Source organism: Streptomyces hundungensis (genome assembly GCF_003627815.1).
Classification (GTDB): Bacteria; Actinomycetota; Actinomycetes; order Streptomycetales; family Streptomycetaceae; genus Streptomyces; species Streptomyces hundungensis_A.
This window is the reverse complement of sequence record NZ_CP032698.1, coordinates 2463624-2694309: the sequence shown is the minus strand read 5'-3', so window position 1 is coordinate 2694309 and position 230686 is coordinate 2463624. Positions and strand designations below refer to the sequence as shown.

The 230686-nt window shown below is 71.1% G+C and carries 202 protein-coding genes, 5 tRNA genes and 1 pseudogene (1 of these 208 running past the window's edge); 140 read left to right on the top strand and 68 right to left on the bottom strand.

Features of this window, described 5'->3' with window-relative positions:
- Window positions 1-507, bottom strand: partial view of an NADP-dependent oxidoreductase gene (locus tag DWB77_RS11955; protein WP_120721249.1) — the 5' portion only. Its footprint begins 441 nt before the window's first position; the window shows 507 of its 948 coding nt (coding positions 1-507); the start codon lies at window positions 505-507; its stop codon lies beyond the left edge, outside the window.
- A 115-nt stretch (window positions 508-622) separates the two neighbouring features.
- Here DWB77_RS11955 and DWB77_RS11950 point away from each other — a divergent pair, with 115 nt between their 5' ends.
- A complete protein-coding gene (locus DWB77_RS11950) occupies window positions 623-1615 on the top strand; it encodes a GlxA family transcriptional regulator (protein WP_120721248.1) in 993 nt (330 codons plus the stop codon).
- 12 nt (window positions 1616-1627) lie between these two features.
- Here the strand turns inward: DWB77_RS11950 and DWB77_RS11945 are convergent, their stop codons facing one another.
- Window positions 1628-1957, bottom strand: coding sequence for a DUF427 domain-containing protein (locus DWB77_RS11945; protein ID WP_120721247.1), 330 nt, complete (start codon window positions 1955-1957; stop codon window positions 1628-1630).
- Between the two features lie 80 nt (window positions 1958-2037).
- Between DWB77_RS11945 and DWB77_RS11940 the strand changes: the two genes are divergently transcribed.
- The 9 genes from DWB77_RS11940 (at window position 2038) to gatB (ending at window position 13008) form a co-directional block, all read left to right on the top strand.
- Window positions 2038-2577 carry a TIGR00730 family Rossman fold protein gene (locus DWB77_RS11940; RefSeq protein WP_120721246.1) on the top strand — a complete coding sequence of 180 codons (540 nt, stop codon included), beginning with the start codon at window positions 2038-2040 and terminating at the stop codon, window positions 2575-2577.
- Between the two features lie 30 nt (window positions 2578-2607).
- Complete coding sequence (locus DWB77_RS11935) at window positions 2608-3306, top strand: SDR family oxidoreductase (protein ID WP_120721245.1); 699 nt, start codon at window positions 2608-2610, stop codon at window positions 3304-3306.
- 40 nt (window positions 3307-3346) lie between these two features.
- Window positions 3347-4372, top strand: a complete 1026-nt coding sequence (locus DWB77_RS11930) for a methionine synthase (RefSeq protein ID WP_120721244.1) — start codon at window positions 3347-3349, stop codon at window positions 4370-4372.
- A 25-nt stretch (window positions 4373-4397) separates the two neighbouring features.
- On the top strand, window positions 4398-6599 hold the full coding sequence (gene ligA / locus DWB77_RS11925) for an NAD-dependent DNA ligase LigA (protein WP_428985118.1): 2202 nt from the start codon (window positions 4398-4400) through the stop codon (window positions 6597-6599).
- Between the two features lie 274 nt (window positions 6600-6873).
- On the top strand, window positions 6874-8991 hold the full coding sequence (locus tag DWB77_RS11920; protein ID WP_120721243.1) for a putative bifunctional diguanylate cyclase/phosphodiesterase: 2118 nt from the start codon (window positions 6874-6876) through the stop codon (window positions 8989-8991).
- A 459-nt stretch (window positions 8992-9450) separates the two neighbouring features.
- A complete protein-coding gene (gene gatC / locus DWB77_RS11915; protein WP_003966094.1) occupies window positions 9451-9747 on the top strand; it encodes an Asp-tRNA(Asn)/Glu-tRNA(Gln) amidotransferase subunit GatC in 297 nt (98 codons plus the stop codon).
- A gap of 5 nt (window positions 9748-9752) precedes the next feature.
- Window positions 9753-11246: an Asp-tRNA(Asn)/Glu-tRNA(Gln) amidotransferase subunit GatA gene (gatA, locus tag DWB77_RS11910; RefSeq protein ID WP_120721242.1), complete on the top strand. Its 1494-nt coding sequence runs from the start codon at window positions 9753-9755 to the stop codon at window positions 11244-11246.
- Window positions 11243-11482 carry a hypothetical protein gene (locus DWB77_RS11905; protein WP_120721241.1) on the top strand — a complete coding sequence of 80 codons (240 nt, stop codon included), beginning with the start codon at window positions 11243-11245 and terminating at the stop codon, window positions 11480-11482. Before gatA ends, DWB77_RS11905 begins: the two co-directional genes overlap by 4 nt.
- 17 nt (window positions 11483-11499) lie before the next feature.
- On the top strand, window positions 11500-13008 hold the full coding sequence (gatB, locus tag DWB77_RS11900) for an Asp-tRNA(Asn)/Glu-tRNA(Gln) amidotransferase subunit GatB (protein ID WP_120721240.1): 1509 nt from the start codon (window positions 11500-11502) through the stop codon (window positions 13006-13008).
- 286 nt (window positions 13009-13294) lie between these two features.
- On the opposite strand, the pseudogene DWB77_RS39455 reads toward gatB, so the two are convergent.
- Window positions 13295-13396, bottom strand: a pseudogene (locus DWB77_RS39455) (Mobile element protein); the annotation flags it as partial.
- A 355-nt stretch (window positions 13397-13751) separates the two neighbouring features.
- Between DWB77_RS39455 and DWB77_RS11890 the strand changes: the two are divergent.
- The 7 genes from DWB77_RS11890 to DWB77_RS11860 all read left to right on the top strand — a co-directional run bounded on the left by DWB77_RS11890 (window position 13752) and on the right by DWB77_RS11860 (window position 23956).
- Entirely contained in the window at window positions 13752-14198 is a 447-nt protein-coding gene (locus DWB77_RS11890) for a hypothetical protein (RefSeq protein ID WP_120721239.1), read from the top strand.
- 286 nt (window positions 14199-14484) lie between these two features.
- Window positions 14485-16581 carry a phosphocholine-specific phospholipase C gene (locus DWB77_RS11885; RefSeq protein ID WP_120727676.1) on the top strand — a complete coding sequence of 699 codons (2097 nt, stop codon included), beginning with the start codon at window positions 14485-14487 and terminating at the stop codon, window positions 16579-16581.
- Window positions 16582-16748: 167 nt separating this feature from the next.
- The gene (locus DWB77_RS11880) at window positions 16749-18971 is read left to right on the top strand and encodes an MMPL family transporter (RefSeq protein ID WP_120721238.1); all 2223 of its coding nucleotides are present in this window, start codon (window positions 16749-16751) and stop codon (window positions 18969-18971) included.
- A gap of 30 nt (window positions 18972-19001) precedes the next feature.
- A complete protein-coding gene (locus DWB77_RS11875; protein ID WP_120721237.1) occupies window positions 19002-19562 on the top strand; it encodes a GNAT family N-acetyltransferase in 561 nt (186 codons plus the stop codon).
- Between the two features lie 84 nt (window positions 19563-19646).
- On the top strand, window positions 19647-20354 hold the full coding sequence (locus DWB77_RS11870; protein ID WP_120727674.1) for a hypothetical protein: 708 nt from the start codon (window positions 19647-19649) through the stop codon (window positions 20352-20354).
- Between the two features lie 214 nt (window positions 20355-20568).
- Window positions 20569-20748 (top strand): hypothetical protein, encoded by a 180-nt coding sequence (locus tag DWB77_RS11865; RefSeq protein WP_120721236.1) that lies wholly within the window; start codon window positions 20569-20571, stop codon window positions 20746-20748.
- 148 nt (window positions 20749-20896) lie between these two features.
- Entirely contained in the window at window positions 20897-23956 is a 3060-nt protein-coding gene (locus DWB77_RS11860) for a helix-turn-helix transcriptional regulator (protein WP_120721235.1), read from the top strand.
- 6 nt (window positions 23957-23962) lie between these two features.
- Here the strand turns inward: DWB77_RS11860 and DWB77_RS11855 are convergent, their stop codons facing one another.
- Together DWB77_RS11855 and DWB77_RS11850 are read right to left on the bottom strand one after the other, a co-directional pair.
- Window positions 23963-25111, bottom strand: coding sequence for a PQQ-dependent sugar dehydrogenase (locus DWB77_RS11855; RefSeq protein ID WP_162952518.1), 1149 nt, complete (start codon window positions 25109-25111; stop codon window positions 23963-23965).
- Window positions 25112-25486: 375 nt separating this feature from the next.
- Window positions 25487-26500: an aldo/keto reductase gene (locus DWB77_RS11850; RefSeq protein WP_120721233.1), complete on the bottom strand. Its 1014-nt coding sequence runs from the start codon at window positions 26498-26500 to the stop codon at window positions 25487-25489.
- A gap of 74 nt (window positions 26501-26574) precedes the next feature.
- Between DWB77_RS11850 and DWB77_RS11845 the strand changes: the two genes are divergently transcribed.
- The 7 genes from DWB77_RS11845 to DWB77_RS11815 all read left to right on the top strand — a co-directional run bounded on the left by DWB77_RS11845 (window position 26575) and on the right by DWB77_RS11815 (window position 37120).
- Window positions 26575-27516 carry a 2-hydroxyacid dehydrogenase gene (locus DWB77_RS11845; RefSeq protein WP_120721232.1) on the top strand — a complete coding sequence of 314 codons (942 nt, stop codon included), beginning with the start codon at window positions 26575-26577 and terminating at the stop codon, window positions 27514-27516.
- 391 nt (window positions 27517-27907) lie between these two features.
- Complete coding sequence (locus tag DWB77_RS11840; protein WP_120721231.1) at window positions 27908-30781, top strand: putative bifunctional diguanylate cyclase/phosphodiesterase; 2874 nt, start codon at window positions 27908-27910, stop codon at window positions 30779-30781.
- Between the two features lie 227 nt (window positions 30782-31008).
- Window positions 31009-32874: an acetolactate synthase large subunit gene (locus DWB77_RS11835; RefSeq protein ID WP_120721230.1), complete on the top strand. Its 1866-nt coding sequence runs from the start codon at window positions 31009-31011 to the stop codon at window positions 32872-32874.
- A 26-nt stretch (window positions 32875-32900) separates the two neighbouring features.
- On the top strand, window positions 32901-33428 hold the full coding sequence (ilvN, locus tag DWB77_RS11830; RefSeq protein ID WP_120721229.1) for an acetolactate synthase small subunit: 528 nt from the start codon (window positions 32901-32903) through the stop codon (window positions 33426-33428).
- A gap of 107 nt (window positions 33429-33535) precedes the next feature.
- The gene (gene ilvC, locus DWB77_RS11825; RefSeq protein ID WP_120721228.1) at window positions 33536-34537 is read left to right on the top strand and encodes a ketol-acid reductoisomerase; all 1002 of its coding nucleotides are present in this window, start codon (window positions 33536-33538) and stop codon (window positions 34535-34537) included.
- Window positions 34538-34849: 312 nt separating this feature from the next.
- Window positions 34850-36442 (top strand): phosphoglycerate dehydrogenase, encoded by a 1593-nt coding sequence (gene serA / locus DWB77_RS11820; RefSeq protein WP_120721227.1) that lies wholly within the window; start codon window positions 34850-34852, stop codon window positions 36440-36442.
- 93 nt (window positions 36443-36535) lie between these two features.
- Window positions 36536-37120 carry a TetR/AcrR family transcriptional regulator gene (locus DWB77_RS11815; protein ID WP_120721226.1) on the top strand — a complete coding sequence of 195 codons (585 nt, stop codon included), beginning with the start codon at window positions 36536-36538 and terminating at the stop codon, window positions 37118-37120.
- Window positions 37121-37154: 34 nt separating this feature from the next.
- Here DWB77_RS11815 and DWB77_RS11810 read toward each other — a convergent pair whose 3' ends face one another.
- Window positions 37155-38315, bottom strand: a complete 1161-nt coding sequence (locus tag DWB77_RS11810) for a PucR family transcriptional regulator (protein ID WP_120727672.1) — start codon at window positions 38313-38315, stop codon at window positions 37155-37157.
- Between the two features lie 211 nt (window positions 38316-38526).
- On the opposite strand from DWB77_RS11810, the gene DWB77_RS11805 reads away from it, so the two are divergent.
- Together DWB77_RS11805 and pruA are read left to right on the top strand one after the other, a co-directional pair.
- Entirely contained in the window at window positions 38527-39453 is a 927-nt protein-coding gene (locus tag DWB77_RS11805; RefSeq protein ID WP_120721225.1) for a proline dehydrogenase family protein, read from the top strand.
- An 89-nt stretch (window positions 39454-39542) separates the two neighbouring features.
- Window positions 39543-41174 carry an L-glutamate gamma-semialdehyde dehydrogenase gene (pruA, locus tag DWB77_RS11800; RefSeq protein WP_120721224.1) on the top strand — a complete coding sequence of 544 codons (1632 nt, stop codon included), beginning with the start codon at window positions 39543-39545 and terminating at the stop codon, window positions 41172-41174.
- A gap of 84 nt (window positions 41175-41258) precedes the next feature.
- On the opposite strand, the gene DWB77_RS11795 is transcribed toward pruA, so the two are convergent.
- The 3 genes from DWB77_RS11795 to DWB77_RS11785 all read right to left on the bottom strand — a co-directional run bounded on the left by DWB77_RS11795 (window position 41259) and on the right by DWB77_RS11785 (window position 45313).
- Complete coding sequence (locus DWB77_RS11795) at window positions 41259-41963, bottom strand: nitroreductase family protein (RefSeq protein WP_120721223.1); 705 nt, start codon at window positions 41961-41963, stop codon at window positions 41259-41261.
- A gap of 114 nt (window positions 41964-42077) precedes the next feature.
- Window positions 42078-44129 (bottom strand): phosphocholine-specific phospholipase C, encoded by a 2052-nt coding sequence (locus DWB77_RS11790; RefSeq protein ID WP_120721222.1) that lies wholly within the window; start codon window positions 44127-44129, stop codon window positions 42078-42080.
- 263 nt (window positions 44130-44392) lie between these two features.
- A complete protein-coding gene (locus tag DWB77_RS11785; protein ID WP_120721221.1) occupies window positions 44393-45313 on the bottom strand; it encodes a LysR family transcriptional regulator in 921 nt (306 codons plus the stop codon).
- Between the two features lie 93 nt (window positions 45314-45406).
- Between DWB77_RS11785 and DWB77_RS11780 the strand changes: the two genes are divergently transcribed.
- Entirely contained in the window at window positions 45407-46846 is a 1440-nt protein-coding gene (locus DWB77_RS11780; RefSeq protein WP_120727670.1) for an MFS transporter, read from the top strand.
- Window positions 46847-47039: 193 nt separating this feature from the next.
- The gene (locus DWB77_RS39260; RefSeq protein ID WP_261714433.1) at window positions 47040-47168 is read left to right on the top strand and encodes a hypothetical protein; all 129 of its coding nucleotides are present in this window, start codon (window positions 47040-47042) and stop codon (window positions 47166-47168) included.
- Between the two features lie 15 nt (window positions 47169-47183).
- Here the strand turns inward: DWB77_RS39260 and DWB77_RS11775 are convergent, their stop codons facing one another.
- Window positions 47184-48758: a purple acid phosphatase family protein gene (locus tag DWB77_RS11775; protein ID WP_120721220.1), complete on the bottom strand. Its 1575-nt coding sequence runs from the start codon at window positions 48756-48758 to the stop codon at window positions 47184-47186.
- Between the two features lie 438 nt (window positions 48759-49196).
- Here DWB77_RS11775 and DWB77_RS11770 point away from each other — a divergent pair, with 438 nt between their 5' ends.
- Window positions 49197-50246 (top strand): 3-isopropylmalate dehydrogenase, encoded by a 1050-nt coding sequence (locus DWB77_RS11770; protein ID WP_120721219.1) that lies wholly within the window; start codon window positions 49197-49199, stop codon window positions 50244-50246.
- Window positions 50247-50483: 237 nt separating this feature from the next.
- On the top strand, window positions 50484-51584 hold the full coding sequence (locus tag DWB77_RS11765; RefSeq protein ID WP_120721218.1) for a branched-chain amino acid aminotransferase: 1101 nt from the start codon (window positions 50484-50486) through the stop codon (window positions 51582-51584).
- 37 nt (window positions 51585-51621) lie between these two features.
- Here the strand turns inward: DWB77_RS11765 and DWB77_RS11760 are convergent, their stop codons facing one another.
- Entirely contained in the window at window positions 51622-53067 is a 1446-nt protein-coding gene (locus DWB77_RS11760; protein ID WP_120721217.1) for a cytosine permease, read from the bottom strand.
- A 128-nt stretch (window positions 53068-53195) separates the two neighbouring features.
- Between DWB77_RS11760 and ureA the strand changes: the two genes are divergently transcribed.
- From ureA to DWB77_RS11745, 3 genes are read left to right on the top strand one after another with little or no spacing between them, the layout of a single operon-like run.
- Complete coding sequence (ureA, locus tag DWB77_RS11755; protein ID WP_120721216.1) at window positions 53196-53900, top strand: urease subunit gamma; 705 nt, start codon at window positions 53196-53198, stop codon at window positions 53898-53900.
- Window positions 53900-55582 (top strand): urease subunit alpha, encoded by a 1683-nt coding sequence (locus DWB77_RS11750; protein WP_120721215.1) that lies wholly within the window; start codon window positions 53900-53902, stop codon window positions 55580-55582. The genes ureA and DWB77_RS11750 overlap by 1 nt, the downstream gene beginning before the upstream one ends.
- A 9-nt stretch (window positions 55583-55591) precedes the next feature.
- Window positions 55592-56629 (top strand): agmatine deiminase family protein, encoded by a 1038-nt coding sequence (locus tag DWB77_RS11745; RefSeq protein WP_174248537.1) that lies wholly within the window; start codon window positions 55592-55594, stop codon window positions 56627-56629.
- A 45-nt stretch (window positions 56630-56674) separates the two neighbouring features.
- Here DWB77_RS11745 and DWB77_RS37760 read toward each other — a convergent pair whose 3' ends face one another.
- A complete protein-coding gene (locus tag DWB77_RS37760) occupies window positions 56675-56881 on the bottom strand; it encodes a hypothetical protein (RefSeq protein ID WP_162952517.1) in 207 nt (68 codons plus the stop codon).
- A gap of 106 nt (window positions 56882-56987) precedes the next feature.
- Window positions 56988-58175 carry a helix-turn-helix domain-containing protein gene (locus tag DWB77_RS11740; RefSeq protein ID WP_120721213.1) on the bottom strand — a complete coding sequence of 396 codons (1188 nt, stop codon included), beginning with the start codon at window positions 58173-58175 and terminating at the stop codon, window positions 56988-56990.
- 116 nt (window positions 58176-58291) lie between these two features.
- On the opposite strand from DWB77_RS11740, the gene DWB77_RS11735 reads away from it, so the two are divergent.
- The 6 genes from DWB77_RS11735 to DWB77_RS11710 all read left to right on the top strand — a co-directional run bounded on the left by DWB77_RS11735 (window position 58292) and on the right by DWB77_RS11710 (window position 65411).
- The gene (locus DWB77_RS11735; RefSeq protein WP_120721212.1) at window positions 58292-58843 is read left to right on the top strand and encodes a flavoprotein; all 552 of its coding nucleotides are present in this window, start codon (window positions 58292-58294) and stop codon (window positions 58841-58843) included.
- A 138-nt stretch (window positions 58844-58981) separates the two neighbouring features.
- On the top strand, window positions 58982-59614 hold the full coding sequence (locus DWB77_RS11730; protein ID WP_281279994.1) for a TetR/AcrR family transcriptional regulator: 633 nt from the start codon (window positions 58982-58984) through the stop codon (window positions 59612-59614).
- Window positions 59615-59675: 61 nt separating this feature from the next.
- Window positions 59676-60989 (top strand): MFS transporter, encoded by a 1314-nt coding sequence (locus DWB77_RS11725; RefSeq protein WP_120721211.1) that lies wholly within the window; start codon window positions 59676-59678, stop codon window positions 60987-60989.
- A gap of 301 nt (window positions 60990-61290) precedes the next feature.
- Window positions 61291-62934, top strand: coding sequence for a citramalate synthase (cimA, locus tag DWB77_RS11720; protein WP_120721210.1), 1644 nt, complete (start codon window positions 61291-61293; stop codon window positions 62932-62934).
- 143 nt (window positions 62935-63077) lie between these two features.
- Window positions 63078-64439 (top strand): hypothetical protein, encoded by a 1362-nt coding sequence (locus DWB77_RS11715; protein ID WP_120721209.1) that lies wholly within the window; start codon window positions 63078-63080, stop codon window positions 64437-64439.
- A 117-nt stretch (window positions 64440-64556) separates the two neighbouring features.
- The gene (locus tag DWB77_RS11710) at window positions 64557-65411 is read left to right on the top strand and encodes a hypothetical protein (protein WP_120721208.1); all 855 of its coding nucleotides are present in this window, start codon (window positions 64557-64559) and stop codon (window positions 65409-65411) included.
- A 595-nt stretch (window positions 65412-66006) separates the two neighbouring features.
- Here DWB77_RS11710 and DWB77_RS11705 read toward each other — a convergent pair.
- Both DWB77_RS11705 and DWB77_RS11700 read right to left on the bottom strand, forming a co-directional pair.
- Entirely contained in the window at window positions 66007-66657 is a 651-nt protein-coding gene (locus DWB77_RS11705) for a YceI family protein (protein ID WP_120721207.1), read from the bottom strand.
- 132 nt (window positions 66658-66789) lie between these two features.
- Window positions 66790-68121 (bottom strand): helix-turn-helix domain-containing protein, encoded by a 1332-nt coding sequence (locus DWB77_RS11700; protein ID WP_120721206.1) that lies wholly within the window; start codon window positions 68119-68121, stop codon window positions 66790-66792.
- 113 nt (window positions 68122-68234) lie between these two features.
- Here DWB77_RS11700 and DWB77_RS11695 point away from each other — a divergent pair, with 113 nt between their 5' ends.
- Entirely contained in the window at window positions 68235-69587 is a 1353-nt protein-coding gene (locus tag DWB77_RS11695) for a M64 family metallopeptidase (RefSeq protein WP_120721205.1), read from the top strand.
- Between the two features lie 438 nt (window positions 69588-70025).
- Here the strand turns inward: DWB77_RS11695 and DWB77_RS11690 are convergent, their stop codons facing one another.
- A complete protein-coding gene (locus DWB77_RS11690; RefSeq protein ID WP_120721204.1) occupies window positions 70026-71078 on the bottom strand; it encodes a substrate-binding domain-containing protein in 1053 nt (350 codons plus the stop codon).
- Between the two features lie 246 nt (window positions 71079-71324).
- Between DWB77_RS11690 and DWB77_RS11685 the strand changes: the two genes are divergently transcribed.
- From DWB77_RS11685 to DWB77_RS11665, 5 genes are all read left to right on the top strand, one after another.
- Complete coding sequence (locus DWB77_RS11685; RefSeq protein ID WP_120721203.1) at window positions 71325-73715, top strand: polysaccharide lyase 8 family protein; 2391 nt, start codon at window positions 71325-71327, stop codon at window positions 73713-73715.
- A gap of 220 nt (window positions 73716-73935) precedes the next feature.
- Window positions 73936-75519, top strand: coding sequence for an acyl-CoA carboxylase subunit beta (locus tag DWB77_RS11680; protein ID WP_120721202.1), 1584 nt, complete (start codon window positions 73936-73938; stop codon window positions 75517-75519).
- 12 nt (window positions 75520-75531) lie between these two features.
- Complete coding sequence (locus DWB77_RS11675) at window positions 75532-75744, top strand: acyl-CoA carboxylase subunit epsilon (RefSeq protein ID WP_120721201.1); 213 nt, start codon at window positions 75532-75534, stop codon at window positions 75742-75744.
- Window positions 75745-75898: 154 nt separating this feature from the next.
- Window positions 75899-76525, top strand: coding sequence for a TetR/AcrR family transcriptional regulator (locus tag DWB77_RS11670; RefSeq protein WP_120727667.1), 627 nt, complete (start codon window positions 75899-75901; stop codon window positions 76523-76525).
- Window positions 76522-77352 carry an alpha/beta fold hydrolase gene (locus DWB77_RS11665; RefSeq protein ID WP_120721200.1) on the top strand — a complete coding sequence of 277 codons (831 nt, stop codon included), beginning with the start codon at window positions 76522-76524 and terminating at the stop codon, window positions 77350-77352. Before DWB77_RS11670 ends, DWB77_RS11665 begins: the two co-directional genes overlap by 4 nt.
- Before the next feature lie 442 nt (window positions 77353-77794).
- On the opposite strand, the gene DWB77_RS11660 is transcribed toward DWB77_RS11665, so the two are convergent.
- From DWB77_RS11660 to DWB77_RS11625, 8 genes are all read right to left on the bottom strand, one after another.
- Window positions 77795-78376, bottom strand: a complete 582-nt coding sequence (locus DWB77_RS11660) for a GTP-binding protein (RefSeq protein ID WP_100577617.1) — start codon at window positions 78374-78376, stop codon at window positions 77795-77797.
- Window positions 78357-78938 (bottom strand): DUF742 domain-containing protein, encoded by a 582-nt coding sequence (locus DWB77_RS11655; protein WP_120721199.1) that lies wholly within the window; start codon window positions 78936-78938, stop codon window positions 78357-78359. The genes DWB77_RS11660 and DWB77_RS11655 overlap by 20 nt, the downstream gene beginning before the upstream one ends.
- 111 nt (window positions 78939-79049) lie before the next feature.
- A complete protein-coding gene (locus tag DWB77_RS11650; protein ID WP_162952516.1) occupies window positions 79050-79463 on the bottom strand; it encodes a roadblock/LC7 domain-containing protein in 414 nt (137 codons plus the stop codon).
- Window positions 79464-79473: 10 nt separating this feature from the next.
- Window positions 79474-82683, bottom strand: a complete 3210-nt coding sequence (locus DWB77_RS11645) for a sensor histidine kinase (protein ID WP_120721197.1) — start codon at window positions 82681-82683, stop codon at window positions 79474-79476.
- A 356-nt stretch (window positions 82684-83039) separates the two neighbouring features.
- Window positions 83040-83621, bottom strand: coding sequence for a GTP-binding protein (locus DWB77_RS11640; RefSeq protein ID WP_100577621.1), 582 nt, complete (start codon window positions 83619-83621; stop codon window positions 83040-83042).
- Window positions 83602-84009: a DUF742 domain-containing protein gene (locus DWB77_RS11635; protein ID WP_053727885.1), complete on the bottom strand. Its 408-nt coding sequence runs from the start codon at window positions 84007-84009 to the stop codon at window positions 83602-83604. Before DWB77_RS11635 ends, DWB77_RS11640 begins: the two co-directional genes overlap by 20 nt.
- A gap of 178 nt (window positions 84010-84187) precedes the next feature.
- Complete coding sequence (locus DWB77_RS11630; protein ID WP_100577622.1) at window positions 84188-84601, bottom strand: roadblock/LC7 domain-containing protein; 414 nt, start codon at window positions 84599-84601, stop codon at window positions 84188-84190.
- A 9-nt stretch (window positions 84602-84610) separates the two neighbouring features.
- Window positions 84611-88318, bottom strand: coding sequence for a sensor histidine kinase (locus DWB77_RS11625; RefSeq protein ID WP_120721196.1), 3708 nt, complete (start codon window positions 88316-88318; stop codon window positions 84611-84613).
- 581 nt (window positions 88319-88899) lie between these two features.
- Here DWB77_RS11625 and DWB77_RS11620 point away from each other — a divergent pair.
- The 10 genes from DWB77_RS11620 (at window position 88900) to DWB77_RS11575 (ending at window position 93916) form a co-directional block, all read left to right on the top strand.
- The gene (locus DWB77_RS11620; protein WP_120721195.1) at window positions 88900-89097 is read left to right on the top strand and encodes a hypothetical protein; all 198 of its coding nucleotides are present in this window, start codon (window positions 88900-88902) and stop codon (window positions 89095-89097) included.
- Between the two features lie 159 nt (window positions 89098-89256).
- On the top strand, window positions 89257-90051 hold the full coding sequence (locus DWB77_RS11615; RefSeq protein ID WP_120721194.1) for a fumarylacetoacetate hydrolase family protein: 795 nt from the start codon (window positions 89257-89259) through the stop codon (window positions 90049-90051).
- Window positions 90052-90055: 4 nt separating this feature from the next.
- Complete coding sequence (gltX, locus tag DWB77_RS11610) at window positions 90056-91567, top strand: glutamate--tRNA ligase (protein ID WP_246033845.1); 1512 nt, start codon at window positions 90056-90058, stop codon at window positions 91565-91567.
- 269 nt (window positions 91568-91836) lie between these two features.
- A complete protein-coding gene (locus DWB77_RS11605; RefSeq protein WP_120721192.1) occupies window positions 91837-92526 on the top strand; it encodes a DUF4241 domain-containing protein in 690 nt (229 codons plus the stop codon).
- A 68-nt stretch (window positions 92527-92594) separates the two neighbouring features.
- A complete protein-coding gene (locus DWB77_RS11600; protein WP_120721191.1) occupies window positions 92595-93314 on the top strand; it encodes an HAD family hydrolase in 720 nt (239 codons plus the stop codon).
- A gap of 87 nt (window positions 93315-93401) precedes the next feature.
- Window positions 93402-93473, top strand: a tRNA-Gln gene (locus tag DWB77_RS11595).
- Between the two features lie 22 nt (window positions 93474-93495).
- A tRNA-Glu gene (locus tag DWB77_RS11590) sits at window positions 93496-93568 on the top strand.
- Window positions 93569-93629: 61 nt separating this feature from the next.
- Window positions 93630-93702 (top strand) — tRNA-Glu (locus tag DWB77_RS11585).
- A gap of 16 nt (window positions 93703-93718) precedes the next feature.
- A tRNA-Gln gene (locus DWB77_RS11580) sits at window positions 93719-93790 on the top strand.
- A 53-nt stretch (window positions 93791-93843) separates the two neighbouring features.
- Window positions 93844-93916: transfer RNA gene (locus DWB77_RS11575), tRNA-Glu, on the top strand.
- A 225-nt stretch (window positions 93917-94141) separates the two neighbouring features.
- On the opposite strand, the gene ndgR is transcribed toward DWB77_RS11575, so the two are convergent.
- Window positions 94142-94858, bottom strand: coding sequence for an IclR family transcriptional regulator NdgR (gene ndgR, locus DWB77_RS11570; RefSeq protein WP_120721190.1), 717 nt, complete (start codon window positions 94856-94858; stop codon window positions 94142-94144).
- A gap of 173 nt (window positions 94859-95031) precedes the next feature.
- Here ndgR and leuC point away from each other — a divergent pair, with 173 nt between their 5' ends.
- The 4 genes from leuC to DWB77_RS11550 all read left to right on the top strand — a co-directional run bounded on the left by leuC (window position 95032) and on the right by DWB77_RS11550 (window position 98325).
- Window positions 95032-96456: a 3-isopropylmalate dehydratase large subunit gene (gene leuC / locus DWB77_RS11565; protein WP_120721189.1), complete on the top strand. Its 1425-nt coding sequence runs from the start codon at window positions 95032-95034 to the stop codon at window positions 96454-96456.
- 5 nt (window positions 96457-96461) lie between these two features.
- Window positions 96462-97055 carry a 3-isopropylmalate dehydratase small subunit gene (leuD, locus tag DWB77_RS11560; protein ID WP_120721188.1) on the top strand — a complete coding sequence of 198 codons (594 nt, stop codon included), beginning with the start codon at window positions 96462-96464 and terminating at the stop codon, window positions 97053-97055.
- Between the two features lie 239 nt (window positions 97056-97294).
- Window positions 97295-97522, top strand: coding sequence for a hypothetical protein (locus DWB77_RS11555; protein WP_120721187.1), 228 nt, complete (start codon window positions 97295-97297; stop codon window positions 97520-97522).
- A 143-nt stretch (window positions 97523-97665) separates the two neighbouring features.
- Window positions 97666-98325: an HU family DNA-binding protein gene (locus DWB77_RS11550; RefSeq protein WP_120721186.1), complete on the top strand. Its 660-nt coding sequence runs from the start codon at window positions 97666-97668 to the stop codon at window positions 98323-98325.
- Window positions 98326-98420: 95 nt separating this feature from the next.
- Here DWB77_RS11550 and DWB77_RS11545 read toward each other — a convergent pair whose 3' ends face one another.
- Complete coding sequence (locus DWB77_RS11545) at window positions 98421-98624, bottom strand: hypothetical protein (RefSeq protein WP_120721185.1); 204 nt, start codon at window positions 98622-98624, stop codon at window positions 98421-98423.
- Between the two features lie 10 nt (window positions 98625-98634).
- Window positions 98635-99243, bottom strand: a complete 609-nt coding sequence (gene cofC, locus DWB77_RS11540; protein WP_428985117.1) for a 2-phospho-L-lactate guanylyltransferase — start codon at window positions 99241-99243, stop codon at window positions 98635-98637.
- A gap of 262 nt (window positions 99244-99505) precedes the next feature.
- On the opposite strand from cofC, the gene DWB77_RS11535 reads away from it, so the two are divergent.
- The 3 genes from DWB77_RS11535 to DWB77_RS11525 are packed head-to-tail and all read left to right on the top strand — an operon-like array spanning window position 99506 to window position 102483.
- On the top strand, window positions 99506-100258 hold the full coding sequence (locus DWB77_RS11535) for a lysophospholipid acyltransferase family protein (RefSeq protein ID WP_120721184.1): 753 nt from the start codon (window positions 99506-99508) through the stop codon (window positions 100256-100258).
- Window positions 100255-101268, top strand: coding sequence for an NAD(P)H-dependent glycerol-3-phosphate dehydrogenase (locus DWB77_RS11530; RefSeq protein WP_120721183.1), 1014 nt, complete (start codon window positions 100255-100257; stop codon window positions 101266-101268). The genes DWB77_RS11535 and DWB77_RS11530 overlap by 4 nt, the downstream gene beginning before the upstream one ends.
- Before the next feature lie 57 nt (window positions 101269-101325).
- Window positions 101326-102483 carry a D-alanine--D-alanine ligase family protein gene (locus DWB77_RS11525; RefSeq protein WP_120721182.1) on the top strand — a complete coding sequence of 386 codons (1158 nt, stop codon included), beginning with the start codon at window positions 101326-101328 and terminating at the stop codon, window positions 102481-102483.
- On the opposite strand, the gene DWB77_RS11520 is transcribed toward DWB77_RS11525, so the two are convergent.
- Together DWB77_RS11520 and DWB77_RS11515 are read right to left on the bottom strand one after the other, a co-directional pair.
- Window positions 102480-102953, bottom strand: a complete 474-nt coding sequence (locus DWB77_RS11520) for a DUF3515 family protein (protein ID WP_120721181.1) — start codon at window positions 102951-102953, stop codon at window positions 102480-102482. The genes DWB77_RS11525 and DWB77_RS11520 overlap by 4 nt on opposite strands.
- A gap of 20 nt (window positions 102954-102973) precedes the next feature.
- Window positions 102974-103207 (bottom strand): Lrp/AsnC family transcriptional regulator, encoded by a 234-nt coding sequence (locus tag DWB77_RS11515; RefSeq protein WP_120721180.1) that lies wholly within the window; start codon window positions 103205-103207, stop codon window positions 102974-102976.
- Between the two features lie 224 nt (window positions 103208-103431).
- On the opposite strand from DWB77_RS11515, the gene DWB77_RS11510 reads away from it, so the two are divergent.
- A complete protein-coding gene (locus tag DWB77_RS11510; protein WP_120721179.1) occupies window positions 103432-104397 on the top strand; it encodes a thiamine-phosphate kinase in 966 nt (321 codons plus the stop codon).
- Window positions 104394-105200 (top strand): bifunctional hydroxymethylpyrimidine kinase/phosphomethylpyrimidine kinase, encoded by an 807-nt coding sequence (gene thiD / locus DWB77_RS11505; RefSeq protein WP_120721178.1) that lies wholly within the window; start codon window positions 104394-104396, stop codon window positions 105198-105200. The genes DWB77_RS11510 and thiD overlap by 4 nt, the downstream gene beginning before the upstream one ends.
- A 96-nt stretch (window positions 105201-105296) precedes the next feature.
- Here the strand turns inward: thiD and rpmB are convergent, their stop codons facing one another.
- A complete protein-coding gene (gene rpmB / locus DWB77_RS11500; protein ID WP_003951095.1) occupies window positions 105297-105482 on the bottom strand; it encodes a 50S ribosomal protein L28 in 186 nt (61 codons plus the stop codon).
- 254 nt (window positions 105483-105736) lie between these two features.
- Between rpmB and DWB77_RS11495 the strand changes: the two genes are divergently transcribed.
- The 9 genes from DWB77_RS11495 (at window position 105737) to mutM (ending at window position 114914) form a co-directional block, all read left to right on the top strand.
- A complete protein-coding gene (locus DWB77_RS11495; protein WP_120721177.1) occupies window positions 105737-107350 on the top strand; it encodes a DAK2 domain-containing protein in 1614 nt (537 codons plus the stop codon).
- A gap of 146 nt (window positions 107351-107496) precedes the next feature.
- Window positions 107497-109719, top strand: coding sequence for an ATP-dependent DNA helicase RecG (recG, locus tag DWB77_RS11490; RefSeq protein ID WP_120721176.1), 2223 nt, complete (start codon window positions 107497-107499; stop codon window positions 109717-109719).
- A 48-nt stretch (window positions 109720-109767) separates the two neighbouring features.
- Entirely contained in the window at window positions 109768-110364 is a 597-nt protein-coding gene (rsmD, locus tag DWB77_RS11485) for a 16S rRNA (guanine(966)-N(2))-methyltransferase RsmD (protein WP_120721175.1), read from the top strand.
- Window positions 110365-110390: 26 nt separating this feature from the next.
- Window positions 110391-110870 carry a pantetheine-phosphate adenylyltransferase gene (coaD, locus tag DWB77_RS11480; protein ID WP_216826912.1) on the top strand — a complete coding sequence of 160 codons (480 nt, stop codon included), beginning with the start codon at window positions 110391-110393 and terminating at the stop codon, window positions 110868-110870.
- Window positions 110871-110989: 119 nt separating this feature from the next.
- On the top strand, window positions 110990-112084 hold the full coding sequence (locus DWB77_RS11475) for an ATP synthase F0 subunit B (RefSeq protein ID WP_120721173.1): 1095 nt from the start codon (window positions 110990-110992) through the stop codon (window positions 112082-112084).
- Between the two features lie 187 nt (window positions 112085-112271).
- On the top strand, window positions 112272-112919 hold the full coding sequence (locus DWB77_RS11470) for a YceD family protein (protein WP_174248696.1): 648 nt from the start codon (window positions 112272-112274) through the stop codon (window positions 112917-112919).
- A gap of 2 nt (window positions 112920-112921) precedes the next feature.
- Complete coding sequence (gene rpmF / locus DWB77_RS11465; protein ID WP_007493396.1) at window positions 112922-113095, top strand: 50S ribosomal protein L32; 174 nt, start codon at window positions 112922-112924, stop codon at window positions 113093-113095.
- A 19-nt stretch (window positions 113096-113114) separates the two neighbouring features.
- The gene (gene rnc / locus DWB77_RS11460) at window positions 113115-113924 is read left to right on the top strand and encodes a ribonuclease III (protein WP_120721171.1); all 810 of its coding nucleotides are present in this window, start codon (window positions 113115-113117) and stop codon (window positions 113922-113924) included.
- Window positions 113925-114044: 120 nt separating this feature from the next.
- Entirely contained in the window at window positions 114045-114914 is an 870-nt protein-coding gene (mutM, locus tag DWB77_RS11455) for a bifunctional DNA-formamidopyrimidine glycosylase/DNA-(apurinic or apyrimidinic site) lyase (RefSeq protein ID WP_120721170.1), read from the top strand.
- Here mutM and DWB77_RS11450 read toward each other — a convergent pair.
- Window positions 114887-115327: a winged helix-turn-helix transcriptional regulator gene (locus tag DWB77_RS11450; protein ID WP_120727663.1), complete on the bottom strand. Its 441-nt coding sequence runs from the start codon at window positions 115325-115327 to the stop codon at window positions 114887-114889. The genes mutM and DWB77_RS11450 overlap by 28 nt on opposite strands.
- 160 nt (window positions 115328-115487) lie before the next feature.
- On the opposite strand from DWB77_RS11450, the gene DWB77_RS11445 reads away from it, so the two are divergent.
- A complete protein-coding gene (locus DWB77_RS11445) occupies window positions 115488-116078 on the top strand; it encodes a flavodoxin family protein (protein ID WP_120721169.1) in 591 nt (196 codons plus the stop codon).
- 167 nt (window positions 116079-116245) lie between these two features.
- On the opposite strand, the gene DWB77_RS11440 is transcribed toward DWB77_RS11445, so the two are convergent.
- A complete protein-coding gene (locus tag DWB77_RS11440) occupies window positions 116246-117145 on the bottom strand; it encodes a CAP domain-containing protein (RefSeq protein WP_120721168.1) in 900 nt (299 codons plus the stop codon).
- A gap of 180 nt (window positions 117146-117325) precedes the next feature.
- On the opposite strand from DWB77_RS11440, the gene DWB77_RS11435 reads away from it, so the two are divergent.
- The 4 genes from DWB77_RS11435 (at window position 117326) to DWB77_RS11415 (ending at window position 123625) form a co-directional block, all read left to right on the top strand.
- Window positions 117326-117619 carry an acylphosphatase gene (locus DWB77_RS11435; protein ID WP_120721167.1) on the top strand — a complete coding sequence of 98 codons (294 nt, stop codon included), beginning with the start codon at window positions 117326-117328 and terminating at the stop codon, window positions 117617-117619.
- Window positions 117620-117998: 379 nt separating this feature from the next.
- The gene (locus tag DWB77_RS11425) at window positions 117999-118217 is read left to right on the top strand and encodes a hypothetical protein (protein ID WP_053727915.1); all 219 of its coding nucleotides are present in this window, start codon (window positions 117999-118001) and stop codon (window positions 118215-118217) included.
- 198 nt (window positions 118218-118415) lie between these two features.
- A complete protein-coding gene (gene smc, locus DWB77_RS11420) occupies window positions 118416-121973 on the top strand; it encodes a chromosome segregation protein SMC (protein WP_120721166.1) in 3558 nt (1185 codons plus the stop codon).
- A gap of 233 nt (window positions 121974-122206) precedes the next feature.
- A complete protein-coding gene (locus DWB77_RS11415; protein ID WP_120721165.1) occupies window positions 122207-123625 on the top strand; it encodes a sugar porter family MFS transporter in 1419 nt (472 codons plus the stop codon).
- Between the two features lie 95 nt (window positions 123626-123720).
- On the opposite strand, the gene DWB77_RS11410 is transcribed toward DWB77_RS11415, so the two are convergent.
- Both DWB77_RS11410 and DWB77_RS11405 read right to left on the bottom strand, forming a co-directional pair.
- Window positions 123721-124680 carry an LLM class flavin-dependent oxidoreductase gene (locus DWB77_RS11410; protein WP_120721164.1) on the bottom strand — a complete coding sequence of 320 codons (960 nt, stop codon included), beginning with the start codon at window positions 124678-124680 and terminating at the stop codon, window positions 123721-123723.
- A gap of 69 nt (window positions 124681-124749) precedes the next feature.
- On the bottom strand, window positions 124750-126204 hold the full coding sequence (locus tag DWB77_RS11405; protein ID WP_120721163.1) for a cytosine permease: 1455 nt from the start codon (window positions 126202-126204) through the stop codon (window positions 124750-124752).
- Between the two features lie 192 nt (window positions 126205-126396).
- Here DWB77_RS11405 and ftsY point away from each other — a divergent pair, with 192 nt between their 5' ends.
- Complete coding sequence (ftsY, locus tag DWB77_RS11400; protein WP_120721162.1) at window positions 126397-127605, top strand: signal recognition particle-docking protein FtsY; 1209 nt, start codon at window positions 126397-126399, stop codon at window positions 127603-127605.
- A gap of 129 nt (window positions 127606-127734) precedes the next feature.
- Here ftsY and DWB77_RS11395 read toward each other — a convergent pair whose 3' ends face one another.
- The gene (locus DWB77_RS11395; RefSeq protein ID WP_120721161.1) at window positions 127735-128400 is read right to left on the bottom strand and encodes a bifunctional DNA primase/polymerase; all 666 of its coding nucleotides are present in this window, start codon (window positions 128398-128400) and stop codon (window positions 127735-127737) included.
- Window positions 128401-128861: 461 nt separating this feature from the next.
- Between DWB77_RS11395 and nsdA the strand changes: the two genes are divergently transcribed.
- The 6 genes from nsdA to ftsH all read left to right on the top strand — a co-directional run bounded on the left by nsdA (window position 128862) and on the right by ftsH (window position 138772).
- A complete protein-coding gene (nsdA, locus tag DWB77_RS11390; RefSeq protein ID WP_120721160.1) occupies window positions 128862-130337 on the top strand; it encodes a transcriptional repressor NsdA in 1476 nt (491 codons plus the stop codon).
- Between the two features lie 340 nt (window positions 130338-130677).
- Window positions 130678-132018, top strand: coding sequence for an ammonium transporter (locus DWB77_RS11385; RefSeq protein WP_120721159.1), 1341 nt, complete (start codon window positions 130678-130680; stop codon window positions 132016-132018).
- Window positions 132015-132353, top strand: coding sequence for a P-II family nitrogen regulator (locus tag DWB77_RS11380; protein WP_120721158.1), 339 nt, complete (start codon window positions 132015-132017; stop codon window positions 132351-132353). Before DWB77_RS11385 ends, DWB77_RS11380 begins: the two co-directional genes overlap by 4 nt.
- 15 nt (window positions 132354-132368) lie before the next feature.
- The gene (locus DWB77_RS11375; RefSeq protein ID WP_120721157.1) at window positions 132369-134825 is read left to right on the top strand and encodes a [protein-PII] uridylyltransferase; all 2457 of its coding nucleotides are present in this window, start codon (window positions 132369-132371) and stop codon (window positions 134823-134825) included.
- A 279-nt stretch (window positions 134826-135104) separates the two neighbouring features.
- Window positions 135105-136649, top strand: coding sequence for a signal recognition particle protein (ffh, locus tag DWB77_RS11365; RefSeq protein ID WP_120721155.1), 1545 nt, complete (start codon window positions 135105-135107; stop codon window positions 136647-136649).
- 266 nt (window positions 136650-136915) lie between these two features.
- The gene (gene ftsH / locus DWB77_RS11360) at window positions 136916-138772 is read left to right on the top strand and encodes an ATP-dependent zinc metalloprotease FtsH (RefSeq protein ID WP_246033842.1); all 1857 of its coding nucleotides are present in this window, start codon (window positions 136916-136918) and stop codon (window positions 138770-138772) included.
- Between the two features lie 43 nt (window positions 138773-138815).
- Here ftsH and DWB77_RS11355 read toward each other — a convergent pair whose 3' ends face one another.
- Window positions 138816-139679, bottom strand: coding sequence for an SAM-dependent methyltransferase (locus DWB77_RS11355; protein ID WP_120721153.1), 864 nt, complete (start codon window positions 139677-139679; stop codon window positions 138816-138818).
- 198 nt (window positions 139680-139877) lie between these two features.
- On the opposite strand from DWB77_RS11355, the gene proS reads away from it, so the two are divergent.
- The 18 genes from proS (at window position 139878) to DWB77_RS11265 (ending at window position 154838) form a co-directional block, all read left to right on the top strand.
- A complete protein-coding gene (gene proS / locus DWB77_RS11350; RefSeq protein ID WP_120727661.1) occupies window positions 139878-141290 on the top strand; it encodes a proline--tRNA ligase in 1413 nt (470 codons plus the stop codon).
- A 281-nt stretch (window positions 141291-141571) separates the two neighbouring features.
- On the top strand, window positions 141572-142174 hold the full coding sequence (locus DWB77_RS11345; protein WP_120721152.1) for a hypothetical protein: 603 nt from the start codon (window positions 141572-141574) through the stop codon (window positions 142172-142174).
- Between the two features lie 237 nt (window positions 142175-142411).
- Window positions 142412-142849, top strand: a complete 438-nt coding sequence (gene rpsP / locus DWB77_RS11340) for a 30S ribosomal protein S16 (RefSeq protein WP_120721151.1) — start codon at window positions 142412-142414, stop codon at window positions 142847-142849.
- Window positions 142850-142851: 2 nt separating this feature from the next.
- Window positions 142852-143091 (top strand): RNA-binding protein, encoded by a 240-nt coding sequence (locus DWB77_RS11335; RefSeq protein ID WP_005311361.1) that lies wholly within the window; start codon window positions 142852-142854, stop codon window positions 143089-143091.
- A gap of 164 nt (window positions 143092-143255) precedes the next feature.
- Window positions 143256-143834: a ribosome maturation factor RimM gene (gene rimM / locus DWB77_RS11330; RefSeq protein WP_120721150.1), complete on the top strand. Its 579-nt coding sequence runs from the start codon at window positions 143256-143258 to the stop codon at window positions 143832-143834.
- A complete protein-coding gene (gene trmD / locus DWB77_RS11325) occupies window positions 143834-144655 on the top strand; it encodes a tRNA (guanosine(37)-N1)-methyltransferase TrmD (RefSeq protein WP_120721149.1) in 822 nt (273 codons plus the stop codon). The genes rimM and trmD overlap by 1 nt, the downstream gene beginning before the upstream one ends.
- Before the next feature lie 126 nt (window positions 144656-144781).
- Entirely contained in the window at window positions 144782-145132 is a 351-nt protein-coding gene (rplS, locus tag DWB77_RS11320; RefSeq protein WP_120721148.1) for a 50S ribosomal protein L19, read from the top strand.
- A gap of 56 nt (window positions 145133-145188) precedes the next feature.
- A complete protein-coding gene (gene lepB / locus DWB77_RS11315; protein WP_120721147.1) occupies window positions 145189-145962 on the top strand; it encodes a signal peptidase I in 774 nt (257 codons plus the stop codon).
- Window positions 145955-147238 (top strand): signal peptidase I, encoded by a 1284-nt coding sequence (lepB, locus tag DWB77_RS11310; RefSeq protein ID WP_120721146.1) that lies wholly within the window; start codon window positions 145955-145957, stop codon window positions 147236-147238. The genes lepB (DWB77_RS11315) and lepB (DWB77_RS11310) overlap by 8 nt, the downstream gene beginning before the upstream one ends.
- Window positions 147177-148037: a signal peptidase I gene (gene lepB / locus DWB77_RS11305; RefSeq protein WP_120721145.1), complete on the top strand. Its 861-nt coding sequence runs from the start codon at window positions 147177-147179 to the stop codon at window positions 148035-148037. Before lepB (DWB77_RS11310) ends, lepB (DWB77_RS11305) begins: the two co-directional genes overlap by 62 nt.
- Before the next feature lie 103 nt (window positions 148038-148140).
- Window positions 148141-148887 (top strand): signal peptidase I, encoded by a 747-nt coding sequence (lepB, locus tag DWB77_RS11300; RefSeq protein WP_120721144.1) that lies wholly within the window; start codon window positions 148141-148143, stop codon window positions 148885-148887.
- 36 nt (window positions 148888-148923) lie between these two features.
- Complete coding sequence (locus DWB77_RS11295) at window positions 148924-149379, top strand: NUDIX hydrolase (protein WP_120721143.1); 456 nt, start codon at window positions 148924-148926, stop codon at window positions 149377-149379.
- 55 nt (window positions 149380-149434) lie between these two features.
- On the top strand, window positions 149435-149743 hold the full coding sequence (locus tag DWB77_RS11290; RefSeq protein WP_003965949.1) for a DUF2469 domain-containing protein: 309 nt from the start codon (window positions 149435-149437) through the stop codon (window positions 149741-149743).
- Between the two features lie 215 nt (window positions 149744-149958).
- Window positions 149959-150336, top strand: a complete 378-nt coding sequence (locus tag DWB77_RS11285; RefSeq protein WP_120721142.1) for a YraN family protein — start codon at window positions 149959-149961, stop codon at window positions 150334-150336.
- A 1-nt stretch (window position 150337) separates the two neighbouring features.
- Window positions 150338-151954 carry a YifB family Mg chelatase-like AAA ATPase gene (locus DWB77_RS11280; protein ID WP_120721141.1) on the top strand — a complete coding sequence of 539 codons (1617 nt, stop codon included), beginning with the start codon at window positions 150338-150340 and terminating at the stop codon, window positions 151952-151954.
- Entirely contained in the window at window positions 151951-153117 is a 1167-nt protein-coding gene (dprA, locus tag DWB77_RS11275; protein WP_120721140.1) for a DNA-processing protein DprA, read from the top strand. The genes DWB77_RS11280 and dprA overlap by 4 nt, the downstream gene beginning before the upstream one ends.
- 237 nt (window positions 153118-153354) lie before the next feature.
- On the top strand, window positions 153355-154197 hold the full coding sequence (whiG, locus tag DWB77_RS11270; protein WP_120721139.1) for an RNA polymerase sigma factor WhiG: 843 nt from the start codon (window positions 153355-153357) through the stop codon (window positions 154195-154197).
- A gap of 83 nt (window positions 154198-154280) precedes the next feature.
- A complete protein-coding gene (locus tag DWB77_RS11265) occupies window positions 154281-154838 on the top strand; it encodes a TetR/AcrR family transcriptional regulator (protein WP_120721138.1) in 558 nt (185 codons plus the stop codon).
- A gap of 51 nt (window positions 154839-154889) precedes the next feature.
- Here the strand turns inward: DWB77_RS11265 and DWB77_RS11260 are convergent, their stop codons facing one another.
- Window positions 154890-155357 carry a murein hydrolase activator EnvC family protein gene (locus DWB77_RS11260; protein WP_246033499.1) on the bottom strand — a complete coding sequence of 156 codons (468 nt, stop codon included), beginning with the start codon at window positions 155355-155357 and terminating at the stop codon, window positions 154890-154892.
- Between the two features lie 292 nt (window positions 155358-155649).
- Between DWB77_RS11260 and rpsB the strand changes: the two genes are divergently transcribed.
- The 5 genes from rpsB (at window position 155650) to DWB77_RS11235 (ending at window position 160283) form a co-directional block, all read left to right on the top strand.
- The gene (gene rpsB, locus DWB77_RS11255) at window positions 155650-156588 is read left to right on the top strand and encodes a 30S ribosomal protein S2 (protein ID WP_120721136.1); all 939 of its coding nucleotides are present in this window, start codon (window positions 155650-155652) and stop codon (window positions 156586-156588) included.
- A 122-nt stretch (window positions 156589-156710) separates the two neighbouring features.
- On the top strand, window positions 156711-157547 hold the full coding sequence (gene tsf / locus DWB77_RS11250) for a translation elongation factor Ts (RefSeq protein WP_120721135.1): 837 nt from the start codon (window positions 156711-156713) through the stop codon (window positions 157545-157547).
- A 157-nt stretch (window positions 157548-157704) separates the two neighbouring features.
- Complete coding sequence (gene pyrH / locus DWB77_RS11245) at window positions 157705-158493, top strand: UMP kinase (protein WP_120721134.1); 789 nt, start codon at window positions 157705-157707, stop codon at window positions 158491-158493.
- A 123-nt stretch (window positions 158494-158616) separates the two neighbouring features.
- Complete coding sequence (frr, locus tag DWB77_RS11240) at window positions 158617-159174, top strand: ribosome recycling factor (RefSeq protein ID WP_120727660.1); 558 nt, start codon at window positions 158617-158619, stop codon at window positions 159172-159174.
- Window positions 159174-160283 (top strand): phosphatidate cytidylyltransferase, encoded by a 1110-nt coding sequence (locus tag DWB77_RS11235; protein WP_120721133.1) that lies wholly within the window; start codon window positions 159174-159176, stop codon window positions 160281-160283. Before frr ends, DWB77_RS11235 begins: the two co-directional genes overlap by 1 nt.
- 289 nt (window positions 160284-160572) lie before the next feature.
- Here DWB77_RS11235 and DWB77_RS37755 read toward each other — a convergent pair whose 3' ends face one another.
- Entirely contained in the window at window positions 160573-160752 is a 180-nt protein-coding gene (locus DWB77_RS37755) for a hypothetical protein (RefSeq protein WP_162952514.1), read from the bottom strand.
- Between the two features lie 535 nt (window positions 160753-161287).
- Between DWB77_RS37755 and DWB77_RS11225 the strand changes: the two genes are divergently transcribed.
- On the top strand, window positions 161288-161518 hold the full coding sequence (locus DWB77_RS11225) for a hypothetical protein (protein ID WP_120721132.1): 231 nt from the start codon (window positions 161288-161290) through the stop codon (window positions 161516-161518).
- A gap of 81 nt (window positions 161519-161599) precedes the next feature.
- Here DWB77_RS11225 and DWB77_RS11220 read toward each other — a convergent pair whose 3' ends face one another.
- The 15 genes from DWB77_RS11220 to DWB77_RS11155 all read right to left on the bottom strand — a co-directional run bounded on the left by DWB77_RS11220 (window position 161600) and on the right by DWB77_RS11155 (window position 172608).
- Window positions 161600-162826 (bottom strand): tyrosine-type recombinase/integrase, encoded by a 1227-nt coding sequence (locus tag DWB77_RS11220; RefSeq protein ID WP_120721131.1) that lies wholly within the window; start codon window positions 162824-162826, stop codon window positions 161600-161602.
- A 75-nt stretch (window positions 162827-162901) separates the two neighbouring features.
- Window positions 162902-163135, bottom strand: coding sequence for a helix-turn-helix domain-containing protein (locus DWB77_RS11215; protein ID WP_120721130.1), 234 nt, complete (start codon window positions 163133-163135; stop codon window positions 162902-162904).
- A 455-nt stretch (window positions 163136-163590) separates the two neighbouring features.
- The gene (locus DWB77_RS11210) at window positions 163591-165066 is read right to left on the bottom strand and encodes an ATP-binding protein (protein WP_120721129.1); all 1476 of its coding nucleotides are present in this window, start codon (window positions 165064-165066) and stop codon (window positions 163591-163593) included.
- 2 nt (window positions 165067-165068) lie between these two features.
- Window positions 165069-165902 (bottom strand): bifunctional DNA primase/polymerase, encoded by an 834-nt coding sequence (locus DWB77_RS11205; protein WP_120721128.1) that lies wholly within the window; start codon window positions 165900-165902, stop codon window positions 165069-165071.
- The gene (locus DWB77_RS11200) at window positions 165899-166549 is read right to left on the bottom strand and encodes a class I SAM-dependent methyltransferase (protein ID WP_174248536.1); all 651 of its coding nucleotides are present in this window, start codon (window positions 166547-166549) and stop codon (window positions 165899-165901) included. The genes DWB77_RS11205 and DWB77_RS11200 overlap by 4 nt, the downstream gene beginning before the upstream one ends.
- Window positions 166546-167232 carry a DNA cytosine methyltransferase gene (locus DWB77_RS11195; RefSeq protein WP_120721126.1) on the bottom strand — a complete coding sequence of 229 codons (687 nt, stop codon included), beginning with the start codon at window positions 167230-167232 and terminating at the stop codon, window positions 166546-166548. The genes DWB77_RS11200 and DWB77_RS11195 overlap by 4 nt, the downstream gene beginning before the upstream one ends.
- A gap of 86 nt (window positions 167233-167318) precedes the next feature.
- On the bottom strand, window positions 167319-167504 hold the full coding sequence (locus tag DWB77_RS11190; protein WP_120721125.1) for a hypothetical protein: 186 nt from the start codon (window positions 167502-167504) through the stop codon (window positions 167319-167321).
- The gene (locus DWB77_RS11185; RefSeq protein ID WP_120721124.1) at window positions 167495-167764 is read right to left on the bottom strand and encodes a hypothetical protein; all 270 of its coding nucleotides are present in this window, start codon (window positions 167762-167764) and stop codon (window positions 167495-167497) included. Before DWB77_RS11185 ends, DWB77_RS11190 begins: the two co-directional genes overlap by 10 nt.
- A 150-nt stretch (window positions 167765-167914) precedes the next feature.
- On the bottom strand, window positions 167915-169996 hold the full coding sequence (locus tag DWB77_RS11180) for a cell division protein FtsK (protein WP_120721123.1): 2082 nt from the start codon (window positions 169994-169996) through the stop codon (window positions 167915-167917).
- Window positions 169997-170046: 50 nt separating this feature from the next.
- Window positions 170047-170421, bottom strand: a complete 375-nt coding sequence (locus DWB77_RS11175; protein WP_120721122.1) for a DUF6251 family protein — start codon at window positions 170419-170421, stop codon at window positions 170047-170049.
- Between the two features lie 20 nt (window positions 170422-170441).
- Window positions 170442-170618 (bottom strand): hypothetical protein, encoded by a 177-nt coding sequence (locus DWB77_RS37750; RefSeq protein ID WP_162952513.1) that lies wholly within the window; start codon window positions 170616-170618, stop codon window positions 170442-170444.
- A gap of 40 nt (window positions 170619-170658) precedes the next feature.
- Window positions 170659-171045 (bottom strand): RRQRL motif-containing zinc-binding protein, encoded by a 387-nt coding sequence (locus DWB77_RS11170; protein WP_120721121.1) that lies wholly within the window; start codon window positions 171043-171045, stop codon window positions 170659-170661.
- Window positions 171045-171902 (bottom strand): DUF2637 domain-containing protein, encoded by an 858-nt coding sequence (locus DWB77_RS11165; protein ID WP_120721120.1) that lies wholly within the window; start codon window positions 171900-171902, stop codon window positions 171045-171047. Before DWB77_RS11165 ends, DWB77_RS11170 begins: the two co-directional genes overlap by 1 nt.
- On the bottom strand, window positions 171899-172342 hold the full coding sequence (locus tag DWB77_RS11160; protein ID WP_120721119.1) for a Pycsar system effector family protein: 444 nt from the start codon (window positions 172340-172342) through the stop codon (window positions 171899-171901). Before DWB77_RS11160 ends, DWB77_RS11165 begins: the two co-directional genes overlap by 4 nt.
- The gene (locus tag DWB77_RS11155; protein WP_120721118.1) at window positions 172339-172608 is read right to left on the bottom strand and encodes a DUF6284 family protein; all 270 of its coding nucleotides are present in this window, start codon (window positions 172606-172608) and stop codon (window positions 172339-172341) included. The genes DWB77_RS11160 and DWB77_RS11155 overlap by 4 nt, the downstream gene beginning before the upstream one ends.
- 545 nt (window positions 172609-173153) lie before the next feature.
- On the opposite strand from DWB77_RS11155, the gene DWB77_RS11150 reads away from it, so the two are divergent.
- Complete coding sequence (locus DWB77_RS11150; RefSeq protein WP_174248535.1) at window positions 173154-174287, top strand: helix-turn-helix transcriptional regulator; 1134 nt, start codon at window positions 173154-173156, stop codon at window positions 174285-174287.
- Here the strand turns inward: DWB77_RS11150 and DWB77_RS11145 are convergent.
- Window positions 174271-175047: an NUDIX domain-containing protein gene (locus DWB77_RS11145; RefSeq protein ID WP_120721117.1), complete on the bottom strand. Its 777-nt coding sequence runs from the start codon at window positions 175045-175047 to the stop codon at window positions 174271-174273. The two genes, DWB77_RS11150 and DWB77_RS11145, sit on opposite strands and share 17 nt — an antisense overlap.
- A gap of 254 nt (window positions 175048-175301) precedes the next feature.
- Between DWB77_RS11145 and rlmN the strand changes: the two genes are divergently transcribed.
- From rlmN to DWB77_RS11125, 4 genes are all read left to right on the top strand, one after another.
- The gene (rlmN, locus tag DWB77_RS11140; RefSeq protein ID WP_120721116.1) at window positions 175302-176408 is read left to right on the top strand and encodes a 23S rRNA (adenine(2503)-C(2))-methyltransferase RlmN; all 1107 of its coding nucleotides are present in this window, start codon (window positions 175302-175304) and stop codon (window positions 176406-176408) included.
- Window positions 176409-176674: 266 nt separating this feature from the next.
- Window positions 176675-177772, top strand: a complete 1098-nt coding sequence (locus DWB77_RS11135; RefSeq protein WP_120721115.1) for a thiamine ABC transporter substrate-binding protein — start codon at window positions 176675-176677, stop codon at window positions 177770-177772.
- Between the two features lie 62 nt (window positions 177773-177834).
- The gene (locus DWB77_RS11130) at window positions 177835-179463 is read left to right on the top strand and encodes an ABC transporter permease (protein ID WP_174248695.1); all 1629 of its coding nucleotides are present in this window, start codon (window positions 177835-177837) and stop codon (window positions 179461-179463) included.
- Complete coding sequence (locus DWB77_RS11125; protein ID WP_120721114.1) at window positions 179463-180503, top strand: ABC transporter ATP-binding protein; 1041 nt, start codon at window positions 179463-179465, stop codon at window positions 180501-180503. The genes DWB77_RS11130 and DWB77_RS11125 overlap by 1 nt, the downstream gene beginning before the upstream one ends.
- 558 nt (window positions 180504-181061) lie before the next feature.
- On the opposite strand, the gene DWB77_RS11120 is transcribed toward DWB77_RS11125, so the two are convergent.
- From DWB77_RS11120 to DWB77_RS11095, 6 genes are all read right to left on the bottom strand, one after another.
- Window positions 181062-181976: a hypothetical protein gene (locus DWB77_RS11120; RefSeq protein ID WP_120721113.1), complete on the bottom strand. Its 915-nt coding sequence runs from the start codon at window positions 181974-181976 to the stop codon at window positions 181062-181064.
- Between the two features lie 123 nt (window positions 181977-182099).
- Window positions 182100-183242, bottom strand: coding sequence for an LOG family protein (locus tag DWB77_RS11115; RefSeq protein ID WP_120721112.1), 1143 nt, complete (start codon window positions 183240-183242; stop codon window positions 182100-182102).
- 313 nt (window positions 183243-183555) lie between these two features.
- The gene (locus DWB77_RS11110) at window positions 183556-184713 is read right to left on the bottom strand and encodes a hypothetical protein (protein ID WP_120721111.1); all 1158 of its coding nucleotides are present in this window, start codon (window positions 184711-184713) and stop codon (window positions 183556-183558) included.
- Complete coding sequence (locus DWB77_RS11105; protein WP_120727654.1) at window positions 184695-185432, bottom strand: ABC transporter ATP-binding protein; 738 nt, start codon at window positions 185430-185432, stop codon at window positions 184695-184697. Before DWB77_RS11105 ends, DWB77_RS11110 begins: the two co-directional genes overlap by 19 nt.
- Before the next feature lie 171 nt (window positions 185433-185603).
- Window positions 185604-186983, bottom strand: coding sequence for an aspartate aminotransferase family protein (locus DWB77_RS11100; protein ID WP_120721110.1), 1380 nt, complete (start codon window positions 186981-186983; stop codon window positions 185604-185606).
- Entirely contained in the window at window positions 186968-187513 is a 546-nt protein-coding gene (locus DWB77_RS11095) for an Lrp/AsnC family transcriptional regulator (RefSeq protein WP_174248534.1), read from the bottom strand. Before DWB77_RS11095 ends, DWB77_RS11100 begins: the two co-directional genes overlap by 16 nt.
- A gap of 192 nt (window positions 187514-187705) precedes the next feature.
- Here DWB77_RS11095 and DWB77_RS11090 point away from each other — a divergent pair, with 192 nt between their 5' ends.
- The 3 genes from DWB77_RS11090 to DWB77_RS11080 all read left to right on the top strand — a co-directional run bounded on the left by DWB77_RS11090 (window position 187706) and on the right by DWB77_RS11080 (window position 191111).
- On the top strand, window positions 187706-189145 hold the full coding sequence (locus DWB77_RS11090) for a gamma-aminobutyraldehyde dehydrogenase (protein ID WP_120721108.1): 1440 nt from the start codon (window positions 187706-187708) through the stop codon (window positions 189143-189145).
- Window positions 189146-189327: 182 nt separating this feature from the next.
- On the top strand, window positions 189328-190521 hold the full coding sequence (locus tag DWB77_RS11085) for an ABC transporter substrate-binding protein (RefSeq protein ID WP_120721107.1): 1194 nt from the start codon (window positions 189328-189330) through the stop codon (window positions 190519-190521).
- Window positions 190522-190580: 59 nt separating this feature from the next.
- On the top strand, window positions 190581-191111 hold the full coding sequence (locus DWB77_RS11080; RefSeq protein WP_120721106.1) for a hypothetical protein: 531 nt from the start codon (window positions 190581-190583) through the stop codon (window positions 191109-191111).
- Between the two features lie 15 nt (window positions 191112-191126).
- On the opposite strand, the gene DWB77_RS11075 is transcribed toward DWB77_RS11080, so the two are convergent.
- Together DWB77_RS11075 and DWB77_RS11070 are read right to left on the bottom strand one after the other, a co-directional pair.
- Window positions 191127-191813 carry a glycerophosphodiester phosphodiesterase gene (locus tag DWB77_RS11075; protein ID WP_120721105.1) on the bottom strand — a complete coding sequence of 229 codons (687 nt, stop codon included), beginning with the start codon at window positions 191811-191813 and terminating at the stop codon, window positions 191127-191129.
- Between the two features lie 112 nt (window positions 191814-191925).
- Window positions 191926-192957, bottom strand: coding sequence for an adenosine deaminase (locus DWB77_RS11070; protein WP_120721104.1), 1032 nt, complete (start codon window positions 192955-192957; stop codon window positions 191926-191928).
- Between the two features lie 138 nt (window positions 192958-193095).
- Here DWB77_RS11070 and DWB77_RS11065 point away from each other — a divergent pair, with 138 nt between their 5' ends.
- Complete coding sequence (locus tag DWB77_RS11065; RefSeq protein WP_120721103.1) at window positions 193096-193821, top strand: DUF4190 domain-containing protein; 726 nt, start codon at window positions 193096-193098, stop codon at window positions 193819-193821.
- Window positions 193822-193921: 100 nt separating this feature from the next.
- Here the strand turns inward: DWB77_RS11065 and DWB77_RS11060 are convergent, their stop codons facing one another.
- Window positions 193922-194485: an NADAR family protein gene (locus DWB77_RS11060; RefSeq protein WP_120721102.1), complete on the bottom strand. Its 564-nt coding sequence runs from the start codon at window positions 194483-194485 to the stop codon at window positions 193922-193924.
- Between the two features lie 181 nt (window positions 194486-194666).
- On the opposite strand from DWB77_RS11060, the gene DWB77_RS11055 reads away from it, so the two are divergent.
- From DWB77_RS11055 to DWB77_RS11020, 8 genes are all read left to right on the top strand, one after another.
- Window positions 194667-196202: a gamma-aminobutyraldehyde dehydrogenase gene (locus tag DWB77_RS11055; RefSeq protein ID WP_120727652.1), complete on the top strand. Its 1536-nt coding sequence runs from the start codon at window positions 194667-194669 to the stop codon at window positions 196200-196202.
- A gap of 51 nt (window positions 196203-196253) precedes the next feature.
- Complete coding sequence (locus tag DWB77_RS11050; protein ID WP_120721101.1) at window positions 196254-197531, top strand: polyamine ABC transporter substrate-binding protein; 1278 nt, start codon at window positions 196254-196256, stop codon at window positions 197529-197531.
- 128 nt (window positions 197532-197659) lie between these two features.
- A complete protein-coding gene (locus DWB77_RS11045; RefSeq protein ID WP_120721100.1) occupies window positions 197660-198811 on the top strand; it encodes an ABC transporter ATP-binding protein in 1152 nt (383 codons plus the stop codon).
- Window positions 198808-199722, top strand: coding sequence for an ABC transporter permease (locus DWB77_RS11040; RefSeq protein ID WP_120721099.1), 915 nt, complete (start codon window positions 198808-198810; stop codon window positions 199720-199722). Before DWB77_RS11045 ends, DWB77_RS11040 begins: the two co-directional genes overlap by 4 nt.
- An 8-nt stretch (window positions 199723-199730) precedes the next feature.
- Window positions 199731-200534, top strand: a complete 804-nt coding sequence (locus tag DWB77_RS11035; RefSeq protein WP_120727651.1) for an ABC transporter permease — start codon at window positions 199731-199733, stop codon at window positions 200532-200534.
- A 29-nt stretch (window positions 200535-200563) separates the two neighbouring features.
- Window positions 200564-201985 (top strand): NAD(P)/FAD-dependent oxidoreductase, encoded by a 1422-nt coding sequence (locus tag DWB77_RS11030; RefSeq protein WP_428985116.1) that lies wholly within the window; start codon window positions 200564-200566, stop codon window positions 201983-201985.
- Window positions 201986-202271: 286 nt separating this feature from the next.
- Window positions 202272-202751, top strand: a complete 480-nt coding sequence (locus tag DWB77_RS11025) for a hypothetical protein (protein ID WP_120721098.1) — start codon at window positions 202272-202274, stop codon at window positions 202749-202751.
- Window positions 202752-202847: 96 nt separating this feature from the next.
- Complete coding sequence (locus DWB77_RS11020; protein WP_120721097.1) at window positions 202848-204665, top strand: chitinase; 1818 nt, start codon at window positions 202848-202850, stop codon at window positions 204663-204665.
- Here the strand turns inward: DWB77_RS11020 and DWB77_RS11015 are convergent.
- Window positions 204616-205413, bottom strand: a complete 798-nt coding sequence (locus DWB77_RS11015; protein WP_120721096.1) for a phosphatase PAP2 family protein — start codon at window positions 205411-205413, stop codon at window positions 204616-204618. The two genes, DWB77_RS11020 and DWB77_RS11015, sit on opposite strands and share 50 nt — an antisense overlap.
- 101 nt (window positions 205414-205514) lie before the next feature.
- The gene (gene gabT / locus DWB77_RS11010; RefSeq protein ID WP_120721095.1) at window positions 205515-206849 is read right to left on the bottom strand and encodes a 4-aminobutyrate--2-oxoglutarate transaminase; all 1335 of its coding nucleotides are present in this window, start codon (window positions 206847-206849) and stop codon (window positions 205515-205517) included.
- 247 nt (window positions 206850-207096) lie between these two features.
- Between gabT and DWB77_RS11005 the strand changes: the two genes are divergently transcribed.
- From DWB77_RS11005 to DWB77_RS10960, 10 genes are all read left to right on the top strand, one after another.
- Window positions 207097-209442, top strand: coding sequence for an ATP/GTP-binding protein (locus DWB77_RS11005; protein ID WP_120721094.1), 2346 nt, complete (start codon window positions 207097-207099; stop codon window positions 209440-209442).
- Window positions 209443-209577: 135 nt separating this feature from the next.
- Complete coding sequence (locus DWB77_RS11000) at window positions 209578-211128, top strand: PucR family transcriptional regulator (protein WP_120721093.1); 1551 nt, start codon at window positions 209578-209580, stop codon at window positions 211126-211128.
- Window positions 211129-211701: 573 nt separating this feature from the next.
- Window positions 211702-213147 (top strand): aldehyde dehydrogenase family protein, encoded by a 1446-nt coding sequence (locus DWB77_RS10995; protein WP_120721092.1) that lies wholly within the window; start codon window positions 211702-211704, stop codon window positions 213145-213147.
- A 202-nt stretch (window positions 213148-213349) separates the two neighbouring features.
- Entirely contained in the window at window positions 213350-215275 is a 1926-nt protein-coding gene (locus tag DWB77_RS10990; RefSeq protein WP_120721091.1) for an acyl-CoA dehydrogenase family protein, read from the top strand.
- 156 nt (window positions 215276-215431) lie between these two features.
- Window positions 215432-216682 carry a 1-deoxy-D-xylulose-5-phosphate reductoisomerase gene (gene dxr, locus DWB77_RS10985; RefSeq protein WP_120721090.1) on the top strand — a complete coding sequence of 417 codons (1251 nt, stop codon included), beginning with the start codon at window positions 215432-215434 and terminating at the stop codon, window positions 216680-216682.
- A complete protein-coding gene (locus DWB77_RS10980; RefSeq protein ID WP_120721089.1) occupies window positions 216679-217980 on the top strand; it encodes a M50 family metallopeptidase in 1302 nt (433 codons plus the stop codon). Before dxr ends, DWB77_RS10980 begins: the two co-directional genes overlap by 4 nt.
- Window positions 217981-218193: 213 nt before the next feature.
- Window positions 218194-219351: a flavodoxin-dependent (E)-4-hydroxy-3-methylbut-2-enyl-diphosphate synthase gene (ispG, locus tag DWB77_RS10975; protein ID WP_120721088.1), complete on the top strand. Its 1158-nt coding sequence runs from the start codon at window positions 218194-218196 to the stop codon at window positions 219349-219351.
- Between the two features lie 400 nt (window positions 219352-219751).
- A complete protein-coding gene (locus DWB77_RS10970; protein ID WP_120721087.1) occupies window positions 219752-220597 on the top strand; it encodes a GNAT family N-acetyltransferase in 846 nt (281 codons plus the stop codon).
- A 15-nt stretch (window positions 220598-220612) separates the two neighbouring features.
- Window positions 220613-221176, top strand: coding sequence for a GNAT family N-acetyltransferase (locus DWB77_RS10965; RefSeq protein WP_120721086.1), 564 nt, complete (start codon window positions 220613-220615; stop codon window positions 221174-221176).
- A 91-nt stretch (window positions 221177-221267) separates the two neighbouring features.
- A complete protein-coding gene (locus DWB77_RS10960; protein WP_120721085.1) occupies window positions 221268-222968 on the top strand; it encodes a proline--tRNA ligase in 1701 nt (566 codons plus the stop codon).
- A gap of 275 nt (window positions 222969-223243) precedes the next feature.
- Here DWB77_RS10960 and DWB77_RS10955 read toward each other — a convergent pair whose 3' ends face one another.
- From DWB77_RS10955 to DWB77_RS10945, 3 genes are read right to left on the bottom strand one after another with little or no spacing between them, the layout of a single operon-like run.
- A complete protein-coding gene (locus tag DWB77_RS10955; protein ID WP_120721084.1) occupies window positions 223244-224155 on the bottom strand; it encodes an aminoglycoside phosphotransferase family protein in 912 nt (303 codons plus the stop codon).
- Window positions 224156-224194: 39 nt separating this feature from the next.
- Window positions 224195-224641 carry a ferritin-like domain-containing protein gene (locus tag DWB77_RS10950; protein ID WP_120721083.1) on the bottom strand — a complete coding sequence of 149 codons (447 nt, stop codon included), beginning with the start codon at window positions 224639-224641 and terminating at the stop codon, window positions 224195-224197.
- Entirely contained in the window at window positions 224641-225147 is a 507-nt protein-coding gene (locus DWB77_RS10945) for a hypothetical protein (RefSeq protein WP_342777944.1), read from the bottom strand. Before DWB77_RS10945 ends, DWB77_RS10950 begins: the two co-directional genes overlap by 1 nt.
- A gap of 234 nt (window positions 225148-225381) precedes the next feature.
- On the opposite strand from DWB77_RS10945, the gene rimP reads away from it, so the two are divergent.
- The 4 genes from rimP (at window position 225382) to infB (ending at window position 230644) form a co-directional block, all read left to right on the top strand.
- Complete coding sequence (gene rimP / locus DWB77_RS10940; RefSeq protein WP_120721081.1) at window positions 225382-225930, top strand: ribosome maturation factor RimP; 549 nt, start codon at window positions 225382-225384, stop codon at window positions 225928-225930.
- A 2-nt stretch (window positions 225931-225932) separates the two neighbouring features.
- Window positions 225933-226931: a transcription termination factor NusA gene (gene nusA, locus DWB77_RS10935; RefSeq protein WP_120721080.1), complete on the top strand. Its 999-nt coding sequence runs from the start codon at window positions 225933-225935 to the stop codon at window positions 226929-226931.
- 117 nt (window positions 226932-227048) lie between these two features.
- A complete protein-coding gene (locus DWB77_RS10930) occupies window positions 227049-227327 on the top strand; it encodes a YlxR family protein (RefSeq protein WP_120721079.1) in 279 nt (92 codons plus the stop codon).
- 149 nt (window positions 227328-227476) lie between these two features.
- On the top strand, window positions 227477-230644 hold the full coding sequence (infB, locus tag DWB77_RS10925) for a translation initiation factor IF-2 (protein WP_120721078.1): 3168 nt from the start codon (window positions 227477-227479) through the stop codon (window positions 230642-230644).
- The last annotated feature ends 42 nt before the right edge of the window (window positions 230645-230686 follow it).

Here is a 230686-nt window from a genome sequence, read left to right as displayed (position 1 = left end):
CTTGGCGATCTGCACCGCGAGGTGGCCGACGCCGCCCGCCGCGGCGTGGATCAACACCCGCTGCCCTGCGGTCAGTCGGGCCGTCTCGATGAGCGCCTGGTACGCGGTGAGCGAGGCCAGCGGCAGGGCCGCCGCCTGGACGTGGTCGATCCCGGCGGGCTTGCGGACGAAGTGCCGCGCGGGGGCGGCGACGTACTCGGCGTACGCGCCCGCCTGGTGCGGGAAGAGCGGCATGCCGAAGACCTCGTCGCCGACCTCGTACAGGGTGACGCCGAGCCCCACCGCCTCGACCGTGCCGGACACGTCGAAGCCGAGGATCGGCGGCGTGGTCTCCCGCCCGAACGGGCCGTGCTCGCGGATCTTCCAGTCCGCAGGGTTGACGCCGGCGGCGTGCACACGCACCAGGATCTCGGTGGGGCCCGGCTCGGGGCGCTCGGCCTGGATCTCGGTGAGCACCTCGGGGCCGCCGAGGCGCGGGGAGCTGATGGCACGCATGGTCTGGGACATGTCTGATCCTTCGAGGGGTGTTGTCGCTGGTGGGTGCCACCAACAGAGACCAGGCTGCACCCGGGCCGCCCCGCGCGGTGCTGGCCGTTTGGCCATGATGTGACAGAATCTGGCCATGGCCGCACCACAGGAACAGGAACTCCACCGGGTGGCGGTGCTCGCCCTCGAAGGGGTGGTCTCCTTCGAGCTGGGCATCCCCTCCCGGATCTTCGACAGCGCCCGCGGGCCGGGCGGCGAGCCCCTCTACGAGGTGACCGTCTGCACCGTCGACGGGGGACCGGTGCGCACCGAGGCCGGATTCTCGGTCACGGTCGACCACGGGCCCGAGGCGCTCGCCGCCGCCGACACCGTGGTGATCCCGCCGACCCACGACCTCGGCGCGATGGCCGCGGGGGGCCCGCTGCCCGAGCCGCTGGCCCGCGCCTTCGACCGGATCCGGCCCGGCACCCGCATGGTCTCGATCTGCACGGCGTCCTATGTGCTCGCCGCCGCCGGGCTGCTCGACGGACGGCCCGCCACCACCCACTGGTGCGACGCCACCGCCTTCGCGCGCACCTTCCCGCGGGTCGACGTCGACCCGGGCGTCCTGTTCGTCGACGACGGCGACGTGCTGACCTCGGCGGGCGCCGCCGCCGGCATCGACCTGTGCCTGCACCTGGTACGCCGCGACCACGGCAGCGCCGTCGCCAACCAGTCCGCCCGGCACTGCGTCGTCCCGCCGCACCGCGACGGCGGCCAGGCCCAGTACATCGAACGCCCGGTCCCCGAACCGACCCTGGCCAGCACCGCCGCCACCCGCGCCTGGGCCCTGGAGCGCCTCCAGGAGCCGCTCTCGCTCGGCGAGATGGCCACGCACGCCCGGATGAGCCTGCGCACCTTCACGCGCCGCTTCCGCGAGGAGGCGGGCATGACCCCGGGCAGCTGGCTCACCTCCCAGCGCCTCGAACTGGCCCGCCAGCTCCTGGAGTCCAGCGACCTGCCGGTGGACCTGGTGGCCCACCGGGCGGGCTTCGGCACGGCCAACTCGCTGCGCCAGCACATGCGTTCCGTCCTGGGCGTCTCGCCGGTCGCCTACCGGCGCACCTTCCAGGTCGGCGCGCGGAGCTGAACGGGACGCGCCCTAGTCGGTGACGGTCTCCACGTCGTAGAAGCAGAGGTGGTCCTTGATCTCGGCCACGTCCGGCTTCGGGTCGGGGTAGTACCAGACGAGGTCCGGCGCGTCGGGCAGCGACCAGTAGGAGGCCGTGCCCTTGAACGGGCAGTAGGAGTGGGTGTCCGACGGTGTCAAGAGGTCCGTGCGGACGTCCTCGGGCGGAAGGTAGTAGCGGACCGGGAGGCCCGTCTCGCGCAGCAGCAGCGGACGCCTGCTCTCGGCGAGCACCCGCCCGTCCCGAACGACCCGCACGTGCTCGCTGCCCCGCTCGATGGTGATGCGATGTCCTGTCGTCATGTGAGGTGCAGCACCCGCGGGGCCACGCTTCTTCCCTCGGAGCCCGGCGGGCCCCTCTTCTTCCCTCGTAGGGTGGTCGCATGAACATCTGCGTCTTCCTCTCCGCGGCCGACCTCGACGAGCGCTACACGGGCCCGGCCCGGGAGTTCGCCGAACTCCTCGGCAAGGGCGGCCACACCCTGGTGTGGGGCGGCTCCGAGAGCGGCCTCATGAAGGTCGTCGCCGACGGGGTGCAGCGGGCGGGCGGCAGGCTCGTCGGGGTCTCCGTCGACTTCCTGGCGGCCAAGGCCCGCGAGAACGCCGACGAGATGGTCGTCGCCAAGGACCTCGCCGAGCGCAAGGCGCTCCTGCTCGCCAAGTCGGACGCCGTCGTGATCATGGTGGGGGGCACCGGAACCCTGGACGAGGCCACCGAGATCCTGGAGCTGAAGAAGCACGGAAGGACCACCAAGCCGGTCGTCCTGCTGAACACCGCCGGCTTCTACGACGGCCTCAAGCAGCAGTTCCGCCGCATGGAGGACGAGGGCTTCCTGCCCGTGCCCCTCACCGACCTGGTCTTCTTCGCCGAGGACGGCGTCGCCGCCCTCGCCTACCTGGAGGAATCCCTCGGGATCCAGTAAGGCGACCTCGGCGACGCGAGGAGTGCGAGCATGGCGGGTATGGCTACTCATCTGATCACCGGTGCCGGCTCCGGCATCGGCGCGGCCGTCGCCCGCCGACTGCACGAGCGCGGCGACGAGCTCATCCTGCTCGCCCGCGACGCCGGACGCGCCAAGGAGTTCGCCGCCCGCTACCCGGGCGCCCGCACCCTCGTCGGCGACCTCAGCGACCCCGACCGCCTCTCCTGGGCCTTCGACAAGCAGTCGATGCCGGGTGAGCTCGACACGCTGCTGCACATCGCGGGCATCGTCGACCTCGGCCCCGTCGGGGATCTGCGCCCCAAGACCTGGCACCAGCAGCTCAACGTCAACCTCATCGCCCCCGCCGAGATCACCCGCCACGTACTGCCCCAACTGCGCGCCTCGCGCGGGCACGTGGTGTTCGTGAACTCCGGCGCCGGGCTCGCCGCCCACGCCGAGTGGGGCGCGTACGCCGCCTCCAAGCACGGCCTCAAGGCGCTCGCCGACTCGCTGCGCGCCGAGGAGCACGCCAACGGCGTCCGCGTGACCTCGGTCTACCCGGGCCGTACCGCGAGCCCCATGCAGGCCAAGGTGCACTCGCAGGAGGGCAAGGAGTACGACCCGTCGAAGTTCATCGACCCCGAGTCGGTGGCCACCACCATCGTCATGGCCATCGACCTGCCGGCCGACGCCGAGGTCAACGACCTCACGGTGCGCCCCGGCAAGTAGCCCGCGCGGGTCCGTGCGCACGGTTGCGTAGGCTTCCGGCGTGAGTGAACAGAGCAATTTCCCCTGGGGGCCCGCCACCGGCGTCGGTTCGATGCCGGGCGGCGATGCCCGGGAGACCGCCAAGACCGTCACCGGATCGCTGATCGGCGCCGAAGGGGCGGGCGGCGACTTCCCCCACCTCGCGGAACTGCCCGCGCGCGGCCCCGGCGCCGACATGATCGGACGCACCATCGGGCTCCTCGTCGAGATGTACGGCCATGTCGAACCCAGCGGCTGGCGGGTCGGCGACCGGCCCGGCCGCGACACCCGGCGGGCCCGCTCCTGGCTCGGCGAGGACCTCGACGCGCTGGAGGAGTTCACCCAGGAGTACACCGGCCCGCTCAAGGTGCAGGCCGTCGGGCCCTGGACGCTGGCCGCCGCCCTGGAACTCAAGAACGGCGAGCTCTCGCTCGGCGACCCCGGTGCCCGTCGCGACCTCGCCGGATCGCTCGCCGAGGGCCTGCGCGACCACCTCGCGGAGGTACGCCGCCGCGTCCCCGGCGCCCAGCTCGTGCTCCAGCTCGACGAGCCCTCCCTCACCTCCGTCCTGCGCGGGCAGATCCGTACCGCCAGCGGTTACCGCACCCACCGGGCCGTCGACCGGCAGGCCGTGGAGGCCGCGCTGCGCGAGGTGTTCGCCGTGCACGACGGCCCCGTGATCGTCCACTCGTGCGCCCCGGACGTCCCCTTCGCCCTGCTGCGGCGGGCCGGCGCGGCCGGGGTGTCGTTCGATTTCTCCCTGCTCACCGAGCGTGACGACGAGCAGATCGGCGAAGCCGCCGAGAGCGGCCTCAAGCTCTTCGCCGGAGTGGTGCCCCCCACCGACGGCCCATTGTCAGACCCGGCCGGTAGCGTCATGGGAGTCAGGACGCTGTGGCGCAGGCTGGGGCTGAATCCGGGGACTCTCGGCGAGTCCGTCGTGATCACCCCCACATGCGGCATGGCGGGCGCGTCCCCGGCCCACGCCCGGGCCGCGCTCGCCCACTGCGTCCGGGCGGCGAGATCGCTCGCGGACAACCCTGAGTGACGGGGACAACGGGAAACGGGAGGACATGACGGTGGCTGGCGAACAGAACGCAGCGGTGCCGACGGAGGCACGGGAGAAGCACGCGCTCCTCGCCGAGCAGATCGAGGAGCACCGCTTCCGGTACTACGTCCGGGACCAACCGGTCATCAGCGACGGCGACTTCGACAAGCTGCTCCGCTCCCTCGAGGCCCTGGAGGAGGAGCACCCCGAGCTCCGCACGCCCGACTCGCCGACCCAGAAGGTGGCGGGTGCCTACGAGACGGACTTCGCCTCGGTCGAGCACCGCGAGCGGATGCTGTCCCTGGACAACGCCTTCGACGACGAGGAACTGGCCGCCTGGTCCGAGCGCATCGCCAAGGACGTCGGCACCGGCTCCTACCACTACCTGTGCGAGCTGAAGGTCGACGGCCTCGCGGTGAACCTGACGTACGAGAACGGCAGGCTGACCCGCGCCGCCACCCGCGGCGACGGCCGCACCGGCGAGGACATCACGCCCAACGTGCGGACCATCGCCGACATCCCGGCCCGCCTCAAGGGCGACCGCATCCCCGAACTCGTCGAGATCCGCGGCGAGGTCTACTTCCCGATGGAGGCCTTCCAGGGCCTCAACGCCCGCCTGGTGGAGGCCGGCGACAAGCCGTTCGCCAACCCGCGCAACGCGGCCGCCGGATCACTGCGCCAAAAGGACCCCAAGGTCACCGCCACCCGGCCGCTGCACATGGTGGTGCATGGCATCGGCGCCCGCCGGGGCTTCGACATCGACCGCCTCTCCCAGGCGTACGACCTGCTGCGCGAGTGGGGCCTGCCCACCGCCCAGCACAACAAGGTCGTCAACTCCCTCGAAGAAGTACGGCAGTTCATCGCCTACATGGGCGAGAACCGGCACTCGGTGGTGGAGCACGAGATCGACGGCGTCGTCGTCAAGCTCGACGAGATCCCCCTCCAGGGCCGCCTCGGCTCCACCGCGCGCGCCCCCCGCTGGGCCATCGCCTGGAAGTACGCGCCCGAAGAGGTCAACACCAAGCTCATCAACATCCGCGTCGGCGTGGGCCGCACCGGCCGTGTCACCCCCTACGCCCAGGTCGAGCCGGTCACCGTGGCCGGCTCCGAGGTCGAGTTCGCCACCCTCCACAACCAGGACGTGGTCAAGGCCAAGGGCGTCCTCATCGGCGACACCGTGGTGCTGCGCAAGGCCGGAGACGTCATCCCCGAGATCCTCGGCCCCGTCGCCGACCTGCGGGACGGCAGCGAGTACCCCTTCGAGATGCCCACCGAGTGCCCGGAGTGCGGCACCGGACTGCGTCCGATGAAGGAGGGCGACATCGACCTGCGCTGCCCCAACGCACAGTCCTGCCCAGCCCAATTGAGGGAGCGCCTCTTCTACCTGGCGGGCCGCAAGAGCCTCGACATCGAGAACTTCGGGTACGTCGCGGCCGCCGCGCTCACCAAACCCCTCGAACCGGCCACCCCGCCGCTGCGCGACGAGGGCGACCTCTTCGACCTGACGATGGATCAGCTCCTGCCGATCCGGGCGTACGTCCTGGATCAGGACAGCGGACTGCCCAAGCGCGACCCCAAGACCGGCGAGGAGAAGACCGCCCTCGTCTTCGCCAACATGAACGGCGAACCGCGCAAGAACGCCGTCTCCATGCTGGAGAACATCGCGGCCGCCAAGGAGCGCCCGCTGGCCCGCATCCTCACCGGTCTCTCCATCCGCCACGTCGGCCCGGTCGCCGCCGTGGCACTGGCCCGCGAATTCCGCTCCATCGACCGCATCCAGCAGGCAGGCGAGGAGGAACTCGCCGCGGTCGAGGGCGTGGGCGCCATCATCGCGGCCTCCCTCAAGCAGTGGTTCGCCGAGGAGTGGCACCAGGAGATCCTGCGCAAGTGGAAGGCCGCGGGCGTACGCATGGAGGACGAGAGCACCAGCGAGGACGAGGGGCCCCGCCCGTTGGAGGGCCTCACCGTCGTCGTGACCGGAACTCTTGAGCGGCACACCAGAGATGGCGCGAAAGAGGCGTTGCAGAGCCGCGGAGCCAAGGTCACCGGCTCCGTCTCCAAGAAGACGTCGTTCGTCGTCGTCGGCGACAGCCCCGGATCCAAGTACGACAAGGCGATGCAGCTGAAGGTTCCGGTTCTGGACGAGGACGGCTTCGCCGTTCTGCTCGAGCACGGGCCCGAAGCGGCGAGAGAAGCTGCGATGCCCACCGCCCCAGAGGGGGAATGAGACTCAAACAAGGGTAGTAACAGGGGGCCTGGAGGCTGCGCGGAGTCACCCGTTCGGCGCATAGCAGACCGATGCGGGTGCCTGGGTCGCATTCGGGCAAGAGCTGTAGACCGCTGCCCGACAGTGCCCTTCGCGGCCTACTGTTGAGATGTGCGCCTGTCGTGCACGGCTGTTGACCCCTGATGTGGAGCGCTTGGGGTGGCACACCAGTCGTAGTGGCATGACATGGGAGCCATCGTGTGCACGGGCACCGCCGGCTGTGAGAGGGACGGGAATGAAACCGACCGAGAGCACCGCCCCGGCCGTGAGGCTGCGCGGGTTCACGGGCTTTTCGTCCAGGCTGACGGCCGTCGTCACCGGCCTCGCGGGCGTGGTCCTCGCCACCGGCTTCTACCGCGCCGTCCAAGAGGGCGACGCCGTGTTCCCGAGCGGGACCACGGGCTGGTCGCTCGCCGTCCTCACCGGCATCATCGTCGGCCACCTCGTCGCGCTCGGCCGTGACCGCTGGTGGGGCGGCACCGGCTCCGGCGCCGCCCTCACCCTCGCCGTACTGCTCCTGTACGGCTGGCTGCCGGCCGCGCTCATCAGCCTCGCCGTGGTGGTCCTGGTCGGCGCCGCACGCCGCAACCGCTGGCGCCAGGGCGTCCTGCACGGAGCCGTGGACGTCCTCGGCATAGCCGCCGCGAGCCTGGTCCTGGCCGCGTTCGACGTCGTCCCCGGGGTGGCCCACCCGTGGTGGCCCACCCGGTGGAGCATCGCCACCGTCCCCGAAATCGTCCTCGCCGCCGGCACCTATCTGCTCATCACCAGGATCCTGCTCTGGTACGCGCTCGCGCCCCGCGGCGGACTGCCCACCGTGGCCCGCACGGCGCTGCTCAGACAGGGTCTCGTGGCGGTCGCGCTGCTCGGCATCGCCCCGCTGATCTGCGTCGTCGCCATGTCGGTGCCCATCGTGCTGCCGCTGTTCGCGGTGCCGCTCGTCGCCCTCGACTCGACGCTGTGGATAGCCCGCGCCCGCGCCGAGGAACAACTGCGCGACCCGCTCACCGGGCTCCCCAACCGCCAATGGCTCCTGGAGCGCACCTGGTCGGCCCTGGAAGAGGCGGAGAACACCGGCACCCGCTCCGCCCTCGTCCTCATCGACCTGGACCGCTTCCGTTCGGTGAACGACACCCTCGGCCACCTCGCCGGCGACCGCCTCCTCCTCCAGATAGCCGAACGGCTGCGGACCGCTCTGCCGCGCGGCGCGGAGGCGGCCAGGCTCGGCGGTGACGAGTTCGCCGTGCTGCTGCCCGTCTGCTCCTCCGCGACCAGCGCCATGCGCACCGCCCGCGCCCTGGTCGCCGAGTTGTCCTCGCCGCTCGACCTGGACGGGCTGACCCTCGTCCTGGAAGCCAGCGCGGGGGTGGCGCTCTTCCCCGACCACGCCCTGGACGCCGAAGGACTGCTGCGCCGGGCCGACGTCGCGATGTACCAGGCCAAGCGGGACCGTACGGGCGTGGAGGTCTATGAGTCCAAGCGCGACTCCAACACCCCTGACCGCCTTGGCCTGTTGGGCGATCTGCGGCGTGCGCTCGACGCCGGGGACGTGGAGCTGCACTACCAGCCGAAGGTCCAGTTCGACGGCCGGGTGGCAGGGCTCGAAGCGCTGGTGCGCTGGGTCCACCCCGAGCGCGGGCGGGTCTCTCCCGACGAGTTCATCGCGATCGCCGAGTCCAGCGGGCTGATGCCGCACCTCACCGAGTACGTCCTGGAGACCGCGCTCGCCCAGGTCGCCCGGTGGCGTGCCCAGGGTCTGGACGTTCCGGTCGCCGTCAACGTGTCCCCGCGCGACGTCCACACCCCGGGCTTCGCGGGGGCCGTCGCCGCCCGGCTGGCCCGGCACGGCGTGCCGCCCGGCTCGCTCCAGCTGGAGATAACCGAACACGTCCTGCTGGAGGACCCGCAGCGGGCCGCCGACACCCTCGCCGGACTCACCGCCCACGGCGTCAAGATGTCCCTCGACGACTTCGGTACGGGGTACTCCTCGCTCGTCCACCTCAGGCGGCTGCCGGTCAGCGAGCTGAAGATCGACCGCTCGTTCGTCGCGCGCCTCGCCATCGACAACGAGGACGCGGAGATCGTCCGCTGCACCGTCGACCTCGCGCATTCGCTCGGGCTGCTCGTGGTCGCGGAGGGCGTCGAGGACGACGAGACGTGGGAGCGGTTGCGTGACCTGGGCTGCGATGCGGTGCAGGGGTGGTTGGTGGCCGCGGCGATGCCGCCGGCGGAGGCGACGGCCTGGCTGCTCGCCCGGGGCGACTCCGGTTGGCACCGGCCCGCCGAGATCGCGGCGGCGGCCGCGCGCGCCCAGGCCGAAGCGGCCCGCACCTCGGGCCAGCCCGTCCAATAACCCCCTGGGGCTCCGCCCCGGCCCCCAGCGGGTCCGCCCACCCACCCACCCGTGCAGGGGGTTGGATAGCCCCGGGTCCCTGGGGCTCCGCCCCAGACCCCACGGGTTCGCCCACCCACCCGCCCGTGCAGCGGGTTGGTCGGTTCCGGCCCCTGGGGCTCCGCCCCAGACCCCGTTCGCGCCTGAACGGCGCTCGTCCTCAATCGCCGGACGGGCTGTAGGTGGCCCCGCACCGAGTGGTTAAGGGGCGCGGGGAACTGCGCGCCCAGCCACGCACGGTCCGCGGACGCAAGGGGGTTAGGGGCGCGGGGAACTGCGCGAATGGTGGGGGTGGTCCGTAGGACGGGAGGGTTTTCGGGGTGGGGCGGGAGGCCGGGGGGATATCCGTTTCGTGGTGTGGGGGCCGCGCCCCATAGGATTGGGGCCACACCACACTCACTCACCCCTGAGGATCGCTGCATGCCTGGCATTACGCGCGAGGAGGTCGCCCACCTCGCCCGGCTGGCGCGTCTGGAGCTGAAGGGCGAAGAGCTCGACCACTTCGCCGGACAGCTCGACGACATCATCGGCGCGGTCGCCCGCGTCTCCGAGGTCGCCGACCAAGACGTACCCCCGACCTCCCACCCGCTGCCGCTGACCAACGTCATGCGCGCGGACGAGGTCCGTCCGTCGCTCACCCCCGCGCAGGCGCTCTCCGGCGCCCCGGCCCAGGAGCAGCAGCGTTTCAAGGTGCCGCAGATCCTGGGGGAGGACTAATCACCATGACGGACATCATCAAGCTCACCGCGGCCGAGATCGCCGCGAAGATCGCGGCCGGCGAACTCACCGCCGTCGAGGTCACCGAGGCCCACCTGGCGCGCATCGAGGCCGTGGACGAGAAGGTCCACGCCTTCCTGCACGTCGACCGCGAGGGCGCGCTCGCGCAGGCCCGCGCCGTCGACGCCAAGCGCGCGGCCGGCGAGAAGCTCGGCCCGCTGGCCGGTGTGCCCCTGGCCCTGAAGGACATCTTCACCACCGAGGGCATCCCGACCACCGTCGGTTCCAAGATCCTCGAAGGCTGGATCCCGCCGTACGACGCGACGCTCACCAAGCGCCTCAAGGACGCCGACGTCGTCATCCTCGGCAAGACCAACATGGACGAGTTCGCCATGGGGTCGTCGACGGAGAACAGCGCGTACGGCCCCACCGGCAACCCGTGGGACCTGACCCGTATCCCCGGCGGCTCGGGCGGTGGCTCAAGCGCGGCCCTCGCCTCCTACGAGGCCCCGCTCGCCATCGGCACGGACACCGGCGGCTCCATCCGCCAGCCCGCCGCCGTCACCGGCACCGTCGGCGTCAAGCCGACCTACGGCGCGGTCTCCCGCTACGGCATGGTCGCCTTCTCGTCCTCCCTCGACCAGGGCGGGCCCTGCGCCCGTACGGTCCTGGACGCGGCGCTGCTCCACGAGGTCATCGCCGGGCACGACCCGCTCGACTCGACGTCCATCGACGCCCCGGTCCCGCCGGTCGTCGAGGCCGCCCGCAACGGCTCGGTCGCCGGGATGCGCGTCGGCGTCGTCAAGCAGTTCTCCGGCGAGGGCTACCAGGCCGGCGTGGTCCAGCGGTTCAACGAGTCGGTCGAGCTGCTGAAGTCCCTCGGCGCCGAGATCGTCGAGCTGGACTGCCCCTCCTTCGACCTGGCCCTTTCGGCGTACTACCTGATCGCGCCGTCCGAGTGCTCCTCCAACCTGGCCCGCTTCGACGCCATGCGCTACGGCCTGCGGGTCGGCGACGACGGCACGAAGTCCGCCGAGGACGTCACCGCGCTGACCCGCGAGGCCGGCTTCGGCGACGAGGTCAAGCGCCGCATCATCCTTGGTACGTACGCACTGAGCTCCGGCTACTACGACGCGTACTACGGCTCGGCCCAGAAGGTCCGCACGCTGATCACCCGGGACTTCGAGAAGGCCTTCGAACAGGTCGACGTGATCGTTTCGCCGACCACGCCCACCACCGCCTTCCCGATCGGGGAGCGCGCCGACGACCCGATGGCGATGTACCTCGCCGACCTGTGCACCATCCCGACCAACATGGCGGGCAACGCCGCCATGTCGCTGCCCTGCGGTCTCGCACCGGAGGACGGCCTGCCGGTCGGGCTCCAGATCATCGCCCCCGCCATGAAGGACGACCGTCTGTACAAGGTCGGCGCCGCCGTCGAGGCCGCCTTCGTGGAAAAGTGGGGACACCCGCTGCTCGAGGAGGCTCCGTCGCTGTGAGTGCACTGACCAAGGCCAAGGGATTCAAGAAGTCCAAGGCCGGCACGTATCTGTCCATCGGCACCACCGCCTTCGGTGCCATCAGCGTCGTCAAGCAGGCCAAGAAGGCCCGCACCGAGAACGACACGCTGAAGCTGATCGACGCCGTCGTCTCCGCCGCCGCCATCGCCACCGGTGTCGCCATCCTGCTGCGCGAGCTCAAGCGCATCGGTGACGACGACGTCCTGTTGGGCTGAGAGGGAAGTTTTTCACCGTGACCGTCACTGATCTGGTCTCGTACGAGGACGCCCTCGCGTCGTACGACCCCGTCATGGGCCTCGAGGTCCATGTCGAACTCGGTACCAAAACCAAGATGTTCTGCGGCTGCTCCACCGAGCTGGGTGCCGAGCCCAACTCGCAGACCTGCCCCACCTGCCTCGGCCTGCCCGGCTCGCTGCCGGTCGTCAACGCGATCGGCGTCGAGTCGGCCGTCAAGATCGGCCTCGCCCTGAACTGCGAGATCGCCGAGTGGTGCCGGTTCGCCCGGAAGAACTACTTCTATCCGGACATGCCGAAGAACTTCCAGACCTCGCAGTACGACGAGCCGATCGCCTTCAACGGCTACCTGGACGTCCAGCTCGAGGACGGCGAGATCTTCCGCGTGGAGATCGAGCGCGCCCACATGGAGGAGGACACCGGCAAGTCCACCCACGTCGGTGGCGCGACGGGCCGCATCCACGGCGCCTCGCACTCGCTCCTGGACTACAACCGCGCGGGCATCCCGCTCATCGAGATCGTCACCAAGCCGATCGAGGGCGCGGGCGAGCGCGCCCCCGAGGTCGCCAAGGCGTACGTGGCCGAGCTCCGCGAGGTCATCAAGGCGCTCGACGTCTCCGAGGCCCGGATGGACAAGGGCCAGATGCGCTGCGACGTGAACCTGTCGCTGCGCCCGCACGGCGTCGAGAAGTTCGGCACCCGCTCGGAGACCAAGAACGTCAACTCGCTGCGCTCCGTGGAGCGGGCGGCGCGCTTCGAGATCCAGCGGCACGCGGCCGTGCTGTCCTCGGGCGGCACGATCGTGCAGGAGACCCGTCACTTCCACGAGGAGGACGGCTCCACCACCTCGGGCCGCATCAAGGACAACGCCGAGGACTACCGCTACTTCCCCGAGCCGGACCTCGTGCCGGTGGCTCCCGCGCGTGCGTGGGTCGAGGAACTGCGGGCCGCCCTTCCGGAGATGCCGCGGGTGCGGCGCAACCGGCTCCGCGAGGAGTGGGGCGTCACCGAGCACGACATGCAGTCCATGCTCAACGCCGGCGCCGTCGACCCGATCGTCGCGACGATCGCGGCCGGGGCGGATGCGGCTGCCGCCCGCAAGTGGTGGATGGGCGAGCTCGCCCGCAACGCCAACGAGCGGGGCGTCCCGCTCGACGAGTTGCCCGTCACGCCGGCGCAGGTCGCCCGGGTCGCGGCGCTCGTCGCCGCGGGTGACCTCAACGACAAGCTGGCGCGCCAGGTCATCGAGGGTGTCCTCGCGGGTGAGGGCGACCCGGACACGGTCGTCGAGAAGCGCGGTCTGAAGGTCGTCTCGGACGAGGGTGCGCTGGGGGCGGCCGTGGATGAGGCGATCGCCTCCAACGCGGCGATCGCGGACAAGATCCGGGGCGGGAAGGTCGCGGCCGTGGGGGCGCTGGTCGGTGCGGTCATGAAGACCACACGAGGTCAGGCCGACGCGGCGCGCGTCAAGGAGCTCATCCTGGAGCGGCTGGGCGTCGAGGGCTAGCCCCTCGACTCCGCCAAGGGGCGGCTGCCACCGGTCACTTCGCCGGGGCGGCCGCCCTTCACCATCCCCTGGGGCGGAGCCCCAGTCCCCCAACTGCCCTGGGGCTCCGCCCCAGCCCCCGTGTCGCGCCTGAACGGCGCTCGTCCTCAATCTCCCCCAAGGCCCTAAGGGCCAGGGGACCCCCATGACGGACTGAAGATGCCGCCGCGGCCCAGCACCAACCCTGCCAGGGGCGCGTGGAACTGCGCGAGAAGCGAGCACGGTCCGCACACGACCAGGGGTTGAGGTCCTTGCGCTTGCCGCCGCGTTCGGCCCACTGCCGACCGGGGTGTGGCTGAAGGTTGAGCGGCCCGAACTCGTCCACGCAGAAGTCGACTTCAGGCTCGCCGGACCCCACCGCGCGGCCAAGGCGTCGGCCTCGTTTCGGGTCGGACGACCCTCGACAAGCGCAACGAAGTGCTCTTCGATCTCGTCGAGCCTCGGCTGGCCGCCGGCATCCATGTCGCGACCGTCCATACAGGGCAAACGTCGGCTGATGCGGCACCAGTTGTGACAGGCATCCGCGAGCGCGCTGACCTCGCCACACAGGCGAGGTCGCGCCGGCGCTGCCCGAGCATCGGCTCGACAACATCCGAGAAGGTGCCTGACAGGAGGTCCCGGTCGGTCAAGTCACCTATCCCTGGGATATTTTGACTCGCCTTTATCTCAAACCGACTGTCCAGAACGAACGAAGGGGCAACGCCATGAGCGTCATCAGGACCACTCGTAGGACGCGGACCAAGATCGCCGTGTCCATCGGGGCCCTGGCCGCGAGCTCACTCATACTCACCGCCTGCGGAAGCAGCGACAGCGGCGACAACCGCGACGGTACCTACTACATCAAGGACGTCAACGGCACGTCCGACCTCGGCCAGTTGGTTGTCAAGGGCAACAGCGTCTCGCATCATGAGTACAGCTGCGACGGTGTCTACGAGGAGCCGGACGTGACCAGCACCGGCGAGTTCAACAAGGATCAGTCCCAGATCATCTGGACGGTCGCCGGAGACGACCCCCGCAACAAGCGGACCGGCAGCGAGCCCATCGCGATCAGCGACACCTCGATCAGCATCAGCGGTAGCGCGTATGTACGTGACAATTCCGATGCCGGCAAGGCTCTGCTGGACGGCTTCAAGGCCAAGTGCAAGAAGTGACGTCGACCTCCCACGCGGCCGGCCGAGCAGCGCAGAACTCCGTGGGCATCGCGTCCACGGGGTTCTGTTCTTCCTCGGCTGGTCGAGCCTCTGACGCCTACTCCTGAGGGGAAAGGCGGAGGGGCACGAGGGGGTGGGGGGAGGGGAATGGGGGTGGGTCCCCTTCCTCGTTCACCCCGGGGCCGGGGCGGGGCCTTCTCGTGGACACCCGGGATCACTAGCGTTCCCCGAAACCCTTCACACGGCTCGGGAGGCCCACTTGCCCACGGACAACGCAGACGGCGGCATTTCACGGCGACGGCTCTTCGCGCTGGGCGGAGGCGCCCTCGGCGCCGCCGCGGCCGGCTCGTTGCTGCCGCCGTCGTTGCGGTCGGCGATGGCCGCAGGACCGCCGCCCGGAGGGCTGAGCGCGGTCAAGCACGTCGTGATCCTCATGCAGGAGAACCGGTCCTTCGACCACTACTTCGGCACCCTGCGCGGAGTGCGCGGCTTCGGCGACCGCAACGCCCTCCAACTCCCGGGCGGGAAGCCCGTGTTCGAGCAGCCGGGTCCGCTCGGCAGCACCGTCCTGCCGTTCCCCGTGCGCGGCGCGGCCGCGGCCCAGCACAAGGACCTCCAGTACATAGGCGCCCTCGACCACTCCTGGAGCGGCGGCGCCAAAGCCTGGAACGGCGGCTGGATGGACAACTGGGTCTCCGCCAAGACCTCGGCGACGATGGCGTACTACGACCGCCAGGACATCCCGCTGCACTACGAGCTCGCCGACACCTTCACCATCTGCGACGCCTACCACTCCTCCATCCACAGCTCCACCAGCCCCAACCGCAACCACCTGTGGAGCGGCAAGACGGGCTTCGAGCCGAACGGGCAGCGGGCCGTCGGCAATGACGCGTACGACGAGGGCACCCACCCCGGGTACGACTGGGGCACCTACGCCGAGCGGCTGGAGAAGGCCGGGCGGAGCTGGAAGACGTACACCGAGTGGGAGAACTTCACCGACAACCAGATCGAGTTCTTCACCACCTTCAAGGCGATCGCGCGCAAGGCCCTGGCCAAGACCGGCGGGCACACCTTCATGGAGTCGTTCTACGCCGCGGTACGCGACACCACCGACGCCGCCGAGCGCCAGCGGCTGCTGGGACTGCTCGACCAGGGGGTGGCCACGCTCACCAGGGCCGAACGCAGCCTGTTCGAGAAGGGGTTGAGGCGGGTCCCGACCGGCACGCTCGCCGACGCCTTCGGCAAGGACGTCGCCGCCGGCACCCTGCCCGAGGTCTCCTATCTGGTGCCCTCCGCGCTCGACTCCGAGCACCCCAGCGTCTCCTCGCCCGTGCACAGCGCCACCATCGTCTACAAGGTGCTGGACGCGCTCGGCAAGCACCCCGACGTCTGGCGGCACACCGTCGTCCTCATCAACTACGACGAGAACGACGGCTTCTTCGACCACGTCCCGCCGCCCGTCGCGCCGCCCGAGGTGACCGACGAGCAGTGGCAGGGCAAGCCCACCGGGTTCGGTGCGCGGGTGCCGATGCTCGTGGTCTCGCCGTGGAGCGTCGGCGGGTATGTCTGCTCCGAGGTCTTCGACCACACCTCGGTGATCCGCTTCCTGGAACGCTGGACCGGGGTGCGTGAGCCCAACATCAGCGCCTGGCGGCGCACCGTCGCAGGCGATCTGACCTCCGCCTTCGACTTCAAGCGCGGCAGGCCGCAGCCCGCGGTCGCGCGCCCGGGGCCCATCCCGCCGCTGAGCGGCCGCTGGCGGCCCGAGCCGCCCGCCCAGCAGCGCATGCCCGTCCAGGAGGAGGGCACCCGGCCCGCCCGGCCGCTGCCCTACCGGCCGGACGCGCACGCGAAGGTGGTCGACGGCGCGCTCCAGGTCCAGCTCAGCAACACCGGCCCGTCCAGCGCCCACTTCGCGCTCTATCCGTACGCCAAGGAGTTCGCCGCTCCGCAGCACAAGGACGTAAGGGGCACGGCGCAATGGAGCGTGCCCCTTACCGGCGGGGCGAGCGGCGCCTACAGGTTCGCGATCACCGGGCCGAACGGGTTCCGGCGCGAGTTCGAGGGGGCCGGGGCCACCGACGCCGCCGAGGTGACCACCTACCTCGACCACCACGACCGCGACATCCATCTGACCCTCCGCAACCGGGGCCGCCGGCCCGTCACCTTCGTCGTGCGGCCGCTCGGCTACGCCGACGAGGCCGATGTGCGCGACTGGAAGCGGACGATCACGGTCAAGCCGGGGCGCAGCCGCACCGTGGTGCACTCCGCCGCCGACGCGCACGGCTGGTACGACCTCGAAGTGACCGCGGACGACGGCGCCGGCTTCCGCAGGCGGCTGATGGGCCACATCGAGGACGGTCGCCCCAGCGTGTCCGGCTGACCCCTGGTGGAGGGGTGCGCCCTCGACACGGCCTGTGAGTAAGGCCACGAAAGGGGCAAACGATCACTATTGGCTGCCAGAGTGGCTGACGCGCGCATCGCGCGCGTCTCCATTTCTGTGCGGGCTGTTCCCGGTAGCAGAGTCACACGTCATCCGGGAGCACTCCGTTGGCCGCCCTCGCGCGCTGGTGTGTCAGGCACCGCCTCGTCGTCGTACTGCTGTGGCTCCTCGCGCTCGGCGTCACCACCGCCGGCGCCGCCGTGGCCGGGTCCGCGTACTCCAACGACTACGAGGTCCCGGGCACCGAGTCCGGCCGTGCGAGCGCCCTGCTCGACGCAGGGTTCCACGGCCGGGGCGGCGACACCGACACCATCGTCTGGCACACCGCGTCCGGTTCGGTCCGCGACCTCGACGTACGGCACACGATGGAGCGCACCCTCGGGCAGGTGGCGAAGCTGCCCGGCGTCGCCTGGGTGTCCGGCCCCTACGGCGCCGAGGGCGCGGCCCGCATCAGCGCCGACGGGCGCACCGCGTATGCGACGGTCACCTTCGCGGAGCAGGCCGACGACATCCCCGCGGCGCAGGCCCGAGCCGTCCTCGACACGGTCGGCGCCGCCCGCTCCGCCTCCCTCGACATCGCCCTGGGCGGCAGCGCGATGGAGCTCACCGAAGCACCCTCCGCGCACCTCAGCGAGGCCGTCGGCGTGGTCGTGGCGGCCGTTGTCCTGTTCCTCGCCTTCGGCTCGTTCGCCGCCAGCCTGCTGCCCATCGCCACCGCCCTGATCGGCGTCGGCACCGCGTACGCGGGCATCGCCCTGCTCGGCCACGTCATGGGCGTCGCCGACTTCGCGCCCATGCTCGGCGTGCTCATCGGGCTCGGCGTCGGCATCGACTACGCCCTGTTCATCGTGACCCGGCACCGGCGCGGACTGCGCGGGGGCCTCGGCGTCGAGGAGGCGGCCCGCGCCGCCGTCGCCACCACCGGACGCGCGGTCGTCTTCGCCGGGGCGACCGTGTGCATCGCCCTGCTCGGCATGCTCGTCCTGCGTCTGAGCTTCCTCAACGGCGTCGCCGTCGCGGCCTGCCTCACCGTCGTCCTGACCGTTGCCGCCTCCGTCACGCTGCTGCCCGCGCTGCTCTCGTACATCGGGATGCGGGCGCTGAGCCGCCGCGAGCGCGGCAGGCTCGCCGCTCACGGGCCGCGGCCCGAACCGCCCGCCGGGCTCGCCGCCCGCTGGTCCGCCTTCGTGGAGCGCCACCCCAAGCCGCTCGGCATGGCCGCGGCCACTGTGATGCTCGTTCTCGCGCTGCCCGCGCTCTCCCTCCACCTCGGCACCTCCGACCAGGGCAACAACCCCGTGAAGACCACCACCCGGCAGGCGTACGACCTCCTCGCGAAGGGCTTCGGCGCGGGCGTCAACGGGCCGTTGACCGTGGTCGGCGAGCTCCAGGGCCCCGCCGACCGGCTCGCGATGGACCGGCTGCCCGACGTGCTGCGCGCCACCGGCGGCGTCGCCTCGGTGAGCCCGGTGACGTACAACGGGAGCGGCGGCACCGCCGTCCTGACCGTGGTGCCGGTCTCCGCGCCGCAGTCGCGCGACACCAGCGACCTCGTCGACCGGCTGCGCCACGACGTGCTTCCGGCGGCCGAGCGGGACAGCTCCCTGACGGCGCACGTGGGCGGTGTGACCGCCGGCTACGACGACTTCGCGGCGGTCATCGTCGGCAAACTTCCGCTGTTCGTCGGCGTGGTGATCGCCTTGGGCTGCCTCCTGCTGCTGCTCGCCTTCCGCTCGATCGGGATCCCGCTCAAGGCCGCCGTGATGAACGTGGCGGCGGTGGCCTCCGCGTTCGGCGTCGTCGTCGCGGTCTTCCAGTGGGGCTGGGGCAGCGAGCTCCTGGGGCTCGGCCGGTCCGGGCCGATCGAACCGTTCCTGCCCGTGATCATGGTCTCGGTCCTCTTCGGCCTGTCCATGGATTACCAGGTGTTCCTGGTCAGCCGCATGTACGAGGAGTGGCTCGCGACCGGCGACAACCGGCGGGCGGTGCGGGTGGGCCTCGCCGAGACCAGCCGTGTCATCAACTCCGCCGCCGTGATCATGATCTCGGTCTTCCTCGCGTTCGTGCTCAGCGGGGACCGGGTGATCGCCATGTTCGGCATCGCGCTGGCGGCGGCCGTCGCCCTCGACGCGTTCGTCCTGCGCACCCTGCTCGTGCCCGCCCTCATGCATCTGCTCGGCGGCGCCAACTGGTGGCTGCCCGCCCGCCTGGAGCGATGGCTGCCCCGGATCGGCATCGAGGCGCCCGCGGGTCCCCGTGCGAGGATTTCGGAGCCGTCGGAGCCGTCGGAGCCGTCGGCGGCCGAACGGGCCGACCACCTCGTGCCGTAGCGGGCACGCATACGCAGCCGAAGGAGCGGGATGTTCGCAGTATCGCTGGGCGACGACGGGGCGGAACTCCGCCCCCTGGAGCCGTGGCAGGCCGAGGAGTACCTCGCCCACATGGACCGGGGACGGGAGTTCATCGGCACCCACATCGCGCTGCCGGACTTCGTCACCGACCTGCCCTCGGCCCGTGCCTACCTCCAGAGCTACGCGGACAAGACGGCCGCGGACGCCGGGCGTCTGTACGGCATCTGGCTCGACGGCACCCTGGTCGGCGGCGTCCTGTTCCGGATCTTCGAACCGGCTCATGGCACCTGCGAGGTCGGCTGCTGGCTGGAGCCGGGGGCGGTCGGACGCGGCCTGATCACCCGCGCTGTCACCCTGCTGATCGACTGGGCCGTGGACGTGCGCGGCATGCACCGCGTCGAGTGGGTGGCCTCCGCCGGGAACACCCCCAGCATCAAGGTCGCCAAGCGCCTCGGCATGACCAGGGAGGGGGTGCGCCGCGAGAGCTACCTCTACCGCGGGGTGCGCCACGACAGCGAGATCTGGGCGCTGCTGGCCGACGAATGGCGGGCGGCGCGGGCGGCGCGCTGAGGGCGCGGACGGCGCGAACAGAGCGGGCGGGGCGTTAAGGAAGCTCTCAGCGGGCTCTCAGAAACGGCACCTAGCGTGCCCGGCATGAACGCCACCCCCGCCACGCCGAAGACCGACGCGAAGACCGACGCGAAGACCGACGCGAAGGCTGTTGCGAAGACCGACGCCGAGACCGCGCCCAAGGACGCCTCCACCGGGGCCGCGTCCACCCCGGCGGGAGCGACCGTCGAGCCCGCCGCAGGGGCCACCGGCGCCGCCGCCACCCCCGCCCACGACACCGAGGACGGCCGGCTCGACGACGGCCTGGAGGACCGGGACCCGCTCGGCGAAGACGAAGACGAGGACGATGATGAAGACGACGCCGGGCTCGACGCGGCGAGCGTCCCCGCCCGGGCCGCGTTCGGCGCGGGCGCCGCGGCCGTCGTCTCAGGCGCGCTCGGCGCGGTCTCGCTGAGCGGCACCTGGATGGGCAAGACGCTCTCTGAGCGGGCCACCCTGATCGGGCAGATCAAGACCTCCCAGGGCGGTACGGCGGCCGAGCAGATCCAGCAGATCTACGGCAACTCCTGGCACACCACCGCCCTGGTCAACGGCGTCTTCGCGCTGCTCGCCCTGGTCGTCGGCGCGGCCGTGCTCGCCCGGCCCGCCTTCGGGACGCCGGGCCGCTCCGAGCAGCCCGGGTGGGTCAAGGCCGTCGCCCTGGCCGGAGTGGTCCTCGGCGTCATCGGCCTGCTGATCTCGGCCGGCATGTACCTCGACCTGTTCGCGGCGCTGCCCAGCGCCAAGGGCTGAGGCACCCGACGGCCGCCTAAGGCGCCGGCACCCCCGCCTTAGGCGGCCGAGGTCCACCATCCGGACCGCCTAAGGCACCGCCTCCTTACAGATGCGGCACTCTCCCCATGTGCGCGAGGCCCCTGGGAGACGAGAGTTGAGGCATCGCAAGGGGCCCGGAACACCGGGTCACAGCGAAGCGCCTCGACCGGGGCCACATCCAAGGAGTGCCGAGATGTTCGATTACGAGATGCACAAGACCCACGAGGCCGAGCTGCTGCGCCGCGCCGACCAGGAGCGCCTGGTCGGTCAGGCCCGCCGGGCCGGCCGCCGCTTCTTCGGCCGCCGCAGTGACGACAACGGGCCGGAGGGGCGGGTGAGTTCACCGCGGAACCGGTTCGTACGGGCCGCCTGACGCCCGGCCGCCCGCGATGACGACCACCCCGACCCGCCCCACCACCACCGCCCGGACCCCGTCCCCGGCCGTGGCCCCGACCTCCTCCGGGGCCGCCTCCCCAGCCGGGGACGGACCGTCCGGCAGCACGTTGTCAGGGGCGTGTGCGATGCTCACCAGCGTGGAGACCAGGTCAGTCAGCCCCGTGTTCGTCGGCCGCGCCGCCGAGTTGAGGACGTTGAACGAGGCGCTCGCCCGCGCCGCGGCCGCCGGGGGAGAGCCCCAGGCCCTGCTCGTCGGCGGCGAGGCGGGCGTCGGCAAGAGCCGGCTCGTCGAGGAGTTCACCGACGCCGCCTGCCGGGCAGGCGCGGTGATCGCCGTCGGCGGCTGCGTCGAAGTCGGCGCCGACGGGCTGCCGTTCGCGCCCTTCTCGGCCGCGCTGCGCGCGCTGCGCCGCCGGCTGCCCGACGAGCTGGCCGCCGCGGCCGACGGCCAGCAGGAGGAGCTGGCCCTGCTCCTTCCCGAGCTCGCCAGGACGAGCCCCGCCACCTCCCGCGAAGACGGCACGGCTCGCCTGTTCGAGCTCACCGTGCGGATGCTGGAGCGGATCGCCGCGGAGCGCACCGTCGTCCTCGTCCTCGAAGACCTGCACTGGGCGGACGCCTCCACCCGCCATCTGCTCGCCTATCTCTTCCGCACCCTGCGGCGCGGCCGTCTGGTCGTCGTCGCCACCTACCGCGCCGACGACATCCACCGCCGTCACCCGCTGCGCCCCCTGCTCGCCGAGCTCGACCGGCTGCGCAGCGTGCGGCGCATCGAACTTCCCCGCTTCACCCGGGCCGAGGTCCACCACCAGCTCACCGGGATCCTCGCCGCCGAACCCGAACAGCGCCTGGTGGACGAGGTCTTCGAGCGCTCCGACGGCAACGCCTTCTTCGTCGAGGAACTGGTCGTCGGCCGCGACCCGGACGGCACCTGCCCCGACCTCAGCGACTCGCTGCGCGATCTGCTCCTGGTCCGCGTCGAGAGCCTGCCCGAGGACGCCCAGCGCGTGGTGCGGATCGCCGCCGAGGGCGGCTCCACGGTCGAGTACCCCCTGCTCGCCGCGGTCGCCCGGCTCAGCGAGGACAAGCTCATCGAGGCGCTGCGGGCCGCCGTCGGCGCGAACATCCTGCTGCCCGCCGCGGACGGCGACGGCTACCGCTTCCGCCACTCGCTGGTCCGCGAGGCCGTCAGCGACGACCTGCTGCCCGGCGAGTCCTCGCGCCTGAACCGGCGCTACGCCGAAGCCCTGGAAGCTGACCCGGCGCTGGTGCGGGCCGACGAGCAGACCACCCGGCTCGCCACCTACTGGTACCACGCGCACGACGCCGCCAAGGCGCTGCCCGTGGTGCTGCGCGCCGCCGTCGAGGCCCGCCGCCGGCACGCCTACGCCGAGCAACTGCGGCTCCTGTCACGGGCGATGGAGCTGTGGGACACCGTGCCCGAGGAGATACGCCAGGGGCTCAGACCCCTGGACCACGCGGGCTCCTACCCGGCCTGCGGCTGCGCCCCCGAAACCCCGGCGTCGCTGCGCTACCTCGATCTGCTGGCCGAGTCCGTCGAGGCGGCCCGGCTCTGCGGCGAGCGGGAACGCGCACTGAAGCTCACCAGGATGGCGCTGCGGCTCATCGACGCCGAGAGCGCCCAGCCCTCCGGCAGCGACCCGCTGCGCGCCGCCTGGTTCTGGATCCAGCGCTCCCGCCTGGTGCAGAACCTGGGGCGCGGCGACGGCTGGGCCGAGATCGCCACCGCCCAGGACCTGGTGCGCGGCCTCGCGCCGTCCGCCGTGCACGCCGAGGTCCTCGCGACCGCCGCGGGCTGGCGGATGCTGCACAGGCCAGGACCCGAATCCCTGGTGGCGGCCGAACAGGCCGTGGAATACGCCCGGTTGGTGCGCACCGAGGAGATCGAGCTCAACGTCAAGCTCACCCTGGGCAGCCTGATGGTCGACTCCGGTTCGGTCGAGGAGGGTCTCGCCACGATGCGCGCGGTGATCGACCGCTCCCTCGACATCGGCCTGATCGGCGAGGCGACCCGGGGCCATGTGAACCTCTGCTCCGGCCTGGAGGCCGTCGGCCGCTCGGTGGAAGCCGTACGCGTCGCCGACGACGGGGTCCGCCTCGCCCAGAAGTACGGCCTGTTGGACAACGAGGCCTGGGTGCAGGCCAACCGCGCCGAGTCGCTGTTCAACCTGGGCCGCTGGGAGGAGGCCGCCGACTCCATCGAACGGGTCCAGCGCACCGCGATCAGTACCAAACCGCTCGGCAACGCCCTGATGCGCCGGGCCGATGTCGCCCTGCTGCGCGGCGAGTTGGAGCGGGCCAGGACCTCGCTCGACGATGCCCACGCCGCGTTCGGCAAGTACGACCCGATGGCCCAGCACGCCATCCCGCTCGCCCGGATCGGCCTCGGCATCGCGGCCGCCCAGGGCCGTATCGACGAGGCCCGCGCCGAGCTGGCGCGCGCCGTGGAGCCCGGCTTCCCGCCCGGCACCCAGCGCTACGGCTGGCCGCTGCTCGCCGCGGCCGCCGCGATGGAGGCCGATGTGCGCGGGCTCCCCTCGGCCCAGCCGGGCAGGGCCGCCGCCCTCGACCTCATCCGTACGGCCGCCAAGAGGCTCCCCACCGGCGTCCCCTGGTGCGAGGCGTTCGCCCTGGTCGTCGCCGCCGAACTGGAACGCGCCGAGGACCGCGACACGGCGGCCCGCTGGGAAGCCGCCACCCAGGCGCTCCGGCCCGCGCAGCGCCCCTACGACCTGGCCCTGGCCTGTCACCGCTGGGCCGCGGCCCTGCTGGCCGAGGGCGGCGACCGGGAGACGGTCGCGACGCTGCTGCGCCAGGCGCACGCCGAGTCCGAACGCCTGGGCGCCCGCCCGTTGTCCGAGCAACTGGAGCTCCTGGCCCGCCGGGCCCGCCTGTCGCTGACCGCCCCGGACCCCGTCGGATCCGACGACCCCACCGAGCCGGCGGAAGCGCTCGGGCTCACCAGCCGCGAACAGGACGTCCTGCGTCTGGTCGCGGCCGGTCACAGCAACCGCCAGATCGCCGAGGAGCTCTACATCTCACCGAAGACGGCGAGTGTGCACGTCTCCAACATCCTGGCCAAGCTGGGGGTTTCGGGCCGGGGCGAGGCGGCGGCCCTCGCCCATCGCCTCAACCTGTTCTCCGGACAGCCGGCGCGGAGCTGACGCCGCTCAGGTGACGTCCAGTTCCAGGATGCGGTCGTCGCCCGGCTTGGGGATGCCGCGCGAGTCGGTGTTGTTGGTGAGCAGCCAGAGCTTGCCGGCGCCGGCCGCCAGCACGGTGCGCAGCCGTCCGTACTGGCCGCCCAGGAAGGCCTCGGGAGCGGCGAGCGGCTTCGTGGCGTCCAGCGGGACGCGCCACAGCAGTTCGCCCTTCAGCGAGGCGATCCACACGCAGCCGCCCGCGAAGGCGATCCCGCTGGGCGAGGCCTCGGACGTCTTCCACTGGGCGACGGGATCGACGTACCCCGGCTTGCCGCCCCGGCCCTCCACCACGGGCCAGCCGTAGTTCTTGCCGGGTTCCACCAGATTGAGCTCGTCCCAGGTGTCCTGCCCGAACTCCGAGGCCCACAGCCGGTTCTCGCCGTCCCAGGCCAGGCCCTGCACATTGCGGTGTCCGTAGGAGTAGACCAGCGAGTCCGCCTCCGGATTGCCGTACGCGGGCTGCCCGTCGGGGGTCATCCGCAGGATCTTGCCGGCCAGTGACGTCTTGTCCTGGGCGAGCCCCCGCTCGCCGGTCTCGCCGGTGCCGGCGTACAGCATCCGGTCCGGACCGAAGGCGATCCGGCCGCCGTTGTGGACGCTGCCCTTGGGGATCCCGCGGAGGATGGTGTCGGGCGCCCCGAGCTGCTGGCCCTCGGGCCGCTGCGGGTCGTAGTTCATGCGGGCGATGCGGTTGTCGGACTCGGTGGTGAAGTACGCGTAGAGAAGGTGGTCGGAGGCGTACGTGGGGGACAGGGCGAGCCCCAGCAGCCCTCCCTCGCCCTGGTGGTCCACCCCGGGCACGCTGCCCACGGCGGTCTTCTTGCCAGTTGCGGTGTCGACGCGTACGACGGTGCCGTCGTCGCGGGAGCCGACCAGGAGGCCGCCCTCGGGCAGGGGAGCGATGCCCCAGGGCGACTTCAGGCCGTCGGTGACGGTCCTGGTCACCTTCACCGAGCCCTGGGCGGGCGGCAGTTGGGCGCTTCGGGACGGAGCCGTCGCGGGAGCCTTGGTGGCGGAGCCGACGCCTTGGCCCTCGGGGTGCGCGGGTCCCGAGGAGCAGCCGGCCGCGAGCACGAGTGTGGCTGCGGCCAGGGTGGTGGCGGTGGTTCGTCGCACGGTTCTGGTTCCCTTCACCGGGGTCGATGCGGGTCCATTCTGACGGCCGCGCGAACGCCCCCGGCGCCGCCGCCCACGCACTTCCCCGCGCCCCCAACCCCCTGCTCATGTGCGGACCGTGCCCGCGTCCCGCGCAGTTCCTCGCGCCCCTAACCCCCCGGTCGCGTGCGGACCGTGCCCGCTTCTCGCGCAGTTCCTCGCGCCCCTAAACCCCCTTTCGTCTGCGGGCCGTGTGTGGCTGGGCGCGCAGTTCCTCGCGCCCCTTAAGTGCTCGGCGCGGGCCAGCATGGGCAACCTCAGCCCGTCCGGCGATTGAGGACGAGCGCCCTTTAGGCGCGATACGGGGTCTGGGGCGGAGCCCCAGGGGCTGTCGGGTCAGTCTCGGGCCGGTGGGAGTGCGGCCAGTTCTGTCAGGTCCAGGGGGGTCAGAGCGAGGGCCGCCGCTCGGGCGTTCTCCCGGACCCACTCCGCCCGCTTGGCGCCGGGCACCGGGATCACCTGGCTGCCCTGGCGCAGCAGCCAGGCGAGCGCCACCTGCCCGGGCGTCGCCCCGTGCCGCTCCGCCACCCGGCGCAGGCCGACCACCACGGGCTGGTTGGCCGCCATCATCTCCGCCGTGAAGCGCGGGTGGCGGGCCCGGATGTCGTCCGGTTCGAAGCCCTGGCCGGGGGTGAGGGTGCCCGTCAGGAACCCGTTGCCCAGCGGCATCGCGGCCAGCAGGGCGACCCCGCGGGCGGTGCACCAGGGCAGCAGCGTCCGCAGCGCCTCGCGCGACCAGATCGCCAGCTCCGCCTGGACGGCCGCGACCGGGAACACCTGCTGCACCCGGTCGAGCAGCCGCACCGTCTCCTCGTACCGGCCCACGTGCAGCCCGTGCACCCCGGCCACCGGCGCGGTCCGGCGCACCGCCCGCGCGCCCATCGCGCTCAGCCCCAGCGCCCGCACCTTCCCCGCCGTCACCAGCTCCGCCATCGCCCCCCAGGTTTCCTCGACGGGGACCTCCGGGTCCGCGCGGTGCAGCAGATACAGGTCGATGACGTCGGTGTGCAGGCGGCGCAGCGAGGCGTCGCAGGCCCGACGCACGTACCCGGGGCGGCCGTTGGCGACCACGTGCTGGTCGACGCCGACGAGGAGCCCGCACTTGGTGGCGACGAACGCCTCGTCCCGCCGTTCCTTCAGGACCCGCCCGATCAGCAGCTCGTTGGTGAACGGGCCGTACATGTCGGCGGTGTCCAGCAGGTTCGCGCCGGTGTCCAAGGCGGCGTGCACGGCCCGCAGGGAGCGCTCCAGGTCCTGCTGCGAGCGGCTGTAGCCCCAGCTCATCGGCATGCAGCCGAGCCCGATCGCACCCGCCCGCAGGGCCCCCGCCCCGATTGTCCTGCGCTCCACCTGGCCGGATCCCTCCCTCGTCGCTCCCCAAACTAACCTCTGGCCCCCGCAGCCCTTCGCATAGCCTCCTGACCATGACTTCAGACGTGTGGATGCCCTTCGACCCGGCCGATGTCCCGGGCCTTCCCGCCGAGCTCGCGTACCGGTTCTGGGACGGCGGCCCCGACTATCCGGCCGACCCGGCCGACTGCGCGTTCTACGTGGTCCCGTACATGAAGCCGTCCGAGATCGCGGTCCGTCCGCTTGCCGCCATGACCGGTGTCCGTGTGGTGCAGACGCTGACCGCCGGCATCGACCACGTACAGCCCGGCATCCCTCTGTTGGCGCCGGGCGTACGCCTGTGCAACGCCCGGGGTGTGCACGAGGCGTCCACCGCCGAGCTGACCCTGGCCCTGGTCCTGGCGTCGCTGCGGGGGATCCCCGGGTTCGTCAGGGGACAGGAGAAGCAGGAGTGGCGGTCGGGTTTCTATCCCGCGCTCGCCGACAAGTCGGTCCTGATCGTGGGGTACGGGTCGATCGGCGCCGCCATCGAAGACCGGCTCGCGCCCTTTGAGTGCGCGCGGGTGGCGCGCGTCGCGCGCTCGTGGCGCACAACGGAGCGCGGTGAGGTGCACGCCTTGACCGATCTGCCCGAACTGCTTCCGCACGCGGACGTCGTCATCGTCTCCACGCCGCTCACCGAGCGGACGAAGGGCCTGGTGGACGCCGCGTTCCTGGCCCGGCTCAAGGACGGGGCGCTCCTGGTGAACGTCGCGCGCGGGCCCGTCGTGGACACCGGGGCCCTGCTCGCCGAACTGGAGTCGGGCCGCATCCACGCGGCACTCGATGTCACCGACCCCGAGCCGCTGCCCGTGGGGCACCCGTTGTGGCATGCGCCGAATGTCCTCATCAGCCCGCATGTGGGCGGTTCGAGCTCGGCTTTCACGCCCCGCGCCAAGCGTCTGCTGGCCGCTCAGCTCACCCGCTTCGCGGCCCAAGAGCCGCTCGACAACGTGGTTCTGACGACGGATCAGTAACGCTCCGGAGCGAATCGGGTGCACCGGGTGCCTTGCCGATTGCGGGCTGTCACTGAGCGTATAGGGACTATGTCCCTGAGTGACGAGACTGGTGTATCGTCCCGACCGGGGGCCGGCGCCGTGCGTCTACGGCGCGGGAGCGATCACTGCGAGGGGGGCGACGGGCGATGCACGGCCAATGGACGAACGATCCGACGCGGTGGAACAACCTGCGGCATCCCCGCCGCGCGCACCGCGCGACGGCGCACCGCTGTGGAGCGGCGACCGCCGAGGCGATAAGCGGCACAACGACGAACAGCGCGCAAAAGCACGGCTTGCGTGCCGCGGATATCGGCACCCGGCTCCGGCCGGGAGGGATCCCGGTGCGGCTCCGGTGGCGTGGAGCGGTCCGGTGAGCGCGCCCGGAGCGATTCTGACCCGGCCGCCCCTGTCCGGAGGCGGCGGCCCCTGCATGGTTTCCCCCCTGGTGCTCGCAGTGATCTGTGCCGGATATGCCACCGGCGCATTCCTGGGCTGGGGATCCCCCGAACTCGCCCAGATCATGGGCGACTTCGGGCTCTCCTTCGCCGCCCTGATCGCGGCGATCTCGTGTCTGCGCTACGCGCGCGGCGGCGCGACCGGCAGCGAGAGCAGCTTTCGCCCGGCCTGGCTGCTGTTCTCCTTCTCCTCCGCCATGGCCGCCTGCGGCAACGGCGTCTGGGGCTGGTACGAGGTGGTGCTCCGGCGGGAGGTGCCCACGACCTCGGCCGCCGACTTCTTCTTCCTCTGCTTCGCGCCGCCCGCCATCGTGGGCCTGCTCGTTCTCGCCAAGCGCCCTGTCACCAAGGCGGGTTGGGTCTGCTTGGCACTCGACTCCTGGCTCATCGGCGGCTCCCTGCTCACCCTGTCCTGGAGCCTGGCCCTGGCCCGCACGGCGCGTGAGGGCGAGGGCGAGGGCGTGGCCCACGCCACCCTCACGCTCGCCTATCCGCTGCTCGACATCGTGCTCGTCAGCATGGTGCTCGCGCTGCACTTCCGGCGCTCCTCGGCCAACCGGTCCGCGGTGAACACCGCCATCGCGGCGCTCGCCCTGACCGTCCTGTGCGACGCGTTGTTCACCTCGCCGCTGCTGCACGAGCAGTACCACTCGGGGCAGCTCCTGGACGCCGGCTGGTTCGCCGGCTCCCTGCTGCTCGCCTACGCGCCCTGGGGCGCCCGCAGGCTTCCCCAGCCGCCGCCGCGCAGGCCCGCCGTCGCCCCCCGGGGCGCCCGCCCGTCCGCCGTGCGGCCCCGCCCGCACCCGCAGCCCGCCACCCGGCCGCTCGCCAGCTCCCTGGCCGCGCTCACGCCGTACCTCGCGGCAGCCGTGTGCACCCTGGGAATCCTCTACAACGTCATCGCGGGCCACCGGGTGGACCGGATGGTCGTCTTCGCCGGGTGCACCGTGGTGCTCGCCCTGGTGATCCGCCAGGGGATCATGCTGCTCGACAACATCGCGCTCACCCATGAACTGGCCCAGAAGGAGAACCACTTCCGCTCCCTGGTGCAGGGTTCGAGCGACGTCATCATGATCGCCGCGCCCACCGGAATCCTGCGCTACGTCAGCCCGGCCGCCGCGGGGGTCTACGGGCGGGACGCGGAGGAGCTGGTCGGTTCCGAACTGGCCTCGCTCATCCACCCCGAGGACCTCGGCCGGGTGGTGCACGAGCTGCGCCGGTTTCTGGCGGCCCCGCCCGCCGAGGAACCCACGACGCGGATCGAGTGCCGCTTCAGGTCGGGGACCGGCGAGTGGCTCAATGTCGAGTCGACCGTCAACCGCCACCAGGGCGGCCTCATTCTCAACAGCCGCGACGTGACCGAACGGGTGCGCCTGCAAGCCCAGTTGGAGCACAGCGCCGAGCACGACCCGCTGACCGACCTGCCCAACCGCGCCCTGTTCACCAAGCGGGTGCGCAAGGCGCTCGGCGGCCGGCGCAGCTCCGACCCGGGCACCGCCGTGCTCTTCATCGACCTCGACGGCTTCAAGCAGGTCAACGACACCATCGGCCACCAGGCCGGCGACGAACTGCTCATCCAGGCCGCCCGCAGGCTCCAGGAGTCGGTACGGGCCGGCGACACCGCGGCCCGGCTCGGCGGCGACGAGTTCGCCGCCCTGATCCTCGGCGACGGCACCCGCGACCCGGCGGCCCGCGAGTACCAGGTCAGGGAGATCGCCGACCGGCTGCGGCTCACCCTGTCCCAGCCGTACCAGATCGACGGCAACGATGTCCGGGTCGCCGCCTCCATCGGCGTCGCCTTCGCCGAGCCGGGCATCGGCGCCGGGGAACTGCTGCGCACCGCCGACCTCGCGATGTACCGCGCCAAGAAGGGCGGCAAGAACCGGGTCGAGCTGTACGCACCGCAGATGCAGGCCGAGGTGGTCCGCACCACCGAACTCGCGGCCCGGCTGCGCACCGCCTTGAACGAGGGCGAGTTCGCGGTCCTGCACCAGCCCGTCGTCGACCTCGTCACCGGTGAGGTCTTCGCCGTCGCGGCCCAGGCCAGGTGGAGATCGGCCCAGGGCATCCTGTTCACCCCGGCCGAATTCCTCCGGGTCGCCGACGAGAACGAGCGCGCCGCCGAACTCGGCCGCTGGCTGCTCGAAGAGGCCGTGGAGCTGGCCGCGGAACGGATGCGGGCCGGCCACACCACGCCCGTGTCGGTACGCCTCTCGGCCCGCCGGCTGCTCGACAAGTCCTTTCCGCTCGGCTCCGTGGAGGCCCTGCTGGCCCGGCACGGGCTGCCCTCCGGCGCATTGATCATCGAGCTGGCCGACAGCGACCCGAGGATCTCCTTCGACGAGCTGGAGCGGCGCCTGGTGAGCCTGCGCAGAGCCGGCGTACGGATCGCGCTCGACGGGTTCGGCAGTGGCTACGCGGCGATCAACGCGCTGCGCCGCCTCCCCATCGACCTGCTCAAGCTGGACCGGGGGCTCGTCGAGGGCGTCGTCGAATCGGCCCGCCTTCACAAGATCACCGCGGGGCTGCTGCGGATCGCCTGCGATCTCGGCATGCAGTCCTTGGCCGACGGTGTGGACGTGCCGGAGCAGGTCCTCGCACTGCGCGCCATGGGCTGCACCCATGGGCAGGGCATGGCGTTCTCCGGGCCGCTGGACGAGTTCCGGCTGCGACGGGCGCTGCGACGGGGGGAGTACCCGGTGCCGGGCGGAGTCGCGCTGCCCGTGCTCAGTGGCCGGAGCGGACCCCTGCTCGGCTCACATAATGAGACGCCCGTCCCACCTACTTGACACCACCTGCGCGCCGGGGGGAGGGTCAATGCCATGCGCACCCGAATTCTCGTACTTGGAAAGCGCGTCGGCTGAAGCGGGGCCCCTTGCAGGCTCCGCAGACCGCACCCGACGCGCTCCCCTCGCTTGCCTCACGGCACGAGGGGTTTTTTGTTGCACTGGCACCCCTCAAGCACCACCGCGATCTCGACCAAACCACCGCGAACACCCTGAGCTTCGAGAAGAGAATGCCGATGACCGAGCAGGCCACCGGGGCCCACCATCCGCAGCCGCGGCCCCGTAACGGCGGACACCAGTCCGCGACCGTTGAGCACGTCACGGGCGCGAAGTCCCTCATCCGCTCTCTCGAGGAAGTCGGGGCGGAGGTCGTGTTCGGGATCCCCGGCGGCGCCATCCTTCCGGCGTACGACCCGATGATGGACTCCACCCGGGTCCGCCACGTCCTGGTCCGTCACGAGCAGGGCGCGGGCCACGCGGCCACCGGTTACGCCCAGGCCACCGGCAAGGTCGGGGTGTGCATGGCGACGTCGGGCCCCGGCGCCACCAACCTGGTCACGCCGATCGCCGACGCCCACATGGACTCGGTGCCGCTGGTCGCGATCACCGGTCAGGTCTCCTCGCAGGCGATCGGCACCGACGCCTTCCAGGAGGCGGACATCGTCGGCATCACGATGCCGATCACCAAGCACAACTTCCTGGTCACCAAGGCCGAGGACATCCCGCGCACCATCGCCGAGGCCTTCCACATCGCCTCGACGGGCCGTCCGGGCCCGGTCCTGGTCGACATCGCCAAGGACGCCCTCCAGGCGCAGACCACGTTCTCCTGGCCGCCGCACCTGGACCTGCCCGGCTACCGCCCGGTCACCAAGCCGCACGCCAAGCAGATCCGCGAGGCCGCCAAGCTGATCGTGGCGGCCAAGCGCCCGGTCCTGTACGTCGGCGGCGGCGTCCTGAAGTCCGGCGCGACCGCCGAGCTGAAGGTCCTCGCGGAGCTCACCGGGGCGCCCGTCACCACCACCCTGATGGCGCTCGGCGCCTTCCCCGACAGCCACCCGCAGCACGTGGGAATGCCCGGCATGCACGGTGCGGTCACCGCCGTCACCGCCTTGCAGAAGTCGGACCTGCTCATCGCGCTCGGCACCCGCTTCGACGACCGCGTCACCGGCAAGCTGGACAGCTTCGCGCCGTTCGCCAAGGTCATCCACGCGGACATCGACCCGGCCGAGATCGGCAAGAACCGCGAGGTCGACGTCCCGATCGTGGGCGACGCCCGCGAGGTCATCGCCGACCTGATCCAGGCCGTCCAGGCCGAGTACTCCGAGGGCCACAAGGGCGACTACACCGCCTGGTGGAAGGATCTCGAACGCTGGCGCGAGACCTACCCGCTGGGCTACGACGAGCCGAACGACGGCACGCTCTCCCCGCAGCGCGTCATCCAGCGCATCGGCGAACTCGCGGACGCGGACACCATCTACGCGGCCGGCGTCGGCCAGCACCAGATGTGGGCCGCGCACTTCGTCAACTACGAACTGCCCGCCACCTGGCTGAACTCGGGCGGTGCCGGAACCATGGGCTACGCGGTCCCGGCCGCCATGGGCGCCAAGGCCGGTCAGCCCGACCGCATGGTCTGGGCGATCGACGGCGACGGCTGCTTCCAGATGACCAACCAGGAACTCACCACCTGCGCGCTCAACAACATCCCGATCAAGGTCGCCATCATCAACAACGGCGCCCTCGGCATGGTCCGCCAGTGGCAGACCCTGTTCTACAACCAGCGCTACTCCAACACCGTCCTGCACTCGGGACCGGAGGACGGCGTCGCCGAGCAGGGCCGGCCCAGCGGCGGCACCCGCGTCCCGGACTTCGTCAAGCTGTCCGAGGCGATGGGGTGTTACGCGATCCGCTGCGAGCGCCCCGAAGACCTGGACAAGGCCATCCAGGAGGCCAACTCGATCAACGACCGTCCCGTCGTGATCGACTTCATCGTCCACGAGGACGCCCAGGTGTGGCCGATGGTCGCCGCCGGCACCTCCAACGACGAGGTCATGGCCGCCCGCGGAGTCCGTCCCGACTTCGGCAACGAAGACGACTGAGAGCTGTAGGAAGAGGTAAGAGGCTCATGTCCACCAAGCACACGCTCTCGGTCCTGGTCGAGAACACCCCCGGCATCCTGGCCCGGATCGCCGCGCTGTTCTCCCGCCGCGGCTTCAACATCGACTCGCTCGCGGTCGGTGTCACCGAACACCCCGACATCTCCCGCATCACCATCGTGGTCAATGTCGAGGACCTGCCGCTCGAGCAGGTGACCAAGCAGCTCAACAAGCTCGTCAACGTCCTGAAGATCGTCGAACTCGAGCCCGGCGCTGCGATCCAGCGCGAGCTCGTCCTGGTGAAGGTGCGTGCCGACAACGAAACGCGCTCCCAGATCGTCGAGATCGTCCAGCTGTTCCGCGCCAAGACCGTGGACGTCTCGCCGGAGGCCGTGACGATCGAGGCCACCGGCGGCGCCGACAAGCTGGAGGCGATGCTGAAGATGCTGGAGCAGTTCGGCATCAAGGAGCTCGTCCAGTCCGGCACGATCGCCATAGGGCGCGGCTCCCGGTCCATCACGGACCGTTCGCTGCGCGCCCTGGACCGCAGCGCCTGAGCCCCGCCGGCCGGGCCTGACCCGCCCGCATCGCGAGACTCACCCGTTCCTCACTCACCCCCACCGATACGGTGGAAGCACCACCAGCACACCAAGGAGATATCCCAGTGGCCGAGCTGTTCTACGACGACGATGCCGACCTGTCCATCATCCAGGGCCGCAAGGTCGCGGTGATCGGTTACGGCAGCCAGGGCCACGCCCACGCGCTGTCGCTCCGTGACTCGGGTGTCGACGTCCGCGTCGGTCTGCACGAGGGCTCCAAGTCCAAGGCGAAGGCCGAGGAGCAGGGCCTGCGCGTGGTGACGCCGTCCGAGGCGGCCGCCGAGGCCGACGTCATCATGATCCTGGTCCCGGACCCGCTCCAGGCCCAGGTCTACGAGGAGTCCATCAAGGACAACCTGAAGGACGGCGACGCGCTGTTCTTCGGCCACGGCCTCAACATCCGCTTCGGCTTCATCAAGCCCCCGGCCGACGTGACCGTCGCGATGGTCGCGCCCAAGGGCCCCGGCCACCTGGTGCGCCGCCAGTACGAGGAGGGCCGCGGCGTTCCGTGCATCGTGGCCGTCGAGCAGGACCCGCAGGGCAACGGCCTGGCGCTGGCGCTCTCGTACGCCAAGGGCATCGGGGGCACCCGGGCGGGCGTCATCAAGACGACCTTCACCGAGGAGACCGAGACCGACCTCTTCGGCGAGCAGGCCGTGCTCTGCGGCGGCACCGCCGCGCTGGTCAAGGCGGGCTTCGAGACGCTGACCGAGGCCGGCTACCAGCCGGAGATCGCCTACTTCGAGTGCCTCCACGAGCTGAAGCTGATCGTGGACCTCATGTACGAGGGCGGCCTGGAGAAGATGCGCTGGTCGATCTCCGAAACCGCCGAGTGGGGCGACTACGTCACCGGCCCGCGGATCATCACCGCCGACACCAAGGCCGAGATGAAGAAGGTCCTCGCCGAGATCCAGGACGGCACGTTCGCCAAGAACTGGATGGACGAGTACCACGGCGGTCTGAAGAAGTACAACGAGTACAAGACCCAGGACTCCGAGCACCTCCTGGAGACCACCGGCAAGGAGCTGCGCAAGCTCATGAGCTGGGTGCAGAACGAGGAGGCGTAAGCCCCCCGTCAGCGGGGTCGGGCACGGTAGGTGTGCCCGACCCCGCTGGTATCGCACGGCCCTGGACACCGCGTCCAACCCCCATCGGGTGATCCTGCCTTCACGGCGGAGAACCCCCGGGGAGCGGCACTACACTGCTCGACAACACATATACGCGTCAGGCCCACAGCGTCGTGCGTCTTCCACGCGGTACAAGCGACCCCGAGGAATTGCAGGCACGCCCCCGCGCCCGAAAATCCCCGGCGCCGCTTCCCCCTCCACCGCCTGCGGCCGTCGGGACGGCCGTCCGCAAAGGATTCAGTGAGGACCCACGTGAGCTCGAAACCTGTCGTACTCATCGCTGAAGAGCTGTCGCCCGCCACCGTCGACGCCCTCGGGCCGGACTTCGAGATCCGGCACTGCAACGGGGCCGACCGCGCGGAACTGCTGCCCGCCATCGCCGGTGTCGACGCGATCCTGATCCGCTCGGCCACCAAGGTCGACGCGGAGGCCATCGCCGCCGCGAAGAAGCTGAAGGTCGTCGCCCGCGCGGGAGTTGGCCTCGACAACGTCGACGTCTCCGCCGCCACCAAGGCCGGCGTGATGGTCGTGAACGCCCCGACCTCCAACATCGTCACCGCCGCCGAGCTCGCCTGCGGTCTCCTGGTCGCCACCGCGCGCAACATCCCGCAGGCCAACACCGCGCTCAAGAACGGCGAGTGGAAGCGGAACAAGTACACCGGCGTCGAGCTCAGCGAGAAGACCCTCGGCGTCGTCGGCCTCGGCCGCATCGGCGTCCTGGTCGCGCAGCGCATGTCGGCCTTCGGCATGAAGATCGTCGCGTACGACCCCTATGTGCAGCCGGCCCGCGCCGCCCAGATGGGCGTCAAGCTGCTCTCTCTCGACGAGCTGCTCGCCGTGGCCGACTTCATCACCGTGCACCTGCCCAAGACCCCCGAGACGCTCGGCCTGATCGGCGACGAGGCGCTGCACAAGGTGCAGCCGCACGTGCGGATCGTGAACGCGGCGCGCGGCGGCATCGTGGACGAGGCCGCGCTGTACTCCGCCCTCAAGGAGGGCCGGGTCGCGGGCGCCGGTCTGGACGTGTACGCGAAGGAGCCCTGCACGGACTCCCCGCTCTTCGAGCTCGACCAGGTCGTCTGCACCCCGCACCTGGGCGCGTCCACCGACGAGGCCCAGGAGAAGGCCGGCATCGCCGTCGCCAAGTCCGTACGGCTCGCCCTCGCGGGCGAGTTGGTGCCGGACGCGGTCAACGTCCAGGGCGGCGTGATCGCGGAGGACGTCAAGCCGGGTCTGCCGCTCGCGGAGCGTCTGGGCCGCATCTTCACCGCGCTCGCCGGCGAGGTCGCGGTGCGGCTCGACGTCGAGGTGTACGGCGAGATCACCCAGCACGACGTGAAGGTGCTCGAACTCAGCGCGCTCAAGGGCGTGTTCGAGGACGTCGTCGACGAGACGGTCTCCTACGTCAACGCGCCGCTGTTCGCGCAGGAGCGCGGTGTCGAGGTCCGTCTGACCACCTCCAGCGAGTCGCCCGACCACCGCAACGTGGTGACCGTGCGCGGCACCCTCTCGGACGGTGAGGAGGTCGCGGTCTCCGGCACCCTGGCCGGCCCCAAGCACCTCCAGAAGGTCGTCGCGATCGGCGAGTTCGACGTGGACCTGGCGCTCGCCGACCACATGATCGTGCTGCGCTACGAGGACCGTCCCGGCATCGTGGGCACGGTCGGCCGCGTCCTCGGCGAGGCCGGGCTCAACATCGCCGGGATGCAGGTCGCGCGCGCGGAGGAGGGCGGCGAGGCGCTCGCCGTACTCACCGTGGACGACACCATCCCGCAGCACGTGCTGGCCGAGGTCGCCGAGGAGATCGGCGCCAACTCGGCCCGCTCGGTGAACCTGACCGACTGATCCACCCCGCTCCCGCGGCTCCCGTACCCGGCCCGCAGACGTTCATAGACGCTTGTCTTAGACGGATGTCTGTATGCCGGGTACGCTGCTGTCATGGGACACCGTGAGGATCTGCTCGAAGGCGCCAAGCGCTGCCTGTTGGACAAGGGGTTCGTGCGCACCACGTCCCGCGACATCGTCAAGGAGTCGGGGACCAACCTCGCCTCCATCGGCTACCACTACGGGTCGAAGGACGGGCTCCTCGCGGAGGCGTACATCTCGCTCGTCGAGGGGGTCTCCGACGCGTTCGACGCCACGCCCGCCGCGACCGAGACGGCCCCCGGCTCGCTCGAACGCTTCCAGGAAGTCTGGACGAACATCATCGCCACCATGGCCCAGCCGGGTTCGCTGTGGCGGCTCAGCATGGAGATCGTCGTCATGGGCGACCAACTCCCGGGCGTGCGCGACCACTTGGCGCAGGCGCAGCGCGAGGGTGCGCGCGGCATCATCCCGATGCTCATGGGGGGCGAGGAGTCCGAGGTCGAGGAGAAGACCGTCGACACCCTCGGCAAGTTCTACATGACGCTGATGATGGGGCTCATCGCCCAGTGGACCTTCGACCCGGCGACGGCCACCCGCGCCGAGGAACTCACCGAGGGCCTGCGCCAGGTGATGGCCGCCGCGCGCGGCGAGTCCTAGGGGCCGTACGCCCGGGCCATACGGCCGGTAGGCCTCAGAGCCGCGCGGCCTTCAGGGCCATGTGCAGCAGCAGCCGGTCCTCGCCGCGGTCCAGGTCGAGGCCGGTGAGGTGCTCGATGCGTGACAGGCGGTAGTAGAGCGTCTGGCGGTGGATGCCGAGGGCCGCCGCGGCGCGCGCCGCTTGGCCCGCGCCGTCGAGGAACACCTCGGCGGTGCGGGCGAGTTCGGTGTGTGCCGGGCTCAACAGGGCCCGTACCGCGGGGTCTTGGGGCGCCGGGGTCGCCAGCGCGGTCAGGATCCGGTAGGGGCCGATCGCCGACCACTGCGCGACCGGGCCGAGCCCGGGCTCGGCAAGTGCCGCCCGTACGGCGGAGGTTGCCTCGCGGTGGGCGAGGGCGAGTTCGGCCAGACCCCGGCGGGGCGTCGCCATCCCGGCGGCCGCCGCGCCGCCCGCTTCCCCGCGCAGCCGTTCCGCCGCGGTTCGGGCGGGCCCGAGCGCGTCCGCCGACCGCAGCCGCACCAGCGCGGCCAGGGCGTGCCCGGCGCCCGCGCCGCCCGCGCCCCCGGCGGGCCACGGCACCGTGCACACCGCCGCCGCCCCCGCCACCGTACGGACCGACGGCGGGTCCTCCTCGGGCCAGGGAGCCACGCAGACCACCACGTGCAGGCCCTCCGCGTCCGCGCCGAGCGCGCTCTGGAGGGCGGCCGTCGCCGTGTCGCGCTGCCAGCCGTGGTCCGCCGTGAGCACCGCCCGGAACTCGCGGGTCAGGTCCGCCCCGGCCTGCGCCTCGTCCGCGAGCAGCGCCCCGATCCTGGCGGCCACCTCCATCGCCGAGGCGAGCTTGTCCCCGGCAGGACCCGGCTCCGCGTCGAGCAGCCAGACATAGCCGAGCGCGATGCCCCGGTGGCGCACCGGAAGGCAGATCCGGCCGCGCAGCACACCCGCGTCGGGTGCGGCCGGAATGCGGACCGGGCCGGTGGCGCGGGTGATGCCGAAGCCCTCGAACCAGGCGCGCACCGCGGGCGTCGACTTCCTGGTCAGGATCGAACGGGTGCGGACCGGGTCCATGTCCAGGTCGTCGTCGGAGTCGTGCGCGCCGAAGGCGATCAGCCCGAAATCCCGGTTCTCCAGCGTCGCGGGGGCGCCGAGCAGCGCCGAGATCTCATCGACCAGGTCCTGGTAGTCGCCCTTCACACACGCCATTCTCGCTCATCGCCCGGGCCGCTTCAGACAGGTGTATGAGATCCGGGCCACGGATGCGTGACACCTGTCGATGGCAGAGGATCGGGGAGATCCTTAGGTTTCACGGTGGTTCTCCGTGCCGTCGCCGGAGCGCCGGGAAGACGTGCTTCGTCCCTCCGGTCCCGTCGGCGGCCCCGTCTAGTTCTTTCCGTGGAGGTGCCCCGTGCTGGGTCCCGTGATCCTCGCCGCGTCGCGCAGCGACAAGATGCGCAAGCTTGTTTCGGCCGCCCCGATGACCAAGCCCGTGGTGAACCGGTTCATCCCCGGCGAGACCCTCGACCAGGTCGTCCCGATCGTCGAGGAGACCGTCGGCAAGGGCCTGGAGCTCACCCTGGACGTGGTGGGCGAGGACATCACCACTCCCGAGCAGGCCGCCCACGCGCGCGACGCCTATCTGGAGCTCATCGAGCGCCTGAAGGAACTCGGCCACGGCACCAAGGCCGAGATGTCGGTGAAGCTGTCGATGTTCGGCCAAGCGCTGGAAGGCGGCCACGAGCTGGCCCTCGCCAATGTGCGCCCGGTCGTCGAGGCCGCCGCCGCCATCGGCACCACGGTCACCCTGGACGCCGAGGACCACACCACCCTCGACTCGATGTTCGCCATCCACGAGGAGCTGCGGAAGGACTTCCCCGAGACGGGCTGCGTCATCCAGGCCTACCTCTTCCGCACCGAGGCCGACGCCCGCCGGCTGGCCGCCGCGGGCAGCCGGGTGCGCATCGTGAAGGGCGCCTACAAGGAGCCCGCCGAGGTCGCCTACCAGGACAAGAGCGAGATCGACAAGGCGTACGTCCGTATCCTGAGGATCCTGATGGAGGGCGAGGGCTACCCGATGATCGGGTCCCACGACCCGCGCCTGATCGCCATCGGACAGGAGCTCGCGCGGCGCGCCGGGCGCAAGCTGGACGAGTACGAGTTCCAGATGCTCTACGGGATCCGCAGCGAGGAGCACCTGCGGCTCGCCGCCGAGGGCCACCGGATGCGTGTCTACACCGCGTACGGCACCGACTGGTACGGCTACTTCATGCGGCGCCTCGCGGAGAAGCCGGCCAACCTGCTCTTCTTCGTCCGGTCGATGATCACCAAGAACTAGATCTTTTCGGACAGGCCCCGAGCCTCCTCCGTTCCCCCCAACACCCCTCAGGCCCCACGCCCCACGTCTCACGAAGGAGTCAAGGAATCATGGACGCTGTGACCCAGGTCCCCGCCCCGGTCAACGAGCCGGTGCACGGCTACGCCCCTGGTTCCCCGGAGCGCGCCCGTCTGGAGGCCAAGCTCAAGGAGCTGGCCGAGAACCCGGTCGACCTGCCGATGACCATCGACGGCGAGAAGCGGATGGGCGGCGGTGAGCGCTTCGACGTCGTGCAGCCGCACAACCACAAGGCCGTCATCGGCACCTACGCCAACGCCACCGAGCAGGACGCCCAGGACGCGATCGACGCCGCGCTCGCCGCCGCCCCGGCCTGGCGCGCCATGTCCTTCGACGACCGCGCCGCGATCATCCTGCGCGCCGCCGAGCTGCTCGCGGGACCCTGGCGCGAGACGCTGGCCGCCTCCACCATGCTCGGCCAGTCCAAGACCGCCCAGCAGGCCGAGATCGACACCCCCTGCGAGCTCGTCGACTTCTGGCGCTTCAACGTCCACTACGCCCGCAACCTGCTCGCCGAGCAGCCCCCGGCGAACTCCCCGGGCGTGTGGAACCGCATGGACCACCGCCCGCTCGAAGGCTTCGTCTACGCGATCACGCCGTTCAACTTCACGGCCATCGCGGGCAACCTGCCGACCGCCCCGGCCCTGATGGGCAACGTCGTCGTGTGGAAGCCGTCCCCGACGCAGACCCACGCCGCCGTGCTCTTGATGAGCCTCCTGGAGGAGGCGGGCCTGCCCAAGGGCGTCATCAACCTCGTCACCGGCGACGGCCTGGCCGTCTCCGAGGTCGCCCTCAACCACCGCGACCTCGCGGGCATCCACTTCACGGGTTCGACCAAGACCTTCCAGCACCTGTGGAAGACGGTCGGCACCAACATCGAGAAGTACCGCACCTACCCGCGTCTCGTCGGCGAGACCGGTGGCAAGGACTTCGTCGTCGCGCACCCCAGCGCCGACCGCGCCGTCCTGAAGACCGCCCTGACCCGTGGCTCCTTCGAGTACCAGGGCCAGAAGTGCTCCGCCTCCTCCCGCGCCTACGTCCCGGCCTCGATCTGGAACGACGGCTTCAAGGAGGAGTTCGCGGCCGAGGTCGACGGCATCACCATGGGTGACGTCACCGACCTGTCGAACTTCATCGGCGCGGTCATCGACGAGCGCTCCTTCGCCAAGAACAAGGCCGCCATCGACCGGGCCAAGGCCGATGACTCCTGCACGATCGTCGCGGGCGGCACCTACGACGACTCGGTCGGCTACTTCGTCCGCCCGACCGTCATCGAGTGCACCGACCCGGCCAACGAGGTCTTCACGACCGAGTACTTCGGCCCGATCCTGGCGGTCCACGTCTACGACGACGCCAAGTACGACGAGATGCTGGAGCAGATGGAGTCGGCCTCCGACTACGCCCTGACCGGCGCCGTCATCTCCAACGACCGCGCCGCGGCGGCGTACACGATGGACAAGCTGCGCTACGCGGCCGGCAACTTCTACATCAACGACAAGTCGACCGGCGCCGTCGTCGGCCAGCAGCCCTTCGGCGGCGGCCGCGCGTCCGGCACCAACGACAAGGCCGGCGCCCCGCAGAACCTGATGCGCTGGACGCTGACCCGCGCCATCAAGGAGACCCTGGTCCCGCCGACCGACTACACCTACCCCCACATGGGCTGACCTGTAGTCGCACCGGAACCCCGCCCCCGTCCTTGGTCCCCCAACCGAGGACGGGGGCGGTTTCCATGCCGGGCCCGGCGGGGCTCAGACCTCGACGAGGACCTGGTCGAGCGATTTGCGGACCAGGTCGGGGACTTCGCAGTCGTCGGCCGGATAGCCGACCGGGATCACCGCGAACGCCTTCTCGTTCGCGGGCCGCTCAAGGACCTCGGAGAGGAAGCGCATCGGGCTCGGCGTGTGCACGAGCGCGGCGAGGCCGCTCTGGTGCAGCGCGGACAGCAGCAGACCCACCGCGATGCCGACCGACTCGTCCACGTAGTAGTGCTTGTGCTTGGTGCCGTCCTCGGCGAGCCAGTAGCGCTGCTGGAAGACGACGAGCAGCACCGGGGCGTCGGTGAGATGGGTCTTCACCGCGTCGGTGCCGATCGGGCGCAGCGCCGCCAGCCACTCCTCGCCGAGCCGCCCGTCGTAGGAGATCCGCTCCTCCTGCTCGGCCGCCTCACGGATCCTGCGCCGTACGTCAGCGTCCTTGACCAGGACGAACGTCCACGGCTGCTGGTGGGCGCCGGAGGGCGCGGTCGCCGCGCAGGCGACCGCGTCACGGACGACCTGCTCGGGGACCGCGTCGGGCGAGAAGCGGCGCACGGTGCGGCGCTCGTCCATGCGCGCGCGCAGCTCGGCGGCGCGCGCCAGACTCTCGGGCCTCGCCATCCGGGCCGGTCGGTAGGGGACGGGCCGGTACGGCTCGCCGTGGACGGGGGTCCAGTGCTGTTCCGTGGGAGAGGGCATGGAGGCAGTCTGGCGCGTCAACCTGGTCCAGTCCAACTCCCCTGATTACGGGGCGACTTGATAGCTTCCGGCGCCGCCGCGCCGCGGCCGGCCGGCCCGCTGCGAAGACCCGCCTCAGCCGCTGACGGAGGCCGCGCCGGTCTCGATGTGGCCCGTGTACCGGCGCGACCACGTGGCGTCCAAGTCCGCCGTGATGGTGAAGTCGTACCAGCCGTTCTGGTACGCCACCGCGTTGAAGAAGTCCTCGGTGGAGCCGCCCGCCGGGACGGTGTACGTCCAGGTGCCGGTGCGGTACTGGTTCGAGGTGATGCTGAACTTCACGGCGGAGGCCGAGGAGTTGCTCATCTTGAACCACACCGCCTGCTTGCCGGTGCCGGGCTCCACCGCGTAGCGCGCCGCCACCTCGACGTCCTTGCCCGCCTTCGTCGCGTCGCCCACGAAGCGGCGCTGGAAGCGGTTCGGGCCGATCAGGGTGAAGTCGTACTTGCCCGCGCCCGCGCCGGTGCCGATCTGGAAGAAGTCGGTGGCGGTGGAGCCCGCGTCGACCGTGTACTGCCAGGGCGTGGTGTCCCGGTAGGCGTTGGGGTGGAGGGAGAAGTGGGCGGCGCTGGTGGCGTTGGAGCCCTGGTTGGACATGCCGAACCAGGCCAGGATCTGCCCTCCGGTCTTGAACTCGAACCGGTCGAGGTCGCCACCCGGCTGGTACGGCAGCGGGCGGGCCGGACGGGTGCCGGACTCCTGCGCGGGCAGCGCGTTGGTGGTCGGCACGGGGTTGGGCAGCGGGCCGCAGGTGGCGATCCCGATCGCCTTGGTGGCCGGGAGCCCGGACGGCATGCCGTACACCGGCGCGGTGAAGTCGAAGACGCCGGTCAGATCGCCGGTGACCTTGCGGCGCCAGGCGCTGATGTTGGGGCAGTTCGCCGGGGTGCCGAGCGCCGCCGTCCACTTCTCCATGAAGCGCAGCACCGAGGTGTGGTCGAAGACCTCCGAGGAGACCCAACCGCCGCGCGTCCAGGGCGACATGACGATCATCGGCACCCGGAAGCCCAGTCCGTAGGGGACGCCGTTCAGGAACTCACCGGCCGTGCCGGCGGGCGGCGACGGGGGCGGCACATGGTCGAAGAAGCCGTCGTTCTCGTCGTAGTTCAGGAACAGGACGGTCGAGTCGAAGACGTCGGGGGCGGCGGCCAGCGCCCGGTACACCAGGTCGACGAAGTGCGCCCCGTCGCCGGGCGGGGCGTAGGGGTGCTCCGAGAAGGCCTGGTTGGCGACCACCCAGGACACCTGGGGGAGCGTCCCGGCCAGCGCGTCCGCCCTGATCGCGGCCGCGATGTCGTCCGGGGTGGAGCCGGTGGCCGCCGGGACGGAACCCATGCCGCGGTCGTGCAACGGGTCGCCGGGCCTCGCACTCGTGAACTTCGAGAAGTACGCGAGGCCGTTGTCGCCGTAGTTGTCGTTCGCGTTCTGGTAGACCTTCCAGCTGACCCCGGCGCGCTGGAGGGCCTCGGCAAAGGTCTCCCAGGTCAGGCCCGACTCGTCGCCGCCGTCGTAGCTGGAGCCGTCGACCCGGCCGCTCCACAGATAGGTGCGGTTGGGGCCGGTGGCGCTGAGCGTGGCGCTGAAGTAGGCGTCGCAGATGGTGTAGTTGTCGGCCAGCGCGTAGTGGAACGGGATGTCGCCGCGGTCGAGGTACCCCAGCGAGCGCACATTGCCGACCCCCGCGACCCAGCTGTCCATCCGGCCCCTGTTCCACGCCGCGTGCTGCGAGGTCCAGCTGTGCGGCAGATCGCCGTCGCACTGGGCGAGGGTCTCGCCGTCGGCGCCGCCCGAGGCCGGGGTGGAGCTGAGCTTCCACGGGTACTGGCGGCCGGCGCCGTTGGGCTGGTTGAAGACGGGCCGGCCGCCCGGCAGGAGGATGCCGCTCTTGTCGCCGAAGCCCCGGACGCCTTTGAGGCGGCCGAAGTAGTGGTCGAAGCTGCGGTTCTCCTGCATCAGGATCACCACGTGCTTGACGTCCTTGATGGTGCCGGTCGCCGTCGCGGCCGCCGTGCTGGTGGCCACTCGCCCGGCGGCCCCGGCGGCCCCGGCGGCCCCCGGTGACAGCACGGCGCCGGCCGCGACGCCCGCCCCGAGTGCCACGAACCCTCTACGACTGATCGGAGTCATCCGCCCGCCTCTTCGGTCGCATGTGCCCCGGTGGCACATCGAGCGCAAGAGTGGCGCCGGGCAATGGTCTGAAGCTAGACCTCTACGGCGATGGATATGTGAACAGGGGTGCAACGGCAGGGTTTTTGATGGTTCGTCAGGGTCGCGTGGGGTGACCGGGCCCGCAGGGGGCGGTGGGGTCCCGGGACCGTCACGGCCCGGGTCGTCCTCGCCGCGAACCGGACCCCGGGGGCGTCATCGCCGCTAACCGGGCCCCCGGGTCGTCACGGCCGGCCGGCGCCCGCCGCGTCGAGCCCCGCCACGATGTCCGCGAGGGCCCCGCGCAGCCAGCGGTGCGCCGGGTCCGCGTCCACCCGGTTGTGCCAGGCCTGGACGTAGGGGTTGGCCGGCAGGTCGAGCGGGATGTCGAGGACCGCAAGGGGCATCGCCCGCGCCGCCTCGACCGCGAACGGTCTCGGCACCAGGGCCAGCGCGTCCGAGCGCAGCGCGAAGAAGCAGGCCGCCGTGTAGGTCGGCGCGGTCGCCAACACATCGCGTACCAGGCCGAGTTCGGCGAGGCGCTCGTCGACCACGCTACGCACCCGGCCCCGCCGGGTCACCGTGATGTGGGGGAGCGCGGCGAACCGCTCGGGGGTGAGCCGCTCGGTGGCGCAGGGCCCGTCGGCGCGCGCCACGGCCGCGTAGCCGTACGCGCCGAGCGGCGCCGTGTGGACGTCGTGCGGCACCTCGCCCAGCTGGCCCACCTCCAGATCGATCAGCTCCCGCAGGTCCGCCGGGTTCTCGTCGCCCTCCGGCAGGATCCGTAGCCGTACCCGGGGTGCCTCGCGCGCCACCCGCTCGGTCAAGGCCGAACCGAAGATGACGGCCACGGCGTCATTGGACCGGAGGGTGAACTCCCTTGCCAGCGTAGCCAGTTCAAGCTCCTGCGGTGGGCGCAGCGCGGCCAGCGCGGCGGCGAGCGCCGCCTCCACGCACGGCCGGAGCTCGCGGGCGCGCGGCGTCAGCGCCAGGCCCCGCCCCGAGGGGACGAGCAGTTCGTCGCCCACCGCCCTGCGCAGCCGCCCCAGCGTCCTGCTCATCGCGGACGGCGAGATCCGCATCTCGGCGGCGGCCCCCGCCACGCTCCCGGCCCGCAGCAGCGCGTCGAGCGAGGGCAGCAGATTCATGTCCGGCAACGCTCCCATGCCCCGAGTATGGCCCACTGCTGCATGGCACGCACGCCTCGCCTGCGTAATCGGACCTTGTGTGCAGCAATGGCGGCCCTCAGGCTGAACCCCATGCTCGACACCCGACAGCGCGCCACCGCCCTGCTCGTCGCCGGCTGCTTCTTCATGGAGATGCTCGACGGCACCATCGTGGCCACCGCCGCCCCCCAGATGGCGGCCTCCCTCGACACCACCCCCGCCTCCGTGGGCCTGGTGGTCACCGTCTATCTGCTGACCCTCGCGATGCTCATACCGCTCAGCGGCTGGCTCACCGCCCGCTTCGGAGCGCGGCGCGTCTTCCTCACCGCCATCGCGGTGTTCACCCTCGCCTCCGCGGGTTGCGCGGCGAGCGACAGCCTCGCCGCGCTCGTCGCGGCACGCGTCCTGCAAGGGGCCGGCGGCGCCATGATGGTGCCGGTCGGACGCCTCCTCGTACTCGACGGGGCCGCCAAGACCGACATACCGAAGGTCATGGCGTACATCGTGTGGCCGGGCCTGATGGCTCCCGTGATCGCCCCGCTGCTCGGCGGAGTGCTCACCACCTATGCCAGCTGGCACTGGATGTTCCTGGTCAACATTCCGCTCGGGGCCCTCGCGTTCGCCGTCGCCCGCCGGCTGGTGGCGGCCGGGCCCACCGCGAGCCCGCCGCCGCTCGACGTGCCCGGCGTGCTGCTCGGCTGCACCGGTCTCGGCGCCCTCACCTGGTCGGCCCACCTGGTCGCCGACACCGACAGCGGCTGGGGCCCGGTCGCCGCCGTCGCCCTGCTCGCCGTCCTCGCACTCGGTGCGGCCGGGCGTCATCTGCTGCGTACCGCACACCCGTTGGTGAATCTGCGCACCCTGGACGTGGCGTCGTTCCGGTCCTCCGTGACGGGCGGCTCGCTGTTCTGGATCGTCGTCGGCGCCGTGCCGTTCCTGCTGCCCCTGCTCTTCCAGGACGTGTTCGGCTGGAGCGCGGTCAAGTCCGGCGCGGTGGTGCTCTTCGTCTTCGTCGGCAACATCGGGATCAAGCCCGCGACCACCGGCCTCCTCAACCGCTTCGGGTTCCGCCCGCTGCTGCTCGTCTCCACGGTCGGCCTCGCCCTCGCGGTCGCGGGCTGCGCCCTGCTCGCGCCGTCCACGCCACTCGCCGTGACGGCCGCCCTGGTCCTGCTCGGCGGCGCGGCCCGCTCGCTCGGCCTCACCTGCTACTCCACGATCGCGTTCAGCGAGGTGCCCGCCGCGCGGCTGCGCGACGCCAACGCGCTCTCGGCGACCGCCAACCAGCTCGCGGCCGGGCTCGGGGTGGCCGTCGCCACGGTCGCGCTGCGCCTCGGCGGCGCCTTCACCGACACCGTGGCGGGTCCCTACGCCGTGGCGTTCTGCCTGCTCGGCGCGGTCTGCCTGGTGCCCGCCCTCGGTGCGCTGCGGCTGCGCGCGGGGGTGGGCGACGCGGTGCGCACCGGCCGCGCGCGGCCCGTCGGCATCGCCTCGCAGGGGCCCGCCGTCTCAGATAGTAGGAAGTCCGAGTAATTGTGGAGACAGACTCCAGTGGAGCGCTTAGCTTTGTAGGAGCCGAACGTCTCGCTGATCCAGCGAAGGGCGGTCGTGAGCGCAGTGCCCCTTGGCAGGCAACCCCTGCGGCAGCGCTCCCCGCCCCTTCCGGCACCTCACTGCATCCGCCGGGGCCTGCCCCCGGACCTCCCAGCAGAGGAGTCGAATCCCCATGGTCAAGCAGCCCGCCCGCCGAGTCCGTCACTCTTCGCGCAGCAGCGAGTCCGACCGCAAGAACGCCGCCGCCGCCCTCCAGCGTGCGCTGGACCGCAGGGACAACGGCGGCTCGACCGGGCACTGAGCCCGGCCGCCCCGGCTAACGCCCGCGCTGGATCTCGAAGTGGTCGATGCGCTCGCCGGTCTCGGCGAGCGCGCTGACCTTCATCTTCGGCCGCCGTCCCGTCTCGACCTCCACCGCGAGGAACGAGTAGTTGGTGTAGCGGACGCGTGACCACTCCACGGTCTCGGTGACCTTCGCGCCGCCCTTGGCCCAGTGGTAGGTGTTCACGCTGTCCCGGTCCGCCACATGCCCCTCGTAGGAGTCGGGCACGGGGAAGCTGTAGAGCGAACGGCCCGCCGCGCCTGCCGTGACGTACACGATGCCGTCGCGCGTGGGGTCGGTGCGCTCGCCGATGGCGACCTTGCGGCCGACCTTGTTCCCCTTGATGGCGTCCGTGCGCTCGTAGACATGGTTGTGGCCGTTGATCACCAGGTCCACCTGGTGCTTCTCGAACAGCGGCACCCAGGCGTCGCGCACGCCCCCCTCCGAGGCGTGCGAGCTCGTCGTCGAGAACGCGCAGTGGTGGAAGAAGACGACGACGAAGTCGACGGCGTGGTCGGCGCGCAGCTCCCCGAGCCGCTTGTCCAGCCACGTCGTCTGCTTGCCGCCGCTGATGCCGAAGTTGGCGGGAATCTCGTACGAGACGTCGTTCGCGTCCAGCGCCACCACGCCCACGTTGCCGTGCACGAAGGAGTAGACGCCGGGCTGGTTCACCGGGTCGGGGCCGTTGGCCGGCAGCGACCAGCGGGCGTTCTGGCCGCCGTAGCCCTGCGGCGAGTACCAGGCCTCCATGTCGTGGTTGCCGGTGGTCACCATCCACGGCACGGCCTTGGCCACCGACTCGGTCTGCGCCAGGAACTGGTCCCAGGTGCGCGCGTCGTACTGGTCCGAGGACTGGCCCGAACCCGACGGGTCGGCGTAGCAGATGTCGCCCGCGTGCAGGTGGAAGGCCGGGTTCTGGCCGAGGATCACCTGGTCGTTGCCGAGCGCGTGGTAGCTGACGCCCTGGTCGCCGAAGGCCGTGAAGGTGAAGTTCTCGGCGTGCCCGGGGGCCGTGGTGAAGGTGCCGAGGGTGCCCAGGTTGCGGCGGTCCGCCGGGTCGAAGCCGTCGTGGCCGACCCCGTAGTAGTACGTCTGGCCGGGCCGCAGCCGGTCCAGACCCGCGTGCACATAGAACTGCTCGGCCGCCGCGATCTTGCCGCCGTTCAGGGCGGGCGTGGTCAGATGACGCACCTCGGCGTCGATCTTCCGGCTCAGCGACCAGGGGCTCGTGCCGATGCGGATGTACGGCTTCCTGACCGCGAACGGGACCTGCCAGGAGACCCGCATCTGGGTCTTGGGGTCGGCGCCGTACGCGAGGTGGCGGCCGAACGGCGCGGCCAGCGAACCGTCCACGCCGTGCCGGGAGGTGGAGGTGAGCGCGGTGGGCGCGGCGTAGGCGGGCGAGGCCGCTCCGGCCGTCGCGAGGCCGGCCCCGGCGACGGCGGCCGTGGCGGCGGAGGTGCGCAGCAGGCCGCGCCGGCTGAGCCTGCTTCTCAGGTACTCGTGCTGCTCGGCCATGCTCATGCGCTCGGCGAGCCGGTCGGGGATGCCGAATCGGGGGATGTCCATGGCTGAAAACGTCCTCCTCCGAGGCGACGTGATCATCTCCGCCCGGTGAACTCCGGGCGTACAAACGGCCACGCGCTTCCCGCGCCTCCGCCGGACGGGCTAAGGGGCTCCGCCCCAGACCCCGTATCGCGCCTAAAGGGCGCTCGTCCTCAATCGCCGGACGGGCTGAGGTGCTGGCCAGCACCGGTGCCGCTAGGGGCGCGGGGAACTGCGCGACCAGCCACGCACGGCCCGCACCAGAAAGCGGGGTTTCCTGGGGCTCCGCCCCAGACCCCGTTCGCGCCTAAAGGGCGCTCGTCCTCAATCGCCGGACAGGCTGAGGTTGCCCGCATTGGCCACCCTGCCAAGGGCAGCCCGCCTGGGGGCGCGGCGCGGGCCGGGGTGTCCACAGTGTGGACATTGGGTGTCAGGGCTTGGGACGACCAGTAGGGTTCCCCCATGTCGGTAAGTTCTCGCAGCATCAATCTCGCAGTGATCCCCGGTGACGGCATCGGCCAGGAGGTCGTGGCCCAGGGCCTGAAGGTTCTCAGCGCCGTCCTTCCGCAGGATGTGAAGCTGGAGACCAGGGAGTTCGACTTCGGCGCGCGGCGCTACCACGCCACCGGTGAGACCCTCACCGACGCCGACGTCACCGAGCTCAAGCAGCACGACGCGATCCTGCTCGGCGCGATCGGCGACCCCTCGGTCCCGTCCGGCGTCCTGGAGCGCGGCTTCCTGCTGAAACTCCGCTTCCTCTTCGACCACTACGTCAATCTCCGCCCCAGCAGGCTGCTTCCCGGCGTCGCCACCCCGCTCGCAGGACAGCCCGAGATCGACTTCATCGTCGTACGCGAAGGCACCGAGGGGCCGTACACCGGCAACGGCGGTTCCATCCGCACCGGGACGCCCCACGAGGTCGCCACCGAGGTCTCGGTCAACACCGCCTTCGGTGTGGAGCGCGTGGTCCGGGACGCCTTCGCCCGCGCCCAGGCCCGCCCGCGCAAGAAGCTGACCCTCGTCCACAAGAACAACGTGCTCGCCTACGCCGGTCACCTGTGGACCAACGTCTTCAACGCGGTGGCCGCGGAGTTCCCCGACGTCACCACCGACTATCTGCACGTGGACGCGGCGACGATCTTCCTCGTCACCGACCCGGCGCGGTTCGACGTGATCGTCACCGACAACCTCTTCGGCGACATCATCACCGACCTCGCCGCGGCCGTCTCCGGCGGCATCGGCGTCGCCGCCTCGGGCAACATCAACCCGAGCGGCGAGTTCCCCTCGATGTTCGAGCCGGTGCACGGCTCCGCCCCGGACATCGCGGGCCAGGGCAAGGCCGACCCCTCGGCCACCGTCCTGTCCGTCGCCCTGCTGCTGCGCCACCTCGGCTACGAGCCCGAGGCGGCCCGCATCGAGAGCGCCGTCTCCGCCGATCTGGCGGCCCGCGGCGACTCGGTCCGCACCACGGACGAGATCGGCGACGCGCTCGCCGCGCGCGTAGCCGGCTAGCCCGCGCGAACCGTACGCACCAGCCGCCGGGTCGCCTTTCGCACCCGGCGGCTTTTCGCATGTGGCCACCGGGTGACACCATCAATCCCGGACCGCACATCACACCGTTATGACCAAGGCCCACCAGGAGCGATAATCGAACGTGGGCCGCGGCAAGCGGAGCAGCTCGGACGTCCAGGCACAGGCAGCGGCGTGAGCGCGGTCCGTCACTATCCACCGGTGAAGGACACAGCACTCATGACGACGCCCACGATCGAGCTCAAGCCCACCTCGCACCCGCTGTCCGACGCGGAGCGCGAGGCGATTCTGGCCAGCCCCGGTTTCGGCCGCCACTTCACCGACAACATGGTGACGGTCCGCTGGACCGAGGGGCGCGGCTGGCACGACGCCCAGCTCGTGCCGTACGCACCGCTGTCCATGGACCCGGCGAACATGACGCTGCACTACGCGCAGACCATCTTCGAGGGCCTCAAGGCCTACCGCCAGGCGGACGGCACGGTCGCCACGTTCCGGCCCGAGGCCAACGCCGAGCGCTTCCAGACCTCCGCCCGCCGCATCGCGATGCCCGAGGTCCCCGTCGACCTCTTCATCGCGGCCTGCGACGCGCTGGTCCAACAGGACAAGGCGTGGGTCCCCTCCACCGGCGAGGCCTCCCTCTACCTGCGCCCCTTCATGATCGCGGCCGAGGTCGGCCTCGGGGTGAAGCCCGCCAACGAGTACCTCTTCATCGTGATCGCCTCCCCGGCCGGCGCCTACTTCCCCGGCGGCGTCAAGCCTGTCTCGGTCTGGCTCTCCGAGGAGTACGTGCGCGCCGTCAAGGGCGGCACCGGCGCCGCCAAGACCGGCGGCAACTACGCGGCCTCCCTCGTCGCCCAGGCCGAGGCGGCCCAGCACGGCTGCGACCAGGTGGTCTGGCTGGACGCCGTCGAGCACCGCTGGATCGAGGAAATGGGCGGCATGAACCTGTACTTCGTGTACGCGCAGGAGGACGGCTCGCGGAAGATCGTCACGCCCGAGCTGACCGGCTCACTGCTTCCCGGCATCACCCGCGACTCGCTCCTGAAGATCGCCCGCGACCTCGGCTACGAGGCCGTCGAGGGCCGGATCTCGACGGAGGACTGGAAGCGCGACAACGAGAACGGCACGCTTCTCGAGGTCTTCGCCTGCGGCACCGCGGCGGTCATCACCCCGGTCGGCTCGGTGAAGTCGGCCCGTCACCACTGGACGCAGGGCGACGGCGAGCCGGGTGAGGTCACGATGAAGCTCCGCAGGGCGCTGCTCGACCTCCAGACCGGACAGGCCCCGGACCCGCACGGCTGGATGCACCCGCTGGGCTAGGTGATATCCGGGGGCCCCGCCCCCGGACCACCGCTCCTCAAACGCCGGAGGGGCTGGATGTGGCGCCGACCTCGGTCGCGACATCCAGCCCCTCCGGCGCGTGTGCTTGACGCAGTGTCAACGCCAGATACGCCAAGCCTCCCACCACGCCCGACAGCAGGAAGCTGCAATCCACCCCGCGGGTCCAACTCAGCAGCGGGCCCTGGTAGTTGGGGAGGGAGACGGCGAGCAGGCCGACGGCGGCGCCCAGTGCCCAGGAGGCCACCGCGCGCAGGTTCCAGCCCGCCCGGTACCAGTAGATCCCGCCCCGCGCGCGGCGGTTGAAGACCTGGAGGGCGTCCGCGTCGTACACGCCGCGACAGCGGACGAAGCCGATCAGGGTGATCACCGCCCAGGGCGTGCCGATCGCGGTGAGCAGCAGCACGAACGAGGTCATCGCGGCCTGTGCGTCCCAGGCGAAGTGGCCCGCGAAGACGCACAGCGTGGCGACGGCCGCCACCGCGAACGTCGCCTGGGTGCGCGAGGCGCGCGGCAGGATCGCGTCGAGGTCCAGGCCCATCGAGTAGAGCATCAGACCCGCGTTGCCCACCGACCCCGCCGAGGCCGAGAGCAGCAGCGGCACCAGGTACCAGCCGGGGGCGGCCGAGACCAGCGGGCCCGCGTAGTCGGTGGCGGCGCGGGCCGCGTACGCCGTGAACGTACCGAAGAGCTGCGGTACGAGGAGGCCCGCCGTCAGGCCGAGCCAGGTGGCGTGCAGCACCCGGCGCGGGCGGTGGCGGTTGGGTGAGATGTAGCGGGTGTAGTCGCCGAGCAGGGTGATGAAGGCGATCGGTCCGCTGAGCCCGGCCGCCACCAGCGCGAGCAGCCAGGTCGGCCAGAACGAGCCGAGCAGATAGCCCCCGGCGTCGGGCAGCGCGGCGGTGGTGAAGTGCGGTGCGTAGGCGACGACTCCGAGGATCAGGAGCGCCGTCATGCCGACGGCCAGGACGCGCGAGAGGCGCAGCAGCACCTGGTAGCCGTAGACCGCGCCGACGACGGTGGCCACGGCGAGCAGCGCGTACACGACGGCGTACGAGAGACCGCCCGTCGGCAGCCCGAACAGGCGGTGCAGGACGCCCGTCATCGCGTCGCCGCCGATCCACACGGTCAGCGCGGTGTAGCCGAGCGAGAGCAGCAGCCCCACCACCGAGCCCACCAGCCGTCCCCGTACGCCGAATTGGGCGCCCGAGGAGGTCGACAGATTGGTGGCGGTGCGCAGGGACACCAGGGCGAGCGGCGCGGTGAGCAGGGTGCCGACCACGGTTCCGGCGGTCACCGCGCCGACCGAGGCCCACCAGCCGAGGCCGAAGGAGACCGGCAGCCAGCCGAAGATGATCACCCCGAGGCAGAGGTTCGAGCCGAGCAGGATCGAGACGAGGTCGCGGGGGCCGCTGGTGCGTTCCGCCTCCGGGACCGTATCGACTCCGCGCTGTTCCATGAGCATGCCGGTGCCTCTCACTCGTCGGGGGATTTGAGTGGCGCTCAATGTGACCCATGCCCGGCAGTGCCGTCAATCCTTCCCGTCTGAGAAATCTCTGGTTAGAGTGGCGTTCAAACAGGAGGTGTGGTGACGTGCGACTGACCCCGACCGAGCGTGACCGGCTGCTTTTGTTCGGCGCGGCGGAACTGGCCAGGGCCCGCAGGGCCCGCGGGCTCCGGCTGAACGTGCCGGAGGCGACCGCCCTGATCGCGGACACCGTCTGCGAGGCGGCCCGGGACGGCAGGCGGCTCGCCGAGGCCATCGAGGCGGCCCGGTCCGTGCTCGGCCCCGACGACGTGCTGCCCGGCGTGTCCGACGTCGTCACCGAGGTCCATGTGGAGGCCGTCTTCGACGACGGCTCACGGCTCGCGGTGGTGTCCGACCCCATCGGCGGCACCGCCGGTCAGGACGCCCCCGGCGCCCTGCTGCCCGGCGCGGGGTACCCGGAGGCCGACCCCGAGGTGCGGCTCGCCGTGACCAACACCGCCACCGTGCCGATCTCGGTCACCTCCCACTTCCACTTCTTCGAAGCCAACCCCCGGCTCGCCTTCGACCGCGCGACCGCCTACGGCATGAGGCTGTGCGTGCCCGCCGGGTCCTCGGTCAGGTTCGGGCCCGGCGAGAGCGCCGAGGTCGGGCTCGTGCCCATCGGCGGCGATCGGATCGCGATCGGCTTCGCGGGCCTGGTGGACGGTCCCCTCGATGCGCCCGGCGCGAAGGACGAAGCGCTGCGCAGGGCCGCCGCCTGCGGATATCTGGGAACCGGCCCGGCCGGCCCGCGAGAGGGAGAGCAGTGATGGACCCGTACGAGTACGCCTCCGTGCACGGCCCCCGCACCGGGGACCGGATCCGGCTCGGGGACTCGGGCCTGACCGTCCGGGTCGAGTCCGACGCCCAGCGGCCCGGCGACGAGTTCCTGGCCGGCTTCGGCAAGACGGCCCGTGACGGGCTGCACCTGAAGGCCGCGGCCGTGCGCGACACCTGCGACGTCGTCATCAGCAACGTCGTGGTGATCGACGCGGTGCAGGGCATCCGCAAGGTGTCCATCGGCATCCGCGAGGGGCGGATCTGCTCCATCGGGCGGGCCGGCAACCCCGACACCCTGGACGGCGTGGACGTGGTCGTCGGCACCGGCACCTCGATCGTCTCCGGCGAGGGGCTCATCGCCACCGCCGGGGCCGTCGACACCCACGTACACCTGCTGTCCCCGCGCATCATGGAGGCCTCCCTCGCCTCCGGCGTCACCACGATCATCGGCCAGGAGTTCGGCCCGGTCTGGGGCGTCGGCGTCAACTCGCCCTGGGCGCTGCGCGGCGCCTTCGCCGCGTTCGACGCCTGGCCCGTCAACATCGGCTTCCTCGGCCGGGGTTCGTCCTCCGACGGCGCACCTCTGGTGGAGGCGCTCGCCGAGGGCGGGGCGTGCGGCTTCAAGGTGCACGAGGACATGGGCGCCCACACCCGTGCGCTCGACACCGCGCTGCGCGTCGCGGAGGACCACGACGTCCAAGTCGCCCTGCACAGCGACGGGTTGAACGAATGCCTCACCGTCGAGGACACCCTGAAGGTGCTCGAAGGCCGCACCATCCACGCCTTCCACATCGAGGGGTGCGGCGGGGGCCATGTGCCCAACGTCCTGAAGATGGCGGGCGTCCCGAACGTCATCGGCTCCTCCACCAACCCGACGCTCCCCTTCGGACGGGACGCGGTCGCCGAGCACTACGGCATGATCGTCTCGGTCCACGACCTCAAGACCGATCTGCCGGGCGACGCGGCGATGGCCCGCGACCGCATCCGCGCCGGGACGATGGGCGCCGAGGACGTGCTCCACGACCTGGGCGCGATCGGCATCACCTCCTCCGACGCCCAGGGCATGGGCCGCGCCGGCGAGACCGTACGCCGCACCTTCGCGATGGCCGGGAAGATGAAGGCCGAGCTGGGCCCCCTGGAGGGCGACGGATCCGACGACGACAACGCGCGCGTCCTGCGCTACATGGCCAAGCTCACCATCAACCCGGCCATCGCGCACGGGCTCTCGCACGAGATCGGCTCCATCGAGGTCGGCAAGATGGCCGACATCGTGCTGTGGCGCCCGGCCTACTTCGGTGCCAAGCCGCAGATGGTCCTCAAGTCCGGCTTCCCCGCCTGGGGCGTCACCGGCGACCCCAACGCGGCCACCGACACCTGCGAACCCCTCGTCCTCGGCCCGCTGTTCGGCGCCCACGGCGGTACGGCCGCCGAGCTGTCCGTCGCCTTCGTGGCGAAGGCCGCCCTCGACCAGGGCGCCGACCAACTGCCCACCCGCCGGCGCCGGGTCGCGGTGCGCGGCACCCGCGGCATCGGCCCGGCCGACCTCCTCCTCAACTCCCGTACCGGAGCCGTCGGCGTGGACGGCCGCACCGGGCTCGTCACCCTCGACGGCGACCCGCTGCGCTCCGAACCGGCCGACTCCGTCTCCCTCAACCGCCTCTACTTCCTGTAAGGACCCCTGATGTCTGCTGCCGCCGACGGCTTCCGCATGCCCGCCGAGTGGGCCCCGCACGAGCGGACCTGGATGGCGTGGCCGGGCCCCAACGTCACGTTCCCCAATGACGCCGAGCTCGCGCAGTCCCGCGCCGCCTGGGCGTCGGTGGCCCGCGCGGTACGCCGCTTCGAGCCGGTCACCATGGTGGTCGGCCCCGGCCAGTCCGAAGGTGCCCGCGCGCTGCTCGGCCCCGACATCGACCTCGTCGAGCGCGAACTCGACGACGCGTGGATGCGGGACATCGGCCCCACCTTCCTCACCGACGGCAAGGGCCAACTGGCCGCCGTGGACTGGACGTTCAACGGCTGGGGCGCGCAGGACTGGGCGACCTGGGAGCACGACGCGAAGATCGGGGCGCACGTCTCCGACCTCGCGGGAGCCCGTACGTACACCTCGCGCCTGGTCAACGAGGGCGGCGCGATCCACGTCGACGGCGAGGGCACGGTGCTGCTCACCGAGACCGTCCAGCTCGGCCCGGAGCGCAACCCCCACTGGACCCGCGAGGAGGTCGAGACGGAGATCCACGCCATGCTCGGCACCCGCAAGGCGATCTGGCTGCGGCGCGGCCTGACCGCCGACTACCCGCCGCACGGCTACGGCACCCTCGGCCACGTCGACATCGTCGCCGCGTTCGCCCGCCCCGGCGTCGTGGTCGCCCACACCCAGCCCGATCCGTCCCACCCCGACCACGAGCTCTGCAAGGAGAACGTGGCGCTGCTCCGCTCCCAGACCGATGCGCGCGGCCGTCGCCTCGAAGTGGTCGAGATCCCCGCGCCGACCGTCGTCCAGGACGACCACGGCTGGGTCGACTACTCCTACATCAACCACTACCTCTGCAACGGCGGCGTCGTCCTGTGCGCCTTCGACGACCCCCGCGACGAAAACGCGGCGGGCATCTTCCGCCGCCTCTTCCCCGACCGCACGGTGACCCTGGTCGACGCCCGCACGATCTTCGCGGGCGGGGGCGGGATTCATTGCATCACGCAGCAGCAGCCGAGGGTGTGACCATAACCGTGGGTGGTGGCCGACTGGGCATGGGTCCGGAGTGCTTTAGGCCCACGGGAACGCCACCACCGTGTGCGGGGTGCCCGTCTCGAAGTAGAGGGGCTTGATGCCGTGGGCCGCCGCGCATGCCGCGTGGGCGTACACCGGAACCGGCGCCCTGCCGGGCATGGCTGCTGCGAGCCGGATACAGCAGTCCGCCCCCGGCTTCGGGCAGTAGAAGCACACGCGTGTCGCTGAGGTCGAGTCGGTCATGTCCCGTCCCTGGGGTCGGTAGTGATCAGGTACGAGACAAGCGTGACGGCCACGCCAGGGCGGAACGCTCACGTTTTGTGAGCGTCGGCAGGTGAGGCCGCGAGTGTCACAGGCCGATCCAGGCCGCCATGTGGCCGAGGGAATCGGGGGTGCGCCTGGACAGATGGACGAGCCCCTTGATGGTCTCCCGAGCCCCAGGGTGGTAGCGAGTCTGCTCGGGGGCGGTGCGACGCGCCTCGATGATGGATGAGAGCGCGGCCTCGGCCCGACCAGTCTCCATCTCTGAACGGGCCCGGTCGACGAGGAAGTGAGCGCGGCGTGAGGTGGCCAGCGCGGACGGCAGCTGCGGCTTGAGCTTCTTGGCCTGGGCAAGTGCGTCGTCGTACCGGTGCATCTCGACGGCCGCGGACATGCGATGCAGGGCCACGTTGGTCGGCCCGAAGGACAGCCAGTGGACGTCGGAGGCGTCACCGATACGGCGGGCGTGCCCGGCGGCCTCGCTCAGGTGCGTCTCGACGGCGTGGCTGTCGTGTGCCCGGGCAGCGATGACGGAGGCGCCAAGGTGAAGCTGCCCGGTCACGGCGATGCTCTCACGGCTGATGTCCGCTGCGGTGAGGATGCCGTGGCCGGAGCTGATCAGCCGCTGACCAACGCCGTAATCGCCTTCCCGGAAATATACGAGGGCCCGCATGTACTGGCGCAACCCGTCGAGACAGGGGTCGGAGGCGCGGTGTGCGGCCCAACCCAGCCGGTCGAGTGCGACAGAACTCAGGTCGTAGTAACCGAGCTTGACGGTGATGTCGTGCGCGGTTCGGTACGTCGACGCGAGGGCCCGCCAGAGTTCGGTGCAGGGCGACCTCCAGACCGCGCTGGTGAGCTCGGCGATCAGGGTGGGGAGCTGCATAGCGGCACTGCGTAGACGAGTCGCTCTGACTTCGGCACAGAGCTGGTCGGCTGCGGTGACGAGCAGGGCCACGGGCCGGGCCTCAATGGTGTCATCGGCGCCGAGGTCGTAGAGGTCGAGTGCCTCACGGATGGGCCGGACGAGTACGGCGAGGCGGTCTTGCTGGAGTTCGGTCACATACGGCTGTCCCGTCAGCACGGTGACGTCGATCCGGAGGGCGTGCGCGACAGCTGCGATCAGGTCGATGGTGGCCGGTTTGGCGCCGCATTCGACTTGGTTGAGGAGGCTGTAGGAGTACGGAATTCGATCCGCCAGCTGTCTCTGCGTGAGGCGAGCGAGTTTCCGCTGCTCCTTGATGCGGGCGCCGGTGTGGTCGTCCGATCTCGCCATGGCAGCTCCGTTCCCTACTCGTCAAGTGAAACGGTACTCGCGCGATCCGCTGCCGGGCCTGCTCCGTCTCGATTCCCATGCATTCGGGGGCGGTTGGCTGTGATCAACTGGTTCGCATGACGACGCAGAGGACTGTGTACGTGTTCTGTTCGGCGGCCCCGCCCGTTTTCGAGGTCGCCACGGTGATCGAGGCGCTGCAAGCCCGGGGTTGGGACGTGTGCCTGGGGTTGACGCCGACGGCAGCGTCATGGCTGGACGATTCCCTGTCGGGGCTGGCGACGCTGACCGGGCACCCGGTCCGTTCGCAGTACAAGCGGCCGGAAGAGCCGGACGTGTGGCCCCCGGCGGATGCGATCCTGTTCGCGCCGGCCACTTTCAACAGCGTCAACTCGTGGGCGCTGGGCCTGACATCGAACTTCGTCGTCGGCGTCGTCGCTGAAGGGGTCGGAAAGCGGATCCCCATGGTGGCGATGCCGTGTGTGAACGCGGCCTTCGTGCAGCACCCACAGTTCGAGCAGTCGGTCGCCGTGTTGCGCGAGTCCGGCGTCACGGTGCTGTACGGCGAGGGAGGCTTCGTGCCGAACCAGCCCGGAGAGCGGCGTCCGGAAGGGTATCCGTGGCGGATCGCCCTCGACGCGGTCGAGGCGGTTGCCGGTGCGCCCCGGTAGCCGCGATCCGGCCCCCTCACACCTACCCGCCAGGCCTGGCCGGTCGCCGTCGCCCCGGAGTCGGCTGGATGCCATGGCCCGCAGGCGCCGTCCCGCCGCATGGCCGAGGCGGCCCGAGCCATCAGGTAGAACATACGGGTGAACGCACCCCGCCGCCGCAACACCGCCCCGCCCCGCGAGGAGCTGCTCGCCGCTGCCATGGCCACCATCGCCGAGCGCGGGCTCGACGGGCTCACCATGGCCGGGCTCGGGCGGGAGGTGGGGATGTCCAGTGGGCACCTGCTCTACTACTTCCGCACCAAGGACGAGCTGCTGCTCCAGACCCTGGAGTGGAGCGAGGGGCGGCTCGGCGAGGAGCGGCGCGGGCTGCTGGTGCGGCCGGGCACGGCGCGGGAGCGGCTCGACGCCTACGTCGATCTGTATGTGCCGGACGGGCCCCGCGACCCGCACTGGATCCTGTGGCTGGAGGTCTGGAACCGCTCGCAGAACGCCGACGCCGGGGCCCGCGCCCGCCAGGCCGCGATCGAGGGGGCCTGGCACCGCGACCTGGTCGCGATAATCGCCGAGGGGGTCTCGCGCGGCGAGTTCCGCCCGGTGGACGCCGACCGCTTCGCGGCACGGCTGCGCGCCCTGCTCGACGGGTTCAGCGTGCACGTCGCGGTCGGCCTGCCCGGCACCGGAAGGCCTCAAGTCCTTGACCACGTAAGGGAGTTCGTCGATCAGGACCTGATGCGACAGACCCGGCGCGGGGAACACAACGTACGCAAGTAGGCCCGATCGTTGCGGCCGCACGACTTGTCGACAGGGCGGCCCTGCGCCAACGTGAGCGTCCATGGGACGAGAGCACTGGAAGAAGATCTGGGTCGGCTCGGCCGGCAACATGGTCGAGTGGTTCGACTGGTTCGTGTACGCCACGTTCGCCGTGTACTTCGCGGACGCGTTCTTCCCGAAGGGCAACGAGACCGCCAACCTCATGAACACCATGGGGATCTTCGCGGTCGGCTTCTTCATGCGGCCGGTCGGCGGCTGGCTGCTCGGCCGGATCGGCGACCGCAAGGGCCGCAAGGCCGCGCTCACCATGACCGTCACCCTGATGTCCGCCTCCGCGGTCCTGATCGCGATCGCGCCGACGTACGCCGTCGCCGGATACGGGGGAGTGGCCGTCCTGCTGGTCGCCCGGCTCCTCCAGGGCCTCTCGGTGGGCGGCGAGTACGCGGCCAGCGCCACCTACCTCACCGAGGCCTCCGACCCCGGCAAGCGCGGCTTCGCCTCCAGCTTCCAGTACGTGTCGATGACCGCCGGCCAGCTCGTCGGCCTCGGCCTCCAGATCGTGATGCAGCGCAACCTCTCCGACGCGGCCCTGCACAGCTGGGGCTGGCGCATCCCCTTCATCGTCGGTGCGCTGGGCGCGGGCATCGTCTTCTATCTGCGCCGCTCCATGCTGGAGACCGAGGTGTACGCGGAGTCGGGCGCGGCCCACGACGAGGACCGGGGCACCCTCAAGGCGCTGTGGGCGCACAGGCGCGAGGCGTTCCTGGTCATGGCGCTCACCATGGGCGGCACCGTCGCCTACTACACGTACACGACGTATCTGACGAAGTTCCTCTCCAAGAGCGCGGGCATGGAGAAGTCGACCGCCTCCCTCGTCAGCTTCTGCGCCCTGTTCGTCTTCATGTGCCTCCAGCCGCTGGCGGGCGCGCTCTCCGACCGGATCGGGCGGCGCCCGCTCCTGATCACCTTCGCGATCGGCTCCACCTTCCTGACCGTGCCGATCATGACGATGCTCAAGCACGCGGGCACCTTCTGGCCCGCCTTCGGTCTGGCCCTGCTCGCCCTGGTGGTGGTCACCGGCTACACCTCGATCAACGCCTGTGTGAAGGCCGAACTCTTCCCCACCGGCATCCGCGCCCTCGGCGTCGCCCTGCCGTACGCCCTCGCCAACGCCCTCTTCGGCGGGACGGCCGAATACGTGGCGCTGTGGTTCAAGAAGGCAGGCATCGAGTCCGGCTTCTACTGGTACGTGGCCGGCTGCGCCGCCGTCTCCCTGGTGGTCTATCTGACGATGCGCGAGACGCGCGACATCGATCTGAACCGAACCGAGAACGCACCCCGGCGAACCCAAGCGGAACCGGTTCCTTCGAATTAGCGCAGGTCGGGCGCCCGGATGGTGAGACCCCCCATCCGGGTCCCGGACGCGTGTGGCAGACTGCGAGCGTGCTCGCTTCCGACATGATTATGGACAGCAGCGCGCCGGTCCGCAGTGATCGCTGAACCGTGGTAACACCCGCGGCAGCGGCCATCGTGCCCCAGACCCGCGCGCAGACCTCTCGCACCCGCGAGGGGTCTTTTCGTTTACCGGCCCCACCACGGCCGGGGCGAGGAGCGCGGCGACGGGGGCAAGTGGAGCCCGAGTTCGGAGCCACTCACCCGACAGGAGTCAGATCAGCATGACGACCAACGAGGCGAACGAACCCGCCGAGGAGAGTCTCCTCGACGGCCCCAGGGTCGACGACAGCTTCCACGTCTTCGACACGACGCTGCGCGACGGAGCGCAGCGCGAGGGCATCAACCTCACCGTCGCGGACAAGCTGACGATCGCCCGGCACCTGGACGAGTTCGGTGTGGGCTTCATCGAAGGCGGCTGGCCCGGCGCCAACCCCCGGGACACCGAGTTCTTCGCCCGCGCGCGCCAGGAGATCACCTTCCACAACGCGCAGCTCGTCGCGTTCGGCGCGACCCGCCGCGCGGGCGGCAAGGCCGCCGAGGACCCGCAGGTGCGGGCCCTCGTCGAGTCCGGCGCGCCCGTGATCACGCTGGTCGCCAAGTCGCACGACCGCCATGTCGAGCTGGCCCTGCGCACCACCCTGGACGAGAACCTGGAGATGATCCGCGACACCGTGTCCTACCTGCGCGAGCAGGGCCGGCGGGTCTTCCTGGACTGCGAGCACTTCTTCGACGGCTACAAGGCGAACCCCGAGTACGCCAAGGCCGTCGTGCGGGCCGCCAGTGACGCCGGCGCGGACGTCGTCATCCTCTGCGACACCAACGGCGGCATGCTCCCCGCCCAGATCCAGGCGGTCGTCGCCACCGTGCTCGCCGACACCGGCGCCCGGCTCGGCATCCACGCCCAGGACGACACCGGCTGCGCGGTCGCCAACACCCTGGCCGCCGTCGACGCGGGCGCCACCCACGTCCAGTGCACCGCCAACGGCTACGGCGAGCGGGTCGGCAACGCCAACCTGTTCCCGGTCGTCGCCGCCCTGGAGCTCAAGTACGGCAAGAGGGTGCTGCCCCAGGGCGCGCTCGCCGAGATGACCCGCATCTCGCACGCCATCGCCGAGGTGGTCAACCTCGCGCCGTCCACGCACCAGCCGTACGTCGGTGTCTCCGCCTTCGCCCACAAGGCCGGGCTGCACGCCTCCGCGATCAAGGTCGACCCCGATCTGTACCAGCACATCGACCCGGGGCTGGTCGGCAACCACATCAGGATGCTGGTCTCCGACATGGCGGGCCGCGCCTCCATCGAGCTCAAGGGCCAGGAACTCGGCATCGACCTCGGCGACGACCGCGAGGTGGTGGCCCGCGTCGTGGAACGGGTCAAGGAGCGCGAACTCCGGGGCTACACCTACGAGGCCGCCGACGCCTCCTTCGAGCTGCTGCTGCGCGACGAGGTCGAGGGCGGGCCGCGCGACTACTTCCGCATCGAGTCCTACCGGGCGATCATCGAAACCCTCAAGGACGGCACCCACGCCAACGGCGCCACCGTGAAGTTCTGGGTCGGCGAGGAGCGCATCATCGTCTCCGCCGAGGGCAACGGCCCGGTCAACGCCCTGGACTCGGCGCTCCTCGAAGGACTTGAGCGGTTCTACCCGCAGGTCGCCAAGTTCGAGCTGGTCGACTACAAGGTCCGCACCCTGGAGGGCAAGCACGGCACCGCTTCCACCACCCGCGTCCTGATCACCACCACGGACGGCACGGGCGAGTGGACGACGGTCGGCGCCGGTCCCAACGTGATCGAGGCGTCCTGGGAGGCGCTCCAGGACGCCTACACCTACGGTCTGCTCCGAGCCGGAACCCAGCCGCGGCGCTAGCCGCGCGACGCCGTGGGGCGGGCCTCCACCCCGCGGCGTTCCGCCCCGCGTCCCGGGCCGGGGGCGGGGCGGGCCGCCTGACCACCCCCGGCCGCCGCACCCCGTATGTCCGTTTCCGGGTGGCCTCGGGTAGCGTCGGCACCATGAGGCTCAGGGTTTTCTCCGCACTCTCCGCCGTAGCGCTCGCCGCGCTGGCCACGGCGGGCCCCGCCATGGCGGCCACCGGCGCGTCCGACGTGGCCGAGCATCTCAAGAAGAGCCCGGTGTACGTGGATCCCGGAGCCGCGAACCAGCTCAGCGCGGCCCAGGCCGACGCCCTGGCCAAGAAGATCAAGGACGCGGACAAGCCGCTGTTCGTGGCCGTGCTGCCCAACAGCGCGGCGTTCCCCAAGGACTCGATCCTGGGGTACCTGCGGACCGACACCGGGGTCACCGGCCTGTACGCGATCCGGCTCGGCGACGCCTTCACCTCCGGCGCCGACCACAAGGTCATGCCGAAGCAGGCCGTGCAGAACCTGAACAGCGCCGTCCGCGCCCCCGGCACCGGCGACGACGCCGCCACCCAGCTCAACGCCTTCGTCGACAAGGCGCTCCCGCAGATGAAGGGCCACGCGCCCGCCTCCTGGGGTGGCGGCTCGGCCTCCGACGACGGGGCCGGCGCGGGCGCCCTCATCGGCGTGGGCGCGGTGGTCGTCGCGGGCGGCGCCGGCGCGTACGCCCTGGTCCGCCGCAACCGCAAGAAGAAGGCCGAACAGGGGCGGGCCGCGCTCCAGCGCCTCCAGGTCGTCGTGGACGAGGACATCACCGCGTTCGGCGAGGAGCTCGACCGGCTCGACTTCCACCCCGCCGAAGCCGGCGCCGACGACGCGATGCGCGCCGACTACGAGCGCGCCCTCGACGCGTACGAGACCGCGAAGTCCCTGATGGCGAAGGCCGAGCGGCCCGCCGACGTGACCGGCGTGACCCAGGCCCTGGAGGACGGCCGGTTCTCGCTCGCCACCCTCGCCGCCCGCCGCGAACACCGCCCGCTGCCCGAGCGCCGCGCCCCCTGCTTCTTCGACCCGCGCCACGGCCCCTCCGTCGAGGACGCCACCTGGACCCCGGCCGGGGGCGCCCCGCGCCAGGTCCCGGTCTGCCAGGCGGACGCGACCCGGCTGCGCGACGGGCAGGACCCCATGGTCCGCGAGGTCGACACCGACCAGGGCCGCCGCCCCTACTACGACGCGGGTCCCGCCTACGGACCCTGGGCGGGCGGCTACTTCGGCGGCGGCATGCTGCCCGGCCTCCTGATGGGCACGATGCTCGGCTCGATGCTGTCGACCCCCGCGTACGCGTCCGACTACGGCGCCGGGGCGTACGGCCCCGGCTCCTTCGACGCGGGCTCGGGATTCGACGGCGGCGACGTCTCGGGCTCCAACTTCGACCCGTCCGACTTCGGTGGCGGCTGGGGCGACGGCGGCGGGGGCGGCGGCGACGGCGGAGGCTTCGGCGGCGGCGACTGGTAGCCCACCCCCCCACCTGACCTGCTAAGCCGCTGTTGACCCGTCCCGCCGCGGCGGGCGATAGTGGCGAGCCGCACAACCAGGGTTGGGGACACATTGCACGCCGGGCACGAAGACGTCATGGCGGCCTGCGCCGACGCGGAGGCGCTGCTGCGGGCGGGCCGCACCAGCGCCGCCCGCAAGGCAGCACGCGCCGCGCTCTACACGGACGGGCCCGACCCCTGCCTGTACGCCCTGCTCGGCCGCGCGCACGCCGCCGAGGGCGACGCCGACCACGCCGACCGGGCCGAGACGGTCTTCCGCGAAGGCCTGGCCGCCTTCCCCGACGACCTCGGCCTCCTCACCGCCTACACCGCCCTGTGCCGCTCCGCCCCCGACCCCGCCCGCACGGACCGGGCCGCCGAACTCGCGGCGCGGCTGGGGGAGTTGGGGGCGAATGGAGCCCAGGGGCGGCCCTCCGCGAGCCGGGTCCAGCGGCACGACGCGCGCCTGGTACTGACCGTCATCGGGCACCCGGCCGGCGCCGCCCACCGGGCGTGGGACCGGGCCCGCACGACCCCCGACGACGACCGGACCGCCATACTCGCCGAAACCCTCACCGCACTGGCCCGCCCGGGCCGGGCGCCCCTGAGACTCCTGGTCAGGGCGCCGCTCACGGGCGTCGTGGTGTGCTGGTCCTGGTTCGTGACGACCCTGCTGGCGGTCACCGCCCTACACCTACCGGCGTGGACGTCCCTGACCGCCCTGCTCGGCCCGGCCCTGTTCCCCCTGCTGTACGGGGTGCTGCGGGGCGCCCGGGGCAGGGCCGCCCGCCGCGCTCCGGCGACGCCCGCGGTGGCTACCGGGGATGCCGCGTTCCCGGCGCTGCCGGAGGTTCCGCCGTACACCGCGCGCGAGAAGGTGACGGTGGGGGTGGTGCTGGTGGCGGTAGCCGTGACGCTCGGGGTGCTGGTGGTTCGCCTCCCTGGCGGGTAGCGGGGCGGCGTCGCGCGCCGGGGCCTTTCGCGCAGTTCCCCGCGCCCCTCAACCCCGCCTTCGTCCGCGGGCCGCGGGTGGCTGGTCGCGCAGTTCCTCGCGCCCCTGAATCGGCTCTCGGCCTGCGGCCGTGGTCGCTCCTTGCGCAGTTCCCCGCGCCCCTCAACCCCGCCTTCGTCCGCGGGCCGCAGGTGGCTGGTCGCGCAGTTCCTCGCGCCCCTGAAACCCGCCTTCGTCCGCGGATCGTGTCCGCGTCTCGCGCAGTTCCCCGCGCCCCTAACTACTTGGTGCTGGCCAGCACCTCAGCCTGTCCGGCGATTGAGGACGAGCGCCGTTCAGGCGCGAACGGGGTCTGGGGCGGAGCCCCAGGGGCCGAACCCTTCAACCCCCGTCACGGGCGGGTGGGTGGGCAGACGCGTCGGGGTCTGGGGCGGAGCCCCAGGGGCCCGGAACCAACCAACCCGCTGCACGGGCGGGTGGGTGGGGGAGGTGCCTCGGGGTCTGGGGCGGAGCCCCAGGGAGCCGGAACCAAGCAATCCCGGGTCACGGGCGGGTGGGTGGGCAAGCGCGCCCCAGGGCCGAGGGAAGCAGACCCTCAGCCCTCCCGAATCGCCGAGACGTCAAACGTAAGCCGAACCTTGTCACTCACCATCACCCCACCCGTCTCCAACGCCGCATTCCACGTCAGCCCCCACTCCGACCGCAGAATCTCCGCCCCACCCTCGAACCCCACCCGCTGGTTGCCATAGACATCGGTCGCCGTGCCGTTGAACTCCAGGTCGATGGCGAGCGGCCGCGTGACGTCCTTGATCGTCAGATCGCCGATCATCCGGTACTTGTCCCCGCCCAGCGCCTCCGCCCGCGTCGAGCGGAAGCTCATCAGGGGGTACTGCTCGGCGTCGAAGAAGTCACCGCTGCGCAGGTGACCGTCCCGGTCGGCGATGCCGGTGTCGACACTGGCGATCTTGACGTCGATGGACGCGGAGGACGCCGCCGGATTCGCACCGTCCAGCGTCAACGTGCCCTCGTGCTCGGCGAAGGAGCCGCGGACATTGGTGACCATGGCGTGCCGCACGACGAAGCCGATGCTGCTGTGCGCCGGGTCGATCGTGTACGTACCGCTCAGCGCGGCGAGCGCCGGGTCGACCGCGACGGGCGCGACGGGCGCGGACGGGGACGGGGACGCCGCGGCGTCGAGCGTGGCGGCGGCGGGGGCGCTGCTGTTCTTACGGCCGAAGAGACCCATGACTGCTCCTTGGGGACGCGCCCCGGCCCTGCGCCGAAGCGGTTTAAGTTTCAACGAGATTCACAGTAGAACCATTCCGTTCGGTTTTCAACTACTTCGACGCGAGGACGTGCTGAACGCCTGGCCCGGCCCTCAGATGCGGGGCAGCAGCGGCGCCGGCCCCAGGGTGGTCGTGCCCGGGGCGGCGCGATGGCCGAGCCCGGTGCGGTAGGCGTCCATGGCCGCCTCGACGCGACCCGCCCGGCGCAGCAGATCGCCGAGGAGCCGGCACAGATCGGCGAGGTCGCCGCTGGCCCCACTGCGTTCGAGGAGCCCGAGCGCGGTGACGTAGTGCTCCTCGGCCGCCTCGATCTCGCCCCGCTCCTCGCGGATCAGGCCGAGCAGCCGGTGCGCGCCGCCCGCATGCACCGCCCCGTGCTGGTCGCCGAGTTCGGTCAGCGGCGCCAGCAGCGTCATCGCTTCCGCGTGCCGCCCCAGACGGCGCAGTACGTCCGCGAGCTCGACCTCGACCTGGGCGGTGAACAGGACGGCCCGCTTGGCCGCGAGCATGTCCCGGGCGGTACGCAACTCCCTTTCGGCGGCGTCGAGTTGGTCCTCCTGCGCATAGACGTAGCCGCGCATCCAGTGGCAGTGCGCCAGATCGGTACGCAATCGCAGCTGGCGGTAGATCGACTGGGCCTTGGCGAGCGAGGCGTCCGCGTCGGCCAGGCGCCCCTCGGCCAGGAAGGTGCGCGCGACCTGCCGGTGCATCCCCGCGACCAGGGCCGGGTCCGACACCTGCGGGGCCAGGGCGAGGGCCAGCTCGGCGGCGCGCGCGGCCCGGGCCTGCGCGCCCATGTCCAGATACGGGCCGATGATCGCCGCGTACAGGAGGACCAGCGCCTCGGGGTCGGCGAGCCCGCTGGTGCCGAGCTCGTCGATGGCCGACTCCAGGACGTAGCAGGCGTACCGCAGCTCGCCCGCCAGGATGTGGGCGACCGCGCGGCCCCGGATCGCCCGGGCCCGGCGCGGCAGCGGCTCGGCGGCGAGGAGCCGCTCGCTCGCCTCGAAGTGGCGTACCGCGTCGGTCAGTTCACCGGTTTCCAGCGCGCAGTCGCCGAGCCCGAGCAGCGCCTCGGCGCGCTCCTCGTCGAGGTGGTGGAGCTCCGCCTCGGTGAGCAGCGTGCGGTAGCGGACGGCCGCCTCGTCGGCCTCGCCGGTGGCGAGCGCCCGCTGGGCGTCGGTGAGGCCGAGCCGCAACTCGGTGAGCAGCCGGGCCGGGCGCCCCGTGGCCAGCTCCTCGGTCGTGGTGCCGAGCCGCTCCGCGAGATGGCGCAGCGCCGCGTCCGAGGGGCGCACCTTGCCGGACTCCAAGGTGGAGACATAGGCGGGCGTATAGGCCGGCTCCGCCAACTGCCGCTGCGTCAGGCCCAGTTGGGTGCGCAGTTGCTGAACTCGGCGGCCGATCAAGGCAGGTTCATCCATGGCATCCCCTTGGCCCCAGGGCATTGCGCACACCCCGTGCGCCCCCTAATTTAAGCAGGCCGTTCAACGCATTTACCCGAGCGCTTAACTTCCGTTACAGGAAAGAGGACTTCATGCGCCCACCCACGCGCGGAGGCATCGCGACGGCCACGCTCGCCGGCGCCGCCCTCCTGGCCACCCTCCTCGCGAGCCCCGCCTCAGCGGTCACCGCCGACCCACCGCCGCCGCGCCCGAAGGTCCAGGTCGAGATACCCGGGCCGGAGGCCGCCTCGGGGCAGACCCTCGCGGGCTCCGGCCCCACCCTCGTCCCGGTGAACGGGCGGGGCGGATCCGCGCCGCACCTCTCGGCGCCCTCGTCGGTCGCCGCCGACGGGCGGGTCACCAAGGTGGTCGACAACGGCAGTACGGCCGACCGCCTGGACATCGTCATCGTCGGGGACGGCTACACCGCCGACCAGTTGGACCGGTTCCACGCCGACGCCAAGGAGAAGTGGGGCGAGATCACCGGCGTCGAGCCGTACACCACCTACCAGAACCTCTTCAACGTGTGGACCGTGGACGCGGTCTCCGCGCAGAGCGGTGTCTCCGGCGACCCGGCGCAGGGCGACGTCAAGGACACCGCGCTCGGCTCGTACTTCTGGTGCGACGGCGTCGAGCGGCTGCTCTGCGTCGACCAGGACAAGGTCGACTCGTATGTGGCGAAGGCGCCCCAGGCCGACCTGGTCGTGGTCCTCGCCAACAGCGCCAAGTACGGTGGCGCGGGATACAACGAGCCGTCCCCGACGCTCGGTTACGAGGGAATCTCCACGGCGTCGGCCGGGAACGCCAAGTCCGGGCAGGTCGCCATCCACGAGACCGGGCACTCCCTCGGCAAGCTCGCCGACGAGTACTTCTATCCCGGCACCCCGGGCTACGAGCACTACGAGGGCCCCGAGGCCGACCAGTCCAACATCTCGGTCCTGACGGCGGACCGGATGGCCGCGGCCCGCACCAAGTGGTACCGGTGGCTCGGTGAGGTCTCGCCCGACGGGGGGACGGTCGGGGCGTACGAGGGGGGCGGCTACTACGTCACCGGGCTCAACCGGCCCACGGACGGGTCCATCATGCGGATCCTCGGCAAGCCGTTCAATCTGCCGGGGGTGGAGGCGATGATCGCGGGCTTCTACCGGCACGCCTCCATCGCGACGCCGGGCGTCTCGACCTCCCGTACGTTGCGGTCGTACGACGTCGCGCGGGTGACGGTTCCCCGGCTGGTGGGGGAGCGGCAGTTGACGGTTCGGTGGTACTTGGACGGGCGGGAGTTGCGGCGGTATGCGGGGGCGAGGGTGGTGCCGGTGTGGGGGCTGGGGCTTGGGCGGGGCTCCCACGACCTGACGGTGCGGGTCACTGACTCCACGGCGTCCGTCCGTGACCCGGGGATCGCGGCGGGCCTGCACGCCACGGTGACCTGGCGCGCCCACCGCTAACCCCCTGGGGCTCCGCCCCAGACCCCATATCGCGCCTGGACGGCGCTCGTCCTCAATCTCCCCCAAGGCCTTAAGGGCCAGGGGGGACCCCCATGACGGGCTGAGGTGGCCGATGCGGGCCCGCACCGAGTAGCTAGGGGCGCGGGGAACTGCGCGACCAGCCACGCACGGCCCGCAGCCAAAGGACCCTGGGGTTCCGCCCCAGACCCCGTTCGCGCCTGAACGGCGCTCGTCCTCAATCGCCGGACGGGCTGTAGGTGGCCCAGCACCGAGTAGTTAGGGGCGCGGGGAACTGCGCGACCAGCCATCTGCGGACCGCAGACGAAAACGGGTTTTGAGGGGCGCGGGGAACTGCGCGAGAAGCGACCACGGTCCGCACACGACCGGGGGTTTTGGGGGTGCGGGGAACTGCGCGAAAGGGGGAGCGGGCCGGAGGGGTTACGTGCTGGAGGCGCGCAGAGTCAGGGTGGGGAGGATCGCGAGGTGGTGGTGGGGCCGGGCGGGGGCGGCGATGCGCTGGGACAGCATGTCCACCGCCGCAACCCCCACCGCCCGCTTCGGCGGAGCCACCGCCGTAAGAGGAATGTCGGCCAGCGCCGCGACCTCGTCGTCGTACGCCACGATCGCCAGATCCCCCGGCACGGACAGCCCCCGCGCCCGAAGCCGGGGGAGCAGCACGATCGCGTCGTGGTCGTTGTGGACCAGGACCGCGTCGAGCAGCCCACCCCCCACCGCCCGGGTGAACGCGTCGAGTTGGGCATCGCGCCGCACCGGGTCGGTCTCGGGCGCCGTGAGGGTGAAGCGCAGTGACTCCGGCGCCGGCCGGCCGAGCGAGGCGAGCCCGCCGAGGTAGCCCTCCTGGACCAGCGCGCCGTGCGGGCTGTCCGCGCGCAGCAGAAGGCCGATGCGCTCACGGCCGGACTCGGCGAGATGGCGTACGGCGAGCCGGGCCCCGTAGGCGTGGTCGGTCACCACGCGTTCCGCGCCCGGAACGTCGTCCCCCGAGCGCCGCTCCACCAGGGTGAACGGCACGCCGAGCGCCGTCAGCCAGTCCTGGTCGCCGACCGGTCCGCACGGGGCGATGAGCAGCCCGTCGATCCCATGGGCGAGCAACTGCCGTACCTGCGCGCGCTCTTCGTCGGGGCGGTACTGCGAGATGCCGAGCACGAGCCGGATGCCCCGCGCGGCCGCCGCCTCCCTGGCCCCCTTGATGACCTCGGGGTAGTAGTAGTCGGCCGTCGGCACGACGAGGCCGAAGACCAGGGGCGGACCGGTGGGATGGACGGCGGGCGCCGTCGGGTCCGGGGCGTTCTCGGGGAGCAGCGCCCCGCCGTGCACCCGGGCCACCAGACCGCGTTCGGCCAGCGCCTCCACGTCCCGGCGCACGGTGACCGCCGACACCTTCAACTCCTCGGCGAAGTCCGTCACCCGCAGCGAGCCGCGCTCACGCAGCCGCCGCAGTATCGCCTGGTGTCTGTCCTCGGCATGCACGTGGCTTCGCCCCTCCCCGGCGGCGTCGGCCGAGCGCCGTCAACCGCTGACCAGGAGCGTAACCCCCGTCAGATCGTTCGTGCACGATTCTGTGCGAACGATCAATTTCCTTGATGAATGTGCGAAGTATTGCGCGTTCTTTCGATGTCATGAGAGAAACCGCTCCATCGCGCTTCGCTCGCCCCGGGCCCCGCGGCCCACCCCGTGCCCCTCCTTCTTCGCTGTCGCTCCGGAGGTTCCGCCACCATGCCATCCCCGCAGGGCAGTTCACGCCGTACCTTCCTCGCCGCGTCCGGCACCGGCGCCGCCGCCGTCTCGCTGGGTCTGGCCCTGCCCGCGGCCCGGGCGGGGGCGTCCCAACTCGCCCTGGACGGCGACGAGTTCGACACCCTGCGGCTGCGCTGGCGCGATCTGACCCTCGGGACGGGCTTCGACGCGAAGGCAGAGCCCTACGCCACCAAACTGGCCGCGCTCGGCACCGCCGCCCGCACCGCGCTGGCCACCATGGCCCCCGCCACCGGATCCCTCTGGCCCGACCAGCCGCTGACCGTCCCCGCCACCGGCTCCGCCAACATGAGCGCGAGCTACGGCCGGCTCAGCACCATGGCGCAGGCCTGGGCGCAGCCCGGCACCGGGTCCACCGGTGACACCGCGCTGATCGCGGCCGTCGGCCGGGGCCTCGACCACCTCCACGCACAGATCTACAACGAGTCCACTAAGCCCTTCGGCAACTGGTGGGACTGGCAGATCGGCAGCCCCCGCCTTCTCCTCGACACCGCCGTCATCGCCTACGAGACGCTCACCGCCGAACAGATCGCCCACTACGCCGCCGCGGTCGACCACTTCGTGCCGGACAGCGCGGTCGCGGTCTACGCCGGGACCTCCACCGGCGCCAACCGCACCGACCTATGCCGGGTGCTCGCCACCCGGGGTGTGCTCGGCAAGACGGCCGCGAAGATCGCCCTCGCCCGCGACGCGCTGTCGCCCGTCTTCCCGTACGTCACCACCGGGGACGGCCTCTACGCCGACGGCTCGTTCATCCAGCACACCTGGATCGCCTACACCGGCTCCTACGGAGAGGTGCAGATCGACGGCCTGTCCCGGCTGTTCGCGCTGCTCGCCGGATCCACCTGGGCGGTCACCGACCCCAACCGCCAGATCATCCTCGACTCCGTCGAGCGCAGCTATGCGCCCTTCATCCACGACGGCCTGATGATGGACTGCGTCAACGGCCGCGCGATCTCCCGGCAGGCCACCGACGACCAGCTGATGGGTCGCACGATCATGGCCCATATCGCGATGCTCGCCCTCGGGGCGTCGGCCGCCGAACGCGACCGCTGGCGGTCGCTGATCAAGGGCTGGGTCGACCGCGCGCCGAGCGTCCCGGTCCTCGCCGACCAGCGGCTCTCCGTCGCCAACCTCGCCCTGCTGCGCGCCGCGGTGGACGCGGCCCCCTCGGCGGCCCCCGCCCCCACCGGCCCCCGGCTGTTCCCCGCGATGGACCGCGCGGTGCACCGCGGCACCCGCTTCGCCGCCTCCCTGAGCATGTCCTCGCACCGGATCGCGTACTACGAGAACGGCAACGGCGAGAACCTGCGCGGCTGGCACACCGGCTCCGGCATGCTCGCCTGGTGGGGCGAGGGCTTCGCGGGCGACCAGTACAGCGACGCCTTCTGGCCCACCGCCGACCCGTACCGGATGCCCGGCACCACCGTCGCGCGCAAGCCGCTCGCGGACGGCGAAGGCGGCGCGTGGGGCGCGGCCAGACCCGCCACGACCTGGGTCGGCGGCGCCGAGGACGGCACCTACGCGGTGGTCGGCCAGCATCTCAAGGGGCTGTCCTCCACCCTCACCGCCCGCACGTCCTGGTTCTTCGTGGGGAACGAGATCGTCTGTCTCGGCGCCGGCATCACGGCGAGCGACGGAGCACCCGTCGAGTCCGTCGTCGACCACCGCAACCTCGGCGCCGCCGGCACCAACGCCCTCACCGTCGACGGCCGCCGTCTGCCCGCCACCCTCGGCCGGCACGACACCTTCCGGCGGGCCCGCTGGGCGCACATCACGGGCCACGGCGGCTATGTCTTCCCCGACGGCGCCGCCGTCCAGGCCCTGCGCGAGGAGCGCACCGGCACCTGGAGGGCGATCAACACCGGTGGCACCGCGGACCCGGTCACCCGCCGCTACCTCACCCTCTGGTGCGACCACGGCACCGACCCCACCGACGCCTCGTACGCCTACGTCCTGCTGCCCGGCGCCCGCCAGCTGGAGACCGCGGTGCGCGCCGCCGACCGCGACAAGGTGCGCGTTCTCGCCAACTCGGCTTCGGTACAAGCCATTTCGGCCCACCGGCTGGGGCTGCTCGCCGCCAACTTCTGGACGGCGGGTGCGATCGGAGGCCTCGCCGTGGACGGTCCGGCGAGCGTCCTGGTCCATACGGCTCACCGCATGGCGACCCTCTCGCTGGCCGCCCCCGAACGCACCGGAGCACCCGTCGAGCTGGTCTGGGACCGGCCGGTACGCTCGGTGGCCACGCGGGATCCGAGGGTCGAGGTGCTCGCCACCGGAGGCTCACTGCGCCTGCGCATCGCCCCGGGGACCACCTGCGGCACGGTGCGTACGAATGTCGTCCTGCGCTGACCGGAGGCTGACACCCGGCTGACGCGAGACGGGCACGGCGCTGACGTGACGCTGACGCCGCCCCTCCGGTCGTTGTCGACACCCAACAGATCTCGGTGCCCCTGAGCTGTCGAGTCGGCCGCCCGGTGCAGGTCTACTGTCAGGCCCCACTAGGAAAGGGGTCGTGAGACTGTTCGGAGTCGACGGAGGAAATCCTTGACCCCTTTCGTAGGGTCGATACATGACCGTTGTGGACCAGACCCCGGGTGAGCCGAGCGATACGCGTGGACGTGTGGCGGAACTCCTCGCCCTGCGTGAGGAAGCCCGTCGTGGGCCCAGTGAGCGCGCGACCGAGGCGCAGCATGCCAAGGGCAAGCTGACCGCCCGCGAGCGCATCGACCTGCTGCTCGACCCGGACTCGTTCCACGAGGTGGAGCAGTTGCGCCGGCACCGGGCGGTGGGCTTCGGCCTGGAGGCGAAGAAGCCGTACACCGACGGTGTGATCACCGGTTGGGGCACGGTGGAGGGCCGCACGGTCTTCGTGTACGCCCATGACTTCCGCATCTTCGGCGGCGCGCTGGGCGAGGCCCACGCCACGAAGATCCACAAGATCATGGACATGGCCATCGCGGCGGGCGCGCCCCTGGTCTCCCTGAACGACGGTGCGGGCGCCCGGATCCAGGAGGGCGTCAGCGCGCTCGCCGGTTATGGCGGCATTTTCCAGCGCAACACCAGGGCGTCGGGTGTGATCCCGCAGATCTCGGTGATGCTGGGCCCGTGCGCGGGCGGCGCCGCCTACAGCCCCGCCCTGACGGACTTCGTCTTCATGGTCCGCGAGACGTCCCAGATGTTCATCACGGGACCGGACGTGGTGCGCGCGGTGACGGGCGAGGAGATTACCCAGAACGGCCTCGGCGGCGCGGACGTGCACGCCGAGACCTCCGGCGTGGCGCACTTCGCGTACGACGACGAGGAGACGTGCCTGGCGGAGGTGCGGTATCTGATCTCGATGCTCCCCTCCAACAACCGGGAGAACCCGCCGGTCCACCCGAGCGACGACCCGGCCGACCGCCGCTCGGAGGTCCTGCTCGACCTGGTGCCCGCCGACGGCAACCGCCCGTACGACATGCACAAGGTGATCGAGGAGCTCGTCGACGACGGCGACTTCCTGGAGGTCCACGAGCGCTGGGCCCGCAACATCATCTGCGCGCTGGCGCGCTTCGACGGCCAGGTCGTCGGCATCGTGGCCAACCAGCCGCAGTCGCTGGCGGGCGTCCTGGACATCGAGGCCTCGGAGAAGGCGGCCCGCTTCGTCCAGATGTGTGACGCCTTCAACATCCCGATCGTCACCCTGTTGGACGTCCCCGGCTTCCTGCCGGGCGTCTCCCAGGAGCACGGTGGGATCATCCGGCACGGCGCGAAGCTGCTGTACGCGTACTGCAACGCGACGGTTCCGCGGATCTCGCTGATCCTGCGCAAGGCGTACGGCGGCGCGTACATCGTCATGGACTCCCAGTCCATCGGCGCGGACCTCACCTACGCATGGCCCACCAACGAGATCGCGGTGATGGGCGCGGAGGGCGCGGCGAACGTCATCTTCCGTCGGCAGATCGCGGAGGCCGAGGACCCCGAGGCGATGCGGACCCGCATGGTCAAGGAGTACAAGGCCGAGCTCATGCACCCGTACTACGCGGCCGAGCGCGGCCTGGTGGACGACGTGATCGACCCGGCGGAGACCCGGGCCGTTCTGATCGCCTCCCTCGCGATGCTCAAGACCAAGCACGCCGACCTGCCGTCCCGCAAGCACGGCAACCCGCCTCAGTAAGAGGAGACGAACTTGACCACCTCGAACCCCAACTCGTCCGAGTCCCTGCTCCGCGTGGAGAAGGGCGACGCCGCTCCCGAGGAGCTCGCCGCGATCACCGCGGTCCTGCTCGCGCGGGCCGCCGCCCAGCCCGCAGCCGCGCCCAAGCGCGGGCGCTCCACCGCCGGCTGGCGCCGCCTGGAGCGCACCCCCGGCTTCCGCGCCCCCCACTCCTGGCAGGGCTGACCGCTCCGGTCGCCCCGCAGAAAGCCCCCGCCCCCGCCGGCGGGGGCTTTTCGTTGTCCCCGTGCGCCATTGCTAGGAAAATTAGGTGAAAACCTAGGGCTCCTAGGTTAGGGTCGAAGATCGAAGGGTGTGGCAACGAGACGAGGGGGTGCGCATGGTGCGCGTGGGGCTGACGGCCGAGCGGCTCGCCGCGGCGGGTGCCGAGCTGGCCGACGACGTCGGGTTCGAGGGCTTGACGGTGTCCGCGCTCGCGCGGCGCTTCGGCGTCAAGGACGCGAGCCTGTATTCGCACATCAAGAACCTCCGCGAGCTGCGCCAGCGGGTCACGCTGTACGCGGCGAGCGAGTTCATCGACTCCATCGCGGCGGCCGTCGCGGGCCGGGCCGGCAAGGACGCCCTGGTCGCCTTCGCCGACGCCTACCGGGCGTACGCGCTGGCCCACCCCGGCCGGTACGCCGCCACCCAGCACCAGGTCGACCCCGAACTGCTCGCCGGCTCTACGGTCATGGCGCGCACCGCGGACACGACCTACGGGATGCTCCGCGCCTACGGCCTCACCGAGCCCGACCTCACCGACGCGGTACGCCTGCTGCGCAGCACCTTCCACGGCTACATCAGCCTCGAAGCGGAGGGCGGATTCGGCCACCCCCGCGAGGTGCAGAGGTCGTGGGAGCGCGGGGTCCAGGCCCTGCACATCCTGCTGGAGCACTGGCCCAGAGACCAAGACCAAGAGAAAGCCCAAGAGAAAGACCAAGAGAAAGAGGGGGGAGAAGAACGATGACTGAACCGACCATCGGCACGCTGAAGGTGCCGGGCGCCACCCTGCGCTACGAGGTGCGCGGCACCGGGCCCGTACTGCTGCTCATCCCGGGAGGCGGCGGGGACGCCGGGATCTTCGAGCCGGTCGCCGACGCGCTCGCCGACCGCTTCACGGTGGTGACCTACGATCCCCGCGGCCACTCCCGCAGCCCGCTCGACGGGCCGGACGTGGACCAGCGCGTCGAGACCCAGGCCGAGGACGCCCACCGGCTGCTCGACCGGGTGGCGCCGGACGGGTCGCCCGCGTACGTCTTCGGCACCAGCTCGGGGGCGATCGTCGCGGTGGAGCTGCTCATACGGCACCCCGAGCGCATCGCGCGGGTGGTCGCGCACGAGCCCGTACTCGTCTCGCTGCTGCCCGACGCGGCCGAGCACCACGCCTTTTTCAGCCATGTCGTGGCGACCTTCCGCGAGGCGGGGGTGGACGCCGCGATGGCCGAGATGAGTGCGGGGTGCGGTGAGGAGCGGGGCGAGAAGCCGGACCTGTCCGGGCTCTCGCCGCGGATGCTCACCACGTTCGAGCGGGTGCGGGGGAACTCGGCGTTCTTCCTGGGGCGCGTTCTGGGGCCGTTCAGTGCGCATGAGCCGGATCTGGCTCAACTCGACGCGTGCGGGGGGAAGTTGGTGCCGGCGGTGGGGTGGGCGTCGTACGGGTTGCGGCTGTGGCGGCCGGCGGCGTGGTTGGGGGAGCGGTACGGGGTCGCTCTCGCGGAGTTCGCGGGGGGCCACGTGGGGGTGGTGACCCACCCGGCCCCCTTCGCCGGGACCCTGGCCGCTCTACTGCGCTGACCGGGGGTTTCTCGGCCCGGGGCCACGTTTTGCGCAGTTCCCCGCGCCCCTGAACCCCCTCGAACCTGCGGGCCGTGCCCGCTTCCCGCGCAGTTCCCCGCGCCCCCAAAAACCCGTCTTCGTCCGCGGGCCGTGGTCGCTTCTTGCGCAGTTCCCCGCGCCCCTAACTACCCGGTGCGGGGACGCCCCTGGAAACCCGTGTTCGTCTGCGGACCGTGCCCGCGTCTCGCGCAGTTCCCCGCGCCCCTAGCAGGATCGGTGCTGGCCGGCATCGGCCACCTCAGCCTGTCCGGCGATTGAGGACGAGCGCCGTTCAGGCGCGAACGGGGTCTGGGGCGGAGCCCCAGGAAGGCCCGAACCATCCAACCCGTTGCACGGGCGGGTGGGTGGGCAAAGGGGCTGGGGCGGAGCCCCAGGGGGCCGGGGCTCCGGGCGGGCGGGGTCAGCGGAGGCGGGCCATGAGGGCGTGTTCGACGAGGGTGATGAGGGCGCTTTTGGCGTCGGCGCGGTGGCGTGCGTCGGTGACGATGATGGGGGTGTCGGGCCCGATCTGGAGTGCTTCGCGTACTTCGTCGGGTGTGTAGGGCTGGTGTCCGTCGAAGCCGTTGAGGGCGATGACGAAGGGGAGTCCTGAGTTTTCGAAGTAGTCGACGGCGGGGAAGCAGTCGGCGAGGCGGCGGGTGTCGACGAGGACGACGGCGCCGATGGCGCCGCGGACGAGGTCGTCCCACATGAACCAGAAGCGGTCCTGTCCGGGGGTGCCGAACAGGTAGAGGATGAGGTCCTGGTCGAGGGTGATGCGGCCGAAGTCCATGGCGACCGTGGTGGTCGTCTTGTCCCCGGTGTGGGTCAGGTCGTCGATGCCCGCGCTCGCGGACGTCATCACGGCTTCGGTGCGCAGGGGGTTGATCTCCGAGACCGCGCCGACGAACGTGGTCTTGCCCACGCCGAAGCCGCCCGCCACCACGATCTTCGCCGACGTGGTGGAACGGGCGGCACCGCCGCTAGAGCTTGCGAAGTCCACTGAGCACCCTTTCGAGCAGTGTCACGTCTGGCTGTCCGCCGGCGGACTCGTCGCCGCCGGGCTGGTGGATGGCGACAAGTCCGGCCTCGGCCAGGTCGGCTACGAGGATCCGGGCAACGCCGAGGGGGATGGTGAGGAGTGCCGAGATCTCGGCGACCGACTTGATCTCGCGGCACAGGTGGCAGATCCGCTGGTGCTCGGGCAACTGCCCTTGCAGCCTTGCCGGTTCGGCCGTGGTGTGCACCAGCGCCTCGATGGCGAGCTGGTAGCGCGGCCGCGTACGGCCGCCGGTCATGGCGTACGGACGCACAAGGGGATTGTGCGTGCCTCCCGCGGGTGAGGACTGCGGGCTCTGCCGCGGCTGCACCGTTTCGATGCGGGGCTGCGGCGGCTGGTCATAGGGGCCGGGCCGGCGGTTCGGCTGCTGGTAGGGCCCCTGGTACTGGCCCTGGCCCTGACCCTGTCTGCCGGGCGCGGAGGGGTAGTTGAAGCGGTTCTGGCCGTGCTCACCCGGAGACTGCTGTCCACCGCTGTAGGGGTGCCCGCCTGGGGGTGTTGTCACGTTTCCTCCTCCGACTACCGGTGCCCGTCCCATTGGGGCCGCGCCACCGCACTTTATGGGGCGGTGGCGAGAAACGCACGGCCTGTCTGCTGATTGAGAACTGATCGGTAACTAGTTAAGAAGGCTTCCCTGAAGCTCCGCGCGGAGGTCGGGAGTCAGCACGCTCCCGGCCCGGTCCACGAGCAGCGCCATCTCGTAACCCACCAGGCCGATGTCGGCCTCCGGGTGGGAGAGGACGGCGAGCGAGGAACCGTCGGAGACGGACATGATGAAGAGGAAGCCGCGCTCCATCTCCACCACCGTCTGGTTGACGGCGCCGCCTTCGAAGATCCGGGAGGCGCCCGCGGTGAGGGACGTCAGACCGGAGGCCACGGCCGCCAGCTGATCGGCCCGGTCCCGGGGGAAGCCTTCGGACATCGCCAGCAGGAGTCCGTCGGCGGAGACCACCACCGTGTGGGACACCCCGGGGGTGTTGTCCACGAAGTTGGTGATCAACCAGTTCAGATTCTGCGCCGCCTGGCTCATCGGGCTCACACTAACGCTCCTGGTTGTAGGTGTTACTTGTCTCCGACCCCGCGTTACGGCCCTGCTGGACACCGCGGCGCAGGTTGCTCAACCTGCCGCGGACGTCCTCCGGAGCGCGGGAGACCTGGGGGCCGCCCTGCGGGGTCTGCTCGGCCGCGCCCTCGACCAGATTGGCCTTGGGCACCCGCCGGGGGAGACCGGAGGGAGTGACCCCGCCGGCCTTGGGCTCACGGAGCTTCTCGGCCCGCGTCCAGCGCTCGTCGTTGGTCGAGCGCCAGTCGCCTGCCGGTCCGTCCGACGTCTCGGGCCGCTCCTGCTCCTGCTCGGACTCGGCCGTCCAGCCCTGGGGGCCGCCGCGCCGCGGCAGACCGGCGTCGGTCAACTCGTGTGCGGGGGCCGGGGTGGCGCCCGGACGGTCGAAGCCTACGCGGTCCGCGGCGCCCCCGGGAACGCCCCGGGGCTCCTCGGCGGATTCCGCTTCCGGCTGGAAGGGGGCCGCGTAGGGCTCCTGGTAGGTGTTGTCGCGCGGCCAGTCGTCCTGCGGCGCCTGGGGAGAGTACGGGGCCTCAAAGGGTCCCTGGTCGGCCGTGGGCTCCGCGTAGGAGCCTTCCGGATAGGCCGACTCGCGGTAACCGTCCTGGGGCGCGTAGGAGTCCTGGGCGTAGCCACCGGTGTGCTCGGGGGCGTACGGCTGGTTCTGGTACGAGCCGTCGTAGCCGTCGGTCCGCTGGGGCTCGTAGGAGCCCTCGTAGGACTGGTCCTGCCCGAGGTACTGCTGCTGGTTGTCGTACGAGCCGTCGTACGCCTGGTGCTGCTGCGGCTCGACCTCGTCGCGGAACAGGGGGCGTTCGCCGCCCTGTGCCTGGGCCTCCAGGGCCGCGCGGCGCTCCTCACGCATCAACGACCGGTTCACCGGGTCGAGTTCGTGCGGATCGGCCTGCTCGCCGGTCTCGTACCGCGAGTCGTCGAAGCCGAGCTCGGCCGCGGTGCGCATCGGGGCCGGGGCCGCCTCGTACGGCTGCTGCTGGTGCTGCTCGGGGATGATCGAGGAGACCGTGAAGTCGTCGCCCATCGAGGCGCTCTCGCCACCGCCACCATGGGTGATCGGGTCCGGGAGCATGACCAGGGACGTGGTGCCGGCCTGCTCGCCCGAGGGACGGAGCTGGACGCGGATGCCGTGCCGGTCGGCGAGGCGGCCGACCACGAACAGGCCCATGCGCTGCGAGACGGCGGCGTCCACGGTCGGCGGGTTGGCCAGGCGGTGGTTGATGTCCGCGAAGTCCTCGGCGGTCAGGCCGATGCCCTTGTCGTGGATCTCGACCATCACACGGCCGTCGGGAAGACGGGTCGCGGTGACGCGGACCTTGGTCTGCGGCGAGGAGAACGTGGTGGCGTTCTCCAGGAGCTCGGCGAGCAGGTGCACGAGGTCGGTCACGGCCCGGCCGTGGATCTCGGCCTCCGGCACGCCGGACAGCTCGATGCGCTCGTAGGACTCCACCTCGGAGGAGGCCGCGCGCAACACGTCGACCAGCGGGACCGGCTGGTCCCAGCGGCGGCCCGGCTCCTCGCCCGCGAGGACCAGGAGGTTCTCGCCGTTGCGGCGCATACGGGTCGCCAGGTGGTCCAGCTTGAACAGGCTCTCCAGCTGGTCCGGGTCGGCCTCGTTGTTCTCCAGGTCGGTGATGAGGGTCAACTGGCCCTCGATCAGGGACTGGTTGCGACGCGAGAGGTTGGTGAAGATCGCGTTGACGTTGCCCCGCAGCAGGGCCTGCTCGGCGGCGAGCCGGACGGCCTCGCGGTGCACCTGGTCGAAGGCGCGGGCGACCTCGCCGATCTCGTCCGTGGAGTCGATCGGGATCGCCTCGACCCGGGTGTCGACCCGGCCCGGTTCGGTGCGCGAGAGCTGGTCGACGAGCATCGGCAGGCGCTGCTCGGCCACGTCGAAGGCGGCGTTGCGCAGCCGGCGCATCGAGCGGCTCATCTGGCGGGCCACCATGCCGGCCAGGATGAAGGCGGCGAGCAGCGAGACCACGACGATCGCGCCGTTGATGTACGCGGTGGACTTGGCGTCGTCGGCGATCTGGCCGGCCTCGGTCACGGCCTTGCCGACGAGGTCGTCCTCGATCTCGCTGTAGCCGTCGAACTTGGAGGTGGACGCGGCCATCCAGGCCTCGGGGGTGATGCCCTCGGCCTTGAGCTGCTTGACGGTCCGGCCCTCGCCGATCGCGGCGGCCATCCCGTTGTAGATCGAACCGTCGGCGGCCGGGGCGGCGCCGATGTGCGGGCCGTTGTCGGCCTGCTGCTTGGCCCCGGGGAACTCCTGGGCGACCTTGGCCGCCCGGGTCGTCATGACGTCCTTGAGGTGCTGGCTGTCGGCGTCCGTACCACCGGCGTCGAACTCGCCGAGGGCGATGAACTCCAGGTAGTTGTACGAGTTGAACGCCTTGACCTGCATCTGGAAGGTCTTGGCGTCGTCGCTGGGCCGCAGCAACAGGTGCAGGCCGATGGAACGCTGGAGCGACTCCGCGGACTTGGCGAGGTCGACCGCGTACACCATGCGGCCGTAGCTGGTGATGTTGCCGGTGCCCAGGCCGAGCTCGTTGGAGAACGTGCTCAGGTAGTGCGGGATCGCCGTGTAGCCCTCTTCGGTGAGGACCGGGTTCTTGGCCTCGACGCCCTTGGCGTACGCGGTCTTGCGCAGGTCCTCGAGGGTCTTCTCGGCCTCGCGGACCTTGGCCAGACGGCGCTTGAGGCTCGGGGTGTCCGGCATGCCCTGGACGGCCTCGTCGAACTTGGCGCGGGCCGCGTCCGAGGTGGCGTACGCCTTGCTGACCACGTCGCTGTCCCGCTTGTTCTGCAAGAGGGGCTCGGCGGTGAGGTCACGCTCGTTGAGGAGCGCCTGGCCGTAGTCGGAGGCGGCGCGCACGATGTTCGCGACCTTCTCGGCGTTACGGGCGTCGCGCCAGGTGGCTATGGACCCGTTCACCTCGAAGCCGCCCATGACGAGGCCGACGAGGACGGGGATGAGCAGGATCGCGTTCAGCCGGGTGGCCACTCGCCAGTTGCGCGGCGAGAAACGGCTGCTGCTGCCCGGGGCGTCCTTGGCGGCGGAGTCCTGGGCAGAGGTCTGGCGCGCCGGTGGTGGCACCACCGTGCGCTCGGGCGGGGTGAAGTTGCCCCGCGCCTGCTGCGTCGCGGAGCTCGTCCTGCTTCGCTTCACTCGACCAACAACCTCTCGGAGCCGGCACCCGTGGGGCGTGCCGCTGTGTGTTTCAGAGCCGTACTTCTCGGGGCCGTACTACTCGGGAGTTCGCCGAATTCCAGCACGTGGGACGGCCCCCATCCAAACGTCTGGAATCTGCGGTTCCGAGTGGCCAAGACCTCAGATAAAACGGGCATAAAGAGCGAGCCCCGCCAAATGACGGGGCCGATGTGAGCGCAGTGGCACCGGATGAACGCGGCGGGTTGCGGTGACACGATAATTCTCTGTCGAAACGTTATGAACGCAGGGGCGGATCGTGTCAAAGGACACAGTCCGCCCCCGTTTCTCCTACGACAACTGCCGTAGGGCACCGCCTACTTGAGGCGGGCCATGAGGGCGTGTTCGACGAGGGTGATGAGGGCGCTTTTGGCGTCGGCGCGGTGGCGTGCGTCGGTGACGATGATGGGGGTGTCGGGCCCGATCTGGAGTGCTTCGCGTACTTCGTCGGGTGTGTAGGGCTGGTGTCCGTCGAAGCCGTTGAGGGCGATGACGAAGGGGAGTCCTGAGTTTTCGAAGTAGTCGACGGCGGGGAAGCAGTCGGCGAGGCGGCGGGTGTCGACGAGGACGACGGCGCCGATGGCGCCGCGGACGAGGTCGTCCCACATGAACCAGAAGCGGTCCTGTCCGGGGGTGCCGAACAGGTAGAGGATGAGGTCCTGGTCGAGGGTGATGCGGCCGAAGTCCATGGCGACCGTGGTGGTCGTCTTGTCCCCGGTGTGGGTCAGGTCGTCGATGCCCGCGCTCGCGGACGTCATCACGGCTTCGGTGCGCAGGGGGTTGATCTCCGAGACCGCGCCGACGAACGTGGTCTTGCCCACGCCGAAGCCGCCCGCCACCACGATCTTCGCCGACGTGGTGGAACGGGCGGCACCGCCGCTAGAGCTTGCGAAGTCCACTGAGCACCCTCTCGAGCAGCGTTACGTCCGGCGTGCCGCCGGTCTCTCCATTGCCCGGCTGGTGGATGGCCACCATGCCGGCCTCGGCCAGGTCGGCTACGAGGATCCGGGCGACACCGAGCGGCATCTGGAGCAGCGCGGAGACCTCCGCCACCGACTTGACCTCACGGCAGAGGTGGCAGATCCGCTGGTGCTCGGGAAGAAGCGTGGCAAGGTGCGCCGGGTCTGCTGTGGTGCTGACCAGCGCCTCGATGGCGAGCTGGTAGCGCGGCCTGGTCCGGCCACCGGTCATGGCGTACGGACGGACCAGCGGCTGGTCGCCTTCACCGTCGTACGCCGCGTCGTGCAGCGCGCCGTACGAGTCGTGTGAGGCGGGTGGCGGGGTCATTGGTTCCTCCGGGCGGGGACAGCAAGGCATCTGCAAGCCGTCGGGCAGGGCCGGTGGGGGGGAGTGGTGCGGCCGGGACGGATATCTGCATCGTGCGGGAGCGGTCCGCGCCGGAGGGGGCGGCGCCGACGGCTCCCGACCCCCGGCCTCGCGAGCGGCTCGGCCGGGGGGTTTGCGATCAGTGGAGCAGGCTGCCCTGGAGCTCGGCGCGCAGGTCCGGCGTGAGGACGCTGCCGGCGCGGTCGACCAGGAGAGCCATCTCGTAGCCCACCAGGCCGATGTCGCACTCCGGGTGCGCGAGTACGGCCAGGGAGGAACCGTCGGACACGGACATCAGGAAGAGGAAGCCTCGCTCCATCTCCACCACGGTCTGGGCGACGCTGCCACCCTCGAAGATCCGGGAGGCCCCGGCGGTCAGCGAGGTCAGACCGGACGCCACGGCGGCCAGCTGGTCGGCGCGGTCGCGCGGGAAGCCTTCGGACATGGCGAGGAGCAGGCCGTCGGCGGAGACCACCACTGTGTGGGACACCCCTGGGGTGTTGTCCACAAAGTTGGTGATCAACCAGTTCAGGTTCTGTGCCGCCTGGCTCATCGGACTCAACTAACGCTCCTGCTGGTGAGTGGGGTCCACGTGGAAGCTGCCGGTCGAGCCGTTGTTGGCCTGCCGGCCCTGCTGGATGCCCCGGCGGAGATTGGTCAGCCGGCCGCGCACGTCGTCGGGCGCCCGGGAGACCTGGGGTCCTGCCTGGTGGTTCTGCTGCTGTGCGGTGCCCGGCACCAGGTTGGCGCGCGGGACCCGCTTGGGAAGACCGGACGTGGTCACGCCACCGGCGGCGGGCTTGCGGGCCCGCTCGGCCTGGCGGACCAGATCGTCGTTGGGCGAACTGCGCCAGTTTCCGGCGCCGTTGGAGGCGGCCGTGCCCTGGGCGCCGCCGCCCTCACGGACCGGCAGGCGCTCGGGAGCCGGCTGCTGCGGGGCGCTGCCCCGGCCGCCGTCGGGTGCGGACCTGCGCGGCGCCGGGGGCGTCTGGGCGGGCTGCTGCTGGCCGCCCTGCTGACCCTGCTGCTGGAACCAGTTGGTCTCCAGCGTGTCGTACAGCGGGGTGCGGCCGTCACCGGCACCGGCCGGCGGCAGCGACTCGTGCTGCGGCTGGGCGGGCAGGCTCGCGGCCGGCTGGCGCGGGGCGCCGAAGTCGTTGCCCTCCGGACGCCGGCGCGGGGCACCCTGACCGAAGTCCTGGCCCTGCGGCCGGCCCTGCTGGGGCGCCTGCTGCTGGTACTGCTGCGGCTGCACCGGCTGCGGCGCGGGGGGCTGCGGCGCGTTGAAGTCCGGGCGGGCGAACTCGGAGGTCGCCGCCGGGTTCTGCCGGTCGTCGGAGCCGTGGCGCCCGTACTGGCCGGTGGCGGACGGGTCCTGGTCGGGACGCCCGTACTGGCCGGTGGTGGCGGACTGGTCGCCGTACCCGTTGTAGCTGCCCGGGCCCTCGAACTGGCCGGTCGCCGCGGGGTCCTGCGCGGCCGGCGTGCCGAACACGTCGGGGCGTACGAACTGGCCGGTGCCCGAGGTCTGGTCCTGCTGGGAACCCGGCGGGGGGCCGTCGAAGTCCGGGCGCTCGAACTCGGCGGTGGCGCCCGGGCCCTGGCGCTCGCCGAGCGCGGGGCGCGGGTACTGGCCGGTGTGCTGCTCGGGCTCCTCGTGACCGCGCGGCGCGTCCAGCGCCGAGGGGTCGGCGCCCCAGCTCGCGGCCTGCGGCCGGGCCGGCTGCTGCGTCAGCGGGTTGCCGCCGGGCAGCTCGGCGCGCGGGGCGCCGGGCGGCGGGGTGATCGGACGGTCGCCGCGACGGGGGGCCGCCGGGGCGCTGCCGAACGCGTTCTGCTGACCCTGCTGCGGGGGCTGACCCTGCTGGGGGCCGGTGCCCCGGGGCGGCAGCGCGGCGCGCGGACCCTGGCCGCCGGCGACCTGGCCGCGCGGGGCGCCCGCGCCGAGCCGGCCGCCGGGGTTGCCGGGGCCACCGCCGAGCGGGCCCGCGGCGAGCCCGGCACGCGAGGGCGGACCGCCCGCGAGACCGGGACGGCCACCCTGGCCCGCCGGGGCCTGCGGCTGGCCGGCACCCGGCTTGCCGGGCACCTTCTTGCCGCCCTGGGCGACATCGACGGGCAGCATGACGAGCGCCGTGGTGCCACCGGAGTCCGAGGGGCGCAGCTGGATGCGGATGCCGTGTCGCAGGGACAGGCGGCCGACCACGAACAGACCCATGCGGCGCGAGACCGAGACGTCCACGGTGGGCGGCGACGCGAGCCGCTCGTTGATCGCGGCGAGGTCCTCGGGGGAGAGGCCGATGCCGGTGTCGTGGATCTCGACCAGGACGCGGCCGTCGGGCAGCGCGTGACCGGTGACGCGGACCTTGGTCTGCGGCGAGGAGAACGAGGTGGCGTTCTCAAGGAGCTCTGCGAGCAGGTGCACGAGGTCGTTGACCACGCGTCCCGCGACCTCGGTCGCGGGCACGGCGGCCAGTTCGATGCGCTCGTACTGCTCCACCTCGGAGGCGGCGGCGCGGAGCACGTCGACAAGCGGGACCGGGCGGGTCCAGCGTCGGCCCGGTTCCTCACCGGCGAGGACGAGGAGGTTTTCGCCGTTACGGCGCATACGGGTCGCGAGGTGGTCGAGCTTGAAGAGCGAGGAGAGCTGGTCCGGGTCGGCCTCGCGGGACTCCAGCTCGGAGATGAGCGAGAGCTGACGCTGAATCAGACCCTGGGAGCGGCGCGAGAGGTTGGTGAACATCGCGTTGACGTTGCCCCGCAGGAGGGCCTGCTCGGCGGCGAGGCGTACGGCCTCGCGGTGCACGTCGTCGAAGGCCGCGGCCACCTGGCCGATCTCGTCCCGGGAGTGCACCCCGACCGACTCCACGGAGGTGTCGACGTCCTGCGGGTCCGACTCCGAGAGCTGCTTGACGAGCTCGGGCAGCCGATCCTGGGCGACCCGCGTCGCGGTGTCCTGGAGGCGGCGCAGCGAGCGGATCATGGAGCGGGCCACGACGAACGCGCCGACCAGCGAGACGCCGAGCACGACGAGGATCAGCACACCGTTGAGGATCGCGTCGCGCTGCGAGGAGTCGCGCAGCTCGCGCGCCTTCTGCTCCATCTCACCGAGCAGGGTCTGCTCGATGGTCTTCATCTGGTTGATCTTGTTGGAGTCCTGGTCGTACCAGTCGAGGTACGAGCGGTGCTGCTCCTGGTTGATGCCGCCGGTGTTCTTCAGGACGCGCTGCGAGTACGCGTTGGCGGCCGTGATCTCCGAGTTGCCCTTGTCGAGCGGGGCCATCAGCTCGGTGGCGTTGCCGCCGTTGGCCTCGTACACGTTCTGGAACGAGGCGAGCGACTGGCGCTCGCCGTCCTGCGCCGCCTTGGCGTAGAGGCGGTCGGGCTCCAGGAGGTTGCCCGTCTTGTCCTTGGTGGCGGGCAGCGCGGCGGCGATGATCGCGCGCTGGACCGAGGCGTACTCCTTGGCCGAGGAGAAGGCCGCGAGCGCACGGGTCCGCTTGATCATCTCCGGGTTGGAGGTGGCCTGGGCCATGTCCTGGGAGAGGCTGAGCAGACCGCGGATGAGACGGCTGTAGGACTCGACCGTCTGGGAGTTGGTGGAGCCTTCCTTGTACGCGGTCTTGCGGATGCTCTCCAGGTCCTGGAGCTGGATCGCGATGTTGGTGACGTTGCGCCGGATCGACTCCAGGGCGTCGTCGTTCTCCGTGCCGCTGACGTCCTGGGTCGCGTTGATGAACGTCTTGCGCACCAGGTCGGTGGCGGAACGGTCGGTCTGGACGCGGGCGTCGGAGGTCTGGGTGGAGAGCGGGCCCGCCGAGTCGTCGCGCTCGGTCTGGAGCGCGGCGGCGAGCTCGGTCGCCTGCTTGGTCATGTCGGTGAGCAGCTGCATGTGGTCCAGCTGCTGCATGTCGTTCATCGACTGGTTGATGCGCAGTCCGCCCAGGGTGGTCGCGGCGACCACGGGGAGCGCGAGCAGCGCGACGAGTCGGGTCGAGATGCGCCAGTTGCGCAGTGCTATTCGGGAGCCCGTGTCGGCGGGCCCGATGGGTTTGCGGTCGCCGGAAGCGTCGCCGCCGGACGGGCCCGTGGACCCGCCGGTGCGCGCCGTCGGGCCGCTCGCCTCACCGGCCGGAGCGGAGGAGGGGTTCTCGGTGCCCCGGGGGTTCTGGGCGTGCTGGGGCGAGGAACTGGCCGTCTTGGGGCCAGTCCCGCCCTGCGGCTCCTGCTCCGCCGCAGCGCTGCCATCCCTCTTGAAACGTCCCTGCACTAGCGTCGCAACCTCTGGACCAGGCGTCCCCCCGCTCTAGGCGGATGGGACGGTGTCGGCGTCATGGGGGCACTGCGCGCCCCCTGGGTGGTCTGAGTGACCGGCGCTTGTCCTGCTCCCCCTCCCGCCGCTCACCCGGCGCTGCGTTGCGCCCCTGCGCACCGGTCAGTGACCCGCGGCGGTGCGTGGAATTCCAGCACAGTGCCGGATCTCCAACAAGGCCCGCGTACCGGGCCGTGACCTGAGTGACACATTGTGAGTATCGCGTCACAAGACGTAGAAAGTGATCACGGAGAAAACGGACTTATGCTTACGAGTCACTTACGGGCGGGGGGTGTCCCAGTCGAGATGATCAGGAGAGGAATAAGGGGTTCGGTACGGGAATGTCCGTTCCGGGGCGGTCAGTTGACAGACCCTTATATCCCTTTTGTGGCTTCATTCGTGAGCAAACTCACATGTTGATCGTCGTCTCTACGACCCTTTGCCGGGAATTCGAATGTTTAGCCTGACGCTTTACAGGGATGGCCAGACCGACAACCGGCGCCTCAGCGGTGCCCGTAACGACAGGGTTCGTAGCAGAGATGAAGACGACGATGATCATCCGCAACATAGCCAACCCGCGCCGCACCACCCTGGCGCACCTCGCGGACGCCGAGGAGTTGCAGCGGGCGGCCCAGCCGGAGCACACCGTCGAACTCCCCGCCCAGACGGCCAACCCGCGCCGCACCATCCTGATGAAGGCCCCCGCGCCGGCCCCGGTCGACGCCGCCACCGTCTGACCCCGCCGCGCGCCCGCCTTCGGGCCCGCCGCCCGGTGAGCCGTCGCGGGCCCCGGGGCGCCACCAAGAAGGCGCACGACCGGCGCCCCCACCCGCGTTAGCCTGGAGCGTCAGACTCCGGCCAGTACCAGCTAAGCGAAGTGAGGGGCGACAGCACTCGTGCGCATCGCCAGGTTCTCCATCGACGGCAATGTCGCCTTCGGAGCCGTCGAGGGCGACGGCCCCGACGGTCTCGTACTCGACATCATCAAGGGCATCCCGTACGCGGACTTCGAACTCTCCGGCACCAAGGTGCCGCTGAGCAAGGTCCGCCTCCTGCCGCCCGTGCTCCCCAACAAGGTCGTGGCCATCGGCCGCAACTACGCGGAGCACGCGAAGGAACTCGGCAACGCCATCGTCGACGACCAGGGCCGCCCCGAGCCGCCCGTCGCCTTCTTCAAGCCGACCACCTCGGTGATCGGCTCCGGCGACGCCATCGAGTACCCCTCCTTCTCCGACGAGCTGCACCACGAGGCCGAACTCGCCGTCGTGATCGGCCGCATGTGCCGTGAGGTCCCGCGCGAGCGCGTCAAGGACGTCATCTTCGGCTACACCTGCGCCAACGACGTGACCGCCCGTGACGTCCAGAAGCGCGAGAAGCAGTGGGCCCGCGCCAAGGGCTTCGACACCTCCTGCCCGCTGGGCCCCTGGGTGGAGACCGAGCTCGACCCCTCGGACCTCGCCATCCAGGCGACCGTCAACGGCGAGCAGCGCCAGCTCGGCCGCACCGCCGACATGATCCGCTCCATCGAGGAGCTGGTCGTCCACATCACCGAGGCCATGACGCTGCTCCCGGGCGACGTCATCCTCACCGGCACCCCGGCCGGGGTCGGCCCCCTCAACGTCGGCGACGAGGTCGCCGTCACCATCGAAGGCATCGGCACTCTCACCAACAAGGTGATCAAGCGTGGCTAACCCCCTGGACGCGTCCTCCCCCAAGCTCTCGACTCCGCTCGAGCAGGGGGGACCCCCACGCGTCCGTTTCTGTCCCTCCCCGACCGGCAACCCTCATGTGGGCCTGGTCCGGACCGCCCTGTTCAACTGGGCGTTCGCCCGGCACCACGGCGGCACGTTCGTCTTCCGCATCGAGGACACCGACGCGGCCCGCGACTCCGAGGAGTCGTACAACCAGCTGCTCGACTCGATGCGCTGGCTCGGCTTCACCTGGGACGAGGGCCCGGAGATCGGCGGCCCGCACGCGCCCTACCGCCAGTCGCAGCGCATGGACATCTACCGCGACGTGGCCGAGAAGCTGCTCGCCGGCGGATACGCCTACCCCTGCTACTGCACCACCGAGGAGCTGGACGCCCGCCGCGAGGCGGCCCGCGCCGCCGGCAAGCCGTCCGGCTACGACGGCCACTGCCGTGAGCTGAGCGCCGAGCAGAAGCAGGCGTACGAGGTCGAGGGCCGCAGCCACGTCGTCCGCTTCCGGATGCCCGACGAGGCGACCACCTTCACCGACCTGGTCCGCGGCGAGATCACCGTCCAGGCGGAGAACGTCACCGACTACGGCATCGTCCGCGCGAACGGCGCCCCGCTGTACACGCTGGTCAACCCGGTCGACGACGCCCTGATGGAGATCACCCACGTCCTGCGCGGCGAGGACCTGCTCTCCTCCACGCCCCGCCAGATCGCCCTGTACAAGGCGCTGATCGACCTCGGCATCGCCAAGGCGATCCCGCAGTTCGGACACCTGCCGTACGTCATGGGCGAGGGCAACAAGAAGCTCTCCAAGCGCGACCCGCAGGCCTCCCTCAACGTCTACCGCGAGCGCGGCTTCCTGCCCGAGGGGCTCCTCAACTACCTCTCGCTGCTGGGCTGGTCGTTCTCGGCGGACCAGGACGTCTTCGCCATCGAGGACATGGTCGCCAAGTTCGACATCGCGGACGTCAACGCCAACCCGGCCCGCTTCGACCTGAAGAAGGCCGAGTCCATCAACGCGGACCACATCCGCATGCTGGACGAGAAGGCGTTCGCCGCGGCCTGCGAGCCGTGGCTGCGCGCCCCGCACGCCAACTGGGCCCCCGAGGACTTCGACGAGAAGGCCTGGCAGGCGATCGCCCCGCACGCCCAGACCCGGGTGACGGTCCTCTCGGACATCACCGCCAACGTGGACTTCCTCTTCCTGGAGAGCCCCGTCGAGGACGAGGCGTCCTGGACGAAGGCCATGAAGGAGGGCTCGGACGCGCTGCTGCGCACGGCGCGCACGAAGCTGGAGTCGGCGGACTGGACGTCGCCGGAGTCCCTGAAGAACGCGGTCCTGGCGGCGGGCGAGGAGCACGGCCTGAAGCTGGGCAAGGCCCAGGCCCCGGTCCGCGTGGCCGTGACCGGCCGCACGGTGGGCCTGCCGCTCTTCGAGTCCCTGGAGATCCTGGGCAAGGACAAGACGCTGGCCCGCATCGACGCGGCGCTGGCGAGGCTGGCGGCGTAAGCGCCACGCGGACGAGCGAGCGAGGGGCGGTGGCCGGGGAGCCACCGCCCCTTCGGTATGCCCCCGGCCGTTGGGGCGGCGCCCAACTCGCCACGGAATACCGGGCCGTCCACTCCCCACGTACGCAACACCCCGCCGCCACAAGGGAGTTGTTCGGCGACGAAGGCGAGCCCCGTCGCCGCCGCCCCCGACGCCGTTGTCAGCGGCCCGCGTTATGTTCTTCGGGTAGTGCCCGTCAACCACCACCGCGCCCTTTCCAGGAGACTCCCATGCCCATGCCCGCCCCCGACTTCTCCTGGCACTTCACCGAGGGCAACACCTTCACCGAGGAGTCCGGCACCACCGGCACCCTCGGCGTCGTGGCCGGCGGGGAGCTGTGGCTGCACACCGGGCGGGTCATCGCCTGCGATCCGTTCGTCGCGCTCGGCGCCGGTGAGGCCGAGCCGTTCACCGCGCGGGTGGACCCGGGGCACTACCGGGTGGACGCGGCCGTGGCCACCCTGGTGCGCGAGGAGGAGCCCGAGCAGGACACCCCGCACCTGCGGGTCGCCGCCGCGCGGCTGGTGATCAAGGACGCCCCCACCGTGGCGTGGGAGCTCGCGCTCCAGCCGGGCCAGGACCTCGGCGAGCTCGGCGACGACGAGTTCTTCGGATACGGGGTCGACGCCGGCACCGGCTGCTTCTACGACGCGGGCTCCGACGGCTCGTTCCCCGACTGCGAGGGCGACGAGGGCCCGCTGTGGGACGCCTTCGCCACCGCGCCCGACGTCTCGCCCGCGCCGGGGCCGCACACCATCACCGACCCCGCGACCGGCCACAACCTGATCGCCTTCACCTCGGGCTGGGGCGACGGCACCTACCCCACCTGGATAGGCCGCGACGCGACCGGCGCGATCACCTGCTTCGTCACCGACTTCTTCGTCGTCCCCGCCGAGGCCCTCGCCCCGCTCGCGCCCTGACGCCGCCCGTCCCGGCCGCATATGCCGGAACGCCCCCGCGCCGCGAGAGCGGGACCTAAGCTCGAACCATGGCCATCCGCGCCGTCCTGTGGGACATCGACGACACGATCTTCGACTACTCCGCGGCCTCGCGCTCCGGGATGCGCACCCACCTCGGCATCGAAGGGCTGCCCCGCGCCTACGCGTCCGTCGAGAGCGCCCTGGACCACTGGCACGAGGTCACCGCCTACCACTGGGCGCGCTTCGCGGCGGGGGAGACCGACTGGGAGGGCCAGCGCCGGGACCGGGTACGGGCCTTCGTCGACGACGACATGAGCGACGAGAGCGCCGACGCCTGGTACGAGCGCCACGTCGCCCACTACGAGGCCGCCTGGAGCCTCTTCCCCGACGCCCTGCCCGTTCTCGACGTACTCGCCGAGGACTACCGGCACGCCGTCCTGTCCAACTCCTCGCTCCGCAACCAGGAGCGCAAGCTGCGCACCCTCGGCGTACGTGACCGGTTCGAGGCGCTGCTCTGCGCGGCCGAACTCGGCATCGCCAAGCCGGAGGCGGCCGCCTTCCACGCCGGCTGCGAGGCGCTCGGACTGCCGCCCGAGGACGTCGTCTACGTGGGCGACCAGCCGGACATCGACGCACGCGGGGCGGACGATGCGGGGCTCAAGGGAGTGTGGCTCGACCGCTCGGGGGCGGGCGGGCGACCCGAGCTGGTCCGCATCACGGGACTCGACCAGCTCCCCGGCCTGCTGCGGCGCGATACCCGTTTTGGAGCGCCGGACACCTTCGGGTAATGTTCTTCCTGCGCCAAGGGGAACGGGAAAAAACCCCGAACCGACAGCGCAAGCCGAACAAAACTCCTGATGGGAGTTGCGTTTTGGTGGGCTATGGTGTAATTGGCAGCACGACGGTTTCTGGTTCCGTTAGTCTAGGTTCGAGTCCTGGTAGCCCAGCTCGCAGAGCTTTATCTGCAAGGCCCCCGTTGTGTAGCGGCCTAGCACGCCGCCCTCTCAAGGCGGTAGCGCCGGTTCGAATCCGGTCGGGGGTACAGATCCTTCCCGCGGGATCACCAGGGTCGCACCCGGTGAACTCGATGCAGGATCGCTAGGGCCCCCGTTGTGTAGCGGCCTAGCACGCCGCCCTCTCAAGGCGGTAGCGCCGGTTCGAATCCGGTCGGGGGTACTGGTCTAAACCACCATGGGCTATGGTGTAATTGGCAACACTACGGTTTCTGGTACCGTCATTCTAGGTTCGAGTCCTGGTAGCCCAGCGGGTCATCTCATGATCCTGGATCTTCTTCAGAAGCTCCGAACAAGCAGGCAGGCCCCCGTTGTGTAGCGGCCTAGCACGCCGCCCTCTCAAGGCGGTAGCGCCGGTTCGAATCCGGTCGGGGGTACGCACAGAGAATTGGCCCTCCGCCTTTGCGCGGAGGGCCTTTTCGTGTGCCCACCACCCTGCTGCACGCGGCTCTCGCCCCGCCCCAACTCCTCGGCCCCGCCGTGGCGTTCAGGCCGGCCCTCCCAACTCCCGCGCGTCCGGCGCCCGTTGAGTGACCCCGAACACACCTCCGGCCCACCGCTGCGGCGTTGAAGCGGTGGGCCGGACAGTGGCAGCAGGGACGTCAGCCGTTGCGGCGCAGGGCCTCGGACAGACGGGAGGCGGCGTCGATGACCGCCTGGGCGTGCATCCGGCCCGGGTGGCGGGTCAGGCGCTCGATGGGACCGGAGACCGAGACGGCGGCCACCACCCGGTTCGAAGGGCCGCGCACCGGCGCCGACACCGAGGCCACGCCCGGCTCGCGCTCGCCGATCGACTGGGCCCAGCCCCTGCGGCGTACGCCGGACAGGGCTGTCGCCGTGAAGCGGGCGCCCTGAAGGCCGCGGTGCAGACGCTCCGGCTCCTCCCAGGCCATCAGGATCTGCGCGGAGGAACCGGCCTTCATGGTCAGCGTGGAGCCGACCGGCACGGTGTCGCGCAGCCCCGAGAGGCGCTCGGCGGCCGCCACGCAGATCCGCATGTCGCCCTGGCGGCGATAGAGCTGAGCGCTCTCGCCCGTGACGTCCCGCAGATGCGTCAGGACCGGGCCGGCCGTGGCCAGCAGGCGGTCCTCGCCGGCCGCCGCCGCGAGCTCGGCGAGACGCGGGCCGAGGATGAAACGGCCCTGCATGTCCCGCGCCACCATCCGGTGGTGTTCCAGTGCCACGGCCAGGCGGTGTGCCGTGGGTCGTGCGAGCCCAGTGGCCGCGACCAGACCTGCGAGGGTGGCCGGACCGGACTCCAGAGCGCCCAGGACAAGGGCAGCCTTGTCCAGAACGCCTACGCCGCTAGAGTTGTCCATGCAACGATATTCACGTCTCACTCTGTGAAACGCAAGTTCAATTTTCTCCGGAAGTCGTCAAGCTGTACTGGCGATCCGTACAACGGAGCGCGGCCCCGCCCGGGGCGTGCGGTACGGGCACGGGCAATCGATCTCTAGAAGTGCCGGCGACGACGCCGGCCGGAGGGAAGGCGATGGGTAGGACACTCGCGGAGAAGGTCTGGGACGACCATGTCGTCAGGCGAGCCGAGGGCGAGCCGGACCTGCTCTTCATCGACCTGCACCTGTTGCACGAGGTGACCAGCCCGCAGGCCTTCGACGGTCTGCGCAAGAACGGTCGCCAGGTGCGGCGCCTGGACCTCACCATCGCCACCGAGGACCACAACACCCCCACCATCGACATCGACAAGCCGATCGCGGACCCGGTCTCCCGGGTCCAGCTGGAGACGCTGCGCAAGAACTGTGCCGAGTTCGGGGTGCGCCTGCACCCGCTCGGCGATGTCGAGCAGGGCGTCGTCCACGTGGTGGGACCGCAGCTGGGACTGACCCAGCCCGGCACCACCGTGGTCTGCGGCGACTCGCACACCTCGACGCACGGCGCCTTCGGCGCGCTGGCGTTCGGCATCGGCACCAGCCAGGTCGAGCACGTGCTCGCCACCCAGACGCTGCCGCTGGCCCCCTTCAAGACGATGGCCATCACCGTCGACGGGGAACTGCCCGAGGGCGTCACCGCCAAGGACCTGATCCTCGCCATCATCGCGAGGATCGGCACCGGCGGCGGCCAGGGCTACGTCCTGGAGTACCGCGGCTCGGCCATCGAGAAGCTGTCGATGGAAGCCCGCATGACCATCTGCAACATGTCGATCGAGGCCGGCGCCCGCGCGGGCATGATCGCCCCCGACGCCACCACCTTCGACTACCTGCGCGGGCGCGTGCACGCCCCCCAGGGCGAGGACTGGGACGCGGCGGTCGCGTACTGGAAGACCCTCAAGACGGACGACGACGCGGTCTTCGACGCCGAGGTCGTCATCAAGGCCGACGAACTCGCGCCGTTCGTCACCTGGGGCACCAACCCCGGCCAGGGCGCGCCCCTGTCGGCCAACGTCCCCGACCCGGCTTCGTACGAGGACGCTTCGGAGCGCGTGGCCGCCGAAAAGGCCCTGGAATACATGGGGTTGACCGCCGGACAGCGGCTGCGCGACATCAACGTCGACACCGTCTTCGTAGGTTCGTGCACCAACGGCCGCATCGAGGACCTGCGCAACGCGGCCGCGGTCATCGAGGGCCGCAAAGTCGCCGACGGCGTACGGATGCTGGTCGTCCCGGGCTCCGTCCGCGTCGCGCTCCAGGCCATGGACGAGGGCCTGGACAAGGTGTTCACGGCCGCCGGAGCCGAATGGCGGCACGCGGGCTGCTCGATGTGCCTCGGCATGAACCCGGACCAGCTGGCCCCCGGCGAGCGCTCCGCGTCCACCTCCAACCGCAACTTCGAGGGCAGGCAGGGCAAGGGCGGCCGAACCCACCTGGTTTCGCCCCAGGTCGCCGCCGCGACCGCGGTCCTCGGCCATCTGGGCTCGCCCGCCGACCTGTCCGACGCACGCACCCCCGTGGAGGCCTGAGAACCATGGAAGCTTTCACCACGCACACCGGCCGGGCCGTCCCGCTGCGCCGCTCCAACGTCGACACCGACCAGATCATCCCGGCCCACTGGCTGAAGAAGGTCACCCGCGACGGCTTCGAGGACGGGCTCTTCGAGGCCTGGCGCAAGGACTCCGAGTTCATCCTGAACAAGCCCGAGCGCAAGGGCGCCACCGTTTTGGTGGCCGGACCCGACTTCGGTACCGGATCCTCCCGCGAGCACGCGGTGTGGGCGCTCCAGAACTACGGCTTCAAGACCGTGATCTCGCCCCGTTTCGCCGACATCTTCCGGGGCAACTCGTTGAAGAACGGGCTGCTCACCGTCGTTCTCGACCAGAAAGTCGTGGACGCGCTGTGGGAGCTCATCGAGCGTGACCCGAGCGCCGAAATCACCGTTGACCTGCACGATCGCCAGGTTCGCGCGGAAGGCGTGACGGCCGACTTCGAACTCGACGAGAACGCCCGCTGGCGGCTCCTGAACGGTCTGGACGACATCTCGATCACGCTCCAGAACGAGCCCGCCATCGCCGCTTACGAGGCCCGCCGACCCGCGTTCAAGCCGAGCACGATCCAGGCCTGAACCGCCTATTGACCCCCCTTCGGCTGCATCGCGCCCCCTGATTTCCGGATCGATTTCCGGGCGGGGGGCGCGTCGCGTTTTGGGCTCCGGGGGTGACGTCAACTAGCCTTGCACGCAGGGCAGATGGCCGGATAGTCGCTTGCGCGATCGAGGGGGCGTACGCACGTCCAGGAGTCGCTGGATTCGCTCAGTTGCCCCCGCCGGAGGTGACAACTCGCCTCAGATGGCACAATCGACGCATGGAACGCGACAGCCAACTCGAGCTCTACGGGGTGGTGGCGGACCAACTGAAAGAAGCGCACACAAGGGTGCGCGAACTGCAAGTCCCGGAGGGCGTACGGATGGCGCTGTCCCGGAAGCTGCTGGTCATAACAGGAGCTGCCAAACACGATCTCGCCGATGCGGCAACGCGTCTGGACCGGTTGATGAAGGACCTCGACGAGGGCCGATTCCCCGAAGGCGACTGAGCCGTAAGGAACTAGGCGAGAGCCGACTTGTTGCGGCACTAGGGTGATTAGCCCGTTTCGTGTTTGATTTGCGGTATATATCTGCCTAACGTGCGAAAAGGCCTGGACGCTTTCGCTCAGGCAATGTCTCCGAAGGGGAAGACGTGAACAAGGCGCAGCTCGTAGAAGCGATTGCCGACAAGGTCGGCGGCCGTCAGCAGGCCGCGGACGCGGTGGACGCGGTGCTGGACGCGATCGTCCGTGCGGTCGTCGCCGGCGACCGCGTCTCGGTCACCGGTTTCGGCTCGTTCGAGAAGGTCGACCGCCCGGCCCGTTACGCCCGCAACCCGCAGACGGGTGAGCGCGTCCGGGTCAAGAAGACCTCCGTTCCGCGCTTCCGCGCGGGCCAGGGCTTCAAGGACCTCGTCGCGGGCTCGAAGAAGCTCCCGAAGAACGACGTGGCCGTGAAGAAGGCCCCCAAGGGCAGCCTCACGGGCGGTACTTCCACCCGCACGACCGTCAAGAAGGCCGCGGCCAAGAAGGCCACGACCGCCAAGAAGGCCACCGCGAAGAAGACCGCGGCGGTGAAGTCGACCGCCGCGAAGACCACGGCGGCCAAGAAGACCACCGCGAAGAAGGCCTCCGCCAAGAAGGCGACGCCCGCGGCCAAGAAGGCGACCCCGGCCAAGAAGGCCACGACCGCCAAGAAGGCCACCGCGAAGAAGACCGCGCCGGCCAAGAAGGCCGTCGCGAAGAAGGCGCCCGCGAAGAAGACCACGGCGCGCAAGACCACCGCCAAGAAGACGACCGCTCGCAAGAAGTAGTCCTCAGCGGCAAGGCTCAAGCGCCGGGCCGGGCTCCCCTCGGGGAGACCCGGCCCGCGGCCGTTTCACCGGCCAAGTCGCCGCGCGCGGCGGCCTCAGAACGTCTGGAGCGTCACCAGGGTGATGCGCAGCCCGTCTCCCGAGCCCTCGGTCTCGATGCGCACCCGCTGCCCGGCCCGCAACAGCCGCAGACCGCCCGCGTCGAAGGCCGGGGCCCCGAACTCCACCGGGGTGCCGTCGTCGAGCAGCACACTGCCGCTGCGGGTCTCGGAGTCGTATGTGTACGCGGTCGCCTGCATACCCGCCAGCCTAATGCCCCCGTACGGGGTCCAGGGCATCCCGCAGCGCCGCGGTCGCCGGGCCCACGCCCAGGGAGAGGGCCGTGTGGAGATCGGCGCCCGTGTCGACGTCCGCGCGGACCGAATCCACATCGGCGAGCAGGATCTCAGCCGCCCCCGAAGCCGTGTGGGCGGCCCGTGAAGGGCCGCCGAAAACCGGACGCAAATCCTGGCCCGGCAGGGCCGAAAGGAAAGTCGTGCCGATTCCCGCGGCATCCGCGAGAAAAGCACGCGGAAAGCGTTCCGCGGCGGCCAGCACCCGGCGCAGCTCGGCGGGGCGCAGCGCCGGCAGATCCGCGTTGAGGGCGGCGACCGGGGCCGCGGGGCGCCGGGAGCGCACCCGCCAGGCGCCGTGCGCCAGCGCCGCGTTGAGGCCGGCGGCGGGGGAGTCGGGCACGACGCGCGCGCCGAGCACGGCCAGTTCGGCGGCCGCCGACGGGTCGTCCGTGACGACCGCCACATCGCGCACCGCGGGACAGCGCAGCGCCGCCGCCACCGTGTCGAGCGCGAACGCCAGCGCCAGGCGGGGACGGAGCTCGTCGCCGACGGCCGCTCCCAGCCTGCTCTTGGCCAGCGCCAAGGGCTTCAGCGGGACGACGAGGGACCAGCGGGCAGCTGTGGCGGTGTTCGTGGCGTTCCCTCCGTCCGGGCGCCGCTCCGGGTGGGCCGGACGGCGGCGGGCTTCATTGTCACCCGCCCGGAGGGCCGGTGCGCGGACCGGGGCGTACGGTGTTCTCGACAGACCAGGGGCCCGGGGCGACACTTGCCCCCAGCTGCCACGCAGGGTCAGTTCCCACGGGTCCCCCAGCGGCCCGGCCGGGGTCCAAGAGGAAGGTGTCCGAGTGTCCCGCCGCAGAATCGGCTTCTGGTACCGCCTTGCGGCGGTCATCTCAAAGCCACCGCTGGTCGTTCTGTTCAAGCGGGACTGGCGGGGAATGGAGAACATTCCGGCCGACGGCGGATTCATCACCGCCATCAATCACAACTCGTATCTGGACATGTTCTCGTACGGGCATTTCCAATACAACAGCGGACGAGTGCCCCGATTCCTGGCGAAGGCCGCGCTTTTCAAGGCCCCCGTCGTCGGGACCCTGCTGCGCGGCACGGGCCAGATTCCCGTCTATCGCGAGTCCACCAACGCCGTCGGCGCCTTCCGGGCCGCCGTGGACGCCGTCGGACGCGGTGAATGCGTCGCCTTCTACCCCGAGGGCACCCTCACCCGCGACCCCGACCAGTGGCCGATGACCGCGAAGACCGGCGTCGCGCGGGCCGCCCTGCTGACCCGGGCGCCCGTCATCCCGGTCGCCCAGTGGGGCGCCAACTTGGCCATGCCGCCGTACGCCAAGGAGAAGAAGGTCCGCTTCTTCCCGCGCAAGACGCTCCAGGTGAAGGCCGGTCCGCCGGTCGACCTCGACCGGTTCTACGACAAGGAGCCGACGCCCGAGGTGCTCAAGGAGGTCACCGAGGTCATCATGGCCGCGATCACCTCCCTCCTCGAGGAGTTGCGGGGCGAGAAGGCACCGGAGAAACCGTACGATCTGCGCGAAGTCCGCGCACGCCAGCGCCGCGAGGCCGCCGGGGAGGGCACCAAGTGACACAAGGCACCACCAAGGCAGCGGTGTTCGGGACCGGTTCGTGGGGCACGGCGTTCGCCATGGTCCTCGCCGACGCGGGGTGCGACGTCACCCTGTGGGCCCGCCGCCCCGACCTCGTCGAAGCGGTCAACTCCACCCGCACCAACCCGGACTACCTGCCCGGCATCGAACTCCCCGCCTCCGTACGGGCCACCACCGACCCCGCCGAGGCCGCGGCCGGCGCCGACTTCACGGTCCTCGCCGTCCCCTCCCAGACGCTGCGCGACAACCTCGCCGCGTGGGCGCCCCTGCTGGCCCCCGACACCGTGCTGGTCTCCCTGATGAAGGGCGTCGAACTCGGCACGGCCAAGCGGATGAGCGAGGTCGTGGCCGAGGTCGCCAAGGTCCCCGATGACCGGGTCGCCGTGGTCACCGGCCCCAACCTGGCCAAGGAGATCGCCCAGCGGATGCCCGCCGCGGCCGTCGTCGCCTGCCGCGACGAAACCGTCGCCCGGCGCCTCCAGGCCGCCTGCCACACCCCGTACTTCCGCCCGTACACCAACACCGACGTCGTCGGCTGCGAACTGGGCGGCGCCGTCAAGAACGTCATCGGGCTCGCCGTCGGCATCGCCGACGGCATGGGGCTCGGCGACAACGCCAAGGGCTCGCTCATCACCCGCGGCCTCGCCGAAACCACCCGGCTCGGCCTCGCGATGGGCGCCGACCCCCTGACGTTCTCCGGACTCGCGGGCCTCGGCGACCTCGTCGCCACCTGCTCGTCGCCCCTGTCGCGCAACCACACCTTCGGCACCAACCTCGGCAAGGGCATGACGCTCCAGGAGACCATCGCGGTCACCAAGCAGACCGCCGAGGGCGTCAAGTCCTGTGAATCCGTGCTGGATCTGGCCCGGAGGCACGGCGTCGACATGCCCATCACGGAGACCGTCGTCGGCATCGTCCACGAGGGCAAGCCGCCGGTCGTCGCGCTCAAGGAGCTCATGTCGCGCAGCGCCAAGGCCGAGCGCCGCTGACCGCGCCGGGCCCGCGGCCGTGGATCGGGCGCCTCGAACGGGTACTCTCAACGCGATATGAGCAGCGAGAACCTCCCCCAGAGCCCTGAGAAGCAGCTCCGCAAGCCGCGGGTGGCCGTCGTGTTCGGCGGTCGCAGTTCGGAACACGGCATCTCGGTCGTGACCGCGGGCGCGGTGCTGCGCGCCATCGACCGCACGAAGTACGACGTGTTGCCCATCGGCATCACGACGGACGGCCGCTGGGCGCTCACCGCCGACGACCCGGAGCGCATGGCGATCACCGACCGGCGCACGCCCACCGTCGACGAGCTCGCCGAGTCCCCCGAAGGCGGCGTGGTCCTGCCGGTGGACCCGGGCAGCCGTGAAGTCGTCTACAGCGAGCCCGGTTCGGTGCCCAAGGCGCTCGGCGAGGTCGACGTCGTCTTCCCCGTCCTGCACGGCCCCTACGGCGAGGACGGCACCCTTCAGGGCCTCCTGGAACTCTCCGGCATCCCGTACGTCGGCGCGGGCGTCCTCGCCTCCGCCGTCGGCCAGGACAAGGAGTACATGAAGCGCGTCTTCACCTCCTTCGGGCTGCCCGTCGGGCCCTACCTCGTGGTGCGTCCGCGCGAGTGGGAGCAGGACGAGAAGAGCGCCCGCCAGCGCATCGCCGACTTCGCGGGTGAGCACGGCTGGCCGCTGTTCATCAAGCCGTCCCGGGCCGGCTCCTCGTTCGGCATCACCAAGGTGGACTCCTTCGAGGGCCTGGACGAGGCCATCGCCGAGGCCCGCCGCCACGACCCCAAGTTCCTCGTCGAGTCGCTGCTGCGCGGCCGCGAGATCGAGTGCGGGGTGCTGGAGTTCGAGGACGGGCCGCGGGCGAGCGTGCCCGCCGAGATCCCGCCGGTGACCGCCCACGAGTTCTACGACTTCGAGGCCAAGTACATCGACTCGGCGGCCGGCATCGTGCCCGCGCCGATCGGCGACGAGGCCACCGCCGAGGTGCAACGCCTGGCCGTCGCGGCCTTCGAGGCGACCTCCTGCGAGGGCCTGGTCCGCGCGGACTTCTTCCTCCAGGACGACGGCGAGTTCGTCATCAACGAGATCAACACGATGCCGGGGTTCACGCCGATCTCCATGTACCCGCGGATGTGGCAGGAGAGCGGCGTCGAGTACGCGGACCTCGTCGACAAGCTCATCCAGGCGGCACTGCGGCGGCCCACGGGCTTGCGTTAGAGGCTCTTGGTCGTCTTCACGACGGGGGCGCCGAACGCCTGGAGCACGGACGCGTCGTGCGCGTACCGCGTCCCCGTCAGCAGTTCCACGTAGGGCTCCCGCAGCGCGGTGACGAACCGGGGGCCCTCGGGGCGCGGGAACACGACCCACCAGACGCCCTCGACCTGAACGCCGTTGGTCGTGGGGTCACTCATCTCCTCGCCCCGCGGGATCCCGCAGCGCAGTACGATCTCCGCGTCCCCGTCCCCCCACCGGGCCGTCAGCGGTGAGTTCGGTGTGGGGTCGTGTCGCTTCTGCCCGGCCACGGTGTCGGGCAGGAGTCGGTCCAGGGCTGCGCAGGCGGCCGCCTCCTTGGCGGGGGGCGAGGGAACCGCCACCGTCGCGGTGGCGTCGGACGAAGAACAGCCCGCGGCCGCCAGGACGGCGACCGCGGGCAGGACGAGCAGCGGCCGGCGGCGAGAGAAAGTCACCGGCCCAGGGTAAGCGGGGGCTACAGATGGACGACCGGGCAGGTCAGGGTTCTTGTGATGCCGTCCACCTGCTGGACCTTGGCGACCACCATGCGACCGAGTTCGTCGACCGTCTCGGCCTGGGCCCGCACGATCACGTCGTAGGGCCCGGTCACGTCTTCGGCCTGGATGACTCCCGCGAGCTCTGCGATGGCCTCGGCGACTGTCGACGCCTTGCCCACCTCGGTCTGAATGAGGATGTACGCCTGTACCACGGAACCTCCAGAGCGGCCACGAGGATCATGTGGGGGAGAGAAAGAGACGCCACGGTACCGCGTCGCCCCGCGCGACGGGGAGACCCGCGCGACCGGCCGCTCGAGCCGCGCGGCGAGGGCGGCCACGAAGTTGACGTATGTGTTGACGGTACCCACGCCCGTGACGGCTCGCGACCGCAAGCGCACGGGGGCAGAAGAGGTACGAAGATGAGAGGTGGAACACGGTGAAAGGCACTGTGGGCGAGTTGGGGGAGTTCGGGCTCATCAGGGAGCTGACCTCCCGGCTCACCTCCACCCCCGCGGTCCGGCTGGGGCCGGGCGACGACGCCGCGGTCGTGACCGCACCCGACCGCAGGGTGGTCGCCAGCACGGACATCCTCCTGGAGGGGCGGCACTTCCGCCGCGACTGGTCGACGGCGTACGACGTGGGGCGCAAGGCCGCCGCACAGAACTTGGCCGACATCGCCGCCATGGGCGCGGTGCCGACCGCCGTGCTGCTCGGCCTGGTGGTGCCGGCCGAGCTTCCGGCCACCTGGCCCACCGAGCTGATGGACGGCATCCGCGACGAGTGCCAGGTCGCGGGGGCGGCCGTGGTCGGCGGCGACGTCGTGCGCGGGGACACCATCACCGTCGCCATCACCGCACTCGGCGACCTGCGCAACCACGAACCGGTGACCCGGGCCGGCGCCCAGCCCGGCGACGTCGTCGCCGTGACGGGCTGGCTCGGCTGGTCGGCGGCGGGCTACGCGGTGCTCTCGCGCGGCTTCCGCTCACCGCGCGCCTTCGTCGAGGCGCACCGCCGCCCCGAACCCCCCTACCACGCGGGCCCCGCCGCGGCCGGGCTCGGCGCCACCGCCATGACCGACGTCAGCGACGGACTGGTCGCCGACCTCGGGCACATCGCCGAGGCCAGCAAGGTCCGCATCGACCTGCGCTCCGGCCTCATCGACATCCCGACGCAGATGAGCGACATCGGCCAGGCCGTCGGCGTCGACCCGTTGCAGTGGGTGCTCACCGGCGGCGAGGACCACGCGATCGTGGCGACCTTCCCGCCGGACGTGAAGCTGCCCGCCCGCTGGAGGGTCATCGGCGAGGTCCTCAACCCCTCCGCGCTGCCCACCGTCACCGTGGACGGGGCGCCCTGGACGACCAAGGGCGGCTGGGACCACTTCGGGGACGATCCCGCGTGATCCCCCGCGTGCTGACCGTCGCCGGGTCCGACTCCGGCGGCGGCGCCGGCATCCAGGCCGACCTCAAGACGATGCTGGCGCTCGGCGTGCACGGCATGAGCGTGATCACCGCCGTCACCGCGCAGAACTCGCTGGGCGTCCAGGGCGCCTGGGAACTTCCGGTGGAGGCGGTGCGGGCCCAGTACCGGGCCGTCGTCGACGACATCGGTGTCCAGGCCGTCAAGACCGGCATGCTGTCGTCGGCGGCCCTGGTGGAGGCGGTGGCCGAGCTGCTCGCCGCGACCGAAGCCCCCGTCGTCGTGGACCCGGTGGGCGTCTCCAAGCACGGCGACCCGCTGCTCGCCGCCGAGGCCCTCGACTCCGTACGCACCCGGCTGCTGCCCGCCGCCACCGTCGCCACCCCCAACCTGGACGAGGTGACCCAGCTCACCGGCGTCCTGGTCGAGGACGAGGACGGGATGCGGCGCGCGGCCGGCGCGATCTTGGAGTTCGGGCCGCGCTGGGCGCTCATCAAGGGCGGCCACTTGCCCGGGGACCCAGGGCGGGCGGGCGGGAACCAGGCCGTGGACCTGCTCACCGACGGCACCGAGGAGCACTGGCTGCGGGCGCCGCGCCTGGACAACCGGCACACCCACGGCACGGGCTGCACACTGGCCTCCGCCATCGCCTCGGGCCTCGCCCGCGGGCTCGCGGTCCCGGAGGCGGTCCGCGCGGCCAAGGAGTACGTCACCGGCGCCATCGCCGCCGGGTTCGCGCTCGGCGCGGGCATCGGGCCGGTCGACCACGGCTGGCGCTTTCGCTAGCGGGGAGGGCGCCCGGGTACGGCAAAAAGCCGGTCCACCGAGGTGGACCGGCTTTTCAAGGCAACCGCAGGGGCTGCGCTACGACAGACGTCGCAATTAGCGCGAGACCTTGCCGGCCTTGATGCACGAGGTGCAGACGTTGAGCCGCTTCGGCGTCCGACCGACCACGGCACGCACGCGCTGGATGTTCGGGTTCCAGCGACGGGACGTACGGCGGTGCGAGTGCGAAATGTTGTTGCCGAAGCTCGGCCCCTTGCCGCAGACGTCGCAGTTGGCAGCCACGGGTCACTCCAAAAGCTTCAGATGCATTAAATGCACTTACAGTGAAATCCGGCGCACCGGAATCAGAGATCTGAAGTGGCTTGCCGGGGGAATTGACCCGACTCTCGCCGGGCAACCGAAGCAGCATACAACGCCTGCTCCGGAGATACGAAACTACCACGGTCTCGGCCGCCCCCGCCCCGGCCCCCGGACCCGGCCGCCACCGGGTCTACCCTGCGCTTCAACCGCTCGCCGCCCGCAAGGAGGACCACCAGGTGCCGCAGACCCTCGATGCCGTCGCGGTACGCGGCTGGTGCGCGCTGGCGCTGGACGCGCTGGGCCGGGACCGCGAGGCGATCGACGCGATCAACGTGTATCCGGTCGCGGACGGGGACACCGGCACCAACCTCTACCTGACGATGGAGTCCGCGGCGCAGGCCGTCGAGGCGGTCTTCGCGGCCTACCCCGAACCGCCCGTGTACGACGGCGTCCCGCCCACCGCCGATGTCGTACGGGCCATGGCGCACGGCGCGCTGATCGGCGCCCGCGGCAACTCCGGCACGATCCTGGCCCAGCTCCTGCGGGGCATGGCCGAGGTCGTCGCGGCGGGCGACGGCGATCTCGCCAAGGCCCTGGGCAGGGCCGCGGCTGCGGCCTATCTGGCGGTCGCCCACCCCGTCGAGGGCACCGTCCTGACCGTGGCCACCGCCGCCGCGAAGGCGGCCGAGAGCGCCGACGGCACCCCCGCGGCGGTGGCCCAGGCCGCCTACGCGGGCGCTCGCGCGGCCCTGGACGCGACGCCCTCCCAGCTCGCCGCCCTCGGCCGGGCCGGCGTCGTGGACGCGGGCGGGCGGGGCCTGGTGACGGTGCTCGGCGCCCTGGTCCAGGCGCTCTCCGGCGAGGCCCCGGTGGTGCGTGGCGAGGCCCCGGTGCCGGTGCCGGGGCCCGCGCAGGACTGCCCGGCCGAGCCCGCCGCGACGGGCCCGGCCTTCGAGGTGATCCACCTCCTGGAGGCCGACGACGCGGCCGTGGACCGGCTGCGGGCCCGGCTCGACCGGCTCGGCGACTCGCTGGTGATCGTCGGCGGCGACGGGCTCTGGAACGTCCACGTCCACGTCGACGACGCGGGGGCCGCCGTGGAGGCCGCGGTCGAGGCGGGCCGGCCCTACCGGATCCGCATCACGCACTTCGCGCAGCAGGCCGCCGTCGAGCCGCCCAAGGAACAGGTCCAGCGGGCCGTCGTCGCCGTCGTGCCCGGCGAGGGGCTGGCCGCGCTCTGCGCCGAGGCCGGCGCCACGACCGTGCTGACCCGCCCGGGCGAGGCCCCGGCCAGCGGGGAGCTCGTCGAGGCGATCCGGCGCGCGCACGCCCGCGAGGTGGTGCTGCTCCCCAACGACGCCGAGCTGCGCCACACGGCCGCGGCCGCCGTCGAGCAGGCCAGGGCCGAGGGGATCCGGGTCGCGCTCATCCCGACCAGGGCCGCCGTCCAGGGCCTCGCGGCGCTCGCCGTGCACGCCCCCGAGCGGCGCTTCGACGAGGACGTCGTGGCCATGACCTCCGCGGCCGGCGCTACCCGGCACGCCGAACTGGCCGTCGCCGAACGGCAGTCGTGGACGATGGCCGGTGTCTGCCAGGCCGGGGACGTCCTCGGCCTGATCGACGGCGACGTGGTCGTCATCGGCCAGGACCTCGCCGGCACCGCCCGTACCGTCCTCGACCGGATGCTGGCGGCGGGCGGCGAACTGGTCACCCTGGTCCTGTCCGCCGACGTCCCGCCGGGACTGGCCGCCACGCTCGAAGCCCATGTCAGCAAGGCCCACCTGGCGGTGGACACCGTCGTGTACGAGGGCGGCCATCAAGGGGTCCCGCTCTTCATCGGCGTGGAGTAGCAACTCCCTTGGCGGGGGCGGCCGTTGAGGTGGTCGGCGGTGTGCCCGCGGGCCCCGGCCGACCGGGCCCGTCCTCGGGCCGGCGGCGCGGGGGTGAGCAGGGGTTGTCCACAGGCTTTGGCGGGCTGTCAGTCCCGTGGTGTGCAATGGATCGCGTGCCTGCGCTCGAAGAACCACTGAAGAAGCTGCTCGGCGGACCCACCGCGAAGGTGATGGCCGACCACCTCGACCTGCACACGGTCGGCGACCTCCTGCACCACTACCCGCGGCGGTACGAGGAGCGGGGCCAGCTCACCAAGCTGGCCGAGCTGCCCCTGGACGAGGACGTCACGGTCGTCGCCCAGGTCGCCGACGCGCGGGTGCACACCTTCAACGGAGGGCGCGGCCAGCGCCTGGAGATCACCATCACCGACGGCAGCGGCCGGCTCCAGCTGGTCTTCTTCGGGCGCGGCATCCACAAGCCCCACAAGGAACTGCTGCCCGGCAGCCGGGCGATGTTCGCCGGCAAGGTGTCGATGTTCAACCGGCGCATGCAGCTCGCCCACCCCACCTACGCCAAGCTCGGCGCGGACGCGGCCGAGGGCGACGACGCCGTGGACGTCGACTCCTGGGCGGGCGCCCTGATCCCGATCTACCCGGCCTGCAAGGGCCTGGAGTCCTGGAAGATCGCCAAGGCGATCGACGCGGTCCTGCCCAGCGCCCAAGAGGCCGTCGACCCGCTCCCCGACGCCCTGCGCGAGGGGCGCGGCTTCGTCTCGCTGCCCGAGGCCCTCCTCAAGGTGCACCGGCCGGCCACCAGGGCCGACATCGAGGACGCGCGTCAGCGCCTGAAGTGGGACGAGGCCTTCGTCCTCCAGGTGGCGCTCGCCCGCCGCCGCCATGCGGACGGTCAACTCCCGGCCGTGGCAAGGCGACCGGTCCCCGGCGGCCTGCTCGACGCCTTCGACGCCAAGCTCCCCTTCACCCTCACCGAGGGCCAGGAGACGGTCTCCAAGGAGATCTTCCACGACCTGGCCACCGAACACCCCATGCACCGGCTGCTCCAGGGCGAGGTCGGCAGCGGGAAGACGATGGTCGCGCTGCGCGCCATGCTCGCCGTCGTCGACTCCGGCGGGCAGGCCGCGATGCTCGCCCCCACCGAGGTCCTCGCCCAGCAGCACCACCGCTCGATCACCGAGATGATGGGCGAGCTCGCGCAGGGCGGCATGCTGGGCGGCGCCGAGCTGGGCACCAAGGTCGTGCTGCTCACCGGCTCCATGGGGATGCCCGCCCGGCGCCAGGCCCTGCTCGACCTGGTCACCGGCGAGGCGGGCCTGGTCATCGGCACCCACGCCCTCATCGAGGACAAGGTGCGCTTCCACGACCTGGGCCTGGTCGTCGTCGACGAACAGCACCGCTTCGGCGTGGAACAGCGCGACGCGCTGCGCGGCAAGGGCAAGCAGCCCCCGCATCTGCTCGTCATGACGGCCACGCCCATCCCGCGCACGGTCGCCATGACGGTCTTCGGTGACCTGGAGACCTCGGTCCTCGACCAACTGCCCGCCGGGCGCTCGCCCATCGCCAGCCATGTCGTGCCCGCCCAGGACAAGCCGCACTTCCTGGCCCGCGCCTGGGAGCGGGTCCGCGAGGAGGTCGACAAGGGCCACCAGGCGTACGTCGTGTGCCCCCGCATCGGGGATGCCGCCGAGGACGCCGACGAGAAGAAGACCGCCAAGGGCAAGAAGAAGGCCGAGGAGGCCGAGACCGCCGACAAGCGGCCGCCGCTCGCCGTCATCGAGATCGCCGAGCAGCTCTCCAAGGGGCCGCTCCAGGGGCTGCGCACCGAAATCCTGCACGGCAGGATGCAGCCCGACGACAAGGACGACGTGATGCGCCGGTTCGGCGCCGGCGAGGTCGATGTGCTGGTCGCCACCACCGTCATCGAGGTCGGCGTGAACGTGCCGAACGCCACCGCGATGGTGATCATGGACGCCGACCGGTTCGGCGTCTCCCAGCTCCACCAGCTGCGCGGCCGCGTGGGCCGTGGCTCCGCCCCGGGCCTGTGTCTGCTCGTCACCGAGATGCCGGAGGCGAGCCCGGCGCGGGCCAGGCTCAACGCCGTCGCCTCCACCCTCGACGGCTTCGAGCTCTCCCGCATCGACCTCGAACAGCGCCGCGAGGGCGATGTGCTCGGCCAGGCCCAGTCCGGGGTGCGCTCCTCGCTGCGGATGCTCACCGTGATCGACGACGAGGAGGTCATCGCCGCCGCCCGCGAGGAGGCCGTCGCGGTCGTCGCCGAGGACCCGGACCTCGACCACCTGCCGGCCCTGCGCACGGCCCTGGACGCCCTGCTCGACAAGGACCGCGAGCAGTACCTCGACAAGGGCTGAGAGACTGGGGCGAGCACATCCGCCCCACGGACACCGACAAGGACTGAGATGACCCGCGTGATCGCCGGCCGGGCCGGTGGACGCCGCCTGGCCGTACCGCCGGGCACCGGCACCCGCCCCACCTCCGACCGGGCGCGCGAAGGCCTCTTCTCCACCTGGGAGGCACTGCTCGGCACCCTCGACGGCATCCGGGTCGCCGATCTGTACGCGGGCTCCGGAGCGGTGGGCCTCGAAGCGCTCTCCCGGGGCGCCGCCCACGCCCTGCTCGTCGAGGCCGACGCCCGCGCCGTGCGCACCGTCCGTGACAACGTGGCGGCGCTCAAGCTGCCCGGCGCCGAGGTGCGTACCGGCAAAGCGGAGCAGATCGTGACAGGCCCGGCGCCCGCCGAGCCGTACGACGTGATCTTCCTCGATCCGCCGTACGCCGTCACCGATGACGATCTTCGGGAGATCCTGCTCACACTCCGTCGCGGGGGCTGGCTCACCGACGACTGTCTCGTCACCGTGGAGCGCAGCACCAGAGGCGGGGAATTCGGCTGGCCCGAAGGATTCGAAGCGCTGCGGGCCCGTCGTTACGGCGAGGGCACGCTTTGGTACGGTCGCGCCGCCTCCACGTGCGAAAACGCGCCGAGAGACACCCCATGACCGGACCGGAGAGCGAGGGACATCAGATGCGCCGCGCCGTCTGTCCGGGGTCCTTTGACCCCATCACCAACGGACACCTCGACATCATCGCCCGCGCCTCCCGTCTGTACGACGTCGTACATGTCGCGGTGATGATCAATCAGTCGAAGCAGGGCCTGTTCACCATCGAGGAGCGGATCGAGATGATCCGCGAGGTGACGGCCGACCTGGGCAACGTGGAGGTCGAGTCCTTCCACGGGCTGCTCGTCGACTTCTGCAAGCAGCGGGACATCCCCGCGATCGTCAAGGGCCTCCGCGCCGTCAGCGACTTCGACTACGAGTTGCAGATGGCCCAGATGAACAACGGGCTCTCGGGCGTCGAGACCCTGTTCGTGCCCACCAACCCGACGTACAGCTTCCTGTCGTCCTCGCTGGTCAAGGAGGTCGCGACCTGGGGCGGAGACGTCTCCCACCTGCTGCCGGCCACCGTCCACGAGGCGCTGGTCGCCCGGCTCGCGCAGAAGTGAGCCGCTGAGCGGTCGCCGAGCCGAGCACTGACGGTGCGTCACCCGGTGTCGGGCGGGCGCCGACTGGCCTTACAGTCGTCCCGTCCGTCTCCCATCCATGAGAAGAGTGGCGATCATCGGTGGACGTGCAGAAGAAGCTCGACGAGATCGTCGAGGTGGTCGGCAGCGCCCGGTCCATGCCCATGTCGGCCTCGTGCGTGGTCAACCGCGCCGACCTCCTCGCGATGCTGGATGAGGTGCGCCAGGCCCTGCCCGGCTCGCTCGCCCAGGCCCAGGAGCTGATCGGCGGCCGGGAGCAGCTGGTCGAGCAGGCCCGCCAGGAGGCCGAGCGGATCATCGAGTCCGCGCACGCCCAGCGCGGCACGCTGATCTCCGACACCGCGGTCGCCCGCCAGTCCCAGGACGAGGCGGACCGCATCCTGGACGAGGCCCGCCGGGAGGCCGAGGAGATCCGCGCCGAGGCCGACGACTACGTCGACTCCAAGCTCGCGAACTTCGAGGTCGTCCTCACCAAGACCATCGGCTCGGTCGACCGCGGCCGCGAGAAGCTGCTCGGCCGCGGCCCCGGCCTGGACGCGGAGGGCCGGTCCGACGAGGACGCCCCCGAGTACAGCGCCGACCCGGGGACGCTGATCCACCGCGCGGACGAGTACGTCGACGCCAAGCTCGGCGCCTTCGAGGCGGTGCTCGCCAAGACCCTCGAAGCGGTCGGCCGAGGCCGCCAGAAGCTGCACGGCCGGACCGCCTCCGACGAACTGGGCGCGCACATGGCCGCCCAGGACGCGGCGGGCGGCCTGCACCAGCACACCAGCGACGCCGACTACCTGGCCGGCCTCGCCGAACTGGCCGAGCCCGAACCCGCTGCCGCGCACGCCGCCGCCGCCGAGCCGCACATCCCGGCCCAGCAGCAGCCCCAGGCCTACGACCCCTACGGCTACCAGCAGCCGCAACAGCATGACCCGTACGGCTATCAGCAGCCCCAGCAGCAGGAGCAGTACGCGCAGTACGGATACGGGCAGCAGGATCCCTACGCCTATGACCAGGGCGGGCACCAGCAGTACGCCGCTCCCGAGGCCGGGCAGCAGTACGGGGTGCCGTCCCAGCACCAGCCGCAGCAGGCCGCGCTCGACGAGACGAGCCTCTTCGACACCAGCATGATCGACCTGGATCAGCTGCGCGCCTACGAGCAGGGCCGGGGGCAGCACCGCCCGTAGCGGTCCGGGGCCCGGACGGTCGGGGCGGAGAGAGAAGAGAAGAGGGGGAACAGGACCGGATTGGGTCTATCGCGGCCGGTCCAGTATCCTGGTTCTTCGGTCGCGCGTACGTCCGCGATCCAAGCTGCCCGATTCGCTGCGCGAAGCCGGTGGCAGCCACTCCACGATCTCGAAAGCAGGAAGAGCCCTGAGCACGCGCCTCGACCACCGCAATCCCCTCGTGTTCGACACACACGAGCTGGGACGGCGTCCCGGTGCGCTCCAGCGGCTCTCCCGCACCGTGGAGGCCCCCAAGGACCTCGGCATCGCCGAAGTCATCCACGTGCCCGAGGGCAGGCCCGTGGACATCGAGCTCCGCCTGGAGTCGGTCATGGAAGGGGTGCTTGTCACAGGCACCGCCCGTGCATCGGCCGACGGGGAGTGCGTAAGGTGTCTGGAGCCGCTTCAGCAGGACGTTGAAGTGGACTTCCAGGAAATGTTCTCGTACCCCGACACCGACGACCGGGGCCGCCACAAGGCAGCCGCGGACGACGATGCCGAGGACGACGAGGACATGATTCCGCTCGAGGACGGCATGTTCGACCTCGAGCCTTTGCTGCGTGACGCGGTAGTGCTCGCACTGCCGATGCAGCCGGTGTGCCGGGAGGACTGCCCGGGGCTGTGTTCCGAATGCGGAGCGAGCCTGGCGGACGACCCGGACCACCACCATGACGCCGTCGACATTCGTTGGGCGGCATTGCAGGGACTCGCCGGGACCATCCAGGACGGCGAGAAGGACAACATGAGCGGCACTGCGTCTGACGTGCAGGATGCCGCCGAGAAGCAGGAGAAGTAGCCGTGGCTGTTCCGAAGCGGAAGATGTCGCGCAGCAACACGCGCCACCGCCGGTCGCAGTGGAAGGCTGCGGTCCCCACCCTGGTTGCGTGCGAGCGCTGCCATGAGCCGAAGCTCCAGCACATCGCGTGCCCGAGCTGCGGCACCTACAACAAGCGCCAGGTCCTCGAGGTCTGAGCGGCTGGTGAGAGGCCCGATGTCTGAGTCCAACGCCAAAAAGGCGGACAACAACACGGCCTCGTCCCACACGCTTCTGGAAGGGCGGCTCGGGTATCAGCTCGAGTCCGCCCTTCTGGTGCGTGCGCTCACCCACCGTTCGTACGCGTACGAGAACGGCGGTCTGCCGACCAATGAGCGGCTGGAGTTCCTCGGGGACTCGGTGCTCGGTCTGGTCGTCACGGACACGCTGTACCGCACCCACCCCGATCTTCCGGAAGGCCAGCTGGCCAAACTCCGGGCCGCGGTGGTCAACTCTCGTGCGCTCGCGGAGGTGGGCCGAGGGCTCGAACTCGGCTCCTTCATCCGGCTCGGCCGGGGCGAAGAGGGCACGGGCGGCCGGGACAAGGCATCCATCCTCGCCGACACCCTGGAAGCGGTGATCGGCGCGGTCTATCTCGACCAGGGGCTTGAGGCGGCGTCCGCGCTCGTCCACAAGCTGTTCGACCCCCTGATCGAGAAGTCCTCGAACCTCGGGGCCGGCCTGGACTGGAAGACCAGTCTCCAGGAGCTGACGGCGGCCGAAGGGCTCGGCGTTCCCGAGTACCTGGTCTCCGAGACCGGACCCGACCACGAGAAGACCTTCACTGCTGCCGCCCGCGTCGGTGGTGTCTCGTACGGCACCGGCACCGGCCGCAGCAAGAAGGAAGCGGAGCAGCAGGCCGCGGAGTCGGCATGGCGGGCCATTCGCGCCGACGCCGACGAGCGGGCCAAGGCGGGGGCGGAGCTCCCCGTCGCCGCGACCGATGGCGGGTCGCCGACTCCCGCCGCCGGTGATTCGGCGGCCTGACAGCCTCTTCCTTCGAGACCCCCGGCCGGCACCCTCTCGGTGCCGACCGGGGGTCTCGCCCGTTTCCGTCCACCCGGGCCCGCCGCGAGCGCCCGGCCGGCCCGGAGGTAATCTGCGCACATGCCCGAACTGCCTGAAGTCGAAGTCGTCCGGCGCGGCCTTGAGCGCTGGGTGGCCGGGCGCACCGTGGCCGAGGTCGAGGTGCTGCACCCCCGCGCGGTCCGCCGCCACCTGGCCGGGGGCGAGGACTTCGCGGCCCGGCTCACGGGCCATCGGTTCGGCGTCGCGCACCGGCGGGGCAAGTATCTGTGGCTGCCGCTCGCGGACGCGGACGCCTCCGTGCTCGGGCACCTCGGAATGAGCGGGCAGCTCCTGGTGCAGCCCGGGGACGCCCCGGACGAGAAGCACCTGCGGATCCGGGTGCGCTTCCAGGACGACGCGGGCACCGAACTGCGCTTCGTCGACCAGCGCACCTTCGGCGGGCTCTCGCTGCACGACACCGTCATGGGCAGCGAGGACGGGCTGCCCGACGTCATCGCGCACATCGCCCGCGATCCGCTGGACCCCGCCTTCGACGACGAGGCCTTCTTCGTGGCGCTGCGGCTGCGGCGCACCACGATCAAACGAGCACTGCTCGACCAATCGCTCATCAGCGGGGTCGGCAACATCTACGCCGACGAGGCGCTCTGGCGCGCCCGGCTGCACTACGACCGCCCCACCGCGACCCTGAACCGCCCCAAGGCGGTCGAACTCCTGGGCCACGCACGGGACGTGATGAACGCGGCGCTCGCGGTCGGCGGCACCAGCTTCGACAGCCTCTACGTCAACGTCAACGGGGAGTCCGGCTACTTCGAGCGCTCCCTCGACGCGTACGGCCGCGAGGGCGAGCCGTGCCGGCGCTGCGGAACGATCATGCGCAGGCGGGCGTGGATGAACCGGTCGAGCTACTTCTGCCCGAAGTGTCAGCGGGCCCCGCGCGCCACGTCATAACTCTGCTGCGCGTCGAGGACCGACGGCATCCGGTCTTCCACGAAGTGGATGAGCGAGAGCAGCCGTTCGGCCACCTCGCGCCCCAGCGAGGTCAGTTCGTAATCCACCCGGGGCGGGTTGGTCGGCTGCGCCTCGCGGTGGACGAGGCCGTCGCGCTCCAGTGAGTGCAGGGTCTGGGAGAGCATCTTCTCGCTCACGCCGTCGACCCGGCGGCGCAGCTCGTTGAAGCGCAGGCTCCCCTCGTACAGCGCGCCCAGCGTCAGGCTGCCCCAGCGCCCGGTGACGTCCTCCAGCGTGCGCCGGGACGGGCAGGCCTTGGCGAACACGTTGAACGCCAGGTCCGCGTCGGCGGCGTCGGCGGCCTCGGCGCAGGGTCCGGCGGTGCGCTCCGCGCCGGGAGAGATGTCATCCATGCCTTCGAGCATACGCCCCTACAGCGCTTGCACCCAGGTTGCGCTAACCAAAAGTTAGTGCTTACCTGGGTGCAGCGCCGCAGCGGGCCTCCGCAGCGGATCCGCTTCCGGCCGTCGCATCCGCCCTGCCGCCTTTCCTGCCCCCGAGGGGATTACCGCCGTGATCACTCCTGTCGTCTCGATCGCCTATCACTCCGGATACGGCCACACCGCCGTGCTCGCCGAGGCCGTCCGCCGGGGCGCCGCCGACGCCGGGGCCACCGTCCACGTCATCAAGGTCGACGCCCTCACCGAGGCCGAGTGGGAGCTGCTCGACGCGTCCGACGCCATCGTCTTCGGCTCGCCCACCTACATGGGCACCGCGTCCGGCGCCTTCCACCAGTTCGCGGAGGCCACCTCCAAGCGCTGGTTCACCGACGCCTGGCAGGACAAGCTCGCCGCCGGCTTCACCAACTCCGGCTCCAAGAGCGGCGACAAGGGCCACACCTTGCAGTTCTTCCAGACCCTCGCCGCCCAGCACGGCATGCACTGGGTGAACCTCGGCCTGAAGCCCGGCTGGAACTCCTCCACGGCCTCCGAGTACGACCTCAACCGGCTCGGCTTCTTCTCCGGCGCCGGCGCCCAGACCAACTCCGACGAGGGCCCCGAGGCGGTCCACAAGGCCGATGTCGCGACCGCCGAGCACCTGGGCCGCCGCGTCGCCGAGACCACCCGCGTCTTCCTCTCGGGCAAGGCCGCCGTCGGCGTCTGATCCCGTTGTGCGCACCGGGATTCCCGGAGCGCCCAAACGAAAGGGCCCTCACCGTTCGAAACGGTGAGGGCCCTTTCGTGTGCGTACGAACAAACAACGCGTCCGGGATTGCGTACGAGCGATGGAATTGATCATTCGACGGTACGCACATGGCGCCCGGCGAATGATCAGAAACCGAAGTCCTGGGTCCACCAGGGGCCGCCGGGACCGAAGTGCACGCCGACGCCCAGGGACTTGTACTCGCAGTTGAGGATGTTCGCGCGATGGCCCGGGCTGTTCATCCAGGAATCCATCGCGGCCTTGGCGTCGGCTTGGCCGCGGGCGATGTTCTCGCCGCCGAGGCCTTGGACGCCCGCCCGCGCGGCCCGGTCCCACGGGGACCTGCCGTCCGGGTCGGTGTGGTCGAAGAAGCCGCGGGCCGCCATGTCGACGCTGAAGGCGCCGGCCAGCGAGGCGAGCGCGGGGTCCGCCGTCACGGGGCGGCAACCGGCCTGCGCCCGCTCCTGGTTGACCAGGGACAGCACGGTGGCCGCCGCCGAGACCTCGGTGCTCGGCGGCTGCGCGCGCTGCGAGGGCACGAGGCTCGGCGAGGTTCCGGCGCCGGAGGGCGCGGCCGGCTTCGACGGAGCCGGGGCAGGCGACTCGGCCGTCTTGCGCGGGGCGGGCGCGGAGGCCGAGGCGGGCGGGGAGGGCGTGGCCGAAGCGCTGGGGGAGGGCGAGGCCGACGGGGTGTGCGCGGCCTTCGCCGACTGGGTCGGAGTGGGAGCGGACGCCGTCGGCTTCTCCGACTCACCGCCCTGCGCCCGCACGTCCGGGGTCCGGCTCGCGTGCGCCGGGCCGCCGGCCACGGTGTCGCCGCTCACCCGGAACGTACCGCCGCCGGGCAGCAGGCCCGACGCCACGGCCACCGCTCCCACGGCCACCGCGGCGGAGACGCCGAGCAGCCCCGTACGCACGGGCACGGCCCCGCGCTTCTTCCGGCGTGATGCGCCCTGGGTCCGGCCGTCCCGCGCCGCCGAGACATCTGCGGGCGCGGGATCGGCGGCGGAGCGACGATGGCGTCCCATCTGCTGTGCCTTCCTCAATGCCGGGGGCAATGCCTGGCCGCATTGCCGGGGCCACGAGCGGGCCCGAAATGATCAAATGCGCACTAACCCATACGGGTGAGGCTCATTGCGTCGCGACTGTACGCCATGGCGCATGGGGGTGAAGTGCCGCGTGAGCAATTGGCCGGTTAGCGTGCACGTATGAACGAAGATGCGCATGGAGATGTTCGACTCACGGCCTGGGTGCGCGGGCGAGTACAGCAAGTCGGCTTCCGCTGGTTCACCAGGGCGAATGCTCTGGAGATCGGCGGCCTCAGCGGGTTCGCCCTCAATCTGGACGACGGACGCGTCCAGATCGTCGCCGAGGGGCCGCGTGAGAATTGCCACCGTCTCCTGGAGTGGCTCCGCTCCGACGACACACCGGGCCGGGTCGACGGAGTCACCGAGATCTGGGACACAGTGCGCGGCGGCTACGACGGCTTCGCGATCCGCTGAGCCCACCCGGCCGCGGGCGGTGACCGATGCTCGGTAACCCCTCGCATCCGGGCGGCAACCCCGCGCTGACCTCGAACGATCTGCCTGTTGCCATCTCGCGTCCGGCGTGGAAGGCTGCGGAGGTAACGAAGATCTCCACGCCCCCAGGGCTCCGAGGAGAGGCAGCGCCGCCCATGTTCGCGGCCGCGGGCCCCCGGACTGCCCATGGATACGGGGCGTGATCGTGTTGACCGTCAAACTTTTTGGTGAGACTCTGGAAGCCCCGCGCACCTTAGCTGTTTGGCATGAAGAACCGCAGTCAAGTCCAAGCACCGCGGGTGCGATTCCCTCACGACCCACACCGCTTCGGTCGGTCACTCAGTGTGGAGGACCATCCATCATGGCAAAGGCGCTTCTCGGTTACGTCGGCGGTTCCGACCCGCGACTCCTCGCCGAGATGCGACGGCTCCAGCAGCGCGTCCAGGACCTCGAGTCCGAGCTCAACCGGATTCAGTCCGAGAACGACGTGCTGTCCGCTGCCGCCGCTTCGCACCGCGGAGATTCGCTGCTCGAAGGCATCGACATCGACGTCCCGCAGGCGGAGCCCGCACTCACCTGATCCTGGGTGGGCCAAGGCTTCCGTCTCTCTCGTCGCGATCGAGAGATCCGCAAGACCTGCAATGTATTGCAAGGGACGCTTCGGCGTCCCTTCTTTCTTTCCGCCCGGTACGCCCGGGCCGGCTGCCTTTCTCCCAGCAACTGATCTGCCCTGGACCTTCCTGGGCGAAACCGGGAGCGAAAGGTAGAGTCCGGCGGCGTGCACCTCAAGGCCCTCACCCTGCGCGGATTCAAATCATTCGCGTCCGCGACCACGCTGAAGTTCGAGCCGGGCATCACCTGTGTGGTGGGCCCCAACGGATCCGGCAAGTCCAATGTCGTGGACGCGCTGAGCTGGGTGATGGGCGAGCAGGGCGCCAAGTCGCTGCGCGGCGGAAAGATGGAGGACGTCATCTTCGCCGGGACGACCGGCCGCCCGCCGCTGGGCCGCGCCGAAGTCTCCCTCACCATCGACAATTCCGACGGCGCGCTGCCCATCGAATACGCCGAAGTCACCATCACGCGGATCATGTTCCGCAACGGCGGCAGCGAATACCAGATCAACGGCGACACCTGCCGGCTCCTCGACATCCAGGAACTGCTCTCCGACTCCGGCATCGGCCGCGAGATGCACGTGATCGTCGGGCAGGGCCAGCTCGACTCGGTCCTGCACGCCGACCCGATGGGGCGCCGCGCCTTCATCGAGGAGGCTGCGGGCGTCCTCAAGCACCGCAAGCGCAAGGAGAAGGCGCTGCGCAAGCTGGACGCGATGAAGGCCAACCTCGCCCGCGTCCAGGACCTCACCGACGAACTGCGCCGCCAGCTCAAACCGCTCGGCCGCCAGGCCGCCGTCGCCCGCCGCGCCGCCGTCATCCAGGCCGATCTGCGCGACGCCAGGCTGCGGCTGCTCGCCGACGACCTCGTGACGCTGCGGGAGGCGCTCAGCGCCGAGATCGCCGACGAGGCCGAGCTGCTGCGCCGCAAGGAGAGCGCCGAGGCGGACCTTAAGGCCGCCCTCGCCCGCGAGGCCCAACTCGAGGATCAGGTACGCCAGTTGGCGCCCCGGCTCCAGCGCGCCCAGCAGACCTGGTACGAGCTGTCCCAGCTGGCCGAGCGGGTACGCGGCACGATCTCGCTCGCCGACGCCCGGGTCACGAGCGCGAGCGCCCAGCCCGTCGAGGAGCGGCGCGGACGCGAACCGGAGGACATGGAGCGCGAGGCCGCCCGGATCAGGGAGCAGGAGGCCGAGCTGGAGGCCGCGCTCGAAGCGGCCGAGCACGCCCTGGAGGACACCGCCGCCCACCGGGCCGAGCTGGAGGGGGAACTCGCCGTCGAGGAACGCCGTTTGAAGGATGTGGCCCGGGCCATCGCGGACCGGCGCGAGGGCCTCGCCCGGCTGCGCGGCCAGGTCGAAGCCGCGCGCGGCAGGGCCGGTTCGGCGCAGGCCGAGATCGACCGGCTGGCCGCCGCGCGCGACGAGGCGGGCGAGCGGGCCGCCACCGCGCAGGGGGAGTACGAGCAGCTCAAGGCCGAGGTGGACGGCCTCGAAGCCGAGGACAGCGAGCTCGCCGAGGCCCATGACGCGGCCCGGCGGGAGCTCGCCGGGGCCGAGGCTGCGCTCGCCGCCGCCCGCGAGGAGGCCACCGTCGCCGAGCGCGAACGCGCCGCCCTCGCCGCCCGGCACGACGCCCTCGCGCTCGGTCTTCGCCGCAAGGACGGCACGGGCGCGCTGCTCGACGCCCGCGACGCGCCCGCCGGGCTGCTCGGCCCCGTCGCCCAACTGCTCACCGTCGCCCCGGGCTACGAGGTGGCACTCGCCGCCGCGCTGGGGGTCGCCGCCGACGCGATCGCGGTGGGCGGCCCCTCCTCGGCCGCCGAAGCCATCCGGATGCTGCGCAAGCAGGACGCCGGCCGCGCCGCCCTCCTCCTGAGCGGCGCCCCCGACGACGAGGAGGCGCGACCCGCACGCGGTGAGGGCCCGCCCCGCGCCGCCGACCTCGTCCACGGGCCCGCCGAACTGATGCCCGCGGTGCGGCGTCTGCTGCGCGACATCGTGGTGGTCGCCACCCTGGAGGACGCCGAGGACCTCGTCTACGCCCGGCCCGCGCTGACCGCCGTCACCGCCGAGGGCGATGTGCTCGGCGCCCACTTCGCGCACGGCGGTTCGGCCGGCGCGCCCAGCCTCCTGGAGGTCCAGGCCTCCGTCGACGAGGCCGCCGCCGACCTCGCCGACCTGGCCGTACGCTGCCGGGAACTGGCCGAGTCCCAGCGGGTCGCGCAGGAGCGGCGCGGTCAACTGGCCGTGCACGTGGAGGAGTTGGGGGAGCGCAGGCGGGCCGCCGAGAAGGCGCGGTCCTCGGTGGCCCAGCAGCTCGGACGGCTCGCAGGACAGGCCAGGGGCGCGGCAGGGGAGGCCGAGCGGACCGCGGCGGCGGCCGCCCGCGCCCAGGACGCCCTGGAGAAGGCGAGGGAGGAGGCCGAGGAGCTGGCCGAGCGGCTGCTCGTCGCCGAGGAGACGCCGGTCGAGGAGGAGCCGGACACCTCGGTGCGCGACCGGCTCGCGGCCGACGGCGCCAACGCCCGCCAGACCGAGATGGAGGCCCGCCTCCAGGCCCGGACCCACGAGGAGCGCGTCAAGGCGCTCGCCGGGCGGGCCGAGGCGCTCGACCGGGGGGCGAGGGCCGAGCGCGAGGCGCGGGCCAGGGCCGAGCAGCGGCGGGCCCGGCTGCGCCAGGAGGCGGCCGTCGCCCGAGCCGTGGCGTCCGGCGCCCGCACCCTGCTCGCCCATGTCGAGGTGTCGCTGACGCGGGCCGAGCGCGAGCGGGCCGGGGCCGAGTCCGCCAAGGCCGAGCGCGAGGGCGAGCTGACCGGGGCCCGGGCGGCCGGCCGGGATCTCAAGGCAGAACTCGACAAGCTGACCGATTCAGTTCACCGCGGCGAGGTACTAGGAGCGGAGAAGCGGCTGCGGATCGAGCAGCTGGAGACCAAGGCGCTGGAGGAGCTGGGGGTCGAGCCGGCCGGGCTCGTGGCCGAGTACGGGCCCGACCGGCCGGTGGTCCCCTCCCCGCCCGCCGAGGGAGAGGAGGTGCCCGATGACCCCACCCACCCGCGCAACCAGCCGGTCCCGTACGTACGGGCCGAGCAGGAGAAGAGGCTGCGGGCAGCCGAACGGGCGTTCCAGCAGCTCGGAAAGGTCAACCCGCTCGCCCTCGAGGAGTTCGCGGCCCTGGAGGAGCGCCACCAGTTCCTTTCCGAGCAGCTGGAAGACCTCAAGAAGACCCGGGGCGACCTCCTTCAAGTGGTGAAGGAGGTGGACGAGCGGGTGGAGCAGGTCTTCACCGAGGCCTACCGGGACACCGCCCGGGAGTTCGAGGGTGTCTTCTCGCGGCTCTTCCCGGGCGGCGAGGGCCGGCTGGTCCTGACCGACCCGTCCAACATGCTCACCACCGGGATCGACGTCGAGGCGCGCCCGCCGGGCAAGAAGATCAAGCGTCTCTCGCTGCTCTCCGGGGGCGAGCGCTCGCTGACCGCGGTGGCCCTCCTGGTCTCCATCTTCAAGGCCAGGCCCAGCCCGTTCTACGTGATGGACGAGGTGGAGGCCGCGCTCGACGACACCAACCTCCAGCGGCTGATCCGGATCATGCGGGAGCTCCAGGAGTCCTCGCAGCTGATCGTGATCACGCACCAGAAGCGGACCATGGAGGTCGCCGACGCGCTGTACGGCGTCTCGATGCAGGGCGACGGCGTCTCCAAGGTGATCAGCCAGCGGCTGCGCTGACCCGCCGGTGCGTCCGTGATCTTCGCGCTGCGATCGCTCGTTCAAGACTTGAACATCACTCGGTGAGTCGTGCCTGCAAATTCACAAGGGAACAGGTATTGACTTCGAAACTTGAAGGCATAGTCTCTGCAACGTTGCTTTTACCTTCAAGTGGTGGGTGACGGGAAGTTGTGCGCCACTTGGAAGAGTCCCCTCACGCCCGGCGACGCTGCCGGGCGGCCCCAGGAGTACACGTGACCAGTACCGCGCAGGCACAGGCGTCCGGAGGCGGCCACACCGCCCCGGACCACCTCGGCCATGTCATCTTCATCACGGCGGCGGCCGCGATGGGCGGCTTCCTCTTCGGCTACGACAGTTCCGTGATCAACGGCGCCGTAGAGGCGATCCGCGACCGGTACTCCATCGGCTCCGGGACGCTCGCCCAGGTCATCGCCATCGCCCTGATCGGCTGCGCCATCGGCGCCGCGACCGCGGGCCGCATCGCCGACCGCATCGGCCGCATCCGCTGTATGCAGATCGCCGCGGCCCTCTTCACCATCAGCGCCATCGGCTCGGCCCTGCCGTTCGCGCTCTGGGACCTCGCCTTCTGGCGGATCATCGGCGGCTTCGCCATCGGCATGGCCTCGGTCATCGGCCCGGCCTACATCGCCGAGGTCGCCCCGCCCGCCTACCGCGGCCGGCTCGGCTCCTTCCAGCAGGCCGCCATCGTCATCGGCATCGCCATCTCCCAGCTCGTGAACTGGGGCATCCTCAACGCCGCCGACGGCGACCAGCGCGGCAAGCTCCTGGGCATCGAGGCCTGGCAGGTCATGCTCGGCGTGATGGTCATCCCGGCCGTCCTGTACGGGCTGCTCTCCTTCGCCATCCCCGAGTCGCCGCGCTTCCTCATCTCCGTCGGCCGCGACGCCGACGCCAAGAAGGTGCTCGCCGACGTCGAGGGCAAGGACGTCGACCTGGACGCCCGCGTCGCCGAGATCGAGCACGCCATGCGCTCCGAGCACAAGTCGTCCTTCAAGGACCTGCTCGGCTCCAAGTGGGGCTTCCTGCCCATCGTCTGGGTCGGCATCGGCCTGTCGGTCTTCCAGCAGCTCGTCGGCATCAACGTCGCGTTCTACTACTCCTCGACGCTGTGGCAGTCCGTCGGCATCGACCCGTCCGGCTCGTTCTTCTACTCGTTCACCACGTCGATCATCAACATCATCGGCACCGTGATCGCGATGGTCCTCGTCGACCGGGTCGGCCGCAAGCCGCTCGCCCTGGTCGGCTCCATCGGCATGGCGGTCGCGCTCGCCGTCGAGGCCTGGGCGTTCTCCGCGCACCTGGTCGACGGCAAGCTCCCCAACACCCAGGGCGTGGTGGCCCTGATCGCCGCCCACGTCTTCGTGCTCTTCTTCGCCCTGTCGTGGGGCGTGGTGGTCTGGGTCTTCCTCGGCGAGATGTTCCCGAACCGGATCCGCGCCGCCGCGCTCGGCGTGGCCGCCGCCGCCCAGTGGATCGCCAACTGGGCCATCACCGCCAGCTTCCCGAGCCTGTCGGACTGGAACCTGTCGGGCACGTACGTCATCTACGCGATCTTCGCCGCGCTCTCGATCCCCTTCGTGCTCAAGTACGTCAAGGAGACCAAGGGCAAGGCGTTGGAGGAGATGGGCTAATCCCCGCTGCCCCTCTCTCCTCTCACCGAACCGCCCCGGCTCGCCCATCGAGCCGGGGCGTTTGGCTTGCGCGAGGGCTCGGCCCCTCGGGGAGGTCAGCCCCGGGCCTGCTCGCAGAACAGGTGCAGGCTCCGCCACGCCTCGTCCACCGGCATCCCCCCGCACAGCGGGTGCAGCACCAGGCTGTCGGCCTCCAGGGACGCGCACTCCTGCGGGGTCACCACGCGGTACACCCCCTCCGCGCGGAGCTCCTCCACCGTCGTCGCCCCCGACTTCACCGCCGAGCGGATGTCCTTGGACTGCCAGGACGCGTACATCCGCGCCTCGTGCAGGAAGTGCTCGCCGTACTCGGCCCAGGTGCGGTCCGGGTCCTCGCTGAGGTGCAGCAGCGGCGTCACCGCCGCCGGCATCATGCAGAAGCCCTCGGTGCCGTACGCGGCGAGCTGCTCGTTGTAGTACGCCTCCAGCTCCGGCAGGTGCGCGCTCGGGAAGAACGGCAGGCCCAGCCGGGCCGCGCGACGGGCGGCGGCCCGGGACGACCCGCCGACCAGCAGCATCGGATGCGGCTCGGTGAACGGGCGCGGGGTGACCCGGACCCGGCGCCCCCGATAGGTGAACTCCTCGCCGCTCCACGCCTTCAGGAGGGTTTCGAGCAGCTCGTCCTGGAGCTTGCCGCGCCGCCCCCACTCGACGCCCTGCTGCTCGTACTCGGCCGGCCGGTACCCGATCCCCGAGACCGTCACCAGCCGGCCGCCGCTCACCAGGTCGAGCACCGCGATGTCCTCGGCCAGACGCAGCGGGTCGTACAGCGGACCGATGATCGCCGAGACGGTCACCGCGATGCGCCGGGTGGCGCCGAAGACCGCGCCGGCGAAGGCGAACGGGGAGGGCAGCCAGTTGTTGTCCGTGCCGTGGTGCTCCTCGGTCTGCACGGTGTCGATGCCCCGGTCATCGGCGTACGCCGCCATCTCCAGGGCCGCCCGGTAGCGGGCGGACAGCGACTGGGCGGTGGCGTCCGGGTCCACCAGGTTCATGCGTACGACCGTGAACGGCATGGGAAATCCCCCTCCACCGGGCGGGTTCCGCAGAACCCCGGGCGAAGGGGGACGGTAGCTGACGAGGCGTCAGACGGCCAGGGTCTCGGGGGAGTTGGCTTCCTCGGACGGCTCGGCGGGCACCACGGCCGGCTTGGGCAGGGCGAGGTAGAGCAGCCCGGAGATCACGATGGTGGCGACCCAGCCGAGGCCGTACTCACCGATCGGGTTGTTCGCGGAGAGCGGCCCGGTGAACCAGTCGGAGGTGGTGAACATCAGGCCGCCGACCAGGCCGACCGCCCAGGCGATGACCGCGGCGGGGGAGAAGCCGCCCTTGTACCAGTAGGCGCTGGTGCGGCCCGTGTCGAGCAGCGCCTTCGCGTCGTACTCGGTGCGGCGCAGCATGTCCGCGCCGAAGACGCCGACCCAGGCCGAGAACGCGACGGCGAGCAGCGACAGGAAGGCGATGAAGGAGCCCATGAAGCTGGTCGCGACCAGCATCAGGATGCCGCCGAACACCAGGGAGATGACCGCGTTGACGGAGACCGCCCAGTGGCGCGGGATCTTGAAGCCGAGGGTCTGCGCGGTGAAGCCCGCCGAGTACATCGACATCGAGTTGATCAGCAACATGCCGACCAGGGCGATCAGGAGGTAGGGCACCGCGATCCACATCGGCAGGATCTCGCCGAGGAAGGAGACCGGGTCGGCGGCCGAGGCGAGGTCCGGGGTTGAGACGGCCATGACGGCGCCCATCAGGACCATCGGCAGCACGACGATCCCGGCGCCGCCGATGGAGTTGCCCACGATCGCCTTGGCGGAGGCGTCGCGCGGCAGGTAGCGGGCGAAGTCGGGCGCGGACGGGATCCAGCTCACGCCACCGGCCGCGATCATGCCGGTGCCCGCGACCATCAGCGAGGTCTTGCCGGCCGGCTGGTCGAAGACCGCGGACCAGTGGGTGTTCATGACCAGATAGACGAGGACCAGCACCGAGAACCCGCCGAACAGGAACGTCGCGTACTTGTTGCACTTCTGCACGACGTGGATGCCGAGGCCCGAGATCGCGAAGGTGATGACCACGAAGACGGCGAGCGTGACGATGATCAGGAACGTGTTGCTCTTGATCCCGAAGAGGATGTCGAGCACGGTCAGCACCGCATAGGCGCCGGTCACCGCGTTGATGGTCTCCCAGCCCCAGCGCGCCACCCAGATCAGTGAACCGGGCAGCAGATTGCCGCGCTGGCCGAACACCGCGCGCGACAGCGCCATGCCGGGGGCGCCGCCGCGCTTGCCCGCGATCCCGATCAGCCCGACCAGGCCGTACGAGACGACGGGCGCGGCCACGGCGACCACGATCGCCTGCCAGAAGTTCAGCTTGTACGCGACGACGAGGCTGGCGCCCATGGTGAGGAGCAGCACGCTGATGTTGGCCGCGACCCAGGTGGGAAACAGCTCGCGGGTTCTCGCCGTGCGCTCCGCGTCCGGCACGGGCTCAAGGCCGCGTGTTTCCAGGGCGCTCTGCGGTTCGTCGGTGGTGCCAGTGTTCATGGGGGTGGAGTTCCGTGCCTCTCGCTCGGCTCGACGCTGAGCCGGTGGGGGTGTCGAAGGGGACTCTACGCGCGTTGATGCGACCAGCTCTATCGTAGTTTAGTCCGACACCTGCCCCATAGTTCCCTTCCGTACTCGGAGGAACGCACAAACAGGGTGCCGATGGGGCCCATACCCGATACTGGGACGGTTATGGAATTCGTCATCCTTGCTGTAGTCATCGCCCTGGTCGCGGTCGGCGCGATCAGCGGGCTCGTGGTCAGCAGCCGCAAGAAGAAGCAGCTGCCGCCCACCGCACCGCCGAGCACGCCGACCATCACAGCCCCGCCCGCCGAACCTCAGGTCGGTGAGGACGCCGCGGAGACGGCGCAGGAACCGCGCCGCACCATCGAGGAGGTCGGCCTTCCCGAGGCGCCCGCCGCCCCGGTGCTCGTCGAGGAACCGGCCGCCCCCGAGGTCCCGGCGCTCGACGTCCCCGAGCCGACGGCCGGCCGCCTCGTGCGGCTGCGGGCCCGCCTCGCCCGCTCGCAGAACTCGCTCGGCAAAGGACTGCTCACCCTGCTCTCCCGCGAGCACCTCGACGACGACACCTGGGAGGAGATCGAGGACACCCTGCTCACCGCCGACGTCGGCGTCGCACCCACCCAGGAGCTGGTCGACCGGCTCCGCGAGCGCGTCAGGGTGCTCGGCACCCGCACCCCCGAGGAGCTGCGCACCCTGCTGCGCGAGGAGCTCCTCAACCTGCTCGGCACCGACTTCGACCGCGAGGTCAAGACCGAGGGCGGCGAGACCGTCCCCGGCGTCGTGATGGTCGTCGGCGTCAACGGCACCGGCAAGACCACCACCACCGGCAAGCTCGCCCGCGTCCTGGTCGCCGACGGCAAGTCCGTCGTCCTCGGCGCGGCCGACACCTTCCGCGCCGCCGCCGCCGACCAGTTGCAGACCTGGGGCGAGCGCGTCGGCGCCCGCACCGTGCGCGGCCCCGAGGGCGGCGACCCCGCCTCGATCGCCTTCGACGCCGTCAAGGAAGGCATCGCCGAGGGCGCCGACGTCGTCCTCATCGACACCGCGGGCCGGCTGCACACCAAGACCGGCCTCATGGACGAGCTCGGCAAGGTCAAGCGCGTCGTCGAGAAGCACGGCCCCCTCGACGAGGTACTGCTCGTGCTCGACGCCACCACCGGACAGAACGGCCTGGTGCAGGCCCGCGTGTTCGCCGAGGTCGTCGACATCACCGGCATCGTCCTGACCAAGCTCGACGGCACCGCCAAGGGCGGCATCGTCATCGCCGTCCAGCGCGAACTGGGCGTCCCCGTCAAGCTCGTCGGGCTCGGCGAGGGCGCGGACGACCTGGCCCCCTTCGAACCGGAGGCGTTCGTCGACGCCCTCATCGGCGACTAGCGACTGGCGCCGCCAGGGCTGCGGGTGGCCCGTGGCTCGTCGCGCTGCCACCCGCGCCCCCTTGGGGAACGACCGCCCCGCCGCACCGGAACAGGTGCGGCGGGGCGTCTTCGTTTCCGGGTGGCGGCGTTACGCGGCCGAGCGATGGCAGATGTACGCCAGCGTGCCCAGCAGGAGGCGGGCCTGCGGGGGGCGCGTCGCGGTGTCCAGGGACGGCGGCCGCAGCCAGTGCACATCGCCCGAAGGCGGCGCCGGCACATGGCTGCCCCGGGGCGGGCAGCGCAGGTCGAGGACCGCGTCGTCCCAGCCCATCCGGTAGAGCAGGCGGGGGAGTTCGGCGGAAGCGCCCGGGGCGACGTAGAAGTGGGTGCGCCCTTCCGGCGTCGTCGCCACCGGCCCCAGCGGAAGCCCCATCCGCTCCAGGCGCACCAGCGCGCGGCGCCCGGCCGGTGCCGCCACGTCCAGGACGTCGAAGGTCCGCCCGACCGGCAGCAGCACCGCCGCGCCGGGGCAGCGCGACCACGCCTCGGTCACCTCGTCGAGGGTGGCGCCCGCCGGCACCTCCGGCAGGAAGGCGAGCGGATGCGCGCCGGGCGCCGGACAGGAGGAACTGCCGCAGGAACACTCGCCGTTCAGGGCGCGGGCGCCCGGTGCGACGTCCCAGCCCCACAGGCCGGTGTACTCGGCCACCACGGTGGCCTCGCTCGTGCGGGTCGTACGCGCGGAGCGGCCGCGGCGCCAAGAGCCGGGCCGGGTCTCCCTGATCCCCCGGCTGCCGCCGATCGTGAAGCCCATGCCCCCTCCAACGGGTGTGCCGCGTCGGTGGTTACGACGCCAGTGTCATAGTCGTGACGATCCGGAGTTTTCCCGTCACTTTCCGTTCCCGCCAGGTCGGACACGGTCGTGAAAGAGGTGGTGCGAAGTGCGCCGCGCGCCCCGGCTCACTCCGCTCCACCCGACGCTGATCGTCAGGTGTCAAGTGAATCGCGCCTGGCGGCAGGGGAGTTCATTCGAAGGGGTGGCGAATGGTGGCGTTTCTGTAATCGCCATGGCTGGACGGGTGATCGTAGGATTACCGTCGGTACACGGACCTCGGGGGTAGACGCACCCGCGGGTATGCCGGAGGCAACCGGGTTTACCGTCCGAGCGGGTCCAACCGCGGGACAGGAAGCCCAACTAGCGGCATTCTGATAGGGGTTCGCGCAATCGATGCACAACCGACGCACATGAGGCTTCAGCGGATTGGGGGCGTTCCAGTGAGCGGCAGTGGGGCTAGCGGGACGAGCGCCGGAAAGCGCCCCAACGAGCAGCTGAGTTCGTGGTTCGTACGCAGTGGCTGGTCGAAGGGTGAGCTGGCGCGCCAGGTGAACCGGCGGGCCCGCCAGATGGGCGCGCACCACATCAGCACCGACACCTCGCGGGTGCGCCGCTGGCTCGACGGCGAGATGCCGCGCGAGCCGATTCCCCGGATCCTCTCGGAGCTGTTCTCCGAGCGCTTCGGCAGCGTCGTCGCGATCGAGGACCTGGGCCTGCGCCAGGCCCACCAGTCGCCGTCGGTCTCCGGGGTCGACCTGCCCTGGGCCGGCCCCCAAACGGTGTCGCTGCTCAGCGAGTTCTCGCGCAGCGACCTGATGCTCGCCCGGCGCGGCTTCCTCGGCACCTCGCTGATGCTGGCCGCCGGGCCCGCCCTGATCGAGCCCATGCAGCGCTGGCTCGTGCCCTCGCTCACCAGCGAGCCCGGCCCCCCGGAGACCGCGGCGAGCGCCCGGCGCCCCTCCCGGCTCTCCAAGCCCGAACTGGAACTGCTCGAATCCACCACCGCGATGTTCCGCCAGTGGGACGCCCAGTGCGGTGGCGGGCTGCGCCGCAAGGCCGTGGTCGGCCAGCTCCACGAGGTCACCGACCTGCTTCAGGAACCCCAGCCCGCCGCCACCGCCAAACGCCTCTTCCAGTGCGCCGCCGAACTCGCCGAGCTGGCGGGGTGGATGAGCTACGACGTCGGCCTCCAGCCCACCGCCCAGAAGTACTTCGTGCTCGCCCTGCACGCCTCCAAGGAGGCGGGCGACAAGTCGCTGGGCTCGTACATCCTGTCCTCCATGAGCCGCCAGATGATCCACCTCGGCCGGCCCGACGACGCCCTGGAACTCATCCACCTCGCCCAGTACGGCAGCCGCGACTGTGCCACCGCCCGCACCCAGGCGATGCTGTATGCGATGGAGGCCCGCGCCTACGCCAACATGGGCCAGCCCAGCAAGACCAAGCGGGCCGTGCGGATGGCCGAGGAGACCTTCGGCGACGCCGGGCTCGACGGCGAGCCGGAGCCCGACTGGATCCGCTTCTTCTCCGAGGCGGAGCTCAACGGCGAGAACGCCCACTCCTACCGCGACCTCGCCTATGTGGCGGGCCGCAGTCCCACCTACGCCTCGCTCGCCGAGCCCGTGATGGAGCGTGCCGTCACCCTGTTCGGCAAGGACGAGGAGCACCAGCGCTCCTACGCCCTGAACCTCATCGGCATGGCCACCGTGCATCTGCTCAAGCGGGAGCCCGAGCAGTCGACCGTGCTGGCCGAGCAGGCACTCAGGGTCGCCAAGCGGGTCCGCTCCGAGCGGGTCAACACCCGGCTGCGCAAGACCGTCGACACCGCCGCGCGGGAATTCTCGGACGTCGCCGAGGTGGTCCGGATGACGGATCTGCTCAGCAGGGAACTGCCCGAGACGGCCGAGGCCGTCTGAGTACCGGCTGCCCGCCGGTCTCCGGCGGCGGCCCCCCACACCCCGGCCGCGACACCCACCCCGTTCAGCCCGACTCGGCTCCCCCACGCCAGGTCGAGCGGGTGGCGTCGCGGCCGGTCCCTCAGGTGCGGCGCCCCGGGATGGTAGGGGCCGCGTCCGCGCCGATCCGGCAGTTCACGGGCGCGTAACACGCCCTCCTCCTTCGTCACTGCGTCGAAACATCGAGCGGCATCGACGGAAACCGTGCTGGGACAACCTCATGGCGCATAACCGGCCTCCAGCCAGTTCCCGCCCGAGTAACGCCCCCCGCACGGGTCGTACCGACGACGAGGAGACGCCGATGCCCCCAGGCATCACGCTCGCAGCTGACGCTCCCCAGCTGTCCAGCGCCAACACAGGATTCATGCTGATCTGCTCGGCGCTGGTGATGATCATGACGCCCGGGCTCGCCTTCTTCTACGGAGGCATGGTCCGCGTCAAGAGCACCCTGAACATGCTGATGATGAGCTTCATCAGTCTCGGCATCGTCACGATCCTGTGGGTGCTCTACGGATTCAGCCTGGCCTTCGGCGAGAGCAACGGCTTCATCGGCTGGTCCAAGGACTACTTCGGGCTCAGCGGCATCGGCCTTGTCCAGCTCTGGCCCGGGTACAGCATCCCGATCTACGTCTTCGCGGTCTTCCAGCTGATGTTCGCGGTCATCACACCCGCCCTCATCAGCGGGGCGCTCGCCGACCGCGTCAAGTTCACGGCCTGGGCGCTGTTCACCGCGCTGTGGGTCACCGTCGTCTACTTCCCCGTCGCGCACTGGGTGTGGGCCTCGGACGGCTGGCTCTTCAAGAAGGGCGTCATCGACTTCGCCGGCGGCACCGCCGTGCACATCAACGCGGGTGCGGCCGCCCTCGGCGTGATCCTGGTGATCGGCAAGCGCGTCGGCTTCAAGAAGGACCCCATGCGGCCGCACAGCCTGCCGCTGGTCATGCTCGGCGCGGGCCTGTTGTGGTTCGGCTGGTTCGGCTTCAACGCCGGCTCCTGGCTCGGCAACGACGACGGCGTGGGCGCCGTGATGTTCGTCAACACCCAGGTCGCCACCGCCGCCGCCATGCTCGCCTGGCTGCTCTACGAAAAGCTCCGCCACGGCTCGTTCACCACGCTCGGCGCCGCCTCCGGCGCCGTCGCGGGCCTGGTCGCCATCACGCCGTCGGGCGGCTGTGTCAGCCCGCTCGGCGCCATCGCGATCGGCGTGATCGCGGGCGTCCTGTGCGCCATGGCGATCAACCTCAAGTACCGCTTCGGATTCGACGACTCGCTCGACGTCGTCGGCGTCCACATGGTCGGCGGCATCACCGGCTCCCTGCTCGTCGGCCTCTTCGCCACCGGCGGCGTACAGTCCACCGCCAAGGGCCTCTTCTACGGAGGCGGCCTCGACCAGCTCGGCAAGCAGGCCCTCGGGGTGGGCGCGGTCCTCGGCTACTCGCTGGTGGTCTCCGCGGTCCTCGCCCTCGCCCTCGACAAGACGATCGGGATGCGCGTCCCCGAGGACGACGAGGTCTCCGGCATCGACCAGGTCGAGCACGCCGAGACGGCGTACGACTTCAGCGGCGCGGGCGGCGGCACCGCACCCCGCAGGACCGTGGCGGTCCCGGGCGAGATGGCAGCGAACAAGAAGGTGGACGCATGAAACTCATCACGGCGGTCGTCAAGCCGCACCGGCTCGACGAGATCAAGCAGGCCCTCCAGGCCTTCGGCGTCCACGGTCTGACCGTCACCGAGGCCAGCGGATACGGGCGCCAGCGCGGCCACACCGAGGTCTACCGCGGCGCCGAGTACACCGTCGACCTCGTACCCAAGATCCGCATCGAGGTCCTGGTCGAGGACGGCGACGCCGAAGAACTGATCGAGGTCGTCGTCAAGGCCGCCCACACCGGAAAGATCGGCGACGGCAAGGTGTGGAGCGTGCCCGTCGAGACCGCGGTCCGGGTCCGTACCGGCGAGCGCGGCCCCGACGCGCTGTAGGCAAGGAGCTACTGGGTGACGAGCGTTGATGTGAGCCAAGAAGCCGATGACGGCGACTCGGAGCCCGGCGGCTACGCGGCGGCCCGGCTGCGCCTTCTCACCGAGAAGGGGCGGCCCGGGCCGCCGCGCCGTGCGGCCCTCGCGGAGCTGACCGACCACTGGCTGGCCGACCTGTTCACCGCCGCCGCCCGCCAGGCCGGCGTCGCCGGCGCGTCCCTGGTCGCGGTCGGCGGCTACGGGCGCGGCGAGCTCTCCCCGCGCAGCGACCTCGACCTGCTGCTCCTGCACGACGGGCGGGCCGACGCCGGGGCGCTCGCCCTGCTCGCCGACCGCCTCTGGTACCCGGTGTGGGACCTCGGCCTCGCCCTCGACCATTCGGTGCGCACCCCCGCCGAGGCCCGCAGGACGGCGGGCGAGGACCTCAAGGTGCACCTCGGCCTCCTGGACGCCCGCCATGTCGCGGGCGACCTCGCCCTCACCTCCGCCCTGCGCACCACCGTCCTGGCCGACTGGCGCAACCTCGCCCCGCGACGGCTGCCCGAGCTCGACGAGCTGTGCCGCGAACGGGCGCAGCGCCAGGGCGAGTTGCAGTACCTCCTCGAAGGCGACCTCAAGGAGGCCAGGGGCGGACTGCGGGACGCGACCGCCCTGCGCGCGGTCGCCGCCTCCTGGCTCGCGGACGCCCCCCGGGAGGGACTCGCCGACGCCCGGCGCCGCCTCCTGGACGTACGCGACGCGCTGCACCTGTGCACCGGCCGCGCCACCGACCGCCTCGCCCTCCAGGAGCAGGACGCCGTCGCCGTCGAACTGGGGCTCCTGGACGCTGATGTGATGCTCCGTCAGGTGTCGGAGTCGGCCCGCGTCATCTCCTATGCCGGCGACGTCACCTGGCGCGAGGTCGGCCGTGTGCTGCGCGCCCGCTCCGCCCGGCCCCGCCTGAGCCGCCTGTTCGGCGGACGCACCGGCGCCTCTGAGCGCACCCCGCTCGCCGAGGGCGTAGTCGAGCAGGACGGCGAGGTCGTGCTCGCCCTGACCGCCCGCCCCGAGAAGGACCCCGTCCTGCCGCTGCGCGCCGCCGCCGCGGCGGCCCAGGCGGGTCTGCCCATCTCCCCGCACGCGGTGCGCCGCCTGGCCGCCACGGCCCGGCCGCTGCCCACGCCCTGGCCCGCCGAGGCCCGCGACCAGCTCGTCACCCTGCTCGGCGCGGGCGAGTCCACCGTCCCGGTCTGGGAGGCCCTCGAAGCGGAGGGGCTCATCACGGCCCTGCTGCCCGACTGGGAACGCGTACGCTGCCGGCCCCAGCGCAACGCCGTGCACACCTGGACCGTCGACCGCCACCTCGTCGAAACGGCCGTCCGCGCCTCCCATCTCACCCGCCGGGTGCACCGGCCCGACCTGCTCCTGGTCGCCGCCCTCCTCCACGACATCGGCAAGGGCTGGCCCGGCGACCACTCGGTGGTCGGCGAGACCATCGCCCGCGACGTCGCCGCCCGCATCGGGTTCCCCGCCGCCGACGTGGCCGTCATCGCCACCCTCGTCCGTCATCACCTGCTGCTCATCGAGACCGCCACCCGGCGCGACCTCGACGACCCGGCGACCGTGCGCGCCGTCGCCGACGCGGTCGGCTCGACCGGAACCCTGGAGCTGCTGCACGCCCTGACCGAGGCGGACGCGCTGGCCACCGGCCCCGCCGCCTGGTCCTCCTGGCGCGGCTCACTCGTCGCCGACCTCGTCAAACGCGCCGCGGCGGTCCTCGCGGGACAGCCCGCCGACCCCGAACCCGCCGACATCACCGCCGAACAGGAACGCCTCGCCATCGAGGCCCACCGCACCGCGGGACCCGTCCTCGCCCTGCGCGCCCGCACCGACACCTCCGAAGAGCACGAACCCCTGGGTGTGGAGCTCCTGGTCGCCGTCCCCGACCAGCCGGGCGTGCTGCCCGTCACGGCCGGCGTCCTCGCCCTGCACCGCCTCACCGTGCGCGCCGCCGATCTGCGGACCGTCGAACTCCCCGACCCGGTCGGCGGCTCGGTCCTGCTCCTGGACTGGCGGGTGGCCGCCGCGTACGGCTCGCTGCCCCAGGCGGCCCGGCTCCGCGCCGACCTGGTGCGGGCCCTCGCGGGCTCCCTCGACATCGAGGCCCGGCTCGCCGAACGCGAGGCGGCCTACCCGCGCCGGCGCGGCGCCCAGGCCCCGCCGCCCCGAGTGAGGGTGGCCCCCTCGGCCTCCCGGCACGCCACCGTCATCGAGGTCCGCGCCCAGGACGCCCCCGGCCTCCTGCACCGCATCGGCCACGCCCTGGAGACGGCGGGCGTACGGGTGCGTTCCGCGCATGTGTCGACGCTGGGCTCCAACGCCGTGGACGCCTTCTATGTGACGGACGCGAAGGGCGCGGCGCTCGGCGCGGGGGAGGCGGCCGGGGTGGCCGCGCGCGTGGAGTCGGCACTGGCGACCGCGCCCGGGCCGGCGTAACGGCCCCTCACCGGGGATGCCCCCCTGCACGCACCCCCGCGCACGGGCATCCTTCCGGGATACCCTGGGGTCCGTTCGAAGCCTGTGTCTGCGTCCCGGCCGGGCGCACGGCGTCTGGCACGCACGCTCGCCGCGTTGCCGAAAGGCCCTGGTAGCTCCGCTACAAGAACCTTCCGGCGCCTTGCGATCGCACGCACCAGACGCCGCGCGCTGATCCGGCCGGGGCGCAGACACAGGCTCCCACCCGACCGCCCCACGAGCCGAGGACCCGCGACCACCGTGTTCGATACCCTTTCCGACCGCCTGAGTGCGACGTTCAAGAACCTCCGGGGCAAAGGACGCTTGAGCGAGGCGGACATCGACGCCACGGCGCGCGAGATCCGCATCGCGCTGCTCGAGGCCGACGTCGCGCTGCCCGTAGTCCGCGCCTTCATCAAGCAGGTCAAGGAGCGCGCGTCCGGCATCGAGGTCTCCCAGGCCCTCAACCCCGCCCAGCAGGTCATCAAGATCGTCAACGAGGAGCTCATCGGCATCCTCGGCGGCGAGACCCGTCGTCTGCGGTTCGCCAAGAACCCGCCGACCGTGATCATGCTCGCGGGCCTCCAGGGCGCCGGTAAGACCACCCTCGCCGGAAAGCTCGGCAAGTGGCTCAAGGGGCAGGGTCACTCCCCGCTCCTGGTCGCCTGTGACCTCCAGCGCCCCAACGCCGTCAACCAGCTGAGCGTCGTCGCCGAGCGCGCCGGTGTCGCGGTCTACGCGCCGGAGCCGGGCAACGGCGTCGGCGACCCGGTCAAGGTCGCCAAGGACTCCCTGGAGTTCGCCCGCGCCAAGCAGTACGACGTGGTCGTCGTCGACACCGCCGGACGCCTCGGCATCGACCAGGAGCTGATGCAGCAGGCCGCGGACATCCGCGACGCCGTCAGCCCCGACGAGGTCCTGTTCGTCGTCGACGCGATGATCGGCCAGGACGCGGTCAACACCGCCGAGGCCTTCCGCGACGGCGTCGGTTTCGACGGCGTCGTCCTCTCCAAGCTCGACGGCGACGCCCGCGGTGGCGCGGCGCTCTCCATCGCCCACGTCACGGGCAAGCAGATCATGTTCGCCTCCAACGGCGAGAAGCTGGAGGACTTCGACGCCTTCCACCCGGACCGGATGGCGTCCCGCATCCTCGACATGGGTGACCTGCTCACCCTGATCGAGCAGGCGGAGAAGACCTTCAGCCAGGCCGAGGCCGAGAAGATGGCCTCCAAGCTGGCGTCCAGCAAGGGCGGGAAGGACTTCACGCTCGACGACTTCCTGGCCCAGATGGAGCAGGTCCGCAAGATGGGCTCCATCTCCAAGCTGCTCGGCATGCTCCCCGGCATGGGGCAGATCAAGGACCAGATCAACAACATCGACGAGCGGGACGTGGACCGTACCGCGGCCATCATCAAGTCGATGACCCCCGGCGAGCGCCACGACCCGACCATCATCAACGGCTCGCGCCGCGCCCGTATCGCCAAGGGTTCCGGCGTCGAGGTCAGCGCCGTCAAGAACCTCGTCGAGCGGTTCTTCGACGCCCGCAAGATGATGTCCCGGATGGCCCAGGGTGGCGGAATGCCGGGTATGCCGGGGATGCCGGGCATGGGTGGCGGACCCGGTCGGCAGAAGAAGCAGATCAAGCAGGGCAAGGGCAAGCGCAAGAGCGGCAACCCGATGAAGCGCAAGGCCGAGGAGGCCGCCGCCGCCGAGCGCAAGGCGCAGGGCGGGGCGCTCGGACTGCCGAGCGCCGAGGAGCAGAAGAACTTCGAGCTGCCCGACGAGTTCAAGAAGTTCATGGGCTGACCGCCCGCGTACGGCTGTGTGGGGCGCCTCCCGGCGGATCGGGGAGGCGCCCCACACGTATGTGGGTCGCCCACATGTGGGTCGCCCACGCGTATGCGGACACCTCGTCAGGACCCGCCCGGAATGCCTGATTCATACGGGTCTCCAATAATGGCGCGTACCGGCCAAGAGGAGAGCACGTGCCCACTTCCGTACCCCCGCGCGACCGCCCCGACCAGCCGTGGCGCTCCGAAGGGGCACCGCCGCCGCCCGCGCCGAAGAAGAAGATGCCCGGTGGCTGGGGCCGGCTGATCCTCACCGCGCTGGTCGTCTACCTGATCACCAATCTGATCCTGTCGTTCTTCAACGACGGCGACGAGCCGACCGTCTCGTACACCGAGTTCAGCAAGCAGGTCACGGCCGGCAACGTCTCCAAGATCTACGCCAAGGGCGACGCCATCCAGGGCCAGCTCAAGAACAAGGCCCCCGTGCCCTCCGGCGACGGCAGCGGCGACTACACCAAGTTCACCACCCAGCGCCCCACCTTTGCCGACGACGACCTGTGGTCCCAGCTGACCAAGCAGAACGTCACCGTCACCGCGGAACCCGTCGTCGAACACCGCAGCTTCCTCGCCAACCTCCTCATCTCGCTCGCTCCCATGCTGCTGCTCGTCGTGCTGTGGCTGTTCATCGCCCGCCGCATGAGCGCCGGCATGGGCGGCGGCGCCGGCGGGATGCTCGGCCGCAAGACCCCGCCCCAGCCCGTCGAGATGGCCGGCGTCAAGCGCACCACCTTCGAGGACGTGGCCGGCATCGACGAGGTCGAGGGCGAACTCAACGACGTCGTCGACTTCCTCAAGAACCCCGGCGCCTACCACGAGATGGGCGCCCGCATGCCCGGCGGCGTGCTGCTCGCGGGCCCGCCCGGCACCGGCAAGACGCTGCTCGCGCGGGCCGTCGCGGGGGAGGCCGGGGTGCCGTTCTTCTCCGCGTCCGCCTCCGAGTTCATCGAGATGATCGTGGGCGTGGGCGCCTCCCGCGTGCGCGAACTGTTCGCCGAGGCCCGCAAGGTGGCCCCCGCCATCGTCTTCATCGACGAGATCGACACCATCGGCCGGGCCCGCGGCGGCGGCTCCGGCATGGGCGGCCATGACGAACGCGAACAGACCCTCAACCAGATCCTCACCGAGATGGACGGCTTCTCCGGCTCCGAAGGCGTCATCGTGCTCGCCGCCACCAACCGGCCCGACGTCCTGGACCCCGCCCTCACCCGCCCCGGCCGCTTCGACCGCATCGTCCACGTCAGCCCGCCCGACCGGGGCGGCCGCGAAGCCATCCTGAGGATCCACACCCGGGAGATCCCCCTGGCCCGCGACGTCGATCTGCAACAGGTCGCCCGCACCACCCCCGGCATGACCGGGGCCGACCTCGCCAACCTCGCCAACGAGGCGGCCCTGCTCGCCGTCAAACGCCAGCAGAACGAGGTCACCCAGTCCGACCTCTCCGACGCCCTGGAAAAGGTCCAACTCGGCGCGGAGCGGCCCCTGGTGATGCCCTACGAGGAGCGCCGCCGCACCGCCTACCACGAGAGCGGACACGCGCTCCTCGGCATGGTCCAGCCCGGCGCCGACCCGGTCCGCAAGGTCACCATCGTGCCGCGGGGCCGCGCCCTCGGCGTCACCCTGTCCACCCCGGACGCCGACAAGTACGCGTACACCGAGGAGTATCTGCGCGGCCGCGTCATCGGGGCGCTCGGCGGCATGGCGGCCGAGCAACTCGTCTTCGACGTCGTCACCACCGGCGCCGAGAACGACCTCGAACAGGTCACCAACATCGTGCGCGGCATGGTCGGCCGCTGGGGCATGAGCGAGCGGATCGGCCCCCTCTCCGCCCTGCCGGGAGACGCCCAGCAGCCCTACGGACTCTCGGCGGCGCCCGGCACCCTGGACGCCATCGCCGTCGAGATGCGCCGCATCGTCGACGAGTGCTACGACCGGGCCTGCACCCTGCTGCGCGACAACCGCGACAAGCTGGACGCCCTCGCCGAGGCGCTGCTCGCCAACGAGACGCTGGAGGAGGAGGCCGCCTACCGCGCGGCCGGCATCCCCCGCCTGTCCAAGGCGGGGGCGGACGGGACGGCGTAGGCGGCCCCAACCCCCTTGATCAGCAAGGCTGTTACCGGGCCCCTCACGGAGTGCGGGCGATCAGGTAGCGAAAGACGTTCGCCATCCACACCGTGCCGTCGCGGCGCACATGCCCGTGCAGCGCCTCCACGAGCTCCTTCTCCACCTGCGCCTGATCGATGGCGCGCGCCGCCGCGTCGAAGGCGCCGGTCGCCATCAGACCCCGGATCGCGCTGTCCAGATCCGCGTAGCCGAACGGGCAGGCCACCCGCCCCGAACCGTCCGGCTTGAGGCCGGCGCGGGCCGCCACGTCCTCCAGGTCGTCGCGCAGGCTCGGCCGCCAGCGCGGCGCGTCGTTGAGCCGGGAGGTCAACCGGGTCGCCACCCGTAGCACCGCCGAGGTGGCACACCGCTCCGGCGGCCCCCAGCCGGCCAGCACCACGGCGCTGCCGTGCTCCGCCAGCGCGACGGCCGCCTCCAGGGCGGGCACCAGGCCCTCCGTGTCACCGGCCGCACAGCCGACCGGCTCGAACGCCGTGATCACGTTGTACGGGGCGCCGCCGGGCTCGGCCGCATCGCCCGGGCCGCCCGTCACCAGCCGCGCCGCACCCGCTCCCGCGGCGACCTCGTGCCCGGGCCCCGGCGCCAGCCGCTCCCGCGCCAGAGCCAGCCGCGCGGCCCGCTCCGGGCAGTCCACGCCGGTCACCGTCGCACCGCGCGAGGCCGCCATCAGCAGCCCGAGACCCGAACCACAGCCGAGCCCGAGCAGCCGGGTGGCGGGGCCCACGTCGAGCCGCTCGTACGCCGCCTCGATGAGGGGGACCAGCATCCGTTCCTGGATCTCCGCCCAGTCCCGCGCGCGCTCGGTCGTGCCCGCCCGTGGGGCGGAGGCCGTGCGGGACTGATGCCGGACGAGCGTTGGTGTCATGGAAAGCGCCCCAATCCTCCGAGAGGTCAGCTGTGCCCTGATTGACAGCCCCCCGTGAATGTCCGTACGCACTTCCCCCGTATGCCAGGGAACTCCGCATCCCGGCCCGCGTCCAGAGGGCGGAGCCATCAACCGCCCGCCGACCGAGGCCAAAAGGCGATTCACACTCCGCCATCCCCGGCCCGTACCATGCGCGCCATGGCTAAGGCACCCGTTCTCACGCCCCAGGCGGAAGACTTCCCGCGCTGGTACCAGGACCTGATCAACAAGGCCGAGCTCGCGGACAACGGTCCCGTGCGCGGCACCATGGTGATCCGACCCTACGGTTACGGCCTCTGGGAGCGGATGCAACAGGAGATGGACGTACGCATCAAGGACGCAGGCGCCCAGAACGCCTACTTCCCGCTCTTCATCCCCCAGTCTTACCTGACTCGCGAAGCTCAGCACGTCGAGGGCTTCGCGCCCGAGCTCGCGGTGGTCACCCACGGTGGCGGCAAGGAGCTCGAAGAGCCCGTCGTGGTCCGCCCCACCTCCGAGACGATCGTCAACGAATACTTCTCGAAGTGGGTCCAGAGCTACCGGGACCTGCCGCTGCTCATCAACCAGTGGGCGAACGTGGTCCGTTGGGAGATGCGCCCGCGCGTCTTCCTCCGTACGAGCGAATTCCTGTGGCAGGAAGGGCACACCGCCCACGCCACCTACGAGGACGCCCGCGACTACGCCGCGCGCATCCACCGCGACGTCTACGCCGACTTCATGATCAACGTGCTCGGCATCGACGTCGTGCTCGGCCGCAAGACCGCCAAGGAACGCTTCGCCGGAGCCATCAACACCCTCACCCTGGAAGGGATGATGGGCGACGGCAAGGCGCTCCAGATGGGCACGAGCCACGAGCTCGGCACCAACTTCGCCAAAGCCTTCAACACCCAGTACCTGTCAAGGGACGGCAAGCAGGAACTCGTCTGGCAGACCTCCTGGGGCGTCTCCACCCGCATGGTCGGCGGCCTGATCATGTCCCACGGCGACGACAACGGACTGCGGGTGCCGCCCCGGCTCGCCGCCGTCCAGATCGTCGTCATGGCCATCAAGGGCGACGAGGCCGTCACCAAGGTCCGCGAGCTCGGCGACCGCCTCAAGGCGGCGGGCCTGCGGGTGCAGGTCGACGACCGCGTCGACACCCCCTTCGGCCGCCGCGCCGTGGACTGGGAGCTCAAGGGCGTCCCCGTACGCATCGAGATCGGCCCGCGCGACCTGGAGGCCGGCACGGCGATGCTGGCCCGCCGCATCCCCGGCGGCAAGGAGCCGGTCTCCGTCGAGCAGCTCGCCGAACTGCTGCCCGCCGTCCTCGAAGAGGACCAGGCGCTGCTGCTGCGCCAGTCCCGCGAGCGCCGCGCATCGCGCACCAGCGACGTGACGAGCCTCGCCGAGGCCGCCGAGGCGGCGAACGCCGGCGGCTGGGCGCGCATCCCGTGGTCCGAACTCGGCCCCGAAGGCGAGGCCGAACTCGCCCAACAGGCCGTGTCCGTACGGTGTTTGGTCGCCGAGGACGGGTCGGTGCCCGACTCCGACGACGCACCCGGTACCGTCGCGATCGTGGCCCGCTCCTACTGAGGGCGGCCCGGCCCGGCGCCGGTGGCGCACCAGCCACGCACAGTCGGCCGGAACCCCCCTTGCGGTCCGGCCGGCCATCGCGTTCCCGGCGTGTGTACTTCTTCTACGCGCCGGGGCGTACACGCCGCTACGTCATACCTTGGTGCGAGCTGTGAGCCTTCTCCGCAGATCAGCGCACCCGCCCTCGTCCGCACGCATCAATGCCAACTGACGGGTACGAGCAAATTATTTGGGATGCCCCGGAATAGGAACACAGCGGCCCTGCGGCTCGTTGTCACGACGTGAGCACGACACCACCTGTTCTCGCCGCAGAGCTGGCACAGGCGTGGGCCGACATTCAGCGGTACCACCCCGAGCTGCCGGACCTTGCCGCGCCCGAGTCCCTGATCGGAGAGTCGTCGTCCGCCTGTGGCGCCGAGCTCTCCTTCGAGCGACTGCTCCATGAGGCAGTCCACGGCATTGCCGCCGCCCGCGGTGTCCGCGACACCTCCCGCGCCGGCCGCTACCACAACCGGAGGTTTCTGGCGATCGCCGAGGAGCTCGGCCTCGACCACCCCGAGGAACCGCACCCCAGCAGCGGCTTCTCCCTGGTCACGCTGAACGCCGAGGCCAGGCGCCGCTACCGGCCCACCATCGAACGGCTCCAGCGTGCGCTCAAGGCGCACACCGTGGCCACCGCAGCCGACACCAAGCGCTCCTTCCGCGGCCCCGCCGCCCGACACGGCTCCTCCGGAGGCGGCGTGCGGGTCAAGGCGGTCTGCGACTGCGGGCGCAACGTCCGCGTCGTCCCGTCCGTCCTCGCCCAGGCGCCCATCGTCTGCGGCGGCTGCGGCAAGCCTTTCCGCATCCCGGAAGGGGCCGAGGTGGTCGCCGTGGCGGGCTGACCCCGGGCCCGGCCGCCGGCAGGGGCGGCGAGGTCCGGGGGAGCGGGCCGCCCGGGGGTGCCCCACGGACCCCCGGCGTGCGCACTCCAGGCGTGTGGCACAATGGCTAGCTGTACTCGACAGCCGCACAGGAACCCTCTCGCCTCCGGCTGACGCGTCCATCGGGCACCCGAGTACCGCAACCCCACGTGGCATCTCATGTGCCCAACCACGTCAAGACCAGGAGACACCACTCCAGTGGCAGTCAAGATCAAGCTCAAGCGCCTCGGCAAGATTCGCCAGCCGCACTACCGCATCGTCGTCGCCGACGCCCGCACTCGCCGTGACGGTCGCGCGATCGAGGAAATCGGTCTCTACCACCCGACGTACAACCCGTCGCGCATCGAGGTCAACGCCGAGCGTGCGCAGTACTGGCTGTCCGTCGGCGCCCAGCCGACCGAGGCCGTCCTCGCCATCCTGAAGCTCACCGGTGACTGGCAGGCACACAAGGGCCTCCCGGCCCCCGCGCCGCTGCTCCAGCCGGAGCCGAAGGAAGACAAGCGCGCTTCCTTCGAGGCCTTCGCCAAGACCCTCGAGGGCGACGACGCCAAGGGTGAGGCCATCACCCAGAAGGCGAAGAAGACCGAGAAGAAGGCGGACGAGGCCGAGGCCGCCGCCGAGTCGACCGAGGCCTGAGCATGCTCGAGGAGGCTCTCGAGCACCTCGTGAAAGGCATCGTCGACAACCCTGACGACGTGCAGGTCGCCTCGCGCAACCTGCGCCGGGGGCGCGTGCTGGAGGTCCGGGTCCACCCCGACGACCTCGGCAAGGTGATCGGCCGCAACGGCCGTACCGCCCGCGCCCTGCGCACCGTCGTGGGCGCAATCGGCGGACGTGGCATCCGGGTCGACCTCGTCGACGTGGACCAGGTTCGCTGACCAGTTGGGTCGCTTTACCTAGATACGCCGGCTCGGGCCGGGGTGGGCTTCTCGCCCACCCCGGCCCGTAGTCGTATTCCGGGCGATAGTGGCCATAGGCAGAACGAAGGCCGCGGCCGCACCGGAGCCGTGGTTGGCAGAAGTTGTCCGAAGGAGAAACAAGCGTGCAGTTGGTAGTCGCGCGGATCGGCCGCGCCCACGGCATCAAGGGCGAGGTCACCGTCGAGGTGCGCACCGACGAGCCGGAGCTGCGACTCGGCCCCGGCGCCGTACTCACCACCGACCCGGCGTCGGCGGGCCCGCTGACCATCGAGACCGGCCGGGTGCACAGCGGCCGACTGCTGCTGCGCTTCGAGGGCGTACGCGACCGCACCGCCGCCGAGGCGCTGCGCAACACCCTTCTGATCGCCGACGTCGACCCGGCCGCCCTGCCCGACGAGCCCGACGAGTACTACGACCACCAGCTCATGGACCTGGACGTCGTGCTCGCCGACGGCACCGAGGTCGGCCGCATCACCGAGATCACCCATCTGCCCTCGCAGGACCTCTTCATCGTGGAGCGGCCCGACGGCACCGAGGTCATGATCCCCTTCGTCGAACAGATCGTCACCGAGATCGACCTGGAGGCCCAGCGCGCGGTCATCGACCCGCCGCCCGGCCTGATCGACGACCGCGCCGAGATCGCCTCGGCCCGGGACGACGAGGCCGCCGACGACAGCGACCACCCCGAGGACGCGCGCTGATGCGGCTCGACGTCGTCACCATCTTCCCCGAGTACCTCGACCCGCTGAACGTCTCCCTCGTCGGCAAGGCCCGCGCCCGCGGACAGCTCGACGTCCACGTCCACGACCTGCGGGAGTGGACGTACGACCGGCACAACACCGTCGACGACACCCCCTACGGCGGCGGCCCCGGCATGGTCATGAAGACCGAGCCCTGGGGCGACTGCCTGGACGAGGCGCTCGCGAACGGTTACGAATCGGGCGCGCACGGCCCCGTCCTCGTCGTGCCCACCCCCAGCGGCCGCCCCTTCACCCAGGAACTCGCCGTCGAACTCTCCGAGCGGCCCTGGCTGATCTTCACGCCCGCCCGCTACGAGGGCATCGACCGCCGCGTCATGGACGAGTACGCCACCCGGCTCCCCGTGTACGAGGTGTCCATCGGCGACTACGTCCTGGCCGGCGGCGAGGCGGCCGTCCTGGTGATCACCGAGGCGGTGGCCCGCCTGCTGCCCGGCGTCCTCGGCAACGCCGAATCCCACCGCGACGACTCCTTCGCACCCGGCGCCATGGCCAACCTCCTCGAAGGCCCCGTCTACACCAAGCCGCCCGAGTGGCGCGGCCACGGCATCCCGGACGTCCTGCTCAGCGGGCACCACGGGAAGATCGCGCGCTGGCGGCGCGACGAGGCGTTCAAGCGCACCGCCCAGCACCGGCCCGACCTGATCGAACGCTGCGAGGCGACGGCCTTCGACAAGAAGGACCGCGAAACCCTCTCCATCCTCGGCTGGGCCCCCGAGCCCGGCGGCCGATTTTGGCGCAGGCCGAGGGACGTGGAAGAATAGGCCGCTGCTGTACGCCCAGCCGGCGCCCCTGCCACAGGGGGAACGACGCCCGCCTTCCGCGCACCGCACCCCATTCATCTCGAATGCCGCTGATGACCTGTGGCGTCAGTGAGGAAGTAGTCACACATGGCAAGCCTGCTCGACTCCGTCAACGCCGCCACGCTGCGCAGCGACGTCCCGGCCTTCCGCCCGGGTGACACCGTCAACGTCCACGTCCGCGTGATCGAGGGCAACCGCTCCCGTATCCAGCAGTTCAAGGGCGTCGTCATCCGCCGCCAGGGCGCCGGTGTCTCCGAGACCTTCACCGTCCGCAAGGTCTCCTTCTCCGTCGGCGTCGAGCGCACCTTCCCGGTGAACTCCCCGATCTTCGAGAAGATCGACGTCGTGACCCGCGGTGACGTCCGTCGCGCCAAGCTCTACTTCCTCCGTGAGCTGCGCGGAAAGGCCGCGAAGATCAAGGAGAAGCGCGACCGCTGAGCCCCGGCTCACACCCGCGTACGGGGTTGACGGCGGCCGGATAAGCTCTGGCCCCGATGGACACCGAAGCACAGCACACGGAGCGCGACCGCAGCGCCGCCCCCACACCGGGGCGCGCGCGACGGTCGCGCTCCGCGCGTTTCTCCGCCCTGGCCGGCCACCTCGAAGGCCCCTGGCGCAAGACCGGGGCGGTGCTCGTGCTCTGCGTGGTCTTCCTCCTGGCGCTCAGCCACTACGTGGTGCAGCCTTTCCTCATCCCCAGCGGCTCCATGGAGCCCACCCTTCAGGTCGGCGACCGGGTCCTGGTCGACAAGCTCGCCTACCGCTTCGACAGGACACCCGCGCGCGGCGACGTCATCGTCTTCGACGGCCGGGGCTCCTTCGTACGAGAAGGCGACGAGGGGAACCCCCTGGGGCGCGCGGTTCGTTCAGCAGGAGCGGCCCTCGGCCTGAGCGAGCCCGCCGAGACCGACTACGTCAAGCGCGTCATCGGAGTCGGCCGCGACCACGTGGTCTGCTGCGACCGGAGCGGGAGGATCCAGGTGAACGGCACGGCGATCGACGAGCCCTACCTCCACCCCGGCGACGCGCCCTCCCAGGTGCCCTTCGACATCGTGGTGCCCGACCACACCCTGTGGGTCCTCGGCGACCACCGCTCACGCTCCAGCGACTCCCGCGACCACCTCGGCGACCCCGGCGGCGGCATGGTCCCGGTGGACCGCGTCATCGGACGCGTCGACTGGATCGGCTGGCCGTGGGGACGCTGGACGACGGTGGACGGCCCAGCACCCTTCACGGACGTACGCGACCCCGGCGCGGCCCATGGGTAGCCGCGGCCGGCCACGCAACCCCCGCCCCGCCCCCGACCACCCGCTGCCCACCGGCACCCGGCCCACCTCCGGTGTGCCCACCTCCGGTGTGCCCACCTCCGGCGCGCCCGTCACGGGCCGGCGAGGCCACGGCGGCCGGGCCACCTCCGGCGCGCCCGTCACGGGCCGGCGAGGCCACAGCGGCCGGGCCGAACGGCGCAGGCTCGCCCGCAAGGTCAAGCGCCGCAGACGCAGGTCCGCGGTGCGCGAGATACCGCTGCTGATCACCGTGGCCCTGCTCATCGCGCTGGTCCTGAAGACGTTCCTCGTCCAGGCCTTCGTGATCCCCTCCGGCTCCATGCAGCAGACCATCACCATCGGCGACCGCGTCCTCGTCGACAAACTCACCCCCTGGTTCGGCTCCCGACCCGAGCGCGGGGACGTCGTCGTCTTCAAGGACCCCGGCGGCTGGCTCAAGGGCGAACAGAAGACGCCCACCAGCGAGGACCCCGTCGTCGTCAAACAGGTCGAACAAGCACTGACCTTCATCGGTCTGCTGCCCTCCGACGACGAGCAGGACCTCATCAAGCGCGTCATCGCCGTGGGCGGCGACACCGTCAAGTGCTGCGACAAGGACGGCAGGGTCATCGTCAACGGACGGCCCCTCGACGAGCCGTACGTCTTCAGCGCCCCCGGCGATCCGTCCGCGCTCATCCAATTCGAGGTAAAGGTTCCCGAGGGCCGGATCTTCGTGATGGGCGACCACCGGACCAACTCGGCGGACTCCCGCTACCACCTCGACGACGGCCACCACGGCACTGTCCCGGTCAGCGGGGTGGTGGGCCGAGCAGTCGTCGTGGCCTGGCCTTTCTCGCACTGGCGCAGACTCGAGGTGCCACCCACATTCGGCTCGGTGCCCGACGCGCCCGGCGGTTTCGCACACGCTCCGTCGCATAGGGTGTCGTCCCGGGATCCGGCGCCCGAGCCGGACCGAGCGACACAGCCCCCGACCCCTGCGGAACTCCCGCTCGTTATGGGAGTGGTGGGCCTGAGCCTCGTACGGGCCAGGCGGTGGCACAGAGTGAGGAGTGGATGTGGGGGATTTGGCGGTCGGCGCACGATCCGGACGCGAAGAGCCGGAGGAGCGGCCGGAGAACCAGCTCGCCGATTCCTCCCCGGGACCCGCAGCGGGCCACGGCCCGGCGGAACCCGCGGACGGCCCCGCGCCCGGCCCTGTGGTGCCGGCGCAGGACAACGGCCCGGGCGACGGCGGATCCGGTGGCGAAGGACCCGATGACGGCGAGGGACGCACCCCCAGGAAGCCCCGTTCCTTCTGGAAGGAGCTGCCGCTCCTCATCGGCATCGCCCTGGTCCTCGCCCTGCTGATCAAGACGTTCCTGGTCCAGGCCTTCTCCATCCCGTCCGACTCGATGCAGGACACCTTGCAGCGCGGGGACCGGGTGCTCGTCGACAAGCTCACGCCGTGGTTCGGCGCCGAGCCGCAGCGCGGCGAGGTCGTCGTCTTCCACGACCCGGGCGGCTGGCTCGACGGCGAGCCGACTCCCAACCCGAACGCCGCGCAGAAGTTCCTCTCCTTCATCGGACTGATGCCGTCCGCCGAGGAGAAGGACCTGATCAAGCGGGTCATCGCGGTCGGCGGCGACACCGTGGAGTGCAAGAAGGGCGGCCCTGTCACCGTCAACGGCAAGGCCCTGAACGAGCCGTACATCTTCCCCGGCGACACCGCCTGCGACGACATGCCGTTCGGCCCGATCAAGGTGCCCGACGGGCGGATCTGGGTGATGGGCGACCACCGCCAGAACTCGCTGGACTCCCGCTACCACCAGGAGCTCACCGGGGGCGGCACGGTCTCCAACGACGAGGTCGTCGGCCGCGCCTTCACCATCGCCTGGCCGCTCAACCGCCTCGACTGGCTCGGCGTACCGGACACCTTCGACCAGCCCGGCCTGAGCGCCATGGGCACGGCCGCACCCGCCGCCGTCGGCCTGGCCGGTGCCGTGCCGATGGTGCTGTGGCGGCGCCGCAAGCTCCTTCAAGCCCAGGTCAAGGCGGAAACCCCGGTGGCCGGGGGCTGACCCGCGGGCATACCGCCGGGTAGGGTGCGGTCCCGGAATGTCGATTTCCGGGGCCCCGCGATGCCATCCGCATCCGGGGCGCCGCCGGCAAGGGAGCCCTGCGATGAGCGGTAACGGACTGGACCACGACGGCCACGGCCGCGGTCTCGGCAGTGTGCTGTCGGGGCTGGCCGTGGCCGTCGGCTGTGTGCTCTTCCTCGGCGGCTTCGCCTGGGGCGCCGTGCAGTACAAGCCGTACACGGTGCCCACCCAGTCCATGGAGCCCACCGTCCAGGCCGGCGACCGCGTCCTGGCGCAGCGCATATCCGGCGGCGACGTGCGGCGCGGCGACGTCGTGGTGTTCAGCGACCCGAAGTGGGCCAATGTGCCGATGGTCAAGCGGGTCGTCGGCATCGGCGGCGACCACGTCGCCTGTTGCGGCAAGGACGGTCGCCTCACCGTCAACGGCAAGCCCGTCGACGAACCGTATCTGCACGGCAAGGACGCCTCCGGCACCCCCTTCGACGCCAAGGTCCCGGCCGGACAGGTCTTCCTCCTCGGCGACGACCGCCTCGTCTCCCTCGACTCCCGCGTGCACCTGGACGACGCCGCCAACGGCTCGGTCCCGCTGAGCACCGTGAACGCCCGGGTGGACGCCATCGCCTGGCCGCTGAACGGCATGCTGGAGCGGCCCACCGGCTTCGGTGACCTGCCGGGCGGCATCTCGCGGCCCGGGCCGCTGAAACTGATCCTGGGGGCCGTGGTCGCCGGCGCGCTGCTGATCGTGGCGGGCGCCGCCCACGGCCCCATCGCCGGCCTCGCCCGCCGCCGCAGGGCCCGGGCCCGCACCGCCCAGCCCGCCGGGAAGTGAACCGCATGAGCGAACCGCGCAAAGTCGCCCCGGGTCATCCTGCTCGACCCGCAGGACCGCATCCTGCTCATGCACGGTTACGAACCCGAAGACCCCGCCGACACCTGGTGGTTCACCCCCGGCGGCGGCCTTGAGGGCGACGAGACCCACGCCGAGGCCGCCCTGCGCGAACTCGCGGAGGAGACCGGAATCACCGACGTCGAACTCGGTCCCGTCCTGTGGCAGCGCACCTGTTCGTTCCCCTTCGACGGACGCCGCTGGGACCAGGACGAGTGGTACTACCTCGCCCGCACCACCCAGACCGAGGCCACCCCGACGGGCCTGACGGAACTGGAGCTGCGCAGTACCGCGGGGCTGAGGTGGTGGACCTCCGCCGAACTGTCAGCGGCGCGTGAGACGGTGTACCCGACCAGGCTCGCCGAGCTGCTGCGCACGCTGCTCGTCGAGGGTCCTCCGCACGCGCCGGTGGTCCTGGACCCCGAAATCGTCTAGGGGCCCAGGAGGCTGACGCACAATAGGGGGACGCACGGCTGAAGGGGAACATGCCATGAGCGCCGAGGACCTCGAAAAGTACGAGACCGAGATGGAGCTGAAGCTCTACCGGGAGTACCGCGACGTCGTCGGTCTGTTCAAATACGTGATCGAAACCGAGCGTCGCTTCTACCTCACCAATGACTACGAGATGCAGGTGCACTCCGTCCAGGGCGAGGTGTTCTTCGAGGTGTCGATGGCGGACGCCTGGGTGTGGGACATGTACCGGCCCGCGAGGTTCGTCAAGCAGGTACGCGTCCTCACATTCAAGGACGTGAACATCGAGGAGCTGAACAAGAGCGACCTCGAACTGCCGGGCGGCTGAGCCGCAGGACCGTCCCGCCCCGGGACCGCCCCGCCCCGGGACCGCCCCGCCCCAGAACCGTCCCGCCCCAGAACCGTCCCGCGCCGGGGACGCCGCGCCCCCCGGCGCGGAAGCCCCCCTTCGAGTGGCGGACTTTTCCACAACGCCAGGGTTATCCACCAAGATCCACTCGCCGGCGCCCGATGCGTGACAGTCGGAGCCGGAGGTGGTGCCGGATGAACGCTCGCGGAGCACTCGGAAAATACGGCGAAGACCTGGCGGTACGGCTGCTCGAAGCGGCCGGAATGACGGTCCTGCAACGCAACTGGCGCTGCGGCAGGACGGGCGAAATCGACATCGTCGCCCACGACGACACGGCCCCCGGCGGCCCCGTGCTCGTCATCTGCGAAGTCAAGACCCGCAGGACCGGTGCCTATGAACACCCCATGGCCGCCATCACCCCCACCAAGGCGGACCGCCTCAAACGCCTCGCCGGTCACTGGCTCGCGGACCACGGCGGACCCCCACCCGGGGGAGTGCGCATCGACCTCGTCGGCGTCGTCCTGCCCCGCAGGGGCGCCCCGCGCGCCGAGCACGTCCAGGGGGTGGCCTGACATGGGATTCGCCCGCACCTGCTCCGTCGCCCTCGTCGGCGTCGAAGGCGTCGTCGTAGAAGTCCAGGCCGACCTCGAACCCGGCGTCGCCGCCTTCACCCTCGTCGGCCTCCCCGACAAGAGCCTCGCCGAGAGCCGCGACCGAGTACGGGCCGCCGTCGTCAACTCCGGTGACACCTGGCCCCAGAAGAAACTCACCGTCGGGCTCAGCCCCGCGTCCGTCCCCAAGAGCGGCGCCGGTTTCGACCTGGCCATCGCCTGCGCCACCCTCGGCGCCGCCGAACGCATCGACCCCCGCGAACTCACCGACCTCGTCATGATCGGCGAACTCGGCCTCGACGGACGCGTACGCCCCGTCCGGGGCATCCTGCCCGCCGTCCTCGCCGCCGCCGAAGCCGGCTATGAACAAGTGGTCGTCCCCGAACAGACCGCCGCCGAGGCCGCCCTCGTGCCCGGCATCTCCGTCCTCGGCGTCCGCAGCCTGCGCCAACTCGTCGCCATCCTCACCGACGAGCCCGTCCCCGAGGAAGAACCCGCCGAACAGGGCCGCCCCGACGCCATGCTCGCCGGGCTCGTCGTACCGGGCGCCGGAGCCGGCACCGGTCTCGCCACCGGCCCCCGCGACGCCGACCTCGACCTCATCGACGTCGCCGGCCAGCACGCCGCCCGCGCCGCCCTGGAAATCGCCGCGGCGGGCGGCCACCACCTGCTGCTCTCCGGCCCTCCGGGAGCCGGCAAGACCATGCTCGCCGAGCGACTGCCCGGCATCCTGCCGCCCCTGACCCGCCGGGAATCCCTCGAAGTGACCGCCGTCCACTCCGTCGCCGGAATCCTCCCGCCGGGCGAACCCCTCGTGCGCCGGGCCCCCTACTGCGCCCCGCACCACTCCGCCACCATGCAATCCCTGGTCGGCGGCGGCAACGGCCTCCCACGCCCCGGCGCCGTCTCCGTCGCCCACCGCGGAGTGCTCTTCCTCGACGAAGCCCCCGAATTCGCCGGCAAAGCCCTCGACGCGCTGCGCCAACCCCTCGAATCCGGCCACGTCGTCATCGCCCGCAGCGCCGGAGTCATCCGGCTCCCGGCCCGCTTCCAGATGATCCTCGCCGCCAACCCCTGCCCCTGCGGACGCCACACCCTGCACGGCGCGGGCTGCGAATGCCCCGCCTCCATGATCCGCCGATACCAGGCCAGACTCTCCGGCCCCCTCCTCGACCGCGTCGACCTCCGCGTCGAAGTCGAACCCGTACGCCGCGAAGACCTCCTCGGCGCCGGAGGACGCGGCGAACCCAGCGCCGCCGTCGCCGCCCGCGTCCTCGCCGCCCGACAACGCACCGCGGCCCGCCTCGAGGGCACCCCCTGGAACAGCAACAGCGAAGTCCCCGGACACGAACTGCGCACCCGCTGGCTCACCGCCCCCGGCGCCCTCACCGGCGCCGAACGCGACATGGAACGCGGCCTGCTCACCGCGCGCGGCCTCGACCGCGTCCTGCGCGTCGCCTGGACCATCGCCGACCTCGCCGGAGCCGACCGCCCCGACACCGGCCATGTGGCCCTCGCCCTCGAACTGCGCACCGGCATCTCCCGAGGCGCGCCCCTGCCCACCGGGAGCGGCACATGACGGCCGCCGCCGCCGGTGCCGAGCGCCTCGCCCGAGCCGCCCTCACCCGTGTCGTCGAACCCGGGGACGAACGCGCCGGGCGCTGGCTGCGCACCTATGGCGCCATCGAGCTCCTGCGCCGCCTCGCCGCGCCGCGAGGCCCCGAGGACGATCCGCCCGGCGCGAGCCCCGCCCGGCTCGACAGCCACCGCCGCCGCGCCGCCCTCGCCGACCCCGAGCGGGACCTGACGACCGCGGCCGCCGTGGGCGCCAGATTCCTCGTCCCCGGCGACGAGGAATGGCCCCGCCAACTCGACGACCTCGGCGACGCCCGGCCCGTCGGCCTCTGGGTCCGTGGCCATGCCGACCTACGGATGTGGGCCCTGCGTTCCGTCGCCGTGGTCGGCGCCCGCGCCTGCACACCGTACGGCGCGCACATGGGCGCCGTCCTCGGCTCCGGGCTCGCCGAAAAGGGGTGGGTCGTCGTGTCCGGAGCCGCCTCCGGAGTCGACGGCGCCGTCCACCGCGGCACCCTCGCCGCTAAAGGCGCCACCATCGCCGTCCTCGCCTGCGGCGTCGATGTCATCTACCCGCGCGGGCACGCCGAGTTGATCGGACGCATCGCCGAACAGGGCCTCCTCGTGGGCGAATTACCGCCAGGCGATCACCCAACTCCGAGCAGGTTCATCGTGCGCAACCGCGTCATCGCCGCCCTCACCCGGGGAACCGTCGTCGTCGAGGCCGAGTACCGCAGCGGCTCCCTCGTCACCGCCCGCGCCGCGCAGAAGCTGGGCCGCTTCACCATGGGCGTCCCCGGCCCCGCCACCAGCGGCCTCTCCGCGGGCGTCCACGAACTCCTGCGCGGCGAAGCCGTCCTGGTCACCGACGCCGAGGAAGTCATCGAACTGGTCGGAGACATGGGCGAGCTCGCCCCCACCCGCCGCGGGCCCGTCCTGCCCCGCGACCTCCTGGCCCCCGACGCCGCCCGCGTCCTGGAAGCCCTGCCCGCCCACGGCGCCGTACCCGCCCGCGACCTCGCGCGCGAGGCGGGCACCAGCGCCGACGAAGCGCTCGGGCGCCTCTACGAACTGCACGCCCTCGGCTTCGTCGAACGCGTCGGGGACGACTGGAAGTTGACACCGGCCGCCCTCGACCCGTCCGGCACGCGGCGAGGCGGTGCTTGACCAGGCGCATTCGGGTGACAAGGTGAGGGGGCGGCGTCCACCACGGGCCGCACCGCAGCGCTTTCGGGGCCCACACGCGGCGCTGTTGCCCCCACCTGCTCAAGCGCCGAAAGCGACCGGGCCCGATCACCCGGCCTTCGCGCACCGCGACGGCCCAGTCACGCTACGCTCACGAGGACCCCCGACCGGAAACAGCCCCCCGGCCCACGTCACAGCAAGAACGGCTCAAGGCAACGCATGCCCCAGCACACCTCCGGGTCTGATCGCACGGCAGCGCCCCCGGCTGCCCGCGGCAGCGGCACCGTGCGGCCATCGGCACCCTCGTCCGTGGACCAGCTGTGGCGGTCGTACAAAGCCTCCGGCGACGAGCGGCTGCGCGAGCAGTTGATCCTGCACTACTCGCCCCTGGTCAAGTACGTCGCGGGCCGCGTGAGCGTGGGCCTGCCCCCCAACGTCGAACAAGCCGACTTCGTGTCCTCTGGGGTCTTCGGGCTCATCGACGCCATCGAGAAGTTCGACATCGAGCGGGCCATCAAGTTCGAGACGTACGCCATCACACGGATCCGCGGCGCGATGATCGACGAACTGCGCGCCCTCGACTGGATCCCGCGCTCCGTACGCCAGAAGGCGCGCGCCGTGGAACGCGCCTATGCGACCCTCGAAGCCCAGCTCAGACGCACCCCGTCGGAAATCGAAGTCGCCTCCGAGATGGGCATCGCGGTCGAGGAACTGCACGCCGTCTTCAGCCAGTTGTCGCTCGCCAACGTCGTGGCCCTCGAAGAACTGCTGCACGTGGGCGGTGAGAGCGGCGACCGGCTCAGCCTCATGGACACCCTGGAGGACACCTCCGCCGACGACCCCGTCGAAGTCGCCGAGGACCGCGAACTGCGCCGGCTGCTCGCCCGGGCGATCAATACGCTTCCCGAACGCGAGAAGACCGTCGTCACGCTCTACTACTACGAGGGCCTCACCCTCGCCGAGATCGGCAACGTCCTCGGGGTCACCGAGAGCCGAGTGAGCCAGATCCACACCAAGTCGGTGCTCCAGCTGAGGGCCAAACTGGCGGACGTCGGGCGCTGAGGGGCCCGGGCGAATCGTCTCTGCCGATCCCTTTCCGCACCCGGCCGTAAAGTGGAGCAGTGCCCAGGATCCGAGCGGCCTCCGTGGCCGAGCACCGCACCATGCAGCGCGACGCCCTGCTGGACGCCGCACGTTCCCTGCTGTCCGAAGGCGGGACGGAAGCGCTGACCTTCCCCGCCCTGGCCGAGCGCACCGGCCTCGCCCGCTCGTCCGTGTACGAATACTTCCGCTCCCGCGCCGCGGTCGTCGAAGAGCTCTGCGCCGTCGACTTCCCGCTGTGGGCCGCCGAAATCGAAGGCGCCATGCAGCGGGCCGACACCCCCGAGGGCAAGGTCGAGGCGTATGTACGCCACCAGCTCGGCCTCGTCGGCGACCAGCGCCACCGCGCCGTCGTCGCCATCTCCGCCAGCGAACTCGACGCGGGCGCCAGGGAGAAGATCCGGGCCGCCCACGGTGGCCTCATCGCCATGATCGTCGAGGCCCTCGCCGAGCTCGGCCACGACCAGCCCCGTCTGGCCGCGGTCCTGCTCCAGGGCATCGTCGACGCCGGGGTCCGCCGCGTCGAGCAGAGCCCCACGGAACCCCCCGCCGCGATCGCCGACGCGGCGGTGTCCATGGCACTGCGCGGCGTCCAGGGCTGAACCTCGAACCCTCACCCCGGCTCGGGCCCCCTCACCACGGCTCGAACCCCCTCACTCCGGTTCGGGCACTCCTGCCACCGGCAGCAGCCGTGACGGTGCCGCGCGGTGCAGCAGCAGGAGGGGGTTCAGATAGGTCCGGCCCCGCAGCAGCCCCCAGTGCAGACAGCCCGAGGGGCAGTGCGAAGGGGACTCGGTCGTGGTGGCCACCACCTGGCCGGCGGTGACGTCGGCGCCCTCCGTGACCAGGGCGCGTACCGGTTCGTAGGTCGTTCTCAACGGCGGGGCGGCGGTGCCGGGCAGGGTGATGGTGAGGACCCCCTGCCCCGCGACCGTGCCCACGAAGGTGACGCGGCCGGTGGCGGCCGCCCGGACCGGTGTGCCCGGGGGAGCGGCCAGGTCGATGCCGCGGTGACCGGGGCCGTAGGGCGTGGCCGGCGGGGCCCAGGGGTGGACGACGGTGGGCGGGGTGACCGGCCAGCCGGCGGCTGTCAGAGCGAGGAGCAGGAGCGCCAGATACATGGGCCCAGGGTCCCGCCGAGCGGCCCGGCGTGGGGATCTTGGCGCCGGGCTGTGGACGACCGCGCGGTTGTGGACAACGCCGTCACCCGGCACTGTGCGGGTCCCGTACACTTCTTGTGGCGATCCGGGTGACCGGATCGACTTCGCACGCCCCGCCGGCGGTCTCACCACCATCGCCGGCCACGCCTCTCGGTCCTCAACCCTCGCAGGGTTCAGGGCATGGCGTACCGGGGCGTCAGGCGCGGCAGCCGACCGGCGGCCGCGGTAACCGAGTACCTCAAGGAGTACGGCCATGGCCGTCGTCACGATGCGGGAGCTGCTGGAGAGCGGCGTCCACTTCGGTCACCAGACCCGTCGTTGGAACCCGAAGATGAAGCGCTTCATCTTCACGGAGCGCAACGGCATCTACATCATCGACCTGCTCCAGTCGCTGTCGTACATCGACCGCGCCTACGAGTTCGTCAAGGAGACCGTCGCGCACGGCGGCTCCATCATGTTCGTCGGCACCAAGAAGCAGGCGCAGGAAGCCATCGCCGAGCAGGCGACGCGCGTGGGCATGCCCTACGTCAACCAGCGCTGGCTCGGCGGCATGCTGACCAACTTCTCCACCGTCTACAAGCGTCTCCAGCGCCTCAAGGAGCTCGAGCAGATCGACTTCGAGGACGTCGCGGCCTCGGGTCTCACCAAGAAGGAGCTCCTGGTCCTCTCGCGCGAGAAGGCCAAGCTGGAGAAGACCCTCGGTGGTATCCGTGAGATGTCGAAGGTTCCCAGCGCCGTCTGGATCGTCGACACCAAGAAGGAGCACATCGCCGTCGGTGAGGCGCGCAAGCTCCACATCCCGGTCGTCGCGATCCTCGACACGAACTGCGACCCCGACGAGGTCGACTACAAGATCCCGGGCAACGACGACGCGATCCGCTCCGTCACCCTGCTCACCCGCGTGATCGCCGACGCCGTCGCCGAGGGCCTCATCGCCCGTTCCGGCCAGGCCACGGGCGACTCGAAGCCGGGCGAGAAGGCGGCCGGCGAGCCGCTCGCCGAGTGGGAGCGCGACCTGCTCGAGGGTGACAAGAAGGCCGACTCCGAGGAGTCCGCCGAGGCTGCGGCGCCCGCCGCCGACGCCGCTCCGGCCGACGAGGCCGAGAAGCCGGCCGAGGCCGCCGACGAGGCTCCGGCCGCCGAGGCTGCCGAGGCCACCGAGGCTCCGGCCGCGGACGCCGAGCAGGCCTGACCCCCTAACCGGGAACCACAGGTTCGGTAGTTGACGGCGGGGGCCACAAGCCCCCGCCGTCGACCCGTAGCCCCGCAGATCTTCGTAGATCTTTCTAGACTCCGAGAGAGAAACACAGACTCATGGCGAACTACACCGCCGCTGACGTCAAGAAGCTCCGTGAGCTCACCGGCGCCGGCATGATGGACTGCAAGAAGGCCCTCGACGAGGCCGACGGCAACGTCGACAAGGCCGTCGAGGCCCTGCGCATCAAGGGCCAGAAGGGCGTCGCCAAGCGCGAGGGCCGTTCTGCCGAGAACGGCGCCGTCGTGTCCGTCATCTCCGAGGACAAGACGTCCGGCGTGCTGGTCGAGCTGAAGTGCGAGACGGACTTCGTCGCCAAGGGTGACAAGTTCCAGGCCGTCGCCGCCAAGCTGGCCGAGCACGTCGCCGCCACCTCCCCGGCCGACATCGACGCGCTGCTCGCCTCCGAGATCGAGGCCGGCAAGACCGTGCAGGCGTTCGTCGACGAGGCCAACGCCAACCTCGGCGAGAAGATCGTCCTGGACCGCTTCGCGCAGTTCACGGGTGGCTTCGTGGCCGCGTACATGCACCGCACCATGCCTGACCTGCCGCCGCAGATCGGTGTCCTTGTCGAGCTCGACAAGGAGAACGCCGAGGTCGCCAAGGGCATCGCGCAGCACATCGCCGCGTTCGCGCCGAAGTACCTCACCCGTGAGGACGTTCCGGCCGAGGTCGTCGAGACCGAGCGTCGCGTCGCCGAGGAGACCACCCGCGCCGAGGGCAAGCCCGAGGCCGCGCTCCCGAAGATCGTCGAGGGTCGCGTCAACGGCTTCTTCAAGGACGCCACGCTCCTTGGCCAGCCGTACGCGCTGGACAACAAGAAGTCCGTCGAGCAGGTTCTGAAGGAGGCCGGTGTCACCCTGAAGCGCTTCTCGCGCATCAAGGTCGGCATCTGAGTCCGTTCGGCGTTCGACACTAGACCCCGCTAGGGTCTGAGGCAGTCGTTCGCGCACGCGACGGACGACCGCAGATCTGACGAGGAGGCCATTGCCGCTAGGGACTACGAGTACCCACCGGCAATGGCCTTCTTCGTATGTGCACGAGGAGATCCCCATGAATCAGGGCGCGGACGCCGCCAAGGCCGATCACTCGGCCGACCACAAGCGCGATGACGACAAGGTGGCCGGACGCTTCATGCTGAAGCTTTCCGGTGAGGCGTTCGCCGGAGGCGGGGCGCTCGGTGTCGACCCCGACGTCGTGCACAACATCGCCCGAGAGATCGCCGCCGTCGTCCGGGACGGCGCGCAGATCGCCGTCGTCATCGGCGGAGGCAACTTCTTCCGGGGCGCCGAGCTCCAGCAGCGCGGCATGGACCGGGCCCGCTCGGACTACATGGGCATGCTCGGTACGGTGATGAACTGCCTCGCCCTCCAGGACTTCCTGGAGAAGGAGGGCATCGACTCGCGCGTCCAGACCGCCATCACGATGGGCCAGGTCGCCGAGCCGTACATCCCGCTGCGGGCCGTACGCCACCTGGAGAAGGGACGCGTCGTCATCTTCGGCGCGGGCATGGGCATGCCGTACTTCTCGACCGACACCACCGCCGCCCAGCGTGCCCTGGAGATCGACGCCGAGGCCATGCTGATGGGCAAGAACGGGGTGGACGGGGTCTATGACTCCGACCCCCGGATCAACCCCGACGCGGTGAAGTTCGACGCCCTGGAGTACGGCGAGGTCATCACCCGGGACCTGAAGGTCGCCGACATGACCGCGATCACCCTGTGCCGCGACAACAACCTCCCGATCCTCGTCTTCGAGCTCCTGACGGCGGGCAACATCGCGCGCGCCGTCAAGGGTGAGAAGATCGGCACTCTCGTGAGCGACCAGGGCACCCGGGCCTGACCGGGGGATGGACAATCCCCTGCCGGTCGGACACCGTGCAGGGAAAGACGCTGGTTATCCAGGGCCCAAGGCTCAGGTCGCCCTGAGCACTCCCGGCCCACCCAAGACATGCAGGAGCAAGTGGTGATCGAAGAAACCCTCCTCGAGGCCGAGGAGAAGATGGAGAAGGCCGTCGTCGTGGCCAAGGAGGACTTCGCCGCGATTCGCACCGGGCGTGCGCACCCGGCGATGTTCAACAAGATCGTGGCGGACTACTACGGGGCGCTGACGCCGATCAACCAGCTCGCGTCGTTCTCCGTGCCGGAGCCGCGCATGGCGGTCGTGACCCCGTTCGACAAGAGCGCGCTGCGCAACATCGAGCAGGCCATCCGCGACTCGGACCTGGGCGTCAACCCCAGCAACGACGGCAGCATCATCCGCGTGAACTTCCCGGAGCTGACCGAGGAGCGCCGCAAGGACTACATCAAGGTCGCGCGCACCAAGGCCGAGGACTCCAAGGTGTCGATCCGCGCCGTGCGCCGCAAGGCCAAGGACGCCCTCGACAAGCTCGTCAAGGACAAGGAGTCCGGCGAGGACGAGGTCCGCCGTGCGGAGAAGGAGCTCGACGACACCACCGCCAAGTACGTGGCGCAGGTCGACGAGCTGCTCAAGCACAAGGAAGCCGAGCTGCTCGAGGTCTGATGAACGACTCTTCCTGGGGGGCTCCGCCGAGACCCGAATTCTGGGGAACCCCCGAGGGGCCTTCCCAGGGGGCGTTCCCGGCGGGGCCTGCATACGATGCGTATGACGCCCCGCCCGTGTCGCGGACACAGCCGATGCCGGTCGTGCCCGACACCCGCGAAGACGTCGAAGTCCGCGATGAACGTGACCTGGGGGCCGCCCTGCCGGGCGGCCCCTACTTCCGCGACGAGACGCCGCAGGAGCCCATGGCAAGCCCTCCGCCCGTGCCCCCCGTGCCCGCCCAGCCGGAGAAGAAGAAGGCGGGCCGTGACCTGCGGTCCGCCATAGGGGTCGGGGTGGGCCTCGGCGCGCTCGTCCTCGCGTCGCTGTTCGTCGTGAAGGCCGTGTTCGTCGGGGTCATCGCGGTCGCGGTGGTCGTCGGCCTGTGGGAGCTGACGAGCCGCCTCCAGGAACGCAAGCAGATCAAGGCGCCGTTGGTGCCGCTCGCCGTGGGCGGCGCGGCGATGGTCGTCGCCGGGTACGTCAGGGGCGCCGAGGGCGCCTGGGTGGCGATGGCGCTGACCTCGCTCGCGGTGCTGGTGTGGCGGATGACCGAACCGCCGGAGAACTATCTGCGGGACGTCACGGCGGGCGTGTTCGCCGCGTTCTACGTGCCCTTCCTCGCCACGTTCGTCGCGCTGCTGCTCACCGCGGACGACGGGCCCTGGCGGGTGCTGACCTTCCTGCTGCTGACCGTGGTCAGCGACACGGGGGCGTACGCGATCGGCTGGCGCTTCGGCAAGCACAAGCTCGCGCCGCGCATCAGCCCCGGCAAGACCCGCGAGGGACTGTTCGGCGCGGTGTCGTTCGCGATGGTGGCGGGCGCACTGTGCATGCAGTTCCTGATCGACGACGGCAGCTGGTGGCAGGGCCTGCTCCTGGGTCTGGCGGTCGCGGCCAGCGCCACGCTCGGCGACCTCGGCGAGTCGATGATCAAGCGGGACCTGGGCATCAAGGACATGGGCACGCTGCTGCCGGGCCACGGCGGCATCATGGACCGCCTGGACTCCCTGCTGCCGACGGCTCCGGTGGTGTGGCTGCTGATGGCGGTGTTCGTAGGGACCGGCTGACCTGCGTTTTTGTATCGCTTTGCCGGGTGAGGGCTCGTCGTCCACAGGACGGCGAGCCCTTTTCCGTACGTCTGAGACACTTGAGGAACCATGCCCAAGCCCGGAGAACTGTTCATCTTTGATGGGGCGTAGGCCATCTACCTGCGGCTCTACCCTCATAAGCGGCAGCCTCAGCTCGCCCTGGGCCGTCCCGGGGCCGTGAGGACGAGCCGTATGTGCGCGTAGACAGCCTAGAAGCCCTCTCCGAACTGCGTTGGGGAGGGCTTCAAGGAGAGATGGCGGAGAGGGGTTAGACCCGGCGCCGACGGGTCGACAGCCAGTAACATGCCGCCGGCAGGAGCGCCCCCAGTACGAGCAGTGCGGTGTATACCCCCCAGGGGGTAGCATCGCCCAGCTCCAGGGCCTTGGCCATCAGGTAGGGGCCGGTCACCGTTCCACCGATTCCGAAGATGAACTCGGTGGTCTCCATCAAACGGCTTGCTTCCTTACCGGGCACGTGGATCTCGCCCGTCGGGCCAGCCGGAGTAGTGATCTTGACGAAAGCCGCCGTAGTGGGCTCCTCAAGGGCAACCGTGGCGGTCTCGCGGCCGTGGCGGAAAAACAGGTCCTTAATGCTCATTATGGGGCCTTTCGGGCCCAGTTCGCTGTACCTAGACGCCTTGACTAGGTCGGAACTGGCCAGGCCCATTTCGTGGTCATGACTTCACCCCCTCCCGCGCCGATTCAACCCCGGCGAACGGCGGTGCCGACCACAGTCGGCATCGCCCCGCCGGGCGTTACCTCAGAGCCGTCTGTGGGTCGACTAGCAGATGAAGGTTTGGCATTTCGCTCCTTTGTCGGTGCTGACCCCCCAGTGGGGCCAGCGTTATTACCGTAGCACATCCTGGTGCGTAAACGCACCAGGATGTGACATCCTGGGTGCATGACCCCTCTGTGCCAGATGCAGATGAGGTGCATGATGGCAACTAAGATCAGATTGAGAGCGACCAGAGAGAGGTGTGCGTATGGCGTCCGCCAAGGGTGAGCAGCCCAAGAGCGCGCGATACTCGGTGACCCTCGTACCCCCGGCGGTACAAGCCGTGGACGAGCTAGTTGAGGCGACAGGACTGAACAAGGCCGATGTGATCAACAGGGCAGTCCAGATTTATGCCTTCCTTGAGGAGCGCAGGAGGGAGGGGAAAGTCGTTCTCCTCCGTGGTCCAGACGAGAAGGAAGAGCGTGTTCACATCGTGTGACCAGCGGTTAGGTACACGCTGGTATCGCTGTTCGATGGGTGGGCGACGACCTCACAGGTCGTCGCCCACCCATCGAAGCGGTCATTCGAAGCTGAGGGCAGCGTCGATGGCTCTCCGCGTACGCTCGCGGCTTAGCGGCATCAGGTGCGCGTACACCCGGAGCGTCAGCGCCGGGTCGGAGTGCCCCAGGTACTGGCTCACCGCCTTGATGCTTTCGCCAGCGTCCAAGAGCAAGGATGCGTAGAAGTGCCTGAGTGCATGCATCCCGTGCTCTCGTGCTGAGGCGTAAGAACCGCCCTCTTGGGGTTCCGGGATGATCCCGGCCGCCGCAAGCGCCGGCTTCCACTCCTGAATGTTGAAGTTGCTGCGCCAGACCACGCCGTGCGCTCGGTTGGTGAACAGGAGGCGTGCCGTCACCTTGGGGCCGTCCGGCTTCCGCCACGGCAGGGTGATTTCCACGGGCTTGATCGTGGCCATGTGCTCAAGCAGCGAGCCAGCCACGTAGGCGGGCAGCGGCACGTCCCGTTCCTTGTCGCACTTGGGCGGAGCGAACACGGCGGTACCCCGGATGAGCTTCACCTGACGTACGACACGCAGTACTCCGCCCTCCACATCGACCGCGTCCTCAGCGAGACCGACGATCTCACCCTGGCGGAGACCGCACCCCGCCCCGATATCCGCCATAGCCCGGTACCGGTCCGCGAGGGCAGCGCGCACGGCACGCACCTGCTCGGGGTTCCAGGGGATGACCCTCCGAGGCTCGCTCGTCGGAGGCCGAACCGACTTCACCGCACAGGGGTTGCGGGGGAGCAGTTCATCATCCACGGCGGCGGAGAGAACCGCCCGAACGTCGCTGTAGATGTTCCGCGCGTACGAGTTGCTGATGGAGCTGGCCTCCAACGCGCCGAGCAACTCCCGGATGTGCTGGGGTCGGAACGAATCGAGCGGGCGAGAGCCGATCAGCGGGAACGCATGCAGCCTGAGGCGTCGCTCGATCTCGATCTGACTGGACAGGGCCGATGCCTGTCCCGCCAACCACTTCGTGGCGTAGCTCTGGAAGGTGATCCGGCCGGCCCTTGGGTCGATGTACTGCCCCCGGGACATGTCGGCCTCGATGTTGGCGAGCCACTTCTCGGCAAGCCGCTTCTGCTTGTCTGGGAAGCTCTTGGACCTTTCGGTTCCGTCGGGCCCGATGTACCGGGCCCGGTAGCGGAGCCCGAGGCCGTAGCGGTCGGACTTGATCTGACGGGACTTGCCATCGGGACCGATCTCGGTCTTGTACCAGCGGTCTTGGATGTGGCCTGCCATGAAACGCGCTTCCCTTCGGGATGGCGAAGGGAGGGCCACGACGTGGCCCCCCTGGGGTGTTGGCGGGGTGTTGGGTCAGGCTGCGGCGCGGTCGGCGTCCTTGCGCCCGGCTACGTAGGCGAGTACTTCGGCGGGGTCGTAGCGGACGTGCTTGCCGATGCGGAATCCGGGCGGGCCGGTGCGCGTCTTGCGCCAGGCGTAGACGGTTTCGAGGGGCACTTTGAAGATCACGGCGAGGTCTTCGGGGGTGAGGTAGCGGTCCGGGATGCCGTTGCGGAGGGTGTCGGCGACGGCCGGTGGCGGGCGCATGTCGGGTGCCTCCTTCGGGGTGGGGTGCCTGTGCTGTCCGAGGCGGGGATTTCTGCGTCATCGCGTCATCCGCGTCACCTGGGCCGTTGACCTGCGGTTTTGGGTGACGCAGGGGTTCGGGGTCTGCGTCATCGGTGACGCAGCCTTCCGTCATCGGGTGACGCGCCGGTGACGCAGGTGACGCACGATGACGCAGGATTTGGCGGTCTGCGTCATCGATGTTGTGGCTGGTCAGGGGCCGTGTGGGAGGCCGTGGTGACGCGGGTGACGCAGAGCTTTCCTTCTTAGGAAAAGAGGGGGGTGGTTTCTATGGTGGTGCGGTGCTGCTTCGAGCGTGAATGCGGGGCCGCTTCGCGGCGCGACCCTTGCCGAGCGGCTGCCGCCGCCGGGACAAGCAAGAGGAGCACCCCGGCGCGCCGTGCTCCTCTTGCTTGTCCGCCCGGCCGGGCCGCCGGTTAGAACGCGGTCTGTTGCTCGGGGCCCGGGGGCGGGGCCTGGCGGGCCATCTCGATGTAGCGGGCGGTCTTGTTGCGGCCCCAGTCCACGAGGACGCCCCGGGCGGCGAGGGTGGGCTGTAGGCGCTTGAGGCGGTCGGAGAGGACCTTGCCGGTGGTGGGCCAGCCCTTGGGTAGGGGGCGGCATTCCTCGCCGCTGTAGAGGCCGGTGAGGGCGTGCAGCCACTCGGCCGACGTCATCCGCTGCTCGGTGCCCGGTTCGAGGGTGGAGGCGTGCTTGAGGGCGGTCTGCGCGAGCAGGTCGCCCTCAATGACGTCGTCGTTCAGGTCGTCCAGGCTGGCCCGGTAGGCGTCGAGGGTGCCGAGCCCGGACACCGTGTCGAACTGGGCGCACAGGTGGGCGAAGTCGGCCATGCGCAGGTCGGTCGGGGTGACCGCGTTGGCGGCCCGGACCTTGACCGCCAGGTCGAGGAGCGAGCCGAGGACGACGGGCAGCGCCTCGGCGTAGTCGGCCCACAACTCCGCCTCGGTGCGCCGCACCCGGGGCCGCTCCAAGCGCAAGGGCAGCAGCCGTTCAGCGAGGTCGGGCCGGATGACGCCGACGTCGATGCCGGTCAACAGAAGCGGCCGGCGGTAGCGGGAGCGGTAGACGTCCCCGTCACTGAACAACGCGCGCTTGATGCTCTCGGCCCCGGTGACGATGCAGCACATCAGGTCGGAGAGGTCCGGGGGCAGGTGGGAGAGGTTGTCGAGGGCGGTGACCCATCCGGCGGCCACGGCCGTGATCAGGTTCTCCTCATCCTTCGGGGCGCGGCGCAGGTCGCCGGTCATCCCTTCGAGGATGCGGACCAGCATCCGCCCGCCGGTCGACTTCCCCGCGCCCTGGGGGCCGGTGAGGAACGGGGCGGGGACGGGCACGGAGGGTTCCAGGCAGCCGAGGAGCCAGGCGATGGCCAGGCACTCGGTGGCGGGGCCGGCGAAGTTGCACAGGCCCAACAGGAGGTCGATGCCCTTGCCGTCGGTGTCCGTGGCCGGGAGGGGGAGTTCGCCGGTGAGCTGGGTGCGGCGCCAGCACACCTCACGCGGGTCGGGAACGAGGATCTCCCAGCCGGTGGGGTGGATACGGACGGACTGTCCGTCGTCGCGGCCCAGGTCCAGCCAGGTGGCCCCGTCGAATCCGGGGGCCACGCGGATGTGGGTGGGCTGGACGTCTTCGGCGAGTGCGAGTGCTTCGATCAGGTCCAGCGCCTCTTTCATGGCGGTGCCGTTGAACACGCCGTGCCCGTCGCGGAACAGGTCGACCATGAGTTCCTGGCGGTGGCTTCCGGTCGTGCCCTGGGAGCGGATCGGCCGGGCGACGGGGTGGCCGTTGCGCTGCGCGTACACGGTCCCTTCGGTGGTGCGGAAGTACCGGAAGTGCGCTTGCGCGTACTCGGTGATGACCTTCCGCGCGGGGTCCTTCTCGTCCTCGGCCATGGCTACATCCCCAGTGCGGTGCGGGCGTTGGTCCACGCGTCCGCGCAGTGCCGGGCGGTTTCGCCCTTGGCCTGTGCGGCGGTGAACAGGCGGGCCGTGTGGGCCTCGGTGAGGCAGCCGCACCGGCCGTGGGTGGACAGCACCGCCAGGAAGGTGCGGTACACCGTCGCGTGCACCTGGCTGCGGGCCTCGGTGATGCGCTGCTCCGCCATGGCGATACCGCGTTCCAGGTAGGCGGGTGTGCGGTGCGGGCACTGCCCGCCCCCGGCCGGCGCGGCCACCGCCACGGCGGTCGGCCGTCGGGCCGGGGACGGCTTGACGATGAGCGCGCGCACGGCGTCGGGCAGGGGTGCCATGGTGCCGGTGCCGAAGCCGAGCCAGCGGGCGTACTGCATGGTCGACTTGATGTCGACGCCGGGGCGCACGGCGTTGGCCGACTGCATCCGTCCCTGGTAGAGCCAGTGTTCGCCCCTGGTGGTGGGGACGGTCGTCGTGACGGGCAGGTTCCTGCGGGCCCAGGTGATGGCGTCGGCGTTGTCCAGGTCCACGACCGTCAGCCCGGCCCCGCCGGGGTGGTAGGCGACCGCGGTCGCTCGCATCCATGCACGGCGCCAGACAGCGGAGTTGATGATGTCCGGGTCGGTGGTGGCGGCGGCCCATGCGTGGCAGGGGCCGGGGCAGGCGCAGGGTCCCGCGTTCTTCATGTTCGGCCGGCCGCCGCAAGAGTTGTCCGCGCAGCGACGGCAGTTGCCGAACGGGACTTTGCCTGCCCGTAGGGGCAGCACCGGCAGGCCGGTGCGAGCCAGGTCGAGGGCGGTACTCAGCTGGTCGTTCATGCGGCGGTGCTCCTTTCGAGGGCGAGGTACTGGGTGGCAATCCAGTGGGTGTAGGCGGGGGGTACGGCCTTGCGGGCTTCGAGGCTGGTCATCCAGGTGCAGCCCATGGCGTCGGCGTAGGCGCGTTCGCCCTTGTGGTCGAAAGCCAGCAGGCCCTTGCGGTGCCAGCAGGGCGGGACCAGGTCGCCGCCCCCGCCCCACGACGTCTCGAACCCCCGGTGGCGGCGCAGGTTCAGGCCGAACTGGGTCCCGCACAGCAGGTAGTCGGGGCGCAGCAGGCCTGCGGCGGCGGTCTCGGGGACGTTCTCCATGACCCACGGGCGTCCGGTCGCCTGCATGACCTGGCGGCCGGGGCCGATCAGGTCGGGGTGGTCGCCGGGGTTGCCGCGCCACCTGGTGACGGTGGCGTAGCGCTCGCAGGGCCACGAGCCGTGGACCAGGTCGAAGGTGTGCCCGTGGCGCGCGGCGTAGTCCAGGCCGTCGGCCTGGTGGAAGGTGAAGGGGTAGTTGGGCTGTGGGGCGATGTCGACGCCGGTGACGTCGAACCCGGCCAGGTAGTAGCCCATGGACAGGCCGCCGGCGCCGCAGCACAGGTCCAGGACCCGCAGTCCGTTGGGCTTGCGCAGAGGCAGCAAGCGGGCGTTCATGCGGCCACCGCCATCGGGCGGAGTGCGGCCAGGGCGTGGGTGCCGATCCAGGCGGTGTAGGCCGGGGGGACGCATTCGCGGATGCCGTCGCGGTTCATCCACGGCACGCCGAGCACGTCGCGGGCCTGCTGGACTCCGGAGAAGTTGCCTACGTACTGCCCGTACCAGCCGGGCGGGACGGGGCGGCCCATCTTGGCCTGGGGCACGGTGTGTTCGGGGTGCGGGAGCTGCGGGAGGGCGAAGCCGCCGCCGGTCTCGAAGTACCGGTGCCGGTACGTCGCGAGGCCGAACATCGCCCCGCACAGCATCACGGGGTTGCGGAGCTTGCCCGCAGCGCCCCGGACGTTCTCCATCACCCACGGCCGTCCGGTGGCGTTCAGGGCGTCGCGGGTCGGGCCGATCAGGTCCGGGTGCGCGTTACCCCGAAGGCGCTGGCAGTCGGAATCGTGCTGGCAGGGCGGGGAAGTGTGGATGAAGCCGAAGCCGGCGCCGAACGTGAGGATGAACGCGATGGCCTCGCCCTGGTGGAAACCGAGCGGGTAGCGGGGCTGGGCGTCCTTGTCGACGCCGGTCACCTCGAACCCGGCCCGGTGGTAGCCCATGCCTGCGCCACCCTGGCAGGAGAACGCGTCCAGACAGGTTGGCCGGGGGCCGTCTCGCCGGATGTCGGTCGGTTGCGTCATGCTGGATGTCTCCAGTTCTCTCTCAGGTGACTGGTTGGCAAGGGCGGCCCCGGACTTTGGCGAGACGGGGGCCGCCCTTGGCGTAGCTAGCGGTGGTTGGGCTTGCGGCGGGCGTCTTCGCGGGCCTGGGCGGTCTCGCGGATGCGGTCGATCTCGTTGTTGATGCGCTTGGTGGACTTGCCGCGCCCCTGGCGTTTGGTGGCCTGGGCGGAGAGCCGGATGACGCGGAGGGTTTCGCGGAGGTTGTGCGGGTCCTTGTCGGTCAGTGCCATGGGGTGGTTTCTCCTTCGGATCGCTGAGGGTTGGGGCGGGTGCCGGTGTGGTGGATGTCGCGTCCGGTGTTGAGGAGTCGGCGGCCGGTGCGGAGCCGGTAGCGGTGGCCCCGGCAGCGGCGGCAGGGCTTGAGGGAGCGGCCCCGGCTGGGGCGCAGGCCACTGCCCTGGCACTTGCGGCAGCGGGCGAACGGGGAGATCGCGCACAACGCTGCGTAACCGGCGAGGGTCAGCAGGAGGGCGAGGCTAGCGAGCGCCACGGGGGCTCACTTCCCTTCACAGGCAGGATTTTGGGGGTTTGCGCAGGTGGGCCGCTAGACGCTAGTTCGCTGATCAGTGGCCCTAGGGGGTGCTAGCGGGGCTGCTAGGCCTAGCGGTGGCGGGTGCTAGGTCTAGCAGCGCTGCTCGGGCTAGGCGGCGGCCCGGTCGGCGTTACGGCGCGTGATGGCGGCGGTGATGTCGGCGCGCTTGATGCCGCGCCGGTTGGCGCCTTCACCGTCGTCGGTGGTGCCCCAGACCTGTGCGGGTTTGATGCCCCAGGGCTTGAGTGCGGCGGTGACGTTCTCGCCCTGCCATCCGGCGTAGGTGTCGGGGTGGGCGGCGCTGAGGCGGGTGGCGATGCGCTCGCACCACACGGCCTTCTCGTCGCTGGCGATGACGTTGAGGACGTCGGCCAGGACGTCGGAGCCGGTGCCGGTGGCGTCGGGGCCCTTGCCGATGGCGTGGCCGGTGACGTTGCCGTACTCCTCGCGCATCGTGCGGGCGCGGGCGACGACGCGTTCGGCGCCGACCGCGTCCACGAACGCGGATGCCACGATCCGGGCGTCGTCGCCTTCACCGGCCATCCAGCAGATGCCCCGGTCGGAGCGGGAGAACATCGTGGCGCGGATGCCCGCCTTGTAGGCGCCGGTGCCGAGCACCATGTCGTTGGCGGTGTGGCCCATGACCTTCAGGCAGAACCGCAGCATGGCGTTGGCGCTGATGCCGGGCGGCAGGGACTTCGCGTCGGGGCGCTGGGTGCCGAAGATGCCGACGATGCCGAGGGCTGGGCCGCGCTTGGTGATGTCGGTGCAGATTTCCTCGATCTCCGCGCCGTACTTGTCGTGCTCGAACGGCACCTGGCACTCATCGAGGGCCACCACGATCGGGTGCAGCCCCAGGCTCTTGTCGTTGGCCAGTTCGGGGGTGACCTTGGACTCCGGGCACCGGGTGCGGGGCAGGGACTTGATGACCTTCGCCCGGCGGCGCAGCTCGGTGCGCAGCTCCCGCAACGACTGGACGACGTATTCGATGTCGTCTTCGTCCTCGCCGGCGCGGTAGCGGTGGCAGACCGGTTCCAGGGCGCCGAAGTCGCCGGTGCCCTTGAAGTCGAACGCGTAGATCTCGGCCCGGGGATCGAGAGAGGCGACCAGGAGCAGCAGCCGCATGAGGAAGGTCTTGCCCATGCGGGGCACCGACGCGATGACGATCGAGACGAACATCAAGGTGACCTCGACCCAGCGCATGCGCTGGTCGTTGCCGAAGATGACGGGCTTGAACAGGTCGACCCGGCCGTCCTTCAGCAGCGGCCACGCGGGCTTGGTCGTCTCGTTCATGGGCCGGTCGCCGACCCACAACACCAACCGACCCTCGTGCTGCTCGGGGTCGGGGGCGGGCCACACGCAGCCGACCTTGCGCCGCAGTCCGGAGGCGAGCGGCTTGCGCGCGTCCATGATGTCTTCGGGCGTGACGCCGTAGGGGAGATCGAGGTCGGCGCGGTAGCCGGGCCCGTCGCGCACGATCTCCGAGGTGAAGCGCAGGCCGTTCATGTCGCCGCCCTTCTTGATGGCGGCGGTGATTTTGGCGTTGCCGATCGAGTCGAGGCCGCGCAGCACGATGGAGCCGGTGAGCTTCTGGATCTCGGTCTTCAACACCGCAGGTCCTACGACGGGTGCGTCGGGTTGCTGTCCGCCCATGCCGAGCAGGAGCACCCCACCGGCCGCGAACGCGTACAGGAACTCCGGGGCCAGAACGTAGAGGTAGAGGGCGAAGCCGAGGCCGAACACGGCCGCGACCAGCGTGACCAGACCGCGCAGCTTGACGCGTCCGGCCCGCAGCCGGGCCAGGCGCATGTACTCCTCGATGTCCTCGTTGCGGACCGCGAACGCCCGCAACGGGGCGGCTTCGCGGTCCCACACCCACCGGTTGGTGGAGGCGACGAACCGGCAGGCTCCCAACGGGGCCCTCAGCGAGAGTCGGCCGGCGTAGACGGGCAGGCGGACCCCGTGGAACAGGGCCGCGTAGCCGACGTTGGCGCCGGCGTGGCGGGCGGTGGCCAGGAAGTCCCGGCGGTTGGTCAGCCACCCGGCGAGGACCGGGCGGCGCTTTTCGATGCGGACGTTGGGGTCCGGCAGCTTCGGGTTGTCGACCGCCGTCGGCACCGCCGGGGCGTCAGGGTCGGTGTCGAGGTCGGGGACGGCCTTCAGGTGCGGGCCGGGGGTCGCGTCAGACATGGCAGGGTGCTCCCGCTGCTCGAAGAAGGGGGTGGGGTGAGAAGCCGCGGTTAGCGGCGGCGCCGGGCGCGGCGCACGCTCGTCGCGGCCCGCTGGCCTTCGGTGCCGCCGATGGAGCGGACGACGGTGACGACGCCCCAGGCCAGGGCGACGCACAGGAACGCGAGGAGGGCCAGGTTGGCGGCGATGGCGGTGAGCACGCCGACCAGCAGCGGGCCGAAGTAGACCCCGGCCGCCACCGCCCCGGCGCCGACACCGGACCCGAGCGCGATGCGCTGCACGGTGCGGTCCGGCGGAGCCTGGTGAATGTGCTGGTGGACGATCTGGGGTGCGCCCGCCGGCGGGATGGTCGGGGCGCGGTCGGCGTAGGCGTAGGTGCCGTCCGGGAGTTGCACGACCCGGGCGACCTCGGGTAGCGAGTCCATGGGATGTCCCTTCCGGAAGGTCAGCGCCGGTTGGCGTTGCGGACGTGCGTACCGGCCTTGTTGAACGCGGTGGTGTAGTCCGCACTGGTCGCGGTGAAGCCGCAGGAGCAGGAGGCGACGAACGTGCCCCGCATGTCGCGGACAACCCGGGAGGTGTGCCGGAACCCGAACTTCTGGGTCTTGCTCTTGCCAAACACGTGATGCCTCCACGGCGGTGGGTGTGGCTGGGCGAGTGGTTCAAGCGGCGGGCTGGTCGGCGGGGTAGGCGCAGAGCACGCACATGCCGAGTGAGCGCGGGATGCAGTAGCTGTAGACCACCCGGCAGCGCGGGCAGGTGCGGCGGGCGAGCATCGCCAGCGCGAGCGCACCCCACTTCCGCGACGTCATCGGGCGGACCGGCAGGGCCAGTTCGACCCGGTACAGGAACGCCACACTCACGCCCGTTTCGTGGTGGCGGGAGCGGCGCATGACCTGTCCGGCGACCGGCTGGCCCCCGGGGCGCAGCCCCTGGGCGCGTAACTGTCGGCGGGTGGCGTAGCCGTCGGGGGCGAACTTCCACGGGAAGGTGGGTATGCCGTAGCGGGCGCCGGACGGGTCGAAGCACTTCGCGTACGCGGTGCCCATCACGCGGCCCGCTCAGCGATCAGAGCGTCCCGCAGCCCCCGGGCCTTCTCCGCCGACGTGTGGACCGTCTTACGGAGCCGGTCGGCCGTCAGATGGGTGTCGGGCCAGTCGGCCGACGCCGAACGGGCCTGTTCGAGGAGTTCGGCCGGGGTGCGTTTCGGTCGGGCCGACCGCGCGACGTCGGGGACCCGACCGGTCGCCCGGCGGGGCCGGGACGAGTCGGCCGCCAGCGTTGAGTTGGACCGGACCGGCGCGGGCTGGATCGCGGGGAGCGGCTTGAGCGGCACGGTCGGCTTCAGGAACCCGACCTGCACGGCACGCGGGATCGGTGCCGCGTTCACGACGACCGGGGCGGGGGTGGGTTCGCCCTGGTCAGCCATCGACCGATTACTCACGATCTCGGCGCTTTCATCCGCATTTGTGGTCGGGGTCGGCTGGTGGTGGAGGACCTTGGCGACGAGGTCGGATCCGAAGTAGATCGAGCCGACGGGAAGCGACGTCGCCAGCAGGACCAGCGCGTAGTTCGCGGCGTTCCAGTCGGCCAGCCGTCCCCAGTCGACCGACCCTTGGTGCAGCGCCGGAATCAGTCCGTGGACGTAGTTCAGGACCAGGGAGGCGGCGGTGTAGGTGCCGAGCACCCGCAGGGCGAACTGTCGGGCGTCTCCGGTCAGTACGAGCGTGGCGACCAGCGCCAGGGCCATCAGACCGTCGACGACGAACGGGTAGAGCGTGGCGGCGGTGTGGTCCGCGCCGATCGCACGGGCCACGTCCCTGAGCGCGTTCCACGAGACCCGGAACGCGACCCCGACCACCGCCACCAGCGCGAGCACCAGCAGCGTCTTCGGGTTCGCCCTCATGCCGCACCCCCAACGTGCAGGAGGAGCGCGACGACCAGGAGGGCGCCGCCGGCCATCGTGAGGTCGACCGCGCGGCGCAGGGCGGTGAACTTGGCGACCGCGATCCGGGACAGGCCCGCGATGTCAGCCGCCCGGTCCGTCGCCACGGCCGCCGTGATCTCCTCGGCCGTCAGGGTCGCCCACAGCGGGAAGCCGTGACGGCCCCGCAGGTTCGGGCGGGCCGAGCGCAGCAACAGCCCCGCCGCACCGACCAGCGTCGCCATGCCGAGCCCGCCCACGGCGCAGACACTCACGCCGGGCGCGATGTCCTTGGCGACCGAGCCCGCGCCGGCCAGAAGTGCGCCGATGAACGCCAGCAGCAGACTGACCTTGCTGTCGGTCCGCGAGATTTCCGCCTTCACCTCGGCGTGGGCGGTGTTGAGCGGGTCGTTGGCGGTCACGCGCCCACCCCCGACGTGCCCAGTGCGGCCGACTGGTTGGTGAGTGCCCGGCGGGCCCTGAGGACGTTGCGGCGGGCCCGGCGGATGCGGCGGGTATCCAGCTCGTTCGGGCTGCGGTCGAGCGTGATGATCTCTGCGTCCAGCAACTCGACTTCCGCCAGGATCAGCGGCATCTCGATGTCGATGGCGTCGAGTTCGGCCGGTGTCGGCTCGATGTCCGGCAGGGTGCCGGTAACACCCGTCTGAAGTGCAGCGATGTGCTTCATGAGTCGTGGTCTCCCTAGCAGGTGAAACGGCTCGAAAGCGGCCCCGGGTCTAGCCACCCGGGGCCGCGCGCCGTTGAAGTCGGTCAATCCGGCTCCCCTCAGCTCCGCCCGTACGACCACGCGGGCCGGACGGGCAGAGGAGGCAACCGGCCCGCAGAAAGCTGCGGAGGGTTGGGGTAGCGCTATACGTCACGCGAGAGGCCCGCGTGGCCGCCTACTTGGCCGAGGAGAGGCGGCGTGATCCCCATTCAGTTGTCAAGGAACGACCAGCGCAGGGCCCGCAGCGCGCGGCCGAAGCCGCGTTCAGACGAGCAATCCCGAACCACCACGCGTTGCGCGCGGTACACCAGCTAGGCCCTTTCGGGTCCTATCTGGTGCGCACCAATAGACTGACATCTGGTGCGCACCAGCTGCAACCCCCTGACGGGGACTGCGTGTCGGTGTGCTCTTCTAGAGAACGGCCAGAGTTGGGCGTCTCGGTAGCCAACTGGGGTTAACCTCAAGGGTGTTAACCCACTCTCACCTGGGGCTTTGCGGGAGGCGGCATGGCTAAGGGGTTACGGTCTGCACGGACCGCGCGAGGCTGGTCTCAGGACCGATTGGTCTACGAGATGCAGCGGTTCGCGGAACGAGGGCTGATCGACATCGCTTCGGCCGCGAGCCTCAAGACCTATATCTCCGAGTGGGAGAACGGCCGCCGCGCCATCACAGACCGGTATGCGTCGATCCTCCGGTCCCTCCTCGGTGCCACTGACGCCGAACTGCGGAGCGAAGCTGCGGTCCGAGGGCCGCAAGTCGATGGATACGCGGACCTGTTGAGCCGGATCGACGCAGCCAGCAGCCTGAGTGAATCCGTGGTTCCGTCGTTCCTGGCGCAGACAGAACTACTCCGCACCATGGATCGACAGTTGGGCGCATCTGGCTTGGTCGACCAGATGAACGGCCACTTGGCTGCGATGGAGGATGCGCTGACCTTTGCCGTACTGCCGGGGGCGCGACGCCCCATCGCGGCAGCCCTCGCGGGTGCATCGACCCTCGCCGCGTGGCAGGCGCTGGACGCCGGTGCAGTGGACAGGGCTTGGCGTCGGTACGAGCTTGCCAAGAAGGCTGCGCAGGATGCCGACTCCCCGATGTACCTGGCTCATGCCATGGGGGAGCAGGCGTACGTACTCGCCGACGCCGGCCGACCGCAGCTCGCTGTTGAACTCGTGCGGGACGCTCAGCGCACCCATGCCGAGCGGCAGTCGCCGAGACTCCGGGCGTGGCTTGCGGCTGCGGAGGCAGAGCTGTGCGCGGCGGCAGGGCCCGACATGGAGGCGGCGGCGCGAGCGGCGCTTGAGCGGGCGAACGCACTTCTTCCAGATGACGGGGAAACGCGTGATGCCGACATGCTGAGCATCTTCCTCAACGCTGGGCACCTCGCCCGATGGCGGGGGAACGTGCTCGCCAAGCTCGGGGACGCCTCAGCGATGGACGAGCTGTACGCCTCTCTGGGCAGCGCGGACGCGTCCTTCGTGCGCGCATCCTCTGGCCTTCACTGCGACCTCACCCAGGCGCATCTGGCTCGGGGAGAGCTAGAGGAAGCGCGGTCCCATCTCCAACAGGCCAGGTTGGTGGCGAACCGCACGGGGTCCGTGCGGTATCGCCGACGGGTGGAGATGCTTACCGGGCGCCTGTAGTGCGCGACGCCAGGATGTGGAGCAGGGCCACGAGCGTGCCCGACCCCATGAGCTTGCCTTCGGACATCAAGCGCGGGATGTCGTCCAGAGGAATCCAGGCGACCTCGCCCGCCTCTTCTGCATCTGTAGGCTCGCCTACTTTCTCGGCGCCCCGGGCCACAAAAATCTCGTGAGGGGAGTCGACCATGCCGATCATCGGCTGGTAGCTGGTGACGTGCTCGACCGGGCCGGGCCGCCACCCCGTCTCTTCCTCGGTCTCGCGGGCGGCCGTCGCGGCGGCCTCCTCGCCAGGGTCCACGATTCCCCCGGGCAGCTCCCAGCCCCACTGCTGCGGAACGAACCGGTACCGCCACAGCATCAGTACGCGGTCCTGCTCGTCGATCACGGCCGTCACGGCTACCCGGAACAGTCGGACCACGTGGTGCTCGAAGCGCTCCACGCCGGGTGGCTCCACGTCGACCAGATCCAGGTTGACCCAGCGGTTGTCGTAGACCGTGCGTGACCCGTGAATGACCCAGGGTTCCCCCTCCGCTGGCGTCGGAGTATCGCCACCGGCCAGCACACGGTACGAGCTGCGGTCGTACGCCTTGATCAAGCGCTCGTTAACCAGCCGGGCCAGAACTTGACGCAGTGCGGTACGCCCGATCTCAAGATCGGCGCACATGGACCGCTCCGAGGGCAGCTTGTCCCCGGCCTTGTACCGGCCGTCCTCGATCCAGGATCGGATCGTCTCGTAGACCCTCTGTGTTTTGGGTCCCATCCTTGGCGCACACTCCCCGATCGGCGGCTTGTGCTGGCCAGGGTATCGGCGCGTGCCAGCCTGGGGGATGGGTGATGAAATCATCGAGAGATACCGCTCCAACCTGCTTGGTTGTGGGATGGATGGGAGCGGCCCCCGGGCCGTCTCTGGGCCGTCCGAGGGCCGCCAACAATCACCAGTGACCACCGTCAACCACCACCCGGCGGCGCGAGGGGCCGAGGTCAGCGGGATTCGTCTGAGACACTTGAGGAACCATGCCCAAGCCCGGAGAACTCACTTTCGTCGCCCCCCGCGGAGCCAAGAAGCCGCCGCGGCACCTCGCCGACCTCTCGCCCGCCGAGCGCAAGGAAGCCGTCGCCGCGATCGGCGAGAAGCCGTTCCGCGCCAAGCAGCTGTCCCAGCACTACTTCGCGCGGTACGCCCACGACCCGGCGGAGTGGACCGACATTCCGCTCGCCGCGCGCGGCCGCCTCCAGGAGGAGCTGCTGCCGGACCTGATGTCCGTCGTGCGGCACATCTCCTGCGACGAGGACACCACCCGCAAGACGCTGTGGAAGCTGCACGACGGCACGCTGGTGGAGTCCGTCCTGATGCGCTACCCGGACCGGGTCACGATGTGCATCTCCTCGCAGGCCGGCTGCGGCATGAACTGCCCGTTCTGCGCCACCGGCCAGGCCGGCCTCGACCGCAACCTGTCGACCGCCGAGATCGTGCACCAGATCGTCGACGGCATGCGGGCGCTGCGCGACGGTGAGGTGCCGGGCGGTCCGGCCCGTCTGTCCAACATCGTCTTCATGGGCATGGGCGAGCCGCTCGCCAACTACAAGCGCGTGGTCGGCGCCATCCGCCGCCTCACCGACCCCGAGCCCGACGGCCTGGGCCTGTCGCAGCGCGGCATCACCGTCTCCACCGTGGGCCTGGTCCCCGCCATGCACCGCTTCGCCGACGAGGGCTTCAAGTGCCGCCTCGCGGTGAGCCTGCACGCCCCCGACGACGAGCTGCGCGACACCCTGGTGCCGGTCAACACTCGCTGGAAGGTCCGCGAGGTGCTCGACGCGGCGTGGGAGTACGCCGAGAAGTCCGGGCGCCGCATCTCGATCGAGTACGCCCTGATCCGTGACATCAATGACCAGGCGTGGCGCGGCGATCTGCTGGGCCGGCTGCTCAAGGGCAAGCGGGTGCACGTCAACCTGATCCCGCTGAACCCGACGCCGGGCTCCAAGTGGACGGCCTCGCGGCCCGAGGACGAGAAGGCGTTCGTCGAGGCCATCGCGGCCCACGGCGTGCCGGTGACCGTCCGCGACACCCGGGGCCAGGAGATCGACGGCGCCTGCGGCCAGCTCGCCGCCTCCGAGCGCTAGTCCAAGGGGCAGAACGGCCGGGGGCCCTGTCAGGACCCCCGTGTAACCTGGCTGGAAACATCTGCATATTCCGACAGGGGAGCGCCACAGCGCTGAGAGTGCGGTACCCGCAAGGGACACGGACCGCAGACCCTCTGAACCTTGCCCCGGTCATTCGGGGTAGGAAGTTCGGCGATTACTCAAGCTGTTGCGCCCTGCCCGCACGACGCCTCGTCGTGCGGGCAGGGCCGCGTCTCTTCCTGGTCATCTCCAGGAGGAATGAAGAAATGCGCAGTACCAAGAGGCTCGCGGCCGGCGCGATCGCCGCCGCCCTCGGGGTCACCACGCTGGCGGCCTGCGGCGGTTCGGACGGCAAGAAGTCCGGCTCGGGTGACGGATCCGCCGACAAGACCGTGACGCTCGTCAGCCATGACTCGTTCGCCGCCTCGGATCCGGTGCTCAAGGCGTTCACCGCCCAGACCGGCTACACCGTCAAGGTGCTCAAGTCCGGGGACGCCGGCGCAGCCCTCAACCAGGAGATCCTCACCAAGGGCTCCCCGCGCGGCGACGTGTTCTTCGGCGTCGACAACACCCTGCTCTCGCGCGCCCTCGACAACGGCATCTTCACGCCGTACGAGGCCAAGGGCCTGGACCGGGTGCCCGCCGAGGTCCAGCTCGACCAGGCCAAGCACCGAGTCACGCCCATCGACACCGGCGACATCTGCGTCAACTACGACAAGAAGTACTTCGCGGACAAGAAGCTCAGCCCCCCGCAGTCCTTCGCCGACCTGATCAAGCCCGAGTACAAGGATCTGCTCGTCACGGAGAACGTGGCGACGTCCTCGCCCGGCCTCGGCTTCCTGCTCGGCTCGGTCGCCACGTACGGAGACGGCGGCTGGCAGGACTACTGGAAGAAGCTGAAGTCCAACGGCGTCAAGGTCGTGGACGGCTGGGAGCAGGCCTACAACACGGACTTCTCCGGCTCGGCCGGCGGCAAGAAGGCCAAGGGCGACCGGCCGCTGGTCGTCTCCTACGCCTCCAGCCCGCCCGCCGAGGTGATCTACGCCGACCCGAAGCCCACCGAGGCCCCCACCGGCGTCGCCACCGGCACCTGCTTCCGCCAGACCGAGTTCGCGGGCCTGCTCAAGGGCGCCAAGAACGAGGCCGGCGGCAAGGCGCTCCTGGACTTCCTGATCTCCAAGAAGTTCCAGGACGACATGCCGCTGAACATGTTCGTGGACCCGGTCGCCAAGGACGCGGTACTCCCGCCGGAGTTCACCACCTTCGGCGCGAAGATCACCCACTCGACCACCGTCGCCCCCGACACGATCGCCAAGAACCGTGACCAGTGGGTCAAGACGTGGTCCTCGCTCGTCCTGAAGTAGAGCGCCCCGCGGGCAAGCCGCGGCGCGGCGCGGGGCGACGCGGTGCGCTGCGGGGCAACGCGGTGCGGTTCGGTCTCCTGGCCGGGCCGCTCGCCTTCTTCGCGGTGTTCTTCGCCTGGCCCGTGGCCGCCATCGTCGGCCGCGGGCTCAAGGCCGACGGGGCCTGGCAGTTCGGCCGGGTCGGCGAGGTACTCGGCGACCCGGACATCGCCCACGTCCTGTGGTTCACCACCTGGCAGGCGCTCGCCTCCACCGCGCTCACCCTGTTGATCGCGCTGCCCGGCGCCTATGTCTTCGCACGCCTGGACTTCCCCGGCAAACAGCTCCTGAGGGCCGTCGTCACCGTGCCGTTCGTCCTGCCCACCGTCGTCGTGGGCACCGCGTTCCTGGCGCTGCTCGGCCGCGGCGGGCTGCTCGACCAGCTGTGGGGGGTGCGCCTGGACACCACGGTGTGGGCGATCCTGCTCGCGCACGTCTTCTTCAACTACGCGGTCGTCGTACGCACCGTCGGCGGCCTGTGGTCGCAGCTCGACCCCCGCCAGGAGGAGGCCGCCCGCGTGCTCGGCGCCTCCCGCCTCGCGGCCTGGCGCAGGGTCACGCTGCCCGCGCTCGGCCCCGCCGTCGCCGCCGCCGCGCTGATGGTCTTCCTCTTCACCTTCACCTCCTTCGGCGTCGTCCAGATCCTCGGCGGCCCCACCTTCTCCACCCTCGAAGTGGAGATCTACCGCCAAACCGCCGAACTCCTCGACCTGCCGACCGCGGCCGTCCTGACGATCGCCCAGTTCGCGGCGGTCGGCGCGATCCTCGCCGTGCACGCCTGGGCGGTACGCCGCCGCGAGAGCGCCCTCAGCCTCGTGGAGCCGGCGCACACGTCCCACCGCCCGCGCGGCGCCGCGCAGCGCACGCTGCTCGCCTCGGTCCTCGCCGTCGTCGCCCTGCTGATCCTGCTCCCCGTGGGCGTCCTCGTCGAACGCTCCCTGGACACCCCCGACGGCTACGGCCTCGGCTACTACCGGGCGCTCCAGGACGCCGGCGACAACGGCAGCTTCCTCGTGCCGCCCATCGAGGCGATCGGCAACTCGCTCCAGTACGCCCTGGCCGCCACCGCGATCGCGCTGGTCGTCGGCGGCCTCGCGGCGGCCGCCCTCACCCGGCGCGGCAGCGGCCGGCTGATGCGCGGCTTCGACGCCCTGCTCATGCTGCCGCTCGGCGTCTCGGCCGTGACCGTCGGCTTCGGCTTCCTGATCACCCTCGACGAGCCGCCCCTCGATCTGAGAACCTCCTGGATCCTGGTGCCGCTCGCCCAGGCGTTGGTGGGCACCCCCTTCGTCGTACGGATCATGCTGCCGGTGCTGCGCGCGGTGGACGGACGGCTGCGCGAGGCGGCGGCCGTGCTCGGAGCGTCCCCGCTGCGGGCCTGGCGCGAAGTGGACCTGCCGCTGGTGCGCCGCGCGCTCCTGGTCGCGGCGGGCTTCGCCTTCGCGGTCTCCCTCGGGGAGTTCGGGGCGACCGTCTTCATCGCCCGGCCCGACCATCCGACGCTGCCCGTCGCCGTGGCCCGCCTCCTCGGCCGGGCCGGCGACCTCAACTACGGCCAGGCGATGGCCCTCAGCACAATTCTGATGGTGGTGTGCGCGGTGGCGCTGCTCGTCCTGGAACGGATCCGGACCGACCGGAGCGGGGAGTTCTGATGCTGACACTCGACGGGGTGACCGTACGGTTCGGGGAGCGGGCCGCGCTCGACGCGGTCGACCTGGACGTCGCCGAGCACGAGACGGTATGCGTCCTCGGGCCCAGCGGCAGCGGCAAGTCGACGCTGCTCCGGGTCGTCGCCGGGCTCCAACCCCTGGACGGCGGACGGGTGTTGCTCGGCGGCGCCGACCAGGCGGGGGTGGCCGTGCACAGACGCGGGCTCGGCCTGATGTTCCAGGACCACCAGCTCTTCCCCCAGCGCGACGTCGCCGGGAACGTGGCGTTCGGGCTGCGGATGCGGGGCGCCTCGCGGGCCGAACAGGCCGACCGAGTACGGGAGTTGCTCGAACTGGTCGGGCTGCCGGGCGCTGAGCGCCGGGCCGTCGCCGCCCTGTCCGGCGGCGAACAGCAGCGCGTCGCCCTCGCCCGCGCGCTCGCCCCCTCGCCCCGCCTCCTGATGCTGGACGAGCCGCTGGGCCAGCTCGACCGCACCCTGCGGGAACGCCTCGTGGTCGAACTCCGCTCGGTCTTCGCCCAGTTGGGCACCACGGTGCTTGCCGTCACCCACGACCAGGGCGAGGCGTTCGCGCTGGCCGACCGGGTCGTGGTGATGCGGGACGGCCGCATCGCGCAGAGCGGGACCCCGCTGGAGGTCTGGCAGCGCCCGGCGTCCGAGTTCGTGGCCCGCTTCCTCGGCTTCGAGAACGTGGTCCCGGCGACGGTGACGGGCGAGGCGGCCTCCACGCCCTGGGGCAAGGTGCCGGTGCCGCCGGGCTCCGCCCAGGGCGAGGCCCACGTCCTGATCCGCCCGGCGGGCGTCCGGCTCGTGCCGGAGCGGGAGGGGCTGGGGTGCCTGGTGGTCGCCCGCACGTTCCGGGGCAGTCATGTGGGGGTTCGGCTGCGGCCGGGGGTGGGGCCGGTGCTCGAGGCGGAGTGTGAGGTTGGGGCTGCGCCGGGGGTGGGGGCGGGGGTGGGGGTCGTGTTCGCGCCGGAGGGTGTGGTGGTCCTGGATCCTCGCCCCACCCCGCCCCTTCCCTAGACCCTCCGGGGGTGGGGTTCTGGGTGCGGGTTGTGGTCGTTTTGGGCAGTTCCCCGCGCCCCTGAGCCCGCTTGCGCCTGCGGGCCGTGGTCGTTTTTTGCGCAGTTCCCCGCGCCCCTAGACCCTCCCGAACCTGCGGATCGTGGTCGCTTCTCGCGCAGTTCCTCGCGCCCCCAAAACCCGTTTTCGTCCTCGCACCGTGCGTGGCTGGTCGCGCAGTTCCCCGCGCCCCTAACTACTCGGTGCTGGCCAGCACCTCAGCCTGTCATGGGGGTCCCCCCTGGCCCTTAAGGCCTTGGGGAGATTGAGGACGAGCGCCGTTCAGGCGCGAACGGGGTGCAGGGGGCGGAGCCCCCGCGGGGGTCTGGGGCGCAGCCCCAGGGGCCGAACCATCCAACCCCCTGCACGGGCGGGTGGGTGGGCGAGGTGCCCGGGGTCTGGGGCGGAGCCCCAGGGGCCGGAACTGTCCAACCCCGCTGCACGGGCGGGTGGGTGGGCGAACCCGTGGGGTCTGGGGCGGAGCCCCAGGGAGCTCGGCCCGTTCAAAGCGCCCGGGGGTCAGGTCGGGGTGCTTGCCGGTGTGGGGGTGCCGGTCGCACCGACCTCCTCCGCGACCCCCTCCGACCCGTACCACGCCACCGCCACCGCCCCGCCCACCGCGAGGACGAACCCCAGGACCGCCATCCAGCCCAGCCCCGCCCGGGACGCGTCGCCCAGCCACAGGACGCCGATCGCGCCGGGCAGTACCGTCTCGCCCACCACCAGCGCCGCCGTCGCGCCGTTGACCGAGCCGATCTGGAGGGCCACCGTGTGCAGGTACATGCCGCCGATGCCGGCGACCCCGATCGCGTACAGCGCCGGGTCGCAGAGCAGCGCGCCGGCGTCGAAGGGGTCGATGCCGTTCAGGATGCGTACGCCCACGCCGAGCGCGCCGAAGCCGAGCCCCGACAGGAGCCCCGCGAGGATCGCGGCCCGGGCGCCCAGGAGGCGTACCGCCACCGTGCCGCCGGCTATGAGGGCGAGCGAGATCGCCAGCAGCCACCAGTGCGGGGCCGGCGCGGTGTGCCCGCTGCCCTCGTGACCCGCGGCCGAGGCGAGCAGGACCAGCGCCGAGCAGACCACCCCGATCGACGTCCATTCGGCGCGGCTCAGCCGGATGCCGAGGAGTTTGACGCTGAGCACCGCCGTGATGACCAGGTTGGCGCTGATCACCGTCTGGGACAGGAAGAGCGGAAGCAGCCGGGCGGCCAGCGCGCCGAGGCCGAACCCGACGAAGTCGAGGACCGTCCCGACGATGAACTCCCACGTCGTCGCCGCCTTGGCGGTGGAGGAGAGGCTGGGCCCGCCGTGCTGGGTCCGGTCGGCGGCGGCCGCGTCGCGACGGGCGGACTTGCGGGACCCCACGGCTTGCAGGACCGAGCCCGTGCCGTAACAGACCGAGGCGGCGATGGCGGTCAGCAGACCGAGCAGCACAGATCACTCCGTTCCTGGCGGGGGCAACCGGTTCGCCCCACTCCGCTTTACCAGACGTTTGCCTGTGCTTGGGAGTTGCCTGGAAGGTGGATCGTTCTGTGTCGGCTCCGGTTGGCCCTGCCGCTAGCCGGTCGGACCGGACAGGCGGGCCAGCGCCTCGGGCGCCTCGGACACCGAGTCGACCAGGGCGATCCGGGCCGCCATCGGACGGTCCTTCGCCAGCGCCTGGAGCAGCGGCCACGTCGGCAGGGTCTCCGTCCAGTGCGCCCGGTCGACGAGCACCATCGGCGTCGGAGTGCCCCGCGACTCGTAGAAGTTCGGCGTCGCGTTGTCGAAGATCTCCTGTACGGTGCCGGCCGCGCCGGGCAGGAAGACGACGCCCGCGTTGGAGCGGGCGAGCAGGCCGTCCTCGCGGGTGGCGTTGGCGAAGTACTTGGCGATGGCGTTGGCGAAGGCGTTCGGCGGCTCGTGCCCGTAGAACCAGGTGGGGATCCCCACCGAGGTCCCGCCGCGCGGCCACTTCGTCCGCACCTCGAAGGCCGCGCGCGCCCAGCGCGACACGGACGGCCTGAACGAGGGCTCCGTGCCGAGGAGTTCGAGGGCCGAGTCCAGCATCGCGTCGTCGAAGGGTGCCGCGTACGCGCCGAGGTTCGCGGCCTCCATGGCGCCGGGGCCGCCGCCCGTGGCCACCGTGAAACCGGCGCGGGCGAGTGTGCGGCCGAGGACGGCCGCGCCCCGGTACTCGTCCGTGCCGCGAGCCATCGCGTGGCCGCCCATCACGCCCACCACCCGCGCACCGACGAGGAGTTCGTCGAGCGCGTCGGAGACCGCGTCGTCGTGGATGGAGCGCAGCATCGAGGAGAAGATGTCGCCGTCCGTGCTGGTCCGCTGGAACCAGGCGTACGACAGGGCGTCCGGGGTGCGTTCATAGCCCGCCGCGAGGCCTTCGAACAGTTCGGCGGGGGAGTAGAGGGCGCCCCGGTAGGGGTCGAAGGGCAGGTGCGGCACCGGGGGGAAGACCAGGGCGCCGTCGGCCCGGACCTTGGCGACCGCGTCCGGCTCCATCGCACAGCCGAGGAAGACGGCACCGGCGGTGTCGGTGGTGAGGAGGGCGGCCGTGCGGGTGGTGAGGTCGAGGGATTGCACGCGGTAGCCGGCGAGGCCGGCGTGTTCGGGCTGTGCGGTGCGCTCGACGGCCGTGTCGAACTCGGCGAGGGTTTCGATCTCGGTGTCGCTGGCTGCGGGTGTCTTGTCTGTGTCCGGCACGGGGCCATGCTAGGTGGGGGGTGCGGGAGGTTTCGGCGCGGGGTGCCCACGCCCCGGGGCCCTATTGCGCAGTTCCCCGCGCCCCTAACTACTCGGTGCGGGGGCATCTTCAGCCTGTCCGGCGATTGAGGACGAGCGCCGTTCAGGCGCGATCGGGGTTTGGGGCGGAGCCCCAAGGTCTTTTGGCTGCTCGGTGCGGGGGCACCTTCAGCCTGTCCGGCGATTGAGGACGAGCGCCGTTCAGGGGCGAACGGGGTTTGGGGCGGAGCCCCAAGGGGTGCCCCTCGCTTGGAACGCGCACCCCCGCGGAGCGTCACCGCAGGGGAATCGCCGCCACCTCCGCGATCGTCACCGTCAGGGGGACGAACACCGCCAGGAGGGCCAGGGCGCGCAGCAGCGTGGCGGTGCGCAGGACCGTCGGGGGAGTGCCCAGGGACAGGAGCGCCGCCGTGGTGTGGGCGCGGGCGTGGCGCGATTCCAGGGTGGCGGTCAGCAGCGTGGCCACCGTGCAGCTCATCACCAGCGCCGCACCGAGCCCGGTGAGCGGACCGAACGGGTGCGGGCCCGCGCGGTCGCCGTACAGGGTGGCCGCCGCGATCGCCCCGGAGGCCACCGCGCTCACCACACCCAGGGGCCGCCCGATGCGGCGGGCCTCCGCCATCAGGACCCGGCCCGCGAGCAGGCGTGCCGCGCCGGGCCGGGCCAGTTGCAGGAGCCGTCCGCTGAAGTGCGCGAGCGCGGGGCCGGCGAGCGCCAGGCCGAGCGCGGTCAGGGCCCACCCGCCGAGCACCCCGGCGGGCGCGCCCTCGGGGTGGCCCGGCATCGGGAACGCGGAGCCCCGGGCGCCACGGTTGGCGTACGTCTCGACCGCGAGGCCCGCCGTGACGAGGGCGAAGCCCCAGGGCAGGCCGGACGGCGCGGGCGCCGGCTCCTCGGGGTGCACCGGGTCGCTGGCCGGGGCCGGGCGACGGGCACCCGGGCGCAGGGCGAGCCCGGCGGCGACCGAGGCGGTCACCGGCAGGACGGCGAGCAGGGTCAGGGCGCCCGCCACCGGCATCGGCTGGTCGGCGGCGAGCAGACCGGCGGCGGCCCCGTCGAAGGGGAGCCCGTTGAGGTCGCCGCGCAGATGCAGATAGACCAGGAGCGCCACCGCCGAGCCCAGCGTGCAGGTGACGGCGGTCGACGCGGCGGCGATCGCCGCCAGCCGGGCCGGCCCGAGGCCCACCGCGGAGAGCCCGGGGCGGGGCCGGGTGCTCGGGTCGGTGCGGGCCACCGCGACCGCGAAGTACACCGTGGCGGCCAGCGGAACCGCGCACCACAGCAGCCTCAGCACCGAGCTGCCGGGATGGCCGACCGCGTAACCCAGCGTGCACAGCAGGAGGAAGCCGACCCCGGCGGAGGCGGCGGACACCAGCAGGCGCCGCAGCAGGACCAGGGGGTGAGTACCGCGGGCTAGACGGAGAGCGAGCACGCGGCGATACCCTCCGCATCCGAAGTGCCGGTGTTTTCACGGGAGTTGACGCGGCGCCCGTCGATGAGGACCACCGTGCGGTCGGCCAGCGCCGCCACGTCCGTGTCGTGGGTGGCGAGCAGCGTGGTGATGCGGTGCGAGCGGGCCGCGGTGAGCAGGGTGCGCAGCACCTGGGCCCGATCGACGCGGTGCAGGGTCGCGGTCGGCTCGTCCACGAACAGGACGGCCGGCTCGGTGATCAGGGCGCGGGCGATCGCGACGCGCTGGCGCTGCGCCTGGAGCAGCGCGTGCGGGCGCTTCTTGGCGCAGGTGTCGACGTCGAGGCGCTCCAGCCACTCCAGGGCGGCCTTCTTCGCGGTCCGCTGCGCCACCCCGCGCAGGAGCAGCGGCAGGGCCGCGTTCTCCCACGCGCACAGTTCGGGGACCAGGGTGGGCTCGGGGTCGATCCAGCCGAAGCGGTCGCGCCGCAGCCGTTCGCGGGCCACCGGGCCCAGGGTGTGCACGGGCCCGCTGTTGTACCAGACCTCGCCCTCGTCGGGAACGAGCGTGCCCGAGAGGCAGCGCAGCAGAGTCGTCTTGCCCGAGCCGCGGGGGCCGCCGACGGCGAGGATCTCGCCCTCGCGGACCCCCACGCTGACCCCGGTCAGGGCGGGAGAGCCGCTGTGGGAGTGGTGCAGGGAACGCGCCCACAGCACGTCGTTGTCCGGCGGAGCCACCATGGTGCACACCTCGGTTCAGATCAGATTTCCTGCTCCCCGTACGGGGGAACGAAGGCAGGGCCGATCGGTCACTGGGCACGCTAGGCACTGGGGTGTGGCTGTCCCCACAGCACGCGGCCCGGCCGCCCCCATCTCACTCGGATGGGCGCGGCCGGGCCGGGGCACGGACGGTCAGAGCTTGGTCCAGGCCTCCGTCAGCACCTGGCGCAGGACGCCCTCGATCTCGTCGAAGGTGTTCTGGTCGGAGATCAGCGGCGGGGCGAGCTGGACGACCGGGTCGCCGCGGTCGTCGGCCCGGCAGTACAGGCCGTTGTCGTAGAGCGCCTTCGACAGGAAGCCGTACAGGACGCGCTCGGTCTCCTCGTCGTTGAAGGTCTCCTTGGTGGCCTTGTCCTTCACCAGCTCGATGCCGTAGAAGAAGCCGTTGCCGCGGACGTCGCCGACGATCGGCAGGTCGTGCAGCTTCTTGAGGGTGTCGAAGAAGGCGCCCTCGTTGTCGAGCACGTGCTGGTTGAGACCCTCCTTCTCGAAGATGTCGAGGTTGGCCAGGCCCACCGCGGCGGAGACCGGGTGGCCGCCGAAGGTGTAGCCGTGCAGGAAGGTGTTGTCGCCCTTGTAGAACGGCTCGGCGAGCTTGTCGGAGATGATGCAGGCGCCGATCGGGGAGTAGCCCGACGTCATGCCCTTGGCGCAGGTGATCATGTCCGGGACGTAGTCGAACTTGTCACAGGCGAACATCGTGCCCAGGCGGCCGAAGGCGCAGATGACCTCGTCAGAGACGAGCAGCACGTCGTACTTGTCGCAGATCTCGCGCACGCGCTGGAAGTAGCCGGGCGGCGGCGGGAAGCAGCCGCCCGCGTTCTGCACCGGCTCCAGGAAGACGGCGGCGACCGTCTCGGGGCCCTCGAAGAGGATCTCCTGCTCGATCTGGTCGGCGGCCCAGCGGCCGAAGGCCACCGGGTCGTCGGCGTGGATCGAGGCGCGGTAGATGTTGGTGTTCGGCACCTTGTGCGCGCCGGGGACCAGCGGCTCGAAGGGCGCCTTCAGGGCGGGCAGACCGGTGATGGACAGGGCGCCCTGCGGGGTGCCGTGGTAGGCGACCGCACGCGAGATGACCTTGTACTTCGTGTGGTTGCCGGTGAGCTTGTGGTACTGCTTCGCCAGCTTCCACGCGGTCTCGACGGCCTCGCCGCCGCCGGTGGTGAAGAAGACCTTGTTGAGGTCGCCCGGGGCGTAGTTCGCCAGGCGCTCGGCGAGCTCGACGGCCTTGGGGTGGGCGTAGGACCACACCGGGAAGAAGGCCAGCTCCTGCGCCTGCTTGTACGCGGTCTCGGCGAGCTCGTGACGGCCGTGGCCGGCGTTGACGACGAACAGGCCCGACAGGCCGTCCAGGTACTTCTTTCCCTTGTCGTCGTAGATGTAGGTGCCCTCGCCACGGACGATGGTGGGAACGGGCGCGTTCTCGTACGACGACATGCGGGTGAAGTGCATCCACAGGTGGTCGTAGGCGGTACGGCTGAGGTCCTTGCTCACGGCTATCGGGTTCCCCACATATAGGTCTGCTTCTTCAGCTTGAGATAGACGAAGCTCTCGGTGGAGCGCACGCCGGGGAGCGCGCGGATCCTTTTGTTGATCACTTCGAGCAGGTGGTCGTCGTCCTCGCAGACGACTTCCACCATGAGGTCGAAGGAGCCCGCGGTCATCACCACGTACTCGCATTCGGCCATGGCCGTCAGGGCCTCCGCGACGGGGTCGAGGTCGCCCTCGACCCGGATGCCGACCATCGCCTGGCGCCGGAACCCCACGGTGAGGGGGTCGGTGACAGCGACGATCTGCATCACGCCCTGGTCGAGCAGCTTCTGGACGCGCTGGCGCACGGCCGCCTCCGACAGGCCCACGGCCTTGCCGATCGCGGCGTACGGGCGGCGCCCGTCCTCCTGGAGCTGCTCGATGATCGCCAGGGAGACGGCATCGATCGACGTTCCGTTGCTGCGACGGGCAGCGTCCCCCTGAGGGGCGGTGGTCGGGAGACGGGAGGGCGATCCGCCCCCGGTCCTGGGGTCTGTGCTTCTGCTGGCCACGAAGCCACTGTGCACGCGACTCGTCCGTCCCGCAACCCCAAAGCGATGAAATTCGTTGTTCCGTGACGTCCAGGGAACTGAATCCGAAGTTCGAGGGCGTTGGGTCTGTCGAAAGCGTCACCTGAGCGATTAGGGTGGGTTGTCTCACCCATCGGACTCATCCATCGGACAACGGACCGGGAGGCCAGCGAAGTGACCACCGAACTGCGTCGTTTGCGCAACTACATCGACGGAGAGTTCCGCGATGCTGCCGACGGGCGGACCATCGAGGTGGTCAACCCGGCCACAGGCCAGGCGTACGCGACCTCGCCGCTCTCCGGCCAGGAGGACGTCGACGCCGCCATGGCCGCGGCCGCCGCGGCGTTCCCCGCCTGGCGCGACAGCACCCCGGCCGAGCGCCAGCGCGTGCTGCTCAAGATCGCGGACGCCTTCGAGGAGCGCGCGGAGGAGCTGATCGCCGCCGAGTCGGAGAACACCGGCAAGCCGATCGAGCTCACCCGCACCGAAGAGGTGCCGCCGATGGTGGACCAGATCCGCTTCTTCGCGGGCGCGGCCCGGCTGCTCGAAGGCCGCAGCGCCGGCGAGTACATGGAGGGTCTGACCTCGATCGTGCGCCGCGAGCCGGTCGGCGTCTGCGCCCAGGTCGCGCCGTGGAACTACCCGATGATGATGGCCGTGTGGAAGTTCGCCCCGGCGCTCGCCGCGGGCAACACCGTCGTCCTCAAGCCCTCGGACACCACCCCCGCCTCGACCGTCCTGATCGCCGAGATCATCGGCGCAATCGTCCCCAAGGGCGTCTTCAACGTCGTCTGCGGCGACCGCGACACCGGCCGCGCGATGGTCGAGCACAAGACGCCGGCGATGGCCTCCATCACCGGTTCGGTACGGGCCGGCATGCAGGTCGCCGAGTCCGCCTCCAAGGACGTCAAGCGCGTCCACCTGGAGCTCGGCGGCAAGGCCCCGGTCGTCGTCTTCGAGGACGCCGACCTCGCCAAGGCCGTCGAGGACATCGCGGTCGCCGGCTACTTCAACGCCGGCCAGGACTGCACCGCCGCCACCCGTGTGCTGGTGCACGAGTCGATCCACGACGAGTTCGTGACCGCGCTCGCCAAGGCCGCCGCCGACACCAAGACCGGGCAGCCGGACGACGCGGACGTGCTGTACGGCCCGCTCAACAACGCCAACCAGCTCAAGCAGGTCACCGGCTTCATCGAGCGCCTCCCCGCGCACGCCAAGGTCGAGGCGGGTGGCCACCGGGTCGGCGACCAGGGCTACTTCTACGCCCCGACCGTCGTCTCCGGTCTGAAGCAGGACGACGAGATCATCCAGAACGAGGTGTTCGGGCCGGTCATCACCGTCCAGTCCTTCACCGACGAGGCCCAGGCCCTGGAGTACGCCAACGGCGTCGAGTACGCGCTCGCCTCCTCGGTGTGGACCAAGGACCACGCGCGCGCCATGCGGATGTCCAAGAACCTCGACTTCGGCTGTGTGTGGATCAACACCCACATCCCGCTGGTCGCCGAGATGCCGCACGGTGGCTTCAAGAAGTCCGGCTACGGCAAGGACCTCTCGGCCTACGGCTTCGAGGACTACACCCGCATCAAGCACGTGATGACGTCCATCGAGGGCTGAGCCACGGTCTGAACGACGCGCAGGGGCGGGGGAGTTGATCCCCCGCCCCTTTTCGCTGCCGTCCCCCGACCGGCGTGACGGATACGCTGACCCGCCTGCCCCGACAGGGTGTCAGGCCTGGGGCGCAGGGCTGGACGCAGCGTCCATTGAAGCGGGCGGGCGCGGGCGGGCATCCTGCGGGAATGCCACCGACCGCGCCCCGCGCCAGCACTCCCTTCTCCCGCCGCAGCCTGCTGCGCGCCCTCGGCGGCGGCGCCGCGCTGACGGCTCTGGCCGGCTGCGGGGTCCCCGCGGCGTATGTGGCGCCGGGCGAGCGGGCCGGGCGCGACCGCTCGGCCGACGAGCGGTCCCTCACCTTCGCCAACTGGCCGCTCTACATAGACGTGGACGACGACGCCGGCAAGCGGCCCACCCTGGACGCCTTCACCAAGACCACCGGGATCTCCGTCACGTACACCGAGGAGATCAACGACAACGACGAGTTCTTCGGGAAGATCAGCCCGGCCCTGATGAACCATCAGGAGACCGGCCGGGACCTGATGGTGATCAGCGACTGGATGGCGGCCCGCTTCGTGCGGCTGGGCTGGGTCCAGGAGATGGACCGCGCCAAGCAGCCCAACGTCACCCGCTACCTCGACCCCCAACTGCGCACCCCCGCCTTCGACAACGGGCGCCTGCACAGCGTCCCGTGGCAGTCCGGCATCACCGGCATCGCGTACAACAGGAAGAAGCTCGGACGCGAGCTGCGGCACGTCAGCGATCTGTGGGACCGCTCGCTCGCGGGCAAGGTGACCCTCTTCTCCGGCCTGGACGAGTCCTTCGCCCTCCTCATGCAGGGCAACGGCGTCGACATCACGAAGTGGACCGCCGACGACTTCCACCGGATGTGCGACCAGGTCGAGAAGCAGGTGGCGAACCGGCAGATCCGGCGCTTCACCGGCAACGACTACACCAGCGACCTCAACAAGGGCGACGTGCTGGCCTGTCAGGCCTACAGCGGCGATGTGTTCCAGCTGAAGGCGGACAACCCCGACATCGAGTTCGTGGTGCCCGAGGAGGGCGCGGAGCTCTGGGCGGAGTCGATGATGATCCCCAACCTGGCCCACCACAAGGCGAACGCGGAGGCTCTGATCGACTACTACTACGACCCCGAGGTCGCGGCCGAACTGGCCGCGTCGGTCAACTACGTCTGCCCGGTCCCGGCCGCCCGCGAGGTGCTGGCCTCCTCCAAGGACAAGGACGAGGCCGAACTGGCGGAGGACCCCCTGATCTTCCCCGACGACACGATGCGCAAGCGTCTCGCCATCGCCCGGGACATCACCTCCGAGGAACGCACGGAGTTCGCCAAGCGCTGGAACGCGATCGTGGGGCTGTAGGGGGAGTTGGGGGAGGAGGGCGGTTTTGAACGCGTTCAAGCAGGGCGTACGCTGCGGGTATGAGCGAGCGAAGCGCCCTGTTGAGGCGTATACGCGTGTGGCTGGTCGTGTTCGTCGTCTGTCTCGTGTTGAGCGGGCTCACGGCCTTCCCCCTGGTCCATGAACTGCGCTGGACGCAGTCCCTGTTGCGGCACACCCCGGTGGGGGAGTGGCTGCCGGGGCTGAGCGGGTGGATCGACCGGGTGCGGGCGGGGCTCGACTCCGCCGACACCGAGTATCCGTTCCTGCTGTACGGGACGGACTGGCTCGCCTTCGCGCACCTCGTGATCGCCGTCGCCTTCTACGGGGTGGCGCGCGATCCCGTACGCAACGTGTGGGTCGTCGAGTTCGGGATGATCGCCTGCGCGGGAGTGATCCCGCTCGCGCTGATCTGCGGGCCGGTCCGGGGCATTCCCTTCTGGTGGTCGGTGATCGACATGTCCTTCGGGGTGTTCGGGGTGATCCCGCTGTATGTGGTGCGGCGCAAGATCAAGGCCCTGGAGGCGATGGTGGGGCAGTGGGCTCCCGCGGCGGTGCCGGTTCCGTCGTGAGGAGCCCGGTCACCCCTACCGCCGCCCGGCCAGGACCTTGTGCAGGGCGTCCAGCCGGTTGGTGGTGATCGAGTCCACGCCGTAGCCGACGAGGCGGCGCTGGGTGCGCGCGGTGTCGGCGGTCCAGGCCGAGGCCAGCAGACCGCCCCGGTGGATGTGCGCCACCAGGTCCGAACTCAACAGCGCGAAGCGGTAGTTGAGCCAGCGCGGCTTGATGGCGTCGACCAGCGAGGGCCTGGGCAGCGAGGGCTTCGTCCAGTTCAGGGCGAGCTCGGCGCCCGGGTCCGCGGCACGCAGCCGCAGCGCGTTGACCGGCCCCGCGCAGTAGTACACCCGCTCACCGGCCCCGCACTCGCGGACCGTGCCCACCACCGCGCGCACCGCCTCCTCGGTGGCGCCCGGCAGGTCGAGCAGCACCCGGTGCGCGCCGACCGCCATCAGCGCCTGGCGCAGCGTGGGCACCCCGCCGCCGGTCACCTCGCGCACCTCCGCGTACGGCAGCTCGGACACCGGGCGGTCGAAGTCCCACAGCCGTTTCAGGGTCTCGTCGTGCAACAGGACGGGCACGCCGTCCCGGGTCGTGCGGACATCGATCTCGACCGCGTCCGCGCCCCGCTCCAGGGCCGAGGCGATGGAGGGGAGCGTGTTCTCACGGACGCGGTACGGGTCGCCGCGGTGGGCCACGACTGTCACGGTGCGCATGGGGTCATTGTGCGTAGCCGTGACGGGTGCGGCCAGCCGGCGGCGGGGCGGGGGCCTCGTGCCCAGGCCCCGCTGGTCGCGTGCCCTGGCCCTGCTGGTCGCGGGCGGGTTCTCAGCGGGCGAGCCACTTCGTGGTGTAGTCGTCGATCTCGCCCGCGAGCTTCGTCTTGCCCGCCGGGTCGAGGAAGGACGCCTCGACCGCGTTCTTGGCGAGATCCGCCACGCCCCGCTCGTCGAGGTCCAGCAGACGGGCGGCCACCGCGTACTCGTTGTTGAGGTCGCTGCCGAACATCGGCGGGTCGTCGCTGTTGATGGTCACGAGGACGCCCGCGGCCACCATCTCCTTCACGGGGTGCTCGTCCAGGTTGGCCACCACCCGCGTCGCCAGGTTGGACGTCGGGCAGACCTCCAGGGCGATCCGGTGCTCGGCGAGGTGCGCCAGGAGCGCCGGGTCCTGTGTGGCGCTGGTGCCGTGGCCGATGCGCTCGGCGCGCAGGTCGATCAGCGCGTCCCAGATCGACTGGGGGCCGGTGGACTCCCCCGAGTGCGGCACCGAGTGGAGGCCGGCCGCGATGGCCCGGTCGAAGTACGGCTCGAACTGCGGGCGCGGCACCCCGATCTCGGGGCCGCCCAGGCCGAAGGAGACCAGGCCCTCGGGGCGCACCCCGTCCTCGGTGGCGAGGCGGGCGGTCTCGGCGGCGGCCTCCAGGCCCGCCTCGCCCGGAATGTCGAAGCACCAGCGCAGCACCGTGCCGAACTCGGTCTCGGCGGCCCGGCGGGCGTCCTCGATCGCGTCCATGAAGGCGCGCTCGTCGATGCCCCGGCGGGTGGAGGAGAAGGGCGTGATGGTCAGCTCGGCGTAGCGGATGTTCTGCCGGGCCATGTCACGGGCCACCTCGTAGGTGAGCAGGCGCACGTCCTCCGGGGTGCGGATCAGGTCGACCACCGAGAGGTAGACCTCGATGAAGTGCGCGAAGTCCGTGAACGTGAAGTAGTCGGCGAGCGCCTCGGGGTCGGTGGGGACCTTCGAATCCGCGTGCCGGGCGGCCAGTTCGGCCACGATGCGCGGCGAGGCCGAGCCGACGTGGTGCACATGCAGCTCGGCCTTGGGCAGCCCCGCGATGAAGGGGTGCAGATCGGTCATGGGTCCTCCAGGGGTCTGCCGCGAGGGTCCTCGCGGTCGGCGTCGGGCGCCCTTCGCCGGTCGGGGATCATGGTAGGCCGGGCGGACCCGCCCGGAACCCGGGGCCGTAGCATGACGGAACCACGATGGGGGAGGCCCATGTCAGACAACACGCAGCAGCCGTCGGGAGGCCCGGAGTCCCGCGACCCCTGGGCTCCGCCGGAGCACAAGGTCCCGCTGGACAAGCCGCCGGTGCACGACCAGCAGACGGTCATCGCGATGCCCGGCGCTCCCGGCACGGGCCCCAACGGCGCCCCGCCCGCGGGAGCCCCCGGCGGCGCCCCGGCGCAGGGCCCCTACCAGGGTGCGCCCGCGCAGCCGGCTCCGGGCACGCAGCCTGCTCCCGGTTTCGGCGCCCCGATCCCGCCGCCCGCGACCGGCCAGGCGGCGCCCGGAAGTTACGGCTACCCCGCCTACCCGCAGCAGCCCGCCCAGGGCTACCCCGCGTACCCGAACCAGCAGGGCGGCTACGGCTACCAGGGCTGGACCGGGGGGACCCCACCGCAGAACGGGTTCGGCACCGCCTCGATGGTGCTCGGCATCGTCGCCTGTGTGGCGATGATCTGCACCTGGGGTATCGGCGGCATCGTCCTCGGCGCGCTCGCGCTGATCTTCGGGTTCCTCGGCAAGGGCCGGGTCGCCCGCGGTGAGGCCAACAACCGGGGCCAGGCCCTGGCGGGCATCATCATGGGCATCGTCGGCATAGTCATCGGCGCCGTGATCCTCGTGCTCATGATCGTGATCGTGGTCAACGCGCCCTCGCACTCCAGCAGTGACGACTACGACTACTCGGACTCCCTGTCGCTGAGCCACTCGGCCCGCTGAGAAGCAGCCTCCCGACCCACCGCTGAGCCGCCGCACCGCACTCCGTCCCGGCAAGGGGCCCGTACACCGGGCTCCTCCGCCGGGACGGAGCCGGTCCCGGTCAGCGCAGTCGCTCGCGGGCCTCGGTCAGGGCGAAGCCCAGCAGGTTGAGGCCCCGCCACCGCCTGGGATCCTCGGCCTCCGGGGCGTCCGCCGCCAGGCCGATGCCCCATATGCGGTCCAGCGGGCTCGCCTCGACGAGCACCCGGTCCCCGGTGGCGAGCAGGTAGTCCCGCAGCGCCTCGTCCTCGCCGAACTTGTGCAGGCTGCCGGCCAGGACGATGCCGTACCGCTCCCGCCGCCACGCCGCCTCGTCGAAGCCGCGGACCATGCGGCCCGCCTTTTTCGCGAGCGCCGGGTTCGCCGCCGTGAGCGCCGCCCGCTCCGCCTCGGCGTCCCCGAACAGGCGCGCCTTGGACGCCATCATCCAGTGCTCGGCCGTCGCGTACTCGACGTCGTCCACGGTGAACGGCGAGGGCCACCACTGACTGAAGCAACTCGGGCCGAGCGACCCGTCCCGCCGCGGCGTGTGTCCCCAGAAGTGCAGGAACTTGATCCGCGTACCGTTCGTGACCTGCGCGATCAGCTCGTCCAGTGGCGCGCGGTCCCCCGTGATCCCCGTCATGCACGCGAGTCTGGCACGCGCCACTGACACTCCGTCGGGCCAGGTGGGCCGTGACGCGACACATGGTCGACAGATTCCGTCGCGTAACCAAAAGGCAACAACGGAATCACTTGTTGGCCGGATGTACCTCTGTCAGGATCGGCACTCAAATCGAGCTGGAGCTACGAAGAACGTGGGCGACATGGACACCGACACCGGCAATCGCTTCCCCGTAGAGGACCGCTTCCCGGCGCAGGACCGCTTCGCGGCGGGCGCCCAGTACATCGGCGGGCGGCTGCGCCCGGGCACCTCCGGGCGCCACCAGGAGATCGTCGACCCGGCGACCGGCGACACGGTCCACACCTACGAGCTCGCGGGCCCCGCGGACGTCGACGCCGCGGTCGCCGCGGCCAAGGAGGCCTTCCCCGGCTGGTCCGGCGCCACCCCCGGCGAGCGCTCCGAGGCCCTGCACCGGCTCGCGGGCGTCCTCGCGGAGCGCGCCGAGGAGTTCGCCCGGGCCGAGTCCCTCCAGTGCGGCAAGCCGATCAAGCTGAGCCGGGAGTTCGACGTGCCCGGCACCATCGACAACACGGCCTTCTTCGCGGGCGCGGCCCGGCACCTGGAGGGCAAATCGGCGGGGGAGTACTCCGGCGACCACACCTCCTACGTACGCCGGGAACCGCTCGGCGTCATCGGCTCCATCGCGCCCTGGAACTACCCGCTCCAGATGGCCGCCTGGAAGATCCTCCCGGCGATCGCGGCGGGCAACACCATCGTCCTCAAGCCCGCCGAGACCACCCCGCTCACCTCGCTCCTGTTCGCCCAGGCCGCCACCGAGGCCGGCATCCCGGACGGGGTCGTCAACATCGTCTCGGGTGCCGGAAAGGACGCGGGCGAGCACCTGGTCGGGCACCCGGACGTCGTGATGACGTCCTTCACCGGCTCCACCGGCATTGGCAAGCGGGTCGCCGAGATCGCCACGCGGACCGTCAAGCGGCTCCATCTGGAGCTCGGCGGCAAGGCCCCCTTCCTGGTCTTCGACGACGCCGACCTCACGGCCGCCGTGCACGGCGCGGTCGCCGCCTCCCTCATCAACACCGGCCAGGACTGCACCGCCGCCACCCGCGCCTACGTCCAGCGCCCGCTGTACGAGGCGTTCGTCGAGCAGGTCGCCGCCCTGATGGAGACCGTCCGCCTCGGCGACCCGTTCCGCGAGGACACCGACCTCGGCCCGCTGATCTCGTACGCCCACCGCGACCGTGTCGCCGCCTTCGTGGAGCGGGCCCGCGCCTACGCGCGGATCGTCACCGGCGGCGAGGCCCCCGAGGGCAGGGGCGCCTACTACCGGCCCACCCTCATCGCCGACGCAGCCCAGGACAGCGAGGTCGTCCAGGCCGAGATCTTCGGCCCGGTCCTGGTGGTGCTGCCCTTCGACACCGACGACGAGGGCCTCGCCCTCGCCAACGACACCCCCTACGGCCTCGCCGCCTCCGTCTGGAGCCGCGACGTGTACCGCACCGGCCGGGCCACCCGCGAGATCAAGGCGGGCTGCGTCTGGGTCAACGACCACATCCCGATCCTCAGCGAGATGCCGCACGGCGGCTACCGGGCGAGCGGCTACGGAAAGGACATGTCGGCGTACTCCTTCGAGGAGTACACGCAGGTCAAGCACGTGATGTACGACAACAGCGCGGTCGCGGCGAAGGACTGGCACCGCACGATCTTCGGGGACCGATAGCAGAGGCGGCCCGACCAGGCCTCCGAACCCACCCGAAAGGGCATACAGCGCATGGAGCAGTACGAGTCCGACCTCCCCTCCACCGGCACGGACAGCGGCCTTCTCTCCGGGGCCCAACTGGCCGCCATCCGGCGCAGCCTGACCAACGGACGGGGCGCCCTGACCCGCCGTTCGCTGCTGCGCGCCACGGGCACGGGCGCGCTCACCGTCGGCGGCCTCGCGACGCTGAGCGCCTGCGGCATCCCGGCGGCCACCAAGGAGAACGGCGCCGGGCCGTCCAACGCGGACCACTCCGCCCAGGAGAAGGAGGTCAACTTCTCCAACTGGACCCAGTACATGGACATCAGCGACGACAAGAAGCACCACCCGACGCTGGACGAGTTCACGCGCCGCACCGGGATCCAGGTCAAGTACACCGAGGACATCAACGACAACGTCGAGTTCTTCGGGAAGATCAAGCCCCAGCTCGCGGGCGGCCAGGACACCGGCCGCGACCTCATGGTGCTCACCGACTGGCTGGCCGCCCGGCTCATCCGGCTCGGCTGGGCGCAGCAGCTCGACCCGGCCCATCTGCCGCACGCCTACGCCAATCTGGCGCCCCAGTTTCGGATGCCCGACTGGGACCCCGGCCGCGCCTACTCCTACCCCTGGACCGGGATCCCGACCGTCATCGCCTACAACGCCAAGGCGACCGGCGGCAAGAAGGTCGACTCGATCACCCAGCTGCTCGACGACCCGAGCCTCAAGGGCCGCGTCGGCTTCCTGTCCGAGATGCGCGACTCGGTCGGGATGACCCTGCTCGACCTCGGCAAGGACCCCGCCAAGTTCACCGACGCCGACTTCGACGCGGCGATCGGCCGGCTCCAGAAGGGCGTCGACACCAAGCAGATCCGCCGCTTCACCGGCAACGACTACACCGGCGACCTGGTCAAGGGCGACCTGGCGGCCTGTGTCGCCTGGGGCGGCGACGTGACCCAGCTGCGCGCCGACAACCCGGACATCAAGTACGCGATTCCCGCTGCCGGTTACATGACCTCGAGCGACAACCTGCTGGTTCCGGCGAAGGCCCGGCACCAGAGCAACGCCGAGAAGCTCATCGACTACTACTACGAGCTGCCCGTGGCCGCCAAGCTCGCCGCGTTCATCAACTACCAGTGCCCGGTCGAGGGGGTCGGCGACGAACTCGCGAAGATCGACCCGGCGCTCGCCCAGAACCAACTGATCCTGCCGGACCGGGCGATGGCCGCGAAGTCCCACTCCTTCCGCTCGCTCAGCGAGGCCGAGGAGACGGCGTACGAGCGGAAGTTCTCCAAGCTCATCGGAGCGTGAGCGCTCCGCTGGGCGCGCGAGATTTCTGGGTGCGGGTGCGTCGTGGCTGGTCGCGCAGTTCCCCGCGCCCCTTCAGGGCGCTGAGCCCCCTTTCCATGAGCCCCCTTCGACCCCCTGGGACCCCACCCATGACTGACAGCACCGCCGGCGGCGACGTTCGCCTCACCGGGATCAGCAAGACGTACGGTTCCTTCACGGCCGTGCACCCGCTCGAACTGACCGTCCCCCAGGGCTCGTTCTTCGCCCTGCTCGGCGCGTCGGGCTGCGGCAAGACCACCACGCTCCGCATGATCGCCGGCCTTGAGGAGCCGACCACCGGCACCGTCTTCCTCGGCGACAAGGACGTCACCGACCTGCCGCCCTACAAGCGTCCGGTGAACACCGTCTTCCAGTCCTACGCCCTCTTCCCGCACCTGGACGTCACGGAGAACATCGCCTTCGGGCTGCGCCGACGGGGCATCAAGTCGGTGAAGAAGCAGGTCGACGACATGCTGGAGCTCGTGCAGCTCGGCGACTTCGCCCGGCGCAAGCCGCACCAGCTCTCCGGCGGCCAGCAGCAGCGCGTCGCGGTCGCCCGCGCGCTCATCAACCACCCCCAGGTGCTGCTCCTCGACGAGCCGCTGGGCGCCCTCGACCTCAAGCTGCGCCGCCAGATGCAGCTGGAACTCAAGCGCATCCAGACCGAGGTCGGCATCACCTTCGTGCACGTAACCCACGACCAGGAGGAGGCCATGACGATGGCCGACACGGTCGCGGTGATGAACGGCGGCCGCGTCGAACAGCTCGGCGCGCCCGCCGAGTTGTACGAGAACCCCAGGACCACCTTCGTCGCGAACTTCCTGGGCACCTCCAACCTCATCGAGGCCGAGGTCGTCGAGGCCGGCGGCGAGGACCTGGTGGTCAGCGCGGGCGGCGCCAAACTCCGGCTGCCCGGCGGGCGATGTTCGGCCCCCACCGCCGGCGGTGGCAAGCTCCTCGTCGGCGTACGCCCCGAGAAGATCTCGCTCGCCCACCGCGACGACGAGGACACCATCGCGGCGGGCCGCAACCGCGTCACCGGCCGCATCCTCGACTCGTCCTTCATCGGCGTCTCCACCCAGTACCTGATCGACTCCCCGGCGGGCAAGGGCCTCTCGGTGTACGAGCAGAACATCGAGCGCGACAGCCGGCTCGTGCCCGGCGCCGAGGTCGTCCTGCACTGGAACCCGGCGCACACCTTCGGACTCGACGCGGACCAGGCCATCGACGCGGGCGTCGAGAAGGTCGAGGACGCCGCGTGACCGCCCTGGCCGAGGCGCCCGCGGAGCTGCCCGTGCGCAAGTCCTCCACCCGCAAGCGGCTCGTCCCGTACTGGCTGCTGCTGCCCGGCATCCTGTGGCTGATCGTGTTCTTCGCGCTGCCGATGGTGTACCAGGCCTCAACCTCCGTACAGACCGGCTCACTTGAGAAGGGCTTCCAGGTCACCTGGCACTTCCAGACGTACTGGGACGCCTTCAAGGAGTACTACCCGCAGTTCGTGCGCTCCCTGCTCTACGCGGGCACGGCGACCCTGCTGTGTCTGCTGCTCGGCTATCCGCTGGCCTATCTGATCGCCTTCAAGGCGGGCCGCTGGCGCAACCTGGTCCTGGTCCTGGTGATCGCGCCGTTCTTCACCAGCTTCCTGATCCGCACGCTCGCCTGGAAGACGATCCTGGCCGACGGCGGCCCGGTGGTGCACGCCCTCGGCGCGCTGCACGTCCTGGACGTCACGAGCTGGCTGGGCTGGACCGAGGGCAACCGGGTCCTCGCCACGCCGATGGCCGTGGTGTGCGGACTCACCTACAACTTCCTGCCGTTCATGGTCCTGCCGCTGTACACCTCCCTGGAGCGCATCGACTCCCGGCTGCACGAGGCGGCCGGCGATCTGTACGCGACGCCGGCCACCACCTTCCGCAAGGTCACCTTCCCGCTGTCGATGCCGGGCGTGGTCTCGGGGACGCTGCTCACGTTCATCCCGGCCAGCGGTGACTACGTCAACGCCGAACTGCTTGGCTCCACCGACCAGAAGATGGTCGGCAACGTCATCCAGTCGCAGTTCCTGCGCGTCCTGGACTATCCGACGGCCGCGGCCCTCTCGTTCATCCTGATGGCGATCGTCCTGGTCATGGTCACCGTCTACATCCGCCGAGCCGGCACGGAGGACTTGGTCTGATGAGTCGCATGCCCATTCTCAAGTGGCTGCGCCGCAACCTCGTGGTCATCGCGGGGCTCGCGACGCTCGCCTATCTGATCCTGCCGAACGCCGTCGTCATGGTGTTCTCGTTCAACAAGCCGAACGGGCGCTTCAACTACTCCTGGACGCGGTTCTCCACCGACGCCTGGCAGGACCCGTGCGGCGTCGCCGACATGTGCGGCTCGCTCTCGCTCTCGCTCCAGATCGCCCTGTGGGCCACCATCGGCGCGACCGTGCTCGGCACGATGATCGCCTTCGCTCTGGTCCGCTACCGGTTCCGGGCGCGCGGCGCGATCAACTCGCTGATCTTCCTGCCGATGGCGATGCCCGAGGTCGTGATGGCCGCGTCCCTGCTGACGCTCTTCCTCAACATGGGTGCGCGGCTCGGGTTCTGGACGATCCTCATCGCCCACATCATGTTCTGCCTCAGCTTCGTCGTCACCGCCGTCAAGGCCCGGGTGATGTCCATGGACCCGAGGCTCGAAGAGGCCGCGCGCGATCTCTACGCGGGCCCGGTCCAGACGTTCTGGCGGGTGACGCTGCCGATCGCCTCGCCCGGCATCGCGGCGGGCGCGCTGCTCGCCTTCGCGCTCTCCTTCGACGACTTCATCATCACCAACTTCAACGCGGGCTCCACCGTGACCTTCCCCATGTTCGTGTGGGGTTCGGCGCAGCGCGGCACGCCCGTGCAGATCAACGTCATCGGGACGGCCATGTTCATCATCGCCGTCGTGGTGGTCGCCGCCGGACAAGTCATCGCGACCCGGCGCAAGAACAGCGCGAAAGCGTAACCCACGCAGTTCCTGAGGGAGTTGAAATCATGGCCGTGACCCGTGCCATGAGCAGTGCGGCAACGAAATCTCTCGCGGGCGCCAAGCCCGTTCCGTTCTGGCTGGAGGACCCCGGCCGCCCCGAGGCGCTGCCCGCGCTCACCGGCGACGAGAGGTGCGACCTCCTCGTCGTCGGGGGCGGCTACAGCGGGCTGTGGACCGCGCTCATCGCCAAGGAGCGCGAGCCCGGCCGCGATGTCGTCCTCATCGAGGGCAAGGAGATCGGCTGGGCCGCCTCCGGCCGCAACGGCGGCTTCTGCGCCGCCTCCCTGACCCACGGCCTGGGCAACGGCCTGGCCCGCTGGCCCGACGAGCTGGCCCGGCTGGAGGAGCTGGGCGCGGCCAACCTCGACGCGATCGGCTCCGCGGTCGACCGCTACGCCATCGACTGCGACTTCGAGCGGACCGGCGAGATCGACGTGGCCACCGAGCCCCACCAGCTCGAAGAGCTGCACGAGATGTACGAGGAGGCGACCGCGCTCGGCTTCGGCGGGCTCGAACTCCTCGACGCGGAGCAGGTGCGCGCCGAGGTCGACTCGCCGACCTTCCTCGGCGGGCTCTGGGACCGCGACGGCGTCGCCATGCTCCACCCCGCCAAGCTCGCCTGGGGCCTGAAGCGGGCCTGCCTCGATCTCGGCGTACGGATCTACGAGCACACGCCGGGCCTCTCGCTGGCCCGGCTCGACGCCGGCATGGGCGTGCGCACCCCGTACGGCAAGGTCCGCGCCGAGCAGGTCGCGCTCGGCACCAATGTCTTCCCCTCGCTGGTCAAACGGCTGCGCCCGTACACGGTGCCGGTGTACGACTACGCGCTGATGACCGAGCCCCTGACCGCGGCCCAGCTCGCCTCCATCGGCTGGCAGCGGCGCCAGGGCCTTGGGGACGCGGCCAACCAGTTCCACTACTTCCGGCTCTCCGCCGACAACCGGATCCTGTGGGGCGGCTATGACGCGGTCTATCCCTACGGCGGGAAGGTGCGCAGCGAGTACGACGACCGGCCGGAGACCTACGCCAAGCTCGCCGAGCAGTTCTTCCACTGCTTCCCGCAGTTGGAGGGGGTGCGCTTCAGCCATGCCTGGGGCGGTGCGATCGACACCTGCTCGCGCTTCTCGGCGTTCTTCGGCACCGCCCACGGCGGCCGGGTGGCGTACGCCGCCGGATACACCGGGCTCGGGGTGGGGGCGACCCGCTTCGGCGCCGATGTGATGCTCGACCTGCTGGCGGGGGAGCACACCGAGCGCACCGAACTGGAGATGGTGCGCACCAAGCCGCTGCCGTTCCCGCCGGAGCCGGTCGCCTGGGCGGGCATCGGGCTCACCAAGTGGTCGCTGGCCCGGGCCGACGAGCGGGGCGGTCGGCGCAATCTGTGGCTCAAGGCGATGGACCGGATCGGCCTCGGCTTCGACAGCTGAGCCCCCGGGCCCGCCGACAGGGGCCCTTGAACCCGCCAACAGCCCCCTTGGGTGACCTGTCAACAGGCTGGGCGACCTGTCAACAGGCCTTCGGCGCCTGGCAGTTGAGGGCTTGATCATTTTGTGCGCCCCCGGTCACGCCGGGGGCGCACCCCTGTGGATCATGCTGTGCCCCGGCTCACCACCGATGGGTGGCCGAAGTCGCGTCATACCCCGGCCCGGGACCGCTCTCCCTCGTGGACGCACTGGCTGTGCCCAGTGGAGCGGTTCGGATCGGAGGACGGCAATGACTGCCTCGGGGGCAAAGAGCGCGGTGGAATGGCTGGCGTCGGTGGCGCCGGATCCCGACGCCTGCCGGTGGGAATGGGAGCGCAACCCCCACGGGGTCGCGCTGCTGCCGGCCGGCCGGCGCTGGGACGTACTGATCCTGCCGGGCGAGCTCGGGCACCCGACGCTCGACGTGCTGGCCCGGCTCGTGGACCGGCCCGGCCCCGTGCTCGCCGACTTCGGCGACGCGCGGCTGGGCTTCTTCGTGCCCCCCGGCACGGCGGCGCGCTGGCTCGGCACCGGGGTGCGCGGCGCGGGCCGAGGCACCTGGATCGTGGTGCCCCACCCCGGCCGGGCGAGCGCCGGGACGCGCTGGCTGGTGCCGCCGGACGGCTCGGGCACCCTCATCGACCCCGGCGTCCTGGAGCTGGCGATGCACGAGGCGGCGGCCGCTATCGCGCGGGAGGGGAACAGGCGGGAGCGGGACGCGGAGGGCTGAGCGGGCGGTCGGCTGCCGGAAGTCTTGACAAGCCGATTGGTCTGGACCATGTTGTGCGGGCTTCGTGTCTCAATACCCCCTTGCCCGGAGGCAGTTGTGGACCGCATCAGACCCCCCGCCCTACGGTCGCCCCTGTGCGCCGCCCTGACGGCGGCCGCCCTCGCCGCGGCCGGGCTCCTCGCCGTGGCGCCGTCCGCGCGCGCCGCCGACACCGAACTCCTGCGCAACGGCGGCTTCGAATCCGGACTCACCGGCTGGAGCTGCACCGCGGGCAGCGGCGCCGTCGTCTCCTCGCCCGTGCACAGCGGCAGCGCCGCCCTGAAGGCGACCCCGTCCGGCAGCGACAACGCGCAGTGCGCCCAGAGCGTGGCCGTCCAGCCCAACTCCACCTACACGCTGAGCGGTTGGGCGCAGGGGAGCTACGTCTATCTCGGCGCGTCCGGCACCGGCACCACCGACGTGTCGACCTGGACCCAGTCCGCGCCCTCCTGGCAGCAGTTGAGGACGAGCTTCAAGACCGGCGCGAACACCACCTCGGTGACCGTCTACACCCACGGCTGGTACGGCACCCCCGCCTATGAGGCCGACGACGTGAGCCTGATCGGCCCCGGCGGCACGCCGGTCCCGATACCGGCCGCCCCCTCGGGGCTGACCACCACCGGCGCGACCTCCTCCAGCATCGGCCTCGCCTGGTCGCAGGTGGCCGGCGCCACCGGGTACTCCGTCTACCGCGACGGCGCCAAGGTGGCCTCGATGAGCGGGACGTCGGCCACCGTCACGGGCCTGGCCCCCGCCACCTCGTACGTTTTCCAGGTCACCGCCACCAACAGTGCGGGCGAGTCGCCCAAGTCGGCCTCCGTGAGCGCGAGCACCACCGGCGGCGGCCCCAACCCGCCCTCCTCCGGGCACGCCCTCGTCGGCTATCTGCACGCCTCCTTCGCCAACGGCGCGGGCTACACGCGCATGGCGGACGTCCCCGACGCCTGGGACATCATCGACCTCGCCTTCGGCGAGCCGACCTCGGTGACCTCCGGCGACATCCGCTTCAACCGGTGTCCGGCCTCGGAGTGCCCGACGGTCGAGCCGCTCGCCGACTTCAAGGCGGCCATCAAGGCCAAGCAGGCCGCGGGCAAGAAGGTGCTGATCTCCATCGGCGGCCAGAACGGCCAGGTCCAGCTCACCACGGCCGCCGCCCGCGACACCTTCGTCTCCTCCGTCTCGAAGATCATCGACGAGTACGGCCTGGACGGCCTCGACGTCGACTTCGAGGGCCACTCGCTCTCCCTCAACACCGGCGACACCGACTTCAGGAACCCGACGACGCCCGTCGTCGTCAACCTCATCGACGCCCTGAAGACCCTGAAGGCCAAGTACGGCCCTCGGTTCGTCCTGACGATGGCCCCGGAGACGTTCTTCGTGCAGATGGGCTACCAGTTCTACGGCTCCGGTCCCTGGGGCGGGCAGGATCCGCGCTGCGGCGCCTATCTGCCGGTCATTTACGCGCTGCGTGACGCGCTCACCCTGCTGCACGTCCAGGACTACAACTCGGGCTCCATCATGGGCCTGGACAACCAGTACCACTCGATGGGCGGCGCGGACTTCCACATCGCCATGACCGACATGCTGCTCACCGGCTTCCCCGTCGCGGGCGACGCCACCAAGACCTTCCCCGCGCTGCGCCCCGACCAGGTCGCCATCGGCCTGCCCGCATCCACCCAGGCGGGCAACGGCTGGACCAGCCCAGCCGAGGTCACCAAAGCCCTGGACTGCCTGACGAAGAAGGCGAACTGCGGCGCGTACCAGACCCATGGCAGCTGGCCGGGGCTGCGCGGACTGATGACCTGGTCCATCAACTGGGACCGCTTCAACGGCGGCGAGTTCTCCAAGAACTTCGACGCATACCCCTGGAGCTGACCACCAGGAGCGCCCCGCACAGGCAGCAACTGGCGAGCACGTCCAGGGGCCAGTGGTAGCCGTGCAGCACCAGACCGGTGCCCGTCGCCGCCGTCAGCGCCCCCGCGGCGGCGGGCAGCATCCAGGCGCGGCGCACATAGGGGGAGAGCAGGAGGGCGGCGCACCCGTACGCCACCATCGCGGTCGCCGTGTGCCCCGAGGGGTAGTAGCCGGTCGCCGGGTCGAACGGGCCCGGGCGCGCGGTCCACTCCTTGAGCGGCACCACGAGCAGCGGCACCAGCGCCATCGTCGCGGCGGCGATCAGGGCCGCTCGGCGCCGGCCGCGCCACAGGGCGTGGCCGATGGCGAGGGCGAGGACCGGCAGGGCGACGGGCATGGAGCCGAGGTCGGAGAGGGCCTCGGCGAGCCAGGACGGGCCGTGGCCGGTGAGCGGGCGGTCGAGGCGCTCGTCGAGACGGCGCAGTGGGCCGTCGGAGACGACCTGCCAGGTGATGACCGCGAACACGCAGAGCAGCGTGGCGAAGAGGAAAGCCGGCCGCCCCGGAACAGGGGGGGAGGTTCCGGGGCGGCCGCCCGGACCGGTGTACCGCTCGCCCCGGGGGGTGTGGGGCGGTCGGCCGTCCGATCGGTGAGGAGTTCCGGAGCCGGAGGCTCCAGTGGTGTGCGCGAGGGCACGACCAGGGCAAGGCTGGGGATGCTGCGCCCTGGGATCGTCCGCAGTCCCCTGCGGGCGGGGTGTTTCTCTCATCTGCGCAAACCGTACGACAGACACGGGGGGACCGACAGCGGGAACCCGATCCCGCCATTGGCCCCCCACACCTTCTTCACAGGCGGTGTCGGACGTTCGGCTCAGACGCCGGTGAAGGCCTGCTCGATGATGTCGAGCCCCTCGTTCAGCAGGTCCTCGCCGATGACGAGCGGGGGCAGGAAGCGCAGGACGTTGCCGTACGTACCGCAGGTCAGGACCAGCAGGCCCTCCGCGTGACAGGCCTTGGCGAGGGCGCCGGCCGCCTCCGGGTTCGGGGTCTTGGAGTCGCGGTCCTTGACGAGCTCGATGGCGATCATGGCGCCGCGGCCGCGGATGTCGCCGATGATGTCGTACTTCTCGGCCATGGTGGCCAGGCGGGCCTTCATGACCTCCTCGATGCGCTTGGCCCGGCCGTTGAGGTCGAGCTCCTTCATCGTCTCGATCGCGCCGAGGGCGGCGGCGCAGGCCACCGGGTTGCCGCCGTAGGTGCCGCCGAGGCCGCCCGCGTGGGCGGAGTCCATGATCTCGGCGCGGCCCGTCACGGCGGCGAGCGGCATACCGCCCGCGATGCCCTTGGCGGTGGTGATCAGGTCGGGGACGATGCCCTCGTCCTCACAGGCGAACCACTGGCCGGTGCGGCAGAAGCCGGACTGGATCTCGTCCGCGACGAAGACGATCCCGTTGTCCTTGGCGAACTGGCTGATCGCGGGCAGGAAGCCCTTGGCCGGCTCGATGAAGCCGCCCTCGCCGAGCACCGGCTCGATGATGATCGCGGCGACGTTGTCCGCGCCGATCTGCTTGTTGATCATGTCGATGGCCTGGGCGGACGCCTCGGCGCCGGCGTTCTCCGGGCCGGTGAGCCAGCGGTAGCCGTAGGCCACCGGCACCCGGTAGACCTCGGGCGCGAACGGGCCGAAGCCGTTCTTGTACGGCATGTTCTTGCTCGTCAGCGCCATCGTCAGGTTGGTGCGGCCGTGGTAGCCGTGGTCGAAGACGACGACGGCCTGGCGCTTGGTGTACGCACGGGCGATCTTGACGGCGTTCTCGACGGCCTCGGCGCCCGAGTTGAACAGCGCGGACTTCTTCGCGTGGTCGCCCGGGGTCAGCTCGGCGAGCTGCTCGGCGACGGCGACGTAGCCCTCGTACGGCGTGACCATGAAGCAGGTGTGGGTGAAGTCCTGGAGCTGGGCGCTCGCGCGGCGCACCACGGCCTCGGCGGAGGCGCCGACCGAGGTCACCGCGATGCCGGAACCGAAGTCGATCAGACGGTTGCCGTCGACGTCCTCGATGATGCCGCCGCCCGCGCGCGCCGTGAAGACGGGCAGCGTGGAGCCCACACCCGCGGCGACGGCCGCGAGACGGCGGGCCTGAAGCTCCTGCGACTTCGGACCGGGGATGGCGGTGACGACGCGGCGCTCCTGCGGGATCGCGCTCATGCGGGGCTCCTGGGGTTTTCCTGGGGGATTTCGGACGCTTCCTTGGCTTTCTTGGCAGGCTAGAGCGCGCGGGCGCGCTGTGGCATGCGCCGTTCGGTAGTGGTGGGGGTGTGTTCCTTGTCCTCGGCGGACAGTTGCCCCGGCCGGGCGCGCGGTGCGCGGCAGCGGTGAACCGTGGTGCGGTGCCACTAGATTGAGCGTTCGCACCGCTCGGAACGGACCTGGCTGGTCAGGGGGCAAGGGGTCGATGGACACCGAAGGCACGTACGACGCACGCGGCACCCGTTCGGGGTCGGTCCCGCGCCCCGCCGGACCGCCTCCGCGCCCGGCGCTGCCGCCCCGGCCCGCCGAGGGCCCAACGAACGGTCCCACCACCCTCGGCGACTGGCTGCGCACCCCGCGCGCGGCGGCCGAGCCGGGCCTGTGGCGCTTCGGCCACAAGCCGCGGCCCGACGCCGACCCGGAGCGCGTCCCCGACCGGGCCCTGCTCGTGGGCGCGCTCGTCGCCCTGCTCGCGGGCACTCTCGTCTGGTCCCTGTGGACCAACGGTTACGTCCCGCACAGCCGGGTCCTGCTGGAACTGTTCACGCCCGCCGAGTGGTGGCGCTACCCCCGCCCGCCCGAGGCGCTGACCGCGATCGAGGTCTACAACAGCCTCTTCGCCGCGCTGCTGATCTACGTGTTCGGCCGGATGGGCAACTGGCTGGAGGTGTTCCGCCGGTACGCCGTCGACTGCCCCCAGCCCGAGCGGACCCTGCGCACCGCTCTCGCGGGCGCGGTGGCGGTCTGGCTCGTCATCGGGACCAGCCTCTTCCCGTTCTTCTTCACCATCTGGAACCTGTTCCCGCTCTCCTGGACCACCGGCAACGGCGACCGCACGGTGGCCACCTTCGTCAACTACGGCCTGTACGCGCTGGTCGGCGGGGCCGTGCTGTGGCCCTTCGCCAAGGCGGGCGACTGGCTGGGCCAGCTGCGCAAGCGCACGGCGGCGCCCCCGGCGCAGCACCCCGGCGCACCTGCCCCCGTGACCTCCCCCGCCGACTGGCCCCAGCTGCGGGCCGCGGGGCTCGGCGACGCCGCCGACCGGCTGGTGGCCGAGGAGCGGTCGGGGCGCATGAACGACGTCGACTGCGTACGGATCCGGCGGGCCTGGGCGACCGTCAAGGCCGACCCGTCCCGGCTCGGCGCGTTCACCGAGGCCGTCGCGGCCCAGGGCGCGCGGGCCTGTCTGCACCCCTCGGGCGACCGCGATCTGCCCGCCCGCGCGGCCACCCACGACCTGCTCACCTCGCAGGTCCGGCTCGGCCGCTACCCCGACGCGGAGCGCACCCCGCCGGCCCGCCGGGGCGCGGGCGCCGCGCTCGACCCGGGCTCGCTCGGCTCCTCGCTGCTCGCCATCGGACCGTTCGGCGCGGGCAAGACCCGGCACCTGGTGCGGCCCGTCGTCGAATCGCTCGCGCTCCAGGCGCTCGCCGGCAAGGCCGCCGTCGTCGCGGTGTGCGCCGCGGGCACCCCGCTCGGCCCCGACGACGGCTACGACGTGGTCGTCAAGCCCGGCGACGCCTCCTCCGCGTACGACCTCGACCTGTACGGCGGCGCCACCGACCCCGACGAGGCCGCGGCGCTGCTCGCCGAGGCGTTCGCCGGAGATCTGGCCGAGGTCGACCCGCGCCGCGCCGCGACGGTGCTGGCCCAGCTCCTCGGCCCCTACCGCGCGGCCCACGGCCGCTTCCCCTCCGTCACCGTGCTGCGCGAGCTCCTCGACGGCTCGCCCGGCGTCCTTGAGGAGCTCAGGGCCCGGCTCGACGGCGAGAAGCACCGCGCCTACCACCGTGAACTCGACGCCAGGGAACGGCAGTTGGGCACACCGGGCGACCCGGGGCTCGCGCTCGCGGCACGCGTCGCGGTGCTCGACCGCCCCGCCTTCGAGGGCTTCTTCGACACCACCGGCCAGAGCCGGCCCTTCTCGCTGCGCTCCCTCGAACATCCGCTACGGGTCCGCATCGACGTACCCGAACGCGGTCACCCCGAGGCCGCGCACCTGCTGACCCGGCTGATCCTGGCCCAGTTCACGGCGGGCGCCACCGCCCGCCGGGACCGCTCCCTCTTCGCCTTCCTGGCCCTCGACGACGCCACCCACGCCGTCACCGCCGAGTCCGTACGGTCCCTGCAACGGCTGCGGAACTGCAACGCCGGGGTGCTGCTCACGCTGCGGGCGCTCGGCGACGTCCCCGAGCAGCTGCACACCTCACTGCTCGGCTCGGTCGGCTGCCACATGGCGTTCTCCGGGGTCACCACCTGGGACGGGCGGCTCTTCGCCCAGGCGTGGGGCACCGAATGGGTGGAGACCACCGAGGTCGCCAAGCACACCGTCTTCGCCGACCAGCCGCTCACCCGGGCCGTCCACGCGCTGCGCAAACTCGTCACCGGCAAGGCGGTCACCACCGACGCCGTCACCGTGCGCACGGTCGAGCGGGAACGCTGGTCGGCCTCCGAGCTCGCCCACCAGGTGCCCGCGGGGCACGCGGTGCTCTCGCTGACCACCGTGAAGGGGGAGCACGCGCCGCCGCTCCTCGTGGACCTGCGCGGATGAGGCCGGTATCGCCCCGCCGCACGACTCCCCGGAACCTGGACGAGCTGGCAAAATAGGAGTGCCCGTTCATACGGGACGTAAGAATCGCTCGCTGCCCGTACTCCTCGTACTTCCTGCCGAAGGTAACCCGCTCCCATGCCCCCCACGCTCGCCTCGCTCGTCCAGCACTCGGCGCTCAAGCTCACCGTGCGCGCGGGGCACGAGCACCTGGACCGCCCGGTGCGCTGGGCCCACGTCAGCGAACTCGCCGACCCCGTCCCGTACATGGAGGGCGGCGAACTCCTGCTCATCACCGCGATGAAGCTGGACGCCGAGGACCCCCAGGCGATGCGCCGCTATGTGCGCCGGCTGTCCAGGGCCGGAGTGGTCGGGCTCGGCTTCGCCATCGGCGTCACCTACGACACCGTGCCGGACGCGCTGCTCGACGCCGCCCGCGAGGAGGGCCTGCCGCTCCTGGAGGTGCCCCGGCGCACGCCGTTCCTGGCCATCTCCAAAGAGGTCTCCGCGGCCATCTCCGCCGACCAGTACCGCGCGGTCACCGCCGGCTTCGAAGCCCAGCGCGAACTGACGAAGGCGGCGCTCTTCGACGGCCCGGCCGCCCTCATCGCCAAGCTCGCCGCGCACGTCGAGGGCTGGGCCGCCCTGTACGACACCTCCGGCGCGGTCGTGGCCGCCGCACCCGACTGGGCCGCGCGCCGCGCCGCCCGGCTCACCGCGGACGTCGCCCGGCTGCGCGAGCGCACCGCCCCCGCCAGCGTGGTCGTGGGCGACGCCGACGAGGCATCCGGGGACCGGGTCGAGCTCCAGTCGCTCGGCACCGGGCGCCGGGTGCGCGGCGCGCTCGCCGTCGGCACGGGGGCGCCGCTGGGCACCGCGGAGCGCTACGCCGTCCACTCGGCGGTCGCCCTGCTCACCCTCACCACCGAACGCTCCCGCTCGCTCCAGGCGGCCGAACAACGCCTGGGCGCGGCGATCCTGCGCATGCTGCTCTCCGGGCAGCAGGACCATGCCCGCGCGGTCGCGGGGGACCTGTACGGCGGGCTCCTGGACGCGCCGTTCCGCCTGGTCATCGCCGAACTCGCGGGCGAGGCCGACCCGGCCGGGCTCGGCGCGCTCGCCGAGACCATGGAATCGGCCGCGGCCCGCTGCGGCGAGACCGTCCTCGTGGTGCCGGAGGCGAGGCGCCTGGTCGTGCTGGCCGCGGACGGGGGCGAGGCGGTCGCGGCGTGCCTGGCCCACGCGGGCGCGGAGGGCGAGGACCTCGTCATCGGGCTCTCCGCGCCGGCCGGGCCCATAGCGGCGGCCTCCGCCTACAAACAGGCCGAGCAGGCGCTCTCGGTCGCCCGCCGGCGCGGCAAGCCGCTGGTCGAGCACGAGGACCTGGTGGCGGGCTCCGTCCTTCCGCTCCTCGCGGACGATGCGGTGCGGGCGTTCGCGGACGGGATGCTGCGGGCGCTGTACGAGCACGACGCGACGGGGCGGGGCGATCTGGTGGCCTCGCTGCGGGCGTGGCTCTCGCGGCACGGGCAGTGGGATGCGGCGGCGGCGGACCTTGGTGTGCACCGGCACACCTTGCGGTACCGGATGCGGCGGGTGGAGGAGATCCTGGGGCGGTCCCTGGACGACCCCGACGTCCGCATGGAACTCTGGCTGGCCCTAAAGGCAACCTCGGCCCCCGACAGCTGACCCTTCCCCCACCCCGCTCCCCTCCGGGCGCCCCGGGCCACCTTTTGCGCAGTTCCCCGCGCCCCTAAAAGCCCTTCGGTCTGCGGGCCGTGGTCGCTTCTCGCGCAGTTCCTCGCGCCCCTGAAAAGCCGTCTTCGTCTGCGGGTCGTGCGTGGCTGGGCGCGCAGTTCCTCGCGCCCCTAAAAGCCCTTCGGTCTGCGGGCCGTGGTCGCTTCTTGCGCAGTTCCTCGCGCCTCTTAAGTGCTCGGTGCTGGGCAGTGCAGGCCACCTCAGCCTGTCCGGCGATTGAGGACGAGCGCCCTTTAGGCGCGATCGGGGTCTGGGGCGGAGCCCCAGGGGCTTTTGGCTGCGGACCGTGGTCGCTGGTCGCGCAGTTCCCCGCGCCCCTGGCAGGACCGGTGCCGGCCCACATCCGCACCTTCAGCCCGTCCGGCGATTGAGGACGAGCGGCGTTCAGGCGCGATCGGGGTCCGGGGCGGAGCCCCGGGGAAGCGACAAAGCGGCGTGGGGTGGAAGTGAACCACTCCATGCCGGACAAACGCACAGCCCCCCACCCCGCCCTACCGTGAGGGCATGACTTCTACCCACGCCTTCTGGCTCGCCGGCCGCGAGGCCACCGGCGACGACCGCTTCGATGTCACTTCGCCCTGGGACGGCCGTCACGTCGCCTCGGTCAGCGTGCCCACCGACGCCCAGGTCGAGGAGGCCGTGGCCGCAGCGCACGCCGTCGTGGAGGAGTTCGCGGCGACCCCGGCGCACGTGCGGGCCGCCGCCCTCGACCACGTGTCGAAGCGGCTCACCGAGCGCACCGAGGAGATCGCCCAGCTGATCTCCGCCGAGAACGGCAAGCCGATCAAGTGGGCCCGCGGCGAGGTCGGCCGCGCCGTGTCCGTGTTCCGCTTCGCGGCCGAGGAGGCCCGCCGCTTCAACGGCGGCGAGGCCCAGCGCCTGGACACCGACGGCGGCGGCGTGGGCCGCCTCGCCCTGACCCGCCGCTTCCCCAAGGGCGTCGTCCTCGGCATCGCACCGTTCAACTTCCCGCTGAACCTGTGCGCCCACAAGGTCGCCCCGGCGATCGCGGTCGGCGCCCCGATCATCCTGAAGCCCGCCCCCGCGACCCCGCTCTCGGGCCTGATCCTGGGCGAGCTGCTCGCCGAGACCGAGCTGCCCGCCGGTTCGTGGAGCATCCTGCCGGTCGCCAACGACAAGATGCCGGCCCTGGTGCAGGACGACCGCCTCCCGGTCATCTCCTTCACCGGCTCCGACAAGGTCGGCTACGCGATCATGGACTCGGTGCCGCGCAAGCACTGCACCCTGGAGCTCGGCGGCAACGGCGCGGCCGTCGTCCTCGCCGACTGGGCCTCGGAGGAGGACCTGGACTGGGCGGCGACCCGTATCGCCACCTTCTCCAACTACCAGGGCGGCCAGTCCTGCATCTCCGTGCAGCGCGTGATCGTGGACGCCGCCGTCTACGACCGGCTGCTCCCGAAGGTCGTCGCCGCCGTCGAGGCGCAGGTCACCGGTGATCCGTCCGACTCGGCCACCGACGTCGGCCCGCTGGTCAGCGAGGACGCCGCCCAGCGCGTCGAGTCCTGGGTCGACGAGGCCGTCGCGGCCGGGGCGAAGCTGCTCACCGGCGGCAAGCGCGACGGCGCCTCCTACGCGCCGACCGTGCTCACCGAGGTCCCGGCCGAAACGACGCTGGCCTGCGAGGAGGTCTTCGGACCCGTCCTGACCGTCCAGAAGGTGGACGGCGAGGCCGAGGCCTTCGCCGCCGTCAACTCCTCCAAGTACGGCCTCCAGGCAGGGGTGTTCACGCACGACGTGCAGACCGCCTTCCGCGCCCACCGGGCCCTGGAGGTCGGCGGCGTGATCATCGGCGACGTGCCGTCCTACCGCGCCGACCAGATGCCCTACGGCGGCGCCAAGGCCTCCGGCGTCGGCCGCGAAGGCGTCCGCTACGCGATGGAGGACTACACCTACGAGCGCGTCCTGGTCCTGACGGGCCTCGCCCTGTAGGACACCGCGCCCCCGGGCCGGCGGCCGGAACCCACTGTGCGGGGGTTCCGGCCGCCGTCGTGTGTACGGACGGGCGCGAGGGGTGGTCCAACGCCGGGGAATGGGGTACATACGGTCGGGTAGCACCACCCGGTAACGGGTGGCACCACCCGGTGACGGGCAGCCGCCCGCAGCCGTCGGCCCGCGGCGAGGAGAACCCCTCATGACCGCACCACAGCACAAGCCCAAGGTCTCCGAGCGCGAGGCGCGCCAGGTCGCCGAGGCCGCCCGCGAGCAGGACTGGCGCAAGCCGAGTTTCGCGAAGGAGCTCTTCCTCGGCCGGCTGCGCCTCGATCTGATCCACCCCCATCCACAGCCCGCCCCCGAGGACGTGGAGCGTGGCGAGGCCTTCCTCGCCAAGATGCGCGACTTCTGCGAGACCCGGGTCGACGGCCGCCTCATCGAGCGCGAGTCGAAGATCCCGGACGAGGTGGTGAACGGGCTCAAGGAGCTCGGCGCCCTCGGGATGAAGATCGACACGAAGTACGGGGGCCAGGGGCTCACCCAGGTCTACTACAACAAGGCGCTCGCGCTGGCCGGTTCGGCCAGCCCCGCGATCGGGGCGCTGCTCTCCGCGCACCAGTCGATCGGGGTGCCCCAGCCGCTGAAGCTCTTCGGCACCCAGGAGCAGAAGGACACCTTCCTGCCCCGCTGCGCCCGTACCGACATCTCCGCCTTCCTGCTCACCGAGCCGGACGTGGGCTCCGACCCGGCCCGGCTCGCGACGGCCGCGGTGCCGGACGGCGAGGACACGTACGTCCTGGACGGCGTGAAGCTGTGGACCACCAACGGGGTCGTCGCCGACCTGCTCGTCGTGATGGCCCGGGTGCCGAAGTCCGAGGGGCACAAGGGCGGCATCACCGCCTTCGTCGTCGAGGCGGACTCGCCGGGCGTCACCGTCGAGAACCGCAACGCCTTCATGGGCCTGCGCGGCATCGAGAACGGCGTCACCCGCTTCCACCGGGTGCGGGTCCCGGCCGCGAACCGGATCGGGCCGGAGGGCTCCGGCCTGAAGATCGCCCTGACCACCCTCAACACCGGTCGGCTCTCGCTGCCCGCGATGTGTGTGGGCAGCGGCAAGTGGTGTCTGAAAATCGCCCGTGAATGGGCGGGCGCCCGCGAGCAGTGGGGGCGGCCGGTCGCACGGCACGAGGCGGTCGGCGCGAAGATCTCCTTCATCGCCGCCACCACGTTCGCCCTCGAAGCCATGACGGACCTCTCCGCGCAGATGGCCGACGAGAACCGCAACGACATCCGCATCGAGGCCGCCCTCGCCAAGCTGTACGGGTCCGAGATGGGCTGGTTGATCACGGACGAGCTGGTCCAGATCCGCGGCGGCCGCGGCTTCGAGACCGCGGACTCCCTCGCGGCCCGCGGGGAACGCGCCGTACCCGCCGAGCAGATGCTCCGGGACATGCGGATCAACCGCATCTTCGAGGGCTCGACGGAGATCATGCACCTGCTGATCGCGCGCGAGGCGGTCGACGCCCACCTGTCCGTGGCGGGCGATCTCATCGACCCCGACAAGACCCTCCAGGACAAGGCGAAGGCAGGTGTGGGCGCGGCCGGGTTCTACGCCAAGTGGCTGCCCAAACTGGTCGCGGGGCCGGGTCAACTCCCCAACTCCTACGGCGAGTTCGGGCCGCTGGCCCAGCATCTGCGCTACGCCGAGCGCTCCGCGCGCAAGCTCGCCCGCTCGACCTTCTACGCGATGTCGCGCTGGCAGGGCCGGATGGAGACCAAGCAGGGCTTCCTCGGCCGGATCGTCGACATCGGGGCGGAGCTGTTCGCGATGAGCGCGGCCTGCGTACGGGCCGAGCACCTGCGCGCCGCCGGTGAGAACGGCCGCGAGGCGGTCCAGCTCGCGGACACCTTCTGCCGTCAGTCGCGCATCCGCGTCGAGGAACTCTTCACCCGGCTGTGGAGCAACACCGACGACCTCGACCGCAAGGTCGTGGACGAGGTCCTCGCCGGCGCCTACACCTGGCTGGAAGAGGGCGTCCTCGACCCGTCGGGCGACGGCCCCTGGATCGCGGACGCCACCCCCGGCCCGCCCACCCGCGACAACGTCCACCGCCCCGTCCGCTGAACCGCCCCCGGCGCCGGAGCGTCAGGTTCCGCTCCGGCGCCGGGCCGCCCGGGCGCCGCCCCGCGAGCGGGTACGGGACGGCGCCCGCGCACTCGCCCGGGCCCTCTTGGCAGGAGCGCTGTCCAGGCACACAGCCGATGCGGCAACAATGGGGGCATGAGCGACAGCCCAGCCCCCCTCGCCGACCCCCACATCGCCTTCGACCCGACCGAAGGCCGACGCGATGTGGTCGTCCTCGGATCCACCGGATCCATCGGTACCCAGGCCATCGACCTGGTCCTGCGCAACCCCGACCGCTTCCGGGTGACCGCGCTCTCCGCGGCCGGCGGCCGGGTCGAGCTGCTGGCCGAGCAGGCCCGGCGGCTGCGGGTCCGCGCCGTCGCGGTCGCACGCGAGGACGCCGTGCCCGCCCTGCGCGAGGCGCTGACGGCGCAGTACGGCGGCGAGCCGCTCCCCGAGATCCTCGCCGGCCCCGAAGCGGCCACCGAGCTCGCCGCGTCCCCCTGCCACACCGTCCTGAACGGGATCACCGGCTCGATCGGCCTCGCCCCGACGCTCGCCGCGCTCACGGCCGGCCGCACGCTCGCGCTGGCCAACAAGGAGTCGCTGATCGTCGGCGGCCCGCTGGTCAAGGCCCTGGCGAAGCCGGGCCAGATCATCCCCGTCGACTCCGAGCACGCCGCCCTCTTCCAGGCCCTGGCCGCCGGAAAGCGCGCCGATGTGCGCAAGCTCGTGGTGACCGCGTCCGGCGGGCCCTTCCGGGGGCGTACCCGCGGCGAACTCGCCGACGTCACCCCCGCCGACGCGCTCGCCCACCCCACCTGGGCGATGGGCCCCGTCATCACCGTCAACTCGGCGACCCTCGTCAACAAGGGACTTGAGGTGATCGAGGCGCACCTGCTCTACGACATCCCCTTCTCGCGCATCGAGGTCGTCGTCCACCCCCAGTCCTATGTGCACTCCATGGTCGAGTTCACCGACGGCTCCACGCTGGCCCAGGCGACCCCGCCCGACATGCGCGGGCCGATCGCCATCGGGCTCGGCTGGCCCCAGCGGGTTCCGGACGCGGCGCCCGCCTTCGACTGGACCAAGGCCTCGACCTGGGAGTTCTTCCCGCTCGACAACGACGCGTTCCCGGCGGTGGGACTCGCCCGGCACGTCGGGGAATTGGGCGGGACGGCTCCGGCGGTGTTCAATGCCGCGAACGAGGAGTGCGTGGACGCGTTCCTGGCCGGACGGCTCCCCTTCAGCGGGATCATGGAGACGGTGACGGAGGTCGTCACCGAACACGGGACGCCGGCCGCGGGAACTTCCCTCACGGTCTCGGACGTCCTGGAAGCGGAGACCTGGGCACGCGCCCGGGCCCGGGAACTCGCGGTGAAGGCGACAGCGGAGGCACACGCATGACGATCCTGTTGACGGTCCTCGGCATAGTGCTCTTCGCCCTGGGACTGCTCATCTCCATCGCGTGGCACGAGCTCGGCCACCTCTCCACGGCCAAGCTCTTCGGCATCCGCGTGCCTCAGTACATGGTCGGCTTCGGCCCCACCATCTGGTCACGGAAGAAGGGCGACACGGAGTACGGGATCAAGGCGATCCCGGCCGGCGGCTACATCCGCATGATCGGCATGTTCCCGCCCGGCGCGGACGGCCGCATCGCGGCACGCTCGACCTCTCCGTTCCGCGGCATGATCGAGGACGCCAGGGCGGCCGCCTTCGAGGAGCTCCAGCCCGGTGACGAGGACCGGCTCTTCTACACGCGCAAGCCGTGGAAGCGCGTCATCGTCATGTTCGCGGGCCCCTTCATGAACCTGATCCTCGCGGTCGCGATCTTCCTCGGCGTGTTCATGGGCTTCGGTACGCAGACCCAGACCACGCAGGTCGAGGCCGTCCAGAAGTGCGTGATCGCGGCGAGCGAGAAGCGCCAGACCTGCGAGCCGGGTGACGCGGTCGCGCCCGCCGAAGCCGCGGGTCTGCGCAGCGGCGACACCATCGTCGCCTTCAACGGCAAGCCCGTGAAGGACTGGTCCGATCTGTCGGACCGGATCCGCGCCACCATCGGGCCCGCCACGGTCACCGTGGAGCGCCAGGGGCAGCAGATCACCCTGCACCCCACGCTCGCCAAGAACATGGTGGCCAAGAAGGACGCGGACGGGCAGCCCGTCCCGGACCAGTTCGTGCCGGCCGGCTACCTCGGCTTCCTGCCCAAGTCCGTGATCAAGCCGCTCACCTTCGAGCAGTCCGTGAACCACATGACCGACGCGGTCGAGAACAGCGTGCACTCCATCGCCGCGCTCCCCGGCAAGATCCCGGACCTGTGGAACGCGGCCTTCGACGGCGGCGAGCGCAAGGCCGACTCGCCGGTCGGCGTGGTCGGCGCCGCGCGCATCAGCGGCGAGGTGCTCAACATGGACGCCCCGCCGGAGAACATCCTCGCGACGTTCATGATGGTGCTCGCCTTCTTCAACCTTTCGCTGTTCCTGTTCAACATGCTGCCGCTGCTCCCGCTGGACGGCGGCCACATCGCGGGCGCCCTGTGGGAGTCGCTGCGCCGCAACGTCGCCCGCGTCCTCAAGCGCGCCGACCCGGGCCCGTTCGACGTGGCCAAGCTGATGCCGGTCGCGTACGTGGTGGCCGGGATCTTCATCTGCTTCACCCTGCTCGTGCTCGTCGCGGACGTGGTGAACCCGGTGAAGCTCGCCTGAGGACGGGGAGGGCCCCGTGCTTTCCGCCGGTTGACCTGCGGGGCACGTACGAACACGGGAAGGGGCGGTTCGGGCGCATCGCGCGCCGGAGCCGCCCCCTTCGCGTGAACTGTGGGGGCACCGTGTGCCCGGGGCCCCGCGGGTGACGTAACCTCGAAGGCTGGAGCCCGCCGATCTCGGGACCTTGATCCACACCTTGGGGTTGCACAGCAGATGACTGCGATTTCACTGGGAATGCCGTCCGTACCGACCAGGCTGGCCGAGCGTCGCAAGAGCCGTCAGATCCAGGTCGGTTCCGTGGCGGTCGGCGGGGACGCACCCGTCTCGGTGCAGTCCATGACCACGACGAGGACGTCGGACATCGGCGCGACGTTGCAGCAGATCGCCGAACTGACGGCGTCGGGCTGTCAGATCGTGCGGGTCGCCTGCCCGACGCAGGACGACGCCGACGCGCTGTCGACGATCGCGAGGAAGTCCCAGATCCCCGTGATCGCGGACATCCACTTCCAGCCGAAGTACGTGTTCGCGGCCATCGACGCGGGCTGCGCGGCGGTCCGGGTCAACCCGGGCAACATCAAGCAGTTCGACGACAAGGTCAAGGAGATCGCGCTCGCCGCGAAGGACGCGGGCACGCCGATCCGGATCGGCGTCAACGCGGGATCGCTGGACGCGCGACTGCTGAAGAAGTACGGCAAGGCCACGCCCGAGGCGCTGGTCGAGTCGGCGCTGTGGGAGGCCTCCCTCTTCGAGGAGCACGGCTTCCGTGACATCAAGATCTCGGTCAAGCACAACGACCCCGTCGTCATGGTGAACGCCTACCGTCAGCTGGCCGCGCAGAGCGACTACCCGCTGCACCTCGGCGTCACCGAGGCGGGCCCCGCCTTCCAGGGCACGATCAAGTCGGCGGTCGCCTTCGGCGCGCTGCTCGCCGAAGGCATCGGCGACACGATCCGGGTCTCCCTCTCGGCCCCGCCGGCGGAGGAGATCAAGGTCGGCATCCAGATCCTGGAGGCGCTGAACCTGCGCCAGCGCCGTCTTGAAATCGTCTCCTGCCCGTCCTGCGGTCGCGCCCAGGTGGACGTGTACAAGCTGGCCGAGGAGGTCACGGCGGGTCTCGAGGGCATGGAGGTTCCGCTGCGGGTCGCGGTCATGGGCTGCGTCGTGAACGGCCCGGGCGAAGCCCGCGAGGCGGATCTCGGCGTCGCCTCGGGCAATGGCAAGGGGCAGATCTTCGTCAAGGGCGAGGTCATCAAGACGGTGCCGGAGTCGAAGATCGTGGAGACGTTGATCGACGAGGCGATGAAGATCGCGGAGCAGATGGAGAAGGACGGCGTCGCCTCCGGCGAGCCCCAGGTCTCCGTAGCAGGCTGACCCCCACCCCGGGCCCCGGGCCACCCCCGGGCCCGGCCCCGTCCCGGCTCGTCTGCGGGCCGCAGGTGGCTGGTCGCGCAGTTCCCCGCGCCCCTAAACCCGCTTTCGGCCTGCGGGCCGTGGTCGCTTCTCGCGCAGTTCCCCGCGCCCCTAACCCCGTTTTCGTCTGCGGGCCGTGGGTGGCTGGTCGCGCAGTTCCTCGCGCCCCTAGCCGGATCGGTGCTGGTCCGCATGAGGCATTTCAGCCTGTCCGGCGATTGAGGACGAGCGCCGTTCAGGCGCGAACGGGGTCTGGGGCGGAGCCCCAGGGGGCCAGGGGGTCGAGAACCCCGTGGGGGCGTGGGGGGCGGGGCGGCGGGTACAGTGCGGAGATCAGCAGCCCGTCCCGTGAGGCCCCCTCGTGTTGATGCAGACCACCACCCGGGTCCTCGAACCCGGCGACCTCGGCGCGGCGCTCGCCATCCTGGAGAGCGACCCGGTCGCCAACGCGTTCGTGACCTCCCGCGTACAGATCGCCGGCCTCGACCCCTGGCGCCTCGGCGGCGAGATGTGGGGCTGGTACGCGGACGGCCGCCTGCGCTCCCTGTGCTACTCCGGCGCCAACCTCGTACCGATCTGCGCGACCCCCGAGGCGGTACGTTCCTTCGCGGACCGCGCCCGCCGCACCGGCCGCCGCTGCTCCTCGATCGTCGGCCCCGCCGAGCCCACCGCCCGGCTGTGGCAGCTGCTAGAACCGCACTGGGGCCCCGCCCGCGACGTACGCCCGCACCAGCCCCTGATGGTCGCCGAGCGGATGCCCGACGACATCGCCCCCGACCCCTACGTCCGGCGCATCCGCAAGGACGAGATGGACGTGATCATGCCGGCCTGTGTCGCCATGTTCACCGAGGAGGTCGGCGTCTCCCCGCTCGCCGGTGACGGCGGACTGCTCTACCAGGCCCGCGTCGCCGAACTCGTGGGCGCGGGGCGCTCGTTCGCCCGTATCGAGGACGGCAAGGTCGTCTTCAAGGCCGAGATCGGCGCCGCCACCAACCAGGCCTGCCAGATCCAGGGCGTCTGGGTCGCCCCCGAGCACCGCGGCAAGGGCCTGTCGGCCACCGGCATGGCCGCCGTGCTGCGGTACGCACTCGCCGACGTCGCCCCGATCGTCAGCCTGTACGTCAACGACTTCAACGCCCCCGCCCGCGCCTGCTACCGACGGGTCGGCTTCCGTGAGACCGGAGCATTCATGAGCGTGCTGTTCTGAGGTTAGGGTGCGGCCATGCCTGATGACTCTGAGGTGACCGTCGGACCGCTCGACCTCGCGGCCCGCGTGGACGAGGCACTCGCCGTGCAGGCGATCGCCTTCGGACTCAGCGCCGAAGAGGTCGGGGTGCGCCGCCACATCGTGCTGCGGCACCTCTCCTACCCCGGCGCCAGGGCACTGGGAGCCACCACCGCCGACGGGCGCCTCGCGGGGTTCGTCTACGGCATGCCCAACGACCGGGCCCACTGGTGGTCCACCGTCGTCGAGCCGTATCTGCGCAACAACGCCACCGACCACTGGCTCGACGACACCTTCGTGATCACCGAGCTGCACGTCCACCCCGCCTTCCAGAACCGGGGCGTGGGGCGGGCGCTCATCACCACCATCACCGACACCGCCGACCAGCCCCGCTCGATCCTCTCCGCGATCGACACCGAGAGCCCCGCCCGCGCCCTGTACCGCGCGCTCGGCTATGTCGACCTCGCCCGGCAGGTGCACTTCCCGAGCGCGGCACGGCGGTACGCGGTGATGGGCGCCCCCCTGCCACTGCTGCGGCGCGACCCGGCGGACCCCCGGTAGCGAGCCGGTCCGGAGCGAAAGGATTTCCGCGCACTCGGGGCGCCCGGTTAACCTCCAGGCATCACCCCGTGCACGTACAGGAGAGAAATCCATGGCAGCCGCCCAGGTTCAGCGCATGTCCCGTCTGATGGCCAAGACATTGCGCGACGACCCGGCGGACGCCGAGACGCTCAGCCACAAGCTCCTGGTCCGCGCCGGATACGTGCGCCGCAACGCCGCCGGCATCTGGACCTGGCTGCCGCTCGGCAAGAAGGTCCTGGACAACATCTCCACCGTCGTACGCGAGGAGATGGACGCCATCGGCGCGCAGGAGGTGCTGCTGCCCGCACTGCTGCCCAAGGAGGCGTACGAGGCGAGCGGCCGCTGGGAGGAGTACGGCGACCTGCTGTTCCGCCTCAAGGACCGCAAGGGCGGCGAGTACCTGCTCGGCCCGACGCACGAAGAGGTCTTCACGCAGACCGTCAAGGACCAGTGCACGTCCTACAAGGACCTGCCGGTGATGCTCTACCAGATCCAGACCAAGTACCGCGACGAGGCCCGCCCCCGCTCCGGCGTACTGCGCGGCCGCGAGTTCCAGATGAAGGACTCGTACTCCTTCGACACCACCGACGAGGGTCTCGCCGAGTCCTACGCGCTGCACCGCGCCGCCTACCAGAAGATCTTCGCGCGGCTCGGCCTCGACTACCGCATCGTCTCCGCCGTCTCCGGCGCCATGGGCGGCTCCGCCTCCGAGGAGTTCCTGGCCCCGGCCGCCGCCGGCGAGGACACCTTCGTGGACTGCCCGGCCTGCGACTACGCGGCCAACACCGAGGCCGTGACCTTCGTCGCCGCCCCGGTCGACGGCTCCGCGCACGGGCCCGTCGAGGAGATCGACACCCCCGACACCCCCACCATCGAGACCCTGGCCGCGCACCTCGGCGTCCCCGCCTCGGCCACCCTGAAGAACCTGCTGGTCAAGGTGGACGGCGAGATCGTCGCCGTCGGCGTGCCCGGCGACCGTGAGGTCGACCTCGGCAAGCTCGGCGAGCACCTGGCCCCGGCGGTCGTCGAGCTCGTCACGGCCGAGGACTTCGCGGACCGTCCCGACCTGGTACGCGGCTACGTCGGCCCGCAGGGCCTGGAGAAGGTCCGCTACATCGCCGACCCGCGCATCGCCCCCGGCACCGCCTGGGTCACCGGCGCCAACAAGGCCGACACGCACGCCCGCAACGTGGTCTGCGGCCGTGACTTCGAGGTCGACGACTACCTCGACGTCGTCGTGGTCGAGGAGGGCGACCCCTGCCCCTCGTGCGGCGCGGGCCTCAAGCTCGACCGGGCGATCGAGATCGGCCACATCTTCCAGCTCGGCCGCAAGTACGCCGACACCTTCCAGCTCGACGTCCTCGGCAAGGAGGGCAAGCCGGTCCGGGTCACCATGGGCTCGTACGGCATCGGCGTCTCGCGCGCGGTCGCGGCGCTGGCCGAGCAGACGGCGGACGACAAGGGGCTGTGCTGGCCCGCCGAGATCGCGCCGGCCGATGTGCACGTCGTCGCGGCGGGCAAGGCGGTCCAGACCGAGGCGGCGCTGGACGCGGCCGAGCAGCTGCGTGCGGCGGGCCTTCGGGTGCTGGTGGACGACCGGGCCGGGGTCTCGCCCGGCGTGAAGTTCACCGATGCCGAGCTGATCGGTGTGCCGCAGATCCTGGTCGCCGGGCGGCGGGTCGCGGAGGGCGTCTTCGAGCTGAAGGATCGCCGTACGGGCGAGCGCGAGGAGCTTCCGCTGGCCGAGGCGATCGCCCGCCTGTCCGCCTGACGGGGGTTTCTTTCCCCACCCCGCCCCTTCCCGAGACCCTCCGGGGGCGGGGGGGGCTTGGCCTGCCGCCCGCCTGCGGACCGTGCGTGGCTGGTCGCGCAGTTCCCCGCGCCCCCAAACCCGTTTTCGTCTGCGGGCCGTGGGTGGCTGGTCGCGCAGTTCCTCGCGCCCCTAGCCGGATCGGTGCTGGCCCGCATGAGGCATTTCAGCCTTCCGGCGATTGAGGACGAGCGCCCTTTAGGCGCGATCGGGGTCTGGGGCGGAGCCCCAGGGGGCTACAGCCAGCCCGCGAATTCCAGGAGGAGCTCCGCGTCCTGGTGACGCCCCGCCACCCCCGCCCGCAACCCGGACTCAACCGCCCGGAACAACGTCCAGCCGTGCAGCCGAACCGGATCGACGTCCAGGGAGTCGGCGAGCTTGTTGACGCGGCGCCGCGCGGCGGACGCCCCGCTGGGCGCCGCGATGAGGTCCTCCACCCGGTCCCGTACCAACCGCGCCAGATCGTAGGCCCGTTCACCCACCAACGGCTCGGGCCCCACCGTCAACCAGGGCGCCCGCTCACCCGAAAGCACCTTGCTCTGGCGGAAGTTGCCGTGCAGAAGCAGCAACTCGGGGCTGGCGGCGGCCAGTTCGTCGCGGGCGGCGAGCGCCGCCGAGACGAGCGGGGCGAGTTCGGGATCCCGCGAGGCCCGCATCGGCCCGCTCTGGCGCTCCGTGCGCTCGGCCACCGTCTCGAAGGCGTGGCCGGCGGGCGGCTCGACCCACAGCCGCCGCACGGTCCCGGCCGCCTCCAGCAGCGCCTTGGCCTCGGGCAGCGAGCGCAGGGACACCTCGGGGTGCAGCCGCTCCAGCAGGAGCGCGTCGTCACCGGCCTCCCCGGACGTCTCCTCGTCCAGCAACTGGGCGGCCCCCCACCCGTGCCAGTGCGCGAGCGCCGCACGCTCCAGGTCGGGACGGGCGAACGAGGGGGCGACCTTGAGGGCGGCCGGAGTCCCGTCCGGACGGCGTACGAGGGCGACCAGGCTGGAGCGGCCCCCCGGCGCCTGGACCCGGTCGACGGCGAGGCCGCGCCGGGCGGCCGACTCCTCGGCCAGCTCGGGCAGTCGGTCGAGCCAGGGCCCGGCCAGCGCGTCCCCGTACGTCTCGCCGAGCGCGCGGACCAGCCGCTCAGGCGGTTCGAAAGCCATGCGTGTATTGCCCCTTGCTCAGGTACTAGCCGGTGGAACTCAGGTACTGGCCGGTGGAACCGGTGCGCTCGGGCGTTCCGCGAGCCCAGGAAAGGCTACGCTGCCGCCCCGCCACCGCACGGCCCGCACCGCCGCCTCGCGCAGCGCGGCAGCCGCCTCCTGGCGCAGCGGCCCTTGGGCGGCCCGGACGAGATCGGAGTAGACACCGGCGACCCGGTCCTCCAGTTCGGTGGCGAGCCGCAGCGCCGAGGAGGCGTCGGGCACGGCGAACGGCAGCGCGTAGGCCGGGGCCGCCGCCACCGGCGATCCGCCCAGGTCACGCACCGTACGGGCGAGGGAGTCGCGGCGCGAGCGGTGCGCGGTGAGGGCGTCGTGGGCCTCGGCGGCGCGGGCCCCGGAGAGCCGGCCGCCCAGCACTCCGTACCCGTACACCGCCGCGTGTTCGGCGGCCAGCGCGGCCTGCGCGGCGTCCAGGGGCTCGGCCATCAGGCGCCCCCGCCCAGGAGGTAGGCGTGCCCCGCGCCGGAGGCCGCCACCGAGGCGAGCAGCCGGGCGAGCTCCGGCGGCGCGGTGGCGAGAGCCGTCAACTGGGCGTCGGAGGTGCGCCGTTCGGCCCGGGCGAGCTGCTTGAGCGCCTCGTCGGCGTCGGCCGGCACCGGCGAGATGGCGGACGGGGAGGACGGCGCCACAGAGGGCGCGGGGGAGGAGGGCCCCGGGGCGCCCGGCGCGGGCGTGGGCGGCGCGAGCGCCGTGCCGTGCTGTGCGGCCTGCTCCCGCAGCGGCGCCAGCCGGTCCCGCAGCGTCGGATGCATCGCGAGGACCGCGTCGTACTGCGCGACCAGGGCCCGGCTCGCCGCCGAGGTCCGGGCGCGCAGCGCCGCCTCCGTGCGGGCCGCCGCCTCGCGGGCGCCCGGCGCGGAGCCGCGCGCTGCGCTGTCGGAACCCGCGTCGGAGCAGCCGGCCAGCACACCTGCGGCCGCCGCTCCCGTCACGGCCAGCACACGCCTTCGCGTGGTCCCCGGGTGCCGCACGTGTCTCTCCCTGTGTGCCGGTCCGCCGGTGACCGAGTGATCACCGCAGGCGAGCGTACCCGCGGCCGCCGGGCGGTGGACGGCAACACCCTCCCGGACCGGATACCCTTTGACCTGACGGCGGCGGTCCCACGACGGCCGCCGTACGCGACGACGATCCCCCACAACAGCAGACGCGGCCGAGGAGTCACCCGGATGAGCACGACCCAGAGCGACAGGCTGCGCGGTCTCCTGGAGCCGCTCGTCAGCGCGAAGGATCTGGACCTCGAGGAGATCGAGGTGTCCCGGGCGGGCCGTCGGCGCGTGCTGCGCATCGTGGTCGACTCCGACCAGGGCGTGGAGCTGGACACCTGCGCCGAGCTGAGCAGGGCGGCCTCCGAGCTGCTCGACGAGAGCGACGCGATGGGCGAGGAGGAGTACGTCCTCGAAGTGACGTCTCCGGGCGCCGAGCGCCCGCTCACCGAACTCCGCCACTACCAGCGGGCCACCGGCAGGCTCGCCCGCCTCCAGCTGAACGACGGCGACGAACTGGTCGCACGCATCCTCAAGGCCGACGACGAAGGCATCGACACCGAGATCCCGGGTGTGAAGGGGCGCAAGCCCACCGCCCGCAGGATCGGCTTCGCCGAGATCGCCAAGGCACGAGTCGAGATCGAGTTCAACCGCAAGGACGGAAAGAACGACATCGCGGCAGACAGCGAGAACGACATCCTGAACGACATGCACAACGAAGAGGAGGCGTAGCCGTGGACATCGACATGAGTGCCCTGCGGGGTCTGGTCCGGGAGAAGGAGATCTCCTTCGACCTGCTGGTCGAGGCGATCGAGTCGGCGCTCCTCATCGCTTACCACCGCACCGAGGGCAGCTTCCGGCGTGCGCGCGTGAAGCTCGACCGTGAGAACGGTCATGTCACGGTGTGGGCGAAGGAAGACCCCGCCGACCTCGAAGAGGGCCAGGAGCCCAAGGAGTTCGACGACACCCCGTCGGACTTCGGCCGGATCGCGGCGAGCACCGCCAAGCAGGTCATCCTGCAACGGCTGCGCGACGCGGAGGACGACATCACCTTCGGCGAGTTCGCCGGACGTGAGGGCGACGTCATCACCGGCGTGGTCCAGCAGGGCAAGGACCCCAAGAACGTCCTGGTCGACATCGGCAAGATGGAGGCCATGCTGCCGGTGCAGGAGCAGGTGCCCGGCGAGGAGTACACGCACGGGCTGCGCCTGCGCACGTACGTCGTCCGGGTGGCCAAGGGGGTGCGCGGACCGTCGGTGACGCTGTCGCGCACCCACCCCAACCTGGTCAAGAAGCTGTTCGCGCTCGAGGTGCCGGAGATCGCCGACGGTTCGGTGGAGATCACCGCCATCGCCCGCGAGGCCGGTCACCGCACCAAGATCGCCGTCCGTTCGACGCGTTCGGGCATCAACCCGAAGGGCGCCTGCATCGGCCCGATGGGCAGCCGCGTGCGCAGCGTCATGGCCGAGCTGCACGGTGAGAAGATCGACATCGTCGACTGGTCGGACGACCCGGCGGAGATGGTGGCCAACGCGCTGTCCCCGGCCCGGGTCTCCAAGGTCGAGGTCGTGGACCTCGGGGCCCGCTCCGCGCGGGTGACCGTGCCGGACTACCAGCTCTCCCTCGCCATCGGCAAGGAGGGCCAGAACGCCCGGCTCGCCGCCCGCCTCACCGGCTGGCGCATCGACATCCGCCCGGACACCGAGCAGCCCGACCAGTCCGACCAGGACTGACGGGAATAAAAAGTGGCCCCGCCCCCGTTCGTCGGGGCAGGGTGAAGCTTTCTGGACAACAACCGTTCGATTCTTGCCCCGAAGGGGTGAGGTCGCTACGGGGAGGTAGACTTAAACGTGTCTGGCCGGACGCACGCCCGCGCCTGCCCTGAGCGAACCTGCGTGGGATGCCGGGAGCGAGCGGCCAAGAGCGATCTGCTGCGCATCGTGGCGGTCGAGGGTGCTTGCGCCCCCGATCCTCGCGGTACGCTGCCCGGCCGGGGTGCGTACGTCCACCCCGCCTCGGTCTGTCTCGACCAGGCGGTCCGCCGCCGGGCGTTCTCCCGGGCCTTCAAGGTCGGGGAAGCGCTCGACACTGCGGATCTGCGCACGTACGTCGAGCAGGCCGCAACGTAAGAAAGAAGCACGGCACGGAATCCCGTGCGGTCAGGTACCTCGCGAGTTGGAAGTAGGTCGAGATTGCGATGAGCACTCGATGAGTACGCGATGAGTACGCCCATGAAGTAGCGACGGTCCGGCGGTAACCCGGACCTAAAAGGAGCGAAGTGGCTAAGGTCCGGGTATACGAACTCGCCAAGGAGTTCGGGGTGGAGAGCAAGGTCGTCATGGCCAAGCTCCAAGAACTCGGTGAATTCGTCCGTTCGGCGTCCTCGACGATCGAGGCGCCTGTTGTACGCAAGCTGACCGACGCATTGCAGGGGCCCGGCGGCAACGCCGGCAAGTCCGCTGCGAAGCCCGGCGCGCCCCGCAAGGCCGCGCCCTCCCCCGCGGGTAAAGCCGCGGGAGGTGCCCCCATGCCCGCAGCGCCCTCCCCGGCCGCCGCGGCACGTCCCGCTGCCCCCAAGCCCGGCGCACCGGCTCCCAAGCCGGCCCCCGCGGCCCCCGCCGAGCCGGTCACTCCGGCCGCCCCGGCGAGCAGCACCCCCTCTTCTCCGGCTCCGGCCGCCTCGGGCCCCCGCCCGGGCCCGAAGCCCGCACCGGCCAAGCCGGCCCCGGTCACCCCGGTGCCCGCCGCCGAGTTCTCGGCTCCGGCCCCGGCCCAGCCCGCGGCGCCCCAGGCTCCGCGTCCCGCCGGCGCCACCCCCGGCCCCCGTCCCGCACGTCCGGCCCCGGCCGGTCAGCGTGACGGTGGTCAGCGCGACGGCGGCCAGCGCGACGGTGGCCGTGGCGGCGACCGTCCGGCCCGCCCCGCGGGTCAGGGCGCTCCCCGGCCGGGCGGTGCCCGTCCGGCCGGTCCGCGTCCCGGCAACAACCCCTTCACCTCGGGTGGCTCCACCGGAATGGCGCGCCCGCAGGCGCCCCGTCCCGGCGGTGGCGCTCCCCGTCCGGCCGGCGGCCCCGGCGCCCCCGGTGGCGCTCCGCGTCCGCAGGGCGGCCCCGGCGGCGCTCCGCGTCCGCAGGGTCAGGGCGGCGCCCGTCCGAGCCCGGGCGGCATGCCCCGTCCGCAGGGCGGCGCCCCGCGTCCCGGTGGCGGTGCCCCCGGCGGCAACCGTCCCAACCCCGGCATGATGCCGCAGCGTCCCGCCGCGGCCCCGCGTCCCGGTGGCGGCCCCGGTGGCCGTGGTCCCGGCGGCCCCGGTGGCCGTCCGGGTGGCGGTGCCGGTCGTCCCGGTGGCGGCGGCGGCTTCGCCGGCCGTCCGGCCGGTCCCGGTGGCGGCGGTCGTCCCGGTGGCGGTGGCGGCTTCGGCGGCCCCCGTCCGGGTGGCGGCGCTCCCGGTGGTGGCGGCGGCTTCGGCGGTCGTCCCGGTTTCCAGGGCCGTCCCGGTGGCCCCGGTGCCCGTGGTGGCACGCAGGGTGCCTTCGGCCGTCCCGGCGGGCCCGCCCGTCGTGGTCGCAAGTCGAAGCGTCAGAGGCGCCAGGAGTACGAGGCCATGCAGGCCCCGTCGGTGGGCGGCGTCATGCTGCCCCGCGGCAACGGACAGTCCGTCCGCCTGTCGCGCGGTGCTTCGCTGACCGACTTCGCCGAGAAGATCGGCGCCAACCCGGCGTCGCTCGTCGGCGTGATGATGAACCTCGGCGAGATGGTCACCGCCACGCAGTCGGTCTCCGACGAGACGCTGAAGCTGCTCGCGGACGAGATGAACTTCATCCTCGAGATCGTCAGCCCCGAGGAGGAGGACCGCGAGCTGCTCGAGTCCTTCGACATCGAGTTCGGCGAGGACGAGGGTGGCGAGGAATCCCTCGTCGCGCGTCCGCCGGTCGTGACCGTCATGGGTCACGTCGACCACGGTAAGACCCGCCTTCTGGACGCGATCCGCAAGACGAACGTGGTCGCGGGCGAGGCCGGCGGCATCACGCAGCACATCGGTGCGTACCAGGTCGCCACCGAGGTCAACGGCGAGGACCGCCGCATCACCTTCATCGACACCCCGGGTCACGAGGCGTTCACCGCCATGCGTGCCCGTGGTGCCAAGTCCACCGACATCGCGATCCTCGTGGTGGCGGCGAACGACGGTGTGATGCCCCAGACGATCGAGGCGCTGAACCACGCCAAGGCGGCCGACGTGCCGATCGTGGTCGCGGTCAACAAGATCGACGTCGAGGGCGCGGACCCGACCAAGGTGCGCGGTCAGCTCACCGAGTTCGGTCTGGTGGCCGAGGAGTACGGCGGCGACACGATGTTCGTCGACATCTCCGCCAAGCAGGGCCTCAACATCGAGTCCCTCCTGGAGGCCGTCGTCCTCACCGCCGACGCCTCGCTCGACCTGCGGGCCAACCCGGAGCAGGACGCGCAGGGCATCGCGATCGAGTCCCACCTGGACAAGGGCCGCGGCGCCGTCGCGACCGTCCTGGTCCAGCGCGGCACCCTGCGGGTCGGCGACACGATGGTGGTGGGCGACGCCTACGGCCGCGTGCGCGCCATGCTCGACGACAAGGGCGAGAACGTGGAAGAGGCGGGTCCCTCGACCCCGGTCCTCGTCCTCGGTCTCACCAACGTCCCGGGTGCCGGCGACAACTTCCTGGTCGTCGACGAGGACCGTACGGCCCGTCAGATCGCCGAGAAGCGTGCCGCCCGTGAGCGCAACGTCCGCTTCGCCCGCAAGGGTGTGCGGTTCTCCCTGGAGAACCTGGACGAGGCCCTCAAGGCCGGTCTGGTGCAGGAACTCAACCTCATCATCAAGGGCGACGCGTCCGGTTCGGTGGAGGCCCTGGAGGCCTCGCTGCTCCAGCTCGACGTCGGCGACGAGGTCGACATCCGTGTCCTGCACCGCGGTGTGGGTGCGGTCACCGAGTCCGACATCAACCTGGCGACCGGCTCCGACGCCATCGTCATCGGCTTCAACGTCCGCGCTGCGGGCCGCGCGGCGCAGATGGCGGAGCGCGAAGGCGTCGACGTCCGGTACTACTCGGTCATCTACCAGGCGATCGAAGAGATCGAAGCGGCCCTCAAGGGCATGCTCAAGCCGGAGTACGAAGAGGTCGAGCTCGGCACGGCGGAGATCCGCGAGATCTTCCGCTCGTCCAAGCTGGGCAACATCGCCGGTGTCCTGGTCCGGTCGGGCGAGGTCAAGCGCAACACCAAGGCGCGCCTGCTGCGCGATGGCAAGGTCATCGCGGAGAACCTCAACATCTCGGGCCTGCGTCGCTTCAAGGACGACGTCACCGAGATCCGCGAAGGCTTCGAGGGCGGTATCAACCTCGGAAACTTCAACGACATCAAGATCGACGACGTCATCGCGACGTACGAGATGCGCGAGAAGCCGCGCGGCTAGTCCGAGCGGCCGATCCGTACCCCTGGAGGCGCGGCCTCCTGA

What these genes read in the sequence shown, in the direction of transcription:
- DWB77_RS11950 (WP_120721248.1), top strand. Translation starts at nt 623, where the DNA reads ATGGCCGCACCACAGGAACAGGAACTCCACCGGGTGGCGGTGCTCGCC.
- DWB77_RS11945 (WP_120721247.1), bottom strand. Translation starts at nt 1,957, where the DNA reads ATGACGACAGGACATCGCATCACCATCGAGCGGGGCAGCGAGCACGTG.
- DWB77_RS11940 (WP_120721246.1), top strand. Translation starts at nt 2,038, where the DNA reads ATGAACATCTGCGTCTTCCTCTCCGCGGCCGACCTCGACGAGCGCTAC.
- DWB77_RS11935 (WP_120721245.1), top strand. Translation starts at nt 2,608, where the DNA reads ATGGCGGGTATGGCTACTCATCTGATCACCGGTGCCGGCTCCGGCATC.
- ligA (WP_428985118.1), top strand. Translation starts at nt 4,398, where the DNA reads ATGACGGTGGCTGGCGAACAGAACGCAGCGGTGCCGACGGAGGCACGG.
- DWB77_RS11920 (WP_120721243.1), top strand. Translation starts at nt 6,874, where the DNA reads ATGAAACCGACCGAGAGCACCGCCCCGGCCGTGAGGCTGCGCGGGTTC.
- gatC (WP_003966094.1), top strand. Translation starts at nt 9,451, where the DNA reads ATGCCTGGCATTACGCGCGAGGAGGTCGCCCACCTCGCCCGGCTGGCG.
- gatA (WP_120721242.1), top strand. Translation starts at nt 9,753, where the DNA reads ATGACGGACATCATCAAGCTCACCGCGGCCGAGATCGCCGCGAAGATC.
- DWB77_RS11890 (WP_120721239.1), top strand. Translation starts at nt 13,752, where the DNA reads ATGAGCGTCATCAGGACCACTCGTAGGACGCGGACCAAGATCGCCGTG.
- DWB77_RS11875 (WP_120721237.1), top strand. Translation starts at nt 19,002, where the DNA reads ATGTTCGCAGTATCGCTGGGCGACGACGGGGCGGAACTCCGCCCCCTG.
- DWB77_RS11870 (WP_120727674.1), top strand. Translation starts at nt 19,647, where the DNA reads ATGAACGCCACCCCCGCCACGCCGAAGACCGACGCGAAGACCGACGCG.
- DWB77_RS11865 (WP_120721236.1), top strand. Translation starts at nt 20,569, where the DNA reads ATGTTCGATTACGAGATGCACAAGACCCACGAGGCCGAGCTGCTGCGC.
- DWB77_RS11860 (WP_120721235.1), top strand. Translation starts at nt 20,897, where the DNA reads ATGCTCACCAGCGTGGAGACCAGGTCAGTCAGCCCCGTGTTCGTCGGC.
- DWB77_RS11845 (WP_120721232.1), top strand. Translation starts at nt 26,575, where the DNA reads ATGACTTCAGACGTGTGGATGCCCTTCGACCCGGCCGATGTCCCGGGC.
- DWB77_RS11835 (WP_120721230.1), top strand. Translation starts at nt 31,009, where the DNA reads ATGCCGATGACCGAGCAGGCCACCGGGGCCCACCATCCGCAGCCGCGG.
- ilvN (WP_120721229.1), top strand. Translation starts at nt 32,901, where the DNA reads ATGTCCACCAAGCACACGCTCTCGGTCCTGGTCGAGAACACCCCCGGC.
- DWB77_RS11815 (WP_120721226.1), top strand. Translation starts at nt 36,536, where the DNA reads ATGGGACACCGTGAGGATCTGCTCGAAGGCGCCAAGCGCTGCCTGTTG.
- pruA (WP_120721224.1), top strand. Translation starts at nt 39,543, where the DNA reads ATGGACGCTGTGACCCAGGTCCCCGCCCCGGTCAACGAGCCGGTGCAC.
- DWB77_RS11795 (WP_120721223.1), bottom strand. Translation starts at nt 41,963, where the DNA reads ATGCCCTCTCCCACGGAACAGCACTGGACCCCCGTCCACGGCGAGCCG.
- DWB77_RS11790 (WP_120721222.1), bottom strand. Translation starts at nt 44,129, where the DNA reads ATGACTCCGATCAGTCGTAGAGGGTTCGTGGCACTCGGGGCGGGCGTC.
- DWB77_RS11785 (WP_120721221.1), bottom strand. Translation starts at nt 45,313, where the DNA reads ATGGGAGCGTTGCCGGACATGAATCTGCTGCCCTCGCTCGACGCGCTG.
- DWB77_RS11780 (WP_120727670.1), top strand. Translation starts at nt 45,407, where the DNA reads ATGCTCGACACCCGACAGCGCGCCACCGCCCTGCTCGTCGCCGGCTGC.
- DWB77_RS39260 (WP_261714433.1), top strand. Translation starts at nt 47,040, where the DNA reads ATGGTCAAGCAGCCCGCCCGCCGAGTCCGTCACTCTTCGCGCAGCAGC.
- DWB77_RS11775 (WP_120721220.1), bottom strand. Translation starts at nt 48,758, where the DNA reads ATGGACATCCCCCGATTCGGCATCCCCGACCGGCTCGCCGAGCGCATG.
- DWB77_RS11770 (WP_120721219.1), top strand. Translation starts at nt 49,197, where the DNA reads ATGTCGGTAAGTTCTCGCAGCATCAATCTCGCAGTGATCCCCGGTGAC.
- DWB77_RS11765 (WP_120721218.1), top strand. Translation starts at nt 50,484, where the DNA reads ATGACGACGCCCACGATCGAGCTCAAGCCCACCTCGCACCCGCTGTCC.
- DWB77_RS11760 (WP_120721217.1), bottom strand. Translation starts at nt 53,067, where the DNA reads ATGCTCATGGAACAGCGCGGAGTCGATACGGTCCCGGAGGCGGAACGC.
- DWB77_RS11750 (WP_120721215.1), top strand. Translation starts at nt 53,900, where the DNA reads ATGGACCCGTACGAGTACGCCTCCGTGCACGGCCCCCGCACCGGGGAC.
- DWB77_RS11745 (WP_174248537.1), top strand. Translation starts at nt 55,592, where the DNA reads ATGTCTGCTGCCGCCGACGGCTTCCGCATGCCCGCCGAGTGGGCCCCG.
- DWB77_RS37760 (WP_162952517.1), bottom strand. Translation starts at nt 56,881, where the DNA reads ATGACCGACTCGACCTCAGCGACACGCGTGTGCTTCTACTGCCCGAAG.
- DWB77_RS11740 (WP_120721213.1), bottom strand. Translation starts at nt 58,175, where the DNA reads ATGGCGAGATCGGACGACCACACCGGCGCCCGCATCAAGGAGCAGCGG.
- DWB77_RS11735 (WP_120721212.1), top strand. Translation starts at nt 58,292, where the DNA reads ATGACGACGCAGAGGACTGTGTACGTGTTCTGTTCGGCGGCCCCGCCC.
- DWB77_RS11725 (WP_120721211.1), top strand. Translation starts at nt 59,676, where the DNA reads ATGGGACGAGAGCACTGGAAGAAGATCTGGGTCGGCTCGGCCGGCAAC.
- cimA (WP_120721210.1), top strand. Translation starts at nt 61,291, where the DNA reads ATGACGACCAACGAGGCGAACGAACCCGCCGAGGAGAGTCTCCTCGAC.
- DWB77_RS11715 (WP_120721209.1), top strand. Translation starts at nt 63,078, where the DNA reads ATGAGGCTCAGGGTTTTCTCCGCACTCTCCGCCGTAGCGCTCGCCGCG.
- DWB77_RS11710 (WP_120721208.1), top strand. Translation starts at nt 64,557, where the DNA reads ATGGCGGCCTGCGCCGACGCGGAGGCGCTGCTGCGGGCGGGCCGCACC.
- DWB77_RS11705 (WP_120721207.1), bottom strand. Translation starts at nt 66,657, where the DNA reads ATGGGTCTCTTCGGCCGTAAGAACAGCAGCGCCCCCGCCGCCGCCACG.
- DWB77_RS11700 (WP_120721206.1), bottom strand. Translation starts at nt 68,121, where the DNA reads ATGGATGAACCTGCCTTGATCGGCCGCCGAGTTCAGCAACTGCGCACC.
- DWB77_RS11695 (WP_120721205.1), top strand. Translation starts at nt 68,235, where the DNA reads ATGCGCCCACCCACGCGCGGAGGCATCGCGACGGCCACGCTCGCCGGC.
- DWB77_RS11685 (WP_120721203.1), top strand. Translation starts at nt 71,325, where the DNA reads ATGCCATCCCCGCAGGGCAGTTCACGCCGTACCTTCCTCGCCGCGTCC.
- DWB77_RS11680 (WP_120721202.1), top strand. Translation starts at nt 73,936, where the DNA reads ATGACCGTTGTGGACCAGACCCCGGGTGAGCCGAGCGATACGCGTGGA.
- DWB77_RS11670 (WP_120727667.1), top strand. Translation starts at nt 75,899, where the DNA reads ATGGTGCGCGTGGGGCTGACGGCCGAGCGGCTCGCCGCGGCGGGTGCC.
- DWB77_RS11665 (WP_120721200.1), top strand. Translation starts at nt 76,522, where the DNA reads ATGACTGAACCGACCATCGGCACGCTGAAGGTGCCGGGCGCCACCCTG.
- DWB77_RS11650 (WP_162952516.1), bottom strand. Translation starts at nt 79,463, where the DNA reads ATGAGCCAGGCGGCGCAGAATCTGAACTGGTTGATCACCAACTTCGTG.
- DWB77_RS11635 (WP_053727885.1), bottom strand. Translation starts at nt 84,009, where the DNA reads ATGACCCCGCCACCCGCCTCACACGACTCGTACGGCGCGCTGCACGAC.
- DWB77_RS11630 (WP_100577622.1), bottom strand. Translation starts at nt 84,601, where the DNA reads ATGAGCCAGGCGGCACAGAACCTGAACTGGTTGATCACCAACTTTGTG.
- DWB77_RS11620 (WP_120721195.1), top strand. Translation starts at nt 88,900, where the DNA reads ATGAAGACGACGATGATCATCCGCAACATAGCCAACCCGCGCCGCACC.
- DWB77_RS11605 (WP_120721192.1), top strand. Translation starts at nt 91,837, where the DNA reads ATGCCCATGCCCGCCCCCGACTTCTCCTGGCACTTCACCGAGGGCAAC.
- DWB77_RS11600 (WP_120721191.1), top strand. Translation starts at nt 92,595, where the DNA reads ATGGCCATCCGCGCCGTCCTGTGGGACATCGACGACACGATCTTCGAC.
- ndgR (WP_120721190.1), bottom strand. Translation starts at nt 94,858, where the DNA reads ATGGACAACTCTAGCGGCGTAGGCGTTCTGGACAAGGCTGCCCTTGTC.
- leuC (WP_120721189.1), top strand. Translation starts at nt 95,032, where the DNA reads ATGGGTAGGACACTCGCGGAGAAGGTCTGGGACGACCATGTCGTCAGG.
- leuD (WP_120721188.1), top strand. Translation starts at nt 96,462, where the DNA reads ATGGAAGCTTTCACCACGCACACCGGCCGGGCCGTCCCGCTGCGCCGC.
- DWB77_RS11555 (WP_120721187.1), top strand. Translation starts at nt 97,295, where the DNA reads ATGGAACGCGACAGCCAACTCGAGCTCTACGGGGTGGTGGCGGACCAA.
- DWB77_RS11545 (WP_120721185.1), bottom strand. Translation starts at nt 98,624, where the DNA reads ATGCAGGCGACCGCGTACACATACGACTCCGAGACCCGCAGCGGCAGT.
- DWB77_RS11525 (WP_120721182.1), top strand. Translation starts at nt 101,326, where the DNA reads ATGAGCAGCGAGAACCTCCCCCAGAGCCCTGAGAAGCAGCTCCGCAAG.
- recG (WP_120721176.1), top strand. Translation starts at nt 107,497, where the DNA reads ATGGATCGCGTGCCTGCGCTCGAAGAACCACTGAAGAAGCTGCTCGGC.
- rsmD (WP_120721175.1), top strand. Translation starts at nt 109,768, where the DNA reads ATGACCCGCGTGATCGCCGGCCGGGCCGGTGGACGCCGCCTGGCCGTA.
- coaD (WP_216826912.1), top strand. Translation starts at nt 110,391, where the DNA reads ATGCGCCGCGCCGTCTGTCCGGGGTCCTTTGACCCCATCACCAACGGA.
- rnc (WP_120721171.1), top strand. Translation starts at nt 113,115, where the DNA reads ATGTCTGAGTCCAACGCCAAAAAGGCGGACAACAACACGGCCTCGTCC.
- mutM (WP_120721170.1), top strand. Translation starts at nt 114,045, where the DNA reads ATGCCCGAACTGCCTGAAGTCGAAGTCGTCCGGCGCGGCCTTGAGCGC.
- DWB77_RS11450 (WP_120727663.1), bottom strand. Translation starts at nt 115,327, where the DNA reads ATGGATGACATCTCTCCCGGCGCGGAGCGCACCGCCGGACCCTGCGCC.
- DWB77_RS11440 (WP_120721168.1), bottom strand. Translation starts at nt 117,145, where the DNA reads ATGGGACGCCATCGTCGCTCCGCCGCCGATCCCGCGCCCGCAGATGTC.
- DWB77_RS11435 (WP_120721167.1), top strand. Translation starts at nt 117,326, where the DNA reads ATGAACGAAGATGCGCATGGAGATGTTCGACTCACGGCCTGGGTGCGC.
- DWB77_RS11425 (WP_053727915.1), top strand. Translation starts at nt 117,999, where the DNA reads ATGGCAAAGGCGCTTCTCGGTTACGTCGGCGGTTCCGACCCGCGACTC.
- DWB77_RS11410 (WP_120721164.1), bottom strand. Translation starts at nt 124,680, where the DNA reads ATGCCGTTCACGGTCGTACGCATGAACCTGGTGGACCCGGACGCCACC.
- DWB77_RS11405 (WP_120721163.1), bottom strand. Translation starts at nt 126,204, where the DNA reads ATGAACACTGGCACCACCGACGAACCGCAGAGCGCCCTGGAAACACGC.
- ftsY (WP_120721162.1), top strand. Translation starts at nt 126,397, where the DNA reads ATGGAATTCGTCATCCTTGCTGTAGTCATCGCCCTGGTCGCGGTCGGC.
- DWB77_RS11395 (WP_120721161.1), bottom strand. Translation starts at nt 128,400, where the DNA reads ATGGGCTTCACGATCGGCGGCAGCCGGGGGATCAGGGAGACCCGGCCC.
- DWB77_RS11385 (WP_120721159.1), top strand. Translation starts at nt 130,678, where the DNA reads ATGCCCCCAGGCATCACGCTCGCAGCTGACGCTCCCCAGCTGTCCAGC.
- DWB77_RS11380 (WP_120721158.1), top strand. Translation starts at nt 132,015, where the DNA reads ATGAAACTCATCACGGCGGTCGTCAAGCCGCACCGGCTCGACGAGATC.
- ftsH (WP_246033842.1), top strand. Translation starts at nt 136,916, where the DNA reads ATGCCCGGTGGCTGGGGCCGGCTGATCCTCACCGCGCTGGTCGTCTAC.
- DWB77_RS11355 (WP_120721153.1), bottom strand. Translation starts at nt 139,679, where the DNA reads ATGACACCAACGCTCGTCCGGCATCAGTCCCGCACGGCCTCCGCCCCA.
- proS (WP_120727661.1), top strand. Translation starts at nt 139,878, where the DNA reads ATGGCTAAGGCACCCGTTCTCACGCCCCAGGCGGAAGACTTCCCGCGC.
- DWB77_RS11335 (WP_005311361.1), top strand. Translation starts at nt 142,852, where the DNA reads ATGCTCGAGGAGGCTCTCGAGCACCTCGTGAAAGGCATCGTCGACAAC.
- trmD (WP_120721149.1), top strand. Translation starts at nt 143,834, where the DNA reads ATGCGGCTCGACGTCGTCACCATCTTCCCCGAGTACCTCGACCCGCTG.
- rplS (WP_120721148.1), top strand. Translation starts at nt 144,782, where the DNA reads ATGGCAAGCCTGCTCGACTCCGTCAACGCCGCCACGCTGCGCAGCGAC.
- lepB (WP_120721147.1), top strand. Translation starts at nt 145,189, where the DNA reads ATGGACACCGAAGCACAGCACACGGAGCGCGACCGCAGCGCCGCCCCC.
- lepB (WP_120721146.1), top strand. Translation starts at nt 145,955, where the DNA reads ATGGGTAGCCGCGGCCGGCCACGCAACCCCCGCCCCGCCCCCGACCAC.
- lepB (WP_120721144.1), top strand. Translation starts at nt 148,141, where the DNA reads ATGAGCGGTAACGGACTGGACCACGACGGCCACGGCCGCGGTCTCGGC.
- DWB77_RS11290 (WP_003965949.1), top strand. Translation starts at nt 149,435, where the DNA reads ATGAGCGCCGAGGACCTCGAAAAGTACGAGACCGAGATGGAGCTGAAG.
- DWB77_RS11285 (WP_120721142.1), top strand. Translation starts at nt 149,959, where the DNA reads ATGAACGCTCGCGGAGCACTCGGAAAATACGGCGAAGACCTGGCGGTA.
- DWB77_RS11280 (WP_120721141.1), top strand. Translation starts at nt 150,338, where the DNA reads ATGGGATTCGCCCGCACCTGCTCCGTCGCCCTCGTCGGCGTCGAAGGC.
- dprA (WP_120721140.1), top strand. Translation starts at nt 151,951, where the DNA reads ATGACGGCCGCCGCCGCCGGTGCCGAGCGCCTCGCCCGAGCCGCCCTC.
- whiG (WP_120721139.1), top strand. Translation starts at nt 153,355, where the DNA reads ATGCCCCAGCACACCTCCGGGTCTGATCGCACGGCAGCGCCCCCGGCT.
- DWB77_RS11260 (WP_246033499.1), bottom strand. Translation starts at nt 155,357, where the DNA reads ATGTATCTGGCGCTCCTGCTCCTCGCTCTGACAGCCGCCGGCTGGCCG.
- rpsB (WP_120721136.1), top strand. Translation starts at nt 155,650, where the DNA reads ATGGCCGTCGTCACGATGCGGGAGCTGCTGGAGAGCGGCGTCCACTTC.
- tsf (WP_120721135.1), top strand. Translation starts at nt 156,711, where the DNA reads ATGGCGAACTACACCGCCGCTGACGTCAAGAAGCTCCGTGAGCTCACC.
- pyrH (WP_120721134.1), top strand. Translation starts at nt 157,705, where the DNA reads ATGAATCAGGGCGCGGACGCCGCCAAGGCCGATCACTCGGCCGACCAC.
- DWB77_RS11235 (WP_120721133.1), top strand. Translation starts at nt 159,174, where the DNA reads ATGAACGACTCTTCCTGGGGGGCTCCGCCGAGACCCGAATTCTGGGGA.
- DWB77_RS37755 (WP_162952514.1), bottom strand. Translation starts at nt 160,752, where the DNA reads ATGGAGACCACCGAGTTCATCTTCGGAATCGGTGGAACGGTGACCGGC.
- DWB77_RS11225 (WP_120721132.1), top strand. Translation starts at nt 161,288, where the DNA reads ATGGCGTCCGCCAAGGGTGAGCAGCCCAAGAGCGCGCGATACTCGGTG.
- DWB77_RS11220 (WP_120721131.1), bottom strand. Translation starts at nt 162,826, where the DNA reads ATGGCAGGCCACATCCAAGACCGCTGGTACAAGACCGAGATCGGTCCC.
- DWB77_RS11215 (WP_120721130.1), bottom strand. Translation starts at nt 163,135, where the DNA reads ATGCGCCCGCCACCGGCCGTCGCCGACACCCTCCGCAACGGCATCCCG.
- DWB77_RS11210 (WP_120721129.1), bottom strand. Translation starts at nt 165,066, where the DNA reads ATGGCCGAGGACGAGAAGGACCCCGCGCGGAAGGTCATCACCGAGTAC.
- DWB77_RS11205 (WP_120721128.1), bottom strand. Translation starts at nt 165,902, where the DNA reads ATGAACGACCAGCTGAGTACCGCCCTCGACCTGGCTCGCACCGGCCTG.
- DWB77_RS11200 (WP_174248536.1), bottom strand. Translation starts at nt 166,549, where the DNA reads ATGAACGCCCGCTTGCTGCCTCTGCGCAAGCCCAACGGACTGCGGGTC.
- DWB77_RS11195 (WP_120721126.1), bottom strand. Translation starts at nt 167,232, where the DNA reads ATGACGCAACCGACCGACATCCGGCGAGACGGCCCCCGGCCAACCTGT.
- DWB77_RS11190 (WP_120721125.1), bottom strand. Translation starts at nt 167,504, where the DNA reads ATGGCACTGACCGACAAGGACCCGCACAACCTCCGCGAAACCCTCCGC.
- DWB77_RS11180 (WP_120721123.1), bottom strand. Translation starts at nt 169,996, where the DNA reads ATGTCTGACGCGACCCCCGGCCCGCACCTGAAGGCCGTCCCCGACCTC.
- DWB77_RS11175 (WP_120721122.1), bottom strand. Translation starts at nt 170,421, where the DNA reads ATGGACTCGCTACCCGAGGTCGCCCGGGTCGTGCAACTCCCGGACGGC.
- DWB77_RS11170 (WP_120721121.1), bottom strand. Translation starts at nt 171,045, where the DNA reads ATGGGCACCGCGTACGCGAAGTGCTTCGACCCGTCCGGCGCCCGCTAC.
- DWB77_RS11165 (WP_120721120.1), bottom strand. Translation starts at nt 171,902, where the DNA reads ATGAGGGCGAACCCGAAGACGCTGCTGGTGCTCGCGCTGGTGGCGGTG.
- DWB77_RS11155 (WP_120721118.1), bottom strand. Translation starts at nt 172,608, where the DNA reads ATGAAGCACATCGCTGCACTTCAGACGGGTGTTACCGGCACCCTGCCG.
- DWB77_RS11150 (WP_174248535.1), top strand. Translation starts at nt 173,154, where the DNA reads ATGGCTAAGGGGTTACGGTCTGCACGGACCGCGCGAGGCTGGTCTCAG.
- DWB77_RS11145 (WP_120721117.1), bottom strand. Translation starts at nt 175,047, where the DNA reads ATGGGACCCAAAACACAGAGGGTCTACGAGACGATCCGATCCTGGATC.
- rlmN (WP_120721116.1), top strand. Translation starts at nt 175,302, where the DNA reads ATGCCCAAGCCCGGAGAACTCACTTTCGTCGCCCCCCGCGGAGCCAAG.
- DWB77_RS11135 (WP_120721115.1), top strand. Translation starts at nt 176,675, where the DNA reads ATGCGCAGTACCAAGAGGCTCGCGGCCGGCGCGATCGCCGCCGCCCTC.
- DWB77_RS11125 (WP_120721114.1), top strand. Translation starts at nt 179,463, where the DNA reads ATGCTGACACTCGACGGGGTGACCGTACGGTTCGGGGAGCGGGCCGCG.
- DWB77_RS11105 (WP_120727654.1), bottom strand. Translation starts at nt 185,432, where the DNA reads ATGGTGGCTCCGCCGGACAACGACGTGCTGTGGGCGCGTTCCCTGCAC.
- DWB77_RS11085 (WP_120721107.1), top strand. Translation starts at nt 189,328, where the DNA reads ATGCCACCGACCGCGCCCCGCGCCAGCACTCCCTTCTCCCGCCGCAGC.
- DWB77_RS11080 (WP_120721106.1), top strand. Translation starts at nt 190,581, where the DNA reads ATGAGCGAGCGAAGCGCCCTGTTGAGGCGTATACGCGTGTGGCTGGTC.
- DWB77_RS11075 (WP_120721105.1), bottom strand. Translation starts at nt 191,813, where the DNA reads ATGCGCACCGTGACAGTCGTGGCCCACCGCGGCGACCCGTACCGCGTC.
- DWB77_RS11070 (WP_120721104.1), bottom strand. Translation starts at nt 192,957, where the DNA reads ATGACCGATCTGCACCCCTTCATCGCGGGGCTGCCCAAGGCCGAGCTG.
- DWB77_RS11065 (WP_120721103.1), top strand. Translation starts at nt 193,096, where the DNA reads ATGTCAGACAACACGCAGCAGCCGTCGGGAGGCCCGGAGTCCCGCGAC.
- DWB77_RS11060 (WP_120721102.1), bottom strand. Translation starts at nt 194,485, where the DNA reads ATGACGGGGATCACGGGGGACCGCGCGCCACTGGACGAGCTGATCGCG.
- DWB77_RS11055 (WP_120727652.1), top strand. Translation starts at nt 194,667, where the DNA reads ATGGACACCGACACCGGCAATCGCTTCCCCGTAGAGGACCGCTTCCCG.
- DWB77_RS11050 (WP_120721101.1), top strand. Translation starts at nt 196,254, where the DNA reads ATGGAGCAGTACGAGTCCGACCTCCCCTCCACCGGCACGGACAGCGGC.
- DWB77_RS11045 (WP_120721100.1), top strand. Translation starts at nt 197,660, where the DNA reads ATGACTGACAGCACCGCCGGCGGCGACGTTCGCCTCACCGGGATCAGC.
- DWB77_RS11035 (WP_120727651.1), top strand. Translation starts at nt 199,731, where the DNA reads ATGCCCATTCTCAAGTGGCTGCGCCGCAACCTCGTGGTCATCGCGGGG.
- DWB77_RS11030 (WP_428985116.1), top strand. Translation starts at nt 200,564, where the DNA reads ATGGCCGTGACCCGTGCCATGAGCAGTGCGGCAACGAAATCTCTCGCG.
- DWB77_RS11025 (WP_120721098.1), top strand. Translation starts at nt 202,272, where the DNA reads ATGACTGCCTCGGGGGCAAAGAGCGCGGTGGAATGGCTGGCGTCGGTG.
- DWB77_RS11015 (WP_120721096.1), bottom strand. Translation starts at nt 205,413, where the DNA reads ATGAGAGAAACACCCCGCCCGCAGGGGACTGCGGACGATCCCAGGGCG.
- gabT (WP_120721095.1), bottom strand. Translation starts at nt 206,849, where the DNA reads ATGAGCGCGATCCCGCAGGAGCGCCGCGTCGTCACCGCCATCCCCGGT.
- DWB77_RS11005 (WP_120721094.1), top strand. Translation starts at nt 207,097, where the DNA reads ATGGACACCGAAGGCACGTACGACGCACGCGGCACCCGTTCGGGGTCG.
- DWB77_RS11000 (WP_120721093.1), top strand. Translation starts at nt 209,578, where the DNA reads ATGCCCCCCACGCTCGCCTCGCTCGTCCAGCACTCGGCGCTCAAGCTC.
- DWB77_RS10995 (WP_120721092.1), top strand. Translation starts at nt 211,702, where the DNA reads ATGACTTCTACCCACGCCTTCTGGCTCGCCGGCCGCGAGGCCACCGGC.
- DWB77_RS10990 (WP_120721091.1), top strand. Translation starts at nt 213,350, where the DNA reads ATGACCGCACCACAGCACAAGCCCAAGGTCTCCGAGCGCGAGGCGCGC.
- dxr (WP_120721090.1), top strand. Translation starts at nt 215,432, where the DNA reads ATGAGCGACAGCCCAGCCCCCCTCGCCGACCCCCACATCGCCTTCGAC.
- DWB77_RS10980 (WP_120721089.1), top strand. Translation starts at nt 216,679, where the DNA reads ATGACGATCCTGTTGACGGTCCTCGGCATAGTGCTCTTCGCCCTGGGA.
- ispG (WP_120721088.1), top strand. Translation starts at nt 218,194, where the DNA reads ATGACTGCGATTTCACTGGGAATGCCGTCCGTACCGACCAGGCTGGCC.
- DWB77_RS10965 (WP_120721086.1), top strand. Translation starts at nt 220,613, where the DNA reads ATGCCTGATGACTCTGAGGTGACCGTCGGACCGCTCGACCTCGCGGCC.
- DWB77_RS10960 (WP_120721085.1), top strand. Translation starts at nt 221,268, where the DNA reads ATGGCAGCCGCCCAGGTTCAGCGCATGTCCCGTCTGATGGCCAAGACA.
- DWB77_RS10955 (WP_120721084.1), bottom strand. Translation starts at nt 224,155, where the DNA reads ATGGCTTTCGAACCGCCTGAGCGGCTGGTCCGCGCGCTCGGCGAGACG.
- DWB77_RS10950 (WP_120721083.1), bottom strand. Translation starts at nt 224,641, where the DNA reads ATGGCCGAGCCCCTGGACGCCGCGCAGGCCGCGCTGGCCGCCGAACAC.
- rimP (WP_120721081.1), top strand. Translation starts at nt 225,382, where the DNA reads ATGAGCACGACCCAGAGCGACAGGCTGCGCGGTCTCCTGGAGCCGCTC.